203 protein-coding genes and 2 tRNA genes (2 of these 205 only partly in view) are annotated in these 230,686 nt (G+C 42.1%); 112 read left to right on the forward strand and 93 right to left on the reverse strand.

The features are described from left to right. Positions 1-2,551, reverse strand: partial view of an ABC transporter permease gene (locus tag BLR84_RS21995; RefSeq protein ID WP_255367018.1) — the 5' portion only. 224 nt of this gene lie to the left of the window's left edge; only the first 2,551 of its 2,775 coding nucleotides appear in the window; it begins with the start codon at positions 2,549-2,551; its stop codon lies beyond the left edge, outside the window. A gap of 305 nt (positions 2,552-2,856) precedes the next feature. On the opposite strand from BLR84_RS21995, the gene BLR84_RS22000 reads away from it, so the two are divergent. The 4 genes from BLR84_RS22000 (at position 2,857) to BLR84_RS22015 (ending at position 6,410) form a co-directional block, all read left to right on the forward strand. Next, positions 2,857-3,462, forward strand: a complete 606-nt coding sequence (locus tag BLR84_RS22000; RefSeq protein ID WP_090472419.1) for a DUF998 domain-containing protein — start codon at positions 2,857-2,859, stop codon at positions 3,460-3,462. An 11-nt stretch (positions 3,463-3,473) separates the two neighbouring features. Beyond that, on the forward strand, positions 3,474-3,836 hold the full coding sequence (locus tag BLR84_RS22005) for a hypothetical protein (RefSeq protein WP_090472420.1): 363 nt from the start codon (positions 3,474-3,476) through the stop codon (positions 3,834-3,836). A 282-nt stretch (positions 3,837-4,118) separates the two neighbouring features. Beyond that, positions 4,119-4,505 carry a chorismate mutase gene (locus tag BLR84_RS22010; protein ID WP_090472421.1) on the forward strand — a complete coding sequence of 129 codons (387 nt, stop codon included), beginning with the start codon at positions 4,119-4,121 and terminating at the stop codon, positions 4,503-4,505. Between the two features lie 444 nt (positions 4,506-4,949). After that, positions 4,950-6,410 carry a glycoside hydrolase family 30 protein gene (locus BLR84_RS22015; protein WP_090472651.1) on the forward strand — a complete coding sequence of 487 codons (1,461 nt, stop codon included), beginning with the start codon at positions 4,950-4,952 and terminating at the stop codon, positions 6,408-6,410. A 280-nt stretch (positions 6,411-6,690) separates the two neighbouring features. On the opposite strand, the gene purU is transcribed toward BLR84_RS22015, so the two are convergent. Further along, the gene (gene purU / locus BLR84_RS22020; protein WP_090472422.1) at positions 6,691-7,515 is read right to left on the reverse strand and encodes a formyltetrahydrofolate deformylase; all 825 of its coding nucleotides are present in this window, start codon (positions 7,513-7,515) and stop codon (positions 6,691-6,693) included. Positions 7,516-7,651: 136 nt separating this feature from the next. On the opposite strand from purU, the gene BLR84_RS22025 reads away from it, so the two are divergent. Continuing rightward, the gene (locus BLR84_RS22025; protein ID WP_143013969.1) at positions 7,652-8,053 is read left to right on the forward strand and encodes a hypothetical protein; all 402 of its coding nucleotides are present in this window, start codon (positions 7,652-7,654) and stop codon (positions 8,051-8,053) included. 80 nt (positions 8,054-8,133) lie between these two features. Here BLR84_RS22025 and BLR84_RS22030 read toward each other — a convergent pair whose 3' ends face one another. Then, a complete protein-coding gene (locus tag BLR84_RS22030) occupies positions 8,134-8,499 on the reverse strand; it encodes a cupin domain-containing protein (protein ID WP_090472424.1) in 366 nt (121 codons plus the stop codon). 118 nt (positions 8,500-8,617) lie between these two features. On the opposite strand from BLR84_RS22030, the gene BLR84_RS22035 reads away from it, so the two are divergent. Both BLR84_RS22035 and BLR84_RS22040 read left to right on the forward strand, forming a co-directional pair. Beyond that, positions 8,618-9,112, forward strand: a complete 495-nt coding sequence (locus BLR84_RS22035; protein ID WP_090472425.1) for a TspO/MBR family protein — start codon at positions 8,618-8,620, stop codon at positions 9,110-9,112. A 66-nt stretch (positions 9,113-9,178) separates the two neighbouring features. Next, the gene (locus BLR84_RS22040) at positions 9,179-9,712 is read left to right on the forward strand and encodes a hypothetical protein (RefSeq protein ID WP_090472426.1); all 534 of its coding nucleotides are present in this window, start codon (positions 9,179-9,181) and stop codon (positions 9,710-9,712) included. A 290-nt stretch (positions 9,713-10,002) separates the two neighbouring features. Here the strand turns inward: BLR84_RS22040 and BLR84_RS22045 are convergent, their stop codons facing one another. After that, positions 10,003-12,375 (reverse strand): translocation and assembly module lipoprotein TamL, encoded by a 2,373-nt coding sequence (locus BLR84_RS22045; protein WP_143013970.1) that lies wholly within the window; start codon positions 12,373-12,375, stop codon positions 10,003-10,005. Here BLR84_RS22045 and BLR84_RS22050 point away from each other — a divergent pair. The 3 genes from BLR84_RS22050 (at position 12,366) to BLR84_RS22060 (ending at position 13,449) form a co-directional block, all read left to right on the forward strand. Beyond that, entirely contained in the window at positions 12,366-13,115 is a 750-nt protein-coding gene (locus BLR84_RS22050; RefSeq protein ID WP_090472428.1) for a TrmH family RNA methyltransferase, read from the forward strand. The genes BLR84_RS22045 and BLR84_RS22050 overlap by 10 nt on opposite strands. A gap of 50 nt (positions 13,116-13,165) precedes the next feature. Next, a tRNA-Cys gene (locus BLR84_RS22055) sits at positions 13,166-13,236 on the forward strand. 33 nt (positions 13,237-13,269) lie between these two features. Next, positions 13,270-13,449: a spore protein gene (locus BLR84_RS22060; protein WP_076377203.1), complete on the forward strand. Its 180-nt coding sequence runs from the start codon at positions 13,270-13,272 to the stop codon at positions 13,447-13,449. Between the two features lie 297 nt (positions 13,450-13,746). On the opposite strand, the gene BLR84_RS22065 is transcribed toward BLR84_RS22060, so the two are convergent. Then, positions 13,747-14,790 carry a quinone-dependent dihydroorotate dehydrogenase gene (locus BLR84_RS22065; RefSeq protein WP_090472429.1) on the reverse strand — a complete coding sequence of 348 codons (1,044 nt, stop codon included), beginning with the start codon at positions 14,788-14,790 and terminating at the stop codon, positions 13,747-13,749. Between the two features lie 322 nt (positions 14,791-15,112). Here BLR84_RS22065 and BLR84_RS22070 point away from each other — a divergent pair, with 322 nt between their 5' ends. The 3 genes from BLR84_RS22070 (at position 15,113) to abc-f (ending at position 18,874) form a co-directional block, all read left to right on the forward strand. Continuing rightward, positions 15,113-15,898: an SGNH/GDSL hydrolase family protein gene (locus tag BLR84_RS22070; RefSeq protein WP_090472430.1), complete on the forward strand. Its 786-nt coding sequence runs from the start codon at positions 15,113-15,115 to the stop codon at positions 15,896-15,898. A gap of 123 nt (positions 15,899-16,021) precedes the next feature. Continuing rightward, positions 16,022-16,786 carry a type I methionyl aminopeptidase gene (map, locus tag BLR84_RS22075; RefSeq protein WP_090472431.1) on the forward strand — a complete coding sequence of 255 codons (765 nt, stop codon included), beginning with the start codon at positions 16,022-16,024 and terminating at the stop codon, positions 16,784-16,786. A gap of 162 nt (positions 16,787-16,948) precedes the next feature. Continuing rightward, positions 16,949-18,874, forward strand: coding sequence for a ribosomal protection-like ABC-F family protein (gene abc-f, locus BLR84_RS22080; protein WP_090472432.1), 1,926 nt, complete (start codon positions 16,949-16,951; stop codon positions 18,872-18,874). 208 nt (positions 18,875-19,082) lie between these two features. Here the strand turns inward: abc-f and BLR84_RS22085 are convergent, their stop codons facing one another. Then, positions 19,083-20,585 carry a RagB/SusD family nutrient uptake outer membrane protein gene (locus BLR84_RS22085; protein ID WP_090472433.1) on the reverse strand — a complete coding sequence of 501 codons (1,503 nt, stop codon included), beginning with the start codon at positions 20,583-20,585 and terminating at the stop codon, positions 19,083-19,085. A 26-nt stretch (positions 20,586-20,611) separates the two neighbouring features. Further along, positions 20,612-23,755, reverse strand: a complete 3,144-nt coding sequence (locus BLR84_RS22090; RefSeq protein ID WP_090472434.1) for a SusC/RagA family TonB-linked outer membrane protein — start codon at positions 23,753-23,755, stop codon at positions 20,612-20,614. A gap of 1,216 nt (positions 23,756-24,971) precedes the next feature. On the opposite strand from BLR84_RS22090, the gene BLR84_RS22095 reads away from it, so the two are divergent. From BLR84_RS22095 to BLR84_RS22110, 5 genes are all read left to right on the forward strand, one after another. Continuing rightward, positions 24,972-26,228: a type IX secretion system plug protein gene (locus BLR84_RS22095; RefSeq protein ID WP_090472435.1), complete on the forward strand. Its 1,257-nt coding sequence runs from the start codon at positions 24,972-24,974 to the stop codon at positions 26,226-26,228. Between the two features lie 46 nt (positions 26,229-26,274). Then, positions 26,275-26,409 (forward strand): hypothetical protein, encoded by a 135-nt coding sequence (locus BLR84_RS30430; RefSeq protein ID WP_255367019.1) that lies wholly within the window; start codon positions 26,275-26,277, stop codon positions 26,407-26,409. Between the two features lie 75 nt (positions 26,410-26,484). After that, a complete protein-coding gene (locus BLR84_RS22100; protein ID WP_090472436.1) occupies positions 26,485-27,024 on the forward strand; it encodes an acyl-CoA thioesterase in 540 nt (179 codons plus the stop codon). A 78-nt stretch (positions 27,025-27,102) separates the two neighbouring features. Next, complete coding sequence (locus BLR84_RS22105; RefSeq protein ID WP_090472437.1) at positions 27,103-27,306, forward strand: YqaE/Pmp3 family membrane protein; 204 nt, start codon at positions 27,103-27,105, stop codon at positions 27,304-27,306. A gap of 153 nt (positions 27,307-27,459) precedes the next feature. Further along, the gene (locus BLR84_RS22110) at positions 27,460-28,806 is read left to right on the forward strand and encodes a sigma-54-dependent transcriptional regulator (protein ID WP_090472438.1); all 1,347 of its coding nucleotides are present in this window, start codon (positions 27,460-27,462) and stop codon (positions 28,804-28,806) included. A 25-nt stretch (positions 28,807-28,831) separates the two neighbouring features. On the opposite strand, the gene BLR84_RS22115 is transcribed toward BLR84_RS22110, so the two are convergent. Continuing rightward, positions 28,832-29,413 carry an HAAS signaling domain-containing protein gene (locus BLR84_RS22115; protein WP_090472439.1) on the reverse strand — a complete coding sequence of 194 codons (582 nt, stop codon included), beginning with the start codon at positions 29,411-29,413 and terminating at the stop codon, positions 28,832-28,834. Positions 29,414-29,425: 12 nt separating this feature from the next. Continuing rightward, a complete protein-coding gene (locus tag BLR84_RS22120) occupies positions 29,426-29,758 on the reverse strand; it encodes a PadR family transcriptional regulator (RefSeq protein WP_090472440.1) in 333 nt (110 codons plus the stop codon). A 156-nt stretch (positions 29,759-29,914) separates the two neighbouring features. Between BLR84_RS22120 and BLR84_RS22125 the strand changes: the two genes are divergently transcribed. Further along, on the forward strand, positions 29,915-30,985 hold the full coding sequence (locus BLR84_RS22125; RefSeq protein WP_090472441.1) for an SDR family oxidoreductase: 1,071 nt from the start codon (positions 29,915-29,917) through the stop codon (positions 30,983-30,985). Positions 30,986-31,040: 55 nt separating this feature from the next. Here the strand turns inward: BLR84_RS22125 and BLR84_RS22130 are convergent, their stop codons facing one another. Then, the gene (locus BLR84_RS22130) at positions 31,041-31,355 is read right to left on the reverse strand and encodes a hypothetical protein (protein WP_090472442.1); all 315 of its coding nucleotides are present in this window, start codon (positions 31,353-31,355) and stop codon (positions 31,041-31,043) included. 73 nt (positions 31,356-31,428) lie between these two features. Further along, complete coding sequence (locus BLR84_RS22135) at positions 31,429-32,274, reverse strand: helix-turn-helix domain-containing protein (RefSeq protein WP_218128442.1); 846 nt, start codon at positions 32,272-32,274, stop codon at positions 31,429-31,431. Positions 32,275-32,413: 139 nt separating this feature from the next. Here BLR84_RS22135 and BLR84_RS22140 point away from each other — a divergent pair, with 139 nt between their 5' ends. Beyond that, on the forward strand, positions 32,414-35,014 hold the full coding sequence (locus tag BLR84_RS22140; protein ID WP_176852127.1) for a T9SS type B sorting domain-containing protein: 2,601 nt from the start codon (positions 32,414-32,416) through the stop codon (positions 35,012-35,014). A gap of 12 nt (positions 35,015-35,026) precedes the next feature. On the opposite strand, the gene BLR84_RS22145 is transcribed toward BLR84_RS22140, so the two are convergent. The 8 genes from BLR84_RS22145 to BLR84_RS22180 form a co-directional block, all read right to left on the reverse strand. Next, positions 35,027-35,377 carry a VOC family protein gene (locus BLR84_RS22145; RefSeq protein ID WP_090472444.1) on the reverse strand — a complete coding sequence of 117 codons (351 nt, stop codon included), beginning with the start codon at positions 35,375-35,377 and terminating at the stop codon, positions 35,027-35,029. A 28-nt stretch (positions 35,378-35,405) separates the two neighbouring features. Continuing rightward, the gene (locus BLR84_RS22150; RefSeq protein WP_090472445.1) at positions 35,406-36,308 is read right to left on the reverse strand and encodes a DMT family transporter; all 903 of its coding nucleotides are present in this window, start codon (positions 36,306-36,308) and stop codon (positions 35,406-35,408) included. A 129-nt stretch (positions 36,309-36,437) separates the two neighbouring features. Then, on the reverse strand, positions 36,438-37,475 hold the full coding sequence (locus BLR84_RS22155; protein ID WP_090472446.1) for a DUF1735 domain-containing protein: 1,038 nt from the start codon (positions 37,473-37,475) through the stop codon (positions 36,438-36,440). A gap of 71 nt (positions 37,476-37,546) precedes the next feature. Next, entirely contained in the window at positions 37,547-39,235 is a 1,689-nt protein-coding gene (locus BLR84_RS22160) for a RagB/SusD family nutrient uptake outer membrane protein (RefSeq protein ID WP_090472447.1), read from the reverse strand. Between the two features lie 27 nt (positions 39,236-39,262). Then, the gene (locus BLR84_RS22165; protein ID WP_090472448.1) at positions 39,263-42,115 is read right to left on the reverse strand and encodes a SusC/RagA family TonB-linked outer membrane protein; all 2,853 of its coding nucleotides are present in this window, start codon (positions 42,113-42,115) and stop codon (positions 39,263-39,265) included. Positions 42,116-42,147: 32 nt separating this feature from the next. Then, positions 42,148-43,989: a RagB/SusD family nutrient uptake outer membrane protein gene (locus BLR84_RS22170; protein WP_255367020.1), complete on the reverse strand. Its 1,842-nt coding sequence runs from the start codon at positions 43,987-43,989 to the stop codon at positions 42,148-42,150. A gap of 15 nt (positions 43,990-44,004) precedes the next feature. Continuing rightward, positions 44,005-47,529, reverse strand: a complete 3,525-nt coding sequence (locus BLR84_RS22175; protein ID WP_255367021.1) for a TonB-dependent receptor — start codon at positions 47,527-47,529, stop codon at positions 44,005-44,007. Between the two features lie 218 nt (positions 47,530-47,747). Next, complete coding sequence (locus BLR84_RS22180; RefSeq protein WP_090472451.1) at positions 47,748-48,962, reverse strand: FecR family protein; 1,215 nt, start codon at positions 48,960-48,962, stop codon at positions 47,748-47,750. Positions 48,963-49,308: 346 nt separating this feature from the next. Here BLR84_RS22180 and BLR84_RS22185 point away from each other — a divergent pair, with 346 nt between their 5' ends. Next, complete coding sequence (locus BLR84_RS22185; protein ID WP_090472452.1) at positions 49,309-51,708, forward strand: ABC transporter permease; 2,400 nt, start codon at positions 49,309-49,311, stop codon at positions 51,706-51,708. A gap of 54 nt (positions 51,709-51,762) precedes the next feature. Here BLR84_RS22185 and BLR84_RS22190 read toward each other — a convergent pair whose 3' ends face one another. After that, positions 51,763-52,350 carry an RNA polymerase sigma factor gene (locus BLR84_RS22190; RefSeq protein ID WP_176852128.1) on the reverse strand — a complete coding sequence of 196 codons (588 nt, stop codon included), beginning with the start codon at positions 52,348-52,350 and terminating at the stop codon, positions 51,763-51,765. Positions 52,351-52,634: 284 nt separating this feature from the next. On the opposite strand from BLR84_RS22190, the gene BLR84_RS22195 reads away from it, so the two are divergent. Further along, positions 52,635-53,399, forward strand: a complete 765-nt coding sequence (locus BLR84_RS22195) for a DeoR/GlpR family DNA-binding transcription regulator (protein ID WP_090472454.1) — start codon at positions 52,635-52,637, stop codon at positions 53,397-53,399. Between the two features lie 7 nt (positions 53,400-53,406). Here BLR84_RS22195 and BLR84_RS22200 read toward each other — a convergent pair whose 3' ends face one another. The 9 genes from BLR84_RS22200 to BLR84_RS22240 form a co-directional block, all read right to left on the reverse strand. After that, positions 53,407-54,138, reverse strand: coding sequence for an acyl-CoA desaturase (locus BLR84_RS22200; RefSeq protein ID WP_090472455.1), 732 nt, complete (start codon positions 54,136-54,138; stop codon positions 53,407-53,409). A 351-nt stretch (positions 54,139-54,489) separates the two neighbouring features. Further along, a complete protein-coding gene (locus BLR84_RS22205) occupies positions 54,490-54,780 on the reverse strand; it encodes a hypothetical protein (RefSeq protein WP_090472456.1) in 291 nt (96 codons plus the stop codon). A 38-nt stretch (positions 54,781-54,818) separates the two neighbouring features. Continuing rightward, complete coding sequence (locus BLR84_RS22210) at positions 54,819-55,106, reverse strand: RNA recognition motif domain-containing protein (protein ID WP_090472457.1); 288 nt, start codon at positions 55,104-55,106, stop codon at positions 54,819-54,821. A 206-nt stretch (positions 55,107-55,312) separates the two neighbouring features. Beyond that, positions 55,313-55,891: a hypothetical protein gene (locus tag BLR84_RS22215; protein ID WP_090472458.1), complete on the reverse strand. Its 579-nt coding sequence runs from the start codon at positions 55,889-55,891 to the stop codon at positions 55,313-55,315. Between the two features lie 133 nt (positions 55,892-56,024). Continuing rightward, the gene (locus BLR84_RS22220; protein WP_090472459.1) at positions 56,025-57,422 is read right to left on the reverse strand and encodes an outer membrane beta-barrel protein; all 1,398 of its coding nucleotides are present in this window, start codon (positions 57,420-57,422) and stop codon (positions 56,025-56,027) included. A gap of 234 nt (positions 57,423-57,656) precedes the next feature. Further along, on the reverse strand, positions 57,657-58,997 hold the full coding sequence (locus BLR84_RS22225; protein WP_090472460.1) for a sigma-54-dependent transcriptional regulator: 1,341 nt from the start codon (positions 58,995-58,997) through the stop codon (positions 57,657-57,659). Next, positions 58,972-60,144 carry a M20 family metallo-hydrolase gene (locus tag BLR84_RS22230; RefSeq protein ID WP_369829195.1) on the reverse strand — a complete coding sequence of 391 codons (1,173 nt, stop codon included), beginning with the start codon at positions 60,142-60,144 and terminating at the stop codon, positions 58,972-58,974. Before BLR84_RS22230 ends, BLR84_RS22225 begins: the two co-directional genes overlap by 26 nt. A 12-nt stretch (positions 60,145-60,156) precedes the next feature. Next, positions 60,157-60,702: a GNAT family N-acetyltransferase gene (locus tag BLR84_RS22235; RefSeq protein ID WP_090472461.1), complete on the reverse strand. Its 546-nt coding sequence runs from the start codon at positions 60,700-60,702 to the stop codon at positions 60,157-60,159. A gap of 210 nt (positions 60,703-60,912) precedes the next feature. Further along, positions 60,913-61,095, reverse strand: coding sequence for a hypothetical protein (locus BLR84_RS22240; RefSeq protein WP_090472462.1), 183 nt, complete (start codon positions 61,093-61,095; stop codon positions 60,913-60,915). 300 nt (positions 61,096-61,395) lie between these two features. On the opposite strand from BLR84_RS22240, the gene BLR84_RS22245 reads away from it, so the two are divergent. Next, entirely contained in the window at positions 61,396-62,208 is an 813-nt protein-coding gene (locus BLR84_RS22245; RefSeq protein WP_090472463.1) for an SDR family oxidoreductase, read from the forward strand. Between the two features lie 154 nt (positions 62,209-62,362). Beyond that, complete coding sequence (locus BLR84_RS22250) at positions 62,363-63,268, forward strand: helix-turn-helix domain-containing protein (RefSeq protein WP_090472464.1); 906 nt, start codon at positions 62,363-62,365, stop codon at positions 63,266-63,268. A 214-nt stretch (positions 63,269-63,482) separates the two neighbouring features. Here the strand turns inward: BLR84_RS22250 and BLR84_RS22255 are convergent, their stop codons facing one another. Then, positions 63,483-64,229 (reverse strand): DeoR/GlpR family DNA-binding transcription regulator, encoded by a 747-nt coding sequence (locus BLR84_RS22255; RefSeq protein ID WP_090472465.1) that lies wholly within the window; start codon positions 64,227-64,229, stop codon positions 63,483-63,485. Between the two features lie 258 nt (positions 64,230-64,487). Here BLR84_RS22255 and BLR84_RS22260 point away from each other — a divergent pair, with 258 nt between their 5' ends. The 7 genes from BLR84_RS22260 to BLR84_RS22295 all read left to right on the forward strand — a co-directional run bounded on the left by BLR84_RS22260 (position 64,488) and on the right by BLR84_RS22295 (position 75,501). After that, positions 64,488-67,613 carry a SusC/RagA family TonB-linked outer membrane protein gene (locus BLR84_RS22260; protein WP_090472466.1) on the forward strand — a complete coding sequence of 1,042 codons (3,126 nt, stop codon included), beginning with the start codon at positions 64,488-64,490 and terminating at the stop codon, positions 67,611-67,613. A gap of 12 nt (positions 67,614-67,625) precedes the next feature. Continuing rightward, entirely contained in the window at positions 67,626-69,212 is a 1,587-nt protein-coding gene (locus BLR84_RS22265; protein ID WP_090472467.1) for a SusD/RagB family nutrient-binding outer membrane lipoprotein, read from the forward strand. Positions 69,213-69,232: 20 nt separating this feature from the next. Next, a complete protein-coding gene (locus BLR84_RS22270) occupies positions 69,233-70,177 on the forward strand; it encodes a DUF4397 domain-containing protein (protein ID WP_176852129.1) in 945 nt (314 codons plus the stop codon). A gap of 123 nt (positions 70,178-70,300) precedes the next feature. Further along, complete coding sequence (locus BLR84_RS22275) at positions 70,301-70,993, forward strand: DUF2461 domain-containing protein (protein WP_090472469.1); 693 nt, start codon at positions 70,301-70,303, stop codon at positions 70,991-70,993. Between the two features lie 182 nt (positions 70,994-71,175). Then, positions 71,176-73,221 carry a CBM96 family carbohydrate-binding protein gene (locus BLR84_RS22280; RefSeq protein WP_090472470.1) on the forward strand — a complete coding sequence of 682 codons (2,046 nt, stop codon included), beginning with the start codon at positions 71,176-71,178 and terminating at the stop codon, positions 73,219-73,221. A 498-nt stretch (positions 73,222-73,719) separates the two neighbouring features. Beyond that, complete coding sequence (locus BLR84_RS22290; protein WP_090472472.1) at positions 73,720-74,532, forward strand: alpha/beta hydrolase; 813 nt, start codon at positions 73,720-73,722, stop codon at positions 74,530-74,532. 18 nt (positions 74,533-74,550) lie between these two features. Beyond that, positions 74,551-75,501, forward strand: coding sequence for an alpha/beta hydrolase (locus BLR84_RS22295; protein WP_090472473.1), 951 nt, complete (start codon positions 74,551-74,553; stop codon positions 75,499-75,501). A gap of 111 nt (positions 75,502-75,612) precedes the next feature. On the opposite strand, the gene BLR84_RS22300 is transcribed toward BLR84_RS22295, so the two are convergent. Further along, a complete protein-coding gene (locus BLR84_RS22300; protein ID WP_090472474.1) occupies positions 75,613-76,098 on the reverse strand; it encodes a hypothetical protein in 486 nt (161 codons plus the stop codon). A gap of 232 nt (positions 76,099-76,330) precedes the next feature. Between BLR84_RS22300 and BLR84_RS22305 the strand changes: the two genes are divergently transcribed. From BLR84_RS22305 to BLR84_RS22335, 8 genes are all read left to right on the forward strand, one after another. Beyond that, complete coding sequence (locus BLR84_RS22305) at positions 76,331-76,732, forward strand: OsmC family protein (RefSeq protein WP_090472475.1); 402 nt, start codon at positions 76,331-76,333, stop codon at positions 76,730-76,732. A 22-nt stretch (positions 76,733-76,754) separates the two neighbouring features. Beyond that, entirely contained in the window at positions 76,755-77,648 is an 894-nt protein-coding gene (locus tag BLR84_RS22310; protein ID WP_090472476.1) for a hypothetical protein, read from the forward strand. Positions 77,649-77,824: 176 nt separating this feature from the next. Beyond that, positions 77,825-78,847, forward strand: coding sequence for a sensor histidine kinase (locus tag BLR84_RS22315; protein WP_090472477.1), 1,023 nt, complete (start codon positions 77,825-77,827; stop codon positions 78,845-78,847). Beyond that, complete coding sequence (locus tag BLR84_RS22320) at positions 78,828-79,589, forward strand: LytR/AlgR family response regulator transcription factor (RefSeq protein WP_090472478.1); 762 nt, start codon at positions 78,828-78,830, stop codon at positions 79,587-79,589. The genes BLR84_RS22315 and BLR84_RS22320 overlap by 20 nt, the downstream gene beginning before the upstream one ends. A 136-nt stretch (positions 79,590-79,725) precedes the next feature. Continuing rightward, positions 79,726-80,538 (forward strand): DUF1223 domain-containing protein, encoded by an 813-nt coding sequence (locus BLR84_RS22325; RefSeq protein WP_090472479.1) that lies wholly within the window; start codon positions 79,726-79,728, stop codon positions 80,536-80,538. Next, positions 80,535-80,723, forward strand: a complete 189-nt coding sequence (locus BLR84_RS29770; RefSeq protein ID WP_143013971.1) for a hypothetical protein — start codon at positions 80,535-80,537, stop codon at positions 80,721-80,723. Before BLR84_RS22325 ends, BLR84_RS29770 begins: the two co-directional genes overlap by 4 nt. 70 nt (positions 80,724-80,793) lie before the next feature. After that, entirely contained in the window at positions 80,794-81,225 is a 432-nt protein-coding gene (locus BLR84_RS22330; RefSeq protein ID WP_090472480.1) for a hypothetical protein, read from the forward strand. Between the two features lie 24 nt (positions 81,226-81,249). Beyond that, positions 81,250-81,930: a metal-dependent hydrolase gene (locus BLR84_RS22335; RefSeq protein ID WP_090472481.1), complete on the forward strand. Its 681-nt coding sequence runs from the start codon at positions 81,250-81,252 to the stop codon at positions 81,928-81,930. A 75-nt stretch (positions 81,931-82,005) separates the two neighbouring features. On the opposite strand, the gene BLR84_RS22340 is transcribed toward BLR84_RS22335, so the two are convergent. From BLR84_RS22340 to BLR84_RS22350, 3 genes are all read right to left on the reverse strand, one after another. Further along, positions 82,006-82,455, reverse strand: coding sequence for an organic hydroperoxide resistance protein (locus BLR84_RS22340; RefSeq protein ID WP_218128444.1), 450 nt, complete (start codon positions 82,453-82,455; stop codon positions 82,006-82,008). 165 nt (positions 82,456-82,620) lie between these two features. Then, complete coding sequence (locus tag BLR84_RS22345) at positions 82,621-83,679, reverse strand: alpha/beta fold hydrolase (protein ID WP_090472483.1); 1,059 nt, start codon at positions 83,677-83,679, stop codon at positions 82,621-82,623. 86 nt (positions 83,680-83,765) lie between these two features. After that, complete coding sequence (locus BLR84_RS22350) at positions 83,766-85,046, reverse strand: epoxide hydrolase family protein (RefSeq protein WP_090472484.1); 1,281 nt, start codon at positions 85,044-85,046, stop codon at positions 83,766-83,768. Between the two features lie 844 nt (positions 85,047-85,890). On the opposite strand from BLR84_RS22350, the gene BLR84_RS22355 reads away from it, so the two are divergent. The 17 genes from BLR84_RS22355 to BLR84_RS22430 all read left to right on the forward strand — a co-directional run bounded on the left by BLR84_RS22355 (position 85,891) and on the right by BLR84_RS22430 (position 101,323). After that, entirely contained in the window at positions 85,891-89,058 is a 3,168-nt protein-coding gene (locus BLR84_RS22355) for a SusC/RagA family TonB-linked outer membrane protein (RefSeq protein WP_090472485.1), read from the forward strand. Positions 89,059-89,078: 20 nt separating this feature from the next. Beyond that, positions 89,079-90,599: a RagB/SusD family nutrient uptake outer membrane protein gene (locus tag BLR84_RS22360; protein ID WP_176852130.1), complete on the forward strand. Its 1,521-nt coding sequence runs from the start codon at positions 89,079-89,081 to the stop codon at positions 90,597-90,599. A gap of 21 nt (positions 90,600-90,620) precedes the next feature. Continuing rightward, the gene (locus BLR84_RS22365; protein WP_090472487.1) at positions 90,621-91,310 is read left to right on the forward strand and encodes a fasciclin domain-containing protein; all 690 of its coding nucleotides are present in this window, start codon (positions 90,621-90,623) and stop codon (positions 91,308-91,310) included. A 7-nt stretch (positions 91,311-91,317) separates the two neighbouring features. After that, positions 91,318-92,316 (forward strand): DUF5007 domain-containing protein, encoded by a 999-nt coding sequence (locus BLR84_RS22370; protein WP_176852131.1) that lies wholly within the window; start codon positions 91,318-91,320, stop codon positions 92,314-92,316. A 16-nt stretch (positions 92,317-92,332) separates the two neighbouring features. Next, positions 92,333-93,454, forward strand: coding sequence for a DUF3472 domain-containing protein (locus tag BLR84_RS22375; RefSeq protein WP_176852132.1), 1,122 nt, complete (start codon positions 92,333-92,335; stop codon positions 93,452-93,454). Positions 93,455-93,788: 334 nt separating this feature from the next. After that, positions 93,789-94,361, forward strand: a complete 573-nt coding sequence (locus BLR84_RS22380) for a Crp/Fnr family transcriptional regulator (protein ID WP_090472490.1) — start codon at positions 93,789-93,791, stop codon at positions 94,359-94,361. 332 nt (positions 94,362-94,693) lie between these two features. Next, positions 94,694-95,245 carry a YceI family protein gene (locus tag BLR84_RS22385; RefSeq protein WP_090472491.1) on the forward strand — a complete coding sequence of 184 codons (552 nt, stop codon included), beginning with the start codon at positions 94,694-94,696 and terminating at the stop codon, positions 95,243-95,245. A gap of 12 nt (positions 95,246-95,257) precedes the next feature. Then, positions 95,258-95,476 carry a tautomerase family protein gene (locus BLR84_RS22390; RefSeq protein WP_090472492.1) on the forward strand — a complete coding sequence of 73 codons (219 nt, stop codon included), beginning with the start codon at positions 95,258-95,260 and terminating at the stop codon, positions 95,474-95,476. 3 nt (positions 95,477-95,479) lie between these two features. Beyond that, on the forward strand, positions 95,480-96,214 hold the full coding sequence (locus BLR84_RS22395; protein ID WP_090472493.1) for an SDR family NAD(P)-dependent oxidoreductase: 735 nt from the start codon (positions 95,480-95,482) through the stop codon (positions 96,212-96,214). A gap of 73 nt (positions 96,215-96,287) precedes the next feature. Further along, on the forward strand, positions 96,288-96,668 hold the full coding sequence (locus tag BLR84_RS22400; protein ID WP_218128446.1) for a nuclear transport factor 2 family protein: 381 nt from the start codon (positions 96,288-96,290) through the stop codon (positions 96,666-96,668). Positions 96,669-96,691: 23 nt separating this feature from the next. Further along, complete coding sequence (locus BLR84_RS22405; RefSeq protein ID WP_090472495.1) at positions 96,692-96,994, forward strand: putative quinol monooxygenase; 303 nt, start codon at positions 96,692-96,694, stop codon at positions 96,992-96,994. Positions 96,995-97,042: 48 nt separating this feature from the next. Continuing rightward, the gene (locus BLR84_RS22410) at positions 97,043-98,119 is read left to right on the forward strand and encodes an NAD(P)H-dependent flavin oxidoreductase (protein ID WP_090472496.1); all 1,077 of its coding nucleotides are present in this window, start codon (positions 97,043-97,045) and stop codon (positions 98,117-98,119) included. Positions 98,120-98,147: 28 nt separating this feature from the next. Next, positions 98,148-98,996, forward strand: coding sequence for an SDR family NAD(P)-dependent oxidoreductase (locus tag BLR84_RS22415; RefSeq protein WP_090472497.1), 849 nt, complete (start codon positions 98,148-98,150; stop codon positions 98,994-98,996). Positions 98,997-99,066: 70 nt separating this feature from the next. Further along, complete coding sequence (locus BLR84_RS22420; protein ID WP_090472498.1) at positions 99,067-99,993, forward strand: Dyp-type peroxidase; 927 nt, start codon at positions 99,067-99,069, stop codon at positions 99,991-99,993. A gap of 16 nt (positions 99,994-100,009) precedes the next feature. Beyond that, entirely contained in the window at positions 100,010-100,207 is a 198-nt protein-coding gene (locus tag BLR84_RS22425; RefSeq protein WP_090472499.1) for an RNA polymerase sigma factor, read from the forward strand. 130 nt (positions 100,208-100,337) lie between these two features. Beyond that, positions 100,338-100,595 (forward strand): hypothetical protein, encoded by a 258-nt coding sequence (locus BLR84_RS30285; RefSeq protein WP_218128447.1) that lies wholly within the window; start codon positions 100,338-100,340, stop codon positions 100,593-100,595. A gap of 11 nt (positions 100,596-100,606) precedes the next feature. Further along, positions 100,607-101,323, forward strand: coding sequence for an amidohydrolase family protein (locus BLR84_RS22430; protein ID WP_255367026.1), 717 nt, complete (start codon positions 100,607-100,609; stop codon positions 101,321-101,323). A gap of 169 nt (positions 101,324-101,492) precedes the next feature. Here BLR84_RS22430 and BLR84_RS22435 read toward each other — a convergent pair whose 3' ends face one another. Continuing rightward, the gene (locus BLR84_RS22435; protein WP_218128450.1) at positions 101,493-103,619 is read right to left on the reverse strand and encodes a galactocerebrosidase; all 2,127 of its coding nucleotides are present in this window, start codon (positions 103,617-103,619) and stop codon (positions 101,493-101,495) included. A gap of 850 nt (positions 103,620-104,469) precedes the next feature. Between BLR84_RS22435 and BLR84_RS22445 the strand changes: the two genes are divergently transcribed. Further along, a complete protein-coding gene (locus BLR84_RS22445; protein WP_090472502.1) occupies positions 104,470-105,861 on the forward strand; it encodes an EndoS/ChiA family endoglycosidase in 1,392 nt (463 codons plus the stop codon). A gap of 542 nt (positions 105,862-106,403) precedes the next feature. Here BLR84_RS22445 and BLR84_RS22450 read toward each other — a convergent pair. Further along, positions 106,404-106,477, reverse strand: a tRNA-Asn gene (locus tag BLR84_RS22450). 86 nt (positions 106,478-106,563) lie between these two features. Here BLR84_RS22450 and BLR84_RS22455 point away from each other — a divergent pair. Next, entirely contained in the window at positions 106,564-107,478 is a 915-nt protein-coding gene (locus tag BLR84_RS22455) for a PfkB family carbohydrate kinase (protein ID WP_090472503.1), read from the forward strand. Positions 107,479-107,538: 60 nt separating this feature from the next. Here the strand turns inward: BLR84_RS22455 and BLR84_RS22460 are convergent, their stop codons facing one another. The 4 genes from BLR84_RS22460 to BLR84_RS22475 are packed head-to-tail and all read right to left on the reverse strand — an operon-like array spanning position 107,539 to position 109,847. After that, complete coding sequence (locus BLR84_RS22460) at positions 107,539-107,787, reverse strand: cytochrome b5 domain-containing protein (protein WP_369829196.1); 249 nt, start codon at positions 107,785-107,787, stop codon at positions 107,539-107,541. Continuing rightward, a complete protein-coding gene (locus BLR84_RS22465) occupies positions 107,784-108,464 on the reverse strand; it encodes a lycopene cyclase domain-containing protein (protein ID WP_090472505.1) in 681 nt (226 codons plus the stop codon). Before BLR84_RS22465 ends, BLR84_RS22460 begins: the two co-directional genes overlap by 4 nt. Then, positions 108,461-109,006, reverse strand: a complete 546-nt coding sequence (locus BLR84_RS22470; protein WP_090472506.1) for a hypothetical protein — start codon at positions 109,004-109,006, stop codon at positions 108,461-108,463. The genes BLR84_RS22465 and BLR84_RS22470 overlap by 4 nt, the downstream gene beginning before the upstream one ends. Positions 109,007-109,010: 4 nt before the next feature. Further along, positions 109,011-109,847 carry a phytoene/squalene synthase family protein gene (locus BLR84_RS22475; RefSeq protein WP_176852133.1) on the reverse strand — a complete coding sequence of 279 codons (837 nt, stop codon included), beginning with the start codon at positions 109,845-109,847 and terminating at the stop codon, positions 109,011-109,013. A 78-nt stretch (positions 109,848-109,925) separates the two neighbouring features. Here BLR84_RS22475 and BLR84_RS22480 point away from each other — a divergent pair, with 78 nt between their 5' ends. Beyond that, complete coding sequence (locus tag BLR84_RS22480) at positions 109,926-111,425, forward strand: phytoene desaturase family protein (protein WP_255367022.1); 1,500 nt, start codon at positions 109,926-109,928, stop codon at positions 111,423-111,425. 82 nt (positions 111,426-111,507) lie between these two features. Here the strand turns inward: BLR84_RS22480 and BLR84_RS22485 are convergent, their stop codons facing one another. The 4 genes from BLR84_RS22485 to carA form a co-directional block, all read right to left on the reverse strand. After that, the gene (locus BLR84_RS22485) at positions 111,508-111,831 is read right to left on the reverse strand and encodes a DUF6686 family protein (protein WP_090472509.1); all 324 of its coding nucleotides are present in this window, start codon (positions 111,829-111,831) and stop codon (positions 111,508-111,510) included. 199 nt (positions 111,832-112,030) lie between these two features. Beyond that, positions 112,031-112,567 carry a hypothetical protein gene (locus tag BLR84_RS22490; RefSeq protein WP_090472510.1) on the reverse strand — a complete coding sequence of 179 codons (537 nt, stop codon included), beginning with the start codon at positions 112,565-112,567 and terminating at the stop codon, positions 112,031-112,033. A 17-nt stretch (positions 112,568-112,584) separates the two neighbouring features. Continuing rightward, positions 112,585-112,995: a hypothetical protein gene (locus tag BLR84_RS22495; protein ID WP_090472511.1), complete on the reverse strand. Its 411-nt coding sequence runs from the start codon at positions 112,993-112,995 to the stop codon at positions 112,585-112,587. 622 nt (positions 112,996-113,617) lie between these two features. After that, positions 113,618-114,718, reverse strand: coding sequence for a glutamine-hydrolyzing carbamoyl-phosphate synthase small subunit (gene carA / locus BLR84_RS22500; RefSeq protein ID WP_090472512.1), 1,101 nt, complete (start codon positions 114,716-114,718; stop codon positions 113,618-113,620). Between the two features lie 325 nt (positions 114,719-115,043). Between carA and panB the strand changes: the two genes are divergently transcribed. Together panB and BLR84_RS22510 are read left to right on the forward strand one after the other, a co-directional pair. After that, positions 115,044-115,859, forward strand: coding sequence for a 3-methyl-2-oxobutanoate hydroxymethyltransferase (gene panB, locus BLR84_RS22505; RefSeq protein ID WP_090472513.1), 816 nt, complete (start codon positions 115,044-115,046; stop codon positions 115,857-115,859). A gap of 88 nt (positions 115,860-115,947) precedes the next feature. After that, entirely contained in the window at positions 115,948-116,673 is a 726-nt protein-coding gene (locus BLR84_RS22510; RefSeq protein ID WP_090472514.1) for an RluA family pseudouridine synthase, read from the forward strand. A 318-nt stretch (positions 116,674-116,991) separates the two neighbouring features. Here the strand turns inward: BLR84_RS22510 and yiaK are convergent, their stop codons facing one another. Then, positions 116,992-117,981 carry a 3-dehydro-L-gulonate 2-dehydrogenase gene (gene yiaK / locus BLR84_RS22515; RefSeq protein ID WP_090472515.1) on the reverse strand — a complete coding sequence of 330 codons (990 nt, stop codon included), beginning with the start codon at positions 117,979-117,981 and terminating at the stop codon, positions 116,992-116,994. A gap of 173 nt (positions 117,982-118,154) precedes the next feature. On the opposite strand from yiaK, the gene BLR84_RS22520 reads away from it, so the two are divergent. Both BLR84_RS22520 and purN read left to right on the forward strand, forming a co-directional pair. Next, positions 118,155-118,673 (forward strand): hypothetical protein, encoded by a 519-nt coding sequence (locus BLR84_RS22520; protein ID WP_090472516.1) that lies wholly within the window; start codon positions 118,155-118,157, stop codon positions 118,671-118,673. A gap of 128 nt (positions 118,674-118,801) precedes the next feature. Continuing rightward, positions 118,802-119,380: a phosphoribosylglycinamide formyltransferase gene (gene purN / locus BLR84_RS22525; protein ID WP_090472517.1), complete on the forward strand. Its 579-nt coding sequence runs from the start codon at positions 118,802-118,804 to the stop codon at positions 119,378-119,380. A gap of 81 nt (positions 119,381-119,461) precedes the next feature. Here the strand turns inward: purN and BLR84_RS22530 are convergent, their stop codons facing one another. After that, positions 119,462-121,825 carry a TonB-dependent receptor gene (locus BLR84_RS22530; RefSeq protein WP_090472518.1) on the reverse strand — a complete coding sequence of 788 codons (2,364 nt, stop codon included), beginning with the start codon at positions 121,823-121,825 and terminating at the stop codon, positions 119,462-119,464. Positions 121,826-121,967: 142 nt separating this feature from the next. Then, entirely contained in the window at positions 121,968-122,876 is a 909-nt protein-coding gene (locus BLR84_RS22535) for a serine hydrolase (protein WP_090472519.1), read from the reverse strand. A 233-nt stretch (positions 122,877-123,109) separates the two neighbouring features. On the opposite strand from BLR84_RS22535, the gene lpxK reads away from it, so the two are divergent. From lpxK to BLR84_RS22550, 3 genes are all read left to right on the forward strand, one after another. Continuing rightward, positions 123,110-124,174: a tetraacyldisaccharide 4'-kinase gene (gene lpxK / locus BLR84_RS22540; RefSeq protein ID WP_090472520.1), complete on the forward strand. Its 1,065-nt coding sequence runs from the start codon at positions 123,110-123,112 to the stop codon at positions 124,172-124,174. Beyond that, entirely contained in the window at positions 124,137-124,952 is an 816-nt protein-coding gene (locus BLR84_RS22545) for a purine-nucleoside phosphorylase (RefSeq protein ID WP_090472521.1), read from the forward strand. The genes lpxK and BLR84_RS22545 overlap by 38 nt, the downstream gene beginning before the upstream one ends. 137 nt (positions 124,953-125,089) lie before the next feature. Next, complete coding sequence (locus BLR84_RS22550; RefSeq protein WP_255367023.1) at positions 125,090-127,195, forward strand: putative porin; 2,106 nt, start codon at positions 125,090-125,092, stop codon at positions 127,193-127,195. A gap of 114 nt (positions 127,196-127,309) precedes the next feature. On the opposite strand, the gene BLR84_RS22555 is transcribed toward BLR84_RS22550, so the two are convergent. Further along, entirely contained in the window at positions 127,310-128,491 is a 1,182-nt protein-coding gene (locus tag BLR84_RS22555; protein ID WP_090472655.1) for an asparagine synthetase B, read from the reverse strand. Between the two features lie 263 nt (positions 128,492-128,754). Between BLR84_RS22555 and BLR84_RS22560 the strand changes: the two genes are divergently transcribed. Then, a complete protein-coding gene (locus BLR84_RS22560; RefSeq protein WP_090472522.1) occupies positions 128,755-129,192 on the forward strand; it encodes a peptidylprolyl isomerase in 438 nt (145 codons plus the stop codon). 84 nt (positions 129,193-129,276) lie between these two features. Further along, entirely contained in the window at positions 129,277-129,792 is a 516-nt protein-coding gene (locus BLR84_RS22565; RefSeq protein ID WP_090472656.1) for a DUF5606 family protein, read from the forward strand. 139 nt (positions 129,793-129,931) lie between these two features. Here BLR84_RS22565 and BLR84_RS22570 read toward each other — a convergent pair whose 3' ends face one another. The 4 genes from BLR84_RS22570 to rlmH all read right to left on the reverse strand — a co-directional run bounded on the left by BLR84_RS22570 (position 129,932) and on the right by rlmH (position 132,299). After that, the gene (locus BLR84_RS22570) at positions 129,932-130,345 is read right to left on the reverse strand and encodes a Dabb family protein (RefSeq protein ID WP_090472523.1); all 414 of its coding nucleotides are present in this window, start codon (positions 130,343-130,345) and stop codon (positions 129,932-129,934) included. Positions 130,346-130,523: 178 nt separating this feature from the next. After that, positions 130,524-130,742: a hypothetical protein gene (locus BLR84_RS22575; RefSeq protein WP_090472524.1), complete on the reverse strand. Its 219-nt coding sequence runs from the start codon at positions 130,740-130,742 to the stop codon at positions 130,524-130,526. A 4-nt stretch (positions 130,743-130,746) separates the two neighbouring features. After that, complete coding sequence (locus BLR84_RS22580) at positions 130,747-131,679, reverse strand: cation diffusion facilitator family transporter (RefSeq protein ID WP_090472525.1); 933 nt, start codon at positions 131,677-131,679, stop codon at positions 130,747-130,749. A gap of 146 nt (positions 131,680-131,825) precedes the next feature. Next, positions 131,826-132,299 carry a 23S rRNA (pseudouridine(1915)-N(3))-methyltransferase RlmH gene (gene rlmH / locus BLR84_RS22585; RefSeq protein WP_090472526.1) on the reverse strand — a complete coding sequence of 158 codons (474 nt, stop codon included), beginning with the start codon at positions 132,297-132,299 and terminating at the stop codon, positions 131,826-131,828. Positions 132,300-133,550: 1,251 nt separating this feature from the next. Between rlmH and BLR84_RS30625 the strand changes: the two genes are divergently transcribed. Continuing rightward, entirely contained in the window at positions 133,551-134,234 is a 684-nt protein-coding gene (locus BLR84_RS30625) for a MutS-related protein (RefSeq protein ID WP_369829198.1), read from the forward strand. Between the two features lie 301 nt (positions 134,235-134,535). Here the strand turns inward: BLR84_RS30625 and BLR84_RS22595 are convergent, their stop codons facing one another. Together BLR84_RS22595 and leuS are read right to left on the reverse strand one after the other, a co-directional pair. Further along, complete coding sequence (locus BLR84_RS22595; RefSeq protein WP_090472528.1) at positions 134,536-137,070, reverse strand: TonB-dependent receptor; 2,535 nt, start codon at positions 137,068-137,070, stop codon at positions 134,536-134,538. A gap of 274 nt (positions 137,071-137,344) precedes the next feature. Continuing rightward, on the reverse strand, positions 137,345-140,203 hold the full coding sequence (leuS, locus tag BLR84_RS22600) for a leucine--tRNA ligase (protein WP_090472529.1): 2,859 nt from the start codon (positions 140,201-140,203) through the stop codon (positions 137,345-137,347). A gap of 206 nt (positions 140,204-140,409) precedes the next feature. Between leuS and BLR84_RS22605 the strand changes: the two genes are divergently transcribed. Further along, on the forward strand, positions 140,410-141,204 hold the full coding sequence (locus BLR84_RS22605) for a hypothetical protein (RefSeq protein ID WP_090472530.1): 795 nt from the start codon (positions 140,410-140,412) through the stop codon (positions 141,202-141,204). An 82-nt stretch (positions 141,205-141,286) separates the two neighbouring features. Here the strand turns inward: BLR84_RS22605 and BLR84_RS22610 are convergent, their stop codons facing one another. The 4 genes from BLR84_RS22610 to BLR84_RS22630 form a co-directional block, all read right to left on the reverse strand. Then, a complete protein-coding gene (locus tag BLR84_RS22610) occupies positions 141,287-141,823 on the reverse strand; it encodes an RNA polymerase sigma factor (RefSeq protein WP_076376152.1) in 537 nt (178 codons plus the stop codon). A 265-nt stretch (positions 141,824-142,088) separates the two neighbouring features. Beyond that, a complete protein-coding gene (murB, locus tag BLR84_RS22615; protein WP_090472531.1) occupies positions 142,089-143,108 on the reverse strand; it encodes a UDP-N-acetylmuramate dehydrogenase in 1,020 nt (339 codons plus the stop codon). Between the two features lie 878 nt (positions 143,109-143,986). Beyond that, positions 143,987-145,654: an ArnT family glycosyltransferase gene (locus BLR84_RS22625; protein WP_143013973.1), complete on the reverse strand. Its 1,668-nt coding sequence runs from the start codon at positions 145,652-145,654 to the stop codon at positions 143,987-143,989. A gap of 199 nt (positions 145,655-145,853) precedes the next feature. Beyond that, positions 145,854-146,834: a glycosyltransferase gene (locus BLR84_RS22630; RefSeq protein ID WP_090472534.1), complete on the reverse strand. Its 981-nt coding sequence runs from the start codon at positions 146,832-146,834 to the stop codon at positions 145,854-145,856. A 361-nt stretch (positions 146,835-147,195) separates the two neighbouring features. Between BLR84_RS22630 and BLR84_RS22635 the strand changes: the two genes are divergently transcribed. Then, on the forward strand, positions 147,196-148,512 hold the full coding sequence (locus BLR84_RS22635) for a sugar MFS transporter (protein WP_090472535.1): 1,317 nt from the start codon (positions 147,196-147,198) through the stop codon (positions 148,510-148,512). Between the two features lie 97 nt (positions 148,513-148,609). On the opposite strand, the gene BLR84_RS22640 is transcribed toward BLR84_RS22635, so the two are convergent. The 4 genes from BLR84_RS22640 to BLR84_RS22655 all read right to left on the reverse strand — a co-directional run bounded on the left by BLR84_RS22640 (position 148,610) and on the right by BLR84_RS22655 (position 151,969). After that, complete coding sequence (locus BLR84_RS22640; RefSeq protein ID WP_090472536.1) at positions 148,610-149,050, reverse strand: sterol desaturase family protein; 441 nt, start codon at positions 149,048-149,050, stop codon at positions 148,610-148,612. A gap of 22 nt (positions 149,051-149,072) precedes the next feature. After that, entirely contained in the window at positions 149,073-149,432 is a 360-nt protein-coding gene (locus BLR84_RS22645) for a four helix bundle protein (protein WP_369829199.1), read from the reverse strand. A gap of 71 nt (positions 149,433-149,503) precedes the next feature. Further along, complete coding sequence (gene lpdA, locus BLR84_RS22650) at positions 149,504-150,907, reverse strand: dihydrolipoyl dehydrogenase (protein ID WP_090472537.1); 1,404 nt, start codon at positions 150,905-150,907, stop codon at positions 149,504-149,506. 63 nt (positions 150,908-150,970) lie between these two features. Then, complete coding sequence (locus BLR84_RS22655) at positions 150,971-151,969, reverse strand: phosphotransferase enzyme family protein (protein WP_090472538.1); 999 nt, start codon at positions 151,967-151,969, stop codon at positions 150,971-150,973. Between the two features lie 132 nt (positions 151,970-152,101). Between BLR84_RS22655 and BLR84_RS22660 the strand changes: the two genes are divergently transcribed. The 8 genes from BLR84_RS22660 to BLR84_RS22690 all read left to right on the forward strand — a co-directional run bounded on the left by BLR84_RS22660 (position 152,102) and on the right by BLR84_RS22690 (position 160,336). Further along, the gene (locus BLR84_RS22660) at positions 152,102-153,961 is read left to right on the forward strand and encodes a CocE/NonD family hydrolase (protein WP_090472539.1); all 1,860 of its coding nucleotides are present in this window, start codon (positions 152,102-152,104) and stop codon (positions 153,959-153,961) included. Between the two features lie 112 nt (positions 153,962-154,073). Continuing rightward, positions 154,074-154,631, forward strand: coding sequence for a hypothetical protein (locus BLR84_RS22665; RefSeq protein WP_090472540.1), 558 nt, complete (start codon positions 154,074-154,076; stop codon positions 154,629-154,631). A gap of 157 nt (positions 154,632-154,788) precedes the next feature. Continuing rightward, positions 154,789-156,468, forward strand: a complete 1,680-nt coding sequence (locus tag BLR84_RS22670; protein ID WP_090472541.1) for a M1 family metallopeptidase — start codon at positions 154,789-154,791, stop codon at positions 156,466-156,468. Between the two features lie 16 nt (positions 156,469-156,484). Further along, positions 156,485-157,114, forward strand: a complete 630-nt coding sequence (locus BLR84_RS22675; RefSeq protein WP_369829200.1) for a M949_RS01915 family surface polysaccharide biosynthesis protein — start codon at positions 156,485-156,487, stop codon at positions 157,112-157,114. A gap of 47 nt (positions 157,115-157,161) precedes the next feature. Next, entirely contained in the window at positions 157,162-157,767 is a 606-nt protein-coding gene (locus BLR84_RS30435) for a M949_RS01915 family surface polysaccharide biosynthesis protein (protein ID WP_090472542.1), read from the forward strand. Positions 157,768-157,804: 37 nt separating this feature from the next. Further along, the gene (locus tag BLR84_RS22685; protein ID WP_090472543.1) at positions 157,805-159,475 is read left to right on the forward strand and encodes a M1 family metallopeptidase; all 1,671 of its coding nucleotides are present in this window, start codon (positions 157,805-157,807) and stop codon (positions 159,473-159,475) included. Between the two features lie 146 nt (positions 159,476-159,621). After that, positions 159,622-159,687 carry a hypothetical protein gene (locus BLR84_RS30630; protein ID WP_369829201.1) on the forward strand — a complete coding sequence of 22 codons (66 nt, stop codon included), beginning with the start codon at positions 159,622-159,624 and terminating at the stop codon, positions 159,685-159,687. A gap of 49 nt (positions 159,688-159,736) precedes the next feature. Next, positions 159,737-160,336 (forward strand): head GIN domain-containing protein, encoded by a 600-nt coding sequence (locus BLR84_RS22690; RefSeq protein WP_369829202.1) that lies wholly within the window; start codon positions 159,737-159,739, stop codon positions 160,334-160,336. Between the two features lie 153 nt (positions 160,337-160,489). Here BLR84_RS22690 and BLR84_RS22695 read toward each other — a convergent pair whose 3' ends face one another. The 3 genes from BLR84_RS22695 to BLR84_RS22705 form a co-directional block, all read right to left on the reverse strand. Beyond that, the gene (locus tag BLR84_RS22695) at positions 160,490-161,215 is read right to left on the reverse strand and encodes a DUF2490 domain-containing protein (protein ID WP_090472544.1); all 726 of its coding nucleotides are present in this window, start codon (positions 161,213-161,215) and stop codon (positions 160,490-160,492) included. 124 nt (positions 161,216-161,339) lie between these two features. After that, a complete protein-coding gene (locus BLR84_RS22700) occupies positions 161,340-162,368 on the reverse strand; it encodes a hypothetical protein (RefSeq protein WP_090472545.1) in 1,029 nt (342 codons plus the stop codon). Between the two features lie 11 nt (positions 162,369-162,379). Next, positions 162,380-164,116: an ArnT family glycosyltransferase gene (locus BLR84_RS22705; RefSeq protein WP_090472546.1), complete on the reverse strand. Its 1,737-nt coding sequence runs from the start codon at positions 164,114-164,116 to the stop codon at positions 162,380-162,382. A 136-nt stretch (positions 164,117-164,252) separates the two neighbouring features. Between BLR84_RS22705 and BLR84_RS22710 the strand changes: the two genes are divergently transcribed. Continuing rightward, positions 164,253-164,720 (forward strand): DinB family protein, encoded by a 468-nt coding sequence (locus tag BLR84_RS22710; protein ID WP_090472547.1) that lies wholly within the window; start codon positions 164,253-164,255, stop codon positions 164,718-164,720. Positions 164,721-164,974: 254 nt separating this feature from the next. Here the strand turns inward: BLR84_RS22710 and BLR84_RS22715 are convergent, their stop codons facing one another. Continuing rightward, complete coding sequence (locus BLR84_RS22715; protein ID WP_090472548.1) at positions 164,975-165,955, reverse strand: GlxA family transcriptional regulator; 981 nt, start codon at positions 165,953-165,955, stop codon at positions 164,975-164,977. A gap of 108 nt (positions 165,956-166,063) precedes the next feature. Here BLR84_RS22715 and BLR84_RS22720 point away from each other — a divergent pair, with 108 nt between their 5' ends. Both BLR84_RS22720 and BLR84_RS22725 read left to right on the forward strand, forming a co-directional pair. Then, positions 166,064-166,498: a VOC family protein gene (locus tag BLR84_RS22720; protein WP_090472549.1), complete on the forward strand. Its 435-nt coding sequence runs from the start codon at positions 166,064-166,066 to the stop codon at positions 166,496-166,498. A gap of 2 nt (positions 166,499-166,500) precedes the next feature. Beyond that, the gene (locus tag BLR84_RS22725) at positions 166,501-166,890 is read left to right on the forward strand and encodes a DoxX family protein (RefSeq protein ID WP_090472550.1); all 390 of its coding nucleotides are present in this window, start codon (positions 166,501-166,503) and stop codon (positions 166,888-166,890) included. Between the two features lie 78 nt (positions 166,891-166,968). On the opposite strand, the gene atpG is transcribed toward BLR84_RS22725, so the two are convergent. The 8 genes from atpG to BLR84_RS22765 form a co-directional block, all read right to left on the reverse strand. After that, positions 166,969-167,853 carry an ATP synthase F1 subunit gamma gene (atpG, locus tag BLR84_RS22730; RefSeq protein WP_090472551.1) on the reverse strand — a complete coding sequence of 295 codons (885 nt, stop codon included), beginning with the start codon at positions 167,851-167,853 and terminating at the stop codon, positions 166,969-166,971. Between the two features lie 146 nt (positions 167,854-167,999). Then, positions 168,000-169,574, reverse strand: coding sequence for a F0F1 ATP synthase subunit alpha (atpA, locus tag BLR84_RS22735; protein ID WP_090472552.1), 1,575 nt, complete (start codon positions 169,572-169,574; stop codon positions 168,000-168,002). Positions 169,575-169,608: 34 nt separating this feature from the next. Beyond that, positions 169,609-170,154 carry an ATP synthase F1 subunit delta gene (gene atpH / locus BLR84_RS22740; protein WP_090472553.1) on the reverse strand — a complete coding sequence of 182 codons (546 nt, stop codon included), beginning with the start codon at positions 170,152-170,154 and terminating at the stop codon, positions 169,609-169,611. An 88-nt stretch (positions 170,155-170,242) separates the two neighbouring features. After that, positions 170,243-170,734 carry a F0F1 ATP synthase subunit B gene (gene atpF, locus BLR84_RS22745; protein WP_090472554.1) on the reverse strand — a complete coding sequence of 164 codons (492 nt, stop codon included), beginning with the start codon at positions 170,732-170,734 and terminating at the stop codon, positions 170,243-170,245. A gap of 108 nt (positions 170,735-170,842) precedes the next feature. Beyond that, positions 170,843-171,085 carry an ATP synthase F0 subunit C gene (gene atpE, locus BLR84_RS22750; RefSeq protein ID WP_090472659.1) on the reverse strand — a complete coding sequence of 81 codons (243 nt, stop codon included), beginning with the start codon at positions 171,083-171,085 and terminating at the stop codon, positions 170,843-170,845. Positions 171,086-171,138: 53 nt separating this feature from the next. Next, complete coding sequence (atpB, locus tag BLR84_RS22755; RefSeq protein ID WP_090472555.1) at positions 171,139-172,230, reverse strand: F0F1 ATP synthase subunit A; 1,092 nt, start codon at positions 172,228-172,230, stop codon at positions 171,139-171,141. Between the two features lie 14 nt (positions 172,231-172,244). Further along, on the reverse strand, positions 172,245-172,631 hold the full coding sequence (locus BLR84_RS22760) for a hypothetical protein (protein WP_090472556.1): 387 nt from the start codon (positions 172,629-172,631) through the stop codon (positions 172,245-172,247). Next, positions 172,628-172,858: an AtpZ/AtpI family protein gene (locus BLR84_RS22765; protein ID WP_090472557.1), complete on the reverse strand. Its 231-nt coding sequence runs from the start codon at positions 172,856-172,858 to the stop codon at positions 172,628-172,630. The genes BLR84_RS22760 and BLR84_RS22765 overlap by 4 nt, the downstream gene beginning before the upstream one ends. 273 nt (positions 172,859-173,131) lie before the next feature. Here BLR84_RS22765 and BLR84_RS22770 point away from each other — a divergent pair, with 273 nt between their 5' ends. The 3 genes from BLR84_RS22770 (at position 173,132) to uvrC (ending at position 180,303) form a co-directional block, all read left to right on the forward strand. Next, a complete protein-coding gene (locus BLR84_RS22770) occupies positions 173,132-176,107 on the forward strand; it encodes a type IX secretion system periplasmic lipoprotein PorW/SprE (RefSeq protein WP_090472558.1) in 2,976 nt (991 codons plus the stop codon). After that, positions 176,094-178,343 (forward strand): penicillin-binding protein 1A, encoded by a 2,250-nt coding sequence (locus tag BLR84_RS22775; protein WP_090472559.1) that lies wholly within the window; start codon positions 176,094-176,096, stop codon positions 178,341-178,343. The genes BLR84_RS22770 and BLR84_RS22775 overlap by 14 nt, the downstream gene beginning before the upstream one ends. Positions 178,344-178,479: 136 nt before the next feature. Beyond that, positions 178,480-180,303, forward strand: a complete 1,824-nt coding sequence (uvrC, locus tag BLR84_RS22780; protein WP_090472560.1) for an excinuclease ABC subunit UvrC — start codon at positions 178,480-178,482, stop codon at positions 180,301-180,303. 193 nt (positions 180,304-180,496) lie between these two features. Here the strand turns inward: uvrC and gldN are convergent, their stop codons facing one another. The 7 genes from gldN to BLR84_RS22815 form a co-directional block, all read right to left on the reverse strand. After that, positions 180,497-181,504 carry a type IX secretion system ring subunit PorN/GldN gene (gldN, locus tag BLR84_RS22785; RefSeq protein WP_090472561.1) on the reverse strand — a complete coding sequence of 336 codons (1,008 nt, stop codon included), beginning with the start codon at positions 181,502-181,504 and terminating at the stop codon, positions 180,497-180,499. Between the two features lie 6 nt (positions 181,505-181,510). After that, on the reverse strand, positions 181,511-183,010 hold the full coding sequence (gene gldM, locus BLR84_RS22790) for a type IX secretion system motor protein PorM/GldM (RefSeq protein ID WP_090472562.1): 1,500 nt from the start codon (positions 183,008-183,010) through the stop codon (positions 181,511-181,513). A gap of 40 nt (positions 183,011-183,050) precedes the next feature. Then, on the reverse strand, positions 183,051-183,851 hold the full coding sequence (gldL, locus tag BLR84_RS22795; RefSeq protein ID WP_090472563.1) for a type IX secretion system motor protein PorL/GldL: 801 nt from the start codon (positions 183,849-183,851) through the stop codon (positions 183,051-183,053). A gap of 46 nt (positions 183,852-183,897) precedes the next feature. Beyond that, positions 183,898-185,217, reverse strand: a complete 1,320-nt coding sequence (locus tag BLR84_RS22800) for a T9SS ring complex lipoprotein PorK/GldK (RefSeq protein ID WP_090472564.1) — start codon at positions 185,215-185,217, stop codon at positions 183,898-183,900. Positions 185,218-185,471: 254 nt separating this feature from the next. Continuing rightward, positions 185,472-186,236, reverse strand: a complete 765-nt coding sequence (locus BLR84_RS22805) for a uroporphyrinogen-III synthase (RefSeq protein ID WP_076376218.1) — start codon at positions 186,234-186,236, stop codon at positions 185,472-185,474. A 14-nt stretch (positions 186,237-186,250) separates the two neighbouring features. Continuing rightward, the gene (locus tag BLR84_RS22810; protein ID WP_090472565.1) at positions 186,251-187,231 is read right to left on the reverse strand and encodes a DUF4271 domain-containing protein; all 981 of its coding nucleotides are present in this window, start codon (positions 187,229-187,231) and stop codon (positions 186,251-186,253) included. 105 nt (positions 187,232-187,336) lie between these two features. After that, on the reverse strand, positions 187,337-188,050 hold the full coding sequence (locus BLR84_RS22815; RefSeq protein ID WP_090472566.1) for a hypothetical protein: 714 nt from the start codon (positions 188,048-188,050) through the stop codon (positions 187,337-187,339). Between the two features lie 146 nt (positions 188,051-188,196). Between BLR84_RS22815 and BLR84_RS22820 the strand changes: the two genes are divergently transcribed. Further along, positions 188,197-188,574 carry a hypothetical protein gene (locus tag BLR84_RS22820; protein WP_090472567.1) on the forward strand — a complete coding sequence of 126 codons (378 nt, stop codon included), beginning with the start codon at positions 188,197-188,199 and terminating at the stop codon, positions 188,572-188,574. A gap of 171 nt (positions 188,575-188,745) precedes the next feature. On the opposite strand, the gene BLR84_RS22825 is transcribed toward BLR84_RS22820, so the two are convergent. From BLR84_RS22825 to BLR84_RS22845, 5 genes are read right to left on the reverse strand one after another with little or no spacing between them, the layout of a single operon-like run. Continuing rightward, complete coding sequence (locus tag BLR84_RS22825; protein WP_090472568.1) at positions 188,746-189,471, reverse strand: hypothetical protein; 726 nt, start codon at positions 189,469-189,471, stop codon at positions 188,746-188,748. Between the two features lie 11 nt (positions 189,472-189,482). Beyond that, a complete protein-coding gene (locus BLR84_RS22830) occupies positions 189,483-191,783 on the reverse strand; it encodes a peptidase domain-containing ABC transporter (protein ID WP_369829197.1) in 2,301 nt (766 codons plus the stop codon). Positions 191,784-191,789: 6 nt separating this feature from the next. Then, positions 191,790-192,983 (reverse strand): radical SAM protein, encoded by a 1,194-nt coding sequence (locus BLR84_RS22835; protein WP_090472569.1) that lies wholly within the window; start codon positions 192,981-192,983, stop codon positions 191,790-191,792. A gap of 49 nt (positions 192,984-193,032) precedes the next feature. Further along, positions 193,033-193,212, reverse strand: a complete 180-nt coding sequence (locus BLR84_RS22840; RefSeq protein ID WP_090472570.1) for a hypothetical protein — start codon at positions 193,210-193,212, stop codon at positions 193,033-193,035. Beyond that, positions 193,209-193,406: a hypothetical protein gene (locus tag BLR84_RS22845; protein ID WP_090472571.1), complete on the reverse strand. Its 198-nt coding sequence runs from the start codon at positions 193,404-193,406 to the stop codon at positions 193,209-193,211. The genes BLR84_RS22840 and BLR84_RS22845 overlap by 4 nt, the downstream gene beginning before the upstream one ends. A 744-nt stretch (positions 193,407-194,150) precedes the next feature. Here BLR84_RS22845 and BLR84_RS22850 point away from each other — a divergent pair. The 4 genes from BLR84_RS22850 to BLR84_RS22865 all read left to right on the forward strand — a co-directional run bounded on the left by BLR84_RS22850 (position 194,151) and on the right by BLR84_RS22865 (position 195,540). Beyond that, positions 194,151-194,339: a hypothetical protein gene (locus tag BLR84_RS22850; RefSeq protein WP_090472572.1), complete on the forward strand. Its 189-nt coding sequence runs from the start codon at positions 194,151-194,153 to the stop codon at positions 194,337-194,339. Between the two features lie 192 nt (positions 194,340-194,531). Further along, positions 194,532-194,738: a hypothetical protein gene (locus BLR84_RS22855; RefSeq protein WP_090472573.1), complete on the forward strand. Its 207-nt coding sequence runs from the start codon at positions 194,532-194,534 to the stop codon at positions 194,736-194,738. Between the two features lie 193 nt (positions 194,739-194,931). Beyond that, positions 194,932-195,135, forward strand: a complete 204-nt coding sequence (locus tag BLR84_RS22860) for a hypothetical protein (protein WP_090472574.1) — start codon at positions 194,932-194,934, stop codon at positions 195,133-195,135. 192 nt (positions 195,136-195,327) lie between these two features. Then, a complete protein-coding gene (locus BLR84_RS22865; protein ID WP_090472575.1) occupies positions 195,328-195,540 on the forward strand; it encodes a hypothetical protein in 213 nt (70 codons plus the stop codon). A 166-nt stretch (positions 195,541-195,706) separates the two neighbouring features. Here the strand turns inward: BLR84_RS22865 and BLR84_RS22870 are convergent, their stop codons facing one another. Together BLR84_RS22870 and BLR84_RS22875 are read right to left on the reverse strand one after the other, a co-directional pair. After that, positions 195,707-196,546, reverse strand: a complete 840-nt coding sequence (locus BLR84_RS22870; protein WP_090472576.1) for a helix-turn-helix domain-containing protein — start codon at positions 196,544-196,546, stop codon at positions 195,707-195,709. 17 nt (positions 196,547-196,563) lie between these two features. Further along, entirely contained in the window at positions 196,564-197,034 is a 471-nt protein-coding gene (locus BLR84_RS22875) for a cupin domain-containing protein (RefSeq protein ID WP_218128453.1), read from the reverse strand. A 389-nt stretch (positions 197,035-197,423) separates the two neighbouring features. Between BLR84_RS22875 and BLR84_RS22880 the strand changes: the two genes are divergently transcribed. The 9 genes from BLR84_RS22880 (at position 197,424) to BLR84_RS22915 (ending at position 206,693) form a co-directional block, all read left to right on the forward strand. Further along, a complete protein-coding gene (locus BLR84_RS22880) occupies positions 197,424-197,639 on the forward strand; it encodes a hypothetical protein (RefSeq protein WP_090472578.1) in 216 nt (71 codons plus the stop codon). A gap of 241 nt (positions 197,640-197,880) precedes the next feature. Further along, on the forward strand, positions 197,881-198,096 hold the full coding sequence (locus tag BLR84_RS22885) for a hypothetical protein (RefSeq protein ID WP_090472579.1): 216 nt from the start codon (positions 197,881-197,883) through the stop codon (positions 198,094-198,096). Positions 198,097-198,369: 273 nt separating this feature from the next. After that, complete coding sequence (locus BLR84_RS30120; RefSeq protein WP_176852134.1) at positions 198,370-198,546, forward strand: hypothetical protein; 177 nt, start codon at positions 198,370-198,372, stop codon at positions 198,544-198,546. 91 nt (positions 198,547-198,637) lie between these two features. Next, entirely contained in the window at positions 198,638-199,948 is a 1,311-nt protein-coding gene (locus BLR84_RS22890) for a radical SAM protein (RefSeq protein WP_090472580.1), read from the forward strand. Beyond that, entirely contained in the window at positions 199,938-201,170 is a 1,233-nt protein-coding gene (locus BLR84_RS22895; protein WP_090472581.1) for a radical SAM protein, read from the forward strand. Before BLR84_RS22890 ends, BLR84_RS22895 begins: the two co-directional genes overlap by 11 nt. A gap of 25 nt (positions 201,171-201,195) precedes the next feature. Further along, complete coding sequence (locus BLR84_RS22900; protein WP_090472582.1) at positions 201,196-202,062, forward strand: hypothetical protein; 867 nt, start codon at positions 201,196-201,198, stop codon at positions 202,060-202,062. Positions 202,063-202,075: 13 nt separating this feature from the next. Beyond that, positions 202,076-203,212 (forward strand): MDR/zinc-dependent alcohol dehydrogenase-like family protein, encoded by a 1,137-nt coding sequence (locus BLR84_RS22905; protein ID WP_090472583.1) that lies wholly within the window; start codon positions 202,076-202,078, stop codon positions 203,210-203,212. Between the two features lie 30 nt (positions 203,213-203,242). Then, positions 203,243-203,683 (forward strand): hypothetical protein, encoded by a 441-nt coding sequence (locus tag BLR84_RS22910; protein WP_090472584.1) that lies wholly within the window; start codon positions 203,243-203,245, stop codon positions 203,681-203,683. 64 nt (positions 203,684-203,747) lie between these two features. Next, a complete protein-coding gene (locus tag BLR84_RS22915; RefSeq protein ID WP_176852135.1) occupies positions 203,748-206,693 on the forward strand; it encodes a lantibiotic dehydratase in 2,946 nt (981 codons plus the stop codon). Between the two features lie 247 nt (positions 206,694-206,940). Here BLR84_RS22915 and BLR84_RS22920 read toward each other — a convergent pair whose 3' ends face one another. Next, positions 206,941-207,876, reverse strand: coding sequence for a hypothetical protein (locus BLR84_RS22920; protein WP_143013974.1), 936 nt, complete (start codon positions 207,874-207,876; stop codon positions 206,941-206,943). A gap of 146 nt (positions 207,877-208,022) precedes the next feature. Here BLR84_RS22920 and BLR84_RS22925 point away from each other — a divergent pair, with 146 nt between their 5' ends. After that, positions 208,023-208,955, forward strand: coding sequence for a dienelactone hydrolase family protein (locus BLR84_RS22925; protein ID WP_090472587.1), 933 nt, complete (start codon positions 208,023-208,025; stop codon positions 208,953-208,955). A gap of 13 nt (positions 208,956-208,968) precedes the next feature. Next, on the forward strand, positions 208,969-212,007 hold the full coding sequence (locus tag BLR84_RS22930) for a lantibiotic dehydratase (protein WP_090472588.1): 3,039 nt from the start codon (positions 208,969-208,971) through the stop codon (positions 212,005-212,007). A 14-nt stretch (positions 212,008-212,021) separates the two neighbouring features. Here BLR84_RS22930 and BLR84_RS22935 read toward each other — a convergent pair whose 3' ends face one another. After that, entirely contained in the window at positions 212,022-212,747 is a 726-nt protein-coding gene (locus BLR84_RS22935; protein WP_090472589.1) for a LytR/AlgR family response regulator transcription factor, read from the reverse strand. Then, positions 212,719-213,840, reverse strand: a complete 1,122-nt coding sequence (locus BLR84_RS22940; RefSeq protein ID WP_090472590.1) for a sensor histidine kinase — start codon at positions 213,838-213,840, stop codon at positions 212,719-212,721. The genes BLR84_RS22935 and BLR84_RS22940 overlap by 29 nt, the downstream gene beginning before the upstream one ends. Positions 213,841-214,592: 752 nt before the next feature. Between BLR84_RS22940 and BLR84_RS22945 the strand changes: the two genes are divergently transcribed. The 3 genes from BLR84_RS22945 to BLR84_RS22955 all read left to right on the forward strand — a co-directional run bounded on the left by BLR84_RS22945 (position 214,593) and on the right by BLR84_RS22955 (position 216,629). Beyond that, a complete protein-coding gene (locus BLR84_RS22945) occupies positions 214,593-215,378 on the forward strand; it encodes a LytR/AlgR family response regulator transcription factor (RefSeq protein ID WP_090472591.1) in 786 nt (261 codons plus the stop codon). Positions 215,379-215,594: 216 nt separating this feature from the next. Beyond that, positions 215,595-216,008 carry a hypothetical protein gene (locus BLR84_RS22950; RefSeq protein ID WP_090472592.1) on the forward strand — a complete coding sequence of 138 codons (414 nt, stop codon included), beginning with the start codon at positions 215,595-215,597 and terminating at the stop codon, positions 216,006-216,008. A gap of 69 nt (positions 216,009-216,077) precedes the next feature. Beyond that, complete coding sequence (locus BLR84_RS22955) at positions 216,078-216,629, forward strand: sugar O-acetyltransferase (RefSeq protein WP_090472593.1); 552 nt, start codon at positions 216,078-216,080, stop codon at positions 216,627-216,629. Positions 216,630-216,632: 3 nt separating this feature from the next. Here the strand turns inward: BLR84_RS22955 and BLR84_RS22960 are convergent, their stop codons facing one another. Continuing rightward, complete coding sequence (locus tag BLR84_RS22960; protein WP_090472594.1) at positions 216,633-219,074, reverse strand: TonB-dependent receptor family protein; 2,442 nt, start codon at positions 219,072-219,074, stop codon at positions 216,633-216,635. 302 nt (positions 219,075-219,376) lie between these two features. On the opposite strand from BLR84_RS22960, the gene BLR84_RS22965 reads away from it, so the two are divergent. Continuing rightward, the gene (locus BLR84_RS22965) at positions 219,377-222,328 is read left to right on the forward strand and encodes an endopygalactorunase (RefSeq protein WP_143013975.1); all 2,952 of its coding nucleotides are present in this window, start codon (positions 219,377-219,379) and stop codon (positions 222,326-222,328) included. Positions 222,329-222,679: 351 nt separating this feature from the next. Here BLR84_RS22965 and BLR84_RS22970 read toward each other — a convergent pair whose 3' ends face one another. Further along, complete coding sequence (locus BLR84_RS22970; protein WP_090472596.1) at positions 222,680-223,291, reverse strand: FMN-dependent NADH-azoreductase; 612 nt, start codon at positions 223,289-223,291, stop codon at positions 222,680-222,682. Between the two features lie 508 nt (positions 223,292-223,799). Here BLR84_RS22970 and BLR84_RS30125 point away from each other — a divergent pair. The 7 genes from BLR84_RS30125 to BLR84_RS23010 all read left to right on the forward strand — a co-directional run. Then, on the forward strand, positions 223,800-224,231 hold the full coding sequence (locus tag BLR84_RS30125) for a hypothetical protein (RefSeq protein ID WP_090472598.1): 432 nt from the start codon (positions 223,800-223,802) through the stop codon (positions 224,229-224,231). Between the two features lie 49 nt (positions 224,232-224,280). Beyond that, on the forward strand, positions 224,281-224,874 hold the full coding sequence (locus BLR84_RS22985; protein WP_090472599.1) for a penicillin-binding protein activator LpoB: 594 nt from the start codon (positions 224,281-224,283) through the stop codon (positions 224,872-224,874). 201 nt (positions 224,875-225,075) lie between these two features. Next, positions 225,076-226,506, forward strand: coding sequence for a COG3014 family protein (locus BLR84_RS22990; RefSeq protein ID WP_090472600.1), 1,431 nt, complete (start codon positions 225,076-225,078; stop codon positions 226,504-226,506). A 563-nt stretch (positions 226,507-227,069) separates the two neighbouring features. Further along, a complete protein-coding gene (locus tag BLR84_RS22995; protein WP_090472601.1) occupies positions 227,070-227,495 on the forward strand; it encodes a DUF1801 domain-containing protein in 426 nt (141 codons plus the stop codon). Positions 227,496-227,786: 291 nt separating this feature from the next. Then, a complete protein-coding gene (locus tag BLR84_RS23000; RefSeq protein ID WP_090472602.1) occupies positions 227,787-228,326 on the forward strand; it encodes an RNA polymerase sigma factor in 540 nt (179 codons plus the stop codon). A gap of 77 nt (positions 228,327-228,403) precedes the next feature. Beyond that, positions 228,404-229,453 carry a FecR family protein gene (locus BLR84_RS23005; protein ID WP_090472603.1) on the forward strand — a complete coding sequence of 350 codons (1,050 nt, stop codon included), beginning with the start codon at positions 228,404-228,406 and terminating at the stop codon, positions 229,451-229,453. Positions 229,454-229,590: 137 nt separating this feature from the next. After that, positions 229,591-230,686: the start of a TonB-dependent receptor gene (locus BLR84_RS23010; protein ID WP_090472604.1), read on the forward strand. The gene runs 2,099 nt beyond the window's last position; the window shows 1,096 of its 3,195 coding nt (coding positions 1-1,096); its start codon is at positions 229,591-229,593; its stop codon lies beyond the right edge, outside the window.

Genomic DNA, 230,686 nt, shown 5'->3' on the forward strand with positions numbered 1-230,686 from the left:
GGGACAACAGCGTGGTGATATTGCCAATGCTTGCGCCCAGTACCTTGCGGATGCCTATCTCTTTGCTCCGTTGCTCGGCCATGTAGGCAGCCAGGGCAAACAGGCCCAGGCAGGCTATAATAATAGCCAGTATGGCAAAGCTGGTAAATATGCGCCCCATGCGCTGTACATCGGCATACATGTTGGCAAAGCGCTCATCCATGAAGGTGTAACGGATAGGCTGATTAGGCGAAAAACTTTTCCAGGTTCTGGTGATCTCTGCCAGCGTATTTTTCATATCGCCGGTTTTTACTTTTACAGATACAATGGAATTGCTGTTTTCTAAATGCATTACTAAAGGTTCAATCCCATCACGTAAGGATTCAAAATTAAAATCCTGTACTACACCAATTACCAGCATTGGGGCTCCTCCATTGCTGATCCTTTTACCTACCGCATTTTTAAGATTAAGCCGCTTAGCTAAGGTTTGATTAATGATAACTGCCTGCGAATCGGTTTTCATGGCTGGATTAAAATTCCGACCGGCAACCAACTTCATCCCAAAAGTTTTTAGATAGTCGGCATCAATATCCCAAAACTGACCACCAACGGAGGCTTCTGTCTTAACTTTTCCTTCATTATAAAATGGATTGCCATTACGCTTGGTACCAGCTACCGGTAAAAAATCACTAACTGATACGCTTTTTACTGACGACAGCTTTAGCAGTTCATCTTTAAAGTTTTTCACCGCATTATCCAGGGTATTGGTGCCTTGTATCATCACTACCTGGTCTTTCTCAAACCCAACTTTTTTATTGAGAATGAATTGCATCTGGTTGTAGATAATAATAGTGCTGATGATTAAAATGATGGATGTGGTGAACTGAAAAACAACCAATCCGTTACGCAGTCCCGAACTTTTGCTGCCCGAACTCAGTTGTCCTTTTAATACTTCCGCAGGTTTAAAACTCGAAAGATAAAATGCCGGGTAAATCCCCGCAACCACACCAATTACAATAGCCGAAGCCAGTACCGTTGGTAGTAACCACCACTGCTGCCAGGGTATGGTTAATGATTTTGATGCCAGTACATTAAAATAAGGCAACAGTATAACGGCCAATATTAAACCAAATACGAAAGAAAAAAAGCTGTACAATAGCGACTCGGTAAGGAACTGGCTAATGAGGCCACTGCGTTGTGAACCCACCACCTTGCGTAAACCAACCTCCTTAGCCCGGTTGGCTGATTTGGCGGTGGAAAGATTAATAAAATTGATACAAGCAATAACCAATATAAAGCCCGCAACGGCGCCGAATAACCAAATAAAACGAATATCGCCGTGCGACATACCATCATGAATATCATATGACCGGAGATTAATATCGGCAATATTCTGCGCATACATGCTTAGTGCATCTGCAATTTTCGAAGCATTCTTATCCCCGTTTTTGACCATATCCGGGATATAATAATTGTTAATTAACCCGTCGGTTACCTTTTTGTTAAACCGGGCAACATCAGTTCCCGGTTTTAGTGTAACATAAATGTGGTAATTACTTGCGCCCCAGGTAGTCTGTTCACCTTTCCAAAATTCAACACCTGTAAGCGTTAACAAAAAACTATAGGCATGCAGATGTGATGTGGTTGGGAGATCCTGCATCACGGCGCCAATTTTATACGCCCTGCTTTTATTGTTGTTCAGGTACATGACCTTACCAACCGGGTTTTGGCCAGGGAAATATTTATCGGCCTTGCTTTTTGATATAACCATGGTAAAAGGCTCAGCAAGCGCATGCGCCCTGTCGCCATAAACCATGGGCAGCTTCAATATGTCCAGCAGGGATTGATCGGCATAAGCAAAACCCTCTTCATGTGTATTATCGGGTACATCGCTCCGCTTCAATTCATTACTGCCTGCTCCCCAAAAAAGTGAGTTAGGCATCAGCCTGCCAAACTTTTCCACCTCCGGAAAGTCTGATTTAAGGGTTCTACCCATTACTGCCGGCCAATCAACTCCTTTTTCGTGAATATTGTCCATATTGTATTGCCCTACAATCCTGTAAATACGGTCGGCATCCGGGTAGCTTTTGTCGAAGCTCAATTCTTCACGTATATACAAGGCAATAAGCAGACAGGCCGCAATGCTCAGGGCAAATCCTCCAACTTTTATGGCCGCATACATTTTCTGTTTCAGCAATTGCCTTACTGCAATTTTTAGGTAATTCTTTATCATGGTGATATTGCTTACAAAGTGATTAATTGGATTGCTTAGAACTTTTTTTTTAAAGCCCAGTTTCGAATAACTAGCCTCTGTTTCTTTATATAGGTTAGTTGCCGGAGAATTCGCTTCGGCTTCTTTGATACGGTTAAGGATCTTTTTGAAAAGGAAATAGCTGTGATCTTCCTGCGCCTGTTCCGTGTCGGGCTGCCACCATTGGAGCATGAACCTTACGCTGTCATCAATACCCGGATTTTCACTAAGCAACTCATCCAACTCCAGCAGCTCTTGCTCAGAGGCTTCATGGGTTAGCTTTTTTATCACCAGGTGCCAGATATGGTCTTCTGTGTTCATTTTGGTAACAGCTTAATTTACTAGGTAGCACCTACTTAGAATAAAAGGCATGCCATTGTTATAAATAATTAATTTACAATACCTTATACATTTTAAATGTCGATTAAATTGTTCGGATTCGTACAGGCCGTCCGGTTTTGAACCTTTCACCCTATCCATTTAGTATAGTATATACACACAGTTTATTTGACGCAGTTTCAAATAGTTAGGTTACACACTAATTATTTTTAAATATATAGTACTATGTATTGTATAGTACCATGTTTTGTATATATTTGTTTTGATTTTTAACCTTAGCTACCATCATGAACATCAAAATGTTACTATACACCGGCATCATTATCCCCATAGTTTTTTGGGCATCAACCATCTTATGCGGTTTTATTCATGGCAATTATAACCACCTGAGCGGCACCGTCAGTGAACTTGGCGCCACCGGTACCCGGTCTGAACCTTTAATGGCTACCCTCACTATGTTCAGCGCCATTTTAAGTATGTTTTTTATGATGGGTGTTTATGGCGCCTGCAAACAATTAGGGCTTAACATCATCCCGGTATTTACGCTGCCTGCATTCACTTTTATGATGGGTTGGGCCGCCATGTTTCATGCAGGCAATCATCTGCATTCGGCTTCGGGCCCCGTTTTTATATTATTATACCTGGGCACCTTGCTGGTGGCCATTTTATGGCGGGGAAAGCGGGAACTGGTATCGGTCAGGATAACTTCTCTATTTAGCCTGGTGTTGATGCTGCTTATATTTTTACGTTTTGTGCCATTTATTCAAAATACATATCCGGGCCTTATTCAACGGTTTGTGCATTTGGGCTGGTCTGCCTGGTTCATTGGTTTAAGCATAGGGCTCATCAGGCTCGTTTCATTACAGGAAAATCAACAACTTTTAAATCACTAAAAATTTATATCATGAAAAAACTACAATTAATCGCGACTATCGGTATCCTTTTATCGGTAACCGCCTGCAGATTCGGAAAAAGACATACCACCATCATGGAGAATGGAAATGGTACTACTGTAAAAATAGAATACGTAGGGCAAACCTATTTTACGCCGGATGGTACAGGCATTAAAAGTATTTCGCCAAACGGATATGTAAAATACTCGCGGGACGATAAACAGTTAATTGCCGAGAGTGATTACAACGGCAAGATCACTTACGAGCTAAACGATGGGGGGAAACAAACTATGCTTAATGATGGCGATAAGGCGTTTTTAGCCCAAGCGGTTAAAGACATGATTAAACACGGCCACAACGCCGATGGCCGGTAAAATAAACCGCTGATAAAAAAACACAGCACGTCATGCCGAATTTATTTCGGCATCCCACAGGATATTCACGCCTGCCAGATCTGTGATTTGTCTATTGCAGACCTGTCCTGTGCCTACCTGCTAATGGGATGCCGAAATAAATTCGGCATGACGTCTGCTTTTTAAATTCTTCTCCCTTTGGTCAATTAAAGAGCACAATAATTTTTCACTGTGAATGCCCTGACTTTTTTTGTTTAATTGAAAACACTTGCAATAATTTATAGGTTTATTGGTTAAAAAAGCATGAAAATAAAATTGTACAGCCGCGTGTTTGGCTTGTTATTAGTATCCCTTTTTAGTTATAGTTTAGTTAGCGCACAAACAGCAGCAATGAAAACTTCCAAAGGCAACGAGCAAACCCTGCAGGTAAGCCGTAAAAAAATTGATTCGCTTGATAAGGCACTCATAGCTTTACTGGGCGAACGCGAAAGGGTGGTAAAAGAAATTGGCGTTTACAAAGCCCAAAACAATATCCCCGCATTGCAAGCAGATCGCTTTAAACAAGTGATCGAAAAAAGCATCGAGGCCGGTAAAAAAGAAGGTTTATCTGAAACTTTTGTAACCGAACTGATGAACGCTATCCACAAAGAAAGCTTGCGAATAGAGGAAGAGATCAAGGCTCAAAAGTAATTGATTCAAATACATGTGATCGCCCTGTCAAGATATCAAAAGATATTCGTTCAAACACGGGTGTCATGGTGAGCCACGTCGAACCATGGTGGGCAGGCCTCTGCGCTCGACCCTTCGACGGAGCTCAGGGTGACAGCCCTCCATGCCTATTGATAAGCTATTACGCTGTCAAAAGGATCTAATTTAATCACAATCAAAATTTGTATTTAAGCGCATCAAAATTTAATTCAGAGTGTAGCCCTTCGAACGGAACAGCCTGATTATGAGATTTTTTACCGCTAAATAAGTCTGGTATTAAACCGTATCAATTTCATTCCAAGTTATTATAAATCAATTATTTATACCCGTCTATTTGCTTTATTCTCATTAACTTTAATAAATTTGGATTGCCGGAAACGTCCATTTTCAGCGTTATTCAAAGCCGGTATCCTATTAAATAAATCCATGAAGAAAAAACTTTTAATTGCCTGTTTTATCGCGGGCAGCCTTGTAAAAGCTGGCTTTGTAAATGCCCAGGGTACAGCTCCGTTTTCTGTCAACAATAAATCGGTAAAGGTAATTGTGTCTGAAAAAGAAGCGGGCTATAAGCTTACACCAACCGAAACGCTTCAATTTACTGATAAACCACAACCCGGCGAAACCGAGGTTTCCGTTTTTGTTGATCCAGCTAAAACATTTCAAACTATGCTGGGTGTGGGTGGCGCCTTAACCGATGCCTCGGCCGAAGTATTTTATAAGTTGCCAAAAGACAAACAAAAAGAGTTTTTAACCGCCTACTACGATAAAGACAAAGGCATTGGTTATACCATGGCCCGTACCAATATTCAAAGCTGCGATTTCTCGAGCGCGAGCTACAGCTACGTAAAAGAAGGTGATGCCGACCTGAAAACATTTGATATCAGTCATGATAAAACCTATCGTATACCTTTTATCAAAGCGGCTATGGCTGCGGCTGGCGGCAAGCTAAACCTGTTTGTTTCGCCATGGAGCCCACCGGCTTTTATGAAAGACAATAACGATGTATTGCACGGTGGTAAATTGAAACCAGAGTTTGACCAAAGCTGGGCTAATCTCTTTGTGAAATTTATAAAGGCTTACGAAAAAGAAGGCATCCCGGTATGGGGCCTTTCGGTACAGAACGAACCCATGGCTAAACAAAGCTGGGAGTCATGCATGTTCACCGCCGATGAAGAGCGCGATTTTGTAAAGAACTTCCTGGGTCCAACCCTACACAAACAAGGTTTAGCCGAAAAGAAACTGATTGTTTGGGATCATAACCGCGATTTGCTTTATCAGCGTGCCAGCACCATTTTAGAGGACCCTGAGGCTGCTAAATACATCTGGGGTGTAGGTTTCCACTGGTATGAGACCTGGACAGGCGCCGGTCAGCAATTTGAAAGCACCCGCCGCGTGCATGAATCATTCCCCGATAAAAACCTGATCTTTACAGAAGGTTGTATCGAAAAATTTGATTTTGCCCAAATTAACGACTGGGCCCTGGGCGAAAGATACGGTCTATCCATGATCAACGATTTTAATGCGGGTACCGTAGCCTGGACCGATTGGAACGTTTTGCTTGATGAAAAAGGCGGACCAAACCACGTAGGCAACTTTTGCTTTGCGCCAATACATGCCGATACGCAAACCGGTAACCTGATCTACACCAGTTCATACTATTACCTGGGGCACTTCTCTAAATTTATCCGCCCGGGCGCCAAACGTGTAAGTGCGGTAGCCAGCAGGGATAAATTGTTAACCACCGCCTACCTGAATACCGATGGTAAACTGACCATAGTGGTAATGAATAAAACCGACGAAAAAATTGAATACAGTTTATGGATAAAAGGCAAAGCCGCTAAAACAACCAGCTTGCCGCACTCCATCGCTACGCTTGTAGTAGAATAAAAAGCCTTATACTAATCAACTATATCTCTGGTGTGGTGGGTCATTTATGATCCACCACTATCATTTATGGGCAGATGGAGAGGCGGAAGTTTGGTTCCGTATTAATTGCTCTTCTTATTCCTGGTTCTCTATTAAACCAAAATAAATTAAACTATAAAACTTAAAAAAAGCCTGTCAGTCTGAGCTTGTCGAAGACTCGCGCGCAGAGGCCTGCACACCATGGTTCGACGGGGCTCACCATGACACCACGTTTTGCAGTTCAGCATGACAACCATTTTGCTTACCCAAAAACAACCGTTTTATTCCCATAAACAAAAACACGATCTTCAATGACCAATTTAAGGGCATTAGCCAATACAGCCGTTTCAATTTCCTGGCCTGCTTTAACCATGGTAGCCGCCGTGAATGAATGATTTACCGGGATGATCTGCTGCGCGATGATGGGGCCTTCGTCCAACTCATTAGATACAAAATGGGCTGTAGCACCAATGAGCTTTACACCGCGTTCAAAAGCCTGTTTATAAGGATTGGCACCAATAAATGCCGGCAAAAACGAATGGTGTATATTAATGATACGCATCGGGAACCGGGCCACAAAAGCGGGCGACAAGATCCGCATGAACTTGGCCAGCACAATATAATCCGGTGCATACTGTTGTATCACATCAGCCATTTGCTGCTCCAGCTCTTCCCGACCATATTGCTCGTGCGAAAGGTGATAAAAAGGCATATCAAAACGTTCGCAAATATCCTGCAGGGTGGCATGGTTGCCAATTACGCATTGCACCGTTGCGCCCAGGGTTTTAAAATAATTACGTATCAGTATATCGGCCAGGCAATGGTACTCTTTGGTTACCATAACCACTATTTTTTTATGCGGGATCGGGTTTACCGATATAATAGCGCCGGCAGGTAATACGCCTTTCAATGTATCTTCCAAGCCCTCAGTATCTCCATCCTCAATTTCCAGACGTACAAAGAAAATATCTTCGGCCTTATCCACATGTTCACGCATGGAAACGATATTGAGCTGGTGTTTGGCCAGTATAGTGGCTATGGAGCCCACCAAACCAACCTGATCTTTACATTGAATAACAATAATCATAGTATCAGGGTACAAAAAGAATTTGCCCGTAATTTACAAACAGGTATCATTTATACAAACAATTATATGCTTTAAAATCAGCAGCATGTATCATTTAGGCCGTCATCTTCGTAATTTAGGGTATAAACCTTACAGTATGAAACATTTTCTTTTAATGCTCATAGCGCTCACATTATGCAGCGCGAGCTCCTGCAATAAGGGCAAACTCCCGGCATCAACTTCTATTGTGGGGCAATGGCGCTGGATTAAATCAGTAGGTGGTATAGGTGGTTTTACAACAACACCGCAAAGTACCGGCTTTATCCAGCGATACCAATTTAATGACGATAGCACTTTTCGTTTTTTCAGGAAAGACACAGCGGCTATGCAGGGCAAATTTTCCATCGTCCGGAACTACAAATACGGCAACTCCACCATCGATGTATTAAAAACAGGCAACTCCTTTGACCAGTCTTTACTGATCAGAAACGACACCCTGTTTTTGTATGACATATCCATCAGCGATGGGTACAACAATACTTACGTGAGGATTAAATAGTCTTGAGTCCGAAGTCCTAAGTCTTAAGTTGAACAGAAGAGATTCTTTTGACTTATGACTCAAGACTTCGGACTTAGAACTTAAGACTCAAAATCCGGTATAAAATTCACCTGGTTTTCCTGGTCAAACGTTACGTAAACTCGACGCCAGGGTTCGTCATTGATCAGGCGCCATTTGTGGGCTGTGCCGGTAGTGTCGGTAGCTATCAGTATTTCACCTGGTTTCAGTATAAAAGTTTCGCCTGTACGGGTCTCAAACTCCAATGTACCTAACAGAGTGATCACGTATTGGTTGGTTGGCGCGTTATGCCAGTCGAAGAATGAATGTGGCGGCGATTCCTGGAACCGGATAGACTGCGCCTGGTTAAACTGAGCTTCGGCCACACTGCCTGTTTCTATGTGCGAATTACCGTCGGCCCCGGTATATAGTTTATATGCTTTGATCATTTTATTGAGCGCTATTGGCGCTGACCGCTAAGCTAAGATATTTTAATATTTTAGCGGTAAAGCCTACATAATGGCATTGTAAATTAAAACTTACCTGCGTTTAATTGGTTCATTAAAAATGAGTTCAACCGCCTCCCTTCGGAAATTTCAATTTTTTCCATTGGTTATCAACCTGCTGATCACGCTGGTTGTTGGTTTTGTAGCCATGCTTTTTACCAGACCGCAAATAGCCGGTTGGTACAGCACCCTTAAAAAGCCATCCTTTAATCCTCCGCCCCAAGTGTTTGCCCCGGTGTGGATCGGTCTGTACATACTGATAGCTATTGCCGCCTACCTGGTCTGGAAACACCGGAGCCGCAAACCGGTGTATAAAGTAACCCGGGCCATTTATTTTATACAATTGTTTTTAAATGGATCATGGTCTATCGTATTTTTTGGCCTTCATGAGGTATTTGGCGCATTGATTGTTATTATACTGCTATGGATCAGCATTATACTTACCATACAATGGTTCAATAAGTTCAACAAAATGGCCGGATGGCTGTTATGGCCTTACCTGCTTTGGGTAAGTTTTGCTGGGGTATTAAATGCAAGCATATATTTCTTGAACTGACCGCTTTAAAACACTATTTTTATTGCGTACATTTTTATACGGTAACATAACCGGCCAATTAAAATAATGAAGAAAATATTCCTTTTATTATGCCTTATTACGGCTGTTCATAGTTTTGGCTTTGCAAAATCCATAGCCATCAATCATTTTGTTGTAAAAGAAAACCCTTTTGCTGTTGATGAGGTTGCCGTGGTTGCTACCGATACCGCCGGTGTGATACAGGAGGATGTGAACGGGATATTCACCTTTGTGATGAACGGTTTCCAGGAGCAGTTGAAATTTGAAAAAGGGACCGCCTTTTATCGCCACAAGCTCGACCGCTCCGCCTTTTTATATGCCAAACACATGAATGACAGTGGCACCCACGCTATTTTGTACTACATTTATAAGCATGACAGTAAACTAAGCCCCTTCCATATCAGCTGGGTCTTACTGGTGGCCATTCCGTTGGCTCTTGTGCTGCTGGCTTATATGTTTAAGCGATTTATTATTATAGCGGTGATCATATTTTGTATATTCCTCTATTTTAACTACCACAACGGCCTAAGTATGCCCACCTTTTTTGAAAGCATTATTGACGGGCTCAAGGGAATGTTTTAGGTGGGAAGCTAAAAGCGGAAGGCTTAAAGCTTAAAGCCTGTTTTGACGTGCGAATAGATCCTTTGTTTCTATCCATGACGTGTTGTAGAAGCCTTCGCATAAAGAAAGGCCTGTCAGTCTGAGCTTGTCGAAGACTCGTGCGCAGAGGCCTGCCCACCATGGTTCGACGGGCTCACCATGACACCCTGTTTATCCTTTAAAACCTCATTGTACCTTCAGAGGTCAACGATTTTATAACCCAGGAAGACAAAGTGTTAATTAGCTCATTCACTAACTCAATAATTCAACAATTAAAAAGGTAGCCCTATACCAAAGTTCAGCTGCATAAAGTTGTAGCTGTCGCCGAGTATTTTGCCATGACCATCGGTGCCGGTGCTATTGGCCTTAAGGTATGCTTCCTTAAATTCACCCGACTTAAATAGTTCGCCAAAGTGTTTGATGAGCACCCATTGATCTGAGCCGTTAAACTGTGGATCTTTAAATTTAAATGCCGCGTCGAGCCGGAAGATAAAGAAACCAAGATCAAACCGTAAACCTGTACCTATACCCACTGCTGTTGACTGCAACAGGTTATCAAATCTGAATTCGCCGCCCGGATTTTCGGTCTTCTTACCCAGGCGCCATACGTTACCGGCATCTATAAATACGGCCCCCTTTAGTTTGGCTCCCCAAAAGTTATTAGCCAGTGTGTACCGGTATTCGGCATTGCCAATTATTTTGATTTCGCCAAACTGGTCGAGATATTTTAACCGGGTACGATTAGTGGTATCGGTTCCGTAATAAGTTCCGCGGTTAAATTGCCCAGGCCCCAGTGTACGGGGCAACCAGGCACGGATATCATTGGCACCACCGGTATAAAAGTTTTTTTCAAATATCAGCTGGTTACTGTTACCATAGGGGATACCAATACCTGGATTGATCCGGAATACAAACTGCCGCTCTCCGCCCAGTGTTTTGTAAATACGAAGGTCAAGTTCGGTTTTGGCGTATTGTGAAAAAGCATAACCAAAAATTTTGCGCTCATTATCCGCGTCTCTTGGCGCGTTAAACACGCTGCTCGCCAGGCTCAGAAAATTACCTCCAATATCTAAACTGCCGCGGAAATACGTAAAGTTTTTATAAGAGTTTAACTCAAGGGCATTATATTGAAAAGTGTACTGGCTGCCTGTTGTAAATGTGGTACGGCCAATTAACTTTACATAGGCGAGTCTGTTTTGTTTAATCAACGTATCCCTGGCAGCCGGATCAAGCACGCCCCGTGAAAACTCAATACTGATAGGTGTAATGGTATGTTGCTTACGACCGGTTTCAAAAAAGTCATAAGTAATGGAGTTAATAAAGCTTTCGCGCCTAACCAGGTCTTTTTGAAAAAACAGCGAATAATTGCTCGAAAAGGTAGTATGCGGCACGCCGAATTTACCTAACAACGGAAAACCAAATGGTGTTAAAATACGAGGGTAAACCAAGTTAACCCCTGCTCTTAGTTCCTGGTTCTGGATACTGTGCCCGTTATCAAATAAAATACTCCAGTTTAATTTTACTTGTAATATAGCCGCTTGTTTAAACAGGTTACGGTTGGTAAAAGTGTTACCTATGTTATAACCAAAGCGCCCGCCGCTAAACAACACCTCGCCCTCCACCCTGTCTGACATTTTTTTGAGCGGCACTATATCAATTTGGGTATTGAGCCGATTGGAACTATCGGCCAGTTTTACGTAAGTGGGATTGGGCACATTGCGAAACACGTTTAATTCCGAAAGCCTGGTGGTGGTCAATGTCTGATTATCTATATTATAAAGATCCCCTTTACGCTGAAAGGTATAATCTTTTACCACCCGTGGCTTAAAGCGGCCCGAGAAATCAACAAATCTGAACTGCGAATCAACCTGCAGAGTATCCGCTTTACCGGATGTGCGCCCACTACTCCGCGAAATGGTGATGAGCGTATTATTGATGGTATAAACCGGGTGCTCTTTTTTACCCGCCGGGTTATCAATGATCATTTTAACATCAACTACGCTATTATTAAAGGTGGAGTCGTAATCAAAACTGACATATTGCCTGTAAAAATCAAAGTAGCCATTCCGTTTCATCAGCGCGTAAAGTTCATCCCTGTCATGAGCCAGGCTATCAGTGTCAAAGCGCGATCCTGGCGAAATATGGGATATTTTATTCCGGTTGGCATTATATAAGTTTTTAATGTTTTTATCGGCAATACTATCCGTTACCTTACGGATCCGGAACATGGGGCCCTCCTGTGCGGTAAAAACCAACTCGGCTCTTTGCTTTTTAACAACAATACTGTCTTTTACTTTGGCTTTGAGGTAGCCACGGTTCTGGATATATTTTTCTATCTGGAAACGGGAATATTCAACCAGGTTACTGTCCAGAATGGATGGTGCCTCGCCAAAATTGCGTTTGCCGTTTTTACTGAAGGTGTAATAAAATTGCAGGTTGAGCCAGTTATTGGGCTGCTGTTCTTTATCTACATAATTTACAGCGGTTTCGGCAAATTCCTTATCGATGCCTTTAATAGTAATTTTGCGTACTATTACCTGGTCTTTTTTCAAACCACGGGTACTACTGCAGCCCGATCCGATAATGAGCAGCAAAATACTTAATATTGTAAGGCGGAAAACAGCAGGGTTTATATATGCTTTCAAAATCACAAATCAGTTTATTATCATCCTTACAACATAAAAAGTTTCGCAGGGAACATGGTTTATTTATGGTTGAGGGTTACAAATCAGTTACGGAATTTATAAACTCTGCTTACCAGGTTGATACCATATACCATACCCCTGCAATTGCTCCAAAATTGCTGAATTTATCCCGAAAAATAAACTTTCAGGAAATTTCATTAAATGAAGTCCAAAAAATCAGCTCACTGAAAACACCGCAAGAGGTAATTGGTTTGGTCAAGATACCAATATGGCCGGTATTAAATTATAAAGCGCTCGAAAAAAAGTTTTCGCTGGTACTGGATAGCGTGCAGGACCCGGGCAATATGGGCACCATCATCCGCACTGCCGACTGGTTTGGGATACAGGATATCATTTGCTCTGAAGATACCGTTGATGTGTACAATCCCAAAGTAGTACAGGCTACCATGGGTTCGCTGGCACGTGTCAACGTACATTATGCCGATCTGTTAACCGTGCTGCCGCAGATCAAACTCCCCATATTTGGCGCTATGCTCAATGGTGAAAATATGTATAACACCCATTTTGGTACCGAAGGCCTGCTGGTGATGGGCAACGAAGGGAACGGTATAAGCGCCCCGGTTGAGCAATTGATAACCAGCGCCGTAACCATCCCCAGGGCCGGAAATGCCGAATCATTGAACGTGGCTATTGCTACCGCGATACTCTGTTCAGAGATAAAAAGAAATTCAATGAAATAAATGTTGGCTTTCCAAAAAATAAATTACTATTTTTGCAGTCCTTAAAAAATGGTCGGGTGGCCGAGTGGCTAGGCAGAGGTCTGCAAAACCTTTTACAGCGGTTCGAATCCGCTCCCGACCTCAAGGGTTTAAAAAAATTTAAAATATCAACACCATGGGCGTTACTCGTTTAAAAAGAAAAGATAGAAAAAACAAAACCACTTCACGTTTAGAAGTTCAGTTTTTGAAACTGGCTACTAACCTGGAGTACGGAAGCCGTTCTGCTGAGTCAAAACACAGCCAGATCGCTAAAAACAACGAAGTTTTAGCAAAAGCTATCGCTGCTGCGAAATAATTTTTTCTGTTTTTAAGCGCTTAATGGTGCTTGAAAAGATCTTATAAATCCTGCTGGTTTCAGAAACCGGCAGGATTTTTTTATGGATGAAATCCAGGAGGGTGTCATGCTGAGCTCCGTCGAAGCATGGTGGGCAGGCCTCTGCGCACATCGTTCGACAGGCTCAGGGTTACAGCCCCTTTTATTTTCTGTAGAGGCCCATATTTGCGTCTCTCGTACACAGATCAAAAATAATGAGAATTAAACCTCAACAAAAAGAGACACAAATATGTGTCTCTACGGAAGAAAAATCTTTAATTAAATAGTCAGCAGCTTCTTATTGATCCTGCCAATCAATCCTGGCCCTTCATAAATAAAGCCTGTATACAGCTGAACCAGCGATGCGCCGGCCTGTAATTTTTCCACCGCGTCGTCAGCAGAATGTATGCCGCCTACACCAATGATGGGGAACGATCCCTTTGATTTCTGGTGCAGGTACCTAATCACTTCCGTAGAACGTTTGGTGAGAGGTTTACCGCTCAATCCGCCGGCTTCATTCTTTAAACTTTCGGCAGCCGTTAAGTTTTCGCGACTAATGGTGGTATTGGTAGCAATAATACCCGCTATGCCGGTTTGTTGTACAATATCAACAATATCATCCAGTTGTGAATCGGTCAGATCGGGGGCTATTTTCAGGAGGATCGGCCTGCTGATGCCGTTTTTTGAATTGCGCTGCTGCAGGGTATTCAGCAGGTGCATCAGCGGTTCCTTTTCCTGCAATTCGCGCAAACCAGGTGTATTGGGCGAGCTTACGTTCACCACAAAATAATCAACCACATCAAACAGGCGGTCAAAGCACTTGATATAATCGTTAACGGCTTCTTCGTTAGGGGTAACCTTGTTTTTGCCGATGTTACCGCCAACGATCAGGCTTTTCTGCGCCCCTTTAGCGTTTCTGCGAAAGGTGGCTATACGCTCTGCCGCTACATCAACACCAAAGTTGTTAAAACCCATGCGGTTAATAAGTGCGCTATCAGATGGTAAGCGGAACATCCGTGTTTTAGGGTTGCCGGGTTGCGGCAGCGGGGTAACGGTACCTATCTCCACAAAACCAAAACCGATGTTAGCCATTTCGCCTATGAGCTCGGCATTTTTATCAAAACCAGCTGCCAGTCCTACCGGATTTTTAAACCTAAGACCAAACACCTCTTTTTCCAATCGGGGGTTGTTGACATCCCAAATAGCCCTGCTCAAAGCAGCACCACCCGGAAAACGATTGAACCGTTTTAAGTTACGGGTTACAAAATAATGTACTTTTTCGGGATCGAACTGGAACAGGATGGGTTTTAATAAAAAATACATGCCGCGAAGTTAGCACATTCCTTTATGTGTGTAAACCAGAATTTTAGGAATTTTTGATTTGGGCTGATGATGAATCACTGCCGCGAGTTTAGCGCAGCAATATTAATAAACGCGTCATTGCGAGGAACGAAGCAATCCCCGATAGGCAAGTTCGCCCTGTATAGCATAGAGATTGCTTCGTTCCTCGCAATGACGCGTGGGGAGAACTCTACCGGGATAAGTTGTTTTACGCTGCGCTAAACTCGCGGCAATAATTTATATCTTTCAAAAAACATCGCAAATCTGTATTTTCGAAAATCAGTTATGCCTAAAATAAATCTAAATGACCAGAAAAGAATTAAGAGATACTTTTAAACAGGGTCGTCGTAATTTTCTTAAAACAGCTGCCGTGGGTTCTATAGCCTCGGTGGGTATTCCACAAATTGTATCGGCCGCGTTAGCTTCCGAAAAAAACGCGCCTAAATTAAAATTCAATACCGGCGATGTGATATTATTCCAAGGTGATTCCATTACCGATTGGGGCCGCGATCATAAAAAAACAGAACCCAATACCACCGGCGCCTTAGGCTCAGGCTATACCCTGATCACCGCGTCGAAACTATTGATTGATCATGCCAGCAAAGACCTCAAAATATACAACAAAGGCATCAGTGGCAATAAAGTTTATCAACTGGCCGAGCGCTGGACCAGCGATTGCCTGGACCTGAAACCCAATATACTGAGTATCCACATTGGTGTAAATGATTTTTGGCATACCCTTACCGGCGGCTATACCGGCACTATTGATACTTACATCGCCGACTATAAAAAACTGCTTACGCTTACCAAACAAACGCTGCCCGATATTAAACTGGTGCTATGCGAACCCTTTGCCACCAAAGGCGTACGGGCTGTCGACGATAAATGGTACCCAACGTTTGACTTATTCCGCAAGGCCGCACGTGATATTGCTACTGAGTTCGGAACCGTTTTTGTACCCTACCAGGCCGCGTTTGATAAAGCGCTGGAAATAGCCCCTGCACCCTACTGGAGCATGGACGGCGTACACCCCAGCGTACCCGGCGAAGCACTCATGGCACAAACATGGCTTAAAGCAGTGGGGGCTTGAGTGGTGAGTGATTAGGTGGATATTTTCCAACTGGAACATAGTTGTCAAGAACATAAACTGACGCTTAATAAACAGTGCTAACTGTAAAAATGGTTAATTTTGCCACAGATAAAAACATTAAAAATGTCTATAACTACCGAAGACGAAAGAATTGGAATACAGCAGGCAAGCGATGCTGTTGCCATAACGCTTAGAAAGATGCGGGAGTTTGCCAAACCAGGCATTTCAACAAAGGAACTTGATGAATACGGCGGCGAATTGCTGGCACAGATGGGCGCACATTCTGCACCTATGTTAACCTATGGTTTCCCTGGATATACATGTATCAGCATTAATGAGGAAGCTGCGCACGGTATACCAGCAGCGGATAAGATCCTGAAAGAAGGCGACCTGGTAAATATTGATGTATCGGCAGAATTGAATGGCTATTGGGCCGATAATGGCGGCTCATTTGTATTGGGCGAAGATATCCACGGCCATGGCAAGCTGATACAAGCATCGAAAGAGATATTGAGGAAGGCGATCAGCAACATTAAAGGTGGTGTCAGAATTTCGGAGATCGGCAGGTTGATCGAAACCGAAGCCAAAAAAGCTGGCTATACGGTGATAAAAAACCTGACCGGGCACGGTATCGGTCGCAGCTTGCACGAAGAACCACACGAAATAGCCAACTATAACGACAGGTATAACACCAGCCGTTTCAAAAAGAATTCGGTGGTAGCGATAGAGACATTCATTTCCACACAATCTACTATTGCCAATACGCAAGCCGATGGCTGGACACTAACCGGTAACAAAGGTGGTTTTGTTGCACAGCATGAGCATACCATTATGGTAACCGGCGGCGAGCCCGTAATATTTACAGCGCAGAACGGTATCTGGGATTAATTTTCTGCTCCATATTTTTTACTGATGATATTGAATTGTGTGTACCATTTACACCTCCGGTTTCGTCATTCGAAATTCAAAATTCGATGTTCGGTATTACTCTTTAAGCCTTTAGCTTTCAGCCTTCCGCTTTCACCTCAAAAATCGTATCTTTGCGCGCAAATGATTGCTATAAATAACCTTACGTTTGAGATTGGTGCGCGGGCCCTTTACGATGAAGCCAACTGGCATATAAAACCCGGTGAAAAAATTGGTTTAATAGGTGCCAATGGAACCGGGAAAACTACCCTTCTGAAAATTATTGTAGGCGACTATAAACCTACATCGGGCACCATATCAATGGCTAAGGACCTTACCATGGGTTATTTGAACCAGGATTTGCTGTCATACTCCTCAGATAAAACTATTGTGCATGTGGCTATGGAGGCTTTTGAGCGCCAGAACCAATTGCATGACGAGATCGAGAACCTGCTTAAAAAGCTGGAAACCGATTATACTGAAGATCTTTTACACAAGCTGAGCGACAAACAACACGAGTTTGAACTGCTTGATGGTTATAATATTGAATACAAGGCACGCGAAATTTTAGCCGGTTTGGGTTTTAGCGACAGCGATTGCGCACGTAAACTTAACACCTTTTCGGGTGGATGGCGCATGCGGGTTATGCTGGCCAAAATATTATTACAAGCTCCTGATATCCTGTTGCTGGATGAGCCTACCAACCACCTGGACTTACCATCTATCCAATGGTTGGAAGATTATCTGAAAGCATTTAACGGCGCCATCATCATTGTATCGCACGATAGATGGTTCCTGGATAAGGTGATCAACCGTACGGTAGAATCGCGTAAGGGCAAACTCACCGTTTACGCGGGTAACTATACTTTTTACCTGGAAGAGAAAGCTCAGCGCGAAGAAATTCAGCGCGGTGAGTTCAAAAACCAGCAATCAAAAATAAAACAGGAAGAGCGTTTGATCGAACGTTTCCGTGCCAAGGCGTCCAAAGCAAAAATGGCGCAGTCGCGTATCAAAATGTTGGATAAAATGGAGCGTGTAGATGATGTAGATGATGATAACCCAACGGTTAACTTCGCCTTCCGTTTCTCCAAACAATCGGGCAGACACGTAATAACTTTAGAGGATATTGTTAAAAAATACCCGGCTATTGATATTTTGAACGGCGGCGAGGCTGTAATTGAAAAAGGCGATAAAATTGCCCTGATCGGTGCTAACGGTAAAGGTAAATCGACCCTGTTACGCATCATCGCTTCGGCAGATCATGATTATAAAGGTAAAGTAACTACCGGGCATAACGTAAGCACTACATTTTTTGCCCAGCACCAGCTGGAATCCCTTCACCTGGAAAACCAGATATTACAGGAATTACAAGCTTTTGCTCCAAAACATACCGATACGGAATTACGTACCATTTTAGGTTCGTTCCTGTTTACCGGCGATGATGTGTTCAAGAAGATCAAAGTATTATCAGGAGGTGAAAAATCACGCGTGGCTTTGGCCAAGGCGCTTACTGCCGATGCCAACTTCCTGGTACTGGATGAGCCCACTAACCACCTGGATATGCAATCGGTAAATATCCTGATCCAGGCGCTGGATCAATATGAAGGTACGTTCATCGTGGTATCGCACGACAGGTTTTTCCTGGATAATGTGGCCAATAAGATCTGGTTTATTGAAGATCAGAAGATCAAAATTTACCCGGGTACTTATGCCGAATACGATGAGTGGGCAGCTAAACGCAAACTGGAGCCCAAAGCGGCCATCCCTGCACCTCAGCCTAAAAAGGAAGAGAAAAAACCTGAACCGGTTAAACAACAGCCACAAAGCGAAAACAAACACCAGCAGCTTAAAAAGCTAAACCAGGACCTCGCCAAAATGGAAGAACAGATTGCCGACCTGGAAAAAACAGTAAAGCAACTGGAAGCCCAATTGGCCGATGATAAAATTTATACCGATAACAACAAATTAAAAGATACCAACGCGAGCTATTCCCAAAAACAAGCCGAACTAAAGCAGGTTCAGCAAAAATGGGAAGCACTGGCCGAGCAGATCCTCGAGCTGGAGGCGTAAGCCCCGAAAATATAATAATCATGTCATTGCGAGGAGGAACGACGAAGCAATCTCGTAGCTATTCTTAACCATAAGAACGCGAGGAGATTGCCACGCTACGCTCGCAATGACATGTGAAATAAAAAAGCCTTCCGAAGTTTTAAAAACTTCGGAAGGCTTGCTTTACCCACAATCACTAATTCACCAATCCACTAAATCACTAATTATCCTAATATCCCTTTGTAGGTATCAGGTTAGGATTATTTCTTAGTTCCCGGCTTGGTATCGGGAATAAAAGCTCCCTGTCGGTTAAAACCGGTCCGTATGAAAACTTATGGCCAACATAATTATCAAAGCCTTTGGTTTCCACATTAAATGCTTTACGAAGGCGCGCCATATCAAACCAGGTAACGTTTTCAAAGCACAGCTCATACCAGCGTTCGCGCCAGATGGCTTCGCGGAACTGCTCTTTTGATAAGCCTGTTAGGTTAGGTAAAGTTGCTCTTGTTCTTACCTGGTTAACCGCGTCATACGCTTTTGCGCCCGGTCCATTAACTTCGTTGGATGCCTCGGCATAAATAAGCAGCACATCGGCATAACGGATGAGCGACCAGTTCAAATCACTATTGGCCGTAGTTGTTTGTGCAACCACATCAAAAATCTTATAAATAAAATATCCGCCCAGATCAACCACCTTAGTTCTATCGTCCTGGTTGGTGAATTTGGTAAAGAAGAACTGCCCTTCTTTAGCACGCAGATCAGCCGGATCATACGATTGTACAAAAGCTCCCGTAGCATAAATACCCCCGGTTTCGCTGGAATAGGCTGAGATATTTTTGTTATAAGGAATGATCAACTCCTGCCAGTTTCCGGGGATGATCTGTGTTTTATACTGGATCATGAAAATGTTCTCATCCACATTCTTCTTCGCCGGGTTGTGCAGATCGTTGTACGTGGTAAACAATTTAAATTGTTTGGAGTCCAATACCTCCTCTGCTTTTTTGGATGCCAGGTCATAATATTCAGCGCCTTTTTGCAGTGGGTAACCGGCCATGGTGAGGTATACTTTGGCCAGTAACGATTTTACGGCACCCAAACTTACCTTCCCGCTCACATCTGTCCAGGGTAAACCGGAAGCCTCAGCCGTTTTCAGGTCGTTTACAATCACTTTGTAAACATCTTCTGCAGATGCCTGTTTGGGTCGTAGTTGCGGTGATGCCAGGTCAACAGGTTCGGTGATCAGCGGGATATTGCCAAACAGCTGCACCAAAGTAAAATAGTACCAGGCCCTCAAAAAATGAGCTTCACCTAATAACCTTTTAGACTCAGCGGCGTCCATTGCAATCCCCGGGATCTTGGCTATGGAAAGGTTCGCATTACCGATGCCCTTGTAATAATTTTGCCAGTAACTCAGGCCATAGGCATTATCGGCGGTATTACGCAGATCCTTTACAAAATAGCTGTCCACAGCCTGTCCCAGATCGGTAGCGGCCTGACCGGTAGCAAATTCTGTCATTGTCCACGCGCCACCGCCAAAGCCACTGCTCATGGGATCGCGCAGGCTGGCATAAATAGCATTTACCGAACTGCGGGCATGCTCTGGCTTGGTAAAATAATTATCAACCGTAAAATTACTCTTGTCGGTTTCATTTAAAAATTTCTTACAACCGGTAACCCCTAATGTACCGACTGCTAATGCCAGTAACCCGTATTTTTTTATGATAGTTTTCATGATTTTTCTCTTAAATTTTGCGAAAATTATAATCCGATGTTTAAACCAACCAGGAATACCCTTGGCTTTGGATAATCATACAAGGTTAAGCCCTGGTCAAAAGGCGCGCTGGAGTTGGAAACCTCCGGATCGTATCCTTTATACTTGGTGGACACAAAGAAATTCTGCACCGAACCATAGATCCTCAACCGGCTCAATTTTAGCTTCGAAATGATCTTGGGCGAAAATGTATAGGCCAATAATAAATTGCGCCCGCGGATAAATGATCCATCGGTTACCTTATGGCTATCGTTATTGGTGGTGTAATAAGCGTTGATAGGACGAATTTGCGCAATAGGCGTATTCTGGTTTGTTTCCGTCCAGGCATTCAACACCGTTTTGTAACTGTTGGCAATACCCTGCCTGTCTTCTGCCGAATGGATACTCCGGTCCAGTACATCATTACCATACGTATATTGCAGATCGACCGTAAGTGACCAGGCTTTATACTGAAAAGTATTCAGGAAAGTACCAAAACCATCAGGTATCCCCTTTCCAATGATCGTCCTGTCCAGATCGTTTATTGTACCGTCGTTATTCAGGTCTTTATACTTGATATCGCCCGGCAGCATACCATATTTCTTGGCTTCAACGGCCTCGGCAGTTCCCCAGGTTCCCAAACTAACCCGGCCAAAGAACGAACCCACAGGCTGGCCAACCCTGATAATGCCATTGCCCGATAATATATCGGCATTACCATTGGCCAGGGCAAGCACTTTGTTTTTATTGACCGAAATATTGAAGGTGGTGCTCCATGTAAAATCCCCGGTTTTAATATTGGTGGAGTTAAGGGTAAACTCGATCCCTTTGTTCTCCATGCTACCCACATTGGAATAAACGCTGCCGTAGCCACTGGAGAATGGCAAAGGAGCATCCAGCAACATACCATCTACTTTACGGCGATACAGATCAAGCTCCAGGTTCAACCTGTTGTTGAACAGGCCCAGTTCCATACCAAAATCAAGCTGTTTAGTTTTTTCCCATTGCAAGGAGGAATTGGCCACCCGGTTGGTGCCCACGCCAATATTACGTTCGCCATTAAAAATAACATTATAGTTGCCCAGGCCGGCCAAAGCCCGGTAAGCTGGAATTTCGGAGTTACCGGTAGCGCCGTAACTGGCCCGAAGTTTTAAATTGGAAATGGCAGGGATATTTTTCATAAAATCTTCTTCCATTACCCGCCAGGCAAGGGCTGCAGACGGAAAGAAAGCGAATTGATTATCGGCCCCGAATTTTGAAGAACCATCATAACGGCCGGTAAAGGTGACTAAATATTTATCGCGAAGACTATAATTGATACGCCCAAAATAGGAGTTTAGCCCATACGCCTGCGCATTGGAATAAGGAGCCTGCGGGCTTGATCCTGCGCCGAGATTATTAAACTGAAAATAGGGGTCGGTAAAACCCTGTGTACTGGCCTGGTCTTCAAACCGGTCAACATGTTGCCAGGATACACCACCCATAGCGGTTACCGAATGGATCTTCGCAAATTTCCGGTTATAAGTCAGGTAGTTTTCAAATTGCCATGAATTATACCGGTTATTATTGACAGAAGCATCGCCGTTATCCGAAATATATTGCATGCCTTTCACGGCAGAATAATCCTCTCTTTGATTAATAATATTTACACCCACGGTTGATTTAAAATCCAATCCAGGGGCCAAGCGAATATTGGCAGACATGTCGCCGAGTAAGGTTTGGGTATGCAAAAGCGAGATCCTATCGGCAGCTATCCGTAAAGGATTATCACCACCTTCCATTCCCGGATAATCCCTGTTGCTTGCCCAGCTTCCATCAGCATACCTCACCGGGATGATAGGCAGTTCTTCTATCACCTGGCGCATCATGGTAATACCGCCGCCGTCGAGCTGATCTACCTGCTTATCGTCCTGGTTGGTATAACTCAGGGTACCACTAATTTTTATCCAGCTTTTGATCTGGCTGTCAAATACAAAACGACCGGCAAATCTTTTTTGCCATGACCCTTTTGCCAGGCCCTCCTGCTTACGATAGTTTAAAAAAGCGCCTATACTTCTTTTTTCGTCGCCATCTGTAATACCCAACTGATGGTTTTGCGTAAAGGCCTTTTGAAAGGCTTCTTCCTGCCAATCGGTATCATATAGTGGGTTGCCGTTGGCATCAAATAATTTAGGGTTGGTGCGCTTGGTTTTGGGGTTGGTATATTTAGTACCGGTGGCCCAGCCAATAGGATCATATTTTTGCGCGTTAGCGTAAGCCAGGTCCTCTACGGCCAAAAACTCCTTTGAATTGAGCACCGCCAGTTTTTTAGGCAGTACACCTATGCTGAAATCAGGATCATAGGTGATTTTACCGCCGCCAGAGGTTCCGCGTTTGGTGGTCACCAGGATCACGCCATTGGCTCCACGTGCGCCGTAAATAGCGGTGGAAGAAGCGTCCTTTAACACCTCGATGGAGGCGATATCATTAGGGTTGAGGTAATCTATCGGCGTACTGCCGTTCCGCAGATCAACCGGGTTTAGTATCACCCCGTCTATTACGTATAATGGATTATTAGAAACGCTTAGCGAACTGGAGCCACGGATACGGATATTGGACCTGGCGCCAGGTCTGCCGGAGTTGGAGGATACATTGACACCCGATACACGACCAGACAAGCCCTGGTTTAAGGATGATACCGGGCGTTCCTGTAATGTTTCGGCTTTTACCGTGCCGACCGACCCGGTTAAATCTGATTTTTTGACCGATCCGTAGCCGATAACCACAACCTCATCTAATTTTTTTGATTGTGGTACGAGTTTGATCAGCAGGTTTCCTGGACCGGTTTTTACTTCCTGTGTAATGTAGCCCACATAGGAAACAACCAAAATGGCATCATCGGGAAGCCCTTTCAGGCTAAAGTTTCCTTCCGTATCGGTTATCGCGGCTTTGTCAACATTCTTTACTTTAATAGTTGCTCCGGGGACCCCAAGGCCATTCTCATCTAAAACTTTGCCGTGTACATCAATAGGCAATATAGCTGAGTAATGCAGGGTTCGCAGGCTCTTTGCGTTGACTTGCATGGTCATGGCCATCAATACAGCCAATGCAACATACATGATCTTCAGGCCCAGGGCAGGGCCTCTGAAAGATAGGGGAAAAACTTTTTTCATTGCAGGAGATTTTAATTGGTTAACAGGTTAATTGATTGGAGCAGTCCGCATGCAGATATGGCTGCTCATCAGGTATAAATAATGAAGGTTTCTTAGTTTAGCTGTATCGCCATAAACACAGCCGATAGACCACATCAATAATTTTTTGGCGCAAAGCGTGGCCAGCAGAAGGCGGGGTGCAAATCTGTTTCATAGCAGGAAAATTAATTGGTTACAGGTTAATTGATTTAAGCAGTCGACGTATAGATATACTGCTCACCATGTATAAATAATATGGGCTTTAGGTTTTGATATTTTGCCGCGATGGCCATATCATCAACACAGCCAATTCAACATACATGATTTTTTGGCGCAAAGCATGGCCACCAGGGGAGAGTTTGTAAAATTGTTTCATAGCAGGAAACTTTATTGGTTACAGGTTAATTGGCATAAGCAGTCAATGTGTAGATATTGCTGCTTATTTTTTTCACGTTATAAAACTATAATACTGCTTACGGCTATTAGTAACTAATATCAGCAATCTATTATGTTATCTTAACATGCAAATAATCAATGATATAAATATTTATATTAAATGTATTTTATACAGGTATTTATTTTTCTTTGACGCTTTTCGGCGGAAAGGGGGAGCTGGAAATAGCCCTGCGCGTCATTGCGAGATACGAAGACAACCGACCGGAGGGAGCTCATTAATATCAATAAAATAAACACAACATTAATAATCCCCGATAGGTAGGTCCGCTCTGTAAATAGGGGATTGCCACGCTATCGCTCGCAATGACGCGCGGGAAGGGATCTTTGCTCACAAAATCCTTGCTCTTTACTCCAAAAATTCGTATATTTATATAAAACAGCCCGACTGCCTTTAAACAGGTAGCCGGGCTGTTTTATTAAGAGCAAAACAAGGTCAAAAATCGACCAATTTTAGCATAGTTATTTGACAATCAACTACTTAATACTTTTTAAAGTTTCAAAAACTACTCAAAACGGTGTTAAAATTTGTTAAAAAGTGTTAAAATCGATGTTTTTGAGCCCATTTTTGAATGATTTTACGCTGTTTTCGTACAGAAAAGTGTTAAAATTTAAGGTTTAAGAAGATTTCGCTAAATGATAATTTTTTAAATGCACAGTACCGGGTTATTTCTGTTCCGGAATTTCTTAAATTTCGCCACGCCAATCCTGCCAAGGATCGGGCAATAAAATAAGCTTAAACAAAATGAGAAAACATTACTACCTATTGGTTCTCTTATTCATTACCCTGCGGGGATTTGCGCAATCGCCTTATGATAACAATGTGTATGATTCCGCTATCAAAAGCGTGGAATTCTACAACACCCAAAAGCAGGGCTCGTTCCCGGTAATCACCTTAGGATCAAATGAAAAAGTACTGCTGGCCTTTGACGATCTGCGTAGCGGTAGTCGCAATTACTATTACACCATTGAGCACTGTGATACCCGCTGGAACTCCTCGAACCTGTCTACCGCCGAATACCTGCAAAGCTTCACCGACGATCGTTTGTATACCTATACCTACTCAACCGGTACCATTCAAAAATATACGCACTACGAGCTCAAACTGCCCAATAACAACATAGCGCCCAAAATATCAGGCAATTACATACTAAAGGTTTATGAGGATGGCGACCAGTCAAAACTGGTACTTACCCGCCGTTTATATGTGGTAGGCAAAAGGGTGGCCATAGCGGCTACCATCGGCACCTCGCCCGATGTACAGGCCCGTAAAACCAACCAAAAGATAAACTTTACGGTTGATTATACCGGCCTACCTGTGCAAAACCCATCTTTCGAGATCCGCGCCCTACTGATGCAGAACGCGCGTACCCAAACAGGTATTTTAAATACGCAGCCAACCTATGTGCGTGGTACACAGTTGGTTTATAATGATGTATCGATCAATGATTTTCCGGGGCGTAACGAGTTCCGGCTGTTTGATACCCGCACCTTAAAGCTTAATTCCCAGCGCATTGCCCGTATTATAAAAGATACGGCTAACAACGTGGTACTGTTGACTGACCCGATCCGTGATAGTCCGGATTACCTGCTGCTGTATGATAATGATGGTAAATTCTTTGTGCTGAACCAGGATGGCAGCGACCCACGCATAGATGCCGATTATGCGCACATTTATTTTGGCCTGGCTGCTTATAAGCCTCAATCAGAGGGCAGCCCGTACATCGTGGGCGCCTTTAATGATTATAAGCTGGATGAGCGCAGCAAGTTAAATATGGGTGAAGACGGCAAATACCACATCAATTTGCTCCTGAAGCAGGGCGTATATGATTATGCGTACGTTTGGTATGATAATGCCACCAAAAGAGCCAGTGATATACCGCTGGAAGGCAGCCATTTTGAAACCGAAAACGATTATCAGCTGCTCATCTACTATCGCCCGCCTACCGCCCGCTGGGACGAGCTGGTTGGCTTTGGCGAACTGAATACGGTGAAAAAATAATTTACAACATATTCATTTAAAGAATAATATTTCATAAATTGTGGCTATGAACAAACCAAAGAATATTGCCCGTACCGCCATTATCGCATTCTGTGTGTTGGCTTATCACGTTGCTAAAGATGTTGTAAAAATCGGCATCAAAGATGGTAAGGCTACCCATGAACTGATGGCAAAAAAATAAACAAGGCCCTTAATTGGTTATGGAGGATTTTAACCTAACCGGACTTATTGCCTATCTTTGTATAAAATTTAGCACATGACCGGAAAATCGCCCAAAGAATCATATACCATCATGAACGAACTGGTATTACCCAATGATACCAATACTTTAAACAACCTGATGGGTGGGCGCCTGCTGCACTGGATGGATATAGCCGCGGCCATATCCGCTCAAAAACATTGTAACCGCATTGTGGTGACGGCTTCGGTTGATAATGTATCGTTCCAGGCCCCAATTAAACTGGGTGATGTGATCAGTATCGAGGCTAAGGTAACCCGCGCGTTCACCACTTCTGTTGAGGTAAGGATGGATGTATGGGCGCAAAACATCCCCTCAGGTACCCGTGTAAAAAGCAACGAGGCCTACTACACTTTTGTAGCCCTGGATAGCGAAGGACAAAAAACAACAGTACCTGCACTAATACCCGAAACCGAGGAAGAAATAACCTATTTTGAAGGCGCACTGCGTCGCCGGCAATTACGTTTAATACTAGGCGGAAAAATGAAGCCTAATGATGCTACAGAGCTAAAAGCCCTGTTTTTTGGCGATCAGCTGCCGCTAAACCTGCGCGATTAATAACAGCAGTAACAAAAAAATAGTTTCGCGGTCTAAACGTCATGATACGGTGTATCAGTCGATTTAAATTTTAGCGCCATGAGATATTTTTTATGTTTTTTACTGCCTCCACTGGCTATTCTGACCACCGGCCGTATCGGAGCATTTATACTGAATATATTTTTAACCTTGTGTTTCTGGATACCGGGTGTGATACATTCCATACTGGTAACCAACGATTATTATGAGGCCAAAAGGCACCGCCAACTAATGCGTGCCACTCGTCGGGCAAGGGCCTGGTAAGTGAATTGATGTGCAGATTTTAGATGTGCGGGTGTGCAAATGATTTTAGCTATTTAAAACCTGAACATCTATCACCACATTTGCACATTTGAAATTTGCACATCTGCACATCTATCTGCACATTTGCACATCTAAAATCGGCACATCTGAAGGATGCAAAAAGGTAAGCTCTTAATTATTGATGACGAGGAACGGTTGCGCAACCTGCTTGCCCGTATCCTGCAACTGGAAGGGCACGAGGTTTTCACCGCTGCTAATGGCAAGGAAGGTCTGCGTAAATTGCAGCAGGAATATATACATGTGGTACTCAGTGATGTAAAGCTACCTGATACCGATGGCATCACCCTGTCAGAAACCATCAAGAAGAATTACCCTTCAACAGAAATTATTGTACTAACAGCCTACGGCACCATTAACGATGGCGTAAAAGCCATCAAAGCCGGGGCTTTTGATTATATCACCAAAGGTGATGATAACGAAAAGATCATCCCCTTGGTAAGCAAGGCTATGGATAAGGCTATGTTGCAGCAAACCGTCATGGAGCTGCAAAGCAAGCTGAATGACAAGTTTGGGTTTGACAGGCTCATTGGCAGATCAACCGCCATTAGCGATGTGATCAAGCTGGCACAAAAAGTAGCTTTAACCGATACTACTGTTTTGCTACTGGGGGAGACGGGTACCGGTAAGGAAATTTTTGCCGAAGCTATTCACCAGGCCAGTAACCGCAATACCAAATCGTTCGTAGCGGTAAACTGCAGCGCTTTTACTAAGGAATTACTGGAAAGCGAACTATTTGGTCATAAGGCAGGATCATTCACCGGGGCACTGAAAGACAAAAAAGGCTTGTTTGAGGAGGCTAACGGAGGCACCATTTTTTTAGATGAGATAGGTGAGCTCGACCATGATCTGCAAGCCAAATTGCTCCGGGTGTTGGAATCGCAACAGTTTTTAAAAATTGGCGATATTAAGCCTACCCAGGTAAACGTAAGGATCCTGGCGGCCACCAATCGCAACCTGCAAAACGAAATTGCCGAGGGCCATTTCCGGTCGGATCTGTTTTACCGACTTTCGGTTTTCCAGATCACCCTGCCGGCCCTGCGCGAGCGTAAAAAAGATATTAAACTGCTGGCCGAGTTTTTTATGCAGCACTTTGCCTTAAAGGTTAAAAAGCAGATCAATGAGCTAAGCGAGGAGTTTGTTCGTAAACTGGAAGATTATCCATGGCCCGGCAATATCCGTGAGCTCAAAAACGTAATTGAACGGGCGGTTATCCTGACCGATACCCATATTTTAGACGAGAGCTTGTTACCCTATGAAATTCAACAGCAACAGGTAAAAACCGGCATCCCGATATCAGCGTTTGATCTGTCGTCTGTAGAAAAGCTGCATATTCAACGTGTTCTGAATCATACCCATGGCAACCGCGCCGAAGCCGCCCAGCTTTTGAACATTGGGGTAGCTACTCTATACCGAAAACTGAAGGAATACGGATTGGAATAAGGTCGGTCACCTCGTTAAAACGTCTTTAGAAAAGTCGTTCTTTAACTTTTGATAATGACATCTTTAACAAAACGGTGATCACCATATACAGCAAAATGGTAATGAATAAGCAAACGGGAATAAATTTCGCTCCAAGTACCTCATGCGCGTTGCTGATATCGCTGTTAAAACCAAAAGTAAAACCTTGCGGATAGATGAACAACCCGATATGGCTGGGAGCAATGATCTTAGCGATACAAAGGGAGCCAAAGGCCAGCGTAAACAAATACAGCAAACCAAAAAGAATGTACTTAAACGCGTATGCGCCATGCTTAACAATCCCGGTGATCAGCCCCCATATTATCCGGAAAGGGTTAAAGGTACTTACAGCTTTTTCCAGTTTTTTGGTTACCACCCATTCAGATAAATACGTTTGTGGTTCACCCAGGTTTTCCAGGGCTTGCTCCACTGTTGTTTCGGGGTAGTTATTCAAGCTTTCGAAAATGTGGCTGCTGATCTCTCTTTGAATATCTGCCTGATCATGCTTAGGCAACCTGCTGATCATGCTATGCACCTTTTTCATATAGGTTTTATAATGCTGATCATTGAGTAATGTGTCTTTGTTCATGGTTTAATATTTTTAAATAAGGTTTTTAAGATTGCCGGATAGTGTAGCCCAAAATGCTGTCATTTTTTCGAGCGAAGCCAAGCCATTACCAGTGATGCTATAATATTTCCGGGGCATGCCGGTTTCCATCTCTACCCATTTTGATTCAATTAACTGATCATCTTTTAAGCGGTTTAAAAGTGGATAGATGGTTCCTTCGCTGATATCATACCCTGATACCGACTTAATATGTTCCAATAATTCGTACCCGTATTGGTCTTTCTTTTTTAAAAGCAGCAGTATAATGAAATCAAGCGTGCCCTTTTTCATTTGCGTTTCCCATTTTGCTATAACATTGGCGTCCATAATACAAAGCTATACAAATAGCATCGTATTACGATGTATTTTAAAAAATATTTCTCCGTTCATAGTTTACCTATGATCTTACATACTAATGCTTGTTTTTTACAGGGTTTAAAGGGCTTAAAACCTTGAATTTTGACATCAGCAACAAACAATATCATGACCCATCAAATTTCAAATCCTGTTAAAACAGCCCTGGTAGTTGGCGCCAACGGCGTTATCGGCACCAATCTCATCAACCATCTTGTGTCACTTGGCGACTGGAATATTATCGGCCTATCCAGGCGGGGAGGCACCTCTTCAGCAAACATTACCTATATCCCGGTAAATCTGCTCGATAAGGAGGATACCGTTAAAAAACTGGGTACACTATCGGCGGTTACCCACATCTTTTACGCGGCCTACCAGGATAAACCTACCTGGGCCGAACTGGTGGAGCCCAACTTAGCTATGCTGGTTAACGTGGTTAATGTTATTGAGCCCATTGCTTTAAATTTGCAGCATATCAGCCTGATGCAGGGATATAAGGTTTATGGCGCGCATCTTGGCCCTTTTAAAACACCGGCCAAAGAGAGCGATGCTGGTCACATGCCACCAGAGTTTAATGTTGATCAGCAAAATTTTCTGGAACAGCGGCAGCCGGGCAAAAGCTGGACATGGTCGGCCATCAGGCCTTCGGTAGTTGGTGGAACGGCGCTGGGTAACCCTATGAACCTGGCCTTATTAATAGGTGTTTATGCTACAATTTCTAATGAACTGGGCATTCCTTTACGTTTCCCGGGTAAGCCAGGTGCCTATGATAAATTGATGGAAATGACTGATGCCGGGCTGCTGGCGAAAGCTACCGTATGGGCGGCAACAAACCCAAATTGTGCTAACCAGGCCTTTAATATCAACAACGGCGACCTGTTTAGGTGGAATGAGCTATGGCCAAAAATCGCCCGGTATTTTGATATGGAAACCGCTCCCCCACTCCAAATGCCTTTACAAACGGTGATGGCTGATAAAGCACCGGTATGGGAAAGGATACAAGAAAAGTACGGGCTCGAAAAACATCGTTATGAAGATGTTTCCTACTGGGGTTTTGGCGATTTTGTTTTCTCCTGGGACTATGACTTTTTTGCCGATGGCTCAAAATCACACCGCTTTGGCTTTCATGAATATGTAGATACTGAACAAATGTTTGTGGATCTGTTTGATGAATTCCGCCGTAAAAAAGTGATCCCATAAACCCAAATGAAGTATCAGCAGGTATACGAATAAAGTATACCTGCTGATACTTTGATCAATTGCCTGCTGGTTGGTAAGTATCCCGTTCCATGGTAATATTCAAACGGCTAAGCAATTCTGCGGGGTCAAAGTTGATACGTTGATATTCTGCCTGTACAGCGGTTTTGGCCTGGCTTAAAGCATCTTCGTTTTCCCAGGTGGCAACAGTAATACAAATGGTATTCCCATTTTCGTCTTCGCGCTCGTAAGCTATATCACCTAAAAAGCCTGGTAAGTTTTTAATAAAATCCCTGTTGAAGTTCATCCTCTCGGTAAATTCCTGTTTAGCATTTTTGGGGATTATAAATTTGTCGATGAATATTTGTTGCATGATGTTTTACTGAATTATTGTTTATCCAAAATTCAGCAATGCAGAAACCTAATAATTGTAAAAAATCATTGATTTACCAGTAAATGGTCGATCTGAAAAACTCATGCGGGGTTTGCCCGGTGAATATTCTGAAGTCTTTTATAAAATGGGCCTGGTCAAAATAACCGGCAGACAAAGCCGTTTCGGTGAGATTGGCCGATGAATCATGGCTTTCTATCAAATGTCGTAAACGAACTATTGATGAAAATTGCTTGGGAGAGCTACCGGTTTGTTTTCGGAATTTTTTTTCGAATGAATCGTGACTTACAGGTAATGTACTTACTAACTGCTTGATCCGTATAGCTCCTTTCGCCAGACGGATCTGTTGGATGGCGTGCTGGATAAGTAAGTCGGAGTTGGTATCATATAACCTGGAAAGCAATAACCGCTCAACAACAGCAATTCGTTGAAAATTATCGTTTGCTTCTGCCAATTGTTCTTCTATTTCGGACAATTTCTGCTGCCCGATCAGGGCATCCAACGCTAAGCTTACCCCAAACAATTCATGAAGTGGTTCTTTAAAAAAGGTGGCTGCTCCTCCAGGTTTAAAAATAACGAGTAACGTAGCAGCCTGCCCTGCATAATTAATCAGGCGAACCGACTTCCTTAATCCGGTAATGAGTGCGGCGGGCAGATTGTTTTTTATTCCCGCAATTTCATCACTTATAGTACCTTTATACCTAAACCCCATAACCATACCGGTATCCGGCAGCACACGGTTTTCCATTCCTTGTTCGCTTTCAATAAAAAGGTAATGCTCAACAAAAGGCTTTAAAATATCAGCAGGAAGATGCCGCTCCATTTTCATGATCACTAATTTAGTCTTTAAACCTTTTAATTGGTTTAAAGTAATGTCATCTTTTGTCAGGCAGCCGTTCAAACGTTAATGGATAATGAATAATATGGATACAAGCACACTGAACATAATGAACTACTTTTTCGTTTAATTTGCTAATTAATGGCTTTGTGTTAACTGACGGATAATAATGCGATACATTATCTGTAATGCAAGGAAAAAGATGCGTTCAACCTTTATTTCTGTCTTTGCCTATCACCTAAAAAACAATAGGATAATTGCTGGTGTATCCGGAGCATTAAAAAAAGGACTGTGTGTACTTTGCCTGATAATCTTTGCCATTAGTGCCTCCCGGGCACAAGCCCCGCAAATTACACCCAAAGTGGCCGTGCGGTTACAACTTGACGAAACCGGCCATAAAACTGTTGCATTTACAGATGTTGCAGATATCACCGGACTTGCTGCAAACGGAACAGTATCAGTTAATCCGTTGCACATAGATTGCTCATTACTTGGCCCGCAAACCATAACCGTAACGGCCAGTAATGGCACACCGGCTACAACTCAAACAAAATCAATACCTGTTATAGTTACCAGTACCCCGGTATTTTCAGATCATCATGATATAACCATCCCTGCAGACAATAACTGCAATACCGTTTTGCCCGATTATACCGCGATGTATGCACCTCATGATATCTGTAACAATGCAACACTTAGCATTAAACAAGATCCGCTTGCGGGCACTCCATTAATCGTAAATCAACCAACTAACATAACTATTACTGCCAGCGATCAGTTTGGTGGCATCACGGCTATTTTTTTTACGGTTACCTCTTATGCTATCCCGGTAATTTTTCCAAAGCCCGGACCTATAACACTTAAATTGAGTGAGAGTGGAAGTTACGAGGTACAAGTTGCAGATCTGGGCAGCCCATTTGTATGTGATGGTAGCACGCTAACCAATACTATGAGCCCTCTAGATTTGAATTGCGCAAATCTCGGAAACCAAACTATTACACTCACCAGTAGCAATTTGCGACCTAATCCCCAGGCTGTTACTTTTAGTGTACCTGCCGACGCGGTAACTGATGCAGCCGGTAACATTTATGTAGCTGATAGTTATAGTTGCAGTATCAGAAAAATTGCGACTAACGGCACGGTAACAACTTTTGCAGGTGGCAGCGGTTGCGGGTATGCCGATGGCAGTGGAGCTACCGCAAAATTCAAAGTGGTTAATGGCATCACGATCGATCCTTCGGGAAATTTGTATGTGATTGACGAGAATGACCGTGTGAGGAAGATAACGCCCAATGGTACGGTTACCACAATAGCCGGTAACGGTCAAAACAAAACAGTTGATGGCCTGGGCACTGCGGCGAGTTTTCAGGACCCTAAAGGTATTACCATAGATGCTGGCGGTAATTTGTATATAACACAGGGCGATTATCGGATCCGAAAGGTAACACCTGGTGGTATGGTTATTACTATTACCCCGCCATCATCTGTTTCAAAATTAAACAGTCCGATAGGCATCACTACAGACCCGCTTGGGAATTTATATATAACCGATTATAGCAGCGCCATCAAAAAAATAGCCCCCGATGGCACCATAACCACCGTAGCAGGTCATGATGGTTCAGGGTTTACAGATGGTACAGGAGCCGCGGCGAGTTTTAACCAACCGAAAGGGATTATCAGGGATAATCAGGGGAATTTATATGTTACCGATTCCAAAAATAATGCCATCCGCAAGATCGATCCATCGGGTAAGGTTACCACACTTCAATTATATACTAACAATCCAGTGGATAAGGCTACTTTAAATAACCCTATCGGCATAAAGCTGGATCCTTTTGGTAACCTCATTGTAGTTGATACAGATAATGAGCGCATTGTACGCATAACCCCGGCGGGGCAGCTTACTACCATTGCAGGGAATGGCATAGTTGGCAATAATAATGGTAATACCAATACGCCTGCCATGCTGGGTGGCACAGCTTCTATCAATGTTCCGGTAACGGTGCTGAGCTCTATCAACTCTACTTCTCCGCAAGGGGGCATCGTTTCTACCATTAGCTCTTTACCGGCTGATGCCACCGTATGCGCAGGTAAGGCTATCGACTTTACAGCAAGTATACCTCCAGGAACAACAGTTAACAGTTACCAATGGCAGGTAAACGGTGTTAATGCCGGGACAAATCAATCTACCTTTAGCAGCTCTGCCCTGCAAAATGGCGATTTGGTTACCTGTATTACGGCTAATAATGTGAGTTGTACCGTGCCACAAACCAGTCAGCCTATACAAGCTCATATTAATCCGGCACCGGGAATTGTTTTTGCCCAGAATCCAACCATAAAATTGGGTGAAAATATTACACTGGTTCCTCAACTATCCGGGGATATTGTATCGTTAAGCTGGTCGCCTGCATTGGGGTTGAGCAGCACTAATACGCCGTACCCGATAGCCAACCCTGCGGTTACTACAATTTATTACCTCACGGCTACCTCATCGCTCAATTGCCAGTCCATAGTTCCGGTTACGGTTACGGTAATAACCCCCATTCATATCCCCAATACATTTACACCCAATGGTGATGGTTTTAACGATGTGTGGAAAATTGACGATCTGGTCAACTATCCCAATTGTACCGTTAATATATTTAACCGTTATGGCCAGGCCTTATTTCATGCCAACGGCTACGGTACACCATGGGATGGCACTTATCATGGCGGTAAATTACCACCGGGAACTTATTATTACATCATCGACCTAAAGAATGGCAACAAGCCTTTAGCCGGATGGGTGGCCATTATTCGATAAGGGATTGGTATGCTATAGATGGGCCAATATATTGATCAGTTTACCAAAGGGATCGCGCACAAAAAAGCGTCGTACTCCCCAGGGTTCATCAACCGGCCCATAGGTTATCTTGAAGCCGGCTTTATGCACCCGTTCAATCGCGGCATCAAGATCATCAACTTCTATAGAAACATCCGGAACCGGTGTACCAGATCCACCTTCGGATGCAAAGCTGATCTGGATGCTCATGTTATCGGGTAAACCGTATGTTGCTATCCAACCGTGATCCATCACCATATCAAGCCCTAATACATCCTGGTAGAAATGTTTAGCTGCCTCAACATCCGGTGTGCTGATATTGGTTACAATTCGTTTAACTTTCATAAATATTATATCTCCGATCTGGGTTAATTTAGCCAGTCAACCTGCTTTTCCTGGTGCTCAGTACAATCCCACCTAAAACTAAAATCGCGCCGGCTATCTGTAAAACATTGATATGTTCATTTAAAAAAACGAGTGAAATAATCAATCCAACTACCGGATCGAGATTAGTGAAATTTCCAACCTGTGAAGCCGACAATAAGCGGAGCGATTTATTATAAAGCAAATAACAGATACCCGAAGATACGGCTCCGAGATACAAGATAGCCATCCAGGAGCTCAGGTGTATAACCGGCCAGCCGGAGTGCCGGTTTTCAAATATTGCAACGGGCAGTAAACATGCCGAACCGATGAAAGTGCTTAAACTGGTTATTAATAAAGGGTTAAAATGAGCTGTCTTTTTAGACATAATGGTATACGCTCCCCACGACATTACGGCAACAATCATTAACAGGTTCCCGGTTATACTATTCCGGGTATCGCTGTTATGATCGCTTGATAAAAACCCAATGAGCATTACACCTATTAAAGAGGCAATTATCCCAATGATCTGCACGGCAGACAATTTCTCCTTAAGGAACACCGCGGCAAATAAGGCTATGCAAATTGGGATAAACCCCTGTATCAAAGAGCCCACTGATGCAGAAGTCATTTGGGCCGAAATATTAAAAAGAATATAAAAACAGGTAACACCTGTTAGACCCATAAAAATAATGGGAAGCCAGGGTGCATCAACCAAATACTCCCTGATCGGTTTATCCTTATTGATAAAAAATATAAGCAATAAAGTAATAGCCCCTACAGAACAACGGCAAAAAGCAAGTGTTATCGGCGCTATGTCATTGATGATCATCTTGGTTACCGGATAACTGCTCCCCCAAACAATCATGACAAACAATATACTGATCAGGCCTATAAATTTCTTATTTAACATTTTTTGAAGGTACTACTATTTGATAATTTGTGATAAATAAAAAGCGCCCCGTATCTCACCCCGGGACGCTTCATAGTATCCATATACTATATCAACTACATCTCAAAAAGAGCTCGTCAATATCATAGGTTAATTAACCCTTCTAAAATCTATATTAGTGAGTTTTATACCACCGGTACCCAGATTATCTCCTCCTGATTTAATAACCAGCCAAACAGTACCGGCATTAGGGAATGAAACCACATTGCCGCTACCGGCACATTTAACAGCTGATAATAAACCGTTAAAAGGTGTATTTCCGCAGCCCGTCCAGGTGTTCAGCGCCATACGTATGCCGCCGTCACTGTAATCTTTACCTTGTGTTGGCTGCAAGGTGCTCAGGTAAACCTCAAACCAGGTATTGGTGGCGCCTTGCCCCTGTACATTAAAGTCGATTTTATATTGTTTATTGGCTCTTATTTCAAAAGGCTGATAAACACCCTGGTGCCCTCCGCTGCCTCCTGATGCCAATATACTTCCGTCATCATTAACCTTAAATGTAACGTTATCGTTGGAGGCTATCTTTAACACCGTCCATTTGGTTTTATCAACCATATTGCTTTTAGGGGTAACCGCATCCAATAATTGATCTACATCAAAATAGATGATCACCTTATTCATATCCGTGTTGATGGCCTGTTTTGATGAATTGGCTATTTTAATACCTAAGGCCACCGTTTTCCCGCCATATTTAGCCATAGAAGCGATCTTTACTTTAGGGATGATGGTACCTTTCATGATATGGTTATCAAGCGTCACAGAATCTTTTGATGGCAACGTATAATCGGCCGGGTCAAGTACAATGGTATTGGCAGGTAATGCTCCAGATGTAACCAAACCTGCTATCGCGGTATTATCAATACCCACATCTACGGTTAAAGCATCGAAGTTTGATTCACCACCACGATAAACAGGAACCGAAAAATTAGCCGTACCCGCTACACTGTCCACGGTCAGTTTGCCATCTACAAGGGCGTCCACAAGTCCGTTTGATTTTTCTGCCTGTGGTAAATAAACTTTTACCGCTGGATTTGATTTTACACCTTCCAGATATTCCTGTTTGCAGGAAGCTATGGTCAATACTAAACAGGCAGTCCATTTTAGCATTGATGATACATGAATTTTCATAAAATATTTTTTAAATCCTTAATATTTAAGAGGGATCACCATATTTTGTACGTATGATGATCCGGATATGATTACCAACCTGGGTTCTGTTTCCAATTGGTCTTCGCGATCTCGCTTTGCGGGATTGGGAACCAATTCATTTTTTCGTCAAATACCCGTGCTTCCAATTGCTTAACGGCATAGCTATTCGAGCTCCCTGTATTCGTGATCTCGATGCGATTTACCGGGGTTTTGAAATACAGCGAACCTTCTTTCCACCTGCGAACATCCCAGAAACGTTGATTTTCATAACTCAACTCCACGTTACGTTCATGTTCAATAACTTGTTGACTCAAAGCTGTTAATACAGGCATTTTTACGCGCTGTCTTACCTTGTTGATAGCCTGCAGGGCGGTCATCCCGTATCCTTGCGGATCGGCATCGGCACCATAAGCATTATACATAGCTTCTGCGTAATTCAGCAGGAGCTCTCCATATCTGAAATAGATCCAGGCATGGTTAGCCGTGGTATTATTGACCAGATCAATTGATTGATTGACCCATTTTGACATGTAATAGCCTGTTTTAGTAGCATTTTGCTTGGGCAGACCACTATTACCACCTGTGAACGTTTCGATGCCGGTAGATTTAAAAGTCGCGCCGTTATACACCACACTAGCGGCAAAACGAGGGTCACGGCTCTGATAAGGATTTGCCGCGTGGGTTGGATTGCTCCAGCTAAAGGGTACCGAACCGGTTATATTACCCGATCCATCCTTTTGAAGTACCTCAAAACTCTCTACAAAGTTTTCAGTTGGTGTAATGCTATTGCCTCTGCTGTTTTGAAATACGATTGGATACGAGGCAAACTCAATAGTGTTTATGGCTCCGTAACGGCGGTAAAAAATAAGTTCGGCTGATGTTGTGCTATTTGCTCCAAACAAATTGGTGTAATTGGCATCAAGCGAGTAAGAACCTAAAGCTATGACGTCGTGTGCCGCCGCTGCTGCCTGGGCCCAGGTTACAGTTGAGCCGTTATCTTTAAAAAGTGAACTTGCTCCATATAATAAGGCCTTGGCTTTTAGCGCTTTTATTGCACCCTGCGTAACACGACCGGCCTCGTACCAGGAATAGGGGCTAAGGTTAGCAGGTATAATAGCCGCCGACTTATCGCACAGGGAAACAATATACTTAAGGCACTCGTCGAGCGAGTTTCTTTGTACATTTTTCCAGGTGTTAGCGTCATCATAATCAAACGGTTGGTCAAAAATTGGTACACCTCCATAACGTTTAACCAATTCGAGGTAGAAAAATGCCTTTAAGAAAAGCGCCTCTCCTTCCATGAATTTAACGTTATTACGGGCGTTAAAATAAGCCGTTGAATCTGTCGATGTGATCTTATCCTTGATATAGGAAATATCAACTGCGCTTTTATTTTTCAGATAAAGGTTAGCCTGGCGTATGCCCTTAAAATTGTTGGCCCACACATCATCGGGATTATTGTACTGGTTCCAGGTACCAGTATTGAAGGTTTGCGATTGGTCTAAAGCGTTGGTAGCTTCCGCATTATCGGTAGCAGCCTCCATATTCAGATCGGCAAAGCCATCGGGCAGGTAACTGTAAATATTCCAAACCTGCTGCTGTACATAGGTGTAGTTGCTGTAAAGTTTATCAACAGTAACACCGGCCTGTAAAGTTTGCACGTCCAGGTAATCACGCTTACAGGAGTAAAGCAGCGTACCCATTACCAGCAATGCTATTATATATCGATTTTTTTTCATTTCCTTGTAATTACAAAAGGTTTATTACTACAATTTCACTTTCATTCCAAAACTTACAGTTTTCATTAAAGGATATCCCATAGAAAGGCGCTCGGCCTCCAGGTCGTCAATTTTATCCCATGTAAACAAGTTGGTTCCGTTCACAAAAATCCTTACGGCATCAAGTTTCTTTAAAAAACCTTTTTGAGGTAAAGTATAGCCCAATTCAACACTGCGCAATTTCAGGAAGTTGCCATTACGCATCCAAAAATCAGATGCCTGGGTGTTATTGGCATTGCTCAAGGTCGAAAGGCGTGGCGAAGTGGCTGTGTTGGCCGTCTCAGGCGTCCAGCTGTTTGCCGAAAATGCGGTAATGTTATTATTGTTTACAAATGGTTTAATATAGTATGGTGCATCATCCAGGAGGCTTACCGTACGATGCATCACTCCCTGTAGGTAAGCGTCGAAATCAAATCCTTTAAATTTGAAACCAAGATTAAAGCCGATAGTAATTTCGGGCAGTTTGGTATAATTTAAGGGTACTTTATCATAATCATTAATGATACCATTACCATCCTGGTCGGCAAATTTCAGATCGCCCGGCTTCACATTGGTATAAGACGAGGCAACTACTCCCTGCTTTAAACTACCGTTAGCGTCAAAATCGGATTGTTGGTAGAAACCTTTGAAAACCAATCCACGCATTTGGTTAAGCGGATAGCCTTGTGTGTACAGGTAGTTATAAGGTTGTGGAGCTTCAGACCTTTGGTTTATTTTATTCCGGGCAAAAGCTACCGATCCTCCTACATAATATTCAAAATTACGGTGCTTTTCATCAAACTTAAGAGAGGCTTCAATGCCTTTATTATGTACCTCACCTGTATTGGCATATTGCAAGTTAAAGCCTGTGTAATCAGGTACGCCTGCCGACGGGATCTCGAGGATACCCGTGCGTTTTTCTGTAAATACATCAATAGTACCCGAAAGCCTTTTCCATAATTCAAAGTCAACGCCAATATTCAGCGTGGTTTTCTTTTCCCAGGCAGCATTCGCGTTGGTGAAAGGGCCTTCTGCAAGACCACCATGGTTGGTGTTAGCGGTTCCGGTAATCCACCCCGGGGCTCCTACAGCAAATTGCTGATACAGGAAACGATAATTTTCATTGATATTACCTGTAGAACCGTAAGAAGCTCTTAGTTTCAGAAAATTGACAGAAGTGTTATCCTTCAGAAAACCCTCTTTAGATAATATCCAACCTAAACCAAGGGCAGGAAAAAATCCATATCGGTTACCTGGTGCAAAATCAGCTGATCCATTGTATGCGGCAGAAAAATCAACAATGTATTTTTGATCATAGTCATATGTTAGGTCACCAGACAAACCTTGTGTACGTACCTGATAAGTCAATCCATTGTGGCTATAGCCCTGTCTGCGGGCCATGATCATACCGGTAAAAGTATGTTTGCCAAAACTACGGTCATAATCAAAACCTACCTGCACAGTAGTCCTGTTCCAAAATGGGCCACCATTATCATTAGTTGCCTGACTGATAGTGCCTATCGTTTTATAAACAACACTGCCATTTGACATCACCGGCTGGTCATTGGCATCTTTTACGATCTCATAAGATGGCACCGAGAAAAGCTTTTGATAAACACCAACATATTGATTACTAAATGATACTAACCCGCGCAGATCCAAGCCTTTTGTTATGGCATCCAGTTTTTGGGTAAAGCTAAAGGTAGTTTGCAGGGTGCGGGTATGGGAACTGTATACACCATTTTGTTGTAAGAGCTCAACCGGATTAAAACCATATGCTGAGCTATTTCCCCATGAACCATTAGGATTTTTCACTGGGAAGGCCGAAGCCGGCAAGTACATGAGTGCATTGAATACATCACCCGCGGCAAAACCCGAAGGCGTATTTCTATCCTCAGTTATACCACTGATGTTGGCCATTACCGATAGATTTTTATTCAACTGTAGCTCTACATTAGCCCGAAGATTTAACTTGGTGTACTTGGCATTTGTACCAAAATCTTTATCAATGATATCGGCATTTTTGTATAAACCTTCAAAGTTGGTATAGTTCATTAATACAAAATACTTAGCTGTAGCATTGCCGCCCCTGAAAGAGAAATTGTAATCCTGAATAGTTGAGGTTTTTTTAAGCAGTTCGTCATACCAGTTCACATTTGGGTGGAACGGGTCGTTGGCCGCCTTATACAACTCGGGATTGGGGTACTTAATGGGCAGACCATCATTTTTTAATGCCTGATTATAGCCTGTAGTATAACCATAGGCATCCATTACTGTGGGTAAGTCGATAGCGCTGAGTATCCCATACCTGCCATTTACGGTTATCTGAGTTTTAGGCATCACCGTGCCTCTTTTGGTTTTGATACTTAATACACCGGCTCCGCCCTGTAACCCGTACACGGCTAATGCAGCCGCGTCTTTTAATAGTGTTACCGATTCTATTTCATAGGCCGATAAACCACTTATAGCTCCCATATCAACCTGTGAGCCATCCAGATAAATGAGCACCTGGTTCCCGGCTATATTCCAGCTGCTTTGCCCCCTCACATAAAGTGTAGGGTTATCATAGCCTGGTTCGCCAGATCCGGTAACTACGGTTAAGCCCGGGATCCGGCCTTGAAGTGTATTTAATAAATTGCCTACCGTCATATGGGTTAGGTCTTCACCCGGAAGGGTAAAAACGGCACCTGTATTTCTCCAGGATCTTTCAGTTTTTATTCCACCATCAACTATGGCTTTTGTAGCACTATTGTTGGTTTTAGTGGAATCTGCCTGAGTAACATTTGTAGTTTGCGCATTAGCGGCAGAAAAACTACAGAACGTAAAAATCCATGCAAAAAGGGTTATATATTCTTTTTTCATTTTTCTTATTACTTGTTAATGTGTATAGCTGATTACCACCCCGGATTTTGTCCATCCCAACTCTTATTACCCAGATATCTTAAACTGATCTCCTTGCTTGGGAACGGGACGTAATAGTATTTTGCAGGAAATATCCTTGTAACAAAAGGCACAGTTTGCCAGGTTCGTTTTAATTGCCCATCTGTACCTTTCCTGGCGGTAGTTTGTATACCGTGCAAAGTGCCATTTAACACTGTTTTTGCCTTTAGCCAACGGTTAAGGTCGTTATACCGATGACCTTCATAGGCTAATTCTATAGTACGTTCATTTTGAATAGCATCCCTGAATGACCCGGCATCGGCAGGATGTTTTTCGGGCATCCCGGCTCTTTTCCTGATCAGGTTAAGATAGTTGGTGGCATCGCCCCCCGGCCCCTGGTATTCATTCAATGCTTCTGCATAGCTCAAATAAAATTCAGCTAAGCGAAATACCGGCCAGGCCAAGTGATTATCGGTCATGTTATCTACACGGGCAACAAACTTGTAAACCTCTGTGGCATAACCGTCAACCCCGGCATCACTGCTGGCCAAATTACCATCAGTTGAATAATCCCCTTTTTTATAATAGGCTAAAACACCGCGCTGGCTGCTGTAGTACATACCGTCGTAAGCAATGGTCTGGTAAAACCGGGGGTCAAGATTAAGCGCTTTAATATCAACCGGCAGATCGGCGCCGGTAGCTGGCAAAGTCCATTTGGTACCGTCCAGTTTTTCATATTGCTGCATAAACTCAACAGGTACATTATTTTTCACCCCCCATTGAGCCAAACGCAGTTTTGATGATAAATACTGACCCCATACAAAACCACTGCCAGCCTGGTTGGCTGTGTTCACTAATATCAGTTCCGGGTTAGCAAACACATTCCATACCGATTCATAGTCGCCAAGTGTGGCATAAGTTTCACCTGTAGTTAAAGGCTTCCCTGTATTGAATAACGATACCCCAGCACCTCCTGCGTTGTCTATTATATCTTTAGCAGCTTTGGCAGCTTTGTTCCAACGCTCCTGATCATAGCTCGGATACGCCAATACGGTATCGCGGCTATCCCCAAAACGGGCACCTGATACTTCAGCTTTTAAATTGGCAGGTGTGTTATAAAGCGGACTTGCTGCATATAACAATATCCTGGCTTTTAAAGCCAGAGCGGCTAGTTTGGTAACCTTTCCAAAATCGGCAGATGCACGTGTAGCAGGCAGCATACTTGCGGCTTGGTCGCACCATTTAACTACGCTATCAACTACAGATTGCACAGAACTGCGGGGTACTGCGATCTTTGAATCTCCGTCCAAAGGTTTGTTTACAATGGGGATACCGCCATAATACCTGAATGCTTCAAAATGCTGTATAGCCCGGCAAAAAAGAGCCTGTCCTTTTACATCTGTTTTCCAATTGGCATCGGCATCGGCAACTTTATTGATGTTTTTTAACACCAGGTTGGCCTGCCTTATGCCTTTATAATGCCAGCCATATCCCGAACCATTATCTGATCCAAATCCGTAATCACAGCTAGCATCAGCGCTCATGTTTCCGGTTATGTATGATCCTGTACCAATGGTATTTGAAGCCCAGTCATAGGCCGGGTGTATGATATAAAGCTGGTCTGTTATGGCTTCGGGGCGGCAACCATCATAGGTTTGAGGAAAATACCCCCTTACGCACAGGTAATACATTTCTGCTATCGCGTATTGCGCCTGGTTTTTGCTATCAAAAATAGTATCAACGGTTACTGATCCTCCTTTGGGTTTTTCCAGAAAGCTTTTTTTACAGCTTGTTGAAGCCAAACCACTTATCAGCCCCACAAAAAGCAATATGATTATATTTATTCTTTTCATCATTTAGCTATTAATTGATTAAAAATTAACATTTAAACCCACGTTATAAGTTCGGGTTAGCGGGTAACCGATATAGCCTAAGTTTTCGGGATCGCCCCATATTTTATTAGGTGACCACGTGTAAAGGTTTAATCCATTCACATAAAAACGAGCGGATTTAATACCTACCTTCTTCAAGAAGCTTGGCTTGAGGGTATACCCTATCTCCATATTTTTCAATCGCAGATATGAGGTGCTTTTCAGGAAAAAAGTGCTATAAGCCGCCGCCTGATTATAGGCAGCAATAGGAAAGTCGATCCTGTCGCCATTATCATACCGCTCCTGCGTAAAGCGGTTCAAATCCACATCAAAAAGTGACTGCTGTTTGTTAAAGTGCAGCTCCTGCATAGCGTATTTGGCCACTCCGCCAACACCTTGCAATAAGGCCGAAAAGTCGAACCCTTTATAGCTGAAACCGAATGACAGGCCATAACTAAGCTCAGGAATATCCGTTTTGCCGGTTCGCACATAATCCTTTTCATTGATGATACCGTCGCCGTTAACATCAACCAGTCTTACCTCTCCTGGTTGTAGTGGAGCTCCTGCATAACCCAGGTCTTTCTGATAAACCGGTTGTCCTGCAGCATTTACATAAGGTTTTCCACTTTTATCCAAAGCTCTTACAGGGCTTGACAGTATTGGGTTTCCATTACCGTCCATAGCATATAATTGCGACCATGAGGTATATAAACCATCAGCCTGTAGATATGATCCCTGATTGATGGGGCGACCTGTAGCTGCGTTATACTCCTGTCCCGGGGCGATAGCCTCGTCTTTAAAAATAACCTTGTTTTTGTTGGTTGAGGCATTTCCTTTTACCCACCAGGTAAATTTTCCAGGGGCACTGTTATAGGAGATCTCCAACTCATTACCCCAGTTTTTCACCTCACCCAGGTTGTAAGGGGGTAGGGTTGCCTGAACAATACCAGGAACGCTGCCCCTATACGAAAGGATATTTTTACGATGTTCGTTAAAGTGATCAAAGGTGATAGAAACACGCTCGTTAAACAAATGCGCTTCCAAACCGATGTTTGATTTGGTGGCAACCTCCCAGGTAACATTTGGATTTCCTAATACGTTCTCCATGGCTCCCTGTACACTGTTACGATCATTTAATGTTCCGAAAGTGTAGCTATCCCCATATTTCCAGGTATCTGGTAAATACAGATAGCGGGCCAACTGTGCAGGATTACTGCCTGGTATATAAATACCATCATTACCTACTTTTCCTAAGCTTCCCCTGATTTTCAAATAGGTTACATAGTCCGTTTTTGGAAAAAAGGATTCGTTACTGGCTATCCATCCCAATGAATAAGCCGGCAGGAAGCCAAACCTTTTACCTTCGGGAAAATTCTCCGATCCATTATAGCCCATGTTATACTCCGCCAGATAACGGTTGTCATAAGCATAAGTCACCCTTGCAGCAGCGCCTTCATAAGCATGCGGAAGATCGGGTACATAGGTTGGGTCGTATCGTTTTTCGGCATTAGCCAGTATCAGGCCTGTAACAGCGTGTTTTTTTGCGAAAGTATGGTTGTAGTTAACAGAGAACTCTCCATATAGCTTGCGCCATTTTCCGGTATAATAATCGGTTGACCGCATCGGCGCTACATCGTTGGTGAGCTGCACCAGAATGGGGTTTAATTTGTCGCCATTAGGATTTGGTCGTACGCCATATAGTAGCGGTGTATATTTTCCGTATGAACGATCCTGGAAATAACTATCATAGGCTCCCCGCGCGTTTACTGATAATCCCTCAACCAGGAAATCAAGCTTATGCGTTAATTTGATGGAAGAATTTAAAGTACTATTGGTATTGATGTTGTAATTGTTGCTATTGGCTATAGCGTATAGTGGGTTCAACTGCTCGTTCTGATTGCTAAACGGTACAACAAATTTACCATTGATAAGACCAGGCGATCCAAGTGGCGAAGACCATAGGATACGTTTTTCCCAGGTATACTCGTCATTATCCATACCCGTTACCGTTACGTATTGCGTTGCAATATCAACCGATACCCTGAAGTTTTTATTGACATCAAAATCGAGGTTTGAACGTAAATTGTAGCGTTTTTTCTTGAATTGCATGTCATCGCCAAATGGCATATAATCCGTATTAAATAAGCCGCCCTGTTTCAGATAGCCCAGGGATACGAAATATTTTACTGACGGTGTTCCGCCTGTGATATTTACGTTGTACTGAGTTTGCGGCGTGAACTTATTAAAGATCTGTTTTTTCCAATCCTGATCCGGGTGACCATACGGATCATAATAAGGATTGGGTTTGCCACCAACAGTTGGCGTATGCGCATTCTGATAATATTTCAGATCTTCGGGAGAATAATAGATCGTGGCTTCTTTTACCCAGTTAGCATCTCTTTTCTGAGCAAAGTCATTCCATGTTTTTACATCTCCATCGCGGGAATGTTGTATCCAGTAATTTTCATAACTCTGCTCATTTAATAATGAAGCATATTGATATGAATTAACAAAGTTGGGCATACTGGAGAATTGTGATATAGCCGTTTGGGCAGTACCACTTACCTTGGGAGCTCCCTCCTTACCTCGTTTAGTGGTTATTAAGATAACACCATTGGCACCACGAACACCATATACCGCGGTAGCAGAAGCATCCTTTAATATGCTCACCGTTTCAACCTCATTAGGGTCAATATCGTTATAGGTATCACGGGCAACACCATCAACCATGATAAGCGGAGCGGTTACACCCGTATAGGTTCCAACGCCACGCACGTATAAGGTTGAGTTGTCATCGCCTGGTTTTCCTGAGGTTTGAATAGCTGTTAAACCTGATAAACGCCCTGCCAAGGCATTACTCAAATTTGCAGTTGGCGATTGCACCAGATCTTTAGTGCCAATAGAGGTAATGGCTCCTGTAACCGATTCCTTTCTTTGCGTACCATAACCCACCACCACAACTTCGTTCAGATCCGTTGGGTTATCTTCGAGCGTTATATTTACTTGTGGTTTACCATTAATCGGTATCTCGCGCGTTACGAAACCAACAAAGCTGAAAACAAGTATGGCATTATCATCACTAACATTAATGGTATAATTTCCATTATTGTCGGTCACAACACCCGTTCTTGTCCCCTTTTCTTTGATTGTTACACCGGGTAAAGGAAAACCCTTATTGTCAGTAACCTTTCCCGTAATCTTTTTCGGGGGCTTTATATTATCGTTCTGACCGGTTTTTTTACTAATTAATATGGTTTTATTTTCAATTACATAAGTGAGTAATTGGTTGTCAAAGCACATATCAAGCGCCTGTTTTAAAGAGGCATTTTTAAGATCAAGGCTTACCGGTTTGGCAAACTTCAGATCATCTGAGTTATATAAAAAATCGTATCCTGTTTGATTTTGTATTTGCTCAAATACTTCTTTCAGATTGCTTTTTTCGGCCTTCAATGTAACCTTCTGCGCATAAGTTGCTGCTGTTACCTGTAAAAAGGTGGCCGTTAGCAAAATTAGGGTTAGTTTCATGATAAGCACAGGTTTATATAGGCGCCCACGTTGTTTGCCGCAAGTAAATGCAGTAAAATTTTTATACATTTGAATGTCAGTTTATTAATTAAGTGGTTGTATTCGCTGCAATTAATTTCATTATCTGTCATAGCCGGATCAAGGCTGACACCAGGGGCGGTCCGAAACGCTCCTGGTTTACTTCCAGATAATAATAAGTGAGAAATGGGAATGTAGATTTATTGCATAACTATGATCCTCCTTCCTGTAATTTTAAAGTGTACGTTTCCTATTTTTTCCAGATTATTCAATAACTCTGTAATTCCTTTGGAGCGGTAAAATGTACCGCCAAAACGCAAATTCTCAAAGTTGCCGCGATATTCAATATCCACATCATACCAGCGCGACAGTTTTTTCATGATTGTGCTGATGTTATCATCATTAAATACGAAATACCCGTTTCTCCAGGCCATCACCTGATTGATGCTGGCGTCAGAAACATTAATCAAATCGGTATTATTTTTTACTACAGCCTGCTGGCCGGGTTTCAATAAACGTTGTTTACTATTTTTTGTAACCAGAACAGAGCCTTCTAACAAAGTAGTAGTGAATTCCGCATCATCATTATAGGCCGCGATATTGAAATGTGTACCTAAAACTTTCACACATACGTTATTATTGGTACACACATAAAAGGGCTTATGTTTATTTTTAGCGACTTCAAAATAGGCTTCACCGGTAAGTTTCACATACCTTTCGTTACCCGCAAACTCAACCGGGTAACTTAAAGAAGATGAAGAATTTAGCCACACATTAGTACCATCAGGCAGTTTTACTTTATACTCACCTCCACGGGGAGTGGTCAAAGTGTTATATATAGTATCGGTATTAGCGGTTGTTTTGTTATTATCGGCCAGCGTGTTGTAAACAAGTCCTTCGTTATGAGCTTTATTAACCACTGTCCGGCCCGATTTTGTAAGCATCCCATCAGCTGCATTGTCTAGTGAAATAACTTTTCCATTGGCCAGTGTAAGGGTTGCTTTGGTACTACCCGGTAAAATTTCAGAAGATTTAACTACAGCCAAATTATTTTGATCTGTTACTTTACTATATCTGTTAAATAAAAAATAAAAGCCAACAGCGCTAAAAAAAATAAGGATAGCCGCAACCTTTATCCAACTATTATACCATTTACTAACAGGTTTACTATCCTCTGGTTCGGCGGCTTGATTTATGAACCTGGCATCGGATTTAATGCGTTCCAAAACTTTTTTAGCCTGAAAACGATTGAATTCCGGCCCCTCTTCAAGCATCAGCAATCGCTCATCTATTGTCTTGGCTATTTCGTCGGGATCATTATTACGCAGATAATCAAGCAGCTCAATACAATCTGTATCAGTTATGGTATTGTTAAAATATTGTTGCAATAAACGCTCGAGTTTATCCTTGTTCATATTTTATGGTTTATAGCACCCCAGAACGGGGTTAGTATGTAGAGAACACACTAACTATACGATAGGACTAGTCAGAAATAAAAAAAATTAGCCATCATAAACAATCATCTGTTCCTGAGTACATTCCGGGCAAGTATATCGAAAGTCCAATATCGAACAACCGCTGTATCAAAAACGAACATTTGATCCTTGCTTAATTTTATAACTAACTAATAATAAGATATTTAAAACATGGCATTTTGTTTGAACCCACAACCGTACTTTGAGCTAAATTACCTTTAGGACATAGTAAAACCGGCTTCCATTTCCTCTATACTTGATATTATCATTTTTTAATAAAACCTATATGATCAGGAACTATTTAAAAATCGCCAAACGAAATTTGATCAAAAACAAGTTTTCTTCTTTGATCAATATTAGTGGGCTTGCAGTCGGTATGGCTGTAGCCATATTGATCGGGCTATGGATCTGGGATGAAGTGTCATATGATACCAGTTTTAAAAATGCGGATCGCATTGCAAAAGTAATGGATAATGCATGGGTCAATAATGAAATAGAAACAGGAGGAGGATCGGCATTGCCATTGGCACCCGCACTACGCGATAACTTCGGAGACTTATTTAAACATGTTATTATAACATCCTGGACAAATGATCATCTTTTAACTTATGGCGAAAGGAGTGTAACCCAACAAGGAAATTACATGGAACCGGCCGTTACCGACATGCTGTCGTTAAAAATATTGAAAGGCACCGCCAATAGTTTAAACGACCCTACGTCTATTCTGCTTTCACAAACAACCGCAAAAGCTGTTTTCGGAGATACCGACCCGTTGAATAAGACGATTAAGATAGATAAAGAAACAAATGCCAAAGTAACCGGTATTTATGAAGATCTGCCTGTCAACTCCTCATTCGGTAATCTTTTTTTTATAGCTCCATGGCAAATGCTGGCTATACATGAAAAATATGCTACCCGGTTTAATAACCCATGGGGAGCAAGCTGGTTTCAAACGTATGTTCAGCTTGCCGATCATGCTGATATAAACCAGGTGTCAGTTAAAATTAAAAACCTAAAACTGAACGCACTTACCAGTACTCACAATAACGATGCCCGGTATAAATCTCAGCTTTTTCTTCAACCCATGAGCCGTTGGTATTTGTATGGTGAATTTAAAAACGGAATCAATACCGGAGGGCGTATTCAATATGTATGGATGTTTGGCATAATAGGGGTATTTGTGCTACTGCTTGCCTGTATTAATTTCATGAACCTGAGCACCGCACGCTCCGAAAAAAGAGCCAAAGAGGTTGGCATCCGCAAAGCTATCGGTTCTGTTCGAAGCCAGTTAATTACCCAGTTCTTTAGTGAATCGCTTTTAATAGCTTTTTTGGCTTTCCTGTTATCATTATTAATAGTTCAATTATGCCTGCCTGAGTTTAACCACCTTGCAGGTAAAAAAATAAGCATACTATGGAGTAACCCATTATTCTGGGCGCTGGGCATTATTTTTAGTTTATTAACAGGGTTGATCGCTGGCAGTTACCCAGCATTATATTTATCCTCATTCCGGCCGGTAAAAGTATTAAAGGGTACTTTTAAAGTAGGTCGTTTGGCGGCTATACCACGCAAAATTTTAGTAGTAGTACAGTTTACTGTTTCTGTAGTGTTGATAATAGGTACCATAGTTGTTTTCCAACAAATCCAGTTTGCTAAAAACCGCCCGGTTGGTTATAATCGCGATAATTTAATCAATGTAAACCTTCAAACCGATGATATTAAAAAACAATATCAACCTCTAAAAAATGATTTATTGGCCAGCAGGGCGGTAACCAGCGTGTCTGAATCAGAAAGTCCTGTTACAGCAGTATATACTAATAACGGCGGTTTTAACTGGAGCGGCAAAGACCCCGGTGTTCAGGAGCAATTTGTAAGTATGGCCGTTACTTCTGATTTTGGAAAAACCGTAGGCTGGAAAATTAAAGAAGGGCGGGATTTCGATCCGGCCTACTTATCAGATTCTTCAGGATTTATTGTTAATGAGGCGGCAGTAAAGTTTATGGGGCTTAAACACCCGGTGGGTGAAACCATTGAGTGGATTGGTAATGGAAAGTTTAAAATTATTGGTGTAGTGAAAAATATGGTTAATCGTTCGGCATATGAAACCGCTCAGCAAACCTTTTTCTATTTACCAAGATGGCAACACCTATCAAATATCAACCTAAAAATTAATCCACAAATGAGTGCCCATGATGCACTCATCAAAATCACAGCAATTTTCAAGAAATATGACCCATCAACACCTTTAAATTACCAATTTGTTGATCAGGAATATGCCAAAAAATTTGAGGACGAAGAACGTATAGGCACACTGGCAAGTTGCTTTGCGGGCCTGGCTATATTTATCAGCTGTCTGGGATTATTTGGGATGGCCTCATTTATGGCCGAGCAACGTGTAAAGGAGATCGGAGTGCGTAAAGTTTTAGGGGCTTCGGTGTTCAACCTGTGGCGTTTGTTATCTACTGACTTTATAAGGCTGGTAATTATTTCTTTATTGATCGCAAGCCCGGTTGCATGGTACCTGATGCACAATTGGTTACAGCATTATGATTATCGTTCTACTATATCGGGCTGGGTATTTGCATTAACAGGTTTGGCAGCGGTTATGATCACGTTGCTTACCATAAGCTTCCAATCTATAAAAGCAGCATTAGCTAATCCTGTAAAAAGTTTAAGAAGTGAGTAAGAATTGAGAGGATACCTTGATCAGATTTGCAGAAATGATTTAAACAACACCTTATTAAAAGTTATGGATTGATAAAACCAAAGCTAAAAAATAGATGAGGTCAGAATATTGTAAATGAGATTTTAAAGTTTTGAGCGCCTCAACCATGTGATTTTTTACCGTATTGGGCGATATCTGTAATTGATCAGCTATCTCTTTGTGCGACAGGTGCTCTACACGGCTTAACCTAAATATCAATTGCTGTTGCTTTGGTAATTTATTAATGATCTTTTCTGTAAACTGTTCCAGTTCATTCACCAGCAGATCTTCTTCTGTATCGTTATGTATCGTTACTACACGACCGATCAATTTATCTGCAAACTCTCTCGATTGGCAAATTTGCCTTAGTGCATTTAATGATAATCTTTTGGCAATTACATAAATGTACAGCCATATATTTCCTTCCGGGTTCAGTTTCTCCCTGCTCGTCCAAAGGTTTATAAAACATTCCTGAACAATCTCTTCACTTTGTTCTCTATCTTTTAAAAACCTGAATGCCAGCCTGTAAACTTTTTCACAGTACATTTCATAGATAGCATCAAATGCAGACTCTTCGCCTGCAATCAATTGCTGAATTTGATTACTGTTAATAATTTTATGCACTTTACTATTTACGTTTATAATTAATTGGGACCTAAATATAGACAGGAATTTCTGATATTACTATTCACTTTTATATTTAAATACCACTACATTAACACTACCAGAAAAAAATCATTAAAAACAGTAGCCTAACAATAAGTTAAAGTTAACATGATATACAACAGTTGCAAATCATGTTGCACTAAGCGGTTATTCCTTTTTTGTTATATCAGTAATCGTATACTTTATTAAACTTTTGATATTCATAATGCGTAATTTGGCCATATAAATTTGATTGATGACTTATGATCAATTTAACAGAACGACACCAGTATATTATCAATAAAATGCAAAAGGAAGGCTATGTTGAAGTAGTTGACCTGTGTAAAGAGTTGAAAGTTTCATCCGTAACTATCAGGAAGGATCTGAAATATCTGGAAGAAAAACATTTGCTTTTCCGTACGCATGGGGGTGCTACACAAAGTAACCCTTACACTTCTGATAGGCCGGTAAATGAAAAAGAAAAAATAAATTCGACCGAAAAGATGCGCATCGGGGCTGCTGCTGCCGGCCTCATTGGGGTTAATGATTCCATCATCCTGGCTTCAGGTACAACTATACAGGCTTTTGCAAAAAGCATACAAGCCAGGGAAGCCCTTACAGTTATCACCTCGTCATTAAATGTAGCTATCGAGCTGATCCATACTCCTGGGGTTGAAGTATTGCAACTGGGTGGGATGATCAGAAAAAGCTCATCATCGGTAATGGGTGCTTATGCAGAAAACATTCTGAAAGATTTCTTTTGCAGCATGTTGTTTTTGGGTGTGGATGGTATTGATATTGAATACGGCCTTACCACCACCAATGCTATGGAAGCCCACCTGAATAAACAAATGATGGCCATCTCCAACAAAACTATCGTACTGGCCGATTCAACCAAATTCGGGAAACGCGGTTTTGGTAAAATATGTAACATTGATGAAATAGACCAGATCATTACCGATGATCAGGTATCGGATCATGTGGTCAATACACTGGAAAGCGCCGGTGTTACCGTTACCATAGCCTAGTTATTGTTTAAAAAGCTTTGCGCAATTTAATGATGCGCATCCAATGCATCAGTTTCATCACCGGGTAAACCGGGTCTATCTCAAACCACTTTGTACCAAAATTAGCGCTATTCGGGTGCCTGTGATGATTATTTTGGAATAATTCTCCCAACATCAGAAAATCAAATGGGGTAGTATTTTTTGACTGATCGTTGTTATCAAAATTAGTATAACCATATTTATGACCGCACCAGTTCACAATAGCCCCGTGAAGTGGCCCCATCATAAAATGTATTGGCAAAAGCAGGAACATCCACCAATGGCTGGCGTAAGCAATATAAAAACAAGTGTATGCTGCCCCGAACAACAACCTGGAAAGTATGGAAGAACCTATCCTGTCAATTAACGGCCATTCAGGATAATTGCCTGAAAACCTGGCTTCGGGGTCTTTTGTCCGTTTTAAATGATCACGGAATGTTATAATAGTGGCCTTCATCATTTGAAAAATATCTGTAAAGAAATGGGGAGAATGCGGGTCTTTTTCGGTATCGCTGTAAGCATGATGCTCGCGGTGCATGATGGCATAAGCCCTCGGGTTTAAAAAAGAAGCCCCCTCAAAAAAATAAGCCATTAAATAAAATACCCGTTCGGCAGTTTTACTTGTGGTAAACATTCGATGGGCAGCATAACGGTGTTGAAAGAAGGTTTGAAAAAACAAAGACAAAAACCAATGCGCAATAAAAAAAATAAGGATCGTCATAAAATAAACTAATGTGATTTAATCACCGTCAGTTCATCGGCTTTAATGACGAACGCATGGCCTAATGATCGGAAAAAACAGAGAAGGATAAAATGAATTATTCTTTGCGTTCGACGACGAGTATGCTATGTAGCGGAGTGCCGCAAGTTAGCATCTTTTAGTGAGCATTATTGCAATAAATGATTTCTAAATTGTTATTATTTCGTTTCGTAATTATTCTCTTATCGTGGTTTTGTCGGCCAGCGCTTTGTAGTTATACAGGATTGATCTGTAACTTCAAAGGCATGGAAACATTCTGTATCCATACCTTGCATAGCCCGCCACAATACATCGTAACTGATCAAAAAACGCTCAGACCGATTTCCATATCTTGAACACGTTTTCATACCGGGCATCGGTGTCACGTATAACAACCGATAAATGATCCTGACGTACCGGAAAATGCTGATCAATGGTGTAATAGATCTTTTGCAGGAGCTTACCCAACTTTTGTTCAAAATCAGTTTTACTGATACTGATCAACACCTGGTTACCTAAAGCAGCAACTATCCCCTGTTCTCCTATCTCGCTTTTTAGCAAGTGTATTACGTTAACAGTTAACGTTCTGGCAGCAATTTCTGCCATTGTTATCATTTCGTTCATAATGGATAACCAAAAATTAATGATAAAAGCGCACTGATTTATCTTACTGAGATGCGCGGGCGTCTATGTATATGGACTTCTTCGGGTTGCTGATCAGCGAGTCTAACCACAATATCACGATCGCCTATAGTGCTGCCGTCAAGTTCCTTGATCGCCTGCAAGCCTTGCTGATCATCCTGCATTTCCACAAAACCAAAACCCTTGCTTTTACCTGTTTTGGTTTCTGTAATAATTTTCACTGCTGCAACGGCGCCAAATAATTCAAACAATTGCCTGATACCTACGCCGCCTACATAAAATGGAATGTTAGCTACAAAAATCTTCATAATTCCTGATTTTTAATGATAAACACTTATTAATCTTCAGTTAATAGGTAACGATCCGGATTTATGAAAAGTTTAAGAAATTTAAAAAAACTACTGATTATGATATAGAAGTTACAAAACAGCTTTAAAAACGAAAAGCCCCGAACAAAACCGGGGCTTTTACATGATAGGCGTTAATAGTTAATTAGAGAACAATTTATTGGGTATTAGGAGTGTTTATGCTCAAAGTACAGGTATTTGATCTCGTATTGATTGTCAGCTTTATCAAACGCCATGAGATCAGCATCCCGGCGAAAATAATTTTGAATGCTGTAACGAAACTCAGCCCGGTTCGGAAAGCTTTTATCCATATTTTCTATAGTTAAACTTAAAAGCGGGTTTGCGGTGCTGATACTATAAAAGTAGCGTTCAACAGGTGCATATCCTTTACCTTGCTGGGTTAACTGCTGACTGCTGTACAACATAAAACCGGCTGTATCCAGTATCTTATAGGTCTGGTTTTGGCAAAACCTGAAATCCTGGTTATTTTGACGGTATCCAAATATTTCACTTTTAGATAGCTTTATTTTTTTACCCTGGTAAATCAGCGCTACATGCTTTCCGTTTAAAAACCCGTTCAGTTGGAGTTTATCATTTTTATCCAGAGCGTAACTTAATTTACCTGATTTGTAATCCTGTTCATTAAGATATATACCGGTGGCGTTTTTTGTACTTTGTGCTTGTGAACGTATACCTTGTATACAGATCACCATCACTACGATGAGCACTTTGATTGATGTTTTCATTTTTTATATTATTTAATGATACTATAAACTAATAGTATTTCTTTAAGAAGCCGGGCTGCAACTCCCGGCTCCAACCTTACTAAACTTACCCCGACACTTGAGCATAAGTTATTGCAGGTTTTGTAGTATTTTATTAAAACCTTACTAATAACGCCCCTATAAACCTTGTTTCGGATGGTACCAGATCGGGTATAAAATCTGTTGGTACGGGAGTGGTATTATACCCATCAGGAGAGGTTACGCCGCCGTGGCCAGCAAAGTAAGGCACACTGGCATGGCGATGTACCACCTCCAGGCGGAAGGTCAGGTAATCATTTGGCATCAAGTCAATCGTGGTTGAATAATCATAGCCATGAAACTGGTCGCCGGGATTAGCCGTAAACGGATGCGAACCGACTGCTCCTGTGTTGATAGCAGGTATGGGGTTGGCATCGCCTGTTGGATATAACACCAGGTAGCGACCCGGGTTATTGATCACACCACCGCCAACTGTCCAACCCAAATGACCTTTGGCCATTACCATACGGTGATAGATCATACCGCTGGCAAAATATTGAGCCGGCCCCTTAACAGGATCTGAGTGGAAACCATTTACGCCATCGCCTTTTTCAAAACCGATGTCGCCGGTGATGGAGAATGCCGCGCTGTTAACAAAGCTGCCTTTATCCTGACTTTTAAAATAGCGCACCTCAATACTGTTATCTGAGTGAAAACGCTTTCTACCAGGTTTATCCTGGGTATCGGCACCGTAATAGGTATTAGTCAAAGCCTGGAACCACTCAACAGGGCGCCATAAAATTTGACCGCCTATACCTGGCTGGCTATTAAACATGCCATATGATTGCCAGCCATTAATCAGCCATGGTTCAATTTTCAGCTTATCGCTTACAAATATCTGCACACGGATACCATTAAAAAACCAGGGGGTATTATCAGAAGTAAATGATGGTTGGTAGGCCCAGTTTTCGGCATTGTAATAAGAGAACAAACCTACGTATGACATGAATATACCCGCGTCAACGTTAATACCATTCAATACGTTAAAATGATAACCCGCATTAGCCTCACTTAAATAGCGATAGGCGGTACCCAGATCAAATTGCCCCCGGGTAACACTTAAATCATTGCGGGGTACTACAGTGGCCCGAGTGCCAAACTGCGTGAGCACACTTGCACGGACATTATCATAGTGAAAATCACCACCGAACGCAACGGTTGAAATTTCAAATTCGTGATCACGCGCCAACGCAGTTGAACCAACTACGGTATGATCGATAGGATTATTATTTGACGCGGTATAATTAAAATCGAGCAAGAAACGGCCGGTAAAATATTTAGTATCCAACAGGGCTTTGTGCCTGCGGTCGTTACCGTTAAGCCAGGTAAAATCGCCAAAAGCGAATGGCTCGGCTTTGGTTTTTACGGTATCCTTAACCATGACACTATCCTTTTTTAAGGCAGTTGCATGATCCTGGGAATAGGCAGTAGTTAATGTTATGCCTAAAACAAGTGACAATAGAAGTTTTTTCATTTTGAATATGGATATTATTTGTTTTTGTAGTGGGCTAAAGCTTTGTTTTATTGTTATTGCTCTGCCATAACTACGTTAGTACTATTTGCGGCTTAGTAGCCAATAGGTATACCAGACTGAAAACCTTGATGTATATTAATTGACTATCAGCAACTTATTTTTAATTCTATTTTTTGAATGTTGCTTTATAAAAGAAAACCATCTCACTTTACTAAGATGGTTTTCTCATTTTGATCAGTTCATGAGTATTTGGTATTCCTCAATTTTGCGGTAAAGTGTGGCCAGGCCGATACCGAGGATCCTGGCTGCTTCCGTTTTATTACCCTTGGTGTATTTTAATATACGCCTGATGTGGTGTCTCTCCACACTGTGCAGATCAAGTGCAACCAGGTCATAGTAACCTCCATTATGAAATTCATAAGGTAAAAGCTTTGGAGTAAGCAAGGGTTCATCCATCAGGATAACCACTCTTTCTATCACATTTTTAAGCTCCCTGATATTCCCGTTCCATTTGTGCTGGTTCAACAGTTTAAAAAATGTTGTATCAACATCTGGTATCTTCTTTTTAACCTTAGCCGAGTAAATTTTAATAAAATGCCGGGCCAACACTTCTATATCCCCTATCCGTTCGCGCAACGGGGGCAGCACTATAGAAAACCCGGATAGGCGGTAAAACAGGTCAAGCCGAAAATGCCCTTCCTCCGATTCCTTTTGCAGATCGCGGTTGGTAGCAGCAATCAGCCGTACATTTATTTTGGTGGTTTTGGTTTCGCCAATTTTAATAAAAGTACCATTTTCCAATACGCGCAATAATTTAGCTTGCAGATCATGACTCATTTCTCCTAATTCATCTAAAAAAATTGTTCCGCCGCTGGCCTCTTCAAACAGCCCCTTTTTATCTTTAACAGCTCCCGTAAAAGCCCCGGCTTTATAACCAAACAGCTCGCTTTCCAATAATTCTTTACTAAAAGCGCTGCAGTTAACCGCCACAAAAGGTTTATCTTTTCTTAAGCTTTCATAATGTATAGCCTCGGCAAATACTTCTTTACCCGTACCCGTTTCTCCCAGCAGTAAAACGGTCGCATCAGTTTTAGCTACTTTTTTGGCCAGTTCAACAGCTTCCAAAATAGCGGGCGATCGTCCTAAAACAATGGGGAAGCCGTGTTGTGCTTCTACCTGATCCTGCAGCTCACTTACCTGGTATTGTAAGTTGGCCTTTTGTATAGCTTTGCTTACCATGGGTATGATCTTATCATTATCATCGCCTTTGGTAAGGTAATCAAAGGCCCCGTTCTTGATGGCTAAAACCCCATCACTGATGGATCCGAAAGCAGTAAGATTGATCACTTCTATATAAGGTTTAATCTGCTTGATCTTACTCACCAGATCTACCCCATTGGCGTCGGGCAACTTTACATCGCTCAGCACAACCATAATATCCTCACGCTCAACGATACGTATCCCTGTTTTGGCATTTGCCGCCTGTGTTACATGATACCCTTCCAGGCTTAGTATACGGGCCAATAATTCGCTGAGCTTAACCTCGTCATCAATTATTAATATGTTTGATTTCATTTCTGTACTTGTTTGGATTGTTGATCAACATCAGCGGCAGGGTTTCCAATAGCCTGACGTAAGTGTTGATCCCTTTTTTGATCTCTTCGAGGTAAATAAACTCATCGGAGGAGTGAGACCTGGCAGAATCCCCAGGGCCTATTTTTACTGATGGAATAGTTAACCAGGCCTGATCTGAAGTGGTAGGAGAGCTGTAGGTTTTGCACCCTATAGCAATACCGGCCCGCACGATCGGATGATCAACCGGAACTGAAGATGCCCCCAATGACCCTGGACGCACGATGATCTGGCATGACACATTCTTTTTAATGGTATCCAGGATCTCCTGCTGGCTGTACGTATCATCATTACGGATATCTACCGTAAACTCACATAAAGCAGGTACAATATTATGCTGTAAACCCGATTTGATGATGGTGATGGTCATTTTTACCGGCGGCAATCCTCTAAACTGTTGCGGAAACTGGTAATTTCTGAACCAATCCAGGTCTTTCAGGCATTTGTGAATAGCATTATCCCCTTCTTCCCTGGCAGCGTGACCCGAGCGGCCGTTGCTGATGCAATCAATCACCAGGTTTCCCTTTTCGGCAACCGCCATTTGTAATAAGGTTGGCTCGCCTACAATGGCCAGCTCTAATTTACCCAATAAGGGTAAAATGGATTTAATACCGTTTTGACCGGAGTTTTCTTCCTCCGCAGTAGCTGCCAGACAGAGGTTAAAACCCAGGCCCTGGTAACAATAAAAATGCAGAAAAGTAGCGATGAGCGATACCAGGCACCCTCCGGCATCATTACTACCCAGGCCATATAGTTTTCCTAATGTTATTTCGGGGCAAAAAGGATCATTGGTATAGCCTTCGTTGGGCCTAACCGTATCTAAATGGGAATTGAGCAGGATGGTAGGTTTAGTACCATCATAGTATTTGTTATAGCACCAAACGTTATTACCTTTTCTTTTTACTTTGATGGAGTAACCGGCCAGATATCGCTGTACAATATCTGCGACCGCACCTTCGTTGCCACTAAATGAAGGTGTTTTAATTAATTGTTGCAGCAAACTTACCGACTCACTAAAAAGCTGTGCGTTCATAGGCAGGCCTGTCCATAACGGAGAAACATCTGCCCGCTCATTCAAATCTTTTATCATAACCATAAATAATTAGTTTAACTGTGGATCAAACAACATGGCGGTGCACAAACAATTGCACCTGTTTTTACTTTGCAGTACATTGTAGTTAACACAACTTTTACAAGCGTCCCAAAACTTGGTTTCCTGCGCAACCTCTGCATAGGTTACAGGTTCAAAACCCAGTTTGGTATTCATTTTCATAATGGCCAAACCCGAGGTGATGCTGAACACCTTTGCAGATGGATATTTGGTTCGGGATAGTTCAAATATTTGTGTTTTAATTTGGGAGGCTACACCCAGGTTACGGTGTTTCGGAGATACAATAAGTCCGCTGTTCGAGACAAACTGTTCATTATCCCAGGTTTCTATATAGGAGAAACCAACCCATTCGCCGTTTTCGGTTACGGCGACTATCGCTTTACCCTCATCTATTTTTTCTATGACAGAGGCTGCAGATCTTTTGGATATTCCCGAACCTCTTGCTATTGCGGAACTTTCCATTTCATGGATAATCTGGTCGGCAAAGACCACGTCAGACGGAATGGCTGACCTTATAATAATTCGTTCATCTTCCATTTCTTTTTTTAGTTTATTTCAGTTACAAGCATGGATTGTTTTTATAACTGTATATACCCTATTGCCAAAAGAATGCCCATTACATGGGTCTATGCGTATTTATGTGTTTAGCTCATTTAAACGCTGATTTTATTTTACAACCCTATGCCAGGGCATAAAAAAAGCCTATCAAAATGAAAGGCTTTTTTTTCAATTTAAGCAGCATTGAGATCATTGTACAGGATGGTGGTGTACGGTGTTACCTGCGTAATGTTCCAGGTAACCATCTTCATTTACTGCAAATTTGCTTGTTCCGGTAGCGTATGCTGATTTTTTTCTTTTGGGGCCAGCTAAGGGAATAATGATAATCGCCAATAAGGCTACTATTTTAAGTACGATATAAACTGATGCCATGATATAAATATTTGACTATTAATAAATCAGGGCACACAAACCAATAACATGCCATAAAATGCCTGTTGCCATAAATCCTGCTTAAAACGGGATAGGGCAATAAAATAGCCTTATTTAAAAAAATCGGGAAGAATTTCAGCTATCATTTTGGAAGGGAAGACTTATCAAAATGATACATCACCATATAAAATTTATCGATTGGGATACCCATCCCTCAAATGTATAAGTGATGAGTAGAAAAGTATAAATCAGCCAGCGCCTTTCGCCGCACCTTTGCTTCAGCAATTAAATATAAAAGCAATGAAAAAGACAGTATTAATAACCGGCGCTTCATCAGGATTTGGAAAAGAGGCCGTTAAATTATTTCATAAAAACAACTGGAACGTGATAGCTACCATGCGTTCACCAGAAAAAGAAACAGAGCTATCGGCACTTGACCAGGTTTTGTTAACCAGGTTAGATGTAACCGACAAAGCCAGCATACAAAACGCCGTAAAAGCCGGCATCGAAAAATTTGGTACAATTGATGTATTGGTGAACAACGCGGGCTATGGTTCCTTTGGCGCGTTAGAAGCTGCTACAGAATCCGAGATCAAACGACAGTTCGATGTTAATTTCTTTGGACTGATCGAAGTAACACAAGCCTTAATACCGGTTATGCGTCAACAAAGATCGGGCGTTATCATCAACGTTTCTTCTATAGGCGGCAAGGTTACCTTCCCATTCTCGTCACTTTACCATGCTACTAAATTCGCGGTGGAAGGTTTAACAGAATCTATACAATACGAACTCAACCCATTGGGCATCCACTTAAAAATTGTTGAACCGGGCGGCTATAAAACCGAGTTCGCAGGTCGTTCGATATCCATCTACGGCGTTGGCGAATCAGGTGATTACCAGACTCCCTTTGATAAATTTATCAGCGCGTTAGAGCAATGGCCGATGTCTGAAAACATTAGCGAAGTGGCCGATGCTATTTATGAGGCGGCTACCGATGGTACCGAAAAATTGCGTTACCCTGTAGGTCATGACGCCGGGCCAATAATTGAGGCAAGGCACCAGATGGATGATGTGGATTTCAAAAAAATGATAGTAGGCCAAATGGGCATTTAGTAGGGAGCAAAGATTTTTGGAACAAGGAGCAAGGACTTTTCTTTTTTCCTTAGTCTTTGCTCCTTATATCCTTGCTCCTTGTTCCAAAAATCCTTACTCCCTAACCTGCGCAGCCTTCCCTTTTTTATAGTAACTTTATCTTATCAATAAAAAAATGCCCAATAAATACATTGACCTCAAATCCATCAGCGATCTGCACCGGATGGTACAATATGCCCCACCCAGGCATCCCCTGGTGAGTGTGATTGACCATTGCGACTTTTATAAAAGCTATCGTCCTAAAGCAGATGTGTTTTATCGCTTTGGGTTTTATATTATTTCGTGTAAAAAGTTCGACGGGTTATTAAAATACGGCAAGGGGCATTATGATTTTAATGAAGGCTCCCTGATGTTTACCGCTCCCGACCAGGTTATTGGCCCGGGACCCGATGTTGAAGTAGAGGAAGGCTGGGCATTGTTCATCCATCCCGACCTGATACATGGTACAGACCTGGGCAAGAAGATACATCAGTATTCGTTTTTTAATTACGAGATAAACGAGGCGCTGCACATCTCGGAGAAGGAAAAACAGATCATTAAAGATTGTGTGGCTAAGATCGAAAAGGAGTACGCGCAAAATATCGACAAGCATTCGCAAGGCCTTATCGTGAGCAATATTGAATTGCTGTTAAATTACTGCAACCGGTTTTATGACCGCCAGTTTTACACCAGGGCCAAAGTTAATTCGGATGTGGTACAGCAGTTTGAAAAGCTATTGAAAGATTATTTTTCGCAAAACAACCTCATAGAAACAGGTCTGCCAAACGTGGGTTATTTTGCATCCAGGCTCAACCTGTCGCCCAACTATCTGTCTGATTTGTTAGGTAAATTCACCGGTAAAACCACACAGGAACACATCCACCTCGAACTGATAGATAAAGCGAAAACCATGCTGTGGGGCACCAATCAGTCCATCAGCGAAATTGCCTACGGATTGGGCTTTGAGCACCCATCGCACTTCACCAAGATCTTTAAAACAAAAACGGGTAAATCGCCCAGCGAGTACCGGTTGATGAATTAGAAGCTGAACAGACAAACCATTGTACTAAAAAAGTGGGTTTACATGGTTTACACTTTTTATGGTTTACAAATATGTAATTATATTAAAATCAATTACTTAATATATTTATACCCTAAAAAAACGGTTTACAGTGTAAACCATGTTTTTGGGGTATTTCCAACATTTGTAGCTTGGCTCTGTAGTCGAGCGACTACAGGGGCTACAAAATCACTTCTCAATAAAGCTGTATCCCCTTTTCCCTATAATCATCCAATACCTGGTTATCCGGATCAAGATCGGTGATCAGGTAATCAACCTTCGCCAGCGGACAAACGTTCATGCGTTGTACGGAGTTTAATTTCTCAGAAATACACATGATCACCAGGCGGTTGGAGGCATTGATCATCGCCTTTTTCAGATGGACGATATTCAGGTCGGAATCGGTTACGCCATCGGCTATCGAAATACCGTTGGTGCCTAAAAAACAAATATCAAACTTAATCTCATGCAGATAATTCACTACCTGTGAGCCCACACAAACCTGCGAATCTTTGGAGAACTCCCCGCCTATCAATATCACCGTAACCAAAGGATGATCGGCCAGTTGCAGCGCCACCAGCGGACTAATGGTAAATACTGTAACCGCCAGGTTTTGCGGCAGTGCCTGCATCATTTCCAATACGGTGGTACCGCCGCCGGTTAACACCATCATGCCGCTTTTAATAAGGCCGATAGCTTTACGGGCAATGGCCTTTTTGGCATCAACCGCGTAGATATCGGTATGCTGAAAGGGGTAGTGGAATGATTTGGACAGGGCGCCGCCATGCACTTTAACAATCTGCCGGGAATCATCCAGCTCCATCAAATCGCGCCGTATGGTATCTTCAGATACGTTTAGCGCCGTGGCCAGATCGGCTGATAATACTTTGTTATGCAGGTTTATTTGTTTGATGATAAATGCGTGGCGTTCCTTTTTAAGCATATACAAATGTAGTTTTTTGTAACAATCCTGAATCAGGTGTATTTATAGCGCTATAAACATGCGGTTATTTGCAACTTATAAAATAAAATCAGATAAATAGCGCATAATTAAAAATAAATTATACATATATTTAGCACAGACTTTATTACTATGCGGTTTTATGCAGGATTCACCGCCTGGTACCGGCAAAAATGATCTTAACGGTTTTTGCCCGGGAATTTGCAACTAACAAACACTATATAATTAACCCATTTAAGTATGAAAAAAAGTTTACTCTTTTTTTTCCTGGTATTATGTTGTTGTGCCCTAAAAACCATGGCGCAAGTGCAAAGCATTACTGGAAAAATCACCTCGGCGGATGATGGAAGTCCATTACCCGGGGTATCCGTAAAAATTAAAGGAACCAACACCGGCACTCAGTCCGATTCAAAAGGCGCTTATGCCATCAGTGCAAGTCCTGGCCAGGTTATCGTGTATTCTTTTATAGGCATGAAGCCTCAGGAAAGAACAGTTGGCGCCGCTACTGTAATAGACATAGCGCTCCTATCGGATGCCACCATGTTAAAAGAAGTACCTATTACGATAGGCTTTGGTGTAAAGGCCGACAAGCGTTATTCTACTTCGCCGGTACAAACTGTTAAGGGCGAAGCCATTCAGCAAACCCAGCGCGAAAACTTTATCAATGCTTTACAGGGCCGTGTGGCCGGCGCTACTGTTACCCCCACCGGCGGTAACCCCGGTGCGTCATCATCTATCGTATTACGTGGTTTAAACTCCATTGGCGGTTCAAACAGCCCCCTGTTTGTTATTGATGGTATCCGGGTAAGTAATGACGCGGTTGACCAAAGCTCCCTGGCATCCAATGGCGATAACCGTCGCGAGGATTTTACCAACCGTATAGCGGACATCAACCCCGACGATATTGAAACGGTTACGGTGCTGAAAGGTGCAGACGCGGCCGCGGTATACGGTTCATCAGCATCGGGCGGTGCTATTGTGATCACCACCAGGAAAGGCCATGCCGGCCCGGGTACAGTTACTTATGATAATGACTTTGGCTTTGCTACCGCCTATCGTTTCCCCAAAATTCAAACGGTTTATGGCGTGGGGCAAAATGGCAGCAGCAGCGGTATTGTACGTACGCTATTCGGTCCGGCTTATGCGCCAGGTACAAAAACCTACAATAACCTGCAGGATATTATGCAAACCGGTCATACAGTGATCAATAACTTGGCCTTTGAAGGTGGTAACGAGATCACTACTTACCGGCTTTCGGCCTCTATCCGGAACACTACGGGCGTACTGCCGGTAGCCTATAACGATAAGATTTCGCTGCGTTTTTCGGGCACGTCAAAAATCTCGTCCAAATTAACCAGTAGCGCTTCGTTCAACTATTTTAATATCGATAACCGTAAACTGAACAAAGGCAACTCCGGTACTTATATCAACGCGTTGGCATGGCCTTCCAATGATGACGTGCGCAATTACCTGAATCCCGATGGTACCCGCAGGTTGATACTACCCGCAAGTGCGTCAAATATAACATCGGATGCTACGGTGGATTTTGACAACCCACTTTGGGATGCCCATAACAACATCAGCCGCGATAAAACGAATCGCATGATCGGTAACGTCGACCTGTCGTTTGATGCCGCATCCTGGCTTAATTTCAGGGCCTTGGCCGGTATTGATTATGCCGCGACAGCAGGTAATAACTTTGTAAGCCAGTACAGTTCATCGTACCAAAACTCGCCGCTAAACAGCTTTGCGGCCACCAGCGGTATTGCCACCGGCGGTATCATTGATAATTACAACGATGGCAACCTGCAAATCAACGGTTCGTTCTTCGCTACCGGCAAAAAGCAATTTGGCGATTTTAAAACCACGCTGGCGGTTGGCGCCGAAGCCATTTCCAACTCGGATGAGATCAATGGTTATTATGGCGAAAAATTCATCCAGCCCGATTTTAACAACATCAATAATACCACACCAACCACACAGCGTTCATCAGACTATGTGAAAAAAGTGCGCTACCTTTCAGGCATCGCCAGGTTGGGTTTGGTATATAAAGAAATTTTAACCCTGAATGCTACCGCGCGTGAGGAATATTCATCCAAACTATCGGGCACACAGCAGGACCATTATTTTTATCCATCCGTTGGTCTCGGTTTTATATTTACCGAGCTGCCGGGCTTAAAGGATAACCCCATATTATCATTCGGTAAAATAAGGGCATCCTATGCCGAAGTGGGTAAAGACCCTACGGCTCCATACAAAATACGATCGACCCTGTTACAGCAAACCACTACAGGCGGCGGCTTTGCCTATGACGTTACCGGCAACAACCCCAACCTAAGGCCCGAGCGCGATAAAGAGCTTGATCTGGGTGCCGAATTTCAGTTTTTTAACGGTCGTTTAGGTGCCGATATCAGCTATTACGAAGTAAAGGCAACCAACCAGATCTTTAATCCCCGCATCAGCTATGCATCAGGGTACATACTGGAATACATTAATGGTGGCGAAGTAAAAAACCACGGTTTTGAAGTATCCTTAACCGGCGCGCCTGTTAAATCAAAAAACTTTAACTGGGATGTATTATTAAACTTTACCGCGGCCCGCGGCAAAGTAGTGAGCCTGGGTGGCTTGCCGGAGTATTATAACTCCGATACCTGGATCTACTCCAACGTGCGTTCAAGCATTTTTCCGGGCAGCAGCACTACCAATATCGCGGCCTATGGTTATGCCCGCAATAAGGCCGGCCAGATCCTGATCGATCCAACCAGTGGTATCCCTATCAGTAACGTAACTTTTGGTGTAGGGGGCGACAAACAGCCAAAATTCAGCATAGGTTTGGGTAACCATTTTACTTTTAAAGATTTTGATCTGAACTTCCTGTTCGATATACGCAAAGGCGGGGATATATTTAATGGCAACGAGCTTTTCATGACACGTTATGGCTTAAGCGCCCGTACGCTGAACCGCATGGCCCCTATTATTGTACCGGGTGTTTTAAAAGATGGCAACGAAAACTCGGCTAACCCTACCGTTAACAATATCCAGATTACGCCCAATACACAGAATAACTATTATGCCAACGCCGTTGATGCCGATTTTATTGAGCATAATATTAACTGGGTAAGGTTAAAGGACATCACGTTAAGCTACCGGTTACCGCAATCGTTATTAAAACGTCAAAGCGTATTTAAATCGGCTAGTGTGTTTGTAACCGCTACGGATGTATTTATCATCACTAATTATTCCGGGGCAGATCCCGACGTGAACGGCACCAACTCCTCCACTTTAGGAACAGGCGCTGCCGGCTTTGATTATGGTACCGTACCTACACCGAGGGTAATTTCTTTAGGTTTAAAAGTGAAGTTATAAAAAGAAGACAACATGAAAAGTTTTAAATATTCCATATTGACAATGCTTGTGCTGTTTTCGGCAAGCAGTTGTAAAAAATATATAGATGTAAATACCAACCCCAACGCACCGGTCACGGCTGATGCATCGGCCCTGTTGCCGCCTATACAGGCGGGTATGGCACGCGGTGTTTGGTACGATAGCCGTTATATAGGCCAGTATGCCCAGGTATGGGGATCGGCTACGGCCAACAATGTTTGGGACGAAGAAGGTTATCTGCCAGCGTCTGACTCCAACGGCGAAATGTGGCGCACGGTTTATTTTAGCCTGGGGCAAAACATCACCCTGTTATGGCAGGATGCTATCCCCAAAAAGAAATGGGATTATGTGGCCGTGGGCTACGCGCTGCGGGCATGGGGCTTCCAGACCGGCGGCGATCTGTATGATCATATGATCGTGAAAGAAGCCTTTGACCCTACACGCCTCACCTTTGATTATGATGATGGTTCTGTTGTTTACGCCGAAGTGGTAAAAGATTGCCAGCTGGCCTTAAATTACATGAACCTGGCCATTAAAACCGATAACCAGACCATATCGCCAACACTGGCCAAAGGCGATTATATGTACTACGGCGATCGCAGCAAATGGATCAAATTCATTTATGCGATACTGGCTCAGAACGCGCTGCATCTAAGCAACAAAGCCTCATTTAATGCCGATAACGTAAAGAAATATGCCGACAGCTCGTTCGTGAGCAATGCGGATAATGCCAGCGTAGAGTGTAAAGGTTCACAATCTGGCGATTCCAACTTCTGGGGACCATCAAGGGGTAATATTGGCCCGTACAAACAATCAGACTTTATAGTTCGCTTGTTGGATGGCCGTATTTTTACCGGCTCTACCACACAGGATACTACTTTGGATCCGCGTATTAAACAATTGATATCGCAAAGCAAGGATAAAGTATACCGTGGCGTTATCGGCACCAATGGCGACCCTAACGCCTCAGATGCCACTACCCTTATACCCTATTTATTTGGTAATGGTGTAACCAGTTATCCTACTACCGCCCCTTATGCACAACGCTATATCTATAATGATAATTCACGCGGCGTATTAATGACCTACGGCGAAGTACAATTCTTCAAAGCCGAAGCCTTATACAAAAAAGGTGATCTGGCCGGTGCATATGCGGCCTACATCAATGGGGTTAATGCCAGTTTGGATTTTGTAAGTAATCCGCCGCAAGCCGCATCACTTACCGGTAACCAAAAATTCATATCCTCAGCCGCCATAGCTGCTTATATGAGCGGGCCATGTGTTAAGCAAAGCGCCTCTACCTTGACCCTGGCCGATATCATGCAGCAAAAATTCATCTCGCTGTTTGTATGGGGATCACTGGAAGCCTGGGCCGATGAGCGCAGATATAATTACGATACCAACATTTTCCAGGGCTTTAGTAAACCGGGCACACTTTACCCTGATAACGGGGGCAAGCAGGTTTATGTGGTACGGCCGCGCTATAACTCAGAGTATATCTGGAACGTGCCAGCCCTCAAGAGTTTTGGCGCCCTTGACCCGGACTATCATACTAAAAAGCCATGGTTTATTTTACCTTAATTATTTCAAAAAAAGACATTATGAAAAGGAACTTTTATATCATTACATGCCTGTTTTTGATCATGATCACAGGTTGTAAAAAAAATACCATCACCCAGATATCCCAACCGGCAACGGGTGCACAACTGAGGTTTATACAAGCTATCCCCGGCCTGCCCGCTGTTGACGAGTATGTGAACGACAAAAAGATAAGTCCGCAGCAAAACGTGGGGTTAACAGATAATTTAAAACCTACATCGATCATTACGGGTATCACTTACCCGGCGGCTTTTAACACTGCCACGCAATATGGTGGTCTTTACCCGGGCGGTACATCGGTTAATTATGCATTGGTGGCCTCGGGCAATGCAACCATTAAAATTGCAACTTCGACCCCGGTACCCGCATTGGTGAGCCCTCAAACCGCAGCACCCAACACAACCGTTGTGAGCCTCACCTCATCGCTTGCCGAACGGGGTACTTATTCCTTGTTTACCATCGGCTATCCGGATAAACCAGGTTCCATATTTGTGGAGGATAAGTTCCCTACTGCCGATATGACCAAGATCTACGTGCGATTTGGCAATTTTATACCCAACAGCCCGGCACTTGATGTAACAGGCGTTTACACTGCCGCAGGTGCTACTACGGCCACTACATTAACACCCTTTACCAGCATTACGGCAAACACATTAACCGATTTTTTACCCATAGATGCTAATGCCGTAGGCACTACCGGGTACACCTTCCAGCTGTACCTGGCAGGCACAAGCACCAAGGTTGGCGCTGTTACCAAAGCCATCAACATGGCACCGGGCAGGTACTATACCATTATGGCCAATGGCTTGTATGCAGATTATGTGGTTGGTACTACCGGCATTACCTTAAAGGCCACTGCCAGGCCAACCAAACCAACTGATCCTAACAGCCTGTTACCCGAAATATATTTTAACCCGCCGGGCATCAGTTATTTTACCACCAAATAAGGCTATCGATCTATCAAAAGCCCCGAATATTTCGGGGCTTTTTTGTTATTAGGATGACAAGGCTTTTTTTAACCCTGGTATATTTGCATCGGGTTTCTTAATTTTCAAACGTCGCAATATCCTATGAAACAACTACCACAGATACCTCAATCGAGCTTTGATTTTTTAAACGCGTTGAAACAGAACAACAACAGGGAGTGGTTCAACCTGCATAAAGCCCAGTTTGAAAAAGAGCAAGGCCACCTGCAGATTTTTGCCGAAGCCTTGTTGCAGAAAATGAACATGCATGATCTGATAGAAACCGTTTCCGGCAAAAAGAGTCTTTATCGTATTTACAGGGATACCCGCTTTTCCTCCGATAAAACGCCTTACAAAATACACTGGCCAGGTAGTTTTAAACGTGCCACCAAATACCGCCGGGGCGGGTATTATTTTCATATTGAACCGGGTAACAGCTTTATTGGTGGTGGTTTCTGGGGACCAAATCCGCAGGATCTGAAACTGATCAGGGAAGACATAGCCTTTGATGCCACCCCGCTCAGAAATATATTGAATGACCCCACATTTATTTCGGTATTTGAAACGTTGAAAGGCGAGCAATTAAAAACAACTCCTAAAGGTTTTGATGCCGGTCATGAGGCTATTGACCTGTTACGGTATAAACAATTCCTGCTGATGAAACGCTTTACAGATGCCGAAGTTTTAGACCCTCTTTTTGTTGACCAGGTAAACAGCACATTTAAAAACATGCGCCCCTTTCTGGATTACATGAGCGAAGTTCTTTCTACCGATGTGAATGGGTTGGCGATTTACTAATTCAGCCGGATACCCTTTTAATCCCCTTCTTTAAATCCATAATTCACAAGAGTTTATCGGGTTTATAATATTGCCCCTATTACTTCAGGATTTTACCCCTTGTTTTTTCTCAAAGTGGCGAGCTTTGTTATGATCAGTGCCCAAGACTGTTCGCAACCGATTATTTAACCAAAACCATCAAAATGAGAAAAGCATTCATCTTATTGCCTATACTGGCAATAGCACTATTTGCATCCTGCAACAAATCTATCAACCGGGTACCTACCGACACCGGCGCTTCAAAAAACCTGGCGAAGAACACCCATTCAATCGGCACAACGTATTATGTAGACCCGGCGGGTAACGACAGTAACAATGGGCAAAGCACAGCCACCGCATGGCAAAGCCTCAGCAAAGTAAATACCCAAACCTTTTTACCCGGCGACCAGATCCTGTTTAAAGCCGGGGGTAGCTGGAGCGGACAGCTTTTGCCAAAAGGATCGGGCAGTTCCGGGAGCCCTATTGTTATTGATATGTACGGGACAGGTAGCAAACCAGTAATTAATGGCTCGGGTGCCGATACAACCGGGGCAGTTAAATTAATAGGTCAATCTTACTGGCAAATAAAAAATTTAGAGGTTACCAACAAACAGACAGCGGGTGGTACATCCAGGTTATATGGCATTCATATTAAGACTGCTACTTCTACCGCTTTTACCAATGTACAAATTTTGAATTGTTTTGTGCATGATGTCAACTCTTACACCACTGAATCTAATACAACCCTGTTTAACAAAGGAACAGGAGGAATAATAGTTGGAGGGAATAATAGCGAGGTACTCATAAAAGGTTGTCACGTAAAAGATGTAACTGTAGAGGGTATCAGGAATACAGGTGGAACCTGCTCTCACATCCTCATCGATAGCAATTTGATAGAGAATGTTTATGGCGACGGTATTGTATTAAACGGGGTCAATACCAATTCGGCCATTACCAGGAACATTGGCAGGAATTTATGCTATAATACAAACACCTACAACTATGCGGGTATGTGGACATCTAATAGCGTGGGAACCTTAGTGGCACACAACGAAATATCTGGCATTACAGGTGGCGGTGCAAATGATGGTGAGCCTTTTGACGCAGACCTGGGCGTTAACGGCGACATTTTTGAATACAATTATACGCACGACAACAAAAGGGGCTTTATGCTGTTTATGCACGGCATTAGCAATGTAACAGTACGTTATAATATTAGTGTAAATGATGTAGGAGACGGAATTAGATTATTTTTCTACGACCCCGGAAGTCATACCAATATTAAAATTTACAACAACACGTTTTTTATAACTGGGAATGTTGCACAATTATTTTATAACGATTTTAACAACACCAGTAATACTACCGAGTTTAGTAACAACATTGTTTATTGCACAGGCACAGTAGCCAAGTTTTCACAAAACGGCACAAGCGCTAACTGCCTTTTCCGTAACAACTGTTTTTATCCGCAATCCATGACATCTGTTAACGGTCCGGCAACGGGAACAATGTCAGGGAGCGTGTATTCAGATCCCCAATTTGTAAGCGCTGCTTCCGGTGCTACCACCAACTTTAACCTGCAATCAACTTCACCTTGTATTAACATGGGAACAGTTATGGGGAGCAATGGAGGTATTGATTTTTATGGCACTGCTTTACCTGCCGGCGCGCCGGATATCGGTTTTTACCAGCATATCTCCACCGGGACAACAAGTATACTGAATGCCACCGCCGATGCTTACGTACGGGATGGTAGCTATGCCACCACAAACTATGGCACTTTAACTTATACTGTAGTTAAATCAGATGCTGTAGGTTACGCCCGGAAAGCCTATGAGAAATTTGATCTCAGTTCGGTACCCGCATCAAGCGTGCAGGCTGCCACGCTTAGTTTATATGTAAACGGTGTAAATACAGCACCTACCCGTACCATTTCGGTATATACGACACAAACCGAAAACTGGGGCGAAACATCCATCAATTGGAACAATGCCCCAACAGATACTACTTATGTAGGGCAAATAGTGGTAACCGGCGTTGGCACCTATGCCCTGGATATTAAGAACGTCATCAATACACAATTGGGAAACTCAGATCATATCGTCTCGTTCTTATTGAAAAACAACGGTGCCAATAGCTCAACCAATGATATCACCCTTAACAGCCGGGAGGCCACGAGCAATCAACCCACATTAACGGTTACCTATTGACAAAAAGTGGGTTTACATGGTTTACACTTTTTTCGACCCAAATCCACATATATAATTGATAATCAAATAATTATATCATTTTTACAGGATAATACAATGAATTTATGTTAACCGACTTTCGTCTCTTCAAGGCCTCCTGAAAGAGTAATAGCCCATGAGTAAACATAGCACATCAATGATATCACAAAAAGCGGGGCTGTCACCCTGAGCCCCGTCGAAGGGTAGAGCGCAAAGGCCTGCCCACCATGCTTCGACGGTGCTCAGCATGACATCCTTTTTTAGCGAATGTTTACTCAGGGCTACTCCCGAAAAGGACATCATAACACATATTAAAAATACCCGGGAACAATTGTCCCCGGGTATTTTTTTTGGACAAGCCGGCGGATTGGCGCAGATATAAAACTGATGAGCATTATCATCTTACCATCATAAAGCTTAAATTAGATAACAATTTTTTAAGCTACCCGTCTCTCCTATACATCATATTTAATAACCTCTATGAAAACCTCCATCAAACTCGGCATAGCAGCCTTAGCCTTTAGCATATTTTCAGGTTCAATTTCAAATGCTTATACCATCAATAAATCGACCATTGCACCTCCATCCATCAGCAATAGCCCAAACATCAAAAACATAGTTCTTGTACATGGCGCCTTTGTAGATGGATCGGGGTGGAAACCTGTTTATAATATACTGGTTAAAAAAGGCTATCACGTAACCGTTGTGCAACAGCCCTTAACTACATTTGAGGGCGACGTTGCTGCCGTTAAAAGAATTATCGCCCAGCAAAACGGACCTTGTATTTTAGTGGCTCACAGTTATGGCGGTGCCATTATTACCACAGCAGGGAATGATCCTAAGGTTGCAGGATTGGTATACATTGCCGCTCATGCTCCTGATAATGGCGAAAGTGAAGCTGGCAACGGAAAGCTTTATCCATCGGCCTATAAATCACTTCAAAAGGGCGCGGATGGCTTTGATTATATCGATCCATCTAAGTTTTACGCTGATTTTTCTGCAGATCTTCCAAAAGAACAAGCGGAGTTCATGGCCAACTCACAGATGCCTACTGCCGACATTGTGTTTCATGCCATTATAGCAAACCCTGCCTGGAAAGTAAAACCAAGCTGGTATATGGTAGCCAAATCCGACAGGATCATCAATCCCGACCTGGAACGGATGTATGCTAAACGGGCCCATAGCCACACGGTTGAGATAGCAGGCGCCAGTCACTCCGTATTTGAATCTCACCCCCAGGATGTAGCCAAATTAATTATTGAGGCCGCCACGCAATCCGCTAAAAAGAAATAATTACCCCATTTTTTAACAATGAATCATCAGATAAAACCCCATATCTCTCTTTTTATCGGTGCTTTTGCTGCAATATTATTGCTGTTTAACAAAAATATAGCCGTTGCGCAAAGCGCTGTCCAAACAGAAGAGATCCCGCTTTGGCGGGGTACGCCTCCGGATGGCCCGGGTCCGCAAGGGCCTGAAAATATAAGCGCGAAGGGTTCCTACACCAACATTTCTGCGCCCAGGTTAATTGTTCACAAGCCAGAGCATCCTAACGGAATAGCCATACTGGTGATCAGCGGTGGCGGCTACGCTCATCTGGAAGCCGGGAAAGAAAGCACCCCGGCTGCTAACTGGCTGCAGTCTGAGGGAATTACAGCATTTGAGCTTATCTATCGTTTACCCGGCGAAGGCTGGGCTAATACCAATGTACCTTTTGAAGACGGGCAACGGGCCATGCGTATCATCAGGAGCCTATCAAAAAAATATGGATATGATCCGCACCGTATCGGGGTCATGGGCTTTTCGGCAGGTGGTCACCTTGCCGGGATAACGGCAACCACATTTGATCAGCAATTCTATACTCCTGTTGATAAAACTGATCTTGTACCCGCCCGTCCGGATTTCGCCGCACTGCTTTACCCGGTGATAACCATGCTGCCACCATATGATCATACGCATTCAGAAAAAGAGATTATAGGCAAACACCCCGACAGGGAGGCTCAAAAACGCTACTCGGTGCAACTGCATGTTACCCAGAAAACGCCACCTACCTTCCTGGCCCAGGCAGAGGATGATCCTATCTCCAATGTGCAGAATAGCCGTTTAATGTACACGGCATTACAAGATCATCAGATACCAACCGAAATACACCTCTTCCCCATCGGCGGGCATGGCTGGGGCATGGGCGCGCCCGGTTCTCCTGAGCAGGAATGGCCAAAATACTTTAAAGCCTGGCTCACAAAAATGAATATCTACCGATAACTTGAACGAACGATCAGCAAATCAAAAAGCTCTGCAACACGCAACGCTTTTATATAAAAAACCGACAAATAAAAATACCCCTATTATTTACGTCCCGGCAAGATCAATCGCTTACGGTTTAGCAAGGGCAATATCTATTTTCCCATCCTCCATACCTTCTATATTCTTGTCAGTAAATATGGTTTTGGAAGTTTTCTCCAGGGCAGTTAACAGATCTTCTGTACTACCTTTGGCATGAGCCACTAAAATAATAGAACCGGTACCGCTAAATTTCATTTTAGTGCTATCAACTCCGGCGCAAGCTTTTACATTAGTATTCAGCTTCCGGAGGTTTTCCATGGTGATACCTTTAATAGTAATAACCGTTTTATACCCCGAAAGCGCGTTAACAGGTGCGGGTGCAGCTGCATCAACTTTCTTTTTCTTTTTAAAGAACCCTAAAACTTTATCGCCGGTGCCACCGGCTCTGCCCGCGGTATTTGTCGCGTTATCGGCCTTGTTAAGTAAGTTATTTGCTTTGTCGATAATACTCTGTGCTTTCACTGTAGATATCCCTGTAAGTACAGTGAGCAAAATTAAAACGATAAGATTTTTCATGACGGATTGGTTTGGTTAATGCTTGTATAGATTATTTGATAAATGCTGGTAAACTTTACATAGTTCCCTTAGATGTGTTGAGGTTATAGGGATATCTTACACATCATTAATTACTATACAAAACTATTTCATAAATACATCAATGGAAATACCAGTATTTTTGGAATTATTTATACCAGTTTTTAGGTAGTTTTTAAAAACATTAACTTCACTTATAATAATTATTAACCGTATGGCAACTATTTCAACCACGTATATTGGTGATTTAAAGACTGAAGCGATCCACCTGCAATCGGGTTCTAAATTGATTACCGACGCGCCGACTGATAATCATGGAAAAGGGGAAGGCTTTTCGCCAACAGACTTGCTTGCCGAATCATTAGCCGGCTGTGTTTTAACAGTAATGGCTTTGGCTGCGCGCTCGCACGGTATCAATATGGATAATACCAAATGCGATGTTTCCAAAGTTATGGCTGCCAACCCGCGCAGGGTAGCAGAGATCATCCTCGATTTTAAATTCCCAATGGACTATACCGATCAGGAAAAAAAGATCCTCGAATTGGCAGCGGCAACCTGCCCTGTCTCTATAAGTCTGCACCCGGATCTTAAAAAAACTATCAATTTTGGATGGTAACACTATCGGTACACAATCAATAATGGTTTTAGCAGAAATACAAGCCGACATACAAGCAATAGAACAAGACGAGGCGATCTACCAGGAAATCAATTTTAACAGCCGGGCAAATGCTATCGACTTTATTGATTTCCACATCCTTGACCGGATTGAAGGACTGCTGCAAAACCCGGAGCAGACAGAAGAATTAAATATACTCCAACAATGCGCAGAAAAGGTAAAATCCGAGCTGGAAAAAATAGATAGCAACCTGTTTAAACAACTCCGGGAAAAGATCAGAACCGGCATGTATACCGGAGCATCTTTCAGAAAAGCTATTGATCAATATTTTGAACATGATGTTAGTCAGCCAGATAAGATCGGTTATGACAACCTGGATGATTTCATCAACGGGCTTTTATCTGACCAGGTCATTCCTGAAGCTACCATGGAGCGGGAACCCGAAATGGTATTTTATCAAAAAACACCCGCCAGAATAATATTCGAGATAGTGGAACTTGCCGACTTAAGGCAGGAGGATGTCTTTTTTGATCTGGGATCGGGCTTGGGCCAGGTAGCCATCCTGGTGAATTTGATCAGCGGTGTAGAGGCTAAAGGAATTGAATATGAACCGGCTTACTGCAATTACGCTAATACATGTGCACGGCAGCTCAACTTATCCAACGTTGATTTTATCAATATAGACGCGCGGCAGGCAGACTATTCCCGTGGCACGGTATTCTTTTTGTATACACCTTTTGAAGGAGAGATCCTAAAAACCGTGCTGGAAATATTGCAAAAAGAACCCCGGAACAGGACGATCAGGATTTTTACTTATGGCCCTTGTTCGGAAATGGTAGCTCAGCAGGATTGGCTCAGTTGTGTCCATGGCGAGGCGAATGATCCATATCAACTATGTGCGTTTAAAAGTTTGTAGATATTCAGGGCTGCAATAGTCTGGTTGAAGATGTAAAATGTCTAACTCGGCCACAAACAGATAAGTAATTTTCTGCTTGGGTTGTAGCTTAGCACATAACCGGGATAATGTCGGCGATAATTTACTTTATCTTTGCCTTACGACCATTTGCATTCCCGTAAAACAATTGATTCTGAATGAAAAATACAAACTTTAAAATATCTCCGAGGATCATATGGGCCAGTTCAATCTTTCTGGGTTTATTATCATCTGTCCCGCAAATTGCGGAGCGGCATTTTAACCCGGCAGAAGCTACAGTAAACTCGGCAATTACCGGTTTATTTGCCCTGTTTGTATGGTATTATAATATATACACGCTGCGCGGAAACCCGGTTACCAATCGTTCAAACAGAAGTTTCTCTTATTACCGGCTCATGAGCAGTCTATTGATCGGTATTGGAGTCATGCTGGCTTTAGCATCGATACAGCAATTAATTTTATCGCACATCAATTTCGGACCGGTAATGTTGATGGTTGAGGTGCGGGGTATACTCATTAACCTGGTTTTTTACATGTTCATACACCTCATGTATCAAAACTACAAAAACCAGCAGGTTAGTATCGAACTGGAGCGCACCAAATCCGACAACCTGGGAGCGCAATACGAATTATTGAAACAACAAATTAATCCCCATTTCCTATTCAACAGCCTAAATACGTTGAAGGCTATGGTAGAAACTCATGATAAAAATTCGGTAGATTTTATTCTGAAACTGTCCAATTTTTATCGATTTACACTGGAAAGCCGCAAGTTGGATCTGATCCATCTATCAGAAGAACTGGAAATAGTGGAAGCTTATAATTTTTTATTAAAGGCCCGGTTTGAAGATGGGTTTACTTTTACTAATACCATCAGCGAAAAATACTTTGGCACCCTCATTCCTCCGTTTACGTTACAACTGCTGATAGAAAACTGTATCAAGCATAATGTGGTATCATTGGAGCGCCCACTGCATATTCAACTTTATGAGGAAAATGATAGCTTAGTGATGGAAAATCAGATGCAGCCGAAAAGAAATGAGGAATCATCATTGGGCGTAGGGCTAAAAAACATCAGCCTGCGTTACAGCCATCTGTTAGACAAAAAGATCGAGATCATTAATGACAATAAAATATTCAAAATAAAACTCCCGGTAATACATGAACATTATCATCATTGAAGACGAATTAAAAGCGGCCCGGTCATTGGAAAACATGATAGCCGAGGTTAGGCCGCAGGCAAAAGTGATAGCACAACTGCAGAGCATCGAAAGCTCCATAAACTACCTGACTGAAAACAAGCAGCCCGACCTGATATTCATGGACATCCAGCTTTCTGATGGCCTTTGTTTTGAAATTTTCAAATCCGTTAAGATCACTTGCCCAATCATTTTTTGTACCGCGTTTGATGAGTATTCGCTGGAAGCATTTAAGGCCAATAGCGTAGATTATGTGCTGAAGCCCTTTTCAAAAACCGATATCACCGATGCTTTTAAAAAGGTTGATGAGCTTAAAAACTTTTTCCAGCAGAGTATTATGCCCGATCTGGGTAACCTGTTATCACAAATTGCACCACCGGCTGGCAAAAAGAGTTTCCTGGTATTTAAGCACAACAAATACACCACCGTATCTACCGATAGCATCGCTTTCTTTTATATCCGGAATGAGGCTACATCCATCATGTGTTTTGATCAGCAGGAGTACTCTTTAAGTCAATCGCTTGACCAGGTGATCAGCTTATTATCACCCGTGCAATTCTTCAGGCTAAACAGGCAGTATATCGTAAATTTTAACGCGATAAAAGAGGTGGAGCACTACTTTATGCGTAAGTTATTTGTAAAACTCACTATCCCTACACCCGAGAAATTGTTGATTAATAAAGAGAAAGCCCCTGTTTTTTTAAACTGGCTCGAGAACAGGTAAACTACACCGGTAAGCCCAATATTTTGGAGTTCATAAATGTCCGGTCGGACCGGGATTATGACTAACTGAGCCTTTTTGCACTAAATAAGCAACTGTTAGGAGAATACTTTTGAGGTAATTAAAAAAATCAGAAGATATGAAAACTCTCAAAATTTTAACTTTTTGCGCGGGTGCGATAGCATCCTTATTGATAGTGACCGTTTTGATCGATCCATCAACGGCATCTCCTAAAAAAGACACCCCCCCGGTTACCGGAAAAGGATTTGCTTTGCTGGAACTGTTTACATCCGAAGGCTGCTCAAGCTGTCCGGCAGCCGATGATCTGTTGGCCAAAATTCAAAAAGAATCAAAAGACAAACCCGTTTATGTACTGGCCTATCATGTTGATTACTGGAACCGCCTGGGCTGGAAAGATGTGTTCAGCAACGCTGAATTTTCAAAAAGACAGGTTGCTTACGGCCAATGGCTCAATAACCCTCAAATTTACACCCCACAGGTTGTGATCAATGGTAAAGCCGAATGTATAGGATCGGACGAGCCGGCTCTTCGCAATGCTATTTCCGGGGCATTGGCAGGCACAGCTTCGGCAGGCGTTGCCTTACAGGTTCAGCAGGATAAAGATAAGCTGGCTATCAACTACCAGGTAACCAGCGGTTCGGCAACAGACAATCTATTGATAGCTCTTGTACAAAAGTCGGCTATCAGTAAAGTGGCAGCCGGCGAAAACAGTGGCCGGACCTTAGCACATGCACAGATAGTACGCCAGCTGCAAACCGTCAACTTAAATTCAGATAAAAAAGGGACAAGCACTATTAAAGCTCCTCTGGGTTTTAACCCACAAAACTGGGAGGTAGTTGGCTTTATCCAAAATACAACTACCGGTGAAGTTTTATCTGCAACCCGGGCCAACCTGAACGGCAATACCAACGTTAAAAGTAATATATTATGAACAGCACAGGAAAGTATAGACAAAGTAGATTATTAATCTCTATCATATCGTTATTTTCTATGTCGTTCCTCACCAGGGCACCATTTGAAAATAACCCGCAGGATTGTGCTATGATCAGCATTGCAGGAAAAAAGAGTAAAAGCAATCAGCCAACCGATGAGGATACTATGCGACTATCCGTATAAGCAAGCCATCCCAGCTCTTCAAAAGAGAGTTGGGATTATTATATAAACAGTACAGTAAAATATCTCATTCATGAAAAAACTACTTTTATTAATAGTAGCATCGTTTCTGAGTATCGGTGCGTATGCCCAAACATCATATGGTTCTGCCAGGGAATTGAAGTGCACAGAAGAGGCTGTGTCATTCAGCACTAATATACGGGGCGGCTGGCACCTCTATTCACCTCATATGGGTTATGCAGACATGCTTAAATCCACGCCTAATTTCGCCTCTTCAAATCTCTATACCATCAAAAACAATATCCCGGAACTGCCCTTTCCTCCCAATTTCGAAAAAGCATTTAATCCTGGCACCGGGGATACCTCCAAACCCAATCTGTTCCTTCAAAAAATGATGCAAGGCCCGCTTCAGGTAGGCGAAATTATGAGCAAACACGCTTATATCATTTACGATTACAGCCGGTTTTTGCCACAGGCAAGCGCCGGGATCATTACTTTAAATTAATTATCATTATATAAAAAACACCCCATGAAAATTACGTATTACGGCCACTCCTGCTTCTCGGTAGTTGCTGGTGGCAAACACATTTTATTTGATCCCTTTATTACAGGAAATGAATTAGCGAAAGACATCGATATTGATACCATACCGGCAGATTACATATTTGTATCACACGGACATTTTGACCACATGCTTGATGTGGTAGCTATTGCCAACCGCACGGGAGCTATGGTGGTAGGCATTTGGGAGCTGTACTCTTATTTTAGCAAACAGGGGGTAAAGAATGTACACCCTTTAAATCCGGGTGGCAAAGTTGCTTTTGATTTTGGTACCGCAAAATCAGTTATCGCTCAGCACTCCAGCAGTTTGCCCGATGGAACTTATGCCGGTGTAGCCTGCGGATTTGTTTTAAAAACCGCAGAAAGTAATTTTTATTACAGCGGTGATACCGGTCTTACTTTAGATATGACACTGATCCCTAAATGGGCTGATATCGATTTCGCCGTTTTCCCGATAGGGGATGCATTAACCATGGGTATAGAAGAAGCCATTGAAGCCGCTCAATTTGTTAAAACCAATAAAGTATTAGGCGTTCATTACGATACATTCGGCTTTATTAAGATCGATAAAGCCGGTGCCATTAAGCAATTTAAAACAGCAGGCATAGAGCTACATCTGCCAGCAATAGGTGAAAGCATTGATATTTAAATAGAGTCGAAATTTACCCATAAAAAAGCCTGCCCGATTATCTCGGGCAGGCTTTTTTTTATTTAGAAAGGGGTATTAAACGAGATTGATCACCACGTTGATATTGCCTTTTGTTAGTTTGGAATACGGACAAGTTTGGTGAGCGGCCTCTATCAAAGCTTGTGCTACTTCACGATCCAAACCGGGCAGGCTTACATTAAGACGGGCTTGTAAAAAGTAAGCTCCAGAAGTAATTCCCAGATCCACTTCTGCATCAATTGCTGATTCCGTTGGAAGTGTTACTCTCATTTTGGCAGCTGCAATACCCATTGCGCCTTCAAAACATGCTGACCAGCCAGCTGCGAATAACTGCTCTGGATTAGTACCCGGAGCCGATGTACCGGGAGTAGCATGCCTGATATCTAAACGGCCATCATTGCTGCGGGAGAAACCTTCGCGGGCACCTGTGGTACGCACTTTGGCGGTATATAATACTTTTTCGATTTTGTTATCGGTAATATCTTCGATGATTTTGATTGAATTCACTGGTGAATCTATTTTATTGGTTTCCATTGTTTTGTTTTTTTAAATTGTTGTTTGTTATTGTTGCTCAAATATACCCTCATATCGGGCGGTGTCCTATCAGTAAATACAGCAAGTGGACAACGGGCATGCTGAATCAGACATTTTTAAGCCCGAATATTTCATGGCTTATTTAGTATAACTATCTACTTCAATGATCGCGTCGACAAAAGCCTTTGGAGCCTCCTGCGGCAGGTTATGCCCTACACCACCGGTGATAGTATGGTGCGCATATTTACCAGAAAATTTGTTACGATAAGATGCAGATTCCGCATGCGGCGCACCGTTGGCATCGCCTTCAAGGGTTATGGTTGGCACAGTTATAACAGGGCTTTTTGCCAGTTGTTTCTCCAGGTCATCATATTTGGTTTCGCCCTCGGCCAGACCCAGTCTCCAACGGTAATTATGGATCACAATGCTCACATAATCTGGATTTTCAAAGGAAGCCGCGCTGCGGTTTAAGGTAACTTCGTCGAAATTCCATTTTGGTGATGCGGTTTCCCAGATCAATTTCGCGAAGTCACGACGATATTTGTCATAACCCTCACGACCGCGTTCTGTGGCGAAGTAATATTGATACCACCAGCTGTATTCGGCTTTTGGCGGCAGGGGATGCTGGCTGGCCTCCAGGTTGGTCATGAGGTAACCGCTCACCGAAACCAGGGCCTCACATCTTTCCGGCCACAGGGCCGCGATGATGCAGGCTGTCCGTCCACCCCAGTCGTAACCGGCGAATATGGCTTTTTTGATCTGAAGCGCGTCCATCAAAGCGATGATGTCTAAAGCGACAGCAGACTGCTGGCCGTTCCTGGGTGTATTGTCCGAAAGAAAACGGGTAGTGCCATGGCCACGCAAATGCGGAATAATTACCCGGTAACCTGCCGATACCAGCAAAGGAGCCACATCAACAAAACTATTGATATCATAAGGCCAGCCATGCAGCAGGACAACAACTTTACCGTTGGCAGGCCCTACTTCAACATATCCTATATCCAGTACGCCAGCTTTAATTTGTTTGATGTTATCAAATGCCTTATTTGCACTGGGTTTAAATGGTGTTTTACCTGTTGAGTTTACTTTTTCAGATTGTGCTTTTGCCGGGCTGAATATTCCGAGTTGAGTAGCTGCGATAGTGATTGCCGCTGTACTTAAAAAGCGACGGCGACCATATTGTGTTTCGTTTGACATCTTAATTTCTCCTTTTATTTAATGCGTTTGCTGTTTGTTTTAATACACCGGCCTATGGCCGGTGTATAGCTTATATAAGATCAATTTTATTTACGTAATGATTTGAATGCTGCACGAAGCTCTTCGGCAAACAATTGAGGTTCTTCCCAAGCAGCAAAGTGACCGCCTTTATTTACCTCATGAAAATAGATCAGCTTGTGGTAGCTTTTTTCGGCCCAGCTTTTTGGTGCCTGGTAGATCTCGCCAGGGAAAACAGTTATCGCGGCAGGGATCGAAATATCAACAGCGTTGAAGTTATTGGCATTGTTTTCCCAATAAAGTTGTGCTCCTGATGTGGCTGTGTTGGTCAACCAGTATAATGAAATATCATCAAGCATCTCATCTTTGGTCAATGATTTTTCAGGATCGCCACCGCTATAGGTCCAGTCGGCAAATTTATCGTAGAACCATGAGGCCAATCCTACTGGGGAATCAGACAAGCTGTAACCAATGGTTTGCGGACGGGTTACCATGATACTGGCATATCCGCCACCCCTGGTATACAAATTATTTAATGATTGATAAGCAGCTTTTTCTTTAGCGGACAGACCGGCTGGGGCAGGACGGCCACTGGCCAGTAATTTTGCTATATCAGCAGGTACAGTTGCAGGCATATTAACGTGGATACCTAATAATCCAACTGGTTTTTGAGCCGCCATTTTATCAGCAACAACCGAACCCCAATCGCCGCCTTGCGATACATAATTTTTATAGCCCAAGCGTTTCATCAACACATCCCAGGCACGGGCTATGTGATCGGCGTTCCAGCCTGTACCGGTGGGTTTACCAGAAAACCCATAACCAGGCATTGAAGGTATAATTACATCAAAAGAATCTTCTTTGCGGCCGCCGTAAGCTTCGGGATCGGTCAGCGGGCCAACAATTTTCAGGAGTTCAAAAACAGAACCCGGCCAGCCATGAGTGATGATCACCGGAAGGGCATTTGGATTTTTGGAGCGTACATGAATAAAGTGGATGTCCAGCCCATCAATATTAGTGATGAATTGCGGCAGGGCATTCAGTTTATCTTCGGCTTTGCGCCAGTCGTAACCTGTTCCCCAATATTTTACCAGGGCTTGTATTTTATCCAGTTGAGCGCCCTGAGAGCGATCGGTCACCGTTTCTTTTTCGGCCCAGCGGGTTGCCTTTACACGTTGGCGCAGATCGGCAACAGCCTCATCTGAAATGTGAGCGTGGAAAGGGCGGATAGCATCAGGCTGCTGAGTGTTAGCAGATGTGCTGGTTTGAGCAAAGCTGGTGGTTGCTGTAAACAGGACAAAAGCACCGGCGATAATTTTACTGATAAGGATGTGTTTATTCGTTTTCATGATTTAAATTTTTTGAGTTTTTGTTATTGTTTCCTCAAAAGTATCCTCACCCTGCCCCTAACTCAACCACTATATATGGTAAGTAGACAAAGCCTATCCCGAACCGGTCATTTTTAAACCCGAATTTTATTTGAAAGAGATGTTATGAGTGCAAGATCTGCCAGAATTGCATTTGAATACACATAACACGGCATTCAAAGCAACTAAAAAACAGCGTGATAAGATGTAATAGATACCATCGCATTAAATTTAGTCACATCAAACGTTTGCGTTATTTTTTGAAAAAGCATAGTTTCATCTCTCTGATAAAACGTATGATTCGGGTTTTACCAAAAAACAGGAATATTTTTAGATGTCTTCAAATTTTTGATTTTTGGTGCGTTTATTTTCAATAAAAAGGCCTTGTAACGTATTTATATATCTTTTATTTTAAAATTGATATAAAATCATAAAAAATTACCTTTCTATAACAAAAATATCTTTCTTTTTTACCCATATCAATTAAATCCTTTCTGATTTTTTAATAATAATGGGTCCTTATGCCCGATTTGAGCTCCTATTTTTTGTTTTAACTATTAAATAATTTACTTTTTTAAGTACTGCGTTTAAAACATCAGCAGCAAACGTTTGCGTGCCCTTTAATTAGGTGCTCAATAAAATTATTCGATAGGTTTGGTTTAAGAGATTATTGGTTTTCTGATTGAAAAGCAATCACTTACGAGTTAAGTCCGACACTGAAAGTGGGGCTATTTATCAGTGCAAATTAAGGTATGTATTGTTAACCGGCGATTATCCAATAATTAATTATAAAACAATCCAATTTATTTATTTAACCCAGTAAAGCATGATGAACATTTACAAAAAGATTCTGATTTGTTGTTTGCTGTTATTTTATTACGGGCTTGCCTATGCCCAGGTAAATGTAACAGGCACAGTTAAAGGCGCCGATGATGGCAGAGCTATCCCCGGGGTATCCGTAACCGTTAAGGGAGAGAAACGAGGGGCAATTACCGACTCGGAAGGTAAGTTTAAAATCTCCGTCTCTACCAATGCCGTCCTCCGGTTTTCATTTATCGGTTTCGATGCCAGGGAGGTTGATGTTAATGGCAAATCGGTTATTAACGTAAACCTTCAACCATCCAAAAATGAGCTAAATAATGTGGTTGTAGTAGGTTATCATGAAATTAAGCAACGGACTACTACCGCCGCCATAACGGTAATTTCTGGTAAGGATATAGAAAACTTACCAGCACCCAGTTTTGATATTGCCTTACAGGGTAAGGTAACAGGGGTTAATATTCAAAATTTCAGTGGGCAACCAGGAGTACGTAACACTTTCACAGTTAGGGGTAATTCGTCATTATCATCTAATCTTTCCGAAGCCAATGCGATGAGCACTCCCTTGTTTATTATTGATGGTGTACCTACCAGCCTTACGGATTTGGGTAACTATGATAATACCCAAACCGACGTATTGGCGGGCATCAACATTAATGATATTGAAAGCATACAAATTGCCAAAGACGCCGCTGCTACAGCCATATGGGGCTCAAGGGGTGCAAATGGCGTAGTAACTATAAAAACAAAGAGAGCGGTTAAAGGAAAACCGCAAATAAACTTAAACGTTTACGGTGGTTTCTCTGATCAGCCTAAATTAGTTGAAACAGCCACCGGCTCTTTTGAGCGGAATCAAAAACTTAATTTCCTAACCCAACAGGGTGGTGTAAGAGCCATTGGTTCATTACCACAAATGCTCACAGACAGTTTAAATCCGGCATTTAATAATGCCACTAACTGGCAGGGATTGTTTTACCGTAAAGGCTATATCCACAATGTCGATCTATCCATAGCCGGTGCTACGGATGCTATTAATTACCGCTTCAGCTTGAATAACTATGACGAGAATGGCGTTTTATATGGAACAGGCTTTAAGCGATATTCCTTCCGCTCGAATATTGATTATCAAATCAATAAAAAACTGAGCACCGAGGTAAACATCAGCTTTTCGAGGGTCGACAGGCAACCAGGTTTAGGCAACGACCCGCATGAGATCAATCCTTTATCTGGTTTTCAACAGCCAAGTTCATTGTACTATACCAATGACACGGATATTGCCAGGTACCGGGGTGATTATGATCAATTAAGAAACCTGGACAGAAACGATCTCTTAACCGGCTTTATAGGTTTACACTACCAGATACTACCTGGGTTATTGTATAAAATTGAAGGATCGGGTAGTACTAATATGAGCCAAAACCAATTTAGCTCACCTACAACACTATCGGCACAGGGGATTGCCACTTCTTATGACTACAGCAGCAATTATGTGTCTGCCAACGTCAATAACGTTTTATCCTACGGACGAAAAATTGGCACCAATCACAATATCAATATCCTGGTACTGCAAAACTTTCAAAGGGATGTGGTAAACAGCAAAAACATCTATGGAGATAACGTTCCAGATGATAATATAAAAGTGGTTCAGGGTGTTCCGCAAGCCAGTTTAACTGCTTCAACGGATTACCAGGCATCGTCGCTGCTATCCTATGCTACTCAGGTGCATTACGATTATAAAGAAAAATACCTGTTTGATGCTACCATGCGTGCAGATGCTTCGTCAAGGTTTGGTTCCAACCACAAATGGGGATATTTTCCATCGGTAAGTGCGGGCTACATACTTTCTGATGAGAATTATCTAAAATCGGTAAAATGGATATCACTCTTGAAATTAAGAGCAAGTTATGGTGTAAATGGTGATCAGCCATCCAGTTTTTACGCGCCTTATAATGGTTATAATTTAACACAAGGTTATTACAATGGTGTGGCCATGGGTACGCCTAACTTTAATACAGGCAATGGTGTTACTGATAAAAACCTTACCTGGGAACCAACCAAGCAATTTGATATCGGCTTTGATGGCGCTTTTTTTAACAACCGTATTAACCTTACCGTCGATTATTATAACAAGATCCAAAGTAATAAGTACTATACATTCCCATTAGCCTTTTATACCGGGTATACACAACAAACCTCTAACTCGGGTTTATCTGTCGGCAACTCTGGTATCGAGGTTAATATTGACACTCATAACCTTCCTCCTTCCAGCAAATTTCAATGGAACACCAACTTTAACTTTTCGTATAATAAAAATCAGATCCGGAGTCTTCCCAACGGTAATCGAACCATTTATGCAACTTATAATGATCCCAATAGCGGCTTAGGCATCAATTACATTTTCCAGGTAGGTAAGCCAATGTATATGCTTAACCAGATGATCTATCAGGGAGTTTACAATTCACAATCACAGGTACCGGTTAATCCATATACGGGTCAGGCCCTTACCTATTTTAAAGGAAATTACGGGGTTAAACCAGGCTATCCAATATGGATGGATGCTAATGGCGATTTTGATGTTTGGTCTGACGAGGACAAAGGTAATGCCCAAGGCGACTTGCTGCCTACCGCGAACCCAAACCCCGCTATAACAGGTGGTTTTAACAATAATTTCAGTTATAAAAACTTCTCATTAGGTATCGGGATGACCTTTACCTTAAAAAGAGATATCATCAATAGTTTGCTATCGAACCAATATGATAACTGGGCAAATGGTATCACCAACTTTACCAACTCAGGTATTCCGGATCTGTCCAAAATTGGATTCTGGGATCCCGCGTTAGCGGCTAAAGATCCGGCAGGCTATAAAGCTAAGTATCCGGCCTTAAATCCAAGTGGAGCTTATTTTTACCAGTTCTTCCCATTCTCAACTATGTTTAATGAGAACGGAGCCTATTTAAAAATCACCAATATCTCATTAGGATACAAACTTTCTAAAAAGTATTTAGATCTTTTGGGACTTTCGGGTTGCCGTTTCTATGCTGTTTTACAAAACGTGTATACTTTCCAAAAAGCCAAAGTTCCTGATGCCGAACAGGTAAATCCATTTGGTATTTACGATGGGGCTACTTACCCTATTCCTAAGAAAGTAACCTTAGGTGTAAATGTTCAGTTTTAATTAATTCAATGAAATTACAGATGAAAAAGTATATAAATAAATACATTATAGCTATAATTATTTGCGGCCTTGGATTAATTACCTCCTGCAAAAAATACATCAACGAAGGGCCGATCGACACACCAACCGACGATAATTTCTGGTCAAGTGAAAGAGCAGCCGAAAGCGGACTAGCAGGTGCATACGGCCTGTTACGTACAGCTTTAACCAATGGCAAAGCATATTTTATTTTAGGAGATGCTACGGCCAATGAATTTACCTATGGTAGCGACTGGACAATAGGCTCTCTAAGCTCTACCAATCAGTGGAATTTTAATTATGTTCCTTATAATGAGTCGGTGCTGCACAATTGGACCAGCTTTTACCAGGTGATAAGTCAGTGTAATTTGATATTGAGCAAAGTACCAAACATTCCTGCTTCCAAATTCACAGACGACCCTGTGGCTACTAAAAACCAGATCCTGGGCGAAGCCTATTTTATCAGAGCTTATTGCTATTATTATATTACCCAGGTTTGGGGCCAACCGGTTATAGTTACGCAAGCTTACACCGACCCCATTAATGCCAAACCTATAGCCCGCAGTTCAGATGCAGATGGTTTTAACCAGGCTGTGAGCGATCTGAAAAAGAGTTCAAACCTCTTAAGCTACAATTACTCAGATGCTTCAAAAGTTGCCGTTCAGGCAAGTAAAGGATCGGCATTGGCGCTTTTATCAAAGGTATATATGTGGCAAAAGCAATATCAGTTAGCCTCAGCCGCGGCCGATAGTGTGATACAGTATGGTAATTATTCACTGGAACCGGGGGCAAATTTCGCCAATATATTTAAAGGCCAGAGCCCGGAAAGCATCTTTGAGATCAACATGATCTACTCGCCAAATCAGAATGAAGCACAAAGCGGGAATGCTACCAATGATGGAAATAATAGCGTTTTTTCCATTTTCCTGGCAGACCCACTTGTAAAAGGTAAAAGTTCAAGCTGGGCCGTAAATAAAGAACTGATCAATAAGTTATACGACACCACCAGGGTGGGTACCGACGTGCGCGTCAAGTCTACATTTTATGGTTTGCGTAGCACCAGCACCCTGATGGTTAAATATGCCAATGTAATCTATCAAAATCCACAACAGCAAACTCTTCCTTTTGTGAGCAATAATATGGTTGTTTTACGCCTTGCTGATATATTCCTGTTAAAGGCCGAAGCTGATCTGAACCTCGGAAATACCGGGAGCGCATTGACTTACCTTAACCGCGTGCGTCAACGGGCCGGTCTTGATTCTTATGTTTTTACAGGGCAGAATGATTTACTGTACACCATAATGGATGAACGGGGAAGAGAATTATACGGCGAAGGTCAGTGGTATTTTGACCTCGTACGATCAGGTCTTATTACTAACCCCAATTATGATAATTCTATCGATGGTTATTTACCCAACCGGATAACTAACCGGGGTTATTTATGGCCGCTTGATTTGAGAACCCTTTTACCTCAGGATCCTTTGTTAACACAAAACGCATGGTGGGCATCAGCAGGTCAGTAATTCAATTAAACAGACAAGAAAATGAAAAATATAATTAAATTCTTTATGATCTCTGCGTTAGCTGGTATCATACTGGTTTCATGCAAAAAAAACGATTACATCGTTGGTGGTAAATTAGAAAACACAACCACCACTTTAAGCACTTATGACTATTTAAAAAGTAACAGATATAATATGTTTGATACTTTATTAATGGTAGTTGATAAAGCCGGGTTAAAGGATGTAATCAATCAAAAAGGCATAACATTTTATGCCCCTACAGACTTTGCTATTAATAATTACCTACAGGCAAAAACTTTGCAGGCTCAAAAAAAGAACCCCTTTGCCAGGTATAGTATTGATACTTTAATCAAATACGATCTGAATGTATTTAAAGACTCGTTGAATACTTATATAATCCCTAAAACAGTAACCTATGAGTCGTTAACCGAAAACGGGGTTATTTTCAACACTTCCAAAACCGGGAGCCAGGCGGTTATATCGTTCGAAAAAACATATGACCCTACTTTAGGATATACTTCGGCTACCAGCACAGCTCCGAGCATCGAATATTACACATTTATCAAAGGCAAGCTACCAAACGTGATAGTGGCATCTGATATACCGGATACGATTGGTGTTAGGGTACGCTGTCAAACAACGGGCCTTACCACTTCAACAGGTCAGCTTAATGTGCTTAGCAACTCACATGTTTTATTTTTTAAACAATAATCACAACATGAAACGTAACTTATTTTTATATATCCCATTACTAATTATATGTTTAGTAACCAGCTACGCATGTAAAAAAACAACCAATGGCTTTTTAAGTCCATATATTCATTACGAACAAAGCCCTATCATCATTCCTAAGGGGCGTCCATTTCTCAGTGCCGGATTGAATGGAGATGGGACTTCGCAACCTTTTTCTGTAAGGGTTATACATTTTTATGATAAAGCAACCGGTAAAATTGTAGATGATCTGTTTAGTAAAACATACCCCGTCACGGTTTGGACAGCGTTATACAATCCTAAAACTGATACAACTTTAAAGTTGATCAACGCTAAACTTAAAACCATTAACGCGGCTCCAATTTCTATTAACCCTGCCAGTGGTCAGATATTGGGTAACTACGGGGGCCTACAACTACCCTACGGCGAATATCAATTTGATTTGGAAATAAAAAACGAAACGGGAACAAAAATATACCCCAAAATAGGCGATTTTTTGCTTAGGGATACCACCGATTTTGAGTCGGCACCAACTATAGGTTCAACCAGCGAAACCAGGATATTGGTGGGCGACGAAACTAAATCTAAAGGGGGTAAAGCACCGCTACTAAAGGTAACTAAAATTGCCGATACACCGAATATGATCACGGTTAAGTATATGGATAAAAACGGAGTATTCTTTAATCCCAAAAAAGGAGAGATCATCAGTCGGCCAGCTGCAGGATTAAACCCTGTTCCGCCATACTTACAATCATTGCAGCAGTACACCAGTTCTTATTATTATACAGACGATGCCATGGTGTTTAAATTTCCTGTTGTTCCATTTCCAATAAGCACCTTAGGTAACGGATTTAATATCTACCAAAGGATACCTACTCAGTTTGTACATAACGATGGATTGCCCGATGGAATGTATAGTTTAAATCTTCGATTCCCTATACGTATATATGTACCCGGCTCCTATCTGGTAGTTGAACAAACCATAGATGCAACGCGTGCCAATTAAAAAACACACTAATCAAATGAAATTAAAAATAAAAAGCCTTTTTATTCCGATACTGACTCTCGCCATTGTAACACCTAGCCTTGCCCAGCAAAGCTGCCCCAAATGGGGACCGTATGTAAAAACGGTAAAAATGGGTAAGATCAAAGCCGAATTGATGATGGCCGACGTGATGTTCCCGGCCGACGGCCTGGCACCATATACCTATGCCTGCAGCGTACAGTTTGGCATTGGCAAAAGTGGTGGTTATTGCGGGATACAAAAGGCTGGGTTAAATGAAACCCGCATGCCCAACAATATATTTTCCATCTGGGATTTCCCGAACAAGATCCAGCTATCGGCACAGTATAAGGATCCGTTAACTTTTGTTGGCGGTTTTGGGGGCGAGGGTACTGGTTTACATTCGCATGCCGATTTCGGTTGGAAGCCTGATCATTGGTATACCAATATTGTAAAGCGATGGACTGTAAATGACTCCACAACAATGGTAGGTTACTGGATATATGACCAAAGCGAAAAAACTTACCGGCATTATGTAACTTTTGTGGTGCCCGAAAAAGAGGCTATGCTTCATGGGGACATCGGGAGTTTCCTTGAAAATTTTGCCGATGAGCAAAAAAGATCAAGGACAGCGGTTTACAAATCTTATTGGATGTTAACGGATCAAAACAAATGGGCACACCCCGATTCCTTAGTAGCTGAAGCAGGTGAAGGATCATGGAAGGCGGAAAAGTATGGTAATGATGGCGTAAAGGTAACTTCATGCGGTACAAACCCGGGGCAACCGAAAACCTTTTATCCTACCAGTCAAAAGGATAAACCGGAAATACTGCCGGCAAGTATTTATGACCTGGCCTCTTATTATGATCACTCCCAGAAAAAGATCTTTGTAAACTGGAGTATGTTACCAACCGCGACACCGCAATTAAGCTATGAGGTAAAAATATATGAAAACAGCTCATACTCCGGCAAGCCCATTGCATCTATCAAAGGGACTGATCCAGACATCACCAGTATAGGATTTTTGGTTAAAGGTATGAACCTGAAAGCCCAGGATTACTATATAGCCCTGCAGATAACCGATATTTTTGGTCAGCTTTCTCCAGTCAAAAAAACAGTTTTGGAAGAAAAAAAGCCATAGGAGCAGTTAAAATGTAATACTTGCATCTGAAAAGCAAAAGCCCTGGAATTTTAAAATCCCGGGGCTTTTACTTTAATACTGAGCTAAGCATAATCTTTAAACAAGTGAGCCATTTCGTTAAAATTGGGTTTACATGGTTTACACTTTTTACGGTTTACATTAAATTAAATCATTAATAATCAATTATTTAATTATTTTTAATGCTAAAAAGTGGGTTTACACTGTAAACCATAATTTTGTTCGTCCATGCTGGTCGAAATGGCCTGGGGAGTTCTTTATATCGAACTAACGTTAGATAGGCAAAATATTAAATGCATTAAGTATTTTTGATTTGATGCAAGCCAAAGAAACACTCCAAGCGCATATCGCCAAAACTATATCATTAACGAATGAGCAGTTCGACTATTTTTTTTCGCATTTCAAACCGCAGTCTTTCAAAAAAGGGCAAGTTATTATTGCCGCCGGCGACAAGGTAGATGGTGAATATTTTGTACTGGATGGCTGCCTCAAATCATTTTATATCAATGATGACCTGAAAATGTTCATCCTTCAATTTGCTATGCCAACCTGGTGGGCTTCGGACTACAACGCGCTTTATAGTAACGCCAAAGCTACCATCAATTTGGATTGCATTACAGATGCCGAGGTGCTTTGCCTGTCGAACGACGACCGGGAAAAACTATGTAATGAGATCCATCAGGTAGAACATTTTTTCCGTTGGCGTACCAATAAAGGGTATGTTGCCTCTCAAAAAAGGTTATTATCATTCATGAACAATGATGCCAAACATCGCTATGAAGAGCTGCTGGCTCAATATCCTGCGCTATATAACATTGTCCCCAAACATTTAATTGCCGCCTATCTGGGGGTTTCGAGAGAAACGTTAAGCCGGCTTTATCATTCCTGATCTTTTCACTACAGGTGTTGGGAAGATAGTTATTTCGGCTAAAGCCTATAAATGCTTCCATTATCCGTCCCATAAATGGGACGGCAATGAATAGAGATTGATTTATTCTTCATTGCCGTTGGTTTTAACCAACGGATTATAAGAAATCTGTTGTAGGCTTTAGCCAAATCCGGTTTTAGCGTCTATTTTGATTCTTCTGAACACCCGTGATCTCTTTACCTCAAATGTGATGTACATCACTTAATTCATTTACCGTTTCAAATGTGATGTAGGTCACGTAAGTTCCTCTTCATTCCTCCCCACATTTGTGTTGTCATTAAAAACATAAAGACATGAAAACACAAAATTTTAAAATAGCAAGCGCTAAAAGTAACATCGACTGGATCGGTCGTAAAGTAACCGGCGCACACAACGGAATTATCTCCGTTAAAGAGGGTTCTTTAACCTTTAACGATGGTCTGCTAACAGGCGGCCAATTTACAATCGATACTATATCGATTAACATTCTGGATATAACCGATCCAGCCACCAACGCGCAATTTGCCGGTCACCTGGCTTCAGAGGATTTCTTCAATTCAAAACAATATCCCGAAGCTTTATTCGTGATCACCACATCAGTGCCTAAAGGCGATGGCTCTTATCATATTAATGGAGACCTGACCATCAAGGATCTTACTCACCCGGTAGCGTTTGACGCGCAGATAGATCATGCTGGCGATGTGATCACCGCGACAGGCAAGATCGTGATCGACCGTACCAAATATGGAATGAAGTTTCGTTCAGGTAATTTCTTCAAAGATCTGGGCGATACTTTGATCTACAATGAGTTTGAACTACATGTAACTATCACCGCTAACGCTGTTGCAGAAACAACTTTAGCTTAAAAACCTACAGCCATGCCATTCGTAAAAATCGAGATCACCCGTGAAGGAGTCACCCGTGAACAAAAACAAGCCTTAATAAAAGGTGTAACTGATTTGTTAACCAACACGCTAAATAAAGACCCGCATTTAACCCATGTGGTGATACAGGAAGTTGACCTGGACGATTGGGGATATGCAGGCGAACAAGTATCTGTATTAAGAGAAAAAGGCATCACGGCCGATAAAAAATAAAACATGAAAAAGCAAACCGTCATCGTTACCGGCGCATCATCCGGTATCGGTAAAGAAATAGCCCGTTACTTTTTGGAAAAGGGTGATAATGTAGTAATCAATTCATCAACAGCCAACAAATTGGAGCAGGTTTTTAACGAACTTGGTGCTGGCGATAACCTGGCCATGGTTGCCGGCAACGTAAGCCATAAACATACCGGCGAACAGCTGGTAGCCAAAGCTATTGAAAAGTTTGGTTCGGTAGATGTGCTGGTAAACAATGCCGGCATATTTGAAACCAAGCCTTTCCTGGAAGTGGATGAAGTCTACCTGGATAAGTTTTTGAACACCAACCTGAAGGGTACTTACTTTACTACTCAGGCGGTTATTCCACAAATGTTGAAACAGCGCGACGGTGTAGTGATCAATATTGGCACTCCGTTGGTTAACCATTCCCTTGCAGGAGTACCTATTACTGCACCAATGGCATCAAAAGGAGCCATACAAGCGCTTACTATACAGCTGGCAGGTGAGTTTGGTAAAGATAACATCAGAGTGAATTCGATTGGGCCTGGCACCATCCGTACCCCTATGCATGGTGATAATGCCGATCAAAGCGCAGGATTGCATCTGCTGAACCGTGTGGGCGAAGTGGAAGACATCGCGGAAATGGTTTATACCGTTGCCAAGAGTAAGTTCATTACCGGCGCTATCATCAACGTAGATGGTGGTATAGGAGCCGGGCATAATTTAAATTGATATGAAACCCTTTTTATTAATCGCTTTAATGCTCTGCACCTTGCAGGGCATTAAAGCACAAAATTTAAAGAAAATGGAAAATAATCAGCAAGACAGAGCCGCCATTACCGAGGTGCTCGAAGAACACTACTTCAAAGGAATATACGAAGGAGATGTTAACGCATTAAGCAAAATTTACTATAACGGTACACTACTATTTGGCGATGTAAAAGGTCAACCCTATGCCAAAACACTGGAGCAGTATTTGGATGGCGTGGCGCACCGCCAAAGTCCCAAAGATTCGGGCAAACCATTTAAAGGGGATATTATTGACATCAGGGTGATCAATTCTATAGCCGTTGCCGAAGTAAAGGTAAAAATGTATGATTTCAATTACCATGAATTGCTGTCATTCCACCAGATAGATGGCAAATGGCTCATCGTTAATAAAATGATCAGCGATATCGCTCAATAAAACCGATTAAAAATATTTTGGTCATGAATAGTAAGATAAAGTTGATCGCCAATATAGATATCCTTCCAGGTTTTGAGGAGGAAGTAAAAAATGCAATGGTTGCCATGGCTATGGAAACCCGCAAAGAAACAGGTTGTGAATTATTTCTGGTGAATACCCGGGAGGATTCTCCGCAGATGATCGTCAATTATGAGGTATATCAAAACCAGGAAGCCTTTGAATTACATAAAACTTATGCCTATGCCGCTACGTTCTTTGATTACGTGAAAGGGAAGATAAAAGACGATAAGATTGAGGTGGTTTATTTGACGGGGCTAAGTAGTTAATCATTTACAAAATGATTGGCGGCATAAAGCAATAAAAATTATATAATCATGTGGTATAACACAAAAGCAACGGAAATATTAGGCATTGATTATCCGATCATGCAGGGACCATTCGGCGGTGGATTATCCACGGTTGAGTTGGTGGCGGCAGTGTCCAACGCTGGTGGTTTAGGTGGGTTTGGCGCCTATACTTTGAGTCCGCAGGAGATCTATGAAAAAGACAAACAGCTAAAAGCGGCCACCAATAAACCCTATAATATTAACCTTTGGGTTTCTGATACCGATGCCATAGATGGCACTGTTTCTGACGAACACTTTGAACAGGCTAAAACTTTGTTTAAACCTTATTTTGATGAAGCAGGGATCCCTTTGCCCGAAAAGCAGGCAGTCTTTAAACCCCGTTTTGAGAACCAGGTTGAAGTCATTCTGAGCACCCGTCCAAAAGTGTTTAGCTTTATGTTTGGTATACCCTCTGCAGATATCCTGGAACAGTGCCGTAAACTGGGTATTAAAACTGTTGGCGCCGCCACCACATTGGATGAGGCAATTGCCCTGGAAGCTGCTGGGGTAGATATGATCATCGCTTCGGGTTTTGAATCCGGCGGTCACCGCCCTTCGTTTTTAGCCTCTGCCGAACAATCAACTACCGGAACTTTTGTATTAGTCCAATTGATTAAAGAGAAAGTAAAAACACCCATCATTGCCGCGGGCGGTATCGCCAGTGGTCGTGGTGTAGCGGCAGCACTCACTTTGGGTGCAGACGCCGCGCAGATCGGTACCGCATTCCTGGCCTGTGATGAATCGGGTGCCTTACCCATTCACCGGCAAATGTTATTTTCTGATGCCGCTAAATACACCACACTGTCACGTGCCTTTACAGGCCGGCTTGGTCGTGGTATCACCAGCAGGGTGGCTAAAGATTTAGTGGGACAAGAGAAACAATTTCTGCCCTTCCCCTTGCAAACTACTTTCATGTCATCGTTAAGAAAAGCGGCGCTTGAGCAGCAAAAATGGGATATGATATTGTTTTGGGGCGGGCAAATTGCACCGATACTCAAACATACCAAGGCCGCGGTTTTGATGCAGTCCTTAATTGAGGATACATCAAAGATCATGACGCCATAAATCAGAACAGATTTAAAACAAACAAGCTATGGACTCATCAAAAGTATGGTATGTAACCGGGGCCTCACAGGGGCTGGGGCTCAACCTTGTAAAAAAGTTACTGCATAGTGGCTACCGGGTAGCTGCCACATCGCGCAACGCGCAAACCCTTAAAGATGCTGTCGGTGTGATCGACACTGACCGTTTTCTCCCCCTGGCAGTAGATCTGGGTAATCTGGATTGTATTGAAGAATCTATCAGGCAAACTATTACCGCATTCGGACGAATTGATGTGCTGGTTAATAATGCCGGTTATGGTATGGCTGGCACGGTAGAAGAAATTGTAGAGCGGGATATCAGGAATATTTTTGATGTCAATGTTTTGGCTATCATTAATGTTACCCGGAGCATCCTGCCTGTTATGCGTAAACAGAAAGCGGGCTTCATTATCAATATGGGTTCTGTAGCCGGTTTTGTAGGTGCGCCAGGATGGTCGGTATATTCGGCTACCAAAGCTGCGGTAGCAGCTTTTTCTGAAGTGTTAGCGCTTGACGTTAAAGAGTTCGGCATTAAGGTGACTGTGGTTGAACCATCAGGTTTTCGCACCGGCTTTCTCACCAAAGACTCACTCGCTTTTACCGAAAGTAAGATCGATGGTTACCGGGCAGTTAAAGATACACAGGATCGCTACCTGGCAGCCAACGGCAAACAGCCCGGCGATCCGGATAAGGCCGCAGAGATATTGATACAGCTTTCCGAAAATCAGCAACCGCCGCTGCACCTGTACCTTGGTCGGGACGCCTATAAGCGGGCATCAGAAAAACTGACTGCGATGGCTGACGAACTGGAGACCTGGAAAGCAATTACAATAGGTGCCGATTTTCCCGATCAGAATTAAGGATCTTATCATAATGCGTTGAGGATTTTGCTTATTTTCGTAACGCACAACAGCCTTATATGATAAGCTTATGAATCCGGATTCACAGAATGTTACAGACTACACCAATGACAATACCATATTTATGGTTTGGGAATTCAAGGATAACCCGGAGGTTAAGGCTATTTTCAGCAAGCTTTGCAAGCTGATCATCAACCTTAATAATTCTGTTAATGTCCGTTTCCCTGTTTCCCGGGCCAGCTGTGTAATGGGAATTGGACATGATGCCTGGCTTAGGCTTGGACTCCCTATGCCATTACCTAAAGAATTAGCCAATTTTGAGCCTATCATCGGCAGCAAGCACACAGCGGTTTCTACCAGAGGCGATCTGCATTTTCATATCAGGGCCGATACTACCAGTATATGTTATGATATGGCATCTGCCATAACGGATCTTTTAAGTCCCGTGGCTATCAGTACTGAAGAAATCCATGGTTTCAGATATTGGGACAGTCGCTCCATTTTAGGTTTTGTTGATGGTACTGAAAACCCTCACGGGCAGGATAGGGAATTGTTTGGCATAGTGGGAAATGATGACCCTGTTTATCAAGGCGGGAGTTATCTTTTTGTTCAAAAGTATATCCATAATTTAACCGCATGGAAAGGCCTTTCGACCGAACAACAAGAGAAAGTAATCGGTCGGTACAAGGCGAATGATATAGAAATGGGCGATGACGTAAAACCATCCAATTCACACATAGCCTTAGCCAATGTTGGCGACGAATTGAAAATTGTTAGGGATAATATGCCTTTTGGCAATATGTCTACCAATGAAATGGGTACCTATTTTATAGCTTACGCCAGTACATTCAGCACAGTGCAGCAGATGTTGAATAATATGTTTATTGGCTTGCCCGAAGGGAATTATGACAGGATATTAGATTTCAGCACAGCCAAAACAGGAAGCCTGTTTTTCGTACCTACATTTAATATGATAGATGATTTTTCATCTGAGTAAGTGTTATAAGTGATATGTGAATGTCTCCTCCATACCCAGGCAAAAAGAGATCATTCGCCTTCGTTACTTTGATGCTGTTTCTTTCGAGGACATTGCCGATCAAACCGGCCTTAGTGAACGCACCATCTACAATACCCTGCACAATGCTATCAAAGTTTTGCGCGATGTGATCTGCTGGGTAAGCATTTTCAAAGGAAGCAAAACGATCCTTTAATATAATTCATACGAAAATAGTCCTATAACTACCATTAATGGTGCATTGCGGCTCAAAACCTGAGTGTGTTTCTTTGTGTTGATGCATTTAACCTCTTAATATACAACCCAATTTTATTTATCAATTCAACATGCAAATAGTAACACTCGAAGAACATATTTCCTTTCCGGAAATGGCTAATAAAATACCTAAAGCCGCTTTGGGCGGTTTTGGTCAATCAGAAAGGATGCAGCAGCTTATACCAAAACTGGCAGATATTACCGGTGATCGACTAAAATCAATGGATGCCAACGAGATTACAATGCAGGTACTTTCTGTAGATAGCTCTGGCGCCAACCTTTTAAGCCCGGGGAAGGTCCGGCTTTTGCTACGCAGTATAATGACCTGATCGCCGAAAGGATCGCGGGTTTTGAGAATCGGTTTACGGCTTTTGCACACCTGCCGATGACAGCTCCCATGGCCGCAGCCGACGAATTGGAACGCACAGTAAAAGAGTATAATTTTCGCGGTGTTATGATCAGGGGACTGACACAGGATCGGTTTTTAGATCAACCTGAATTTGCGCCGATATTTGAACGGGCCGAAAAGCTGGCTGTGCCTATTTATCTTCACCCCGGCTTGCCCCCAAAAGGAATAGCAGATATTTATTATAGTGGATTGCCCAATCATTCGGGTATGGCAGAAGCATTGGCCTGTTACGGCTGGGGATGGCACTCAGAAACCGCATTGCATGTTTTACGTCTGCTCTATTCAGGGATTTTCGACAGGTATCCAAAACTTAAACTAGTTATTGGTCATATGGGAGAAATGTTGCCAATGATGATGGCCAGGTCAGAGCGGGCATTCAAACCAGGTAACGGAGGCGCCAACCAGCGTACGCTTGCTGATACTTTCCACCAGCAGGTTCATATTACCACCAGTGGCTTTTTTACGCAGCCACCATTAAGAATTGCTTTAGATACTTTCGGCATTGATAACATTATGTTTTCTATTGATTATCCGTTTAGTACAAACGAAATGGGTATTGAATTTTTGAATGCAATTGAGCTTTCTGATGAACACGTAGCAAAAATTGCGCATGGTAATGCGGATAAACTACTGAAGTTAAGGATATAAAGGTATTTTTATATTGATAAAAAGCATTCTGTATCTAAAGAGGCCTCCAGGCTGATCAAATAGAATCTAAGAAATTACGAGAGGCCAATCTGGGGAAAATCACTTAAGACTTGCACTAAAGGAAGAGTGAGGCCGAATGGTTCGGTGATAACACCGACCACAGGCTAAATTATTTAACGATATAGATCGGCAGTTGTCCTGGTGCTGCAAGAGAAGGCTTCGGCACGGGAGCATTTCTGCCCTTGATCAATAAATTATCGAAAAAAGGTGTACTGGGCTTTTTACCGCCCCCAGCAATCAGTCCTGCCATTCCTTGGATGTACAAGCTATCCGTCACTTGTAGCACCTGCTTTTCATCAACGAATGCGCTAATAATAGATCCTTCGAATTGGAGTTTCAGGTTATGCCATTGACTGTGGCTGATATTTGAAAGTTGTATTTCACCAAGCACCTTTTCCCCACCTACACTTTCATCGTTTTGTTTTCTGATAATTGCCTGTTGTTCAGCATCTCCGGTAAGTTCCTTTTTATTCCCTTTTCCCCTGGTTACAATTATCCTGCATTTGCCATTGTCTTCAAGCTGTAGGTAATAGCCTTTTGGAATAAAGCCATACCCGGTACCAACGTGATTGACCCTGCCCATAACCCCAACAATATCGCCTGCATTTAAATAAACATCAGCGCTTACTTCATAATCCTTCCACTGTGCATCACCTAAAATACTGTAAGGTCGCCAATCTGGTGCCCAGGAGTTGGTTGCGTCTGGAACAACCTGGCGCAGGCACTTGCCTTTTTTATCCGGGCGTTCAGTGATTTCAAACGCATCGACAATATCGGCAGTGTAGCGTGGTAAATACCCCCATACTTTAGGCAAGGAATATTGTTCAAATGTTTCATAATATGGAAAAGGGAAGGGCTTGGAATCGGGAATATTAGCAAAGCTTCCTTTTTGCTGCCCCGTAGTAGTGGAAAGAGAGTAAACTGAATTGGGTTCTAAGGTAAGTGTAAATGTGCCCTTTGTTGGTTTTATGCCAGCTTGCTGTACAAAATGCTCTTTCTCATTACTACGCCATACGCAAAGCTGTTTTAGAGACAACCCCTCGCCGATCTGAAAACGGATTTTTTGTGGAGCTTTTGCGTTTTTTGTTTCGATAATGATGCTGTAGTCCTTTGCGGGCGATTTTAAGGTTACTAAAGTTCCACCACCTTTAAGGTTAACACTACCCCCATTCAGGTATTGCCATCCAACTTTCGAGAATTGCCCATAATGTGCATAACCCCACAAAGCCTCGCGTACCTGATAATGCCCGCTCCATGGCGACTGTGCCAGTACAGCAGCAGGGTCTTCCGAGTATGGCTCGATAGGGTAAACACCTGCAATATCATACCAATTCACGATCTTGGTAGCACCGCTTTGAATAAAGTTGCGGTTGAAACATTCCACAATACTGATCAGGCAATCGAAGCCTTTCTTATAAACATGATCCTCAGTGTTCCAGATAGGTTTATCAAGTTTCTGAGCCATCTCCTGAACTTGTTGGGAAGCGGTGTCTACTTCATAAAATACGTGAGCGCTGATAATATCTATGGATTTGCGAAGCTGCTCATCTTTAAACAAGTCCTTAACGAAGTCTACTTTCCCTTTCGGCCAATCATCAAACGCATGAAGCTTAATTTTTTCAAAGCCGTTGGCATCAAGGGTAGAACGGAGTGTCTTCGCAAAATTGTAGTCAAATCCCTTTTCATTGCGGCAGCCGATGGCATCTAATTCAAGGCCGTAAACTTTACGAAGCCCCTGAAGCCATTTAACGTAATAATCGGCTGCATCCTGCGACCAAAAATTTCCGTTCCCAACCCATCCGGGAGCACTCCACGCGGTAGCATCGAGGGTAAGATCGGGATTGCGCTTTTTGGCTTCCTGTAGGATCCACCAGGTGTAGCCCCGAGAGTAATCAAGATCGTTACGCGTGTGCATGTGGCTCGGCATAGACCCCTGCGTTGAATTGCCATCGCCGGGAATCTCAACAAGCAGTGCGCTTACGGAAGCTCCAAATTTTGGCTTATAAAGTAAGTCGAGAATCTGACTGCGTTGGGGTTCGGGATAATCCTTCAGCAGTACCGATGTAGCGCCTCCCCCATTTACCACACCAATTCCATCGAAACGCTTTCCCCCGGCATTCCCCTGTAGTTTCACCGTCTGGACAGAATCCTGATACATAATTCTCTTCTGTTGTGCATTAGATTTAAAGTAAAATAAAAGAAGAATTAGAAGTACTGAATTAAAAATTACTTTCATGAAACGGTGTGTGCGTGTTAAATAAATAAGACAGTTGCAAGATAAGATTTAAACTTTTTAGAATTCTATTTGAGCCTATTTTTCAATAATACTGTATTGTGCACAAGGCCCCACCCGTTCAGTCTGGGGCTGGTGTTATCACAGCACCAACTTATACACATCAAAATTTAGGGTACAAAAAAACCACTTGCCGAAGTGGGGTTAAATCATTGATTTTCAGCGCTCCCAACAGTGGCCTTTTTCGAACCAATTCATTGAAAAATTGCAAAGAATTGGGAAGAATTGGAAATTTAGGCGAACATAATCTATTGCTTTTTGAAGTAAAATATTGACAAAATTGTAATGGACGAATTTAGCGCATTAGTCCCCACCATTTTTTAATTCATTTTCAACTTCCTCAATAGTTGATAAACTTGCTCTTAGATTTTGCGGCAGTGTTTTATTAAATCATCCATAGCCGAACAATAGAAATTCATTTTGCCCGCATATTCTGGCTTAAAGCCCCCTCTTTTAATTAATTGACTTTCATTAGAGAACTTCAGTTGCCCAACTAAACGGTTCGAAAATTATTCATGACTTTGTTATTATAAATGCAATGATTGTTTGTATTTTTTATCACACCATCGAAATCTTGATAAATTGCTGCTATAGTATGATAATATATTGTCAATATTAAATATCCACGGCATTATCTTTATAAATATAACTAAGCCGTTCACTTTGTCTCCGCTTGGAAAACACGGAAAAATGTTCAATATCCATGCTGCTGCCGGAAACCATGTAAATAGGTTCTGCGACACGCTTACCAACGAATAGTTTACCAATAAACCATACACTAAAACTACCACTTATGAAAAAATTGAACCGTTTAAAATGCATGTTTGCTTCAACCTTGTTACTGTCTTTTATTGCATGTAAAAAAGAAGCAAAAGATTTAAGCACACCTGCTACACAAAAAAACAAGCTTGCTGCATCGCAGAATCTAAGCCTGGCCGCTACGGCATTGCCCGCAGCAGGGCAAAACAAAGTAGCCTATTATGTCTTTGATGTTACCCCCGCAAATCAAGGCATATTACCAATGACCACATTTACGGATAAAGCAAATGTGGTGGTGGTGTTTGAAGGAACCCTATGGGAGCTTGCAGATACGGTGCATTATAATACCGGTTCGATGCAAAATGCATATTATAAAAATAAAAGACAGGTTCTTGCTGATATTCAAACACTACGTTCAAGAGGGCTGAAAGTATTGATGAATGTTGATGATAATGCCAACTGGAGTTCTGCAACTCCGTTTACCACTTATAACGGCACTGCTTACAATTATGTTCAATTCGCTTCATTTGTGAACGATTGCGTTAATACTGTTGGTTTTGACGGAATTTCACTTGATGTGGAGCATGGTGCTACCGATAACACAAATTACCGAAACCTGATCAAGGAGTTAGGCAAATATTTCGGTCCCTTATCGACAAATAGCACCACAAAGATGTATGGCGGTGCTTTCTATTCAGGTGGCGCTCCCGGTCCAATTTTTCGGGAAACTTCATTAAGCCAATATTTGAATTTTGTTATGGATATGGGCTATTTTCAGGATAATACCTCACGGTTCAACTATTGGGCTAACACGCTGGGCAATGCAAAGGTAATGCTTGGAATGTCTTATGATGATAACTCGCAAAGTAGTGCCGTAGCTCAGGCACAGTGGCATCCGGACCCGGATAAGGCGGGCATTATGGTTTTTGCAGGTAATAAAAATAAAGTTTATACAGATGCCATTTTTTCTGCGCTTGAGGTTAATACAACACCGGCACCAAGTGGTTCAGATATAACTGATTATGCTGGTTCGCTTACTGCTCAATATCAAACAGGTTCACCATCAGGTGAAGAGTTTACAAAAATCATTGATAACAATACCGCTACAAAATATCTTACCCAAAATGCATCTGGCTGGGTGCAGTTTAAGCCAACTACAGCAGCAACAGTTGTTCAATATACTATTACATCTGCAAATGATGTTCCCAATCGTGACCCTAAAAACTGGACCCTGCAAGGTTCAAATAATGGCACCTCCTGGACAACCTTAAATACGCAAACCAATCAAACTTTTGCATCAAGATTGCTTAAGAAGACTTATACCTTCACGAATACAACTTCCTATGCTTATTACCGCTTAAATATTTCTGCTGTACAAACCGGCAGTATTCTCCAATTCTCAGAGTGGGAGCTTATAAGAAATTAATATTTTTTTTCAAAATACGCTACAAATAAACATATTGTTTGTAGCGTATTTTATCTTTTTGCTGTGGTTCATCTAGTTTTTAGCAGTCGCCTAAAAGGTGATCAAAATAACCCTGTTTATTATTTAATAGTAAATAAGGTAGCTGCAAAACGTTATTGACGATCTGTTCTTTATGTTCATTATGAACAAACCAATTCTTTAAAAATAGCTAAACTGGTTACCTTAAAAATCAACCAAGCGCCCTCACTTATACAACCGTCATAAACGTTATTTTCTTCAACTCATCCATGAAATAGTTCAGATTCAACCCAGTGTAGGCTACATTCTTGTTCCTTAGCTCGGTTGTTTAGGAATTTACAACAATAAAATCCCGAAGGTTTACGATTTCCTATCCAAACTACTATCGGTAAAAAGCTGTAATAATGTCAGATTCTCGATAATTAGCGCCAGCAACCAAATTTAATTTCAGGCGTTTTTGCAAATTTTTTGCAAATAAAAAAACCCAACTCGCCAGAGTTGGGTTAAATCATTGATTTTCAGTGCTCCTGAGGCTGGGCTCGAACCAGCGACCCTCTGATTAACAGTCAGATGCTCTAACCAGCTGAGCTACTCAGGACTATTTTCCGTTTGGAGTGGTGCAAAAGTATAATTTCTGCGTTAATTTCACAATATTTGCGCAAAAAAAATTTAAAAATATTTTACATGAGTTTGTTAGTTATTGGTACTGTGGCATTTGACGCTATTGAAACACCCTTCGGAAAGACAGATAAAATTGTTGGCGGGTCGGCAACCTTTGCCAGTTTGGGCGCATCTTACTTTTATGACCGTATAAAAATCGTTGCTGTAGTAGGCGACGACTTCCCGCAGACCGAAATTGAAGATCTTCAAAAACACAATGTAAACACCGAAGGCTTGCAGATAAAACAAGGCGAAAAGTCGTTTTTCTGGAGCGGAAGATACCATAATGACATGAACAGCCGTGATACATTGGTTACTGAGCTAAACGTTTTAGAGGCTTTTGATCCTATTATCCCCGATTCATACCAGGATTGTGAATACCTGATGTTGGGTAATTTATCGCCGCAGGTACAACAAACGGTTATCAAACGGTTAACCAAACGTCCAAAATTGATTGTAATGGATACCATGAACTTCTGGATGGACATTGCGCTTGATGAATTATTAGCCACTATTAAACTGGTAGACGTTATCACCATTAATGATGCCGAAGCACGTCAGCTATCAGGTGAGTTCTCTTTGGTAAAGGCAGCCCGTAAAATATTAACCATGGGACCCAAATATGTGATCATTAAAAAAGGTGAGCACGGCGCCCTGCTTTTCCATGAGGATAAAATATTCAGCGCACCAGCCCTGCCATTGGCCGAAGTTTTTGACCCTACGGGAGCTGGTGATACCTTCGCGGGTGGCTTTATTGGCTATTTGGCTAAAGTGGGCTCGGTAAATTTTGATAACATGAAAAACGCTATCATATACGGATCGGCACTGGCATCGTTCTGCGTAGAAAAATTCGGCTCAGAGAGATTAAGAAACCTGTCTCAGGAAGAAATTGCAACCCGTGTACAGGAATTTGTTGGCTTAGCTAAATTTGAAATATAAGTCTCAAAGCCCTCTTCTGATTTCTAAGAGGAGGGCTTTTCTTTCAAGAATATCCTTCCTCTACGTAGTCGGCTGACTCAACCGCCCTATTTTCTCAAATTTCTCAAATACGCTTTCGGTATGCGGAGCATCGGGCAATTCATCAGTCAGATCCTGTCCGGCCCAATGTTCATAATGCTTGCCGTTTTTCCATAGCCTGCTTTCACTCACATCATAGATCACCCCTTTATAGGCTACCCATATTTGCGGCTTGTCCTGTCCATTACGCAAGGCCAATTGTGATCTAGTATATTCGGGAAGCTGACTCAAGATAATTGATTTTTGGTTTTAAAGTACTCAAAAAAGCCGATGTTCATCAACAACAGGATGATTAAATAAAAATGATCTTCTACCGGGATCGTACCTATCCGTTTACCCATATTCTCAGTGTTGTTATAGATGACTACCGGTATAGATGTCAGTATGCCATTTACTATATAAAAAGGGATAAGCGCCACCAGGTAAGCCAAATAAAAGCGATTAAGCCATCTTACTTTAAATACATATTGCAGCAAGGGCATCAACACCAATAACAGGCCAAAAGTTACGATAGAGTATAAACGATCATGATAAAAAATGAGTCCTGATATACTCAGCATAATGATCAAGCTATTTATAATACGGGTGATCCTGTTACCCATCTGCCATTTGATATAATAATTTAAACAGGCGTAAATAAAGATACAGGCAAATGGTACGGTTATAAAAAACAATATCTCCTCCAACGGCAGTCCCCAAAGCGTTATCCCTGTAATATAATGAGGGTTGAATGACCATACTCCCTTTACCGTGAAAAGTACATCCCAAAACAAAAAGAAAAGCGCGGTTATGGTCATCCCCGGCCAGATGAATTTCCAGTTTTTAAAAAAATGCACCTTCTTATCAAACGATAATACCACCGGAAAAAATACGGTCAATATATTGATCAATAAGTAGGTATACTTCACTTTAAAGCGGCTAAGAGCTTGTTTAACTCATCAATTTGGGCAGAGGTACATCTGCGGGAGTTCACCAAAAATTTGATGATCTCTACAGTAAGTTCCTTATCGGCTGTACCGTAATTCTTTTTATCCAGCTGGGTTATGATCTCCTTGCTATCGGTAGCTATATTTTTATTATAGCCTAAAAACCCAGGCACGCTGTCTTCCACAGAAAAGCGCATAAACCTGATTTCGATGTTATGCGGATCAACCTCAATGGCCTTTTCAAAGGTTTTTTCGCAGTTTTTCAGATATTTTATTTTGGAGTATGGGTTCCAGGCATGTTTCGCCTTCAGTGCCTGTACACCGGCAATAAAGCCATCAATAATACCCGTACGATTTTTTATACTGCTCAGACTTTTATAAAGAGAATCAGTGGTTTTACTATCATTAATGGCCTCTCTTAATTGCCTGCGTATATTTTTCAGGTTAGGCTCATCGGCCTTTACGCTTTGCAGCATGAACAAAAACGAAAACATTCCGGCTATAAAAAAAATACTTCTCCTCATTATCTTAAATCACATTCAGTTTTTGTTGTAAAACAGCTTTAACGTATAAACCCATTTTACGGGTATCAGAAATACGTATTCTTTTTTGCAGAATAACATTCGCAGGGGTATAACTTATTTTTTTGAACAATTTCAGATAATAGGTGTAAGCTATATAAACCCCTAAACGTGTACCTGCGGGTAATTGTTTGATCCCCTCAAAAGCGTTGTCAAAGTCGTTTTTAATCTCAGCCTCAATACGATGCTTATCCTGCTCGGTAAAATTGTTAAAATCAATGCCTGGGAAATAGGTACGACCACGCTCCTGATAATCAGCTTGTATATCACGCAAAAAATTTACTTTTTGAAAAGCAGCGCCCAGGCTGCGGGCCTGGGACAAAAGCGATTGATATTGTGCCTCATTATTATTCGTAAAAACACGCAAGCACATGAGCCCTACCGTCTCGGCCGAACCATAGATGTAAGTTTCATAGCAAGCCGGATCATAGGCTTTTTTGTCCAGGTCCATTTCCATAGAGCGTAAAAAAGCGTCAATAAGCCCGGTTTCGATACCGTACTGGTTTACCACCTGTTGAAATGAGTGTATAACCGGGTTTAAACTGATCTTTTCCTGGATGGCTTTAAACGTTTCCTTCCTGAAAGCGCTGATCAAGGTTAGCTTATCATACTCATGAAAGGTGTCTACTATTTCATCTGCATACCTTACAAAGCCATAAATAGCATAAATAGGGTAACGAAAACCTTTATCGAAAGCCTTTATCCCTAAGCTGAATGATGTGCTATACTTATTGGTTATCAATTTACTGCATTCAAAACTGGTCTCGTCGTACAGATTCATCATTTACACATGGGCTGATCCCCAAAAGTACAAATTCAAACCGTTATTGTTTTTTTATGACCACAAAACAATTTGTTTAACTTGGACCACAATAGCTATATGAACAGCGGCAGGCATATTATCATCATCGGGGCAGGTTTCGCGGGCTTATCAGCCGCCTGTGTGCTGGCCAAAGAGGGCTTTAAAGTTACCATATTAGAAAAGAACGATCAGCCTGGCGGCAGGGCCCGGATTTGGGAAAAAGATGGTTTTCAATTTGACATGGGCCCCAGCTGGTATTGGATGCCCGATGTATTCGAAAACTTTTTCGCTTTGTTTGGCAAAACACCTGCTGATTACTATCAATTAGAGCGATTAGACCCCGGGTACCGCATTTATTATGGCCCCGATGATGCAATGGATATACCGGCCGGTATGACCGAACTGGAAGCCCTTTTTGAGCAAACAGAACCGGGCAGCAGCGCAGGCTTAAAGAAATTTTTAAAACAAGCAGCCTATAAGTATCGGATTGGTATGGGCGAGTATGTGTTTCGCCCCTCCCATTCTATTACCGAATTTATTGACTTTAATCTCATCAAAAAGAGCTTGAGCATGCAGCTGTTAAGCAGTATGAGCAAGCATGTACGCCGATATTTTAAAAATCCCCGGTTGATCAAACTGCTGGAGTTCCCGGTTTTATTTTTGGGCGCGACACCTCAAAATACACCGGCCATGTACAGCATGATGAACTATGCCGACCTGGCCCTGGGTACCTGGTACCCACAAGGCGGGATGAACCAGATCGTAAAAGCCATGGTGAATTTAGCCGAAGAATTAGGTGTCGAAATAAAATTAAACACTGAGGTTGTTAACATCGACATAAAGGACAATGCGGCCAATAATATAAATACCAGTCAAGGCACATTCCAGGCAGATTTTGTGATAGCCGGGGCTGATTATGAACATGTTGACCAACACTTGTTGCCCAAATCTCACCGGAATTATACCGAAAAATATTGGGATAGCCGCACCATGTCGCCGTCCAGCTTATTGTTTTATATCGGCACCAACAAAAAGGTAGAAGGTATACAACATCACAATTTATTTTTTGACGAAGATTTTGAACTGCATGCCAAAGAGATTTATACCTCGCCGCAATGGCCTACCAGTCCGCTGTTTTATGTTTCCTGTACCTCCAAAACCGATCCTGGCGTAGCGCCCGAAGGTGGTGAAAACCTCTTTTTCCTAATGCCCATTGCCCCTGGTTTACCCGATGATGAAAGTATCCGCGAAAAATATTTCGCCCTGATGCTCAATCGGTTCAAGCATATTACCGGGCAGGATATCCGTGATTCCATCGTAGTGAAACGCAGTTACGCGCTAAACGATTTTAAGGCCGACTACCATTCCTTTAAAGGTAACGCCTACGGGCTGGCCAATACTCTGGCGCAAACCGCTTTTTTTAAACCAGCCATGCGGGCTAAGCATGTTAAAAACATGTTGTATACCGGCCAACTGACCGTACCTGGACCAGGAGTGCCGCCAGCCATCATATCCGGGCAAATAGTAGCTCAGGAAGTGATGAAGAGAATCAAGAGTTAAGAGTCAAGAATCAGGAAAAACCAAAACAGGGGTTGTTTTTCGAAGCTGTCTTGATTCTTGACTCTCAACTCTTGATTCCTATTCAATTATCATACATCAGCGAGTAGATCTCCTGCATATAAATGGCTTCGGCCATGGCTGCATGAAAATCCTCCCACTCTTCTGTAGTAAAGGTTAATTGTACATCATTAACCGGGGTGCGCATCACCAGCCGTTCCTGCCCATCGGGAAAGGAGTGGGTGTGTTCGGCAAAATCAAGCTCAACTGTAAAATCCCTGAACTGTATAAACTGTTCGGGCGAGAAGCTCAGGATAAGGTTGTTATTCCAGATAAATATACAGCGGCACTCTGAGCACCGGCTTATTACCGATGCTCCAACCTGGCTTATGATTTTTGAATCGCACATATGCATTGTTAATTAAGTTGGTGCCTGCCCGGCCAGCAAAGCTATCGCACCGCAGCATTTGCTCAAGAGCAGGACTTTATATTTTAAACTATTTTTTACAGGTATGTCCTTTATCAATAGGAACAAAGTAATACCTTATTTAGAATAAATCCAAATAAAAATAAAAAAAGCTTATTTACAGCAACTTAACAACAGGCGGTTATTTTATGGGGAGGATTTTGGTCTTGGTTACGATATCTTCCTTTTCAAATGCACTGTACCTGATTACCACATAACCTTTTTTACCTGGGGCTTTTTCAATAGGTTTTACGTCGGCTTCCCATTGGTTACAATGCGTTGAGAACGAAGGCACAACTTCCTGCCAGTGCCTGTGGGCCAGTGTGTACACATAATAAGGACTCCAGCAACTGGTGAACCACTCGGGCAGGATACCTATTTCATCAGTGCCGTTATCGTTCAGGTCGCCAAGATTAGTAATAGTTCCGCCAATTGCATTTGGTATCACGAGGGCAGTTATTTCAGGATTAGAGGATACGATCTTAATAGCGCATCCGCCAACACAATCCACGCCGCTATCGGCTATTTTGGGTCTAACTACCCAAACATATTCGGGTTTGCCATCGCCATTAAAGTCGCCCTTTATGGCATCTTTAGGTATATCGTTAATTTTTTGCGAGAAACATGCATGAGTTACAAAAACTAAACCTAATAAGAGTAATGTTTTAAACGGTAGCATAAAATATGATGAATAATTTACTGTAGTATTTCTGTTAAGGTATTAAACCAGGCTTTATCGTAGGTATATATCCCGTTATAATCAATAATAAGGTACAGGTACTGTGTTTCGGTGGCGGATAAATAGTACTCTATTCTTAAAGGCTGCCAAAGCATCCCCAGGCTTTTTTCGGCTGTTACGGGAAACAGTTCATCGAAACCCAGATATACCTGTTTAACATTATCCAGCGGAACAACCAGGTCTTCATCCCCCTCCACGCCCTCAATGATCAGTTCGGCAGTGGTTAATGCGATATAACCGTTGTGACGCAGCAGCACAGGTGTCGACGTTACTAAACCTGCCAGTATTTTTTTGCTCTGGGATATGCCGGCCAGTTCATGACCATAGCTCCATTTAACATTGCCCTGCAGTATGAATTTATCGGCCATAATGAATTTATTTTCAGAATAGATGTTTACGATTATTTGTTAAAATTACCAGTTTACAGGTCCGCAAAAACTTTTTAAACCTATTATTTTAACATTTTTCTGCTCAAAAACGGCTAAAAACAGACCAAAAATCACTCAAAAACGTCGATTTTAACACTTTTTAACAAATTTTAACATGGTTTTGACGTGTTTTTGAAACTTTAAAAAGTTTTAATTTGCTGATTATCAAATAACTAAAGCCTAAACAGTCGATTTTTGAACCGATTTTCCTTTACCTAAACGGCCCGACTTTCTGTTACGAAAGCCGGGCCGTTTGGGTGATATAAATATACAAATTTTTGGAGTAAGGAACAAGGGCTTTGGACTATGGAATTTTTGGAGCAAAGACACCCGCCTATTCACAGGACATTTCCCCCGCGCGTCATTGCTGTAAGGTACGAAGCAATCCCCGATAAGCAGGTTCGCTCTGTATAGCTTAGAGATTGCTTCGTACCTCGCAATGACGCGTTTTTTTATGGATTCGTTCCCTCGATTATACCCCAAAACAAAAAAGCCTTTCAAGCTAAACTTGAAAGGCTTTTTTTATCATCTGCACATTTGAAATATGCACATCCGCACATCTTTAAGACATCAGTTTGATAAAATCATCAAACAGGTATCTTGAATCGTGCGGGCCCGGGGATGATTCCGGGTGATATTGTACCGAAAACGCTTTTTTGTCTTTTACACGGATACCTTCTATCGACTGGTCGTTCAGGTTCACGTGGGTGATCTCAACCTTGTCAGAGGCGCGTACAGCCTCAGGCACTACACCAAAACCGTGGTTTTGTGAAGTTACCTCGCAGTGATTGATAATAATATTTTTTACCGGGTGATTTAAGCCGCGGTGACCATTAAACATTTTTTTGGTTGGGATATCGTTTGCCAAAGCCAGCAACTGGTGACCTAAACAGATACCGAACATCGGTTTTTCAGAAGCTAAAACTTTTTTAACCGTCTCAATGGCATAAGGCATAGCCGACGGATCGCCGGGGCCGTTTGATATAAAATAACCGGTTGGGGCAAAATCTTGCTCCATTTCTTCGAAGGTGGTTTTGGCCGGGAAAACCTTGGCGTAAACATCGCGATCATCAAAATTGCGCAGGATGTTTTTCTTCACACCCAGGTCGAGCACAGCTACGCGGTATTTCGCGCTCTCATCGCCAAAGGTATAAGTTTGGGTAGTAGATACTTTTGAAGATAGCTCCAACCCGTCCATCGATGGCACCAGGGCAAGCTTAGCTTTAAGTTCATTAATATCCAGGATTTCCGAAGATATGATGGCATTCATAGCGCCTTTATCACGGATATGGCGTACCAGCTGACGGGTATCCACATCAGATATACCTACCAGGTTTTGTTCCTGGAAATAATCTTGTATCGATTCATCGGCTTGTTTACGACTGTAGGCTATGTTATAGTTTTTACAAACCAAACCGGCAATCTGGATATTTCCAGATTCAACCTCCTCATGGGTAATACCATAGTTACCGATATGCGCGTTGGTAGCCACCATGATCTGCCCAAAGTATGATGGGTCGGTAAAAATTTCCTGGTAACCGGTCATCCCGGTATTAAAGCATATTTCGCCGGTAGTGGTACCTATCTTTCCTGCGGCTTTACCGTAAAAAACGGTTCCATCATCAAGTAATAGTACAGCCGGTAATTTGGTGAGGTAAGTCATTTATCAAAAAAATTGAAAGGATTAATAAATCGGATCGCCTGGTTCAAAGCCCCGTGAAAACTAATAGAAATATCGAAGTAAGGAACTTCCTGATTCACGCCGCAAAAGTACAGTTTTATTTGGAAATTATAACACGAATTTCACTAATTTACAAATAACGAATTTCACGAAATGATATATATAGCCGTCAAATCCTCGTTTATAGTAAATCCATGCCAATTTGAACTATTTTTTAATTAATATCATCTATTCGTGTAATTCGATGCAATTCGTGTAATTCGTGTTGTTCAATTTTTACCTTTGCATACCAGAAACATATTTATCGATGTCAATACATAAAGAAGTTAAAAGGATCACTACACATATTGTGCAGGAAATGAAGAACCGTGGCGAGAAAATTGCCATGCTTACCGCTTATGATTATTCCATGGCAGCTATTGTTGACGATGCCGGGATGGACATCATCCTGGTGGGCGATTCGGCTTCGAACGTAATGGCCGGTCATGAAACTACCCTGCCTATAACGCTTGATCAGATGATCTATCACGCTTCATCGGTAGTGCGTGCGGCCAAACGCGCGCTCGTGATCGTCGATCTGCCTTTTGGTTCCTACCAGGGTAACTCCAAAGAGGCCCTCAACTCGGCCATCCGTATCATGAAAGAATCGGGAGCCCACGGCGTAAAAATGGAAGGTGGTATTGAAATAGCCGAATCGGTAACCCGTATACTCACCGCCGGCATACCGGTGATGGGTCACCTGGGCTTAACACCACAATCTATTTACAAATTTGGCACCTACACCGTTCGCGCCAAACAAGATGCCGAAGCACAGAAATTACGCGAAGATGCTCTTACCTTACAGGAACTGGGCTGCTTTGCTATTGTAGTTGAAAAGATCCCCGCCAAACTGGCCAAAGAAGTTGCCGAAAGCGTACAGATACCTATTATAGGCATAGGCGCCGGGCAGCATTGCGATGGCCAGGTGCTGGTGATACATGACATGCTGGGTATTAACAAAGGCTTTAAACCCCGCTTTTTACGCCAGTATGCCAATTTGTACGACCAGATGAACGGTGCCATCAAAAATTATGTTGGCGACATTAAATCAAAAAGTTTCCCGAACGAACAGGAACAATACTAAAACCAGTTCATAGTTGATGGTTCATTGTTCATAGCCAATTTTGAAGCTCCCATGAACCATCAACTATGAACCATGAACTAAACAAAAAATGCGTCCCGAATTTAATTATACCAGCTACGATATTACCGATAAGGATATCCTTTATGAGGACAATCACCTTATTGCCGTGAACAAACGTGCCGGTGATATTGTACAGGTTGATGAAACCGGCGATGAACCGCTGGATGAAAAGGTTAAAAAATACATCGCCCAAAAATACAACAAACCCAACGGCGCGTTTTTAGGCGTGGTACACCGGCTGGACCGCCCCGTAAGCGGTGTTATCTTGTTTGCCAAAACCAGCAAAGCGCTCGACAGGATCAACAAAATGTTCAAGGCCCGTGATATGCATAAAACCTATTATGCCGTAGTGCGCAAACGCCCCCAACCCGAGGCAGGTACACTGGTACACTGGCTGGTAAAAAACTCGCAAAAAAATGTAACCAAGGCGCATGATAAAGAAGTACAGGGCAGTTTACGCTCCGAACTGCATTACAAGCTGGTTGCCGAACTTAATGGCTATTACCTCATTGAAGTTGACCCGATAACCGGTCGCCCGCACCAGATCAGGGTGCAGCTTTCAACCTTGGGCACACCCATTGTTGGCGATAACAAATATGGCTACCCCCGCGGCAGCCTGCGCAAAAGTATTTGCCTGCATGCCCGTAAATTAACTTTTATTCACCCGGTTAAAAATGAGCCGGTAACCATCATAGCCCCCGTTCCGCACGATGGTTTCTGGGAAAAGTTTGAGGGTATGATGATTGGGGCTTAGGAGAGAATCAAGAGATAAGAATCAAGAAGCAGGATTAAAAGGGGGTGCGGTGATAACACCGACCACCCCTTTTAGCGCAAGTCTTGTGTGGTTGCAGGTGGGCTGATGACTTGTGCTTGTATACAATACAGCGAGGTGAAGTCACAAGTCAGCCTTTACCCCAATCCATCACACAAGACTTGCGCCACTATAGGCAGGGAAAAGTTTATACGCATGGTACGGATCTGTATTACTTTACAAACCCCTTCCTCCCCTTCCCCAAGGAAGGAATCGCACGTTCCCCACTTTTGATTCTTGACTCTTATCTCTTGACTCCCTCTACAGTCCCAGCACCGTATTCCAGATCTTTTCATCCACCAAAACACCTTCTTTTAAATTTTGCGCACGTGTTTTCAGTGTGTTTTCGCCGGGGTAGGAGATGGTTGTTCCGGCATGTTCGGGTCTGCTGGTTTTGGTATAGCTGATGATCTCCTCGATGAGGGCAGCGGTATGGTCGTCGTTCTTTGGTTTTATGCAGATAAATACTTGTGAGATACCGGCCTCTTTGCCATTGGCGGTGATCCTGGCGGTGGAGTTACCGCCACTTAAAACCGTAGCCAGCAGATCAAGCACCAGCGAAAGTCCGGAACCTTTCCAAAAGCCAACCGGTAGTAAACGCTCCGACTGCAAAATGGCTGCGGCATCGGTACTCAAATGCCCTTCGCTATCGTAGCCACCGGGCAGCGGCAATTGTTCTCCTCTTGATTTATATTGGTATAGCTTACCAACCGCGTATTGCGATATGGCCATATCCAGCACTACATGCCCGTTTTTGCGGGGCACGGCTATCACCAATGGGTTGTTACCCAAACGCGGGTCTAGCCCGCCCCAGGGTGGTAAATTGGCAATGGTATTGGTAAAACAGATACCTATATAACCGGCCTCGGCAGCCTGCCAGCCGTAAGTGCCGCCGCGCATCCAATGATTGGTATTTTTGATAGCTACACAGCCTATACCGTTATCGCGCGCCAGTTCAATAGCCCGGTTCATACAGATACGCGCATTCAACATTCCCGGACCATAATTACCATCCCATTGTTCAATAGCGCCTAAGCCTCCTTCTTTTATGGGTTCTTCGGCTGGTTTTACCAGGCCATCTTTTACATGCTGTACAAAAACCGGGAAACGATTAAGGCCGTGTGTATACACACCATCCCTGCTGTTTTCGGCAAAAATGGCTGCACACTTTTCGGCCTTTTCATCGGTAAAATCAATACCGGTCAGGATCCGTTTAAATTCAGCTTTCAGTTTTTCAAAAGGTATACGCATGGTAGGTAAATAAAAAGTCAAAAGTAAAAATAAAACAGCCGAATCCTGTTTCGTTTTCCGGAGATAAAAGGCTCGAATAGCTTATTAAAATAATTTCCATTTAAAAGAGTTATTATTACATCCTGGTTGCCAACTAATAACCGGGAATATTTATTTTTGCCTGCATATTTTCTATGAAAAATAAAACCCCGTTAGTTTTTGTTTTAGGCTTAGTTATTATTAACCTGTTGAGTAATTCATGTAAAAAGGATGCCAACAGTAATATACCGCGTTTGCTCACAACCGGCACCTGGCTGCTGGCCAATGTACAGGTTACTAACTTTGTAGGCGATGCTCAGATTGGCACTGCGGATACCTTATACGTTGGCTGCGACTCGACCCAGACATTTACTTTCAATACCAACAATACCTGCACATTTGTAAATTTTGCCTGCCTGGCCCAAAATACAACCGGCACCTGGACACTTACCCCCAACCGGCTTTTCTTTACTTCAGATATGACCTGCAAAGATACTACCGGCAACAAAGGGGTTATAAAACAAACGCAGCCTTTTACCAATGCACAGATATATACACTAGGGATTTACTCCCTGGTATTGCAAACCGGGGATGTAGAGCCGAATTATTCATCAACCAAAAGACGAAGAATTGTGCGGTACGGATTTATCAAGCAAAAAGCACTAACACAATAAGTAAACTTTTATATTTGGATTATGATACCAGTGATTTTTTATAATAAAATTACCAGCAGCATAAAACAAATCCCTATAAATAAACATTTACAGGTAACATCATCACCTTTGAAAAGCCCCCAATTTTAATGAAGAAACGAATTGCCATTTTTGCTTCAGGTTCAGGGTCAAACGCCCAAAAGTTAATGGAGCACTTTAAACGCAATGCCGATGCCGAAGTAGTGCTGATACTCACCAATAATCCCCAGGCTTATGTATTACAACGAGCCGATAATTTTGAAGTACCATCGCACATATTTACCAGGCATGAATTTTTTGAAACCGACGATGTGATCAGACTACTTAAAAACCTGCAGGTTGACCTTATTGTACTGGCAGGCTTTTTATGGCTGGTTCCCGCATCGTTATTAAAAGCCTTCCCCAACAAGATCATTAACCTTCACCCTGCCCTGCTTCCCAAATATGGTGGCAAAGGCATGTATGGCGATCATGTGCACAAAGCCATCCTGGAAGCCGGCGAAGAGGAAAGCGGTATTACCATACATTTTGTGAACGAGCAGTTTGATGAAGGCGAGATCATCCATCAATCTAAATTCAGGATTGAGCCGGGCGACAACCTGGAAATGGTTAAATTCAAAGGTCAGCAGCTGGAGCATCATCATTTCCCTAAGGTGGTAGAGGCTTTGTTGAAGAAGATGAAAAGTTAATTCAAGTTCTGAGTCTTAAGTCTCGAGTCCTAAGTTAGAAAAGAGTCTTAAGTAATGAACTCAAGACTCAGAACTCAAGACTTAAAAATTCGTGCTTAACGATACGCCATAAGTACGCGGGTTACCTAAATGAGATGCCCCGAAGTCATAGGCATAATCGATATACTTTTTGTTGGCGATATTGCTCTCCCAGAAAAACAGGCTGAAGTTTTTGGTATCCACCCCGATCCTCGCGTTAAACTTACTATAGGCTTTTTGCTCTATCTGGTTGGCCAGGTCAAAATACTGATCGCCCAGGTAGCGCCATTCGCCACGTGCAACCAGTTTCACTTTTTGAGGTCCACTCAGCTCATAGCCGTATTGTACAGCCATCATGGAAGTAATATCAGGCGTATATATCTGGCGATTCCCTTTAAGATCGACAATTTGTCCATTGTTACCTACTGCCAGGCTGGTATAACGGGCATGGGTATAGCCAAAGTTATAATCAACTGACAGGCCTTTCACGGGCGTGGCACCCAACTCAAGTTCGGCGCCTTTGCTGCTTAGCTTGCCTGCATTTTTGGTAACGGTAATGGCATCAGGCAATATCAGCGTGGGCACCTGCGCATTGGTTACCCGCGTATAAAACGCGGTAATGTTTACGCGCAGTTTGTTATCCAAAAAATTATTTTTCGAACCTATTTCATAGTTATTACTGTACTCGGGTTTAAAAGTATACAACGGTGGCTGCGATGGGTCAGACCCCAACTCCGTAATACCCCCAGCCCTAAAGCCCCGGCTGTAACTGGCATACAAGTTATTGTTGGCCGAAAGATGATAAGCCACACTCAGTTTTGGTGAAAAGGCATTGAAGTTGGCTTTTGACGAGGTATCTGAACGGGTTACGATAGCCGCCTGTCCATCGGGCTGAAATTCGCCCAGTATGCTTTCTTTCTTATGTTCGTGGTCATAACGCAGCCCGGCGGTAATATCAAATTCGGGGCTTATAGTATATGTTGCCTGGCCATAAACGGCTACACCTAAATTACGATCAGTATTGGTATTGATGCTGGTGAAATCTGTCATGGGTGAGCCTACGGCAGCCGCATCGGCACCAAAATGGGTACCCTGGCGGTTAGGTGCATAATGGTAAAAACCATAAGTGCCGGCTGTCCACTTTAAAGCCGAGGTTGATGAGGCCGGCGAAGTAAACCGAAATTCCTGTATCCCGGTTTTCACTTTGTTCCAGTCGCCGCCATAATTATTGATGATCGAGATACCGTCGATGGCCGAAAAATCACCGTCAATTGGCGTGGTATAATACCGGTTATTAACCTGGTATGACGACTGGGAGGTAAAGTTAAAATCGCGCCCGGCATAACTAATAGCCAGCGACGACTGGAAAGTATTATCGATCATTTTGGTGGTCGCGTTCTGATCTACTTTAAACGGATCGCTCAGGGCATCAGCCGGTGAACCTGCCAGCGGGAAAGCGCCATTATTGCGGTTATTATAATTTTTAACATTTAAGGTCAACGCCAGTTTGGAGGTAGCCAGGAATTTGAGGTAGTAGTTACCTAAAAAGAAATGCTGCTTATCAAAATGGGTATTGTTAAAGGTATTGGTATAAAAACCATTAAAGCCCGAATAAACACCGGCAACGCCTAAAAATAGTTTGTCTTTAATAAGCGGAGCGCGCAGGCCCAGGGTATAGCGCTGCTGCCCGTAGTTACCAAAATCGAGTCCGGCAAAACCGCTTATAGTATTGGTAGGTTGTTTGGTGATGATATTGATAACCCCGCCGGTGGCATTACGGCCGTAAAGCGTTCCCTGTGGGCCCCGTAAAACTTCTATCCTTTCCACATCCAGCAACTGGGGAATGTAGGTATCAAGCCCATATTGATTTACGCCATCTACATAAGTAGCTACCGCCGGATCGTATGAAGTAGTGACGATACCTCTTATACCACTCACCGTGCGGTTATCGCCCGGACCGGCCGAATTAAGGTTGGGTGCAATAGCGGTCAAATCTTTAAGATCCCACAGGCGGTAATCACGTATCTGTTTTGCTGTTAAGGTGGAAATACTGATAGGTACACGCTGAGCGTCTTCCTCATATTTTTGGGCGGTTACGGTAACCTCGTCCAACTGGTTAGCCGCATCTTTTAATTGTATATCGATGGATTGATTGCCAACGCCAACCTTTACCTCCTGATTTTTGGCGGCATAACCTACCGCGCTGATATGCAGGGTGTAAGTACCGGCATCCAGGTTTCTGAATACAAATTTCCCGTTTTTATCGGCAATAGTATGGTAATTGGTATTGAGCAAATAAACCGAAGCACCGGCTACGGCCTGTGTTTTATCGTCAGTCACTGTGCCAGATAAATTGGCGCGGGTTTGGCTTTTTACAGTAACAGCAAGCAGGAATAGTATTAATAAAGTAAATATTGTTTTCATCATAAAGGCAGCAATTGGCAGGTGTCAGATAAACACATTGATATATTTTCCAATTATAATAAAACGGCCTGCATATTAGAAGCAGGGAACAGAAATATTACTGAAATGTGTTTAAAGCTTGAGACTTAAAACTCCTGATTCAGCACTACTCATTCTTCATATACTTATCAATCCCCTCGGCAGGTTTCCAATTGCTGCCGGGCTCAAAATAGTGCCATAGCAGGGCCGATATCTTTTTGATGAGTACGCTGGCTTCATTGTCAGGTACCCAGCGCTGGTCGGTGTTATGATTGGTCATGATAGAAAATACATAATCGCCATGAGGGGCACTTACAAGCACGGTTTCTGATTTCGCGGCATCAACGGCGCCCTGTTTAGATATGGTTTGCACATAAGGTGGTATCTGCGATAGCGCTTTCTCGTCCCAGTAAATACGTGCCATGTTACGGCTCATACGCTCGCTGGCAGCCGGACTAACAGCCTTACCTTGCCTAATCATGGTGAACAGGCGGCACATTTCAAACGGCGTACTTACACCCCAACCATAAATACTGCGGATAGCTTCGCGCCCGGGTACCCGGGAGTTCACTCGCATTACCTTAAACCCATTTTGCTGCAGCCAGTTGTTGATATAATCGCCACCTACCAGCTTTTGCAACCAGGTGCTTGCTGTATTATCGCTCATGGTGATCATAAGCAGGGCCACCTTGCTTAGCTGGATGGTGTCTTTATCTTTAAACGAGCCCAATATATCCTCGCCTTTGTACAACAGCGAATCGCGGTAAACCAGTTTTTGATTGTATTGCAGCTCTCCCTTTTCAATTTTATCCATCAAACCACATTGAATGCTTACCTTGATCATACTGGCTGTAGGGAACAAGGTATCGGCATTAATGGACGCGGTTTTGCCGGTTTTAAGGTTTTGCACATAGATGCCTACCTGACCATGAAATCCCTTCACCGCGTCATTAAGCTGTTGCGTAAGCTTACGATCTGTTTGGGCGAAGGCGATTGAAGTCGCAAATAAGAAAAGAGTGAGTAGTTTGAATTTCATCGGAAATAATGGTTGGAACACTAAGTTATAAAAATGGGCTCAAAAATATTTAGATTTGTTTTTTTGATATTATAAGGCTAAATGAATAAAAATGTCACCGCGTTTCAGGGAAAGACCTGTCATCCTGAGCTTGTCGAAGGATCGTGCGGAGAGGCTTGCCCACCATACTTCGACAAGCTCAGCATGACACCCGTTTTTTCAAGTCCCAAAATCATGTCGACATTTATCCACCTATGATATACCTCCGCTGGCTTTTATTTCCTTTCTCGTTGCTATATGGCCTGGCGGTGGTTATCCGCAACTGGTGTTATAACACCGGGATATTTAAGAGCAGGTCGTTTAACATGCCTGTGATCGCCGTAGGCAACCTGGATGTGGGTGGTGCTGGCAAAAGCCCGATGACAGAATACCTGATCCGTTTGTTGAAAGGCAATTATAAACTGGCAACTTTAAGTCGGGGCTATGGCCGTAAAACAACAGGTTTTATGGTAGCTAATACCCATACGCAAGCTTCGGACATTGGCGATGAGCCGGCTCAGTTCAAAAACAAGTTCCCCAGCGTTACCATTGCCGTGGCCGAAAAACGGGTAGAAGGGATCGAACAATTACAGGCATCACATGATCTGATTATTCTGGACGATGCTTACCAGCACCGGGCCGTTAAACCGAGTTTCAATATTTTGCTATTTGACTATAACCGGGTTAATGAACCACGCTTGCTATTACCCGCAGGCAACCTGCGCGAACCTTTTACAGGGCGCAAACGTGCCGATATTTTGGTGATCAGCAAATGCCCTGCGACTCTGGATCCCGAACAACAAGCAGCTGTTATCAAGCGAATAAATCCACTACCACATCAGAGCGTTTTTTTTACATCGATAAGCTATTTACCGCTTCAGGATATGAACGGGCAGGCTACCAATACCGCTATCGATGATACCACAACGGTATTCCTGCTTACCGGGATAGCAAACGCTCATCCTTTGCTGGAGCATTTAAAAAAGCAAACAACGCACATCATCCATCATAAATATCCCGATCATCATCAGTTTAGCTTAAAAAATATCAGTAAACTTGCCGATGATTTTTTGGCCTGCACTGCACAAAAAAAACTGATCATCACAACAGAAAAGGACGCACAGCGTTTAGGGGAACAGGATCTGCAGCAGGTGGTGAAAAAACTTAATATTTTGGTATTACCTATAGGTATTGAGTTTTTAAATAACCAACAAAAACAGTTTGATAAATTAGTAACAGATTATGTTAGAAAATATTCAAAGCACAGCCCAATACATTAAAAGCCGCATTGGCGATTTTGAACCAGAAATAGGCATTATTTTAGGCACCGGTCTTGGCGGCCTGGTAAAAGAAATAGAGGTTGAAAAACAACTGATGTACTCCAACATACCCGATTTTCCGATCTCGACACTGGAATTTCATTCGGGTAAATTAATTTTTGGTACGCTGGCCGGTAAAAAGGTTGTAGCCATGCAGGGCCGTTTGCATTATTACGAAGGCTATAGCATGCAGCAGATCACTTTTCCGGTGAGGGTGTTGAAATACCTGGGCATTAAATCATTGTTTGTTTCAAACGCCAGTGGCTCGCTTAACCCCGATTTTAAAAAGGGCGACCTGATGATTATTGCCGATCATATTAATCTGCAACCGCAAAACCCATTGGTTGGGCGTAATAATAATGAACTGGGTCCCCGTTTTCCGGATATGAGCCAGCCGTATCAGCGTACATTGATTGATAAAGCATTAACAATAGCAAAGGCCAACAATATTATTTGCCATAAAGGAGTTTATGTAGCTGTTACCGGCCCAAATCTGGAAACCAAAGCAGAATACAAGTATTTACAAATTATTGGCGGCGATGCCGTTGGCATGAGCACCGTACCCGAAGTTATAGTGGCTAACCATATGGGGCTGCCTGTATTCGCGATATCGGTATTAACCGACGAAGGTTTTAATGATGAGCTTGCGCCTGTTGTGATTGAAGATATTATAAAAATTGCCGAAGAGGCCGAACCCAAACTAACATTGATACTTAAAGAACTGATAGCCGGCAGTTAGAGATAAGAACCAAGAGTCAAGATATTAGAATCAAGAAAAGAGTTTTTAAAGTGAATAAAAGAAAATATTTTAACAGGACATCACCGCATCATCGTTTACATGAGGAGGCTTCTGTCTTGATTCCTGATTCTCATATCTTGACTCTAAAACAGCGTAAGCCATTTAAATATATTTTATTGTTCCTGCTGTGCATATCGGTACATAGCGCGTTTGCGCAATATAACCAAACGGGCCGCCAACGAACTTTACCTACCCGGGATACCCTCAAACAAACCAGGCAGGTGAGTGATGACGAATTGCTGGACAGTCTGCGTAAAAAAGAAGAGAACAAGCACGATTCGGTAATTTACAATTCAAAATTCATTCGCGTAACCAACGAGTTGTTGCTTAACGACAGCACCCAAACATTTGCTATTGACACGGGTATAAGCCGTTTTGAAAACTATAGTCCATTGCTTGATCCCCGCAACCCGCGCATACACCTGGGCTATACCGGGCTATCGCAAAGAAGCCTGCTGTTTGAACCGGTTAAAACCATTGGTTTTGATATGGGCATGCACGCCCTTGATATTTACACGCTGCAACCGCAGGATATCAATTATTATAACACCCGGGTAGCCTATTCCAACTTATCGCTTTTTAATGGTTTTGGCAGTTCGGCCGAGCAGCTGTTTAAAGTGATCCATACCCAAAACATTAAACCCAACTGGAATGTGGGCTTCAATTTAAACTTTAACGGCTCCAAAGGTTTTTACAGCAACAGCAGCGTGCTGGGCCAAAATGTAAGCGGTTTGAACGCTGCCATATTTACCTGGTACGAGTCGAAAAGCAAACGTTATAACCTGCTGGCAAATGCCACATTTAACAACCTAAAAGCTCCCGAAACCGGGTCTATTTTAAATGATAATGTTTTTACAAGCCCGCCAGGTACCGTATTTTTTAAAGCAAATGCCCCTGTGCGTTTACCTAACAGCTACGAGAACTGGAACGATAAGGGCATATATATTAAACAGTTTTACTACCTGGGCCGTATTGACAGCTTAAATAAGGGCAAAGAGAACTCCAAGGTTTTACCTACCCAACGTGTATCACATACGCTGAACATCAAAAATGGCCGGTATAACTATATCGAGAGCGGGGTTGATACCTACAACGTATTCCCTGATTATTACTACAGCAGTAACCGGTCGCGCGATTCGACGGTATACACACACATTCAGAATGAGTTTTCGTACAGCTTTTATCTGCGCAGCAAATCGGTCAAGTTTGTCAAAAATGAGCTAAAGCTGGATCTTGGACTGGTACATGATTTTTGGCATTACGCGCAATTTGTAAGTGATACCGCATTAAACCAGTACGGCGCCAAATACATTCACCAGGACAGGGTACAAAACACCACTTTTCAGGATATTACGTTAAAAGCTAAACTGGGTTACCGTTTCAGCGACCGTATAGGTTTGGATGCCGATTTCAGGCAGATAGTGCAGGGGCGTGATTTTGGCAATTATTTGTACGATGCCAAACTTAACCTGGCCGGGGGCGGCCGCGTAGGCAAAGTTGTTTTGGAGGCTTATACCCAAAACAGTTCGCCGCCGCTGGTATATACCGACTGGATATCCAATCATTATATTTTTCATAATAATTTCAGCAATCAAAAAACCACCAGTTTATCCTTCAATTATATTAACGCCCCCTTACAGTTTGATGTAAAGGTGGAGTATTTTTTAATATCTAATTACCTGTATTTTACAGCGCAGGATGGCGGTAACGACGCCCACCCGGCACAGCTGGGTAACGACATCAACTTGCTGAAAATAAGCGTTGGCAAAAGTTTAAAATGGCGCAACTTGCATTTTGATAATTACGTAGTTTATCAAAAAACCGATTATCAATCAACCCTTCGTACACCCGAAATATATACGTATAGTAACCTATACCTGACCAAGACATTTTTTAATGTATTGCAATCGGCCGTTGGGATCAATGTGCGTTATAATTCAGAGTATGTGGCGCCGTCATACGCGGTGGGCTTAGGCCAGTTTTATAACGGACCTAATGTTACTTTTTCATCGTATCCAATAGCATCGGTATATTTCAAAGCTACCCTGCAGCGTACCAATTTATTCCTGATGTATGATTATGCCAACCAGGGCTTGTCAAGCAAGGGCTATTATACCGTGAACCGCTATCCGCAACAGGATCACCTCATTAAGTTCGGTGTAAGCTGGACGTTCTATAATTAAGTAGGCAGTTGCCAGTTTGCAGTGGGCGGTTATCAGTTTGCAGTTTACTTTGATGAATATTCGCTGCAAACTGCCAACTGGAGACTGCAAACTAAAGAATACTGCCAACTAAACTCACGTTTTCTGTTTCTTCTTTTTGGCTGCCGGGAACAATACATTGTTTAGGATCAGCCGGTAGCCTGGCGAGTTGGGGTGCAGCTTCAGATCGGTTGGTGGATCGCCTACAGCATGCTGGTAATCTTCGGGGTCATGACCGCCATAGAATGTCCATTGCCCTTTGCCATATTCGCCATGGATATAACGGGCCTCGTTAGCCGTTTTCATTTCGCCCATGATGGTTATGCCGGGCTTCAGCATACTTTTGTTGAAGGCGGTTGTCAATCCCATAAAGCCTTTGATCACTTTGTCATGATCCTGTGTAAGCATGCTGGGTACCACATCCCACTTGGCCGAAAAATCAAACAGCGTAAAAAAATCACGTGTGCGATCAACCTGGCGGGTGCTGGTCACATCAATATTGCTGAACTGATGCGATATGGGGTTCATATCCAGCGTAAAGTTCTGAAAAGCGAATGTTTGCGTAAAATCCAGTTTTGATTGTGCATCCGGATCGGCAGAATCACCGTCGAACATGTTTTCGCAGATATCGGTATTGGCAGCAGCCAGGGCAATATCAAAGGTATCTGTACCCGAGCACATCGCGAACAAGAAGCCCCCGCCGGCGCAAAAATCGCGGATGTTTTTAGCAACCGCCAGCTTCATCTTTGATACCTTTTTAAAGCCTAGCTTGTGAGCTAGTTCTTCCTGTCCTTTTACATCGTCGGTATACCATTGGGCAAAGCGGAAGGCTCCGTAAAACTTACTGTATTGGCCCGTAAAATCCTCATGGTGCAGGTGCAGCCAATCGTACTTGGGTAAGTCGCCGCGAATTACTTCTTCGTCATAAACCACATCATAAGGTATCTCGGCATATTTTAATACCAGGGTTACGGCATCATCCCAGGGTAGTTTGTTCTTCGGCGAATACACCGCCATTTTGGGTGCTTTTTCCAGTTTGATCACATCCATATTAACCGATGGATCGCTTACTTCGGTCAGTATTTCGTTTACCTTGGCATCGGCCAGCACCTGGTAGCTTACCCCGCGAACTTTGCACTCCTCCTCTATCTTAGGGTCGTACTTCATCATAAAGCTGCCACCGCGATAGTTCAACAGCCAATCCACCTCTTCACCGTTCTTCAGCGTCCAGAAAGCGATACCGTATGATTTGAGGTGATCTTTCTGCTCATCATCCATCGGGATCAATATAGAAGCGGCTTTTACAAAAACAGGTAAAAGGAGAAAGGAAAAAGCTAAAAGGTATTTGCTATATTTTTTGATATTCACTTGCAGATATATTACGATGCTACTATTCAAATGTAACGAATAAACGTTTAATGTATTACCGCATATCAATGATGATATAAAAAGCTTTAGGCCTTAACCTTTTCGCTTTAAGCCTTTTCCCTTTCATCTCAAAATTATTACCTTTGCCAACTGTTTTCCAAAAAACAAATAAAATGAGCAAAGCGATTATCAAAACCGAAAAGGGCGATATGACTGTTGAGTTTTTCGACAAAGATGCCCCAAATACTGTTGCTAACTTTCTAAAATTAGCGAAATCAAAATTTTATGACAACGTGACCTTTCACCGCGTTATCCCAAACTTTGTAATTCAGGGTGGCGACCCAACCGGTACCGGTGCAGGTGGCTCTGATCAAAAAATTGATTGCGAACTAACCGGCGATAACCAATATCACGATCGTGGTGTGCTTTCAATGGCACATGCTGGTCGTAACACTGGCAGTTCACAGTTTTTCATTTGCCATAGCCGCGATAATACTGCTCACTTAGACCGCAACCATACCGTTTTTGGCAAAGTGGTTGAAAACGTGGAAGTGGTTGACGCTATCCGTCAGGGCGATAAAATTTTAACCATCGAAGTAATAGAAGACTAATTAGTAAAGAGTTGGGAGTTTTGAGTGATGAGTTTAATACCTCACTCAAAACCCAATACTCAAAACTCACAACTGATAAAACAAATGAATTTACAAGGAATTGTAGCAGTATCGGGCAAACCGGGTTTATGGAAAGCCCTGGCGCAAAACAAAAATGGTTATGTGCTGGAAAGCCTCGATGCGCAAAAAACCAAACTGGTAGCCAACCTGTCGACCGCTAAATTAGCGGCACTGAGCGAGATCACCATTTTTGGGCTTGACGACGATATTAAACTGACTGATGTGTTTGAGCAGATGAAAAGCGCTGCCAGCATCCCCGACGCTAAAGCCGACGGTAAAAAATTAAGGGATTTCTTTTTTGAAGTTGCCCCTGATCATGACGAAGAGAAGGTTTACTCTTCAGACATGAAAAAAGTAATATCATGGTTTCAACTGCTAAAAGATCTGCCGCTTTTTAATGAGCCAGATCCAACCGTTGCCCCAGCAGAAGCTGCTGCTCCGGCTGTTGAAACTCCTGTTGCTGTTGAAGAAGTTGCTGAACCGGCACCTGCCGCAGCACCAAAAGCAAAAGCTAAAAAAGCCACTAAAAAAGCCGAATAACTTCGGCTTTTTTTATTTACAATACTTTATTCAATATCCATCACGTCATTGCGAGGTACGAAGCAATCCCCTACTTACAGAGTCGCTCTGTATAGCTTAGAGATTGCTTCGTACCTCGCAATGACGTATTTTTTGTTACTTATGCATCTACCGCATCATACACAATAACCTTTTCCCACAAGTGGCTGCAGTTTTTGATGAACTCCAGGTGTATGGGATGGGTTTGATAAGTAGCTTGCCCGGCCAGGTCGCTGAAAAACATGAGTTCGGATACTGCCCAGCTGTTATCCACCACGTCGCGTTTTTCGGTGCTGGCTACAACGCCTACCTTTATTTTCTTGATGGTTTCAATTTTGGCAAGGGTTTTTACGCCAGCTACCAGCTTGTCGCGGTCCTCAATGGAACCTGGATTTTTAAGCCAGAAAAATACATGGTGAACTACGGGAAATTCGTCTTTTTGATAATCTGATGTTGGCATGGCTGATGCTGCTATGGTTCCGGCTGCCAAAGCAGCCGTGGTGGTTATAAATTTGCGTCTGTTTGTTGTGCTCATGATAGCTTAAATAATGCCTCAAATTAGTAAGAATTATTTGAAACCTATACAGCAATAATCTATTAGCCTTGCGCTCGTTTGCAACGAGTGCTTAACGTAGATTAGCGTTTTAAACGCTATGGCGATGCAATCGCCGCGCCATAATAAGCACTCGTTACAAACGAGCGCAAGTAGGTGATTAATGTTGTGCCATGGCAACAAGAACTTTTTTATTACTCAAAGTCCGTTCTTCAACTAAAATCGTACTTCCCGGTAAAAATTCCCAAATCTCATCTTCTGGATCATAGATATCAAACCCTTTTAGTTGAAATACATTTTCCCCGATTTTTGTTGCCGAAACAGGCCTGTAAACATTCGTTCCTTCTTCCAGGAGCTTTATGTAAATAATGTATTCCATTCCCTTACAAACACTCCGGCTGTTTGCACTTTTCGTCGGCAAATTCGGGTTCAAAAGTGCTGTGGTTTATATCGAGGTGTTCCAGGCGGTGGCGCAGGTCGTGTTTGATATTATCAAAATCAGTCATTGATTCAGGCTTGATCACCAGGTGGGCGGTCAGGGCGTTTTCGGTAGTGCTGAGGGCCCACACGTGCATGTGGTGTACATCAACTACGCCTTTGCCTTTCATGAGTTCGGCTTTAATCTTTTCCAGGTCCATTTCGGCAGGCACGCCATCCATTTCCAGGCGCAGGCTGTCCTTAAGCAGGCTCCAGGTACCACGTAGTATCACAATACCTATAATTACGCTCACTACACTATCAATCCAATAGATCTTTGTAAAATAGATGATCAAACCAGATACTACCACACCAAATGAAACTATGGCATCAACAGCCATGTGCAGATAGGCTCCTTTAACGTTCAAATCTTTATCCTTATCCTTTACAAAAAGCCAGGCTGTAAAACCATTAATGGCAATACCGATAAAAGCCACCCAGGCCATGGTACCGCCAGATACTACTTCGGGGTTCATAAAACGAACTACGGCTTCATATAGGATAAAACCTACCGCCACAAACAGGATCAGCGCGTTAAAAAACGACACAATGATGGTCGACCGTTTGTAGCCGTATGTATATTTACTATTGGCGCTCACTTTAGTGAGCTTAAAGGCCAGCAGAGCCAAAGCTAAAGAGGCCACGTCGCTCAGGTTATGACCGGCATCTGTTAATAACGACAAAGAATGTGTTGTTAAACCGGCTATTACCTCAACTACTATAAAAATAGAATTCAATATGATACCGGCGATAAATGCGGTATTCAAATGATCGAGCTTGGGAGCGTGATCATGGTGATGATGACCGTGCGCGTGTGAATGATCGTGACCTGCTGACATTTAGCAAAGATAGGGTTTTTGATGTGCAGATGGAGAAAATGTGCAGATGTGCAAATATGCAGATGTGCAGATTATTATGTTACTTCACGAGCAATTACAATGTTAGAACAAATGGAAGATTAGAGCATTATTTTTTATCTGCACATCTACTCATGATGATAAGGTTCCCCTTTAATAATAGTATAAGCGCGATAAAGCTGCTCCACAAAAAACAGGCGTACCATCTGGTGCGAAAAGGTCATCCGCGATAGGGATATTTTATCATTCGCCCGCTGGTAAACAGATTGATCAAAACCATAAGGCCCGCCGATAACAAATATCATATTGGCCGATGAGCTGATCTCTTTTTTATTGATATAAGCTGCAAACTGGGTTGATGAATATTCCACACCCTTTTCATCCAGCAGTATCAGGTGATCTAACGGAGTTACTTTTTTAAGTATCAACTCAGCCTCTTTGGCTTTCTGCTGTTCGGCACTCAGGGCTTTGGTATTTTTCAGTTCGTTAATTTCAACCAGTTCCAGTTTGGTGTAATGCTTCAGGCGCTTTACATATTTGTCGATACCCTCTTTTAGGTAGGCATCTTCTGTTTTACCAACGGTTAAAAAAGTGATCTTCATATATTGAACAAATAAACGTTTGGCCTCACCCTGCCCTCTCCTAAACGGTGAGGCTAAATAATTCCCAAATAAACGTTTATTTAAAATATATGTGTTTATTTAGCCACAAATTTTTTAACAGCAATCATGCAACAGGATATTATTAATGATTATCAGCAACGTGCGGCAGCGGCCGGTCAGGAAGCTGGTAAATACAAAAAACTGGCCAATACCTACTCCCTGCTCCGGCTCAGTATCTTCGCGCTTATTGTAGTAGCTATTTATGTTGCCGTGCAGTTTGATAATTTCAGCATTGTAGCTGGCGCATTTGTAGTACTTGTTTTCGCTTTTGCCTGGCTGGTGTCGCGCCAAAGCAAGTATGAGCGCCAGAAACAATATTTTGAAGATCTGCAAAAGGTTAACCTCAATGAGATCGACAACATACAAACCCATGCCAGCATTTATAATGACGGAGCCCGGTTTGCCAACGAAAAACATTACTACACCGCTGACCTTGATATTTTTGGCAATGCTTCGCTGTATCAACTGGTAAATCGTACCGCCACCTCAACCGGCAACAATAAGCTGGCACACTGGTTCGATAAACCATCGGCCAAAGAGATCATCCTTCCACGACAAGCCGCCGTTCAGGAGATCGCCGCAAAAAACAACTGGAAACTGGATATCCAGACCCGTTTATTATTTGCCCTGAAACAAGACGCTAACCAACTGCCGAATCTTTTCAAATACCTGTACCTATCGCTGAATATGCCAGGCGAAAAATGGCTCGATCGTTATACCAAAATCGCTCCTTACCTATTCAGCGGGCTGTTGGTATTGGCCTGGTTTTTCCCGATAGTAAGACTGGCGGCCGTTTTGGTGGGCCTCATCAATATGGGCCTGGTTTTTTCTAAAGCTGCATACATCCAAAAGGCTGATCTGATTGCCGGTAAAATAGGCAATACCCTGGCCAACTATGCCGATGTTTTTGAGCATGTTGAAAACGAAAAATGGCAAACGATTTATAATACCGACCTGGCCCAGCAACTCAAAAGCGGACAAACATCCAACAAAATAAAAGAACTGGCGTCATTGATCAATAAGCTGAATTACCACCTGAATATGATCATCGCTTTTGTGCTTAATTTATTCTTTTTGTGGGATATACGCCAGGTAATAGCCATTGAGAACTGGAAACGCCAGAACAACCAAAGCCTGGAAGCGGCCTTTGAAGTAATAGCCGAATTTGAGGCACTGCTTAGTTTAGCCGGATTGGCTATCAACTACCCGGAATGGAATTTCCCACAGATTGATGACCGCGAAGCCTATACGCTTACAGCCCACGGACTCGCCCATCCGCTTATTGATGCCACCAAGCGTATTGAAAACGATTATGAACTGGACGATGCTTTTAAAATAGATATCATTACCGGATCAAATATGGCGGGTAAGAGCACCTTTTTGCGTACCATCGGCATTAATACCGTGCTGGCTCTTTGCGGGGCACCGGTGTGTGCTAAAAGCATGCAGGTATCGGTCATTACTATCATCAGCTATATGCGTATTAAGGATTCATTGAACGAAAGCACCTCTACCTTTAAGGCCGAGCTTGACCGCCTGCAAATGTTGCTGGCTGCCGTGGAGAATGAGCCTAAGATATTTTTCCTGATAGATGAGATGCTGAGGGGCACCAATTCGGTGGATAAATACCTGGGCTCGAAAGCGGTAATTGAACAATTGATCGCTAAAAAGGCGGTAGGCATGGTAGCCACGCACGATCTGCAAATAGCCCAGCTGGAAACCAAATACCCTGATTACGTACGCAATTTTTATTTTGATATCCAGGTTAAGGATGGCGAAATGCTATTTGATTATAAGATCAAACACGGCGAGTGTAAAACTTTTAATGCCTCGCTATTACTTAAGCAAATCGGCATCAATGTAGAAGCCCATTGAAGGGATTAAAGATTATTGGAACAAGGAATAAAGATTGCCTATCAATACAAATAAAAAACGCGTCATTGCGAGGTACGAAGACAACCGACCGGAGGGAGCTCATTAATACTGATAAAAACAAACACAACATTAATAATCTCTACGTAAGTAGGTCAACTATACAAATTTGCTCTGTATAGCATAGAGATTGCTTCGTTCCTCGCAATGACGTAATGGTTATTACAACAAAAAGCTCCCGGCCATATGACCGGGAGCTTTTTTATTGTTTTGATTCCTGACTCTAACAGTCCTGAATCTATTTTTAGCGTCCGCCTCCTGCTGGTACACCACCGCCTTGATCACCTTGTTTCTGGTCGTCATTATTGACACCTTTTTTAGGTTGTTGCGGGTTGCTAAAGCTTAACTTACCAAAGCTATAGCTAAAGGTTATACCAAATGAGCGGAACGGAAACGCGAACTTGCTTGATTGCGTAAACGTTGGCGTTTTAATATTTGAATCAAAGTTTTTGTAAGTGCTAAATGGTTCAATAGCATTAAGACCAATTGAGGCTCTTTTCTCCATAAACTGTTTTTTAACACCTACACCAAATATACTGAATGAAGGATTTGAACCCTGTATAGTACGCCTGGCCGAGTTTTGAACCGCAAAGGCCTCGGCTATAAAGCCACTTGGCAAAGTAACAGACCCGCTCAGGAACGCATTGTATTGTACCTGCGTACTTAGTTGGGTTTGCTGTGTTTTAAACTCATCATAAGGTGTTGGTTTATAGGTATAAACGTTAACACTACCACGTATAGTTAATATTTTGATCGGGTTAACCGAGCCAAAAAAACTGGCGCCAAACGAGTTATTTACACCTATGTTGTTAAAGGTGGTAATACTTGCATTCTGTCCAACAGTAGCTACATCAAGAGGTGTGGCCAAACCTTCGATCAACCCTGAAGTATGCTTATAATAGGCCGATAAGTTAATAACTGACGACTTGATAAAGGTATTATAACCCAGTTCAACTGTTTGTGATACTTCTGGCGCTAACTCTGGGTTACCAACCGTTTGCGCGGTGATATTGCTTTTGTTAACAAACGGATTCAAAAACTGTAAGCTTGGGCGTGTAATACGTTTGCTATATGACACCTTGATAGTTTGTGTTGGGCTTATTTGTTTTTGAACAGTTAAACTTGGTATAAAGGTATTATAGTTCTGGTCAAAAGGCTGCACATCCTGTACTGCATTGGTTGGCTCGCCATGTATATCGGTATTTTCAAGTCGTGCACCAGCCAGTATGGAGTAACCCTTTTGCAGCGTAAAGGTAAATACGGTATAACCCGCAAAAACTGTCTGGTTATATTTGTATGTGTTAGTATTATTGGGATCGAGCACAAACTCATCGGTAGTTGAGGGAATAAAGTAGTCAGAAACACTACCTATCCTCCTGATTATATTTTTACCGCCGGCCTCAATTTTAAGCACTTTACTTACTGGCAAAGTATAATCTAACTGAAAAGTGTATTCATTATTGGTACCGTCAATATTATTTTTTTGATTAGTAAACTTAGGGTGTGTAAAATCAGCAGGATAATCAAAAAAACTGGTATAATCGGTCACAATTTTGCTGTGGCTCCATTGGGTCGAGAATGCTAATTCATGTCCTTCTTTTTTAAACTTGTGTGTATAATCAACATTCCAGTCAAATCCGCCAAAAGTATTATGTCCTAAGGTATTACTTGAATAAGCCTGTTTTAACGTATCGCCATACAACTGGTTAGTACTTGACTTACTGTTAGGATCAAAACCACCCTGGTTTACCCTGATGGATGTTCTTAAATTATTAAAGGCATTAAAATCATAACCCGCAGATACAGAACCAATGATACCATGACGCTTAACCCTGCTTGTACCGTTGCTGCTTTGTGAAAAATGGGTAGAAGCATCAGGGTTATCAGCATTAAAGCTTTGTTCAGATGAAGTTATGGATGTTTGCGGCCAGGTCATATTACCACCCACGTTAGCAGATAAGCTTAAACGGTTGTGGTTATAGTTAATATTTGCGTTACCATTATTTTGACGCGTACCCAAACCACCGCTCACAGAACCACTGATACCTGATACATTTTTTTGTTTGGTAATGATGTTCAGGATACCTGCAGAGCCTTCAGCATCATATTTAGCTGATGGTGAGGTAACCACTTCGATGCTCTTGATCTGATCGGCAGGGATTGTTTTTAATACATCCGATAAACTGGCCGATGTAGCACCTGATGGCTTGCCATTTATCAATACACGTACGTTTTGATCGCCGCGGATAGATACGTTACCGTTAAGGTCAACTGCTACTAAAGGCACCTTTTGCAGTACATCCGTAGCATTACCACCTGCGGCGGTAAGGTCTTTCTCTGCATTATAAACTATCTTATCAATCCGGTTCTCGATGAGTGGCGCCTGGCCAACTACGTTAACTTCTTTCAGTGTTTTGGAACCTGGGGCTAAAAGCACATTGCCCACTTTATTATCCGGCTTTGATGCCGTGGTAACCACAGGGTCAATAGTTTTTGCCGGATAGCCAATAAACGATATCACCAGTTTATAACTGCCGGGCTTTACGTTATCCAGTTTAAAGTTACCTTTTTCATCAGTTACCACACCGGTAATAGGCGATTTGCCACCACTGCGATATAAACCCACAGTAGTATAATCCATTGGTTTTTTTGTAATGGAGTCGATCACCGTGCCCGATATCCGGCCCGTTGTAGTTGGCCCGCTCCCTCCCACACCAAACTGGGCTTTCGCCGAAAGTGCAAAACAAAAAAGTGCTATAAGTATGTAAAAACGTTTCATTTATAAGGATTTTCGTAATTGGAGGCGAAAATAGATTAAATGTTACACCCCAAACTTTTATTTTTTTAGGAAATTAGTAATTGTCATGTATATGTTACACTAAGAAGATATTAACGCTGTGTAAACTTCCTTACATGTCATTGTCCGATAAAAAGTCATGCCGAATTTATTTCGGCATCCCACGTGTTAGGTACGCAGTAAGCAAGATGATGACCTTGCTTATGGGATGCTGAAACAAGTTCAGCATGACAACAATTTTTATAATTCCTTGGGCTTAAACCACCATGTTCACTATCCTGCCTTTTACTACGATCACCTTTTTAGGAGCTTTTCCGTCCAGGTATCGTTGTACATCGGCGTTGGCTAAAACAAACTCTTCAATAGCTTTGGGCTCCAGGCTTAATGATATATTGAGGTTCATTTTTGTTTTACCGTTGATAGAGATCGGGTAAGCAAACTCATCCTCCACCAGGTAAGCGCTGTTGAATTTTGGATACGGCGCGTATGATAAACTACCAGCCGGGTTACCTAACAAGGTCCACAGTTCCTCACAAATGTGCGGAGCATAAGATGATAGCACGATCACCATATCCTGTAGGATGGCCCGGTTGTTACATTTCAGGTCAGTCAGTTCGTTAACCGCGATCATAAAGCTGGATACCGAGGTATTGAATGAGAAACGTTCCACATCTTCCTCTACCTTGCGGATGATCTTGTGCAACGATTTCAGTTCGGCTTTGCTTGGCTCTGCATCAGACACGCTAAACTCCCAGGCTTCGTTATGGAACAAACGCCAGAATTTACGCAGGAATTTGAACACACCCTCGATACCATTGGTATTCCATGGTTTGCTCTGCTCCAGCGGACCAAGGAACATCTCGTACATACGCAGGGTATCGGCGCCGTAGCGACTGATAATATCGTCCGGGTTCACTACGTTGAACTTAGATTTCGACATTTTTTCAACCTCTACACCACAGATGTATTTGCCGTTTTCCAATATGAATTCGGCAGTTTCAAACTCTGGTCTGAATTTTTTGAATTTCTCCAAATTCAGCACCTCGTTCTCTACAATATTAACATCCACGTGTAATGGCGAAGTTTTGTACTCTTTGATCAACCCATGGGATACAAAAGTGTTAGTTCCGCGACCTTCTTCATCAATTAAACGATAAACAAAGTTACTACGCCCCTGTATCATCCCCTGGTTGATGAGCTTTTTAAACGGTTCTTCTTCAACCACCAAGTCAAGATCTTTTAAAAATTTATTCCAGAAACGGCTGTATAACAAGTGCCCGGTAGCATGTTCGCTACCGCCAATATATAAATCCACGTCTTTCCAATAAGCAATGGCTTCTTTGGATGCAAACTCTTTATCGTTATGCGCATCCATATAGCGGTACCAGTACCAGCTGCTACCGGCCCATCCCGGCATGGTGCTTAGTTCATATTCACCTTCCGGATGTTTCCAGCCTTCAGCTCTGCCTAATGGTGGTTCGCCGCTTTCAGTTGGCAAATATTTATCAACTTCGGGCAATAACAACGGTAAATGCTGCTCTTCAATTAAATGAGGCAACCCATCTTTAAAATAAACCGGCACCGGCTCTCCCCAGTAACGCTGACGGCCAAATATGGCATCGCGCATCCTGAAGTTCACTTTGGCTTTACCTGCACCAATGGCTTCCAGTTTGGCAATTACGGCAGCGGTTGCTTCCTTGTAAGCAAGCCCGTTCATAAAGTCGGAATTGATATACTTCCCCTCTTTGGTTGGGTCGGCTTCTGTTTCGATATTTTGTATATCGATAATAGGTACTATCGGCAGGTTAAAATGCTTAGCAAATAAATAATCGCGCTGATCACCAGATGGCACGGCCATTACGGCACCAGTACCATATCCTGCTAAAACATAATCAGCTATCCAGATCGGGATCCTTTCGTTATTTAATGGGTTCAACACATAGCTTCCGGTAAAAGCACCAGATACTGTTTTGGCATCAGCCATCCTGTCTAACTCCGATTTCTTTTTGGTTTGGGTGATATATGCGTCAATATCCGCCTTTTGCTCAGGCGTCGTTAACGCTGCAACCAATTCATGTTCAGGTGCTATCACCAAAAAGGTAACCCCAAAAATGGTATCAACACGGGTTGTGAAAACTTCTATAAAATTGACCTCACCCCGACCCTCTCCAAAGGAGAGGGAGTTATCAACTTTTTTTTCCAAAGTCCTCTCCTTTGGAGAGGATTTAGGAGAAGTCTCAATCGGAAATTTCACGCTTGCACCAGTGCTTTTGCCTATCCAGTTGCGCTGCATTTCTTTCAATGGCTCGGGCCAGTCAATGGTGTCCAATCCCTGCAACAGGCGTTCGGCATAGGCGGTAATGCGCATGCTCCACTGCATCATTTTCTTTTGCTCCACAGGGTAACCACCACGCTCGCTAAAGCCGTCTTTCACCTCGTCATTAGCCAATACGGTACCTAAAGCGGGGCACCAGTTTACGGTGCTTTCACGCAGATAAGTTAAACGGTATTTTAACAGTTCACTTTGCTGTTCGCGGTTGCCTAAGGCTTTCCACTCATCAGCAGTAAAACTTAAAACTTCTTCGTCACATACGGCATTAATTCCTGCCGAGCCTTTTTGCTCAAAATGAGCTACCAGTTTGGCAATGGATTCGGCCTTGTCGGCATCCTTATTATACCAGGAATTGAACAGCTGCATAAAGATCCACTGTGTCCACTTATAATAATCGGGCGAGCTGGTACGCACTTCCCGGCTCCAATCAAACGAGAAACCGATCTGATCCAACTGGCGGCGATAGGTAGCAATATTATCAGCAGTAGTAATAGCAGGGTGTTGCCCGGTTTGTATGGCATACTGCTCGGCCGGCAAGCCAAAGCTATCGTAACCCATTGGGTGCAACACGTTAAAACCTTTTAAACGTTTATAGCGTGCAAAAATATCAGAGGCAATATAACCCAGCGGATGGCCCACATGCAGCCCCGCACCCGATGGGTAAGGGAACATATCCAGCACATAATACTTAGGTTTGGCGCTTTTATCCTCAGCTTTAAAGGTTCCGTTCTGGGCCCAAAACTGCTGCCACTTTTGCTCTATATCTTTAAATTGATAGTCCATTTTATTGTTTACACGTATGAGGTTGCGAAATTAAGAAAATACCTATTAGTTTGGTAGTATATTGATGCTTTGTTTGTTATGTTCTGTGGATAATTCGATCCGGTCGGCAAACATACGCCAGGTTTTCCCCACAAATTAATTTGAATCCCCTTTTCCTTAATTCATTGATAATAAGTTAAATTTGCAAAGAACACCAAACCTTTTTTATGAAACAGTACCCCAAACTCACCTTTTTACTACTTGCCTGCATAGCCATTGGCTACTCTGCATGTATCAAATCAGCAAATATTAATAACAAAAGTAATCCCAGTACGGTAAGCACCAAAGTGGTCAGCAGCAATATCGCGATGAACCTTAAACAGATACTGTATGGCGAATATGGCTCGTTCAGTATTGCAGATGGTGCTAATATGCCCGATAATATGGATCAAAACCACAAAGGGCGGCTGAAAGTACAATCAACCCACAGTCCGGACTGCGACTTTAAAATTGATACGGCTTTCCAGTTCTCGCTTGACCTGAGCGATACCGCCAAATTTAGCATCTGGAACAAGATCAAATATAACGTACAGTGCACTGGCGGAACACTTTCGGGCATCAGTGTATACGATAGCTTATATGTTACCATCACATCAAATGAATATATCGTACTGACTAAAAGCGGCGAAACGCTCAGCATGAAGCTATTAACGCCGGGTGATAAAAATTCGCAATTATCTATGAACGGCTCTATGAATGTTTATGCCAATCTGCAGGCCAAAACAACAGCACAAAAAACAACTATTTCAAGCTATAATTTTTCGTTCAACTCGCTTATCATCGACCCAACAAAAGATGGGGATATCATCAGCGGATCGGCCAGCTTTGCTACCAAAGGCAGCGGTGCCGATGGTACCTGGGATTATAAAGGCACTATTCAATTCCTGCCTAACCACCGGGTAAAAATAGTGATCAGTGGATCATCCTATACCTACGATCTGCAAACGGGGCTAGCAGCATAAATTACTCACCCGGATCAAAAACATAAAAAACCCGCCTAAAAAGCGGGTTTTTCTATGATATATAATTTGAGTTTAATAGATATTAATTCTCCGCGTAAACGGGTTTCGCAATACCGTTATCGTACGCTTTCAAGTTCTTTTTCAGCAACTTGCGGGCTACGTGGATGCGGGTTTTTACAGTACCGATCGGGATATCCAGATGATCGGCAATTTCGTGGTATTTATGACCTTCAAAATACATGGTGAAGGGTACATAATAATCTTCGGGTAAGCGGTCAAGCGCTCTTTTGATATCGTCCATCACAAATTTTGCTTCGCCTTGATTTTTTGTCGAGCTGTATACCAGGTTTGGAGAAGATATCTCGTCAGACTTGGTAACAAAAGTGCTCATTTTAACAAAACGGCGATAGTTGTTGATGAATGTATTTTTCATGATGGTGTATAACCATCCTTTTAAATTAGTACCCTCTTTAAACTTATTGTAATAAGTTATGGCCTTCAACATTGTATCCTGGACAAGGTCGTTAGCATCATCTGCGTCATGCGTAAAATGAAGGGCGTAAGACCTTAATGAACTTGCCTGACGTAGTACTAGGGTGTTAAACTCAATCTTTGTCATTTTGTTAAAGTTTTGTATCAACACTTAGGCAACCATGATGCCACTTAAAAATTGAGCTTTTAACCCGAACAATGACGAAAGAGATTTTTTCAGAAAAAATTAAGTGTGTAAAAATTACACCATATAGACAATTAACGAACTGAAAAGCAGAGTATTAAAGATAAAAATCAACCAAAATGAAAAAGCAATGAAATTAACTAATGTAACAAGAATGTTATACAATTGACGCTAAACGAAACCAAAAGTTTAATTAGAATAAAATTATTTAACTAATAATATTCACTTCGCGTTGTAGCATAACGCCAAATTTAGTGTACACACTGTCTATGATTTGCGACGAAAAACTGTACACTTCCTTGCCGGTGGCACCGCCATGGTTCACCAATACCAGCGCTTGATTTTTCCAGGTACCCGTATTTCCTACTACTTTTCCCTTCCAGCCACACTGTTCAATAAGCCAGCCGGCTGCTAATTTGATCAAGCCATCACCACCGGGATAATTGACCACGTCGGGGAATTTTGCCTGGATTACATTGAAATCCTCCACACTGATCAAGGGGTTTTTAAAGAAACTGCCTGCATTACCTATAGTTGATGGATCAGGTAGTTTAGACACCCTGATATGTGATACCACCGCCGAAACATCTTTTATAGTAGGCGCGGTAATTCCCCGATTGGCTAACTCCTGCCCGATAGCACCATATTGTGTATTGATATCAGGAATAAGTGATAACTGGAATTTTACCGATACGATTATATACAGCCCCTTGAGTTCATTTTTAAATACACTCTCGCGATAGCCAAATTTGCAATCTTCTTTTGTAAATGTTTTAAAAGTGCCGCTTGCTATTTCAAAAGCACGACAACTCAAAAAGGCATCCTTCAGCTCCACGCCGTAAGCGCCGATGTTTTGGATAGGTGATGCACCTACCGAACCGGGGATCAGGCTCAGGTTTTCGATACCGGCATATTCACGGGCTACGCAGAAGTTCACCAGGTCGTTCCATACTTCGCCGCCGCCGGCTTCCACAAAAACATCGTTATGACTGATGCGGTGCTCAATCCCACGGATATTCATACGGATCACCAGTCCTTCAAAATTACTCACCAGCAGCAGGTTGCTGCCACCGCCCAACACCAGCCGGTCAATTTGCAGCCATTGCGGATCGGCAAACAACTCCACCAGTTCATCCTCGTGGGCTATCTCCACAAAATAACGGGCATAAGCGTCGATACCAAAGGTGTTAAAGTTTTTGAGGGATACGTTTTCCTGTATTTGCAGCATATTTTTTGATGTCGGATATCGGATGTTCGATGTCGGATTTATTGGGGGCGAATTTCGGAATTTTATTTTATTGCCTGCGGTTATTGTATCCCCGCTATGATGAAAAACTTTTTAAACCTTAAATTTTAACAATTTCTGACTCAAAAATGGATCAAAACTGGTCGAAAACCGCTTAAAAATCATTCAAAAACCTCGATTTTAACACTTTTTAACAAGTTCCTGATGGCTTTTGAAAGGTTTAAAAAGTATTAAATTATTGATAATCAAATAACTAAGCTCAAAACAATCTCTTTTTTGCCCCCTTTGTCCTTTAACAAAACGGCCCAGCTTGCTGATAAACAGTAAACCGGGCCATTGCTCATATAAATATACGAAAATTAACAGGCAAAAGCAAACCCTGCTGAATATGTTCCGCTATGGTCGCATCCGAAAAAAAACATAATGTGTCATGCTGAACTTGTTTCAGCATCCCATCAGCAGGTTTAAAACCATGCCTGTCCCCAACCTCGCAGGTGAGATGCCGAAATAAATTCGGCATGACTTATCTGATTTTCAGTCTGTGGTTGGAATGATAAGTTTGTCATGCTGAGGAACGAAGCATCTGTTATTAAACTTTTCAATCGCAGAGTAGATCCTTCAACCGTTCAGGATGACAAATGATTTTGATTTTCTGAACTTCGCTAAAACATCATGCGCCTCCGCCGTCGCTCGGCTCCTGCCAAGTGACGACTATTTGCAGGCCTCTGGCCTGCGATTTAAATTATGACTTCGTTTTCTACAGCGGCCGGAGGCCGGGTAATAACTGTCACTCGGCAGGGATTTTAGTCTCTGCTCTTTTAGCCTGTGGTCGGTGTTATCACCGCACCACAAACAGAATATTACAAACCCTTACCTATCCTCACCAAATAAAAGCGTTCCAATGTACCCAGTCTGCTGGTTTTGATGATGAATGGTAGCGTCATGTTTTCATTAGGGTAATTATAGAATGCCTGTACTATCCGGAAATTGGTGTGGTTCTTTTCCAGCTCCGCCTTTAATCCGTCGTCTATCAGGATAAGGGCATTGCTGTGCGTGGCCGCCTGGGCCATGCTCATAAAGGTTACCGGCTGATGGGTATAAAAATCGAAAGCGTTGGGCACATCAAAAGCGGCTATGATCTCGTCGTTTGGATAATGTTGATTAATGTATTCGGCCGCGTGGACGTCGCCTTTAAACTTGAGCAGCGTGGGGTAAACTACGCCCATGAGGTAAGCGTTAACCCATAAACCCATTACAGCGGTTAATAAAACCAGGGCCCTTTGCGGGTTGCCGCTGTTTTTATAAATGTACAAAGCAATACCGATGAGCAGGATACAAAGCGCTATAAACACGGGCCAGCGTTCGGGCGCATAAACAAAGTTAAGCACCGTTACCGCGATGACGAGCAACACCACGATAGCGTATTGAGCAATGGTAAAGAACTTGTTTTTGTTTTGGATCGCTTCGCGGATGAAACCTGCCGTAATGATAGCAAAGAAAGGAAACAGGATATTGGTATAAAAGGGTAGCTGAAATTTGGATACCGAAAATATCAGCAACATTACTACCGAGCCGCTGATGGTAATATACTCGGGCAGCTTTACCCCTTTGATCATTTTGCCAATATGCCTGATCAGCGCGTAATAAAACAACAGCATCCACGGCGCAAAGGCCCACAGCAGTGTATGCAGAAAAAAGAAGATACTGCCATGCGTATTGCGGATAAAACTGTTGTTGTTGAAACGACCAAACTGGCTGTCCCACAAAAACCAATGAATTCCCGATATGCCTGTTTTGCCAAACACCACTTTTTCGGGGTGCATATCAAACTGTATATATAAGGTATAAATTTCGGGCAGGGTAAAAACGGCGACCAATATAAAAGCCAGCAGCCATTTCCAATGGAACAGACTTTTGAGATCTTTTTTAAACAGGTAATCGCCTATGATAGCGCTGCCGATGGGGATGAGCAGGTAAATACCCTTGGTCATGACCGCGCAGGCTGTAAACAGGGCTCCAAGCAAAATATCGGCCCAGCCAAAACGCTCTTTAAGTTTATAAAAGTGATATACGGCCCCTATGAGCAAACCCATGATATAAGGCTCGGCCCGCACATCGGTGTTCGACATGAGCACGTGCTGCGCGGTAAGCAAGATCAGTGTGGCGATCAATGAGGTCTCCAGGTCGTAAAATTTGCGGGCCAGTTTATAGGTATACACCACCGACATCAGGAAAAACAACAAAGCTGGTAATTTATAAGCGATGGTATTGATGCCAAAGATCTTAAAACTGAGCGCGGCCATCCAGAACGGAAAATGGGGTTTATCCAGCCAATCTTTCCCATGATAGATGAGGTCGGTAAAATTATTGCTTTGGGCCATGCCACGGGCAATCACGCTGTACAAACTAGGGTCGTCGGTAAAATAACGGATACCGATGCCGGCTATATTCACCAATATGGCCAGTGCCAGCACTACGATGTATGGCTTTTTATTTGCGGAAGATAAAGTGCTTGCTGAACTATTCACCAGGGATATTTAGAGTACAAAATAACACATTATAATACGAAAAGGAAAACACATTGTCATCTCGACTGCAGGGAGAATAATAACCCGTGAAAAGACTTTTTCTAAAAAGGGTGTCATGCTGAGCTCCGTCGAAGCATGGTGGGCAGGCCTCTGCACTCTACCCTTCGACGGAGCTCAGGGTGACACCCCTCTCTCTATCTTATGCGTTCCAGGGCAAGTATTTGGGAGATGCTTCCTTAAGTGTCGGGCTAAGCGGGTTCAGGGTTTCGCCATTTAAAACTCTTTCGTATAGCGAAAGATAGCGCTGCGCCATTTTTTGAACGGTGAAATGCTCCATGGCATAATCATGGCAAAGTTGGTTGTTAAACGTATCTATAGCTTTTAGTCCGGCTACCAGTTCCTGTTTGCTGTTGCTGAGCAAACCAACCTCGGCCGGTACCAGTTCGGGTAACGATCCGTAAGGCGTACCAAACACGGGGCAGCCAAAATACAAACTTTCGATAATAGCCAAACCAAAAGGCTCATGCCATAAAACCGGGAACAGTAAGCCCTTTGAAGCATTCAACACGACCGACTTTTGGTCGTTATCAACCATGCCCTTAAAGCTCACATTTAAATTGGGTGTAAAGCGCAATCCCATCTTCAGGTTTAAACGTGTGCCACCCAATACCACCAGTTTGTTACGACTTTGGGTGGCTATATCAATGGCGCCTTTCACATTTTTAACGCGCCAGGCTGCTTTAGCCAAAAAGTGAGTATGGGTACGTTTCTGTTGCAGATTGGGCTTAGGATAATCGTCGGGGTCGAGACCATGGTGTACAAATGAGGTTGAACCATGGCGGGCAGCATGATCGGCAGATACAAATACGGAGTTTTGATCCAATACATGCCCATAGCCCGGGTTATTATGTACATTAATCAGGTATGGCTTTTTGGTAAAGCCACTTACCTGGAAATGAAAATGTACCACATCAATATCATCGGGTACCTGCAAGTTCATATCAGCAGCAGAATCATAAACCAGTACTTTAGCAAAGGGACAAGTGGAACCCTCGGCCACCAGGTAAGTAACCTCATGCCCCAGGCGGTTAAGCTCTTTACCCAACCACCAGATCACCCTTTCGGTACCGCCATATTTGGTAGCCGGTATAGCGGTATTGTTAACTATTAATATTTTCATGCAGCCGATGAATGTAAGCGTCCGAATTTCGGAATTTTAATTTGGATTGAAGATTTCTGATATCGATGGTCGGAAGAACCAACACCGCACAATAAATTAAATTTTTTTTCTAAATCCTAATTTTTACCGGTATTGCACATAAATAGCCACACAAACGTTTGATAAACCAATAAAACACATCATCAACCTGCTTTTTAAAGAAAAATCCCCACAAAAAATCATATAAATGATATAAATCACTAAAATAAGGGAGATGTATCTCCATATATTTTCACTAATTTTCACATTACCAATACAATCTACCAACTTTTTTAATTATTTTAGAAACTTCATTAAGTTCTTAACAATTTAACTAAAAGAAATGGATTCTGTTATCAAAGCCGAAAAGCCGGCAGCAAAAAGTTCGGGTATCAACCCTATTATTATTATAGGTGCATTATTTTTCATTTTCGGGTTTGTAACCTGGCTAAATTCTGTATTGATACCCTATTTAAAAATTGCCTGTCAGCTTAATAATTTTGAATCCTATCTTGTAACAACTGCTTTTTACATCGCCTATTTACTGATGGCCAAACCATCGGCCTGGGTGCTTAAACTATTTGGATTTAAAAATGGAATGGCTGTTGGCTTAATAGTTATTGCATTGGGAGCACTTATCTTTATTCCTGCCGCGCTCACCAGAGTATACAGTGTTTTTTTAATTGGCTTGTTTGTGCAGGGCACGGGATTGGCTATTTTGCAATCCGCATCAAATCCATATATCACTATTATCGGTCCGCCCGAAGGTGCAGCTAAGCGCATGAGCATTATGGGTATTTTTAATAAATGCGCGGGTGTGCTAGCCCCTATCGCCCTGGGTGCATTGGTATTAAACAACATAGATGCTTTTAGCGCCAGTCTGGTAAAACTAAGTCCGGCCGAAAAAATAGTACAGCTTAACGAATTAGCATCAAGAGTAATATTACCTTATATCATTATAGTGGTTGTGCTTGCTATATTAGCCGTTCTGATTTACTTTTCGGGTTTGCCCGAAATTGATACCGAACATGAGGACGAGGCGGTAGCAGCAGCCAACTCGGGCAAAAACAGCATACTTCAGTTTCCGCATTTAATATTGGGGGTAGTTGCACTTTTCTTTTACGTAGGCGCCGAAGTAATTGCCGGCGATTCGATCATAGGTTATGGAACCGCCAATCATATACCCATGGCTACGGCCAAATATTTTGCATCGGGTACGTTGATCTGTATGGTTATTGGTTATTTTTCGGGTATCCTGTTTATTCCCCGCTACATTAGTCAGCAAAAAGCTTTGGTTTATTCGGCTGTGTTAGGAGCTGTATTGACCATTATAGCGCTATTTACGCCTAAATATATTTCAATTGGTTGTATAGCGCTTTTGGGCCTGGCCAATTCATTAATGTGGCCGGCTATATGGCCGCTGGCTTTATCAGGCCTGGGTAGATTTACCAAAATCGGTTCGTCATTATTGGTTATGGGTATTGCTGGCGCGGCGGTTTTCCCGCCTATTTATGGTTTCCTGGTTGATAGATTTAAAACCAGCCTCGGCCCTGAAGCAGCAGCTCAAACATCTTACTGGATCCTGTTACCTATTTACTTGTTCATCTTATATTTTGCAGCTATTGGCTATAAAAAGGGGAAACATGTTATAGCGGTGTAAAAATTTTGTCTGAACCTTGATTAAACAGATTTAGGGATTACCTTGATTTTAAGAAATAATCGTGGTAATCCTTAAATCCCCAAAATCGTGGTTCAGACTATTTCCTGAACCACTTCCTGCTGGCTACCAACAACCCAAACTCTTCCGAAGGATTTTTCTGCATGGATTTATGATGGATCTTATGCGCCCGGCGGATCCCTGCCAGGTAGCGGTTATTACTTTTGAAGGCTTTAAAACGGTTATGGATAAACCAATCGTGGAAGATAAAATAGATGATACCATATATACTAATGCCGGTGCCTATCCAGAAGTGATAGTCTAAACTGATATGCCCTATCCACATCAGCCATAAAGCAAAGGCAGCGAAGCCTATGCTGAACAGATCGTTCAGCTCAAACCAGCCATGGCGTTCCTGATGATGCGTTTTGTGGATAAACCACAGTGGCCCATGAAATAGGTATTTATGCATGGCCCAGGATAGTAATTCCATAACCGCGATGGTGGTTATTGTGATCCCTAAGTTTAACAGTATATTCATTTACTGTTGTAAGGTTGAAATGTTATTTTTTCTTCTTTTCTGCCTCGAATTTCTTTAAGTAATCAATAAGCGATTTTGTTTTACTTGAAAACTCGATGCTTTTTGTATACAAATCATTGTACACCGTGTCATTGATTTTACCTGATCTGTACAAAATTATCAACTTGTTTCTAAACTCGCCTGAGGACCCTTTTGCATAGTTTAAAAATCTGATAAAATCAGGATTGTTATTATATTCAAATCCTTCTGCAATGTTATCAGACATTGAACAGGCTGCTCTTCTTATCTGGTCTTTCATCCCCCAATCTGATTTCATGGGCTCAGCATCACATAAAGAATATACTTCAACAGCAATGGAAACAGCTATTTTCCAAATCTCCAGGTCTTCAAATTTTTAAAACTTAGCCAAGCAGCGTTACAACATTAAAACATTTCAACCTTACAACAAATAAATTACATATGTATCGGCCTGTTGTCTGTAGCTGCTAAGCAGGCTTCGCGCATGGCTTCGGTGTAAGTTGGGTGGGCGTGGCTCATGCGCGAAATATCTTCGGCACTGGCACGGTATTCCATCGCAACAACGGCCTCGGCTATCATATCAGCAGCCCGCGGACCGATCATGTGAACACCCAGGATCTCGTCGGTAGTAGCGTCAGCCAGTACTTTCACAAAACCATCCAGATCACCGCTGGCACGTGCGCGACCACTGGCTTTGAATGGGAACGATCCTGTTTTATATTTTACACCAGCTGCTTTCAGCTGCTCTTCGGTTTGCCCAACAGCAGCAACTTCTGGCCAGGTATAAACAACTCCCGGTATCAGGTTATAATCGATATGTGGTTTCTGACCGGCAATGATCTCGGCAACCAAAGTACCTTCATCTTCGGCTTTGTGGGCCAGCATGGCGCCTTTAATCACGTCGCCAATAGCGTACACGCCTTTCACACTGGTTTCCAGGTGATCATTCACGGTGATCTTACGGCCGCGTTCTTCAACCGTGATACCAATTTTATCCAGGCCTAAACCATCAGTGTAAGCCACACGACCAACAGCAACCAGGCAGTAATCGCCTTTCAGTTCCTGTTTCTCGCCTTTCGGGGTATCAAAGGTTATGGTTACTTCTTTACCTTTTACGGTAACGCCGGTAACTTTATGACCCAGGTAAAACTCCATACCCAGTTTGGTCAACACTTTTTGCAGCTCTTTCCCCAAACCTTTATCCATAGTTGGGATAATGCCATCCATAAATTCAATTACAGATACTTTTGAGCCTAAACGGGCATAAACAGAACCCAGCTCCAAACCAATAACACCGCCGCCTATCAGCACCAGGTGTTTAGGGATTTCGGTCAGGGTTAACGCTTCGGTTGAGGTAATGATCCGTTTTTTATCGATCTTTAAAAATGGCAGTGCCGATGGTTTTGAACCGGTAGCGATGATCACGTTTTTGCTGGTGATCTCAGTTTCGGTGCCATCGCTCTTTTTAACGATGATGGTATTTTTATCTTTAAAAGACCCTACACCATAGTGGGTATCGATCTTATTTTTTTTCATCAGGTAAACAATACCACTGGTATTGGCATCAACAACTTCCTGCTTGCGTTTGATCATCTGGCCGAAATCAATTTTCAGGTTATCCAGGTTAATACCATGCGTTTTAAAGGAATGGGCCGCGTTATGGTAATGTTCAGATGAATCAAGCAGGGCTTTGGATGGGATACAGCCTACATTAAGACAAGTACCGCCAAGGGTAGTATATTTTTCAACAATCGCGGTTTTTAAACCAAGCTGGGCACAACGTATAGCGGCTACATAGCCACCTGGGCCCGAACCGATAACGATAACATCATATTGCATAAGTTTGTATTTTGTGGTTGGCAAAGTTAATGGTTATTAGGCTATTATTTTATAGATTAATGGTCAAAATTCACAATACTTATCTGTCCACACTTTTATCAGCGCAACCCTGTCTTTAATAAATTTCGGACCGAAAAACGGGTTCGACCAATCATCGAAGTTTTCATATTGAAAGCCCAGGTAAAATATCCAGAACCCTACGCCCAGATATGGAATGGACTTGATTTCCGGCTCAGATACCGGCCTTACTTTGCGGTAGGCTTCTATAAAAACCTTAAACATGCGGTCGGCTTCTTCGTCGGTGAGTTTGCCGGTAAATACATGCATAAAAAAATGCACAAAGAACGACATCAGATCGTTTGCCAGGTAACCTTGTCCCGCAAAATCGAAATCAAAAAAGGTGATCCCGCCATTATCGTCAAAATGAAAGTTTTTGGGCAAAAAATCATACTGGCAGTATCCGTAGCTAAACTTCTTTGTATCAAACGTATTTAGCTTTTGAATTACCTGCATGGCTGTTTCCTTTAAATAAGTGTATTCATCCGGGAGGTCGGCAAACACAGGCTTCAGAACTTTCAGGGGTCCGGTTAGCGTGGTATCAATGGTATAAGCTTTTCTTTTATAGTTCAGCTTCACCACCGAGGTGATGTTATGAACCGTGGCCATTTCACGGCCTACGGTTTTTAGCTGCTCATCAGACAGATCAAGGCTAACCTTCCCTTCAGCATAGGAAAACAAAATGCCGTAACGGATGCCTTCGGCGGCATCAAACTTTTGTATCTGGCTACCCAAAATATCGGTCAGCGGGTAGGATACATTGGCGCCATACTCTTTCAACATATTCAACAATTCCACTTCACCCTGAATCTCGGTTAATGAGCGGTGCATATCGCGGTAAATTTTTAAAATATATTTTGAATCAGCTCCTTCTAAAATATAGGTATCGCTCACCCCGTGCAGTAAAAACCGGCATGTGGTCAGATTTAAACGATAAGCTGTTTCAATATATTCTTTTAAAGCAATGGCCGATAAAGTGGAATACTGGGCTGGAAATGATGTCATAAATAGGGCAGATAATTATAGAAAAAAGAAATAGTAAATGGTCTTTATTTTAACTTTATTGTAACAGTGTTGCAGTAATAAGTTGAATTAACGATTTACTTGCTAAATTAGGGGTTTAAATTGACTGATCTCATGAAAAAAATTTACTCACTTTTTGCACTGTTACTCATGTGCAGCATTAACGCTTTTGCTCAAAGCGACTATGTAAAGGAACATTTTACCAAAAAAGACGTGTACATCACCATGCGCGATGGTAAAAAACTTTTCACCTCCATTTACACGCCGAAAGATGCTTCGGCCAAAAACAAGTACCCCATTATGATGCAGCGTACCTGTTATAGCGTTGCTCCTTACGGTGAGGATAAATATCCGGCACGTTTGGGTCCGTCGGAAATTATCATGAAAGAGGGTTACATTTTTGTATACCAGGATGTGCGCGGCCGCTGGAAAAGCGAGGGTACCTGGACCAACATGACCCCGGTTATCGACAATAAAAAAAGCAAAACCGATGTTGATGAGGGATCTGATACTTATGACACCATTGACTGGCTGATAAAAAATGTAGCCGGCAATAATGGCAAGGTTGGCCAGTATGGTATATCTTACCCCGGTTTTTACACCGCGGCGGGCATTCTGTCAAACCATCCGGCATTAAAAGCGTCATCTCCACAAGCTCCTATTTCCGATTTCTTTTTTGACGATTTTCATCATAACGGTGCATTTCTGGAAGGCTACTTTTTTACCTTCCCGGTTTTCGGTGTTCAAAAAACCGACACCACTACCAAGGCCTGGTATACCATGCTTAAACCCAATAGCAAAGATGGATATCAATACCTATTGGATCTTGGCCCGCTTAAAAATGCAGACAAATTTTATCACGACAATTTCTTCTGGCAGGAAACCATCAACCACCCCAACTATGACGAGTTCTGGCAAAAACGCGGCCTGTTAAAACATTACGGCAAAGTAAAACCAGCGGTAATGTTGGTAGGCGGCTGGTTTGATGCTGAGGATTTGACAGGTCCATTGGCTATTTACAAAACCATCAACAAAACCGACCCCAATGCCTACAATACCATTGTAATGGGTCCGTTTGGGCACGGCCGCTGGTCGCGCGAAACCGGGCACACCATGCACAGCAACGTTTACTTTGGTGATAGCATCGCTACTTTTTATCAAAAAAATATCGAAGCCAAATTCTTTAACCATTTCCTGAAAGGCAATGGCGACAAAAACTCAGGTTTGCCCAACGCTTATATGTACAATACAGGTAAAAAAGAATGGGCTACTTTTGATAAATGGCCGGCTCCAAATGCCGTTCATCAAAAAATGTATTTAGGTGCCGATGGCAAACTGGCCGACGCTCAGCCAGCTACCGCCGGTTCGGTATCATTTGTGAGCGATCCGCTTAAGCCGGTTCCGTATACCGAAGATAATACCACTACCATGGGCTTTACCCCACACAATTATATGAGCGAAGATCAGCGTTTTGCCGGTCGCCGCCCGGATGTGCTGGTTTATCAGACCGATGTATTAAATGACGACGTAACCCTTGGCGGCGAGATCATGGCACATCTTAAAATAGCCACTACCGGTACCGATGCCGATTTTGTGGTAAAACTGATTGACGTTTACCCTGCCGATGAGCCTAACAATCCATATATGCCCAACAAAAACATTATCCTGAGCAATTACTGGCAAATGGTACGCTCCGAAGTAATGCCGGCTCGTTTCCGCAATAGCTTCGAGAAACCGGAACCTTTGGTGGCCAATCAAAAAACCGATGTTAACTTCCGCCTGCAGGATGTACTGCATACCTTTAAAAAAGGGCACCGCATCATGATCCAGGTACAAAGTACCTGGTTCCCGATCATAGCACGTAACCCGCAAAAATTTGTTGAGAACCCGTATAAGGCAGATGAAAGCGATTACATCAAAGCCACCGAAACTGTTTATAACGACAGTTTTATTGATGTGCAGATATTGAAATAAGCCTCACACCAGCCCTTCTCCCAACGGAGAAGGGCTTTTTTTATTCTCCGTTTTGGGTGAATGCAAAAAATTCCCATAAGAAGATTTAGTAGATTTAATCTCATTTGAATCAATGATGAAAATACTTGAAAAAATTAAGTACCATAAAGAGAATAAACAACGGGTAAGATTATACCGAAGAGTTTCAAAAGGTAAAACTGAAATAAGCAATGGGTATATTCTTGATTATTCCGATAAATTTATTTTAATCCACGAGTCTGATGATTTTAAAATAGACGGATATAGCATAGTACCGGTTAAACAGGTTAAGAAGCTCCGTTATGATAAAAGTGATGAATATTTTAATCAAATGATGATTTGGGAAAATGAGATTGAAAAGGTAGGAATAGATTATGCCATTAACCTAAGCAGCTGGCAATCTATCTTTGAATTATTACAGGCTAAAGAATTAAATGTAGTTGTTGAATGTGAAGGAGCTGAGATCAATCCCTTCTCCATTGGCCCGATCGTTAAAACCGGTAAAAAACATGTCCATATTTTATACTTTGATGCAGAAGGATATTTTGAGGATAGCCCATCATCAATAGATTATAAATCAATTACAAGAATTGCTTTTGAAACGCAATATCTTACTGTATTCGGTAAATATACCAGATATAAAATTGCGTAATTGCTCCCTTACAGTAAACCTCTCCCACGGAGAGGGGCTTTTTTCTTAAAACGCCCCCCTTTTAGGGTGAATTTAAAAGCAACTTATCTTTAAAATAAACTTAATCACAAGATATTTGTAGATTTAGGTTCATTTAAACATTGACTGATCCGTTACAATGAACAACTCATCATTAATTAAACTAAATTATCAGTTTATATTGGGGGCAATCGTATTACTCCTCCCGGTTATTGCCAAAGCCCAGCTTTTAGAAGAGAAAGAAAAATACACGCATGCAGATACGCTGCGCGGCAGCCTTACGCCTTTGCGTACCTGTTATGATATTAACTATTATCACCTTGATGTGAAGGTTAATATCGATCAAAGGGCCATCAGTGGCAGCAACCAATTTAAATTTACCGCTACAGAGGATTTTACCAAATTGCAGTTTGATCTGTTTGCCAATCTGAATGTAGACAAAGTAGTGTATAAAGGTAAAAACCTGCCTTATACCCGCGATGCCAATGCCGTTTTTGTTACATTTCCACAACCGATTGCCAAAGGCAGTAAGGACGAGTTTACCGTATACTATTCGGGCAAGCCAACTGTAGCTGTTAATGCCCCCTGGGATGGTGGTTTTGTGTTTAAAAAAGATTCCCTGGGCAAACCATGGGTAGCTACCGCCTGCGAGGGTGTTGGCGCCAGCATCTGGTGGCCTAATAAAGATCACCTGAGCGATGAGGTTGACAGTATGATGATCAGCATCAGCGTGCCCAAAGGATTAAAAGATGTATCAAACGGCAGGCTTCGTAAAGTAACTCCGCTTAAAGATGGCTATACCCGCTTTGATTGGTTTGTGGCCAACCCCATTAACAATTATGATGTAGTTGCCAACATTGGCGATTATACCCACTTTAGCGATACATACGATGGCGAAAAAGGCAAGCTCAGCCTTGATTTTTGGGTACTGCCTGCCAGCCTGGAGAAAGCCAAAAAGCAATTTGCCGAAAATGTAAAGCCTATGCTTAAAGCCTTTGAACACTGGTTTGGCCCTTATCCGTTTTACGAGGATGGCTATAAACTGGTAGAAACACCGCATTTAGGTATGGAGCACCAGAGCGCTACTGCTTATGGTAACCATTATTTGAATGGCTATCTGGGTTATGATATGTCGGGCACGGGCTGGGGACTTAAATGGGATTATATTATAGTACACGAAAGCGGTCACGAGTGGTTTGGCAACAACATCACCGGTAAAGATCTGGCCGATATGTGGATACATGAAGGCTTTACCTGTTATTCCGAATCGTTGTTTATTGAAAACAACTGGGGCAAAAAAGCAGGCCAGGAATACAACAAAGGACTTAGAATAGGAATTGGAAACGAGAGCCCTATTGTAGGTGTTTACAATGTAAACAAAGAAGGCTCCGGAGATATGTACCCCAAAGGCGCGGTATTGCTCAATATGGTGCGCACCATTATTAATGATGATGAAAAATGGCGCGGGATCCTGCGCGGCTTAAATAAAACCTTTTATCATCAAACCGTTACTTATGACCAGGTGGTCAATTATATCACCGAGCAATCGGGCAAAAAACTACTTCCTGTTTTTGATCAGTACCTGCATTATAAAAACCTGCCTACGCTGGAGTTTGCTACCAGAGATGGTAAACTGACCAGCCGTTGGATAGCCGATGTAAATGGTTTTACTATGCCCGTATTGGTAAGGGTTAAAGGCGGCGAATATCAGTTTATTACCCCTACTAACCGTTTTACCCCGGTTGCTATTGAAGGCGCTACTCTGGATAATATTGAAGTGGATACATTTAACTACTATATCGGTATACTGAAAGATTAGTATGAGCATGCATTACATCAAATTCATGAGCCTGCTTATATTTTTATTCGCGGGGCAAATTACTATGGCACAGATCGGTGTGATCAAGCTTAATAAAAGATCGATACCATCGTCAGTTAAATATAAAGGAGATATTGTTAATGCTGTACGTTTTACAGATAGCGAAGGTGAGCACTTATTAATCGCTACCGAAACCGGGATAACCGATACCAAGGGAGATAGCGAAGATGGCAACGGCCGCGACGCGGCACTTTACGCATATCAATACACCATAAAGAGCACCGGGAGCCTACAGCTAAACTGGCAAATGGTTGATTTTGTGAAGGATTGCCAGGTTGACCTGGAAGCGATATATATTCCGGGTACTTTTGCTGTTACCGATCTGGACAGAAATGGCAAAGCCGAAGTATGGCTGATGTACAAAACATTATGCGCCGGTGATATCAGTCCGGGCGAAATGAAGATCATTATGCATGAGGGTGGTAACAAATATGCTATCAGAGGGCAAAACAAAGTTAAAGTGGGGCCGGGCGACTATGATGGCGGCAAATATACTTTTGACGATGCTTTTAAAAGCGGGCCGGAGCTGTTCAGAAAATATGCCCAGGAGCTTTGGAGAAAGAATATTTGGGGGCCGCGAGACTAAACATTTATTATCTAAGTTACACGAAATTATTAGGACTGTTTTTGACGATGATTGTTGTACAAATACAAAGTAGTTTTGCTCAGATCAAGGTTACTCAATTAACCGTAAAGGCAATACCTAAAACCATACATTATTCGGGGCATGTTATCAATGCAGTGCATTATAATGATAGAGAAGGTGAACACATGGTTATCACTACAGAAACTGGGGAAACACCCTCCAAAGGAAGTGAAAATGGAGATGAAAGGGATGCTGCTCTATATGCTTATCATTATAATATTGGTAATAATACAGAACCCAAACTCAGTTGGCAAACCTATGATTTTATTAAGGAATGTCCGGTTGATATTAAAGCCAGCTATATCCCAAACACTTTTGCCATTACTGATCTTGACAATAATGGAAAAGCAGAGGTGTGGCTCATGTATAAAACTGTATGCCACGGAGATGTAAGCCCAAGCTATATGAAGATCATTATGCACGAGGGCAGTAAAAAATATGCGATCAGGGGTGAAAACAAGGTTCGATTATCTGAAAAAGAATATGTTGGTGGCGAATACACATTTGACGAAGCCTTTAAAAAGGGGCCTGAATTGTTCAGACAATACGCCATTGGTCTCTGGAAAAAGAATTTATTAGAAACCTGGAAATAGACTATCTGCTCTGTTTCAAATTAGAATACCCATTAACATGAAAATAAAACAATTATATCGGATAGCATTAGCATTAATAATTAGTGCTACTACCCTATCTGTAAAAGCCCAACTTGGCGCCAACCGCGAAACTTTTACCCGCGCCGATACCCTGCGCGGTAGTTTAACACCATTACGCACCTGTTATGATATCAATTACTATCACCTGGATGTGAAGTTTGATATCGATCAAAGATATATCAGCGGCAGCAACCAGTTTAAATTTACAGCCACACAGGATTTTACCAAACTCCAGTTCGACCTGTTTGCTAACCTAAAAGTTGATAAGGTAGTTTACAAAGGGCAGGAGCTGCCTTATACACGGGAGTTTAACGCCGTATTCATCACCTTTCCGCATACCATAACCAAAGGCAGCGCCGATGAGTTTACCGTATTTTACTCCGGCAACCCCACAGTGGCTAAACGCGCTCCCTGGGATGGCGGCATCGTGTATACTACCGACTCTTTAGGTAAACCCTGGGTGGCTACCGCCTGCCAGGGCATCGGCGCCAGCATATGGTGGCCTACTAAAGATCATCAGTATGACGAGGTTGACAGCGCCCTCATCAGCATCAGCGTACCCAATGGTTTAAAGGATGTATCAAACGGTCGCTTACGTAAAGTAACTAAATTAAAAGATGGTTATACCCGTTTTGACTGGTTTGTAGCCAACCCCATCAACAACTATGATATTGAGGCTAACATTGGCGATTATGTACACTACGATGGCGTTTATCCCGGCGAAAAAGGAAAGCTGACCATGGATTACTGGCCACTAACCTACAACCTGAACAAGGCTAAAAAACAATGGAATGAGAATGCTACCAAAATGCTCAAAGCATTTGAGTACTGGTTTGGCCCTTATCCATTTTATGAAGACGGCTATAAACTGGTAGAAGCACCACACCTGGGCATGGAGCACCAAAGCGGCACCGCCTACGGTAATCATTACCAGAATGGCTACCTGGGCCGCGACCTTTCGGGTACGGGATGGGGTTTAAAATGGGATTTTATTGTGGTACATGAGAGCGGGCACGAATGGTTTGGTAATAATATTACCTCCAAAGATGTAGCTGATATGTGGATCCACGAAAGTTTCACCAACTACTCCGAATCGTTATTTGTGGAAACCTATTATGGCAAACAGGCCGGGCAGGAATATGTACACGGCACCCGTTTGGCAATACAGAATGATCGCCCTATTGTTGGCCCTTACGGCGTAAACAGGGAAGGATCGGGCGATATGTATTATAAAGGCGGCAACCTGCTCAACATGATCCGTACCGTTATTAATGATGATGAAAAATGGCGAAATATTCTGCGTGGGCTCAACAAAACATTCTACCATCAAACCGTTACTTACGACCAGGTGGTTAATTACATTACCGAGCAAAGCGGTATGAATCTGGCGCCCATATTTGACCAGTACCTGCATTATAAAACCATCCCTATCCTGGAGTTTTTGACCTATAAGGATAAAATACGTTGCCGTTGGATAAACGTAAGCAGTAAAAAGTTCAACATGCCGGTAAGGGTTAAAGTAAAAGGTGGAGATTATCAATTCATCACCCCAACTACCCGCTTTACACCATTAAAACTGGATGGCGCTACAGAAGATAACATTGAAGTAGATACTTTTAATTATTACATAGGGGTAGCGCGCAATTGAGTTGTATTAAGTTAAATCGGGTTTGTCAAGATGACAAAAAAAGGCCGGAAAGCTTCTTTATTTAAAAAACAGTGCAACCTATCGGCGCGTGTTGCGTCTTATAAACAAATAATTAACGTTAACATGAAATCACTAACCAAACTATTATTACTTGCCGCCTTAGCAACAGGCACCGCTGGCTATACTTATGCCAAACCTGTTACTACGGTTAAAATCATACAACAAAGCACACAGGACCGTCATTTATCCGGCTTCCATGCTATTGATCTGGCAGGTTCTTTTGATGTTTACATTACACAGGGCCCAACTGAGTCGGTAAAGGTAGAAGCACCTTCTAATGTTATCGACCGTATTGTTACCGAAGTACAGGATGGAGTATTAAAAATACACAGTAAAAAAGACTCCAACTGGAATAACTGGAGTTTTGGAAATAAAAGAATGGTGATCTACGTTACCGCAAAGGATCTGAATGGTGTTTCGGTAACCGGTTCTGGCGATATCTTTTTTAAAGACGGTATCAGTACTAACTCCTTAAAATTAAGTATTACCGGATCGGGCGATATGCAGGGTAAGGTGAATGTTAAAAAACTGGAAAGCAGGATATCAGGTTCTGGCGACATGAGCCTATCAGGCCGTGCCGATGACTCAAGTGTAAGCGTAGTAGGCTCCGGTGATTTTAAGGCCCGCGACCTGGTAACCGTAAGCACTGCGGTGCGTGTAGCTGGCTCTGGCGATGCCGTTGTAAATGCCAGCAATAAAGTAGATGCTTCTGTAAGTGGTTCTGGCGATATTCACTATACCGGCGGCGCTAAAAATATCAGCAGCTCCAAAGCAGGCAGCGGGGATATCAGCAGGCTGTAGGCCTCACCCTGCCCTCTCCAAAGGAGAGGGTTCCTGATTAGCACGGTGTTTAAAGATTAAAAAGTAAAAGAGCGATAGCATTAATAATGCTATCGCTCTTTTTTTGCCAATATTCAAGTAAGAACCCTCTCCTTTGGAGAGGGCAGGGTGAGGTCAAAACCTCGTATAAATAGCCAGCTGGGCCACGTGGTTCAGCGTATAGGTTTCGGCCAGGTTGATGTATTGGTTAAGGTAACCCGCTTCTACATCAAACTTTTTACTAACGCGATAGCCGACCGCAACATAGGCGCGATTCTGGTCAAAAAAATGTTTGTTCACCCTGTTCTTATTCTGAACGTTAAAAAACACCTCGTTCTGCAAAGCCAGGAATGGGCCTTTGGTAAATATAGCCGAATCATTCTTAAACGGGATTATCCCCCTCACAAAATACCGGAAACGCTGGGCAAAGTAATCGTCATTTTTATTATTGGCTGTTTCCCCTAAAAAGCGTTGCTCCAAACGGAAACGGTGTGCTACAGATATGTGTTTACCAAGCTTATGCGAGTAAGTATACTGCTGCCAGATCCGCTGTTCGGGCCTGAAGGTTTTGTCGCCATTGGCGGTACGGCCATTGGTTGCTATATAGGCATAACCCAAGGCCGCTACCTTGTTATTGGCAAAATAATAATTTGCCGATGGACGCAGCAGCGTGTGTTTTAAATAGCTCAGATCATCATGTGAGCGGAATTGCCCGTCAAATGAATAACCCCAGTGCTCAGATAAGCGCTGGCTGTGAAACCAGGCCGCCCAGCCCGAAAATTGATTCTCTTGTGCCAATAGCCTTGCAGGAGCTATAAACACTAACACAAAAAGAACCAGTAGTTTGTGCTTTAATTGCATAGTATATGTGATTTGTTTTAAAATTAGTATCGAGTATTTTAGTATCAAGTATCATGACCATATTAAAATCTTGATACTTGATACTAAGCACTTGATACCTGACTAAGGTTAATTTCTTTCTTTACTAATCCTTGAATTTGAGCAAGGTTTTCCGGCCCAAATCAAACGTTACCCTAAACGCTTCCTGGTTACTCATAGCAGATCCGGGCACCTGGTGAAAGCTTAAAATAAACTGCCCTTTTATACGGTTAAACAAAAACGGCGTATAAATGATATCCAAACGGTTATAGGTTTTGTACTGATAAAACGAATCGCCGTATATAATATGACTGCCGTCGCCTTTATAAAACTCATCAAACAAAGCAAACTTGTGCCAGCTTAAATAAGCATTGGCTATAAAGCCTTTTGGTTTTTGAAAACCATCTACACCACGTGTGCGCTCAAATGACATCATGCCGCCTGCTTCCACAGATAACGAATCTAAAAAGGTTTTATGACTAAAATCAAGACCTAAACGGATCTGGCCTCCGCCATTATCCTGTATATGATCATTCGGGATAGGAATGCCCGGACCGGCATCATGCAGTAGTAAAAAGTAATGCGACACATAAAAAGGGCCAAAAAGCGAAGGACGGTATTTACCGGAGAAACCAAATAAGAATTCTTCGCGTTCGGTATCGGTTTGGCGGCTCACCCAGTCGATCCAACCGGTTTCAGTAAAATGTTCGTTGTGATAACGGGCCAGTAAACCTTCTACGTTAGGGCGGTAATAACGCAGGGTATCATTCAGCAAAGCACGTGGGTAATCGTCCAGTAAACCTTCGCGCGGAAATGCACCCGCGTTAAACAACCAGTTTTTACCGGTATAGCTGTAGTAGGCTACAGGATTAACCTTTACAAAATAAGGCTGCGCGCCAAATTCATGCAGGGCGTTGGCACCAACAATAAAGTGATGCACACTATCGATATTTAAACCCATATCCAACTCCGTACGCACACCCGAGTAGGTGCGTGAACGTAGCACAAAAGGTTTGTATTCGCGGTTATCCAGAAAGCCCATTCCATTAAAATGGATATCGAGACTATTTTGTGCCAAAGCAGCAGTACTGCTTATAAAGGTAATGATTGCAAAAAGGTATAGTTTTTTAAGCATGGGGTGATGTATTATTTAACTGTAAACTTGATATAGGTGCTGTTTCTGCTTCCTTCAAACGGTTCCGTTCGCCAGGAAAAAAACAAGCCGTAATTCCCTTTTTTAAGCGGGGCTTTAAATGTAAAATTATAGTGAGCCTGCGCGCCGGGTTTTAACGTGGGCAGGTCATAAATATTTTGCTGAGCCGATTGTACCTCTACAATGTCTTCACCTAATAAAAAACAAGCTTCTACCGCGAGTGGGTGCAAGGTGTTGGTATTGTTGAAATTAATTGGGAATGGATATGGATTGGTAATAAGCACCTCTACCGACTGCTGTTGTCCCGGAATCAAGGTCATACTGTCCACCGCAGGTTTACAGATCACTTTTTGATAAGTACGTGTATCTTTAACCCAGCCACCATACCATTTACCCGCGGTATTACTGGTATGGATACTATCGGTTGTTATACCTTTAATTTTATCCTCTGTAAGGTAATATATATTGGTGTGCTGCAGGCTGTCCTCAAAAGGCCACATATCAAACTGGGTGGTGCGGTAATAGCGCGAATCGTACCCAAAGCCTTTTAATGAATTGGTATAAAAGCAATACTTGGATGGATTTTGATATTCATCCTTCATGATCACATAATGATCGCCGGCTTTGGCCTGTACCGCTTTGGCCCAATCCCTGAATCCATAATAGCTGGCCAATTGATTATTTTCCTTTAAAAACGGGAACCCAGCCACCATACAAAGCCTGAAAACCACAATAAGCACAACGTTAACCACTGCCAGACGGTAAAGCCATACCGGGTTAAGTTGTTTTTGCTTAATCCCGATCAATGCCAGCATTATCAGCGGCACAAAGGCTATCAGCGTGTAATGCGGTTGTACATTTACCTTTAAGGTATTGAGGTAAAAAAATATAAAAACGCCGGCAGCGTTAACCATCAGGCCACGCATAAAGGCATCTTTTATTTTGGTGGTGAAAGCCTTGTAGAATATAAACCAGCTGATGAGCGGTCCGCCGATGAGCAACTGAGCTGCCAGAAAAATAAAGCCGTAAGTAATATCAAAACCACCTTCAGAGCGTTCAAATAAATTGAGGTTTATCGCCGGGAAATTGTGATGGTACTGCCATATGATATGGGGCACAAATAAAGCCAAAGCCAGCACCGCTATCAGGTAAAATGAGGCCCGCCTTAATAACTTCAGGTTGGATAAAAGGGTAAAACCAACCAGCAAAATGCCGTGGTACTTACTATACAGCAAACAGGCTACAATAACGCCAAGTATAATAGCCAGTAACCAGCTATCGCTATCAAGATATCGCTGATAAAAAAAGTAAAAGAGTATGGCAAAAAATAACAGCGGGGCATCGGGCGTGGCAGTAAATCCATATACATGAAATATCAGTATGCCCGACATCAACAGGATAAACCATTTGGCACTCACCTCATATCGCTTCAGCATCAACCAGACCAGGTATATGGCTCCTGTGCTCGATAGTAAAGTGATCAATCTGGCGCCGAGTTCATTATGCATCAGCATATCACCAATACGGATAAATACTGCTACCATGGGCGGGTGATAATAAAACCCCCAGTCCATCATGCGTGAAAATACCCAGTAATAGGCCTCATCGGCATGCAACTCTAGCGTAGCCGATTGCAACACGTTCAATGCTGTCCACAACAATAAAAAATAAATAACAGGGCGGCTATATTTTACCGGGGCCTGCGGATTATTTAAACTGTCGTGCTGCATTAACTATACTAAAATTTTAATTGGCAAAGGTATGATAAAAGATATAAGGCTTAAAGTATTCGCAATCATCATTAAGTAATTTGATCAAATAATACATCTAATCTTCATAATTTAGCCTTAACAAATAAAACCAAACATGTTCAAATCTGAATTTATAAAACAACCCAGAAAATTTATACTTAACCAGGTGGAGGGCCTTACCACCGAGCAACTTAACCATATACCTACCGGCTTTAATAATAACCTCGTCTGGAATCTGGCTCACCTGATATCAGGGCAACAAGGTATATGCTATACCCGCGCCGGGTTACCCTTTGTTGTAGAGGATAAATACTACACCCCCTTCAGGCCCGATACCAAGCCCGAACGCTTTATTGATACAGAAGAGATAGCCCATATTAAAGAACTTTTCCTGAGCAGTATTGACCGTTTGGAGGCCGATATGCAAGCTAATATATTTACCAATTACCCTGCCTGGTTGAGTCGTTACGGCACCACCATCAACTCGTTTAATGAAGCCATGGAGTTGTTGCCATTTCACGAAGGATTGCACTGTGGCTATATTATGGCATTGAAAAGGGCGGTATTAAATGAATTGGTCTAATTTGTTATGCTGAGGATTAAAATTCAGGGACTGTGAAGGAGCAATAACGTGTTACATTAAAATAAGGACTCAATTATTAATAAAGAATATGTCGAGGAGGCACGACGAAGCAATCTCGTAGCTATGCATACTGTTGAGAACGCGAGGAGATTGCCACGCTACGCTCGCAATGACATGACGCGGGCTCGTCATAAGCAATGATAAAAGATATTAGATCCTTCGCTACGTTAAGGATGACAAAGGGGGGCTTTTGTTTAAAAAACAGTCGCTTCTTTGTTATACTTAATCCGGTAATCGTTCGGGGTCATGCCGGTTATTTTTTTAAAAATATCCCGGAAGGTTTTCACGTCAGAATAACCCACATGATACATCACTTCATTGATCGATCGTTTACCAGTTTCCAGCTGTTTCTTGGTAGCTTCGATCTTGACACGCTGGATGTATTCGACCACAGTACTTCGCGTAGCCTTTTTAAACCTGCGCTCAAACGTACGGCGACTGACATTAAAAACATCCGCGATTTTGTCGACGGTTAATTTTCCTTTATAATTCTGTTCAATAAACTCCTGCGATTTCAGGATGGTATCGTCCTCATGGTTCTTCTGACCGTTAAAAATAATAAAGGGCGATTGGTACCTGCGATCGATATCGATCACAAAAAATTTGGCTGTATGAATGGCTATTTCGCGGTTGGTATATTTTTCGACCAGGTACAACAGCAAGTTCCAGTAGGCGTTATTTCCCCCGCTTGAGTATAAACCATGCTGATGCGTGATCACTTTTTCGTCGACCAGGGTTACATCCGGATAATAATACCTGAATTCGTTGGCATAGGCCCAATGCGTTGTACATTGCCTGTCTCTTAACAAACCGGTGAATGCCAGCAGAAAGGCGCCTGTACACAAACTGGCTACCTCGGCACCTTGTTTATATTGATCAATTATCCAGGATGCATAATCTTTATTAACATAAGCCGCAGCAATGGCATCACCCATCATGGATGGAATAATGATCAGGTCGGTTTGCGGCAAATCATCCATGATCACATCCGGCTTAACAGAGAAATTGCCATTGTTTAATTGTACTTCCTTGTCTGTCCCTACCAGTTTCACGACGAATAAAGGCGGCTTTCCTGAGTTTTCCAAGAGTTCATTAACGGTAGCAAATACATAGGCAGCATCGGCGATGGAGGCCATGACCGCGTTTTTGAGCGTTAAGATGGCAATGTTGATCATGATTAAATATACCATTTTGTCGCAATACCCTACCTAAGATTGTCGTATTAGCACATCATGTCTAATAGATATAGCGCTTACCTTTGTTTTAACAAAACAACAATAATCATGATCAGCATTAATCCTTATTTAAATTTCATGGGCAATACCGAAGAGGCCATGAAATTTTACCAATCCATATTCGGTGTAGAATTTGCAGGTTTTCAGCGTTTTAACGAAAGTCCGGGATTTGAGCGAATGCCTAAGCAAGATCAGGAAAAGATCATGTACGCGTCGCTTCCTATGGGTAAACATAATAACCTGATGGCCACCGACACCTTAGAATCAATGGGGCAAACCTTAACCATGGGTAATAACTTTTACATCAACATTAATACCGAAAGTGAGGCCGAAACGGACAAGCTATTCAATGGCCTGGCCGCGGGTGGTAAAATAGAAATGCCGCTTAACAAAACCTTTTGGGGAGCCTATTGCGGCATGTGCCGGGATAAATTCGGCATACAATGGATGATCAATTTCGATCTGAAGCAAACGGCTAAATAGTTATGAAGAAGATAAATATATTTTACTGGATCTGCACGGGTATATTGCTCGCTATGGTAGGTGTAGGTTCGGTATTTGACGCTATCGCTTACCCCGATTCGGTCAAGATTGTTACCGGACTCGGATACCCTGCTTACCTGGTGCCGTTTTTGGGTATTGCCAAACTTCTTGCCTTCGCGGTGATTCTTGTTCCTGGTTATCCACGATTGAAAGAATGGGCCTATGCTGGTATCGCGTTCGACATACTGGGCGCCTTGTATTCCAACATTGTTCTTGGCAAACCCTTGCCGGCTTTGATCTTTATCATCCTGCCTATTTTACTGTTGGCCGGGTCTTACATATTTTACCATAAAAGATCAGACGTAGGTAATCGTGTGCTTGTTGAAAGCTAAACCGGTCAGAAAAAAGCAAACACAAAAAAGGCCTTCTTATACAAGAAGGCCTTTTTACTATAAACTCTTTTATAAATTTTATTGTCCGGATAAAGCCGCGGCACCACTCACAATTTCGGTAAGCTCGGTGGTGATGGCTGCCTGACGGGCCTGGTTGTATGAAAGCTTAAGGGCTTTTAACAATTCGCCTGCGTTTTCAGTCGCCTTATCCATGGCTGTCATACGGGCGCCATGCTCAGAAGCGTTGGAATCCAATACAGCACGATATACTTGTATCTTGATATTTTTAGGTATCAACTGCTCTACGATTTCTTCTTGCGAAGGCTCCAGTATGTAATCAACATTAGCAGTTTTTACCTCTTCTTGTTTTTCAGGTTTTGGTACTGGCAACAATTGCTCGGCAATTAAAAACTGTACTGCCGCGTTCCTGAAATGGTTATACACCAGCTCCACACGGTCATAATCGCCATTAACAAAACCTTCCATAATGCTTTCGGTAATTTTGGAAGTATTTTCAAAGTTAAGGTCAAGGTACAAATCGTTATTGTTACCAATTACGTTGTACTTACGACGCTGATAATACTCCTGGCTTTTTTTACCGATAGCTACTATCGAAACATTACCAGCCTGCAATTGCTTGGTATATTTTTCGGCAATAAGGTTGTTAGCTGTTTTAATTGCGTTGGCATTAAAAGCACCAGCCAAACCACGGTTTGAGGTTACTACAATCACCAATACACGTACAGGCTCACGCTCCTGTAGATAAGGTGATGAACCATCCTCTAAACTTGCAGATAAATTAGCCAGCAACTCCTTTAGCTTATTGGCATAAGGGCGCAATTGTACAATAGCATTTGTAGCACGTTTCAACTTAGCCGCCGAAACCATTTTCATGGCCTTGGTGATCTGCTGGGTTGATGATACAGATGTTATCCTGTTTCTTACTTCTTTTAAATTAGCCATTTTGTTGAGATGTGAGATGTGAGATATGAGATATGAGACTTAACTCATTTTCCCTTTTCTCCGCTACTCATTTCTATTGCTTTTTTTTAAAGATTCGAGATATAAGCCATTGTCTCATATCTCAAATCTAATATCTCATATCTAAATTAATAGTTACTTGCCAGTTCTTTGGCTACAGTTTCTAATACGCCGGTGATCTGATCGTCAAATTTACCTGCTTTAAGGGCAGCTAAAACTTCTGGATGACGAGCCTCTAACTGGCTGGTAAATTCAACTTCAAACTTCCTGATATCTTTTACAGGCACGCTACGCATCAGGTTTTTTGTACCTAAGTATATAATAGCAACTTGTTTTTCAACAGATACCGGAGCGAACTGACCTTGTTTCAATATCTCCACGTTACGGATACCTTTGTCCAGTACGTTTTTAGTTGAAGCATCAAGATCCGATCCGAATTTTGAGAACGCTTCCAACTCACGGTATTGAGCCTGATCCAATTTCAAGGTACCGGCTACTTTTTTCATGGATTTGATCTGTGCGTTACCACCCACACGTGATACCGAGATACCTACGTTAATGGCCGGACGAACACCCGCGTTAAACAGGTTTGATTCCAGGAATATCTGACCATCGGTAATAGAGATTACGTTGGTTGGGATATAAGCAGATACGTCACCAGCTTGTGTTTCGATGATAGGCAATGCGGTTAATGAACCACCACCTTTTACGATGCCTCTGATAGACTCCGGCAAATCGTTCATCGCCTGGGCGATTGAATCATTCGCGTTGATCTTAGCGGCACGCTCTAATAAACGGCTGTGCAGGTAAAATACGTCACCTGGGTAAGCCTCACGGCCCGGTGGACGACGTAATAACAGTGATACTTCACGGTAAGCAACAGCTTGTTTTGACAAATCATCATAGATGATCAAAGCTGGCCTTCCGGTATCACGGAAGTACTCGCCGATAGCGGCACCTGCAAACGGAGCAAAGAACTGCATGGTTGCAGAGTCTGAAGCGTTTGCGGCTACAATGATTGAATATGGCATAGCACCATTTTCTTCCAGTGTACGTACAATGTTAGCTACTGTACTTGCTTTTTGACCACAAGCTACATATATACAGATAACCGGCTGACCGGCATCATAAAATTCTTTTTGGTTGATGATGGTATCGATGCAAACGGCAGTTTTACCGGTTTGACGATCACCGATTACCAGCTCACGTTGTCCGCGGCCGATAGGGATCATCGCGTCGATCGCTTTAATACCAGTTTGCAGAGGCTCAGTTACCGGCTGACGATAGATTACACCAGGCGCTTTACGCTCCAAAGGCATTTCGTAAGTTTGACCAGTGATAGGGCCTTTACCGTCAATTGGGGTACCCAGGGTATCCACAACACGGCCAAGCATACCTTCACCTACGTTGATAGATGCGATACGGTTGGTACGTTTTACCGTATCACCTTCTTTAATATCGTCAGATCTACCTAACAATACCACACCCACGTTATCTTCTTCAAGGTTAAGCACGATACCTTGCAATCCTGTGCCAAATTCTACAAGCTCTCCTGATTGTACTTTTGTCAATCCATAAACGCGTGCAATACCGTCACCCACCTGGAGTACAGTACCCACTTCTTCTAATTCAGATTCTGACTTGAAGCCTGCCAACTGCTGACGCAAAATTGCCGATACTTCGTCTGGTCTTACCTCTACCATTGTTTAAAATTTATTTAGAGTTTTAGTGTTAATATTAAGCTGCCTGTTCGGCAAATTCTTTCTTTAATTTTTTCAAGCTGGCTGCAATGCTGGTATCTACCTGCCTGTCGCCTACGGTTAGTACAAAGCCACCAATCAGGCTTGGGTCAACCTTAGCTTCCAGTTCAATAGTACCGCCAATTGTCTTTTGCAATTCAGCAATCAGTGTTTTCTTGTTAGCTGCAGAAAGCTCTGTAGCCGAAGCAACTTTTGCTTTGGTGATATGCCTTTTGATGTTAAACTGGTTAATGTACTCCAGTGCGGTAGTATATAAAACCTCACCACGACCTTTGTTAACCATCAATTTAAAAAACGCGATGGTAACCTTGTTCACCTTGCCAGCAAACACTTCATCCAGTATTTTTATCTTTTTGATGTGCGCGATGATCGGGTTACTTAAAACAGCTTTAAGTTCAGGATTTGCCTTAAGGGTATGCAAAAACAGATCCATATCAGCCTTGATCGCATCAACAATATCTTGTTCCTGCGCAAGGTCAATTAGCGATTTGGCGTACCTGGTTCCTACTGTTAATTCTGACATATATTTTTGAGATGTGAGACGTTAGATGTGAGATGTGAGACCGGTACTATTTCTGTCCCATATCTCAAATCTCATATCTTAAATCTATTTACAATTTCACTTCTTTTAATAGTTGGCTCACCAGTTCGTCTTGTTTCTGGTGATCTTCAAATTGCTTGCGTAATACTTTTTCGGCAATTTGTAATGACAGGGTAGCTACCTGGTTTTTAACATCAGCCATAGCTATTGATTTCTGGTTGTTGATTTCCACACGGGCCAGTTCAATCATGCGTGCACCTTCTTTGTGGGCAAGCTCTTTGGCATCAACTATCATTTGCTCTTTTACTTTGCGGGCTTCAGACAGTATCTGGTCGCGCTCGGCACGGGCTTGTTTCAGTAACGACTCATTCTCGTTGGTTAAACGGGCCATTTCATCTTTAGCGGCTTCGGCTTTTGACAGTGAATCTTCAATAAAGCGTTCACGATCATTAAGGGCGCCTAAGATAGGTTTCCAGGCAAATTTGCCCAGTAAAAACAGCAGGATCGCGAAGGATATCGTTGTCCAGACAACCAAACCAAGATTGGGGGTAACTAAGTCCATAATTATGTATAGATATTTACTTTATATGTTTATTCTTTTTTAACCTCTTTAAAACAAGCCCGGAGCCAATCGCCCCGGGTTGTTCTTTTTCTTTCCTCCTAATAAATATTAGAGAAGAGCAACTACCACGGCAAACAAAGCAACACCTTCAACAAGGGCTGCAGCGATGATCATGTTAGTTTGAATTTTTGAGGCAGCTTCTGGCTGACGGGCGATACCTTCAACGGCTTTACCACCGATTTGACCGATACCGATACCAGCGCCAATAACAGCTAAACCTGCACCAATTGCACCAATTTTTTGTAAGCCCACAACACCTGTAGCAGCGGCTTGTGCAATTGTTCCAATCATTCCAATCATTGTTTGATAATTTAACGTGTATATATAATTATAATTAATTCAGATTAATGGTGATGCTCTTCAACAGCCATCCCGATAAACAGGGAAGTAAGCATCGTGAAAATAAAGGCTTGCAAAAATGCCACAAGCAACTCGATACAATCCATAAATACTACGAACGGCACAGACACTGTTGCCATCCATGCAGTTTTAAAGATAAATATTAAGGATATTAAGCTTAGTACAATGATGTGACCGGCTGTAATGTTCGCAAACAAACGAATCATTAACGCGAATGGCTTTGACAGGATACCGATGATCTCAACCGGAACCATGATAGGATACAACCACAATGGAATATCGGGTGTAAAAATGTGTTTCCAGTAGTATTTATTACCACTAAAGTTAATAACCACAAGCACTATTACCGATAACACCATAGTTACCGCAATATTACCGGTTAGGTTAAAGCCTCCCGGAAAGAAGGGAACCAAACCCAACAAGTTGTTGATCAATATAAAGAAGAAAATAGTTAGCAACAAAGGCATGTATTTAACATACTTAACGCCGATGTTCGGAATAGCCACATCATCCCTTACAAAAAGGATAACCGGCTCAAGCAACGCTTGTAAACCTTTTGGTGCTTTACCTACGCGTTTTTTATAGGCCGAAGTAATACTAAAAAATACGATCAATAATACGATCATCCCCAACCACATACTGATCACATTTCGGGTGATAGAAAAATCATATATTTTAGCATCCTTAATAGCTTCACCGGCTTCGTCAACCGCTACTACCTTTTTATCTTCAAGCTTATAGCTATAATGCTCACCTTTGTAAATTGTAGCTTCGTGACCTTCTTCATGATGGAAACCTAATTTCCCAGAAGAAAAAACTTCCAAACCTTTATCTGTATACAGAATAATAGGCAACGAAACAAAGTGCTCATCCATAAATGGTATTGCCACAGGCCAGGAGTGTGAATCACCGATGTGTTCAAATACTACTTCTTTCGGATCAAATGGTTTTTCGCTTGCTTCCGCAGCCTTTTCTTGTGAAAAAGATAATGTTGGCTTAACACAGAAAAGCAAAAAAAGCGCGGAAATCAGTAATGGTTTAAATATTTTTGAGTTCAAAATCGAGCTATTATTCATCTAGATGAAGTTTTCTACCTTATTTTTTGGTTGCGCAAGTTACGTAACAAACCATAAATTTCAAAACCCATATTTAAGAAATATATATAAAAAAAATCGGCCACAAAAACGTACCTGTTTACCTTGTTTTTTAAAAGAAAAATCAAGGCGAAAAACATACAAGCCAATAGCTTAACCGTTGTTGCGGCCAAAAAGGCCTGAGCATACATTTCTTTGTTGATTTTGGCCACCATTAGGATAGCAATTACCGTTAAAAAGGTAAGGCCCGAAAGGAAAAAAAACAGCAGCCAAAACTTTGGGGTGAGTAAATTGCCGTAACCAATATAAGCCAGCACCACCGGTGGCACCGCTATGATAATAATAAACGACAAATAGGATAATACAGTAGGTAGTAATTTCAACTTTTTACAGATCTGATAACAATATATAATGCAATAAACACCCCAATAAGCGATAACACAGCCGTTACCCATTTTACCCGGTGCGCCATAGCCTCGTCAATTTTATAACCTGCAAAAGCAAATACGCCAATAACTGCTATCATCTGGAAAGCTACACCGCTGAACTTGGCATAAGTGTTTGCCTCTCTGACATTTTCAGATTCGTCGTCCTGTTCATTTTTAGCCATGCGCAAATTTATGAAAAGCTGTTGGTCTGAACCAGAATTATCGGAATTAAAGAATTAAAATGTCTGAACCAGAATTTTCAGAATTAACGAATTAACAGAATAATAAATCTGAATTACGATATTCTGAGATCGAACATCCGAAATGATCGACATCATCAGAAACTAACAACCGTTAAAATCGAACATCCTAAATCCGAAATCGTATAATGTTTAGTATTTTAGCGAGGCTTTTAAAACCAATAGCTTATTTTGAGGCAACTACCTATATCTTCCATGTATAAAAACAGTAAATTTTTACTGTTTGCCCTTATTATCACTATCGCGGGATGCTCGCTCGAAAAAGAAAGCGGCCTTAACCGCTCTATGCAAAACCTTACCGCGCATTACAATATCCTGTTTAATGCCAACGAGTTGCTGCGCCGCAAGCAGGAAAGTTTTGCCGCATCGTTTCCTGATGCTTATACCGAATTACTGAATGTTTACCCTGATACTTCCAGCCAGGGCGGTTCGCCGGATAAGGATATGGAGCTGGCTATTACCAAAGCCAATACCATTATCAACATCAAAGAGCAAAGCCATTATATTGGCAATGCCTACCTGGTTTTGGGCAAAGCGCGTTTTTTGGAGGGTAGTTATTTTGATGCTGTTGAATATTTTAGCTACGTAGTACGATCATTTGGGAATAATTTTGCGCTGGCCCAGGAGGCTATGGTTTGGGAAGGACGTTCGCTTTTATATCTTAACAACCTCCCAAAAGCCAAACTTGTGATTGATTCGGCGGTACAAAACATCAACCCTAAAAAACCGGGTAAAAGTTTTACTGCCGATGTGTATGCAACCCGCATGCAATACAACATCAACACGCAAAATTATGCCGAAGCCGAGGAAGATGCCAAACAGGCTATACAATTCAGTTCGATAAATAGGCTAAAGTTACGCTGGATCTTTATTTTGGCCCAACTACAGGAGCTTAACTTAAAACCAGCCGATGCTTATGATAGCTATACCCGCATTGTACAAAGCAACGCCTCATTCGAAATGGCCTTTAATGCCAATTTAAACCGCATCCGGATACAGGACAACCGCAATGGTATTAAATTAAGCAAGCTAGACCAGCTGCGTAAATTATTGAAGAATCACGACAATATCGATTTTTTCGACCAGATATACTACCACATCGGGCAGCAATATTACTCCACAGGCGATATTGATAACGCTGTTAAAAATTATAAACTGTCCATACGTCACAGTACTAAAAATCAAAATCAGCGGGGAGTATCATACCTGCGCATTGCTGATATCGATTTTAAAAACAAGGCCGATTACGAAGGAGCCAAACTATATTACGACAGCACTCTTAACGATCTGTCGCCCAGCTATCCTGGCTATCAGCTTATCGTTAAAAAGAGCAACAATCTGCAAATACTGACCGGCCTGCTGCAAACTATAGCCCGCGAGGATACCCTGCAAATGTTAGCCGCCCTTGACGAAAAAACACGCATGGCACATATTGACGCTATGGTTGCCCGTAAAGCTGCCAAAGAAAAAGCCGCTGCTGCCGCAGCTGCGGCAGCAGCGGCCAGTGCCAATAACGGCGACCCGTTCAGCAACAGCTTTACATTAAATAACCCCGACGCGCAATCGCAGCAAAATGGCCTAAACCGCCAGCCTGGACAAAATGGTCAAAACGGGCAAAACGCAGTGAGTTCGTTCTATTTTTATAATAATGCCGCGGTAAGTCAGGGATATACCGCCTTTAAGCGCCAATGGGGAAACCGCAGACTGGAAGACAACTGGCGCCGCAGCAAACGCTCCAACAGCGGTTTGCCTACAAGCGCCGGACCTGCGGGACCGAACACAACTACAGACAAACTCGCGGGTGTTACCGGTAAAGCGGCCGATTCGTTAAGAAACGTCATCTATAAACAAGATCTCATTCACGATCTGCCATTGACACCCGATCTGCTTAGCCAATCCAATATCCGTATCTACAATGCCTATCTTGATCTGGGCAACCTGTACCGTGATGTGCTGGAAGATAAAAAAGAGGCTATAGCCGCCTTTGAGAAAATGCTTGCCCGCTTTCCGGATAATCCCGACAAACCGGCTATATATTATAATCTGTACCGTTTATATACGGATATTGATGCAGCCAAATCTGATATGTATAAAAACCGCATCCTGAAAGAGTATCCGCAAACCGCGTTCGCCAAAATAATTCTTGATCCGGAATACAGTAAAAAACTGAATGATGCCAATGCCGGGTTTAACATATTCTATAACCAGGTGTATGACCTGTATGAGCAAAAACAATACGCGCAGGTGATCAGCAGTGCAGACGATCTGTTAAAAAGATACCCGGACAATCGTTTCTCGGCACAGTTATTTTATTTAAAAGCCATAGCCGCAGGGCACCAGGAAAAACTACCGCCATTTATGGCCGATATGAAGCAGATAGTTGAAAAATACCCGGATGACGTATTAATAACCCCGCTGGCCCAGCAACACCTGGCCTACATTAATGCCAACCTGGCCGAAGTAGCCAACCGTCCGGTGGTATTGAATAACGAAGATCCGAACGAAATCCCGTTTACTCCTCCTGTGGCTTATCAAAAACAAACAGAATATCGGAAAACATATATACCGTCGCCACAGGCACCAGAGTACCGCCACCCGGTAAATGCGCCTCTGAACGGATTGGCTTCAGCGACAACAAAGCTCAGTACGCAGCTAAACGCGCCACAGGGCAAACTAAGCGATACTCATATACAACAGCCGGCATACGTGCTACAACAAGCTAACAAGGCCAATCCCGATAGCGTTAACACAACGGTGGCTCCACCCGTTATTGTGGCACAAAATATTGCCCAGATATTTTCAAAGCGCGATAGCTCACATTATTATTTTGCTATAAATGTAACTTCGGGTACAACTAACCTGGCCTCTTCACGTTTTGGAATAGGACAATTTAACCGCATCCGTTTTTTTGGCTATGGCTTTAAACACGAGTTGGTAAATGCAGGACCAGACAACCAGATCATTTACATTGGTCGCTTTTTTAGCCTGAGCGATGCCCGGAAATATGCCAAGAGCATTATCCCGGTATTGCCGGATATTATGAAGGTTCCTAAGGATAAATACAGTTTTTTTATCATTACCAAGGAAAATCTGGATAAATTAGCCGATCAAAAAACGGTGGATAGTTATATTGACTATTACCAGAAAAATTATTCAAATGAGAACCACTAAGCCCAAGCTAACGCAACAGGATATAAGACGATACAATTGGTACATATGGCGCACCGTAATAGCGGGTTTTGTATTTGTAGGATTGATGATAGCGCTTACTATTTTTGATGTATTTGGTCAGCTACCTTCCTTCCGTGATCTGGAAAATCCCAAGAGCAACCAGGCATCCGAAGTATTATCGGCCGATAAAAAGGTATTAGGTACCTATTATATACAAAACCGCTCCAACGTAACTTATGCAGGGCTATCACCCAACGTAGTTAACGCGCTGGTAGCTACAGAGGATAAGCGCTTTTTTGACCATTCCGGTATTGACTTTGGCCGGAGCTTTACCATTTTTCTGCATTTACTGATCGGACAAAAGCAGGGTGGCAGTACTATTACACAGCAACTGGCATTAAACCTGTTCTCAGAAAGAGCAGCCAATCCATTTAAACGCGTTATTCAAAAAATGCAGGAATGGGTAACCGCTGTTAAGCTGGAACGCCATTATACCAAAGAGGAGATCCTGACGATGTATCTCAACACGGTTGATTTTGGCGCCTATAATACTTATGGCATTAAGTCGGCAGCACGTACTTACTTTAATACTACGCCTGACAAGCTTACACCAGATCAGGCAGCATTATTGATTGGTATGGTTAACGGACCTGGTATCTACTCGCCCATCCGTCATCCTGAAAACGCGCTGAGACGCCGTAACCTGGTGCTCAATCGTATGGTTGAAAAAGGTGATTTGAACCAGGCCCAGGCCGATGAGTACAAACAAAAACCGCTTGGACTCGATTTTCACCCGAACAACCACTTTGATGGCCCGGCACCTTATTTCAGGTCGGTACTTAAAAAAGAGCTGCAAAAACTGTTTAAAGAGCAAAACATTAACCGGTCAGACGGTACACCTTATGATCTTGACCGCGATGGCCTGAAAATATACACCACTATTGACGCTACCATGCAGCAATACGCCGAGGAGGCCCAGCAGCAATATATGCGCGATCTGCAGGTACAGTTTAATGATCACTGGCGTGGAAAAAACCTGTCCAAAAGCATTCACAATTATAAACTGCTGATGCAGCAGGGCATGTACAAGTCTGACAGGTACAAGCAGTTGAAAGCCCAGGGAATGAGTGATGAGGATATCACCACCAACTTTAACACCCCAGACAAGCTAAACCTGTTTACCTGGCATGGCGACATCGACACGCTGATGAAACCTATCGACTCTATTGTGTATTGTAAAATGCTGCTTCGTAACGCCTTGATGAGTATGGACCCAACTACGGGTTATGTTAAAGCCTGGGTAGGTGGTACCAACTTTGAGCATTTTAAATATGATCAGGTAAAAAACGGCACACGCCAGGTGGGTTCAACTGCCAAACCGTTTACTTATGCGGTAGCTATTGATAATGGTTACTCACCCTGTATGAAGATCAATAATGTGCCTGACACCATCAGGGGATATGGCAGCGGTCCGTGGTGCCCGCGCTCATCTCCATCTGAAACTATACCAGGCTTTATTACGCTGCGCCAGGCTTTGGCCCACTCGCAAAACTGGGTAACCGCGCACGTAATGGGTGAGGTTAAACCCGAGCCAGTTGTGGAGCTGATCAAAAAAATGGGGGTAACCAGCGCGGTACCGCCTTATCCTTCTATTTGCCTGGGCACATTTGATGCCTCGGTATTTGAAATGACAGCAGCCTATTCGGTATTTGCTAATCACGGCCTATGGACAGAGCCTACCTATATATTACGCATTGAAGATAAAAACGGAAACGTTTTATATACCCATACACCGAAAGTGGTACAGGCCATGAACCCGCAAACCGCCTATGTGATGACGTACATGCTTAAAGGTGTAATTCAGGATGGCACAGGCTCCCGCTTACAGTATAAATATGGCCTCAGCAATCCGATAGGGGGCAAAACCGGCACAACCCAGAATAACTCTGATGGCTGGTTTATAGGCATTACACCACAACTGGTTACCGGTTTATGGACGGGCTGTGAAGATCGTGACATCGCATTTCAATCAACCCGACTGGGTGAAGGCGCGAACAGCGCCCTGCCTATATTTGCGTTTTATATGAAAAAGGTATACGCCAACGCCGCCTTAGGCATCAAGAAGAATGTCGACTTTGATGCACCCAAAAACGGCGTGAGTATAGTGATGGATTGCAATCAGTATAATCAGCAACAGCAGGGTACAACCGAAGTTGATAAAAAATTAGGGTTTTAGATTAACCCCAAACGTCATTGCGAGGAACGAAGCAATCCCCAACTATACAGGGCTTATCCATAAAGCGACTCTGTAAATAGGGGATTGCTTCGTTCCTCGCAATGACGCACTGATATCTGTTTTCATTAAATGAGTTATGAGTGAAAAATTTGATTATAAAGTTGCATTAAAAAATATACCTCACAAACCAGGTGTTTATCAATATTGGGATAGTGAGCAGGAATTGATATATATAGGTAAAGCTAAAGATCTGCGCAACCGCGTGGGCTCGTACTTTAATCAGGATATACATGTAAATGCCAAAACCCGCGTTTTGGTATCCAAGATCCGCAACATCACTTTTACTATTGTTGATACCGAGGTAGATGCCTGGCTGCTGGAGAACAGTATGATCAAGAAGCATCAGCCCCGCTACAATGTGATGCTTAAGGATGATAAAACCTACCCATGGATCATTATCAAGAACGAGAATTACCCCCGTATTTTCTGGACCCGGCGCATTGTTAAGGATGGTTCAAAATACCTGGGACCCTATGCTTCGGTGAGCATGATGCACAACATTCTGGGGCTTATTAAGGAAACCTATCCCTTGCGCACCTGCAACCTGCAGCTTACCCGCGAAAACATCGATAAAGGTAAGTTTAAGGTTTGCCTGGAATATCAACTGGGCAACTGCAAAGGGCCATGCCAAAACTACCAGACCGAGGATGACTATGACAACAGCATTGAGGAAATCAAAGACATCCTGAACGGTAAAATAGGAGTCGTGCTACGCCGCCTTAAAGGCGAAATGGAAACCGCGGTTGCAGAATATAACTATGAGCTTGCACACCGCTTAAAGCGGAAATTTGAATTGCTGGAGAACTACCAGAGCAAATCAACCGTTGTAAATTCATCTATAACGGACGTGGATGTTTTCAGCATTGCTTCTGAAGATAAAATAGCCTTTGTTAACTTTTTAAAAGTGATGAATGGCACCATCATCCAAACGCAAACTATTGAATTGAAAAAGCGCCTGGATGAAAGTGATGAGGAATTGCTAACCCTGGCTATATCCGAGTTCAGGAGTCGTTATAATAGTGATTCCAAAGAGATCATTGTGCCTTTTGGTATTGATCTGGAAGATCATCCCGGGATTAAGTTCACAGTACCTAAACTGGGTGAAAAGAAAAAGCTGCTCGATCTTTCGCAAAAGAATGTACTCTTCTTTAAAAAGGAAAAGATAGACCAGTATGAAAAGCTGAATCCCGAGATCCGTACAGAACGTTTGCTTACGCAAATGATGAAAGATCTGCGGATGAATCAGCTGCCCCGTCATATTGAGTGTTTTGATAACTCTAATTTCCAAGGTAAATACCCAGTATCGGCTATCGTAGTATTTAAAGATGGCAAGCCATCCAAGAAAGACTACCGGCACTTTCATGTAAAAACCGTAGAGGGCCCGAATGACTTTGCCACCATGGAAGAAGCCGTACACCGCCGTTACCGCCGCATGCTGGATGAAGGTACCGAACTACCACAACTCATCATTATTGATGGTGGCAAAGGTCAGTTATCATCGGCCATGCACAGCCTTAAACTACTGGGGATTGATAAGCAGGTAACCGTTATAGGTATAGCCAAGCGCCTGGAAGAGCTGTATTATCCTAACGATCAGTATCCGATGTATCTGGATAAAAAATCGGAAACATTAAAGGTGATCCAACATCTGCGCGATGAGGCACACCGTTTTGGTATTACCTTTCACCGGAAGATCCGCGATAAAGGCACCCTGGCTACCGAACTGGAACTGATAGATGGCATAGGCAAAACTACTGCCGAAAAGCTGCTGAAATACTTTAAATCGGTAAAGAAGATTCGCGAAGCGAGTGAGGAAATGTTGCTGGAAGTAGTGAACCTGAAACAGGCCAAAGCCATTTTAGGATATTTTGGCAAAGAGGCAGAGACTGGTCAAAATTAAAAGAGCAATATAACCAACCCGTCATTGCGAGGCACGAAGCAATCCCCGATAAGCAGAGCGGCTCTGTATAGCTTGGAGATTGCTTCGTTCCTCGCAATGACGCTTGAAAGAGGATTGTATAGAAACCAACAAAGCCAAAACTCAATACCCGCAGGCTCTGAATTCTGGCTTTAAAATTTAGGTTGGTAATTGGTTAGTATGACCACAGATTAAGCTCCCAATCCATCAGCGATTTTTTGATCCGTTCTGATTCGTAAAGCTTATCAATGCCCTGTGCGTAATCTTTTATGCGTTCGTCCTTATCATTACTTTCTTTAACAATATAGCTGGTGAAGATTCTCTTCATGAAAACATCGTCAAAGCTGAGACCTGTCGCGTCGCTGTTACGGCTGGCAACTTCTTTAGTAGCAAAAATCGGTCTTGCTTCCGGAAAATACACCCAAAACGCGGGCTGATAATCCAGATCAAGAGTGCCTGCTTTTGGTTTGATCAGTGGGGCTATACCAATAATGCGTGGTTCAAATACCGAGCGCTGCTTGTCAAAAACCCAATCTTCCTTAATACGGAATTTCACTACGCTGTCAGGGTTAAACTCACCGGCCTGTAAAGATGATCCTATTTTATTACCGTCTTTATCAAACTTATCAACTACCGAACTATCTGCCATTTTTGATTTGGCGCCTCCTGAAGAAAGCGGAACCGTAAAAGCATCGCCTCCCGGATCGTCCTTTGTTGGGCTTGGATCGTAGGCGGTTAACTCACCTGCGGCAATGGCATTTAAAAGCACATCAATTAACCTGCTTTTTGGTGAAGCCAGGTATTGGTTCATTTTTTCGCGAACATCGATTTCCCGCCAAACACGTTTAGCAAAAACTACATCATTTTCACGCAGATTTGGCAAAGGGGTAACCTTGGCATTCAGGATGTTATTTTTTTTGTAATACCCATCAAGCGGTCTTTCAAAAGGCTTGTTGGGATCAAATGCCTTACGTTTTGAAGTATCGGCAACAGGAGGCTGGCTCGCCACATTATCCTGCTGACTGGATTGCTGTGGTTGCAGCTGTGTTGGTTGCTGCTGTACTGGTTGTTGCTGCGTGGTAGTAGCCGGTTTACGGGTACGTTTTTTAGCCGGGCGCTTCTGGGCAAATGCTGCCGAAACGCACACTAAGCAAAGTACAATTACCAAAATTTTCTTTTTCATACGCCTTTAATTTGCGGATATTACAATCGGGTCAAGTCCTCTCGGTGTTCCATCAGGGCCAACTGCAATAATATCCTTAAATACAACAGTAGTACCCGGTGTAACAGTATTCATTGCCGCACGCATAGCACCTGTTAGCTCAGAACCGCTGGCTGAATATATAGTAGCATCCTGACGGGGCTTTACAACAAGCAGGGTAAAACGCGTTACGTTAAATTTAGCATCAAAATCAAAATTCTCCAATTTAGCAAATACCCTGTCCTGCGCCCTTAAGTTTGCAGCACTGGTATTACCACCGCTTTTACCGGCAAATTGTGGTTTAGGATCTGGGATACGTTTTACACGAAAATCAGACGTACCTAAAACCATACCTTTATCGCCAAAAACAGTAACTTTTGCTGTACCTATACTGCTTACAGTAGCTGTATAATGGCCGCCGCTTCCGCTGATAGATCCACCACTCATGCTTACTTTCATACTTTCTTTTGGCACACCCGGCGCCGATACAGAAAGCGGGTTTGGTACACCAATATATAATACGTTCATTTTATCGGGTGATACCACGGCCGATGGTTTTGCCACCATATAGGTAGCAGAAATCGGATATACTTTAGGCGGACCTTCTACCTGTTTTACGGATAAACTGCCTGTCCATGTATGTAACCCTTCACCACTTGCTGTAGTAGTATAAGTACCTACACCATTTGAGGTAGGTATGGTTGATCCACCTACCGTAATTGCAGGATTTGAATTTTGATCATACGCAGTTAAATAAATCTCGGCTTTATATTGCTGACCTGCTAAAACATAACTGCTTGGCGCCACCGCAACTGCCTTAAACTGATTTAAAGTTACCTGGGCTACGTCAACCTTACCTAATACTTTTTTTACCACTTCATTTTCGGCATTTTTATTATCAGCCTGGATCTTCGCTAAAGTTGTTAATGCTGCCCCCAATGGGATGCCATCACCAAAATAAGCCTGTTGCCATGATTTTTTCTTAGGACCAATAGCATTTAAAGAAAAATTAACCCCCACACTGTCCTTACCTAATATTTGTAGTAAGTGTGCGCGGGTAGCTTCAATTTTTTCCTTTAATACATCGGCCTTTTTAGCGTTGATCATTACTTCGGGCGATATATCAAGGCTTTCCCTTGCATCTACATCGCCTGTTTCTTCGTTAATACCGCCGCCTCTTTTTATTAATTCTGTTTTTAGTTCTTCAATATAACCGTTCAATTCATCGGCTGCTTTACTGGCATCTTTCGCTTTAGTTAAGTATTGTTGTGCCTTTTCGGGCTGCTCTTTTAACTTAGTTGCTTCAAATGCCGAGTAGGTGCTTTGTAAACTGGTAGTAACATTTGTTCTTGACTGGTCTAAACTACTTGTAATGTTTTTAAAAGCGTCTAACAAGCTATCGGGTACATTAAGCGCTATTAAGCCTAAAAGCACCAGGTATAGTATGCCTATCATTCGCTGTCTTGGGGTTTCCTTACCTCCGGCCATCTATATAAATATTAGCTTGTATAAAAATCTATTAATTATATTAATTAACACGTGGCTGGTTCATTGCAGTAAGCATATTACCATACACCGAATTTAACGATGCCAGGTTTTTAGCTAAACGGCCCACTTCTTCCTTAAACTGTTTCGAATCATCTAACGACTCATTGAAGTTGTTCATGGTTAAAGACAGATTTTTATAAAAGTTGTTCATTGATTTTAAATGAGCACTTGAATCCTGCAGTTCCAATTCATAAACAGCATTTAATTCAGACAGGTTACGGCCCAATTTGGTTACCTGCTCATGATATGCCTTTGAATCAACATTGGAATTGGCTAATTCTGATAAATTGGCTGATGCTTTATCAAAAGCGTTGCTCAGCTTATCATAACTTGCAGATGCTGTTTTTACTTTATCGGTAAAAGCAATAGTAGCCTCACCGGCATCAGTTACTCTTGATATAGCGGCAACTTTATCACCAAAAGTTCTTAAACCATCGCCCAGGCTGCGTACCAGTTCCGGACCTATTTTAGCATCCTCCAGCATTTTATCCAAAGCCTGTGTATTTGATGAGTTACTAATTACTGGTCTGGTAGTGGCTTTTGGTAATTCGCCGCTAAAATCTTCGTTCAATTCCGGATAAACGCGGGTCCAGTCAACATCCTTATCTTCTCTTTGGAAACCTAATACAGCAAATAGTATTATTTCCATTCCCAGTCCAATTGTAATAAATAATGACGCCATTGGCCAGTGTTGTATTTTAAACAACAAGCCAAAAATCACTATAGTTGCTCCAAATGATACAAAGTTTCCTACCCCGAACGGTTTTTTCTTCCCTGCCATAATAATTCAGAAATAATTTGTGTAGATGTTTATTAATTAGTTTTGTTTATCGTTTGTCTTTAATATCACGGCCCAAATAATCAGTTACACAACGGAAACCAATGTATGATTTCGCGGTGTCCTGGTATTCATAGGTACGGGTCGCATTTTGAAGAAAATATCCGATATCTTTCCATGACCCGCCGCGCACAACCTTACGTTTCAGTACTTCCGGATCGGTTGATTTAGCTTCGTAATTAAATGTTGGTGCAAGATCATGCACAAATGATGAGGCTGATTCGTCAAAAGTTGATGATGTCCACTCAGCTACGTTACCGGCCATGTTATACAAGCCATAATCGTTAGGGAAATAGGAGCGCACATTTACGGTATAAGCTCCGCCATCATCTGTATAGTTACCACGGCCAGGTTTAAAGTTGGCCAGTAAACAGCCTTTGGCATTTTTAATATAAGGGCCGCCCCATGGATAATCGGTACCTATCCTGCCGCCACGTGCTGCATATTCAAATTGAGCTTCGGAAGGCAAACTGTATGGTAAACGGTGCGGTAAGCGGCGTGAATCTTTATAAGCATCGTTATAACGGGTACGCCATACGGTGTATGCTCTTGCCTGACGCCAGGTTACACCAACTACCGGGTAATTGCGGAAAGCCGGATGCGAAAAATAACCTTCAACCATAGGTTCATTGGCGGCGTATGAAAAATCGCTCAACCATACCAAGGTATCCGGATAAACAGCTACCGTATCGCGTAAAATGAAATCAGAACGTCTTTTAGTTTTATCGTTTTTATAATTGGCAGCATCACGCAGTACCATAATGGAATAGTTATACTTTAATATACGTACGTCTATTTCATTACGATCAAAAACGCGATCGTCGCCCTGGTAATACATGCCCTGTAATTTTGAAGCATTATTGGCCTGGCCTTTTTTATTACTCCAAACGGGGTTCTTTTTTACGTAATCCCAGTTAATGAATTTTTTGCCGTTATTATTATTGGCGTTAGCACCAGCACCTTTAGGTTGAATATAATACTTATTATCGTTAGCGTAATTGGTAATAGCTATGGAATCACGTACCCAGTAAACAAACTGCTTGTACTGGCTATTGGTGGTTTCGGTTTGATCCATGAAGAAAGGAGCTATGGTAACCTGCTTGGTTTGCGCTATCTGCGCAAAAGTTACGTCCTGATCGGTTTGTCCCATCAGAAAGGTTCCGCCAGGTATATAAACCATACCATAAGGTACCTCGGACCTGAATGAGCGTTGCGGGATACCGGTAACCTCCCCTCTATCGCCTCCTTTACTGCAACCGCTCAATAATCCGCCCGCCAAAACAACTATTAAAAAGTAGATATGCTTCATTTTTAAACAAATTCAGTTATATAAACTATAACATTATGAGCCCCCCGAATATATCAAAAATTTGCGCTAACAAACCCAAAAAACATTTTTTTAACCTAAAATAAAGTCAATAGATGTCCTTCGCGTTATTTTAACGACAAGTTATTACATCGTATAGAGGCAAAAAACCAATTACAATAATGTGAATTAGTTGGCATTAATACGCTAACTTTTCACAAAAAGTTGCAACAGGGTTCAATAAATTTCTAAATTATTTATTTGTTTACCAGTTTAACATATTGCTCAATGGCCATTGTCATGGATGGGGCAGCTGGGGTTGGCGCCGGGATATCCAGGATCAGACCTGCTTCGAGCACTGCTTTGTGTGTTGTGGCACCAAAAGCTGCTATGCGGGTGTTATTTTGTTTAAAATCAGGAAAGTTCTTATATAAGGACTGAATGCTTGACGGACTAAAAAACGCGATCACATCATAAAACACATCGGCCAGATCAGAAAGATCGCTGCAAACGGTGCGGAACAATACAGCTGGTGTAAAATTGTAACCGTTCTCCAACAGGAAACGTTGTGTTTCTTCTGCCGCAACATCTGAACATGGATAAAGGAATTTTTCGGCCGAATGTTTCTTAAGCACCTCTGCCAGATCGGCAGCGGTTTGTTTGCCAAAAAATATCTTACGCTTACGGTATTGGATATATTTTTGCAGGTACAATGCTATAGTTTCTGACAGACAGAAATATTTCATTTCTACCGGAACTTCAAAGCGCATCTCTTCGCAAATGCGAAAGAAATGATCTGCTGAGTTACGGCTGGTAAAAATAACCGCGGTAAAATCGCTCAGGTTTATTTTTTCCTTTCTAAAATCTTTTGCAGGAACGCCTTCAACGTGAATGAAAGATCTGAAGTCAATTTTCAGGTTTAGCTTTTTAGCCAGTTCTGCATACGGATTCTTATCGTTTTCGGGTTTTGATAAAGTAACTAATATACTTTTAACCTTTTTCTTTCTGTCTTCCAAATCAATTCGTTTAAAACTACCTAAATTCTAATATTCAATGCCTTTATCAAAATTAAAACGGGGCAAATTTCGAGGGCACAAAGATACGTAAATAAATAAAACTTATGAAATCGAAAAGTAGAAATAATATTTACGCTGCTCCTGAGGTATTGCCATACAAATATAATCACCGTTATTATAAGTGTTATGGTAAGCAAAGCCGGTACATACCTACTCCCAAGCAAGCTAAAACAAACTACAACCGGTAAAAATATAAATGCTAAATTAAAGTAAGTAAGGTGCAATATATTCAGGTATTCGCTTACCAGGCGGTTCATATCAAAAACAAACCCCAAAAATTTAAGAGCTAGAAACTTCAAGGCAAACAAGCCAATAATGATCACTGTGAGCGATACATACAGCCTGCTCCCACTCACAATATAATAAACACTTTTATAGGCGGCAAGTTGGTACAAGAACAAACCACAGGTTAAACAAAACAATAAAAAGAGGCCCAAAAAGGCCCATGAGCTTACAAAACCTTCTTCTTTGCCAGCTTGTGAAAGTACACGCTTACTGTAAAACGATTGCAGCACATAAGCCACATCCTTATTTAAGGCGATATTAAGCGCGGCTGTATATAAAAGCAAGCCAACAATAATGATGATTATCCAGGGATCACGCAGCGGGCGGTTGTGCCCGTCCCTCACCAGGTCTTTTGATTTTAGAGGAATATCTAAAAACCCATAGCCCTTATATAAGGTATGAGCCAGTAAACTATCTGCAAACTCTCTTGTGGTTGCTGAGTCGGGCGCGTGTATGTAACGCATGGCGATGGAATCGGCCACAAAAATCTTGCGGGCATGCATAGCTGCAGCTACAGAGTCAAGCAGCGAGGTACCAGGCTGGTGAATGCTTACTGATCGTTTATGTGTATTACCAGCAATTACCGAGTCCTGCTGCGCAAACACTGCCGAACAACTCAATAATAAAAGCAGGAAACACCAGGCAGTTAAACGCATTTTAAAGCAAAATATAAACCCCGTTAATTTTGCTGCAAATTTATTGTAATAATTGATTGTTTTATAAACGCATTACAATTAACCTGGTATTAGTTAAATAGAATTTTATTTAACGGGCACCCCGGTAGCAGCCCAAAATAAAAGATATCCGGCAGTGCCCTTTTTAACTTTAATATGTAGTAAAACCCGTCGAGGATCAGGGTAAATGTTCAAGGCATCAATATTATGGTGGTTGCGCTCCGCCATATTGTTTTTTTTATCCCACTTAGCCAGGTCATGTACCACATAACTTAAACTGGTGTCCCTGGCAATAATGTCATTATAATAATCAGGCAGCCAGAAATCTTTTACGGCTACTCCATCTTTATACGTTAATTCTATTTGTAATTGCGAGCCCCCTTCGGCGCTGGTCAGGCTCAGGTACATACCCATATATCTTTTAGGTGGCACATAAAATCCAAAACTACCTTCGCCCGAAACAAAATGGGCCTGGTAACCTGTGCCAGCGCTGTTTTTATAATGTAATGTAATTGACGGATGTTCCGGCGTAGCCTCTATCCCCGGATGATCTGGTAACGCGTGCGGATCTTTATCCTTATTAAACAGGGCCGCTGCCATTGTGAGATAGCCATCACCCTGTCCATCACCATCGATACCCTTGCTCCACGTTACCAATTTACCATGAGTAAGTGTAGTTACCGGCCGGGCATTTAAAAGTGTATCTATATTGATCTGGATTTCGCGGCCGGGCTGTTGACCGCATACCCGGAACACCATCAGGGTATAGAATATGATCAACAGTATTGTTTTAGGTTTCATTTGGTCGGGTATATGAGTACATAAATATACTTTAAAAATATCGACCTGATTATTTATAAAAACAACCGGGGTATTACGGCTTTTATATATTGTTAAAATAGATTACATTTAGATAAATAATTGACAATCAACTCTAATTTTAAGCCATGAGAAATTTTTTATTAGCGTGCTTCATCCTTGTTGGGATAACAACAGCAAGCAATGCCCAAAATCACCCGGGTACCAATAGTCCGGCCGAAAAAGCTAAAGAACTGCAAAAAGAACTTAAGCTCAATAATGTACAAACCACTAAGATTGAAAAAATATACGAGGGATCTTCCCAAAAATTTGATAAGATCAAGACAGATACACATGGCGATAATACCAAAATGTTGGCTGCTATAAAACCCCTTCGCACAGCTACCATAAGCAAAATAAAAGCCGTTTTAACTGCTAAACAAGCTATAAAGTATGATAAGCTGTTAAAAGAGTCAAAAAACGCCGGTGGTAGTGGCTGGGGCGATGGATGGAGTACGCCAAATTAATATTTAACCAATTTTACATAACAGAAAAGCCTCGTCAAATTGATGAGGCTTTTCTGTTATGATATAGTTGTTATTAGTTCCCCTGTGAAACTGATCTATTCTGGGCTTCCAATAAAAAGCCTGCATACATGTACATGTATGCAGGCATAACTATTATTATTAACGAGAGATTTAGCTGTTCCTGTCAAATAAGCTTCCGAATATTCTCAAAAAAATATTTTTCTTAGATAGCTCTATATACCCATCACCTGTTAGCGTGCTGGCTAAGGGTATGGTTTTATTTTTGATGGTTTTCAGACCATCCATCAGTTTCACTTTTGCTATATATTTATCATGTACCGGGATCCTGATAATTTCAGTTATCCTGCCTTCTAAAGGGCCAAATGTTGCTGCAGAGTATTCGGCCAGATTGATCATCACTTTCTGATTAGGCAAAACTTCGCCTACCCTTTCCGCCTTTATATATAACCGTACCTCATAGTTCCCCAATGTAGGATTGATGATAATGGTGTTTTTACGAGGGTTATCTTCGGCGCCTTTAAGTACAATGGCCTTACCCAGCACTGGGCTGGTCATTACCGAAGTAATTTTACCCGACGAATTGGTTTCAATTAGCAAGGTATCCATGGGTTTAACCATCTGACCATCTTTTATATCCGTTTTATATAACTCAGCTCCATCTTTTAGCCAGCTAACCCTAAAAGGTTGGTTCTTGGCGTCAATAACCACGGTTGACGGAAGTATCGATGGGAAACTTATTATTGTTGAGCATAAAATAATTATGCCAAAAACAAATAAAAACATCATGATGCCCCATCTTATTAACCAGGGAGGTACATTACCTATAATTTCCTCAACCTCGTAACTGTGTTCTACAAAATCTAATCTATCTGGCATAATCAAAAAATTTAAGCAGCATCCAATTCTAATTGATTCTTAACAAGCTCGTAATACTTGCCCTTTTTTTGTACTAATTCCAAATGGTTACCCACCTCAATGATAGTTCCGTTTTCCATCACCACAATCTGATCGGCATTTTTTACGGTGCTTAACCTGTGAGCAATAACCAATACGGTTCGCCCCTTAAAAAAGTCATGCAGGTTTTGCATAATAACCGTTTCGTTATTGGCATCAAGCGCACTGGTAGCCTCGTCAAAAAACAGGTATTTAGGTTGTTTATAAACGGCCCTTGCAATAAAAATACGTTGCTTTTGGCCACCGCTCATCCCGGTACCGGTATTACCAATTTTGGTTGTAAGCCCTAACGGAAGTTTTTTGATATAATCCTGAATATTGGCAACTTTGATGGCATGTTGTAAAATTTCTTCATTAGGAGTATCCTCATTGGCCGCGATATTGCGCGATATGGTATCCGAAAAAATATAACCTTCCTGCATCACGGTTCCACAGATTTTCCTCCAGTCCCTCGCAGACAGGTCCAGTATATCCGATTCGTTTATTGTGATCTGGCCTTCTGTAGGTGGATAAAACTTCAGTAGCAGTTTCAGCAGTGTACTTTTTCCGCTCCCGCTTGAGCCCACTATCGCGGTCACTTTACCTTCAGGAATAAACAGGTCGATATTTTTAAGAACTTTTACAGACTGTGAGCCACCATACTGGAAAGAAACATTATCCAGGTGTATCCCTCTTTTGGTATTATAAGTTTTGCCGTTGATAACCTGACTGTTGATCACATTATCGGTACTTTCGCTCATTTCAAATAGCTCTTTGTTTACTTTTCCGGCCTTTGTCGACAGATCGATCTCCTCATTACTTTGATCATGTATCTCGCTTAACCGCTCCAAACTTATTTTAGCATCCTGAACACTTCGCACAAAACCAATGATCTGGTTCAAGGGGTTATTCATTTGCCCTACTACATAAGATATACTGAGCATCACCCCAAGTGAAATGCTGTTATTGATAACCAAAAAGGCAGCGGTAGATGATATCAGGATATTTTTAAGCTGAGTAACAAATGACGAGCCTATCTCCTGGTATTGCTCCAAAGCCAAACTCTGGATATTTACTTTAAATAACCTGGCCTGTATGCGTTCCCATTCCCATCTTCTGGTTCTTTCGCAATTGTTCAGCTTAATCTCCTGCATACTGGTAACCAACTCATATATGGTATTCTGATTCTCGCGCATCCGCTGGAAACGTACATAGTCAAGGTCTTTACGCTTTTTCAGAAAGAGGAGTACCCAGGCAATAGAAATAGCGCTACCAATACCAAAAATAGCCAGGATCTTGACGTTGTACGAACCTAGTACGATCGAAAATATCAATATGTTGATGATAGAAAAGAGCGTACTTAAGGTTGATCCTGTTAAAAAGGTTTCGATGCGGTGGTGGTCATTGATCCTTTGCGTAATGTCCCCAACATTTTTCGACTCAAAATAACTGATAGGCAGTTTCATAAGCTTAACCAGAAAATTGGAAATAATGGTTACGCTTACCCGGGTATTAATATGAAGCAACATCCAGTTTCTGATCATATCAACCGTCATCCCGCCTACAAACAGGAAGAGCTGGGAGAAAAGAACCAGGTAAATGAAATCTATATTATGTCGTTGTATCCCAAAGTCGACCATACTTTGCGTCAGGAACGGGAAGATGAGGGCGATAAGACTGCTCAACAGCATCCCGATGATAACCTGAACAACATACTTTTTATATGGTGCTATATATTTAAACAGGAATTTAAAGCCGCTTGATTTTGTTGTCTGATTTTCTTCCTGATTATAAAATTCAATGGTTGGTTCCAGGATCAACGCTACCCCTTTTTTGTCGCCGGTGTTTAACCAGAATTTTGAAAAGGTGGCCTGGTCAATAGATATCAAATTATGTCCCGGATCAGCAATCAAAAACTTCAATTTGCTTTTTTTGGACAATAAGCCTCCTTTAACCAGTTGAATATCATACAAAACAACAAAGTGTTCCTGATTCCAGTGCAGGATAGAAGGTAGCGGTACATCCTCAACCAGTTGGTTAAGCGTAACCTTAACACCCAATGTTTTTATACCGATTTTTTCAGCAGCTTCGCTCAAACCAAGCAAATTCACCCCCTGGCGGGTGATAAATGAGTTGGCCCTTAAAAAGTCTAATGAATAATCTTTCCCATAATATGATGCGATCATCTTTAAACAAGTGGGGCCGCAATCCATGTGGTCTAACTGCTTGTGAAATTTAAATTTCTTTTTCATCATTATTATTTAATAGCTTATCATTGAATGTATCTCGTTAAAAACATGATCATAGGAAAGCAGGTTCTTTTTTGCTTTACTTAAAACCTTTTGCGGCAAACTGTCCATTAGTGTATTATGTATATGGCATATTAATTTGAGCGAATCATGGCAGTAAACCGACCTATTGTTAAACCCGTTTACCGCGCTATACCGGTTTGGTAAAAAACCGCCTCCGCAAATACTAACAACCCTACAGTTACTACACGGAAAGGGCAATTCCTGGTGACTGTTGTAATGCAAATTCAGTTGGTTATTCTGTAACGCGTTATCCAGGTCCATTTCCAAAATATTCATATCTTCTTTGGTCATGCCATGTCCGCATACTTTTAACGCGCCCGAAACCTCAATACTCCCATCAGTTTCAATGATCAAAAAGTCGAGCTTTTCACCTCCAAAGTATTGCGAGCTTTGCTTTAAACCTATACACAAACCCAGTATTTGCTCAAATATTGGGATTGAAGGTTTGGGCTTATCATCAAAATACCAGCGGTCAAAAATCCTGATCAGCCAGTCGGCATATACGGTTTTACTTTTAACCCAACCCGGCGGCGGAACATCCCAGGAAGCATAAGGTAAAAGCAAATTAAAGCTCCTGATATTTAGCCCTTTTATTTGCTGATATAGCTTATCCGGATCTGCCAGGGTATTAATAACTGTCAGTATTCCCAGGTTTAGCCTTCCCTGGTAACTATTAACCAGGTTAATGGCCTCAATAACTTTTTGATATGATCCCTTGCCCGCATGATCAACACGCTTGCTGTCATGAATTTCCTCGTAACCATCTAAACTGATGCCTATGGTTATGGCTTCTTTCAAGAAAAATTCGCACCACTCTTTGGTCAAAAGCACCCCATTGGTTTGAACAGCAAAATGGAGATGTGTTTGAGGCTTAATGATCTCCCTGGCTTTGTTAATAAAGCCCGAGAAAAACTCCATGCTTTGCAGCAGGGGCTCACCACCATGAAAAACAAAATGAAAGCCCCTGATATTATGTTTTTCGCAGTGGCCGGATACCTTTTGCAAAATAGCGTTAACCACCTTTGCCGACATGTATTTTGGCTGATCCTGATAAGTTAAATCGCCCAGGTTATAAACGTAGCAATAGGTGCAATTCAGATTACATCTGCTTGCTACTTTTAAAACGAGCGTATTCAAATTCATTAGCTTAGGGATCAGTAACCATGTTCAAGTTTAATTTTAAACCATCGGCCTATTTGTCTATATGTACCTCAATAAAGCCCGGAAGACCGCCTGTATCCATTGTTTCAATAAATCCGCCGGAAATGGTATCACCACCTTCCAGCTCAATTCCTTTGAGTTTTAGCTGCTCAATTGCCGATGACTTTAGGTCTTTCTCAGCATCAGCTGATTTTTTGTCTTTCTTTTTCATTTTGAATAATAGTTATTGTCCTGATCAAAAATTACCGAACTCTTAGTCCATATGTTTTTTTTCTCCGGATCATGATAAAGCGGTTTATACTCTTTATCGCCCCCGTTTATAGTGGTTAAAGCCTCATTATCCAAAATAAATTGATCATCCTGGGCAGCCAGCGTTTGTTTAAAATGATTTAAGTCCTTTTTCATAGCGTCCTTAATTTTTTAACCAATCTTTTTATGTTTAACTGTAATTAATTACTGTATTGTTTATGTAATTATAGCGAAGAATGTAATTAAGACCTTCATTTTTTCGACCAACTGATGGCTTTGGATGACTAATTGACATAATCCTTCCGCTTATGAAAATGAGCAGGTTACCTGGTTTTCATTACCAAAGGAACTATGGATAAAAGCCTATAAATATGGAGGCGTTATATAACGGTATGGCCAAGTGTTAAGGCCGGCGCAGAGCAGTACCAGGGAAAACTTTTTAAAGCTTTATTTTTAACACTTTTCAGCCTAAAAAACGAGTAAAACAGGTCAAAAACTGCTTAAAATTCATTCAAAACCAACGATTTTAACACTTTTTAACAAATTTTAACATAGTTTTCGAAGGCTTAAAAAGCATTAAATTATTGACTATCAATATACTACATACCCAACAGCCTGTCTTGGGGCTATTTACCCCTTTAACCAAACAGCCCGGACCTCTTATGAAAAAGCCCGGGCTATACATTTATATGAATATACAAAAAATCGGACATAAATTAAAATTTAAATCCCAAAGAGTATTAACCGCGCTCCACAAAAGTCAACATCCTCTCTCCGGTTCCAAAACCATCAAATCCACGATAATTGATCATTAGTCCAAAGGATGGCGCATTTAGTCGAAAAAGCTTTGCTTTGGCTGCTAGCCCGATTAGTTTTATCATAAACAAAAAAATTATAGCCATGTCAAAAAAAAAAGGATCGTACAGCTTCAGGCTGAATCTTGACGAATTAACTCCGGAAGAGTTATTTGAAAAAATGAAAAAACTACAGAATGAGGCGCTTAAAGAAGCCGGAGAATCTATTTCGGGCGGAGCAGGCGCTTCAGTAAGCGTTATTCCAGGGAACCTCTTTAGCAGATCGGTTAATTAGTGCCTTCTTTGCTAAAAAAAATGGCGCGTTCTGCACATAATAGACCGGGCCATTTTCCGGCAGCTATTAATTTAGGAATACACATAGGCATAAAACACTATTAGTCATCAGGTTACTTTGATTGGTCGAAAAAATTTCGCTTTAAAACACCACCCGGCTAGCTTTATCATAAACAAACTAAATTTTAAAGCCATGTCAGAAAAAAAAGGATCTTACAGCTTTAGGCTGAATCTTGACGAATTAACTCCGGAGCAGTTATTCGACAAACTGAAAAAATTACAAAATGACGCGCTGATAGATGCCGGTGAATCTATTGCCGGTGGTGCCGACAAACAAAGTTCAGTAAGCGTAGTTCATGGTTCTGTAAGCGGTACTTTCAGCAGGGCTGCCAATCAATAACATCCTGCTGTCAGAAAAAAGACCGGTCTGTTATGAACAGACCGGTCTTTTTCATGAAGCATACCTGCGTTGATCAGGAATAAATACAGTTATAAAGCATTATTGGTCTCTAGGTCGCTTTGATTGGTCGAAAAAGTTTCGCTTCCAATCGTAACCCGGTTAGTTTTATTATAAACAAAAAAAAATTAAAGCCATGTCAGAAAACAAAGATCCTAACAACTTCCGCTTAAACCTGGACAAGTTACCTCCAGAAGAACTATTCGCTAAGCTAAAAAAATTACAAAATGACGCACTTAAAGAAGCGGGGGAATCCATTGTTGGTGGTATCTCATCCGACTTATCAAGCGTTATTCACGGTTCGGGAGCCTGTTCTTTTACCAGAGCACTAGGTTTATAACATCCTGATACCTAAAAACGGTCGACTTATTCATAACAGGTCGGCCGTTTTTTGTAGGAGCCCCCTGGTGTTAATTATGAATATGTACTGATATAAAATGTTATTGGTCTTTAGGTCGCTTTAATTGGTCGAAAAAATTCGCCTTCAAATTATATGGATTTTAGCTTTACTATAAATTAAAACTTTAAAGCCATGTCAGAAAACAAAGAAACCAAAGGAACTTACAGCTACAGGCTGAACCTTGATGAGTTAACTCCGGAAGAGTTATTCAACAAACTAAAAAAATTGCAGAACGACGCATTACTGGAAGCCGGCGAATCAATTTCTGGTGGTGCTGCCACTGATGCCAGAGCCAGTGTTATTCACGGCTCTGTAGGCGGTACTTTCAGCAGGGCTGCTGCATAGTAATTGTAGTTTTTTTACCAGAGCAAAACCCCACAGGCAATTGTCTGTGGGGTTTTGTTTTTTGCAGTCCCTGATTCCTATAGCCTGCCGACCAGAACCAGGAATAAAGAAAACTGCAGTACCGGCTGAGCCAGTTTCAGTTCTTATGCCGGATAAATTAAAAAAACTAATAAGTTTCTCTCATACCAAAAGCAACCTCAGGTCCTTTTGCAGATGCATTATAAAAAGCTGTTGGTGTAATACTGGTAAATTCAATAAAGTCTTTTACCATATGTTGATAGTCGTAATATCCAAAATCATAAGCAATATTGGGCCAGCCTTTTGACGGATTAAGATTTTTCACTTTCATTACGTTTTCAAAACGTGCAATCCGGGCGTACAGTTTGGGGCTTATTCCTTCTCTTTCAATAAATTGACGATAAAACTGTCGCTGGCTTAAACAGGCCTGGTTAGCAAGCCAGTCCATTGAAGCACTATTTGGATTTGCTTGCAAAAACCGACTTATTTTGTCAATTGGCAATGCTTGTTTTTTTGATTTAATGACCATTGAAAGTAAGAAGCTTTCAATAATATCAATCATTTCCGTATAGTATTTTGTGTAGCTAAGACGCTCATTAACTAATTTGATTTCTGTTGAAAAAATCGCTTCAGCATCTGCAAAAGAATTGGTTAATTCATGTAACGGGATCCCGGTGAGCCGAAATAAGCCTCCTGGTTGAAACACCACATTAAAGACCATAAAATCCCGGCCAACATGTATATTCCTGGAAATAGAATACTGCCCCTGTACTCTTGAGCGTGTACTTTCAATTAACTTTCCATCAAAGCTATTTTCAATTTTTTCAGGGTCCCGTGGTAAAAATGTAAGGCAGTTTTCAGCGCGCGGCCAATAAGCTTTCACCGGTAATTCAACTATCGAAACCGGAAATTCACAGCCTAAAATCTGATATCGCTTTACATATTCACGCAAAGCCGGGCTGGGGGTCCGATAATCATAGATTGGCATTTTGCAGCTTTTATTTATTAAAAGGATAATGGCGGACCCACAATTTTCATATCATGAGCTTCAAAAATTGTTTTTGCGTCTTCTGATGAAACAGGACGCTTTAATTCCCCTAAAGTTCTGAAAAAATCTTCCATTTTCCCTGATGGGGTGAAAAAGAAAAGATATTTACCCTTATCGCTTAGTTGGGCAGGTGCATGGGGTACGTTGCGCGGAATAAAAATGCTATCGCCAGCAGTTAAATGATATTGTTTATCACCTAATTGAAAAAGATGCTCTCCCTCCAAAATGTAAAATATTTCGTCCTGATAAAGATGTATATGAAGGGGCGGCCCTCCTTTAGCAAACCCTGTGTATTCAGAGATACTTAATGTGCCATCAGTGTCTTTAGTTGATACTTTGAGATCAACGGGGCTATTATTTATCAGCATGGTTTTTTCATCAAAGCGATTTTTACCTTTTTTTATTACAAACCCTTTTTTATCGGGCAATTTTCTGGTAAAGTTTTTAGCAGAAGTAACTAAAGCAGTGGCTACCAGGGCGGTTGTTAAAAAATTTCGACGTTGCATATTTTTAGTTTTTCAAACAGAATTAACTTACAATGCAAAGCTTGTTATTATTAAGATTGGTTTGGTGGTAAGGAATGGACATATTTGAGCAAAAATTGAATTAGCTCCTAAACAGTCCTGGTATAAAATACAGATCTGATAAGTATATCTTTTTGTTCCATCTGAATTCCCCAATTACTATTTCCCTTGTTAAAAAATCAAATTGTAATGGTTTAAACTGAATTGGTCTTTAAGAGATATCCATTAGTCGAAAAAGTTTCACCTCAAGTTATCAGGCACTTAGCTTTACTAAAAATTAAAACTTTAAAGCCATGTCAGAAAAAAAAGAAACCAAAGGAACTTACAGCTTCCGCCTGAATCTGGACGAATTAACTCCGGATGAATTGTATGCTAAATTAAAAAAATTAGAAAATGATGCATTGAAAGAAGCCGGCGAATCGATTTCTGGTGGTACAAGTATTTCATCATCAAGTGTGGTGCATGGCTCAGTAGGCGGAACTTTCAGCAGGGGCGCAGATTGCTTGTAGTTTCTCGCTTTACCAGTAAACGGCCGGTGTGGTTTATGATTGATAAACTATGCCGGTCGTTTTGTTTTGTAGCTCCCCGATCCATAAGCCAGCAACGTCCTTTGCTCTCCTAAACATCTGTTATTTCCATTCGTCGCCCATTGACTATGCTTCTTGCATGCAAAAGCACATAGTTGGTCGAAAAAGTTTCAGCCCAAAGTATCAGGCATTTAGCTTTACTCAAAATTAAAACTTTAAAGCTATGTCAGAAAAACAAGAAAACAAAGGAACTTACAGTTTCCGCCTGAATCTGGACGAATTAACTCCGGAAGAATTGTATGCTAAATTAAAAAAATTAGAAAATGATGCGCTGAAAGAAGCCGGCGAATCAATTTCTGGTGGCGCTACTACCGAAAAATCAAGCGTTATCCATGGTTCAGTAAGCGGAACTTTCAGCAGAGGTGCTGATTGCATGTAGTTTCTTGCTTTATCCGTAAATGGCCGGTATGGTTTATGATTGATAAACCATACCGGCCGTTTTGTTTTTAAGCATATGGCCTACTTACCCCCCTGGTTCTGTATATTATATTTTAACCATGATCATATCTGTTTAAATACATATTAACCGGTCATAAATCATACACCCCGTTGAATTATGTATTCGTCTTATAGTAGGCTCAGTTAGTCGAAAAAGTTTGGGTTTCCATTAACACCCCATTAGTTTTAATAAAAAAACCAAATCATAGAAATTATGTCAGGAGAAATTAAAGCATTAATCGGGGGGCTACATAATTTGCAACTAAAGAATTATGGTTTACCCATTGCCGAACCGCGCGAAAGAGTAAAAAGAACGCACAACGGTAAAGTAGAAAAGTCGGCACGGCTATTTCTGAAGAGGTTCCCCGGCATTGATGCCACAGGCCTTTAAAAACAGCCCGGCGCACAAAATAACGGTTAACAGTAAATACCAATAAACTAATTAACAAGCGGCTATAACAACTCAGTTTATTCAAAAAATTATGCAAACCCAGATAGCAGAAAAACCCGAAACCTTAGAGGTAGTGCATCACCACTCACCAAACCCATCAAACCCAACAAGCAAGGTTGATTTTTTGGTTCTGAAAATAGCCAGCAGATGTAACCTCAACTGCACCTACTGTTACATGTATAATTTGGGCGATAAAACTTATTTACAACAACCAAAGTTCATGAGCGAAGCGGTAATTGATACTATGCTTACCCGGGTTATTGAACACTGCGAAAAGCATCATTTAACCGCTTTTGCTTTTGGTTTTCACGGTGGCGAACCGTTGCTGGCCGGCAAAGCCTTCTTTATAAACTTTGTTAATAAAACAAATGCCCTGTTTGAGAAACATGGCATTACCGCCAATTACTTTATACAAACCAACGGTGTTTTACTTACCCGCAGCATAGGCAAATTATTTAATGAACTGAAGATACAGATAGGCGTTAGTTTGGATGGCACCGAAGAGATCAATGATGCTTTCCGGGTTGACCATAAAGGCAAAGGCACCTATCAACGGGTTGTAGCCGGTATCAATAAATTGGAGGACAATAAGCACCCGGTAACTGGCAAGATCAGGGTGGGTTTGCTTAACGTTATGAACCTTAACTGCGATCCGGTGGCGTTATACTATCATTATTCCAACGTAGTTAATGTGGAATCATTTGACCTCTTATTCCCTTTAGCCAACTACCAGGTGGCGCCTTACGTGCCTGCTAAAGGGCCCTTTTCCAAATCACTTACACCCTATGCCGATTGGATGCTGATCATGTTCCATCTTTGGTTTAATGATAAATCACAGGCAAGGCCTCACATCAGGCTGTTTGATATGCTTATCAAACAGGTTTTGGGCGCATCGGCATCTTTAGATTCCATTGGTAATAAGGATAACGGCCTCCTGGTAATAGAAACAGATGGTGGTATTGAGCCATCAGATGTACTTAAAAGCTGCGGAAATGGCATCACCAAACAAAACCTGAATATTAAAACCAACGCTTTGGATGATGCCCTGGATAAAGAATTGGTGGCCACTTATGTGCACAATGGCCAGTACCTGAGCGAAACCTGCAAAAGGTGCCCTATTGTTGAAATGTGCGGGGGCGGTTATATGCCGCATCGCTACAGCAAAGTAAACGGCTTCGACAATCCATCTATCTACTGCAAAGACCTGGTCAAACTGATCTCAGAGATCCAGTCGACGGTAGTAGACAACCTCCCGAGAGAGATCCTGGATCTGTATCCGCTTGGAAAGCTAAACTATACCGAAATCATCAACGAAATATACGCTCAAAGCTATGCAAGCTAAATCATTTTCTTTTGTTGTTAAAATAGCCAGCAGATGTAACCTCAACTGTACGTATTGCTATATGTACAATATGGGTGACGACAGCTATTTAATGCAGCCTAAAAAAATGAGCGACCTTACCATCCAAAAGCTTGCCCAGCGGATCGACTCATTTTCAAAAAAGCACGAAATGCAGGCCATTTCGATCATTTTACATGGTGGCGAACCCTTACTGGCCGGCAAAGCTTTTTTTCGCCGTTTCCTGGATATTTTCCGGGAAAACATTGCCGATCATGTAAAGATCGTTTACGTGGTGCAAACCAATGCCCTGCTCATTGATGAGGAATGGATGCAGCTGTTTGAAGAGCTGGATATTAAGCTGGGCATTAGTTTAGATGGTGATAAAGAAACTAACGACAGGTACCGGATTGACCATAAAGGCAAAGGATCGTATGACCGGGTGATCGAAAAATATCAACTGGCCCGCGACTCGCAGTTTAGCCAAAAGGCACCGGCTGTATTAACGGTGATCAATGTAGATGCCGATCCGCAGGAACTATATCATCATCACAAGTCCATCGGCATCGAGTCGTTTGATATATTGCTGCCCGACTCTAACTGGGATAAACTCCCCCCGGCACCTTCGCCAGGCACCCGGTTTTATGGGTCGCCTACCGCTTACGGCGATTGGCTTATTGCCTTGTTTGATGAATGGTATAATGACTCTAATCAAAATAAAAGACCAAGGATCAGGAAATTCAGCCAGATAGTTCAGATGGTGCTGGGTCATAAAGTTTCGGCGGATGACCTGGGCGACGGCGATAACCAGCTAATAGTGATTGAAACGGACGGCTCATACGAAGCCGGCGATTCGTTAAAAATTTGCGGGCCATCCTTTACCAAAGCCGATACTAATGTGCATAACCACGAAATTGACGAGGGCCTGAATACCGATCTGGCCAGCCTTTACTTCAAAAGCCATAACAGCTTATGCAGGGAGTGCTCATCATGCAAAATACGGAACATTTGCGGCGCCGGCTATTTACCGCACAGGTACAGCACCGAAAATTCATTTAATAATACTTCGGTTTATTGTATGGATCTGACCAGGTTGATCACACATATTCAAAACCGGATAGTGGATAGCCTGTCTGTTGATATGGAGGAAGATATCCAGATTAAAAAATTTGATTACCTGGAAATTTTTAATGACAGGCAACCCAAGGATTTAGTAACAAATTAGTATTTGACCTATAAATATTGAAATCATGATCATACAAGATGGCATCAAAATTTATCCGCATGCAGACTGGGAGTCTACAATTTTGCTTAGCGATGGAACAATGATCGCAAAGGGTACGGCGTCAAACGGGATACCTTACCGGGATAATGCATTTAAACCCGTAAAACCCTGGAGAGATGCTAACGAAGAAGAACGGGAATTACTGCTTGCGCAGGATGGGGATGAGGAGCCGGATCTGAATAGCATCATCAATATTATTAAACTGCCCGATTATGTAATTGAAGAGCTGAAAGAGTTTAAGCTTCAAAACATCAACAGCAAATTTAAATTCAACCATTACAGGGATCTGTATGGTGCAAAATTAAATCAAAGCATCGGCCACATTAATCAATATCTTAAAACATTACTGGTTGAGAACCAGCCTGTGCCCCCTGCGTCATTTACATTCAATCAGCCAAACCTGGAAACGGTGACCGTATACCTCAAGTTTAACTCCCTGGGTGGCCTGCATATCGATAATTTCGACGGGTTTAGCCTCGGGGAGACCGAACAAGCCGGGCGAAGATTATGTATAAACCTGGGTGTCGAGGTAAGGCACTTATTATATGTCAATCAGCCTGTCAACGCCATGATTGAATGGATGAAAACCAAAAAAACAGTTGTAAAGGAGTATTCGCAATGGCATCTGTATAAGGACTTTATGACGTATTTTAGCGAGTATCCGGTTGTAAAAATTCCTATACAGCCCTATGAAGCTTATATTGCCCCAACCGAAAACATGATACATGAAGGCTGTACCGAGGGTACCACCCATTACGACGTGAGCTTGTCATACCGGGGCGCGTTTAAAAATACCTGCCCTAAACCCGTACTGAACAGCCAGCTCTATTAATTTTATATAACCCATGAAACAATTAGCGGTAGTACATCCTGAATTTGAAGTTGACAACCCGGCCAGTAAATTTGCCGTGAACTTTTTTGGAGAGCGCGTAAATTTTGTTTTGGATGATAGCTTTCCGGAAAAAGAGAATATTGTACTGGGCGACCATGAAGTGCTGGTCAGGAAAAAAGGCTTTTCACTCAACTACCGCGACCTGAATTTTATTATGAAAGCCTCGCGGTACTTTATCAGCGATAATTGTACAACGGCTTATTTGCCCATTGGGTCGGAGTTTGTTGGCGAAGTGGAACAAACCGGCAAACTGGTTACCGGCCTGCAAAAAGGCGACCGCGTAATACCAAACTGGAACTATGAAGAAATACGCCTCAGAAAACGCAAAATGGGCTTAATAGCAGGAGTGGCCAGTAATTCTACATCAAGGGAAAAAGAAGTACTTCATTTCCGGAAGCTTTATAAGATCCCCGACACTTTTCCACTGGAAGTTGCCGCAGGGTTTTCTATCGGTGCGCAAACCGGCATGAGCATGCTGCGCAAAGCTAAGCTTAACAGCAAATCAACGCTGCTAATTACTGGTGGCTCGTCCAACACTTCGCTGTTTGTGTTAAAGATGCTTCCCAGCTTTAAATATAAACATGTATATGTGTTAACCTCTTCCGCAGAAAAGGCGCAGCAGCTGGAAAAACTAAATATTAAAAACGCCACTATACTGATCAATACCAAATCAAAGGACGAAGAAATCGATCAATCCATAGTAAACATCCTGCATAATAACATTGACGCCATCATTGATCCGTTTTGTAATATATACCTTAAAAAACTATACTACCTGCTTAAGTTTAACGGCAGGTATGTTACCTGCGGAATTGAGAATAACACCTTATACAACACGCCCGGTATAGATACCGAGACCATGCAATTACCCGAGAACCTGCTTGTTCACTTTATCATGAACAACATCAGCTTTACTGGTAACTGCCTGGGCACTACCAAAGATCTGGGCAAAGCGGTTGATCTTTATCTTGATGATAAGCTGAGTTTAAGCAATTACCACAGCCTGTCTTATAAAAATGCCTGCGAATTTTTAGAAACGTCATTTAACGATGCCAACAGGCTGGGTAAAGTGGTATGCATGTACGAGTAGCACAAGTAGTAAAAAATTAATTTATTGATCATGAGCTTTAAAGTTTTTCACAGCTCCCCGGTTCAGGGTCTGTCGGTTATTGAACCACGATTTTCGTTAACGCATAAAAGACTATGGGTTTACGCAACTAAATCGCCTATTATGTCGGCCCCTTTCTTGAGTAACCTCGGTGGCGATTTAACCTGCTACGTTGGTAAAGAGATCGTGGAAAACAGGTCCTTTATCCTGGAGCGTAATCCCGGGCTTTTTGATCAGCGGTACCTGAACAAAAAGGGGTCAATATATATGCTGCCTGGCGATACTTTTATTGAAAACCAAACCTCATGGAAAGAAGAGCTGGTGAGCGAAGTTGCCGTGCCCGTTTTAGACGAATTTAAGATCGACAATGTGAAGGATTTTCTTTTTTGGTTAAAAGAATTGAACCTGTTAGACATCTACCTGATACCCGAAGACGGTTTGTTATATGGATAGTCCTGATTTTGCTTATCAATGTGATTTTTTCTCCTTAAGGCTCCCCATTTTTAGTTTACAAAAAATGGATGAGTTTCACATTGCCGAAGCAAATGGCCAGGAAGAAATTTTTCTCACAAATCTACTCCAAACTGATAATTTCCGGGATGGCATTTTACTGGCCTCGCCAACTGTTTACCACGAGCTCCTGAAACTGCAAAGCGGGGAGCTAAATCCTAAAAAAAAAGAGAAATTATTAAAAACCCTCTATAAATATTTTGTCAGGTGCTGTATCCGTCCGCTGCCTTTCGGGCTTTTTGCAGGGTATGCGGCTGGTAGCATTACCCCTGAGGCAACAAGCTCGGCTATCGATCCGGAGCAAAACTTAAGGCAGCTACGATTAGCAGGTACGCCAGTTAAAATACTGATCAAACTGGTTGCAGATTTCCTGATCGGCAATGGATATCAAGAAAAAGCGGAGGCCAAAAAGCCACAAAATCATTTAATATTTAATTACTATCCGCTTCAGGGTTTTGAGGCGGATGTTAAGGATGAATATACCTTTGGCTATTTGCAAAAGCAATTATTCGCCATATTCCTAAAATCAAAGGAGCCTTTTACTGAACTGATCGGTCTCATCAGCCGGTACCCTGATAGCGAGCAACTGATTTCATTTATTAAAAACATCCATCACCAGCTACAATCGGATAAGCCTTTGATCCGCATACATGAGCACCTATCCGCTCTGTTCAGTCCCTATCATCCGGATGTTGCTTCGGCAGAATACCTCCAGGCCGATCTGTTTATAAAGGGTGCTGATAATTTAAATATTACCGATAAGGCAACCAGCACACTGCTAACCGAAATTGAGGAACTCAACGCCTTGGGGCCGGCTTTTATAAATGATGATCTGCTCAATTTCATGACAGAATTTACAGCCCATTACGGTGATGCTCAAATACCCCTGCTAACAGCGCTCGACCAGCAAAGTGGTATTATTTATCCCTCCTCCAATTCAGAAGACTGCATATTTAACGGTAATATTTCCGCTTTAAATACACTGGAACAAACAGCCGATAGAACTGATGTTTTAAAAACCCTAAAACTCAAAAAGCTGGCAGAGGCTGTTGCCAATAAACAAAAAGAGGTTGAAATTACCGTTGATGACATTAGCAATTTTAAAAGCCACGAATCGGCAGCAGTTAAAAACTTTTATTTGCAGGGTAACCTCATTGCATCCTCGTCAGATCAGCTCGACCAGGGAGCATTTCATTTTTTTATCAAAAAACAATCGGCGCCATCGGCATTGGCATTGGTCAATAAATCGGGCTATGGTTTGCCCGGTCTGCGCGATCAGCTATCCAATTTTATCAGCCGGGAGGATGCATTAAACGCTGATGTTATCCTGGCCGAAATAGTTTTTATCCCTAACGATGTTATCGACAATGCTATTTACCGGCCAATACTGCGGCGGTTTACTATTGATATTCAATCCGGGGCCTTTAGCCAGTCTGAAGAAAATATACATTTAACCGATCTGCTCATCTCGGTTAAAAACCAGGAGATCATTTTACATTCAAAAAAATTAAACAAGAGGATCATCCCGGTATTAACCTGTAATCACAATTTTTATAAAGGTCCGGCAGTATACCGTTTTCTGAGCGAGCTTCAATATCAAAACCCTAAACAGGTATTTACATGGCATTGGGGCCATCTGTTAAACCAGCCCTTCCTTCCCCGCATTACCTACAAACACCTGATACTTTCCAAAGCGCAATGGCACATCACGCTACAGGATGTCAGCTCTGTTGTGGAACAATTTGCCGACCCTGTTGACGCGTTGAAAGAGTTACAGCACCAGTTTAAATTTCCACAGCTATTCACCATCGCCAATGACGATAAAGAAATGCTGATCGATATCCGCTCAGCATTATCCTGCACCGTTTTCCTGGAGGCGGTAAACGCAAATGGTATTACCATTACTGAATTTATAGGTAACCCGGCATCAACCTTATTTAAAAACCAGGGCGATAGCTTTCATCATGAAATGATCATCCCGGTTTTGGATAAGCGAAAACCAGAAGCCCCTCAAACCATACCAGATAACAAGGTAACAACTCAGCGGTATCCGGAACTTGATGAACACCTCCCGGAGCAAAAAGAATGGATATATTATAAGATTTATGGCCGGCCTGTTGTACTTCAGCAATCCCTGGAAACCCTCTATCCTTTATTAAACCTCATGACCGATGAAGGCATCATTTCGCAGTGGTTCTTTATCAGGTATAACGATCCTTATAATCACTTGCGCTTAAGAATAAAAATGGCTTCGTACGCGATGGCCAAATATGCCAATGTTATTGCTGAATTGAAAAACTCGCTAAAAGGCCAAATGGAAAACCACCAGATCTGGGCCATGGACGCGGACACCTACACTCCGGAGGTTGACCGATATGGTGTAAGAACGATGGAGTATTGTGAGCAATTGTTTTATCACGACAGTTGCGCCAGCATGCAGTTGTTTAAAAGCGGCATTACGTTACCGGATAACTGGCTTATCGGCATACTTAACGTGGAAACCTTGTTGAATGATTTTGAATTGGATATTGCCGGCAGGATTGAGTTGCTGTATCAAATGGAGACCGATTTTTTTAAACGTACGGGTGGTTCAAAACAACTCCAGGTATCATTTGATACATTATACCGGGCTCATAAACAAAGTATTGAAACGATGATCAAGGGTAGAAACGAGGCGTATTGGGGATTTAAAGAAATACTTAAAACCCGGTCCGAACAAAACAAGCTTACACTTTCGGCCCTGGCACAAACCTGTAAAGAATACCCTGGCGAGTGTAAAACCCCATTGCAAATAATCAATAGCATTATTCATATGGCGCTCAACCGTTTCTTTTTAACCCAACAAAACAGAAATGAATTATTGATATATGCCCTGTTACGCAGATATTATGTATCCGTGATCTGCAAACTCCGCTATGATGCCAAACAATTGGCTGGTCATATGGAAGCATAGTCTCTCCTCCTCGGGAAATCGATTTTTAATTTATTCGGCTGAAGCCATTTTTCAATTCTATATTTTCCGCCCCATAAATGGGACGGCAATGAATTTTGACTTTACTTCTGACTATATTTCGGTTTGGCTTTAGCCTGCAGACAAATTTTATTTTCGACCAAATTATTAATTCATTGCCGTTCGGCTTTAGCCAACGGTTAAATTCAACTAATCAAAAAAGGCTTTAGCCAAATCGATCATGCCAGCACTAAATCTGATTAAACCGTTCCATAAAACTGTTGATCAGGAAATCCCAATGGCTTGACGGGCAAAACCCCGGGGATGTAGCTATGGTAACATCAACAATTTGCGACCGGATACGGCTAAGTTGCGCGCAGATAGAACGGATCTCCTCTTCCAGTTCAACATGGGTAATGATATTACCTGGGTTGTCATTCCGGAAATTACCGTTGAATTGGTTCAAAAAATAATCCAGGTCGATATGCAGGAAAGTGGGATCACCGTTGATTTCCCCGATCAACGATTTAAGATCATTACCCCGATAATAAAACCCTTTGGCAGGTTCATCATTTTTATCGGTGACGGATATAGAAATGCGGTCTTTATCCAGGTATGGAAAATCATTAATATACGATTCTACCAGGCTCTGTTTTGTTGGGCCGTTCGGTGAAGGCTCTTTTCGCAAGTGAAATATATTTACCCTGTCCAGGAAAAAAATAAGCGGAGCAATAAATGATCCCAGGTTAATACTTCCCTCCCGGATAAAATCAATAATACTTTCCGGTTCATCAAAATTCACCTTTTTATCATCCGTTACCTGAAAATATTCGCCATCCTTTTTATATAACAAAGGCGGCATCAGATCGGTATGATCATCCAGGTGAATGATGTTGATCTTTCTGATCCCAGGGTTGGCTTTTAAATATCTTAACCAAAATAAAAGCGACCAGGTATCTTCAAAACAAAGGTTATAACTATCCTTAACTTCATGAAAATCTGCCACATCTGTCAGTGATAATTCACTTGCTGAAAATCCGGACAGATTAGCACTCAGATTTGCATCCAGGCCAAGGTAACTTAGTCCGGGGCCCTGCAGTTGAAACTCCCTGCCCACCTGGGTCCATTTACAATTTGTAAAATAGCGGTTCAACTGTTGCTCAAAAGTGGCTTCTAACATCGTCATGAATAGTAGATATATATGATATAAGTAGATCTGCAGGTTGTAAACTATTATATTCAAGATAATAATTTAATAGAACAAAATCATTTTATTTTACAATATTTATAGGTGTTATAAATATCCGGTTAACCTAAACCACATTATACTATATGCCAGTATCGCCACACGAATACAGCTTTAAAGAATATGAGATTAAGCACGAACAGGAAACTATTCGATTCTATATTCATACCCCTGGATTTTCTCCCGCAAAAAGCACATTTATTTTCCTGCAGGGCTCGGGTGCGGTACCTTTATGTATTGAAAATGAGCATGGGCACAGGTTAACCTTTTCATTGCATACCAATCCGCAGATCATTCAAAATTTTAACTTCATTATTATTTCAAAGGTGGGGTTTACTTTCAGCGGCCGCCAGGAAGCTGAGGTGCCGGAGGAGTATCATCAAAAAACCAGTCTTGCTTACCGGGTTTTTCAGGTTGATGCGGTATTACAATATATCCTGTCAAACCAGTTAATCAGCAATAAGCATATCATCGTATGCGGGCATTCCGAAGGATCGGATGTTGCGGCTAAACTGGCTACCATCAATAAAGATATCAGCCACCTTGTATTTTTAAGCGGCGACGGGGCATCGCAATTTTTTGAATATTTTCTTTACGTCCGCAAACGGATAGAGCGCGGAGAGTTGTCCTTTCGCGAAGGACAGCATGAGATTGATACACTCACCAGGCAATTTGCTGAAATTATGCAAAACCCGGCCTCAACCGGCAAGTTTTGGCAGGGACATACTTACCTGCGCTGGGCTACATTCGCCGAACCAGCGCTAAAAAATCTCTTACAGCTCAACATACCCATTTTTATGGCCATGGGATCAAAAGACAAGGTGGTACATGCCGAAGGTTTTGATTTGATCGTCAGCGAATTCCTATTCAACAAAAAGACAAACCTTCATCATCAGATCTACGATGGTGCCGATCATGGATATAAAGAGAAAAGCGATACCGGTGCAAGCATTGATCATATTCCTTCATTAATAACCGATATAGTTACCTGGTTCAATCAAACATTAGTATCTTCTTAATCCTGAACCAATCATGGCCGATTATCATTTTATCCGCGATCTTATATTGCGGATCCCGCTATTTAGTTTTGAGGATTACTCCGTCCCCAATGTGCAGGAGATTGCCAATGATCCGCAATTTCAATATGCCATTTACTTGTCCAACCCGGTATTATACCAGGTATTGTTCCATAAGCATTTTCATGTCAGCTCCTTTAATGATAAGGAATTGCTCAGTATCCAAAAGTATATCAACCGCATGTGTTTCAGGCCCACACCTTTTGGCTGCTTTGCATCGTCGATAGTGGTTGGCTGGGGTATGGATGATGAAATTATATTGAAAGATAAAGCGCATGACCGCGTTCAACTGCTTTTGGACCAGGAAGTTTCACTCTTGCTTGCCAAAAAGTTACTCCATGAGGTTCCATATCCCAGGCAATTATTTTTAAATCCCACTATCTATCGTTTTAATAAAAGTTACAGGTTTGTAAAAACAACCTATGAGGAAGGGGTTTCGGCGCCATCCTATACGCTCGACTCGATTAAAATAAACAGGTACATAGACAATATTGTTGGGTTATTTAAAAAAGGCCCCCTTTCAGAAACCCAGCTGTTATCCATTTTAGAAACCGGGTGGAAATTCAGCAATGAGGAAGCCGCTGAATTTTTGAGCATGCTGCTCTCCAGTCAGATTTTAACAACACAGCTTGGGCCAAATTTAATAGGCGAAGATTATTTATACCGCTTAATCAACACGCCTTATGCAAGGGATAATGACCTCTCGCTTCAATTGAATGCCCTGTATAAAAAATTAAATACAGTAAAACCTTTTGCACAAGAGTTATTATTGAAACTTGATGATGAAATAAAACAGTTAACAACCGGCAGCGCAAAAAAAACTAACCTGAATTTTTATTCAAACCTGCAGCGAAAAAAGCTGACCGGGAGTTTGAACGTAAAGTACCAGGAACAAATTTCGGCGGCCATAACCGCTTTACAGGTTTTAGTTCCCTATGCTTTACCACAACAACTTAAAGATTTTATAACGGAATTCAAGACCCGGTTCGACAGACAAAAAGTGCCCTTGCTACAGGCCCTTGACCCGGACGCCGGCATAGCCTATGGCAGTGCTTCTGGCTCAACAAAGGAGGGGCTCCTGAGCCAGGTTAAATTTAACCCAAGCGTTAAAAACTCAACCGTAATAGAATGGACCATGGTTCATCAGGTGCTGCTTCAGCTTTGGACAAACAATACAAACCGTGGCACTTTTGAACCTATTGAATTAAGCCCATCGCATTTAAGCAAGATTGATACTATGAGCCCTCCACTGCCGCCATCCATGATGGTGATGTTCCGGGAAACTGAGGGCCAGATTTTTATTGAAAACGCAGGGGGATGTTCGGGCACATCCATCATTGGCCGTTTTACTTTATTTAATGATGATGTATTGGATTTAAGCAGGCAAATAGCCCAAATTGAAGAGCAGGCGAACCCGGATGTGATCTTCGCCGATATCGGCATACTCTCTGATACTCATACCGATAATATCAACCGGCGGTACCCGGTTTACCAATATGAGATACCCATTAACTCCGTTCCGGTTCAGCCCCCATCTCACCAGATCAGACTATCCGACCTGGTGGTATCCGTTGTAAATGACGAGCTGGTACTGGAGTCGGTATCTCTGCAAAAAGTTGTACAACCCCGGCTAAGTTCGGCCTATAATTACGTGCATAATCATTTAAGTATCTTTAAGTTCCTGTGCGACCTTCAATACCAGGGCATTCAGCATAATTTAAGTTTTGATCTGGAATACTATTTCCCCAATTTAAAATTTTACCCAAGAGTAAGTATGGGCAATGTTATCCTAAGCGCTGCCAAATGGTACTTAACTACCAACGATATCGATTATTTGAACAAGGCTACAGAAAAAGATGGTTTAGAGAAAATGCAGGTAATAAAACAGCGTGTTCAATTACCCAATCTGATCTGTTTAACCAGGGCCGATCAGCAACTCGTTTTTAACCTTACCCAAAAAGAAGATGTATTGCTACTACTAAGCTGTATAGCAGGCTCGGAACAGGTTAAGCTGCTGGAATATTTTTTACCTAAGCCAGTTCGGTCAACAGTGGCGATAGCGGGGAAACCCATGATCAACCAGTTTATAACCTTCCTGTATCAAACAGATAATGTTTACCCGGCTAAGTTATTTAAAGCCCAGCCTACACTCAACAGAAAAATCAAAAGGGAATTTGTACCGGGAAGCGAATGGCTTTATTTTAAAATTTATTGCAGCCCCCAGGTAGCTGATCACTTATTATCCGATCAGATTTTACCACTCATGGCTGCTTTAGAAAAAAGAGAGATAAGTTCCTGGTTTTTTATCCGGTACCTGGAATCAGGCTATCACCTTCGGCTCCGGTTAAAAGTAAACCCAACCGATATTGGCCAGGTGATGGTAAAATTAAAAGATCAGTTAGCCGTAAGTCTGCAAACCAACCAGATCAAACAACTACAAACCGACACTTATGTTAGGGAAATAGAGCGGTACGGGGCCGATATCATACCACTCGTTGAAGATTTTTTTTGTGCGAGCAGTAAGCTGGTCATTCATTTTATAAAAGCCAGGGGCTCGGTTTATTCGAACCATAGTCTCGCTATCATTGATATTGATAGGTTAATGGCCTTGTTTATGCCATCTGTTACCGATCAAATATCATTTTTACAATTAGTGTCGGATAATTTTTACCAGGAGTTTTCGGGCAATAAGGCTTTAAAGGTTGATCTGGATTTGAAATACAGGGAATTAAAAACCGAAATTCAATCCTTGCTCCATGATCAGCATTACTTTAAAACGCTAAAACTGAGTAAATACCATCAGGATTTTTTGCATCAGGCCGGCCGGGTGGCTAAAGAATCCCTCGAATTTAGCACAGAGCGAAGGGTTGCACTGCTTGCCGATATGATCCACATGCACTTTAACCGTTTATTTACCGAAGACCAGCGGGAACAGGAGTATATCGTTTATTACTGTATGTTAAAATATAAACTATCGGTAAAAGCCAGGCTTTAAAGGAAAGGGTGATGTTAGCGCTTTTTCAAAATATTCAGATCCAGTTTCTTAAAAAACAGATCCCTGTAAGTTGCTCCCAATTGAAGTACCTTTTTGTTAGTTAAAAAGATCTGGTTACCATTTATAAATTTAATCTTATTGGTATTTACAATAAATGATTTATGGATCCGGCTAAAACTGCTTTCTGGCAGATGTAACTCTATATCCTTTAGGGTTATATAAGCTTTGTAGTCGGTATCGTTTAAGTATATGGTAATAAAATTATTGCTGGCTTCTATGTAAACAATGCTTTCATGGTCGATCTTTACTATTTTGCCAAAATCACTTTTTATATAAAAAAAGCCCTGTTCATGCTCACCCGTTTTTGAACTATCTTTCTCCTCCATACTCCCCATTACCTTTTTAATACACGTTAAAAACCGGGGGTATGAAATGGGTTTAAGTAAAAAGTCGAGCGCGTTTTTTTCAAAAGCCTCCACTGCATGATTAGCGTGCCCGGTAACAAATATGATTTTAATTTGGGGATCAAGCAGGGTAGATAGCTCCAATCCATTCAGCATGGGCATATCTATATCCAGAAAAAGGATATCAGGCTTCTCCTTCCGCACAGCGGCCAAACCCTCCATGGGGTTATTAGAAGTTCCTAAAAGTGTAAGGTCAGGTGTATTAGCTATATAATCTTTGAGTAAATCAATTGCATGTGATTCATCATCAATTATAAAGCACTTTATTGTGTTCATGTAAATTTATATTTAAATCTATTGAAAATATGCCATCCCTGTTATTGATAGTTAAATCGTATTGACGTTTATATTGGTTCTCCAGCCGGTTCTTTACGTTCACCAGGCCTAATTTGTTATTATTATGCGGCATGGAATGGGTTCGCCCAATTTTATTGATGGTATAAAAGCTTAAGCTACCGTTGTCTAATCCCACATAAATTTGTACCGGAAAATCACCATCTGATAAATTAGCATATTTAAATATATTTTCAACAAAAGTTAGCAGCACCAGCGGAATTATTTTAATACCTTCAAAATCGCCCTTTAATATTAATTCAATACAAAGTTTATTATTAAACCTTATTTGATTTAGTTTAATCAGGTTTTCTATGGCCACCACTTCATCTTTTAAACTAACAGTTTCATTACTGCCTGTTGATTTAAATGAATAATGGGTGATCTCTGATAAAAGCATAATAACCTCTGCAGCTTCTTCCGAGCTTTTGTATACCGTATTATAAATATAATTTAATGTGTTAAATAACAGGTGCGGGTTAATTTGAGCCCTAAGCAAGCTGTTATGTGTAGCCAGCAGATCTTTTTCAAGCAATATCTTCCTGCTTTCAGACTTCATCCGCTCATTTTCAAGCTGAAGTATTTTCCTTTTATTGTACACACTGTATAAAGCAAACCAATAGCATGTGCTCAGGCCGATAAAATATATGGCACGCCATACGCTGGCCACAAAAAAGAAATAAGGGACACGAATTGATCTTAAAACCTTTACATGGAACCAGCTTTCCAGCATATAGTTCAGCCCATAATTAAGTGCTAAATAGACAATTATCTCTAAAGGAAGCAAGATTAAAAATGATACGAACCAGTTATGTTTCTTTTCAGAAAAATTTCTGAGCAATACCATGGCATTATAATAAAACAGCGCGATGTTAAGTGGATAGTGCACTATCTGATCAAGCAAAGAGATCTCTCCCGATGATAATATTAATAATACAGAAAGTTCGTACACAATAAATGATCCCCAAAAAATCAGATGCCAGAAAATATGAATACCATGGGTATTATTCACCATGCGTTTAAACTTGTTTACCATCCATTTAAAACTGTTTGCACAATAAATTTCATATTATTTATAGTATACTCTAATTTAAATAAAAAAAGAACCTATGAAAAAGTCCCAAACCTTAAAAGCAATATTTGAAATTGCAACAGTTTTCAAATTTCAACCAGACTCAAAGGCCCTGCATCTAACTGAAACAACAACAGTGGTAACAACATCGTCAACGGCTACGATAACTTCTGTTCAATCTCTTGGTTTTCAGAGGTTACCTAATAGCGTAAGAATATAACTCATCCTTAACTACACCGATTGATGATTTATTGAACTGCTTAAAATAAAAGGAAAAGAACGATATATGATTAACTCATACTTAACTAATAATACCACGATCAATGAAAACCTAAACAGGTTAAAGGTTGATAAAACGATCTGCCTGATATCAGTAATTCATTGCTTTTACATATACTTTATATATTATTAGGTTAATTAAGGGATATTTAAATAATAGTCGCTTTTAACACGTTAACATAAATATATATTTTTATTAATGAAAACCAACAGTATCTATTAAAAAAAATCATTTATACGTAACCTGCTATTAATGCGGCCTTAACAAATATATCAATCATAAAATCAAATTATAATTTACGGTTTAATATCCCCATAAATAATAACAATTAACGTATTTAAGAAAAAATAAGATAGAGCTAAAAGTTTTATTTCAATAAATATAAACCGTTGATTTTAGCAAATTATTAATTATTTGATATCATAATACTTGCATTATGAATAACCCTTGTCAACTATCTGTTATTATTGTTGAAAATGACCAGACAGACGCGTCTACATTAAAACAATATATTTCCCGTATTCCGTTCCTGAATCTGTTAACGGTTTGCCGGACAGCCATTGATGCATTGGATCTGATCTATATCAAAAAACCGGATATCATTATAGTGGATGTAAATCTGCCAATGATGTCGGGCCTGGAACTCATCAGCGGGTTAACATCGCAAAAACCACAGATCATCCTTACCTCTGCCCATCAGCAATATGCCTTTAACGGCTTTGAACTTGATGTAACCGACTTTTTGCTGAAGCCGTTTGATTACCAACGCTTCATTAAAGCCATATGCAAGGTTAAACAAAGGCACTATAATTTAAACAGCGATATAAGTGTTAAAGAACTGATGCCTAAGCGTAACAGCTTACTGGAGGACCTCAACACAAGAACGGCCACAAAAGCTTTATCAAAAGAAGAGCGGTTTATATGGGTTAAGGTAGATAAGAAAATGATGAACCTGAATACCTCCGAAATTGTATACGTTGAAGGACTAAGGGATTATGTGAAAATTCATTTAGCCAAAATGAACTACGTAGTAAACTTAACCATGACCAAAACCGAAGAACTCCTGGGCAACAGCAGCTTTATTAGGGTAAACAGGTCTTTTATTATAAATAAGTCATTTATCATTTGTGTTAAAGGCAACACCATCGAAACCAGCTTAAATAATTCTTTACCTATCGGGGTAAATTATAAAGATGCTGTAAAGCAATTGTTGTTTAACTAAATCCCCTGTCTTTTATCAAGCCCCAATCAAAACCTATTTTATGAAAGCGCCCCTGGTAATTATACCGGGGGCGTTTCTGTTTTAAGAAATCTTATTTTTCTTTGGATGCCCTGGGCAGATTGGCGCCATATCTTCTTTCCACAGAAAATATATTATCCTCGACACGAAGACTATGAAAAGAAAAAGAAATAAATTTGTTATTAACCAGCTAATGTCATGAGTTTAAAAAAAGCGTATTTCTATCTATTTTATAAGTTTTATAAGTTTTTTGAAAATCCTCCTAATCCTTGGGGTTCGGCATGGAAGGCAGGAGCATTAGTTGGTATATTAGAATTAATAATAATTTACACTTTTTTTGTTTATTACATGCTTTTTTTCAATAGACATTATCTTCCTCGTGCTTCTTCTCCAGAATCATTAACCTCTGCGATTATAATCTTATGTGTGAATTATTTCTCATTCACCCCAGATAAGAAATGGAAAACTTATGCCAGAGAATTTGACAAGTGGCCAGAGTGGAAAAATTTCAAGGGAGGAATTATTGTCCTAATTATAGTTGTCGCAATTGTTGGAAATCTAATTTTGTCATATTATTTAATGAGTTTAATTGATTGGAAGAAATACAATTGATGAAATTAATATTTTAGGCGAATCTCGATACCACCCCTGGTATGCTAAAACACGAGCCTAATTATACCTATGCCGAATAAGGACAGTACCAGGATAATTTACAACAGAACGCCGGAATCAGCGGCGATGTCGGCAAACTTTAAACGGGCGATGGCGATCACCGCCAAACTTAACCTATTGACGTTCAACGATGCTGACGAGATCCGGGCCTTGTTCAGCGAACTTATTGGTAAAAAGGTCGATGAGAGTTTTTTACTGATCCCGCCATTCTATACTGCCGGCGGCGACGAAATCCGCCTGGGGCATAATGTCTTTGTCAACCAGAATTGCACCTTTTATGACCTTGGCGGCCTCTGCATTGGAGACGATGTGATGATTGGACCCAACGTAAGCATCATCACAACGGGTCATCCACTTGAACCATCGCAACGCCGCAAGATCACCATTGGAAAACCCATCGTCATTGAGCGAAACGTCTGGATCGCCGCCGGCGCAACGATTATCGGCGGGGTAACGATAGGAGAAAACTCGGTTGTGGCTGCGGGCGCCGTAGTTACCAGGAACGTTCCCCCTAATATGCTTGTCGGAGGAAATCCAGCACGGGTCATCAAGGAAGTTTGAAGTTTATTGATTCAAGCCATTCTTAACCCGGCCGCCTTCTTCAGTATCTTTTGGTTCATTTTTCAGATTGCCATTAATGGACTGGTTACCGAACGAATAGGTGAGCCTGAAATTAAAATAGCGTGTATTGGTAAATTGCGATAAGGAGTTATGCAGGTTTAAATAGTTAACCGTTAAAACATCCTTCCGGCCGCGGTAGATGTCATAATAGTTCACATCGATGGTCAGTTTCTTTTTCAGGAATTCCTTTTTTAAACCCAGATCCAACGAGCTGAGGGCATTAACCTGGTAAAAGTTAAAAACAGATGGCGAAGTATAGAAGAAGGCCGTGTTAAAATAAAAACCCGGACTAATGGTAAATGTACTTACAAAGTTATTGGTAAAGTTTATTTTATTCCGTGTAAATGCCCCGCCAGACAGTTGCGATTCATAGTGATCATGCAGCACGGTGCTGGAGTTTTCCAGGGTCCACCAACTGGCCACTTTTAAGGGAAAATTCAGATCAAACGAAATATTCCTCTTTTTATCCAGGTTAAGTGGCGAGTAGGTTAAAATATTGGTTTCGGAATTTAAAACCGGCAATTGGGTAATGATGTTTTTCTGGGTCCTGTAACTCAATGACATATTAACGGAGTGGATGGAATACTCTATTTTAAAGTTATTGTAAGTGCTCGGGTTTAAAAAAGGATTACCGCTTACATAGGTATAGGGGTCAATAATAAACACAAAAGGGTTCAGATCGCGATAGCTGGGCCGGCTTATCTTTTTGGCGTACGAAAGGGTAAGCGTTTGTCCCGGGCCCCATTTTTTATACAACTGGGCGCCTGGCAATACATTGGTATAATTTTTTGTAAAGCTCTGCGATGCTATAGCCGCGGTACCTGTTGAACGCGTATCCTCTACCCGTGTACCCACCTCCAAGGTGGCAAAGCCAAAATCATAATCTAAATTAAAGTAGTACGCGTAAATCTTTTCATCGTATTTAAAATCGTTAGTTTGGCGGGCGGCATTAATTACAGCGTTATTCCTTACCGAGTCGCTTACCAAACCATCTTTGGTTGTACTGTTGTTAAATTTGCCGCCTAATTGCAGGGTTACCGCTTTTGACAAGGCTGTCGAGAAATCAGCATTTACGTTAAAAAGATCGATGGTTGATCTGGCATCATTGATGATCCCCGAAGTGTTAGTGGGCGTATTTACATTTGAACTGATGGTATTTTGATTTTGGGAAAGGTCATAACGCCCCAGGTTTGATTCCAAACTAAACTTAGTGCCTTTGTTAAAAGCATGCTCATAGTTAACCGTGTAGGTGGAGTTTGTTGCATCGGTTTTGGTTAAGCCGGTGGTATTGATGAGACTAACCAGTTGGTTATCATCCGCGGTACTACCTAAAAATGTTTTGGACACGCTGTTGGGCTCCTGGGTTGTTTTCAGGGTATTGCCCCGGTAATATACACCAAAAGTGTTGGCTGTATCTATATAATACTCCAGCCCGGCATTATAATAAACCAGCGTGGGCTTATTTTTAATGAACGATTTGGTATTGAGCAAATAATCCTGCCCACCCTGGTTATAATAACGGTTACCGGTGATATCTGTAAAAGCAGGGGTCCATATTCTGCCGGCTGAGGCGGTAATGGTGAATTTTTTCTGCTTAAAGCTAAAATCGCCGCCAAAGTTAAACTGGTTGTATTTGTTCCGGGCATATTCTGTGTACAGGGAGGTGTTATAGCCGGTTTCTTTCACTTTATTTTTGAGTACGATGTTAATGATCGCTTTTCTGTCGCCCTCGTATGATGAATTGGGGTTGCTGATGATCTCAATTTTTTCAATATTATCATAAGGGATAGATTTCAGCTCCTCCAGGCTCAAGGGTGTCCTGCGACCATTCAATAAAATATCGGGCTCCACGTTCCCGTTTATTTTAAACGAGCCGTTGAGCAAAGCTACACCCGGCGCTTTTTGCAGAACATCAAACGCCGTATTTGACGACGCAAAGATCTTGCTTTGGGCATTGATCTCCATTTTTCCGGGTTTATTAGAAACAAGCTGTTTTTCAGCCTTCACCTGTACCTCACCAAGTTGATTCAAATTGGGTACAAGCCTCAATACCCCTATATTATGCACAGATGTGGCACCGGTAAGCTCGATGCCGGTTTTATCCAGTATTTTATAGCCAAGGTAAGATATATTAATGCTATAGGTCCCTTTTTTAAGGCCCTTGATGGTAAATTTACCGGCAGAATCTGTTTGGAGCGATTTTATGTTATTGGGATCTTCAGAACTAATCAGTTTTACGGTTGCCAACTCAACCGGGGTATTATTTGAATTATCAACAACGGAGCCGGTCAATGTTAAATTACCCTGGGCCTTCAGCGTTAACGCATTAAATTCAAACAGTACAATAAATAATAATGTGAGCAACCTGATTAGTCGTTTGTTCATAGATAGCAGTGTTAGTATTCTATAGTACTTTATTACAAAGTCCCATTTCTTCCTAATTTAGTTTAAAGAAAATCGACCGCTTAATTTTTTCGATGAACTCACCTATAGTTTCGATGTATGTTATATTTATTTATGACGAGTTTAATAGGGATATCAAGGATAGCCTGGAACGGGCAATTGTCAAAATAGATGAATAGTTAGGCAATATTTAATGAGCCGGGTGTCGTAAATTCCTATTTATTTGTATAGGCTGATTTCACCCCAACAGCCTCCCGTTCCCCGGGCCACCTGATATAAACGATATGACCAAGCTATCTGTAATAAAATTTGCACTCCTTTTGTGTTTCGTTCTGCCGGCAATAGTCGCCATTGGCCAAACACGGAGTTTGGATACCCGCATCACCTTTGGCAAAAACGCCAAAAACATTGCCCGAATAAGCAATGATTCCCTGGTGCTCATCAGCGGCACTACTTACCTGTTTACGGTGGATACTCCAGAAGATCAAGGCCTGGTCTCTACCAAAGTAAGCGTAAGCGACCTGCCCGGACAATTGGCTTCTGCTGATGGCTCTGTTCAAAAATATACCATTACCGATCAAACTGGCACAGCAAAAACCACCGGGGATATCAAAACCGGCGATAAGTTGGTGGTAACCTCAAAAGGGGCATCCACCAAAACCTATCATATTGCCGTTAAACCTATGGCGCTTAGTGGCCAGCTAAGTTTGGATCACACAGCCATAACCGCCAATACCAGTCGCGATATGGTATTGTATTTTACCGCGGGCCAACGCAGTCCCGATGCTACTGTAAAAATTTATATCCCGGCGGGTATTACCGTTACCATGGATAATACAACCGTAAATGTTATTGGCCGGGGCGATGTAAAACTAAGCGGCCTGTCCACACAATCCATCGGGAGGGTTGGCACTAAATACTCCTATTCCAAAGTTGGCGATGTAAGCATTTCCGGATCGCCCGCTTTGGGATCAGTCATCACATTCCGTCATCTCGATCTGAGGCCTGCAAACGGTGCCGATCTCAAGCTCAGGATCAGCAATGTAAATCTCAAAAAAGTAGGAAAATATCCATTCAGGGCTGTATACAGTACTTCTAAGCCCGAGATACTGACAAGCCCCGGCACAGGATCTGAAACGGTGGTGTTAAACGCTACCCATACCATCTCTGATTTGGTGCGCATCCCCGATACAGCCATGAGCTACCGGGAAACACCTACCCTATATACAACAGCAAATTTTAAATGGGCTAAGGGTGCTAATGCTTCGGGTATACAATTAATACAATCTACAGATAAAGGCAAAACGTGGACGGTAGCAAAGGCCAAAATTGATCCCAAAGCAGCTACAGCTTCGGTTTCGGGCTTATCTCCCAATAAATTGTACAGCTTTAAGCTCAATATTAAGGATGGGGTGCAAAAAGGTTATTCAAACCCGGTTTCATTTTACTCTGGAAAAATGGACGTCAAATCCTTTGGCGTTACCGGCAGCGGTACAGACGATACCGAAAACATCAACAAGGCTATCGCCTACCTTAACCAGTTGGGCGGCGGAACCCTCTTATTTACCCAGGGTACCTATATGGTGCGCACCGTTCACCTCCTCAGCAATGTTTTCCTGTACCTGGAAAAAGACGCTGTAATAAAAGCCCTGAAAGGCGGCGACGCGCCGGAATCAACCTGGTTTAGCGACCGCAAATACCGCTCGGGTCTTTCCCCTACCGATGCCGGCCCCTATGCCGATCCCGAAAACTATATGACCAAGCAGGATGTGGGTCACCATTATTTTAAAAACGCCATGTTCTTTGGCGAGCGGCTCGACAACGTAAAAATTATAGGCAATGGCCAGATCAATGGCAACGCCAACCTGGTTAACGGCGACGGCGTCATGAAAAACGCGCCCGACAACCGTTGCGATAAACTATTTTCGCTCAAGTTGTGTACCCATGTTGAAATCGGCGGTATCTATCATCCCGAAGATCTGTGGTACGATGAAACTAAAAACGAGCCTTACTATATAGGCAGTAATGGCACAAAAAATTTCGATAGCGACCACATGCTCAAACTCGACCGCTCCGGGCATTTCGCTTTACTGGCTACGGGGACCGATGGCATCAACATTCACGATACCTACATCTGCAAAAACAACCAAACCAATGTGCGCGACGTGTATGATTTTATGGAGTGTAACAATGTAACCGTCACCAATATATTCTCCCGGGTGAGCTCCGATGATGTGGTAAAACCCGGCTCCGACTGTTCGCTGGGCTTTACAAGGCCGGCCAGTAATTACCTGGTGCGCAATATTATTGGCGATACCAACTGTAACCTCATCCAGATAGGCTCCGAAACAGTTGATGATATTACGCAGGTTTATGTGGATAATATTTATGTACTGGGCGCCAACAAGGCCGGCTTCTCCATATCCACCAATGATGGAGCCCACGTAAAAGATGTTTACCTGAATAGTGGCCGCACCGGCCCTATTCGGGAGCGTTCCAAAATGTACCGGGCCACCACGCCATTTTTTATATCCATATCCAATCGCGGGCGGGTTATTGGCGCCGAAGCAGGCAGGTATGTATTTACTGAAAATGGTAAAAAACACGACGAGCTACTGGTTAAAAACGTAAACATTGGCCAGGTGGAGAACATTAACCTCAAAGGCCTGGATGTGTATGAGGTTTACGGTGGCAGTTCATACGGTGGCAAACGGAAACCATACGATGGCAGCCAACGCAAGGCCACACCCATTATTGCGGGGTATAAGCTGCCCGATAATGCCGATGTTACCGGCGGCCTGGATTTTAAACTGCCCAATGGTCTGCATACAGGCTATATTAAAAATGTAGTTTTTGATGATGTCAATTTCCTGGTAAAAGGCGGCAATTCGCTGGCAGATACGGCCAGCGCTCCGGCTGAGCTTGGCGTAGGGCAATATAATGCTGCCGATCTGAAGATACAGCCATCCTTCGGACTTTGGGCCAGGCATGTGAAAGGGATCTCGGTAAATAACTGCACGTTTAATTATGAAAAGCGCGACAGCCGCTATGCCCTGTTTTTTGATGACGTGATCGGTGCCAGCATCAGCGGTATAAAAATGGTACGAGCGCAGGATAACCCTAAGGTTATAGGCACAAAAAAAGCTCAAAATATACAGGTGCTCAACTCAGTATATTATAACGATATCTGGGGAAATGCGCCGGTAACGCTTACGTCGCAGATTGATCATAACTAAATGGGCCAATATCCCGAGCTCTTGCCTTATTAAAGAATAAATTTGTCATGCTGAACGGAGTGAAGCATCTTCTTCGTCAAGACATATTGAAGAAGATCCTTCGTTCCTCAGGATGACAGCCCCTATAAAAAATGGTTGTCATTTCGATAGAGCATGGGAGGGTATGAGCGTTGCGCGAAAGAGAAATCTTCTGCGTAATACAAAGTTTCAATTGCGAATCCCAGAAGATTTCTCCTCGTACCTCGTTCGAAATGACAACCTTTTTATTTCTTTCTTTCTTAAAAACTCACGTAGTTGAGCTTGTGGTCGGTGTTATCACCGCACCACCTCTAAGAGTCTACTCCAGTATAGTTAATAAGCATACTCCTCAACAGTACCCAAAGCTTTGGGCAAAGCGGTTTCTTTCGTTTCGGATTTGAAATGTCCTTCCACTCTGAAAGCGGTTATATCCGTAAGACCAATTAAACCGAGGGCAGTTCTCAGATACGATTCTGTAAAATCGTAGCTTTTCATAGGTCCTTCGGAGAATACCCCGCCGGAGGCGATAGCCAGATAAACCTTTTTGTTTTTTACAAGCCCTTCCGGTAAACCACCCTCTTCATAACTAAAAGTAACACCACGTCTAATGATATGATCTATCCATGATTTTAATGTAGATGGGATAGCAAAATTATACATCGGCACACCAATTACAATAACGTCTGTATCCTTCAATTCGCTTATCGCTGCGTCTGAGTGTCTGATAGCCTCACGATGCTCGGCTGTCCGCGCTTCATCTGGCGTATAAAACGCGGTAAGATGTGATTCCTCCAAATACGGAAATGGATTTTTAGTCAGATCGCGTGTCTGCACGGTACTGCCGGGATAAGTCGCGGATAATTTTTCCAGTATCGCGCCGGATAGTTTGTTGCTGAAGGATTCGTTCCCCTTAACGCTTGAAATGATATTCAATATCTTTTTCATTGTTTCTTATTTTTTTGTTTGATCAAAGGTATCCACTATTGCTATGCAAAAGATAGTACTATACCAAAGGATAGCGCTATCCTTTGGTATAGTAGCAAGCCGGAGGGATCAGAAAACGCAGTGATTATATCGGGGTCATGTGCGATTCCTTGGGAGGAAGAGGTTTCTATACCATGTAGTATAAAAAGAAAAGTCATCCTGAACTTGTTTCAGGATCCCTCAGGACAGGTTAATCACGATGCTGTAAACCTTGCTTATGGGATGCCGAAACAAGTTAGGCATGACACAACTCCACATCAAAATTTATTTATAGTCCCCATTAATCCATTCCCTCCAATTCAAGTCTGATAGAAAAAGTATATCTCCATCAAAATGGCAGAGCCGCTTTTTTATTCGTTTATATATGATCGTTATAGTTAAAAAACGTTAAATAAATGACTGTACGTCAACTTTCTGTAGGTACATACGATTTGTTTTTACTTATTTTTGCTATATCTAATTTAAAGTCATGCAAAGGAAATTAATTATCATTGCCAGCTTACTGATAGGTAGCTTTTACAGCGGCGTAGTACACGCTCAGCAAACAACTGCTTTAGAACCTGATCAAAATCCAAGATATTTGGAAAGTCAATACAAATATGCCCGTGGGGCCGATACGCTGAACAGCCTGCACGGCACTACTATTCAAAACACGTATAAAGCTTATGACTGGTACGAAGCCAGATTGGAACGTCGCAGGCAAAACCGCGAATGGCGTCATCAGGAACGTATGAACGGTTATGATTATTCACCATCATGGAGCCTTTATGGCGGCTACTCATACCCCTACAGTAACTGGGGCTGGAATAGCGGCTGGGGCGGTAGCTGGGGCAACCGTTGGGGCGGCCATGGCCGTGGTTGGGGCGGACGTACCAGCGTTGGAATAGGATTTGGCTGGTAACAATTCACATAAAATACAATCTTACTATATAAAACCCCGAACAATACACATGAAATTCAACAAATTTATAGCAGTTGCTGCCCTTGCAGTTTCAGGAATGTTAGTAGCCTCATGCTCCAGACAAGTAACACGTGTTAGTACAGACGAAACTATCGATATCAGCGGAAACTGGAACAACAGCGACTCGAGATTAGTAGCAGCCGACCTTACCGATAAAATATTAAATGCCAACTGGATCAATACACACCAACAAGAGCACCAGGGTAAAAGACCGGTAGTTATTGTGGGCTTTGTTCAAAACAAAAGCCACGAACATATTGATGCCGAAACATTTGTAAAAGATGTGGAAAGCGCGTTTATACAAACTCAAAAAGTACGTTTGGTACAGGGCGGCAAAAAACGTGATGAGTTACGTGCCGAAAAAGAAGATCAGCAAACCAATGCTACCGTTTCAAGCATGAAAAAATTCGGTTTGGAAAACGGCGCCGATTATATATTGCAGGGTTCTATCAATTCTATTGTTGACGCACACAAACGCCAAAAAGTAGTTTACTACCAGGTAAACCTGGAATTGACCAACATCCAAACCAACGAAGTAGTTTGGATAGGCGAAAAGAAAATAGCCAAATACGTTAAAAACTAAGCCCGTATAGAAGAGTCAAGAACTAAGAATCAAGAGTCAAGACACAATAAAAATTGTTCTGTCGTTCTTGATTTTTAGTTCTTGATTCTTGTAAATAATCCGATATAGGAAGAGTGAGGGTATAAAGATCAAGAGTCAAGACAATACAAAATTGATCTGTCGTTCTTGGTTCTTGACTCTTGACTCTTGATTCTTATAAAAATGATAAACCTCCGCAAGTATATTCTCCAGGCATCGTCTGTTATAGGATTGATGCTTTTTTTGTCAGGCTGCGCATCTTATAATGACCGTATTCTTCCGTATTATAAAAATGTTTCGGCCGGGAATTACAAAGCGGCCGAGACTGAGCTTGACAAAAACAGCCTGATCCAAAAACCCCGTAACCGGCTCCTTTACCTGATGGAAAAAGGAAGGATAAGTCAGCTGAACGGAGAATATAAAAACAGCAACCAGTATTTTAATGCGGCCGATTCACTGCTGGAACAGGGCATGACCAGTGCTGCTGATGAAGCCGTTGGCGCGCTGGTAAACCCTATGGAGCAACGGTACAAGGGCGAGGATTTTGAGAAATTCATGATCCATTACTACAAAGCGCTCAACTACATGTACCTGCACAATACCGAAGATGCTATAGTAGAAGCCAGGCGCATCAGTTTGCAGGCCCAGGTACAAGGCGATAAATTCAACAATAAGGATAACCGCTACTCTAACGACGCGTTTTCATTGATGCTACAGGGCATGCTGTATGAAAGCAATAACGATGTTAATAACGCCTTTATATCGTACCGTAACGCTGCCGAGCTATATTTGAAAAGCCCTGATAAAACCTATTACGGTACAACTATGCCGCTTGGACTACAGCAGGATGTGATCCGTACGGCAAATCTGAATGGCTTTACAACCGAGGCAGATCAATTTGAAAAAACCTTCGGCATCAACAATTACGTGCTGCCCAAACCAAGCGAGGGCGGTGAGCTAATCCTTTTTTGGGAAAACGGACTGGCCCCGGTTAAAACCCAGGTTGATTTATTTTTCAGCCTGATCAGGAATGATAACGGAGATCTTTTCTTTACCGACGCAGCCGGGGGCATAGTGGTTCCTTTCAATTATAGCGGCGACAGGTATAAAGTAAATACCAAATCGGTAGAAAGCCTGCGGGTTGCCTGGCCAAAATACGTGGCACAAACCCCATATTATTCGGGCGCGGTAGTCACCAACAACCAACAGCAGATCCCCTTTGAAAAAGCCGAGGATATTAATGAACTTGCCTTTAAAACACTGCAACAACGTACCCTAAAAGAGATCGGCAAAACACTCTCCAGGCTGGCCGTAAAAAAGATAGCCGAGTATTCTGTACGTGCCGCCGCTAAGGACAATAATGGCAATACCAACTCCTTATTACAGGGCATAGGCTATGGCATACAGCTGTATAGCTTGCTATCAGAAAAAGCTGATACCCGTAACTGGCAAACCCTGCCGTCGTACATTTCATACGCCCGCATCCCGTTGCAAAAAGGCGAAAACCAGATTAGTCTTACTCTAAAAAACAGCCACGGCGCCGACGAAACCAAAACCATCAAAGTAAACGGGACTGGTCGTCTGCAGTTTTATAATTATCCATCATTAAGGTAAGAAGGGAGTTAATTTAATAGTCTTCATTCCTAACCCATAATATGTCATTGCGAGGAGGTACGACGAAGCAATCCCCTCGCGTTCTCATCGCTATACACGTGAGGAGATTGCCACACTACGCTCGCAATGACATGGTTTTAATTATGATTTACTCCTTCCTTTTGGTGAACTCCCATTGCATATCCCCAAAATTTTTTGTATCTTTAAGTACATCCAAACGCCAGCCCTGCTTACTTGAATATTGTAAGCAGGGCTGTTTGGTTAAAGAGATAAAAAGCTCAAAAATCAGAACTATTTACACGCAATATCATGACAATCAATCATATAATACTTTTTAAAGTTTTCAAAACTCATCAAAAATTTGTTAAAAAGTGTTAAAATCGATGGTTATGAATGAGTTTTGAGCGGTTTTCGATCCGTTTTTAGTCTATTTTGATAGGAAAAAGTGTTAAAATAAAGGTTTAAAAAGTTTTCTACTGATTGTGGCTGTTTGAATTTTATAATTATCTTTAATTGAGTTTCACCAAGCTTCAGGAACCTGTCACCTTCAACATATTATACCGATGGCCGAAAACAAAACCAAAGAAACCACTGCCAGTGTAGCCGAATTTCTAAATTCGGTACCGGACGAAACCAAACGCACAGATAGTTTCAAACTGGTACAGATCATGGAAGATCAAACCGGACTAAAAGCCAAAATGTGGGGACCCGCTATAGTTGGCTTTGGCAGTGGGCATTACAAATATGCAAGTGGCCGCGAGGGCGATATGCCGCTGGTAGCCTTCTCCCCGCGCAAAGCCGAAATTTCCCTTTACCTGATGCAGGAGCCCGTTGAGAAAGAAAAACTGCTTGCCAGTTTTGGTAAATACAAAGCCGGGAAAGGCTGCATCTACATTAAAAAGTTGCAGGATGTTGATGAAGGTGTACTCCGGGAAATGATCACCGCTACGGTTAGCTATGTAAAAAGCAAATATGGAGCAGTATCCTAAATAGTTAAGCGTCGATATTTGGAATCTCATTAATTTTATCTTCTTTTGGACAAGGGTTCAGGGAGTTATCCTGACTGAAACACCAGACCCTTAATGCAGGTATGCAACGTATGCCGGCGATAAACCAATTTAGAATACCAATTTATAAACACTATTGCTGAATTTATAAAACTCTCCGAAGGGGTTGTTAGGTGTTGAATTTTGAGCTTTTAAAGCTTAACAATAACTTAACTTATAAAATTAAGCATAGTAATACCTTAATGATATTATTGCCCCTATTGATTATTTATAATGGATGATATAGAATTACTGTCGCGGGTAAAAGCAGATGACAGGGAAGCCTTCAATTCCTTATTTCTAAAATATTATCCATTATTATCTGATTTTTGCCGGTTTTTAGGCATAAACAGCGATGATGGAGAGGACATTATTGCCGACGTTTTTTTAGACATCTGGGTAAAACGGGAACGTTTGCATATCCATACCTCCTTAAAATCATACCTGTACGGCGCTGTAAAAAACAGGGTTTACACCCTAAAAGGCAAAAATCAAAAAATGCAGCTACTGCCCGAAGAGTACGCATCGGACAAAGCCATCAGTGATCACCTTCGCCCGGATGAAATGCTTTTCAGAAAGGATCGGCGCCTGATGATCGAACGCTTTGTGGATGAACTGCCAGAACAAGGCAAGCTCATTTTTCTAATGAACTGGCAGCACCAGCTTGATCATCAGGAAATTGCCGAAATTTTAAGCATTTCTCCCCATACGGTAAAGACACATATTTACCGATCCGTAAATTATTTCAGGAAACGCTTGCTTTTTGTTAAGTAATTGGCACCAATGTTAACATTATGTTAAATCGTAAAAACATGTAATCGAATTATGCCTTTTTGAATACTTACTTCAAAATGGCATACATGGATGAACATCATTACCTACTGATCATAGGCTACCTGGAGGGAAGGATAACCGAAGAGGAGACCCAGTATTTATTACAAAAAGTTCAAACAGACAAGGAATTTTCTGACGCGTTTGAAGATATAGCCGAGATTTGGTCGGCAAAAAAGGCTATACCCAATAATAGTGGTAAAGCTAATGAAGCATTAGCACGTTTAAATAAAAAGATAGATGATCTGGAGGCAACAGAGCAGGTTCGTAAAAACGGATCAGCAAAAACGGGGCATCAGAACACTATTATTCTAAAACTACGTCCTATGCTGGCCATAGCCGCGTCAACCCTGATCCTGGCGGGTGCCTTTTGGTTATATAAAGCTAAGCTCAGCAACAAACCGGCCGATATCTTTGCCATGGCCGAAAAGCATACCGCTCCCGGCGAAAAGAAAAAAATCGACCTGCCGGATGGCACCACGGTTACGCTTAATTCATCAAGCAACCTGCGTATCGCTAATAGTTTTGGTGATGATAAACGGGAAGTGTACCTGGAGGGTGAGGCATTTTTTGATGTAAAAAGAGATCCGCAAAAACCATTTATTGTACATACCGGCAAAATAGCCACACAAGTGCTGGGCACACATTTTAATGTTTCGGCTTACCAAAACGACAGCAATATTACCGTATCGCTGGTACAGGGCAAAGTTCAGGTGGATATGAATAACGACCCATCCAAGCGTATCATCCTTGATCCTGGTAAACAAATGATCTATTCCAAAAACAATCATCAGGCCCATGTTGCCGATTTTATTACTGATGATATTACCGGCTGGAAAGAAAACAAACTGGTATTTAACTACGACAGCTGGCCAGATGCCGCTAAAAAACTAAGCAGGTGGTATGGCGTACCTGTGCTATTAAAAGACAGCACCCTGCTGCGCTGCAAGCTGAAAGGCACTTTTGATAATATCCCGCTGGCTAAAGTAATGGAGCAAATCAGGATGGTAGCGGATGTATCATGGCAAATGCAGGGCACAAAGATCATCATATCCGGTAAATGTAACTAAACACAAGAAAGGTAATTTTAATGAAGTAAGAAAAACCATAAAACAACAACAGGCAGCATGATCAGATCATACTACCTGCTCCGTAATCAGGTTCTCGCCAAAGGACCCAATTCATTTAGTAAAACAATCTCAAAAATATGAAAAAATATATATTCTCGCTTTTAAGTGCTATTTATTTGATGTGCACGGTTGTACAAGTCAGTGCAGCTAACGTAAACCGCGCGTCGGATTCTATCAATTGCACTATCCAGGTTTCTGAAAAATCGATCAAGGAGGTATTTTCTTTGATAGAAAAACAAACCGGTTTACGCTTTATCCATAACGCTACAGAGGAACAGCTTAGCAAAAAGATCAGTCTTTCTGAAAATAATCAGCCTATTGATGAGGTATTAAAAAAAATAACCAAACAATCCGGCTTATCATTCAAAAGGGTCGATCAAACCATATATGTACAAACCACCGCCAGGCTCATGCGGGTTAGCGGCAAAGTTATTGATTCGCAAACAGGCGAAACCATGCCCGGCGTATCGGTAAAGATCAAAGGCAGCACCGATGGCACCGTAACTGATATCTCGGGCAGTTACCACATTGAGGCTGCCGAAAATAACACCCTGATATTCTCATTCATCGGTTACCAGTCGCAGGAGCTTGCGGTTTCGGGTGGTACGCTTAACGTGTCTTTGAAACCAGATCAGGCCGCGTTGAAAGAAGTGGTAGTAGTAGGCTATGGTAAGCAATCACGCAAGCTGTTAACCAGCTCTATCGTATCCGTTCAAAATAAAGACTTTAATAAGGGTGCGTTCAGCAGCCCCGCTCAGTTACTACAAGGTAAAGTGGCTGGCTTAAACATTACCCGTTCGGGCGACCCAAACGAAACGCCATCTATTAGCTTGCGCGGCCCGTCAACCTTGCGTACCGGTCAGGCCCAGGAGCCCTTTTACGTGATCGACGGCGTAGCCGGTGCCGATTTCCGCCTGGTATCGCCAGATGATATTGAGACATTGGATGTACTGAAAGACGCCTCTGCAACTGCCATATATGGTACCCGTGCGGCTAATGGCGTAATTATCATCACTACTAAAAAGGGAAAAAGCGGTCAGTCTATAATATCCTATAATGCTTATGCCGGTTTTGAGAAGATCGCCAACAGCATTAAGATGATGAATGCTACCCAACTGAACGACTATCTGACCAAAAATAACCTGTCGCTTGACCCATCCGATCAAAAAGGTG

Source organism: Mucilaginibacter sp. OK268 (assembly GCF_900103125.1).
Classification (GTDB): domain Bacteria; phylum Bacteroidota; class Bacteroidia; order Sphingobacteriales; family Sphingobacteriaceae; genus Mucilaginibacter.

Coding starts and splice junctions, on each gene's coding strand:
- BLR84_RS22030 (WP_090472424.1), bottom strand. CDS start 8,499: ATGATCAAAGCATATAAACTATATACCGGGGCCGACGGTAATTCGCAC.
- BLR84_RS22920 (WP_143013974.1), bottom strand. CDS start 207,876: ATGACGATGTTAGAAGCCACTTTTGAGCAACAGTTGAACCGCTATTTT.
- BLR84_RS22710 (WP_090472547.1), top strand. CDS start 164,253: ATGTTCAAATCTGAATTTATAAAACAACCCAGAAAATTTATACTTAAC.
- BLR84_RS22390 (WP_090472492.1), top strand. CDS start 95,258: ATGCCATTCGTAAAAATCGAGATCACCCGTGAAGGAGTCACCCGTGAA.
- BLR84_RS22655 (WP_090472538.1), bottom strand. CDS start 151,969: ATGACATCATTTCCAGCCCAGTATTCCACTTTATCGGCCATTGCTTTA.
- BLR84_RS22535 (WP_090472519.1), bottom strand. CDS start 122,876: ATGAAATTCAAACTACTCACTCTTTTCTTATTTGCGACTTCAATCGCC.
- atpE (WP_090472659.1), bottom strand. CDS start 171,085: ATGATTGGAACAATTGCACAAGCCGCTGCTACAGGTGTTGTGGGCTTA.
- lpxK (WP_090472520.1), top strand. CDS start 123,110: ATGATATACCTCCGCTGGCTTTTATTTCCTTTCTCGTTGCTATATGGC.
- BLR84_RS22715 (WP_090472548.1), bottom strand. CDS start 165,955: ATGATCAACATTGCCATCTTAACGCTCAAAAACGCGGTCATGGCCTCC.
- BLR84_RS22595 (WP_090472528.1), bottom strand. CDS start 137,070: ATGAAACGTTTTTACATACTTATAGCACTTTTTTGTTTTGCACTTTCG.
- BLR84_RS22385 (WP_090472491.1), top strand. CDS start 94,694: ATGAAAACACAAAATTTTAAAATAGCAAGCGCTAAAAGTAACATCGAC.
- BLR84_RS22965 (WP_143013975.1), top strand. CDS start 219,377: ATGACCAAGCTATCTGTAATAAAATTTGCACTCCTTTTGTGTTTCGTT.
- BLR84_RS22205 (WP_090472456.1), bottom strand. CDS start 54,780: ATGAACGAAATGATAACAATGGCAGAAATTGCTGCCAGAACGTTAACT.
- BLR84_RS22170 (WP_255367020.1), bottom strand. CDS start 43,989: ATGATGAAAAGAATAAATATAATCATATTGCTTTTTGTGGGGCTGATA.
- BLR84_RS22230 (WP_369829195.1), bottom strand. CDS start 60,144: ATGATAAAAGATTTGAATGAGCGGGCAGATGTTTCTCCGTTATGGACA.
- carA (WP_090472512.1), bottom strand. CDS start 114,718: ATGACTTACCTCACCAAATTACCGGCTGTACTATTACTTGATGATGGA.
- BLR84_RS22140 (WP_176852127.1), top strand. CDS start 32,414: ATGCGTTCAACCTTTATTTCTGTCTTTGCCTATCACCTAAAAAACAAT.
- BLR84_RS22520 (WP_090472516.1), top strand. CDS start 118,155: ATGAAAAATAAAACCCCGTTAGTTTTTGTTTTAGGCTTAGTTATTATT.
- BLR84_RS22245 (WP_090472463.1), top strand. CDS start 61,396: ATGAAAAAGACAGTATTAATAACCGGCGCTTCATCAGGATTTGGAAAA.
- BLR84_RS22490 (WP_090472510.1), bottom strand. CDS start 112,567: ATGCTACCGTTTAAAACATTACTCTTATTAGGTTTAGTTTTTGTAACT.
- BLR84_RS22945 (WP_090472591.1), top strand. CDS start 214,593: ATGAATAACCCTTGTCAACTATCTGTTATTATTGTTGAAAATGACCAG.
- BLR84_RS22070 (WP_090472430.1), top strand. CDS start 15,113: ATGACCAGAAAAGAATTAAGAGATACTTTTAAACAGGGTCGTCGTAAT.
- BLR84_RS22010 (WP_090472421.1), top strand. CDS start 4,119: ATGAAAATAAAATTGTACAGCCGCGTGTTTGGCTTGTTATTAGTATCC.
- BLR84_RS23005 (WP_090472603.1), top strand. CDS start 228,404: ATGGCATACATGGATGAACATCATTACCTACTGATCATAGGCTACCTG.
- BLR84_RS22885 (WP_090472579.1), top strand. CDS start 197,881: ATGTCAGAAAAACAAGAAAACAAAGGAACTTACAGTTTCCGCCTGAAT.
- BLR84_RS22175 (WP_255367021.1), bottom strand. CDS start 47,529: ATGAAACTAACCCTAATTTTGCTAACGGCCACCTTTTTACAGGTAACA.
- BLR84_RS22395 (WP_090472493.1), top strand. CDS start 95,480: ATGAAAAAGCAAACCGTCATCGTTACCGGCGCATCATCCGGTATCGGT.
- BLR84_RS22355 (WP_090472485.1), top strand. CDS start 85,891: ATGATGAACATTTACAAAAAGATTCTGATTTGTTGTTTGCTGTTATTT.
- BLR84_RS22000 (WP_090472419.1), top strand. CDS start 2,857: ATGAACATCAAAATGTTACTATACACCGGCATCATTATCCCCATAGTT.
- BLR84_RS22215 (WP_090472458.1), bottom strand. CDS start 55,891: ATGAAAACATCAATCAAAGTGCTCATCGTAGTGATGGTGATCTGTATA.
- BLR84_RS22770 (WP_090472558.1), top strand. CDS start 173,132: ATGTATAAAAACAGTAAATTTTTACTGTTTGCCCTTATTATCACTATC.
- BLR84_RS22415 (WP_090472497.1), top strand. CDS start 98,148: ATGGACTCATCAAAAGTATGGTATGTAACCGGGGCCTCACAGGGGCTG.
- BLR84_RS22125 (WP_090472441.1), top strand. CDS start 29,915: ATGACCCATCAAATTTCAAATCCTGTTAAAACAGCCCTGGTAGTTGGC.
- BLR84_RS22120 (WP_090472440.1), bottom strand. CDS start 29,758: ATGGACGCCAATGTTATAGCAAAATGGGAAACGCAAATGAAAAAGGGC.
- leuS (WP_090472529.1), bottom strand. CDS start 140,203: ATGGACTATCAATTTAAAGATATAGAGCAAAAGTGGCAGCAGTTTTGG.
- BLR84_RS23000 (WP_090472602.1), top strand. CDS start 227,787: ATGGATGATATAGAATTACTGTCGCGGGTAAAAGCAGATGACAGGGAA.
- BLR84_RS22955 (WP_090472593.1), top strand. CDS start 216,078: ATGCCGAATAAGGACAGTACCAGGATAATTTACAACAGAACGCCGGAA.
- BLR84_RS22310 (WP_090472476.1), top strand. CDS start 76,755: ATGGTTTTAGCAGAAATACAAGCCGACATACAAGCAATAGAACAAGAC.
- BLR84_RS22705 (WP_090472546.1), bottom strand. CDS start 164,116: ATGCAGCACGACAGTTTAAATAATCCGCAGGCCCCGGTAAAATATAGC.
- abc-f (WP_090472432.1), top strand. CDS start 16,949: ATGATTGCTATAAATAACCTTACGTTTGAGATTGGTGCGCGGGCCCTT.
- BLR84_RS22015 (WP_090472651.1), top strand. CDS start 4,950: ATGAAGAAAAAACTTTTAATTGCCTGTTTTATCGCGGGCAGCCTTGTA.
- BLR84_RS22085 (WP_090472433.1), bottom strand. CDS start 20,585: ATGAAAACTATCATAAAAAAATACGGGTTACTGGCATTAGCAGTCGGT.
- BLR84_RS22365 (WP_090472487.1), top strand. CDS start 90,621: ATGAAAAATATAATTAAATTCTTTATGATCTCTGCGTTAGCTGGTATC.
- BLR84_RS22435 (WP_218128450.1), bottom strand. CDS start 103,619: ATGAAAGTAATTTTTAATTCAGTACTTCTAATTCTTCTTTTATTTTAC.
- BLR84_RS22510 (WP_090472514.1), top strand. CDS start 115,948: ATGCGTCCCGAATTTAATTATACCAGCTACGATATTACCGATAAGGAT.
- BLR84_RS22950 (WP_090472592.1), top strand. CDS start 215,595: ATGAGTTTAAAAAAAGCGTATTTCTATCTATTTTATAAGTTTTATAAG.
- map (WP_090472431.1), top strand. CDS start 16,022: ATGTCTATAACTACCGAAGACGAAAGAATTGGAATACAGCAGGCAAGC.
- BLR84_RS22860 (WP_090472574.1), top strand. CDS start 194,932: ATGTCAGAAAACAAAGATCCTAACAACTTCCGCTTAAACCTGGACAAG.
- BLR84_RS22775 (WP_090472559.1), top strand. CDS start 176,094: ATGAGAACCACTAAGCCCAAGCTAACGCAACAGGATATAAGACGATAC.
- BLR84_RS22455 (WP_090472503.1), top strand. CDS start 106,564: ATGAGTTTGTTAGTTATTGGTACTGTGGCATTTGACGCTATTGAAACA.
- BLR84_RS22825 (WP_090472568.1), bottom strand. CDS start 189,471: ATGCCAGATAGATTAGATTTTGTAGAACACAGTTACGAGGTTGAGGAA.
- BLR84_RS22695 (WP_090472544.1), bottom strand. CDS start 161,215: ATGCAATTAAAGCACAAACTACTGGTTCTTTTTGTGTTAGTGTTTATA.
- BLR84_RS22900 (WP_090472582.1), top strand. CDS start 201,196: ATGATCATACAAGATGGCATCAAAATTTATCCGCATGCAGACTGGGAG.
- BLR84_RS22370 (WP_176852131.1), top strand. CDS start 91,318: ATGAAACGTAACTTATTTTTATATATCCCATTACTAATTATATGTTTA.
- BLR84_RS30285 (WP_218128447.1), top strand. CDS start 100,338: ATGCAAATAGTAACACTCGAAGAACATATTTCCTTTCCGGAAATGGCT.
- BLR84_RS22235 (WP_090472461.1), bottom strand. CDS start 60,702: ATGGAAGATGAACGAATTATTATAAGGTCAGCCATTCCGTCTGACGTG.
- BLR84_RS22990 (WP_090472600.1), top strand. CDS start 225,076: ATGATAAACCTCCGCAAGTATATTCTCCAGGCATCGTCTGTTATAGGA.
- BLR84_RS22210 (WP_090472457.1), bottom strand. CDS start 55,106: ATGAAGATTTTTGTAGCTAACATTCCATTTTATGTAGGCGGCGTAGGT.
- BLR84_RS22150 (WP_090472445.1), bottom strand. CDS start 36,308: ATGTTAAATAAGAAATTTATAGGCCTGATCAGTATATTGTTTGTCATG.
- BLR84_RS22915 (WP_176852135.1), top strand. CDS start 203,748: ATGGATGAGTTTCACATTGCCGAAGCAAATGGCCAGGAAGAAATTTTT.
- BLR84_RS22560 (WP_090472522.1), top strand. CDS start 128,755: ATGAGCAAAGCGATTATCAAAACCGAAAAGGGCGATATGACTGTTGAG.
- BLR84_RS22290 (WP_090472472.1), top strand. CDS start 73,720: ATGAAAACCTCCATCAAACTCGGCATAGCAGCCTTAGCCTTTAGCATA.
- BLR84_RS22260 (WP_090472466.1), top strand. CDS start 64,488: ATGAAAAAAAGTTTACTCTTTTTTTTCCTGGTATTATGTTGTTGTGCC.
- BLR84_RS22155 (WP_090472446.1), bottom strand. CDS start 37,475: ATGAAAATTCATGTATCATCAATGCTAAAATGGACTGCCTGTTTAGTA.
- panB (WP_090472513.1), top strand. CDS start 115,044: ATGTCAATACATAAAGAAGTTAAAAGGATCACTACACATATTGTGCAG.
- BLR84_RS22925 (WP_090472587.1), top strand. CDS start 208,023: ATGCCAGTATCGCCACACGAATACAGCTTTAAAGAATATGAGATTAAG.
- BLR84_RS22960 (WP_090472594.1), bottom strand. CDS start 219,074: ATGAACAAACGACTAATCAGGTTGCTCACATTATTATTTATTGTACTG.
- BLR84_RS22035 (WP_090472425.1), top strand. CDS start 8,618: ATGAGTTCAACCGCCTCCCTTCGGAAATTTCAATTTTTTCCATTGGTT.
- BLR84_RS22665 (WP_090472540.1), top strand. CDS start 154,074: ATGATGAAAATACTTGAAAAAATTAAGTACCATAAAGAGAATAAACAA.
- purU (WP_090472422.1), bottom strand. CDS start 7,515: ATGATTATTGTTATTCAATGTAAAGATCAGGTTGGTTTGGTGGGCTCC.
- BLR84_RS22820 (WP_090472567.1), top strand. CDS start 188,197: ATGAGAAATTTTTTATTAGCGTGCTTCATCCTTGTTGGGATAACAACA.
- BLR84_RS22635 (WP_090472535.1), top strand. CDS start 147,196: ATGGATTCTGTTATCAAAGCCGAAAAGCCGGCAGCAAAAAGTTCGGGT.
- BLR84_RS22335 (WP_090472481.1), top strand. CDS start 81,250: ATGAAAATTACGTATTACGGCCACTCCTGCTTCTCGGTAGTTGCTGGT.
- BLR84_RS22300 (WP_090472474.1), bottom strand. CDS start 76,098: ATGAAAAATCTTATCGTTTTAATTTTGCTCACTGTACTTACAGGGATA.
- BLR84_RS22470 (WP_090472506.1), bottom strand. CDS start 109,006: ATGAGGAGAAGTATTTTTTTTATAGCCGGAATGTTTTCGTTTTTGTTC.
- BLR84_RS30120 (WP_176852134.1), top strand. CDS start 198,370: ATGTCAGGAGAAATTAAAGCATTAATCGGGGGGCTACATAATTTGCAA.
- BLR84_RS22575 (WP_090472524.1), bottom strand. CDS start 130,742: ATGGAATACATTATTTACATAAAGCTCCTGGAAGAAGGAACGAATGTT.
- BLR84_RS22350 (WP_090472484.1), bottom strand. CDS start 85,046: ATGAAAACGAATAAACACATCCTTATCAGTAAAATTATCGCCGGTGCT.
- BLR84_RS22180 (WP_090472451.1), bottom strand. CDS start 48,962: ATGAACAAGGATAAACTCGAGCGTTTATTGCAACAATATTTTAACAAT.
- BLR84_RS22410 (WP_090472496.1), top strand. CDS start 97,043: ATGTGGTATAACACAAAAGCAACGGAAATATTAGGCATTGATTATCCG.
- BLR84_RS22105 (WP_090472437.1), top strand. CDS start 27,103: ATGAGATATTTTTTATGTTTTTTACTGCCTCCACTGGCTATTCTGACC.
- BLR84_RS22940 (WP_090472590.1), bottom strand. CDS start 213,840: ATGGTAAACAAGTTTAAACGCATGGTGAATAATACCCATGGTATTCAT.
- BLR84_RS22065 (WP_090472429.1), bottom strand. CDS start 14,790: ATGTATTTTTTATTAAAACCCATCCTGTTCCAGTTCGATCCCGAAAAA.
- BLR84_RS22700 (WP_090472545.1), bottom strand. CDS start 162,368: ATGCTTAAAAAACTATACCTTTTTGCAATCATTACCTTTATAAGCAGT.
- BLR84_RS22580 (WP_090472525.1), bottom strand. CDS start 131,679: ATGTCAGCAGGTCACGATCATTCACACGCGCACGGTCATCATCACCAT.
- BLR84_RS30435 (WP_090472542.1), top strand. CDS start 157,162: ATGATTGTTGTACAAATACAAAGTAGTTTTGCTCAGATCAAGGTTACT.
- BLR84_RS22880 (WP_090472578.1), top strand. CDS start 197,424: ATGTCAGAAAAAAAAGAAACCAAAGGAACTTACAGCTTCCGCCTGAAT.
- BLR84_RS22240 (WP_090472462.1), bottom strand. CDS start 61,095: ATGGCATCAGTTTATATCGTACTTAAAATAGTAGCCTTATTGGCGATT.
- BLR84_RS22405 (WP_090472495.1), top strand. CDS start 96,692: ATGAATAGTAAGATAAAGTTGATCGCCAATATAGATATCCTTCCAGGT.
- BLR84_RS22095 (WP_090472435.1), top strand. CDS start 24,972: ATGAGAAAACATTACTACCTATTGGTTCTCTTATTCATTACCCTGCGG.
- BLR84_RS22305 (WP_090472475.1), top strand. CDS start 76,331: ATGGCAACTATTTCAACCACGTATATTGGTGATTTAAAGACTGAAGCG.
- BLR84_RS22160 (WP_090472447.1), bottom strand. CDS start 39,235: ATGAAAAAAAATCGATATATAATAGCATTGCTGGTAATGGGTACGCTG.
- BLR84_RS22220 (WP_090472459.1), bottom strand. CDS start 57,422: ATGAAAAAACTTCTATTGTCACTTGTTTTAGGCATAACATTAACTACT.
- BLR84_RS22670 (WP_090472541.1), top strand. CDS start 154,789: ATGAACAACTCATCATTAATTAAACTAAATTATCAGTTTATATTGGGG.
- purN (WP_090472517.1), top strand. CDS start 118,802: ATGAAGAAACGAATTGCCATTTTTGCTTCAGGTTCAGGGTCAAACGCC.
- BLR84_RS22565 (WP_090472656.1), top strand. CDS start 129,277: ATGAATTTACAAGGAATTGTAGCAGTATCGGGCAAACCGGGTTTATGG.
- BLR84_RS22555 (WP_090472655.1), bottom strand. CDS start 128,491: ATGGATGATGAGCAGAAAGATCACCTCAAATCATACGGTATCGCTTTC.
- BLR84_RS22685 (WP_090472543.1), top strand. CDS start 157,805: ATGAAAATAAAACAATTATATCGGATAGCATTAGCATTAATAATTAGT.
- BLR84_RS22110 (WP_090472438.1), top strand. CDS start 27,460: ATGCAAAAAGGTAAGCTCTTAATTATTGATGACGAGGAACGGTTGCGC.
- BLR84_RS22375 (WP_176852132.1), top strand. CDS start 92,333: ATGAAATTAAAAATAAAAAGCCTTTTTATTCCGATACTGACTCTCGCC.
- rlmH (WP_090472526.1), bottom strand. CDS start 132,299: ATGAAGATCACTTTTTTAACCGTTGGTAAAACAGAAGATGCCTACCTA.
- gldL (WP_090472563.1), bottom strand. CDS start 183,851: ATGGCAGGGAAGAAAAAACCGTTCGGGGTAGGAAACTTTGTATCATTT.
- BLR84_RS22895 (WP_090472581.1), top strand. CDS start 199,938: ATGCAAGCTAAATCATTTTCTTTTGTTGTTAAAATAGCCAGCAGATGT.
- BLR84_RS30430 (WP_255367019.1), top strand. CDS start 26,275: ATGAACAAACCAAAGAATATTGCCCGTACCGCCATTATCGCATTCTGT.
- BLR84_RS22265 (WP_090472467.1), top strand. CDS start 67,626: ATGAAAAGTTTTAAATATTCCATATTGACAATGCTTGTGCTGTTTTCG.
- BLR84_RS22275 (WP_090472469.1), top strand. CDS start 70,301: ATGAAACAACTACCACAGATACCTCAATCGAGCTTTGATTTTTTAAAC.
- BLR84_RS22545 (WP_090472521.1), top strand. CDS start 124,137: ATGTTAGAAAATATTCAAAGCACAGCCCAATACATTAAAAGCCGCATT.
- BLR84_RS22765 (WP_090472557.1), bottom strand. CDS start 172,858: ATGGCTAAAAATGAACAGGACGACGAATCTGAAAATGTCAGAGAGGCA.
- BLR84_RS22605 (WP_090472530.1), top strand. CDS start 140,410: ATGAAACAGTACCCCAAACTCACCTTTTTACTACTTGCCTGCATAGCC.
- BLR84_RS22815 (WP_090472566.1), bottom strand. CDS start 188,050: ATGAAACCTAAAACAATACTGTTGATCATATTCTATACCCTGATGGTG.
- BLR84_RS22845 (WP_090472571.1), bottom strand. CDS start 193,406: ATGAAAAAGGACTTAAATCATTTTAAACAAACGCTGGCTGCCCAGGAT.
- BLR84_RS22905 (WP_090472583.1), top strand. CDS start 202,076: ATGAAACAATTAGCGGTAGTACATCCTGAATTTGAAGTTGACAACCCG.
- BLR84_RS22890 (WP_090472580.1), top strand. CDS start 198,638: ATGCAAACCCAGATAGCAGAAAAACCCGAAACCTTAGAGGTAGTGCAT.
- BLR84_RS22320 (WP_090472478.1), top strand. CDS start 78,828: ATGAACATTATCATCATTGAAGACGAATTAAAAGCGGCCCGGTCATTG.
- BLR84_RS22185 (WP_090472452.1), top strand. CDS start 49,309: ATGATCAGGAACTATTTAAAAATCGCCAAACGAAATTTGATCAAAAAC.
- atpA (WP_090472552.1), bottom strand. CDS start 169,574: ATGGTAGAGGTAAGACCAGACGAAGTATCGGCAATTTTGCGTCAGCAG.
- murB (WP_090472531.1), bottom strand. CDS start 143,108: ATGCTGCAAATACAGGAAAACGTATCCCTCAAAAACTTTAACACCTTT.
- BLR84_RS22200 (WP_090472455.1), bottom strand. CDS start 54,138: ATGACGATCCTTATTTTTTTTATTGCGCATTGGTTTTTGTCTTTGTTT.
- BLR84_RS22400 (WP_218128446.1), top strand. CDS start 96,288: ATGGAAAATAATCAGCAAGACAGAGCCGCCATTACCGAGGTGCTCGAA.
- BLR84_RS22090 (WP_090472434.1), bottom strand. CDS start 23,755: ATGAAAAAAGTTTTTCCCCTATCTTTCAGAGGCCCTGCCCTGGGCCTG.
- BLR84_RS22995 (WP_090472601.1), top strand. CDS start 227,070: ATGGCCGAAAACAAAACCAAAGAAACCACTGCCAGTGTAGCCGAATTT.
- BLR84_RS22855 (WP_090472573.1), top strand. CDS start 194,532: ATGTCAGAAAAAAAAGGATCTTACAGCTTTAGGCTGAATCTTGACGAA.
- BLR84_RS22495 (WP_090472511.1), bottom strand. CDS start 112,995: ATGGCCGATAAATTCATACTGCAGGGCAATGTTAAATGGAGCTATGGT.
- BLR84_RS22005 (WP_090472420.1), top strand. CDS start 3,474: ATGAAAAAACTACAATTAATCGCGACTATCGGTATCCTTTTATCGGTA.
- BLR84_RS22060 (WP_076377203.1), top strand. CDS start 13,270: ATGGGCGTTACTCGTTTAAAAAGAAAAGATAGAAAAAACAAAACCACT.
- BLR84_RS22530 (WP_090472518.1), bottom strand. CDS start 121,825: ATGATGAAAACAATATTTACTTTATTAATACTATTCCTGCTTGCTGTT.
- atpH (WP_090472553.1), bottom strand. CDS start 170,154: ATGTCAGAATTAACAGTAGGAACCAGGTACGCCAAATCGCTAATTGAC.
- BLR84_RS22195 (WP_090472454.1), top strand. CDS start 52,635: ATGATCAATTTAACAGAACGACACCAGTATATTATCAATAAAATGCAA.
- BLR84_RS22660 (WP_090472539.1), top strand. CDS start 152,102: ATGAAAAAAATTTACTCACTTTTTGCACTGTTACTCATGTGCAGCATT.
- BLR84_RS22985 (WP_090472599.1), top strand. CDS start 224,281: ATGAAATTCAACAAATTTATAGCAGTTGCTGCCCTTGCAGTTTCAGGA.
- uvrC (WP_090472560.1), top strand. CDS start 178,480: ATGAGTGAAAAATTTGATTATAAAGTTGCATTAAAAAATATACCTCAC.
- BLR84_RS22115 (WP_090472439.1), bottom strand. CDS start 29,413: ATGAACAAAGACACATTACTCAATGATCAGCATTATAAAACCTATATG.
- BLR84_RS22040 (WP_090472426.1), top strand. CDS start 9,179: ATGAAGAAAATATTCCTTTTATTATGCCTTATTACGGCTGTTCATAGT.
- BLR84_RS22720 (WP_090472549.1), top strand. CDS start 166,064: ATGATCAGCATTAATCCTTATTTAAATTTCATGGGCAATACCGAAGAG.
- BLR84_RS22810 (WP_090472565.1), bottom strand. CDS start 187,231: ATGCGTTTAACTGCCTGGTGTTTCCTGCTTTTATTATTGAGTTGTTCG.
- BLR84_RS22445 (WP_090472502.1), top strand. CDS start 104,470: ATGAAAAAATTGAACCGTTTAAAATGCATGTTTGCTTCAACCTTGTTA.
- BLR84_RS22570 (WP_090472523.1), bottom strand. CDS start 130,345: ATGAGCACAACAAACAGACGCAAATTTATAACCACCACGGCTGCTTTG.
- BLR84_RS22295 (WP_090472473.1), top strand. CDS start 74,551: ATGAATCATCAGATAAAACCCCATATCTCTCTTTTTATCGGTGCTTTT.
- BLR84_RS22870 (WP_090472576.1), bottom strand. CDS start 196,546: ATGCCAATCTATGATTATCGGACCCCCAGCCCGGCTTTGCGTGAATAT.
- yiaK (WP_090472515.1), bottom strand. CDS start 117,981: ATGCGTATACCTTTTGAAAAACTGAAAGCTGAATTTAAACGGATCCTG.
- BLR84_RS22725 (WP_090472550.1), top strand. CDS start 166,501: ATGAAGAAGATAAATATATTTTACTGGATCTGCACGGGTATATTGCTC.
- BLR84_RS22025 (WP_143013969.1), top strand. CDS start 7,652: ATGAAACATTTTCTTTTAATGCTCATAGCGCTCACATTATGCAGCGCG.
- BLR84_RS22420 (WP_090472498.1), top strand. CDS start 99,067: ATGAATCCGGATTCACAGAATGTTACAGACTACACCAATGACAATACC.
- BLR84_RS22475 (WP_176852133.1), bottom strand. CDS start 109,847: ATGATGAATCTGTACGACGAGACCAGTTTTGAATGCAGTAAATTGATA.
- atpF (WP_090472554.1), bottom strand. CDS start 170,734: ATGGACTTAGTTACCCCCAATCTTGGTTTGGTTGTCTGGACAACGATA.
- BLR84_RS22050 (WP_090472428.1), top strand. CDS start 12,366: ATGCTTTCAAAATCACAAATCAGTTTATTATCATCCTTACAACATAAA.
- BLR84_RS22935 (WP_090472589.1), bottom strand. CDS start 212,747: ATGAACACAATAAAGTGCTTTATAATTGATGATGAATCACATGCAATT.
- BLR84_RS22330 (WP_090472480.1), top strand. CDS start 80,794: ATGAAAAAACTACTTTTATTAATAGTAGCATCGTTTCTGAGTATCGGT.
- BLR84_RS22225 (WP_090472460.1), bottom strand. CDS start 58,997: ATGAAATCAAACATATTAATAATTGATGACGAGGTTAAGCTCAGCGAA.
- BLR84_RS22250 (WP_090472464.1), top strand. CDS start 62,363: ATGCCCAATAAATACATTGACCTCAAATCCATCAGCGATCTGCACCGG.
- BLR84_RS22630 (WP_090472534.1), bottom strand. CDS start 146,834: ATGAAAATATTAATAGTTAACAATACCGCTATACCGGCTACCAAATAT.
- BLR84_RS22270 (WP_176852129.1), top strand. CDS start 69,233: ATGAAAAGGAACTTTTATATCATTACATGCCTGTTTTTGATCATGATC.
- BLR84_RS22970 (WP_090472596.1), bottom strand. CDS start 223,291: ATGAAAAAGATATTGAATATCATTTCAAGCGTTAAGGGGAACGAATCC.
- gldN (WP_090472561.1), bottom strand. CDS start 181,504: ATGAAAAAGAAAATTTTGGTAATTGTACTTTGCTTAGTGTGCGTTTCG.
- BLR84_RS22610 (WP_076376152.1), bottom strand. CDS start 141,823: ATGACAAAGATTGAGTTTAACACCCTAGTACTACGTCAGGCAAGTTCA.
- BLR84_RS29770 (WP_143013971.1), top strand. CDS start 80,535: ATGAACAGCACAGGAAAGTATAGACAAAGTAGATTATTAATCTCTATC.
- BLR84_RS22800 (WP_090472564.1), bottom strand. CDS start 185,217: ATGAAGCATATCTACTTTTTAATAGTTGTTTTGGCGGGCGGATTATTG.
- BLR84_RS22910 (WP_090472584.1), top strand. CDS start 203,243: ATGAGCTTTAAAGTTTTTCACAGCTCCCCGGTTCAGGGTCTGTCGGTT.
- BLR84_RS22165 (WP_090472448.1), bottom strand. CDS start 42,115: ATGAAAAAAGAATATATAACCCTTTTTGCATGGATTTTTACGTTCTGT.
- BLR84_RS22145 (WP_090472444.1), bottom strand. CDS start 35,377: ATGAAAGTTAAACGAATTGTAACCAATATCAGCACACCGGATGTTGAG.
- BLR84_RS22280 (WP_090472470.1), top strand. CDS start 71,176: ATGAGAAAAGCATTCATCTTATTGCCTATACTGGCAATAGCACTATTT.
- BLR84_RS22840 (WP_090472570.1), bottom strand. CDS start 193,212: ATGAAAAAGAAAGACAAAAAATCAGCTGATGCTGAGAAAGACCTAAAG.
- BLR84_RS22485 (WP_090472509.1), bottom strand. CDS start 111,831: ATGTGCGATTCAAAAATCATAAGCCAGGTTGGAGCATCGGTAATAAGC.
- lpdA (WP_090472537.1), bottom strand. CDS start 150,907: ATGCAATATGATGTTATCGTTATCGGTTCGGGCCCAGGTGGCTATGTA.
- BLR84_RS22835 (WP_090472569.1), bottom strand. CDS start 192,983: ATGAATTTGAATACGCTCGTTTTAAAAGTAGCAAGCAGATGTAATCTG.
- BLR84_RS22130 (WP_090472442.1), bottom strand. CDS start 31,355: ATGCAACAAATATTCATCGACAAATTTATAATCCCCAAAAATGCTAAA.
- BLR84_RS22345 (WP_090472483.1), bottom strand. CDS start 83,679: ATGTCAAACGAAACACAATATGGTCGCCGTCGCTTTTTAAGTACAGCG.
- BLR84_RS22360 (WP_176852130.1), top strand. CDS start 89,079: ATGAAAAAGTATATAAATAAATACATTATAGCTATAATTATTTGCGGC.
- BLR84_RS22315 (WP_090472477.1), top strand. CDS start 77,825: ATGAAAAATACAAACTTTAAAATATCTCCGAGGATCATATGGGCCAGT.
- BLR84_RS22255 (WP_090472465.1), bottom strand. CDS start 64,229: ATGCTTAAAAAGGAACGCCACGCATTTATCATCAAACAAATAAACCTG.
- BLR84_RS22830 (WP_369829197.1), bottom strand. CDS start 191,783: ATGATGAAAAAGAAATTTAAATTTCACAAGCAGTTAGACCACATGGAT.
- BLR84_RS22325 (WP_090472479.1), top strand. CDS start 79,726: ATGAAAACTCTCAAAATTTTAACTTTTTGCGCGGGTGCGATAGCATCC.
- BLR84_RS22380 (WP_090472490.1), top strand. CDS start 93,789: ATGCAAGCCAAAGAAACACTCCAAGCGCATATCGCCAAAACTATATCA.
- BLR84_RS30125 (WP_090472598.1), top strand. CDS start 223,800: ATGCAAAGGAAATTAATTATCATTGCCAGCTTACTGATAGGTAGCTTT.
- BLR84_RS22640 (WP_090472536.1), bottom strand. CDS start 149,050: ATGAATATACTGTTAAACTTAGGGATCACAATAACCACCATCGCGGTT.
- BLR84_RS22865 (WP_090472575.1), top strand. CDS start 195,328: ATGTCAGAAAACAAAGAAACCAAAGGAACTTACAGCTACAGGCTGAAC.
- atpB (WP_090472555.1), bottom strand. CDS start 172,230: ATGAATAATAGCTCGATTTTGAACTCAAAAATATTTAAACCATTACTG.
- gldM (WP_090472562.1), bottom strand. CDS start 183,010: ATGGCCGGAGGTAAGGAAACCCCAAGACAGCGAATGATAGGCATACTA.
- BLR84_RS22850 (WP_090472572.1), top strand. CDS start 194,151: ATGTCAAAAAAAAAAGGATCGTACAGCTTCAGGCTGAATCTTGACGAA.
- atpG (WP_090472551.1), bottom strand. CDS start 167,853: ATGGCTAATTTAAAAGAAGTAAGAAACAGGATAACATCTGTATCATCA.
- BLR84_RS22100 (WP_090472436.1), top strand. CDS start 26,485: ATGACCGGAAAATCGCCCAAAGAATCATATACCATCATGAACGAACTG.
- BLR84_RS22930 (WP_090472588.1), top strand. CDS start 208,969: ATGGCCGATTATCATTTTATCCGCGATCTTATATTGCGGATCCCGCTA.